Consider the following 230,686-nt stretch of genomic DNA (forward strand, 5'->3'; position numbering starts at 1 on the left):
AATTTCTAAATTTGACTTCTCGATTATTCGGGCAAATATAAGTATCTGCCAATTCATTATAAATCCAGTTATCTGGAATGAATGGATTTTGTTTGTATTTTTTAGTATGTTCTTTCTGATACATTGTATAAGTAACTAATGGAGTTCTTTCAAAATCATCTAAAATTGCTTGATAGTTTTCTTCACTACCATAACCTGCGTCAGCCACAATGTATTTAGGTAAGTCAAAATAAGATTTCTTGATAGTATCTAAGAAAGGAATCATTGTTTTAAAATCCGTTGGATTTGAAAATGTTTCATATGCTAAAACGTATTGATGATTGGTTGCAATTTGAACGTTATATCCAGGTTTTAACTGACCATTCATCATGTGGTCATCTTTCATTCTCATAAAAGTGGCATCATGATCTGTTTTAGAATAGCTATTTCTACCGTTGTAAATATCATGTTGTTCTTTATATTTTTGCTTTCTATAGATAAAGTCAGAAAAAGCTTTCAATGCTTTTTTAGGCTCTTTACGCTCAGAACGAAGTTCTTTTCTCTCTTGAACATCTGAAGTATTTTCAATTTTAGTACTTAAATCACTTACTTTCATTTCCAACTCATCAATGATTTGTTTTAAATTTTCTGTGTTTAACTCATCATCTTCTGAACAAATAGATGGAATGATTTGCTCTTCTACAAGTTGTTGATAATAGGACTTTGACTTTTCTCTCAAAGATTCTTCATAACGTTGTGTACTCTTTTTCCAAACGAAGGTATATTTATTTGCGTTGGCTTCTAACTTTGTTCCATCAATAAAAATAGCTTCTTCATCAATTAATTGTTGAGAAACAAGCTGATTTCTAAATTGAATAAAACATTCTTGAAGTATCGGTTGAACCAGTGGGTTCACTCTGAATCGATTAATTGTTCTGAAGTTAGGTGTCTGTGATTGCGTTAACCACATGGCACGAATGCTATCTTTAGACATAGCTTCTATCTTTCTGCCAGAAAAAATAGATTGAGTGTAGCCACACAGAATAAGCTTCAACATCATTTTTGGATGATAAGACGAAGTTCCCATTCGATGCTCAAAAACTGAGAACACATCCACAGGGATACTTTCTACTAATTCATCAATCGCAAAAGCGATATCATTTTCTTCTAAATAAATAGGTTAATTGTAGAATCAAGTTAGCCACCCTAAAATAATAAAAAAACACCATGGTAAAAATTCATGTATCATTGAAGTATCTACCCAACAACGAAAGGAATTTTTATCATGGCGCAAATTCAGAATACCACACAAAAATTGACTTATAAACATCTTTCCTTTGAAGAAAGACAACTTATTGAAGTTTGGCATAATAGAGGTGATTCTAATAGAGCAATCGGTAAACGATTAGGTCGACACCATCAAACAATAAACAATGAGCTAAAACGTGGTACAACAACGCAAATCAAAGAAAATAAAAAGCCTAGACAACTCTATTTTGCTGAGACAGGACAAGCTAAATATATAGAAAATAGAAAGCGTTGTGGTGCTAATTCTAAGCTAGCCAGTGCTGTTGACTTTATTAATTATGCCTGTAAACAGATTATTGATTTTAATTGGTCACCAGATGCAATTGTTGGTTTTACCAAGTCCATGAGGACCTGGAATACACCTACTGTCTCTACTAAGACACTTTATAATTATATTGATAGTGGCTTTTTACCTATTAGAAACCATCATCTCAAGATGAAGATCAGACTCTCACCTAAAAAGAAAAGAAGTCGTAAGCATAAAAAAGAACTAGGAAAATCGATTGATGAACGACCAAGTACAGTTGATGATAGAAAAAACTTTGGTCATTGGGAAATAGATAGCGTTATTGGTTCAAAATCTAAAGATGATAATGCTATACTTACTCTTGTTGAAAGAAAAACGCGTTACATGATCACTGTTGTTTTAGATGATCATACAGAAGAGTCTGTTTGTTATACTGTTAATCAATTAAAATCTGAGTTCGGACAAGTTAATTTTAGCAAGATGTTTCAATCAATTACTGCTGATAATGGTAGTGAATTTAGCTCGCTTCATGATACTCTCCAACAAATAACGGATGTCTATTTTGCTCATCCTTATTCTTCTTGGGAACGAGGTACAAATGAAAGACATAATGGTTTATTAAGACAATTTATTCCGAAAGGAACTCCAATCTGCAACTACTCAAAACAATTCATTCAACTGGCTACTGAAAAAATTAATCTTTTACCACGTAAAATCTTAAATTATAGACAACCAGCTACATTATTTTTAGAAGAAATTCAAAAGCTTAAAATCAAAACATGTTGGTAAGGATGGATTTTAATAGAATAACACAAAAAATTAGATGTTTTTACCTAGGTGGCTAACTTAATATTGCAATTTAGATTCTAAATAAATATCTAAATTCAGTGATAAAGTAACCTGTTTCGTGTTATAATTCTTATACATAAATAGCACTCCCTTTTAGTTGGTTTAGTCACCTTAATTATAAAGGATAGTGCTATTTTTTACGTCAAAAAAGGAAGAAAATCGAAAAAAGATTTTCTTCCTTTTAGTTTATTCTAGAGACTTTTGGGTCAGCCTCTTTTTGTTTTTATAAAGCTAAGTTCAATATCTGGATAATGTCATCTGAATTTAAAGATTTCAGGTGACCAATGTGTTGTGTATCATTTTTTGTTGCACGCATTGCCATTTCTTTAAAGTGCTCTGAACTAATGGATAGCTCACTTAAATTGGACTTCATTCCCATACTAGTAAAAAAGTTCTTCGTCTTTTCAATACTGAGCTCGATAATCTCTGTTTGAGTATAAGCAAAAGGATCAATATTAAAAACTCTTACTCCATACTGTACAAAAATGTCAGGATGGAACTTACTAACATATGACATCCAAGCAGGGAATATAATAGCCATCCCTTCCCCATGAACTACGCCATACTGCCCACTCACCTCATGCTCAATACGATGAGATGCCCAGTCAGGTTCTCGCCCTAATTCAAGAGAATTATTATGAGCCATAGAAGCTGTCCACATGACTTCTGCACGCAATTGATAATTGGATAAATCATCCATGAGTTTCGTACCGTTTATAATAAGTGATTTTATCGCGCCCTCTAATAGAAAATCGGTTAAAGTTACATCAGAAACCGAGGTAAAATATCTTTCTAACAGGTGAGTTAATATATCTGAAACACCTACTCCAGTTGGATAAGCAGGCAATAGTTGTGTAAATTCTGGATTTAAAATTGAAAACTTCGGAATAATAAGGTTTGTTTCTACTCCTAATTTATATGCTCCATTGGAAATAATAGTAGCATTAGACATTTCTGAACCTGAAGAAGCGACAGTCGAAATAACGCCAATTGGTAGAGCGTGTTCTATTGTTTTTTCTCCTGTAAAGAAATCCCAAGTATCACCATCATATAGGCAACCAAAAGAGATCGCTTTTGCGGTGTCAATGACACTACCGCCACCTACAGCTAAAATAAAATCGATATTTTCTTTTCTAACCAAATTTTCTAACGTTTGGACTAATGATAATTTGGGATTTGGTACAACACTACCGTCTTTAAAAAGAGTAATATTATAGTCATTACAAGAACGCTCAATAGTATCCCATATACCTAAATCAAAAATGTAATCTCCACTGTATAGAACAAGAACACGTTTAGTAGTTGTTAAGCTATTAATGAGCTGTCCTACTTTATTTTCCTCACCTTTACCAAAATAAATATTTGCTGGGTTGTAGTAATTAAAATTTAACATCATATACCCTTCCTTTGTCTAGTTGTCTTTTGTTGGAAAGTATACAAAACAAAGGGTTATTAATAAATTAATTGGATATTTTCTCGTTCGAAAAAAGTTATCCATTTATTATTTAGTGGTCTTTGATCTGTGATGACAGTATTAATTTGTGAGAAATCAGAAATAATATGTACTGTTCTAAAATCAAATTTTGTATGATCTACCACTAGGATAGTTTCATTCGATTGATTCATAAATTGATACCTCACCATGGATTCAACTTCGCTATTATCTGTTGGACCAATACCAAAGGATAAACCGGAGCTACTAATAAAAGATTTATCAATTAAATATCTAGATATATCCGATTGGGCATTTGCACCGACGAAAGAGTGGGATACAGACCTAAAGTTACCACCAATCCCAATCAGATTAATTGTTTGATGCCCTTTTAAAACAGTAAAAATATCTAAAGAGTTAGTAATAACTGTCAATTTTAAGTTTGTTTTAGATAAAAAACTAGCAATAGTAAGACACGTTGTTGAACTATCTAATGCAATCGAGTCACCATCTTCGATAAGTGACATGCAATGCTCAGCCATAATTTGTTTTTCTTCTTGATACATGGTTTCGCGTAAAAGGAAGGGAACTTCTTTATCTTTCATGTTCGGTTTGAAAGCTCCTCCTCGTACTCGTTTCAATTGTTTTCTTTCTTCTAATGTATCTAAATCTTTTCTAATAGTCTCCTCAGTGACATTAAATTGGTTACTCAAATCACCTACCCGGACACTACCTTGTTCATCTAGTAAAGAAAGAATAGCTTGTAAGCGGTCATATTTAATCATACGATTCCCTTTCTTTTAAAATCATTCTATGTGTAGTGTAACGAAAAAAAAGACAAAAGTAAATACAAAAAAAGATTAACACAGATTTTCACAGTTAAATTCTTTAAATATCTTCGTTTGTTGTAATAAAAAATTAAAAACTATTGTTTTCAAAAGAAAATAAAGATATATTGGATTTGTTGGAAACGTATACAAAGCTTTTAAGTGTTTATTTTAATGTGTTTAGAATCGAAGAAAAACAAAGAAAAAGGAGAGAGATTATGGAGTCGAAGAAAAAAGGGCATTTTAAAGGGATGGTACCACTAATAGTCTTCTTGATATTATATATGGCAACAGGGCTTATTTCAGGAAGCTTTGAAAGTATGCCTCTTATGATAGGGATTTTAATAGCAATAGGGATCGCTCTAACTATGAACAATAAAGATAATCCAACGACGTTTGATGAACGTGTTATGATGTTTTGTAAAGGTGGGGGAGATTCAGGTTTAATGTTGATGGTCGTTATCTTTATTTTAGCGGGTGCATTTTATGGTGTTGCTAATGGAATGAAAGCAGTTGATTCAATCACAAATCTAGGATTAACGATTTTACCATCTAATATGATTCTTCCCGGTTTGTTTATCATAGCGTGTATCTTAAGTTTTTCAATGGGGACTTCAATGGGAACAGTTGCAGCACTGGCACCAATTGCCATTGACATTGCAGGAAAAACGAACTCTAATCTAGCTTTAGTTTGTGGGATAGTTGTAGGTGGTGCTATGTTTGGAGATAATTTATCATTTATTTCTGATACAACAATTGCAGCAACGAGAAGTCAAGGTGTATCAATGAAAGATAAATTTAAAGCAAATATTTTACTAGTACTACCAGCTGTTGTGATTAATTTGGTATTATTAGCTTTTCAACCAATTGACACAACGACGTTATCTGGTGCAACGCATGATTTTAATCTCGTTAATATATTACCTTATGTGTTAGTTATTATTTTATCATTAATTGGTATTCAAGTTGTTTTAGTTATGGTAGCAGGTATTTTTTCAGGTATGATTATTGGTATGCTACATGGTGATTTTAATTTAATCGAATTTATGAAGATTGCTCATGATGGAATGAAAGGCATGGAAGATATGGCGATCATTGCTATATTGGTAGGTGGATTAGTTGCTTTAATGAATTATTTAGGTGGTATAGACTGGTTACTAAGTGTTTTAACTAAAAATACTAAGAGTGCTCGTGGTGGAGAACTTTCTATTGCTGCCCTAGTGAGTTTAATGGATATCGCAACAACAAATAATACAATTTCAATTATCGCAGCAGGACCTCTAGCAAAAGATATCTCAAATCAATTTGGTATATCGCCATCTAGAACAGCTAGCTTATTAGATATTTTTTCAGCAGCTTTTAATGGGTTACTACCATATGCTGGACAACTATTAGTGATTGGTGGTATGGCAGGAGTGTCACCAGTAAGCATTATGCCTTATAATTGGTATTCATTGTTAATGATTGTAGTTGCTTTAGTATCAATCGCTTTAGGTTTCCCAAAAGGGAAGTTATCAGATCATAGTAAATTTGCGACAGATAAAGCAGTAGTGGAAGGAGAAATCGTAAAATGAGACAATTTGACGAACATTTTTTAATGTCACATGACGATGTTAGAGAGTACGTATCAACATATTTAGGATTATTTGAAGAGATGGATACTCTAGTTGTTGAAGAAATTGGTGATGGTAATATTAATTATGTGTTTAAGGTGACTGATCCAAATAGCAATAAAAGTGTGGTTGTAAAACAAGCAGATATTTTATTACGCTCGTCTGGTCGTCCGTTAGATATTAATCGAAATAAAATTGAAGCAGATATTTTAAAAATTCAGTATGATTTGATGCCTGAATACATTCCAGAAATCTATGATTATAATGAAAAAATGGCAGCTCTTACGATGGAAGATATCTCAGCTTACAAAAATTTACGCTATGAATTATTAGAAAAACGACAATTTCCAAAATTAGCTGAAGAAATTAGTGAATTTATGGCCAACGTTTTAGTCTCAACGAGTGATTTGGTATGGGATAGAAAAGATAAAAAAGAACAAGTAAAGAATTTTATTAATATTGATATGTGTGATATTAGCGAAGACTTAGTTTTTACTGAACCTTACTATGATTATAAGAATCAAAATATCATTTTAGAAGATAATAAGGAATTTGTTGAGGAGTTCGTTTATCAAAATGAAGAATTGAGTGTACAAGTTGCGATATTACGTGACAAATACATGAATTATGCGCAATCACTTGTGCATGGAGATTTACATTCAGGTTCAATATTTGCGAATCAAGAGGGCATTAAAATCATTGATCCAGAGTTTGCATTTTATGGACCAATGGGTTACGACATTGGTAATGTGATAGGCAACTTATTTTTCTCTCTAGCACATAATGACTTTTTTAATACAGACGCCTCTTTTAAAAAGTGGTTATCTGAAACGATTGTTTCTATCTATGATTTAACTAAGGAGAAAATGAGTTATGTAATAAAAGAAAAAACAACTTTACCATTATATCAAAATGCTTCTTTTATTGAGAATTATGTTTCAACTGTGATGCAGGATGCTTTAGGGTATGCAGGGACAGAAATGATTCGTCGTACAATAGGGGATTCTAAAGTAAAAGAGATTTCGTCAGCACCAGAAACATCTGAAAGAATCCAAATGGAGAGAGTCATCCTAACATTTGCGATAGACTGTATTATGGATAGAGATAAAATAGAGACAGGTGATCAATTAATACGTTGTTACCGTCTAGTAAAAAGTTGTACATTAAAGTAAGGGAGATATAATGATGCAAAGAGCAGATTATGACATGCCATTTTTGTTACAATATGAAAATGTTGCCTGGTATGAAGAGGGAAAAGTTAGAATATTAGACCGTCGAATTTATCCAACAGAAATTATTTTTGTTGAGTGTCACACGCATCAAGAAGTTGCGCAAGCAATCACAGATATGGTGACACAAAGTGCTGGTCCTTATACAGCTGCTGGTATGGGCATGGCGTTAGCAGCATATGAAGTAAAAGATTTACCAATAGATGAACAAAAAGACTATTTGGATAAAGCAGCTCATACAATTGGCTATGCTAGACCTACAACAGCCAATCGTATGACACAAATAACTGAAAATTGTGCCAATGTCGGAAAATTAGCATTAGATCATGGAACAAGCGCAATTGAGGCAATTTTTAATACGACGATTGACTCTTTAAATCGTCGCTACACTATTATGGATAAGGTTGGATGTACATTGTTAAAACAATTGCCTAAAAAAGGGAGTGTATTGACACAATGTTTTGGAGAAACCATTATCGGTACGCTATTTAGAGCAGCAAAAAAAGAAGGGTATGAGCTAGAGGTTTATTGCGCCGAGACTAGACCGTATTTCCAAGGAGCTAGATTAACAGCTAGTTGTGTGGCGGATTTGGGGTTTTCTACAACCGTTGTGACAGATAATATGATTGCTTATATTATGGAAAATAAAGGAATTGATGTTTTCACTTCAGCGGCTGATACGATTGCAAGAGATGGTCATATTGCGAATAAAATTGGAACAAATCAAATTGCTATTTTAGCACAACACTATGAAGTGCCTTATTATGTTACGGGAATTCCTGATACAGATAAATTTGGTCGTGAAGATATAGTGATTGAAGAAAGAGACCCACAACAAGTCCTTGAATACAGAGGGATTAAGAATACGTTACCAAGTGTGAAAGGTATCTATCCATCATTTGATATTACACCACCAAGTAGAATTAGTGGGATTGTAACCGATAAAGGACTTTACTCACCTTATGATTTAGCCACCTATTTCACACATGAACAAACAAGATTTTATTAGTCTGATTTATAGAGTTACCAATAATCTGTCAGATGTAAGATAAACAAAGAAGTAAATAAAAGGATGATAAAGATGAAGTATGTAAAAGAAAGACAATTACTTGTAGATTATGGTAAACAAATGATTGGAGAAAAACTAACGACCGGAACAGGGGGAAATTTAAGTATCTATATTAGGGAAGACAATGTTATGTTAATCACACCAAGTGGTATACCCTATATGGATACAGTACCTGAAGATATCGTGTTAATGACACTAGATGGGGAAGTTCTTGAAGGGGATCGAAAACCATCTAGTGAATATGATATGCATTGTATTTTTTATAAAAATACTGACAATATCAATTCTGTTGTTCATACTCACTCAGAGTTTGCTACCGTTTTTGCTTGTTTACAGCAAGATATTCTCCCACTGCACTATATTATTGGGTCAGTTGGTAAAAAAATAAGATGTTGCAAATATGAAACGTTTGGAACGAAAGAATTGGCACAAACTGTATATGACACAATAGGCGAGGATAAAGGATTACTTTTAGGTAATCATGGAACGATTGCTGTGGGTGAAGACTTAGCTTCAGCTTTTTCAGTGGCTAAAGATATTGAGTTTATAGCTAAACTTTATTACCGAGCATTATCTATTGGAAAACCAGTTCTTTTAGATGATGAACAACTATCTGAAGTCGTAGAAAAATTCGGTACGTATGGTCAACTTAGAACATATGGGCAAAAAAATGAGTAAATAATGAACCGTTTAACTTGATTATCATTGCAAGTTAAACGGTTTTTGTTTTAAAACGATCTCATTTCATTTTAAGAACTTTTTTGATAATAAACTAAAACTAAAAAACTAATAAAATAAAAATTGTTTTATAATATAATAAAAATAAACTTTTTACAACAAATATACATATATTAACAAAAAACAAATAAAAATAACTTGAAATAGGTTAAAATGTTGAATTAATGTATTATAATGTTATAATATTTGTGTAGTTTATATAAAAAGATAAAAATAGGGAGAGATAAACTAAAATGAAAAAAGTTAAATTAACGACAGCGACATTAGCAATGTTAGCTGGAGCGGTTGTAGCACCAATGGTATCAAATGCAGAAGAATCAGCAAGCACCCCATCATCTACAGAAGTAGAAAAACCAGAAGTAACAGATGACTCAATTGGTGAATCAGCACCTAAAGAAGAAGAAATAGAAGATAAAACTAGTGCACAAACACCAGCACCAGCAACTGGAAACGAAACACCAAAAGTTATGCCAAGAGCAGCAAGAAGTGTAGACACAAGCACAGCATTAGCTTCAGCAAAAGAAACTGCTAAACAAGAAGTAGCTAACTTATTCCATTCAGGACAAATGTTAGAAGATAAATACTACCCATATGCAAAACGTATTGACGCTGCACAAACACCAGAAGAAGCTCAAGCAGTAGTTAACGAAGCGAAAAATACTGTAGCAGCTGAATTAGCGGCATTAAAAGAAACAACTAAAGGTAATATCGCTCAATTACACCATTCAGGATTAATGTCATTAGAAAAATATTATGACTTTGCAGCAAAAGTTGATGCAGAAAAAACACTTGTCGGTATTGCAGCAGTTGAAGCAGCAGCAAATTCATTTGCTAATAGCGACATCAACAAAGCTCAAGTATCAACAAAACAAGAATTAGCTGACTTAGTTCGCGCTGGTAAAATTAGTGAAGAGGCATACTATAACCTTGTACCAGGAATTGACAATGCAACAACTGTTGGTGAAATTGACGCTGTCTTAGCACAAGCTAACAACTTAGTTTCTTTAAATGAAGAAAAAGAAGCAGCTAAAGAAGTTGTTCTTGGTTTAAGCCACAAAGAACAAATCACACCAGATGATTACTGGAATTTCGTTGACCAAATCGAAAAATCAGACTCATCAGCAGCTGTTCAATCAGTAGTAGCATCAGCAAAACAATTAGCAGAATTAAACCAAGCTAAAAAAGATGCAAAACAAGCAGTAGCTGATTTAGTATATGAAGGAAAATTAACAGAAGATGAGTACTTCCCATATGCAGAACGTATTGACGCTGCACAAACACCAGAAGAAGCAAAAGCTGTTGTAGCTGATGCACAAGCAAAAGTAGCTTTAGATGCGATTAAATTAGAAGCAAAACATGAAATTAACGAATTAGTACATGCAGGTAAAATCACTTTAGAAGACTACTATGCATTTGAAGAACAAATTGATGCAGCAACATCTGAAAGGGAAGTAAGATCAGTAGTAGCTTCAGCTCACTATTTATCAGACTTAAATGATGCTAAATTAGAAGCAAAATATACTATCAATGACTTAGTACATGCAGGTAAATTAACATTAGACGATTACTATGCATTTGAAAAAGATATTGACGCAGCAACAACTCTTGAAGGTGTTCAATCAGTTGTAGATGCAGCAAACTATTTAGTAGCATTAAATGATGCTAAATTAGAAGCAAAATATACTATCAATGACTTAGTACATGCAGGTAAACTAACATTAGATGATTACTATACATTTGAAAAAGATATTGATGCATCAACTACATTAGAAGAAGTAGCATCAGTTGTTGAAACAGCTAAACAATTAGTAGCTTTAAACGAAGCTAAAGAAGCTGGTAAATACACAATTAGTGATATGGTTTATGCTGACCAATTAACACTAAATGACTACTACCACTTTGCAGAACAAATTGAAAATGCAAAAGATGTTAAAACAGTAGATGAAATTTTAGAAACTGCAAAAGCTTTATCAGCAGCTAGAATTGCAGCAGATGCTGAGTTATTAGAATTCTTATCAGAAGGAAAAATTACTCCAGCTCAATATAAAGAATATAAAGCTCAAATTTTAAACGCTAAAACTGCAGAAGAAGTTGAAGCAATCATGGCTGACTTCCGTGCATTATTCGCTCCAGAAGAAACAGAAAAACCAGGTGAAGAAACAGGAAAACCAGGTGAAGGCGAAGAACCAGCTAAAACAGACGCTAACAAAGGTAACAACAAAGCTGACTCTAAAAAATCAGTAGTAGTTAAACAAGAAACAACTAAAAACAATGGTAAAAAAGTTTTACCACAAACTGGCGACACTGTAGAAAAAGGTTTAATTTTAGGTGGATTAACAGCAATGTTATCATCTGCAGCATTATACTTCAGAAAAAAATAATTTAAATTTAGGTGGATTTTGTTGTGGAAAAACGACAAGATAAAAAATCAAGCAATATTATAGTTAAACTAGTCATTTTAGTTGCAATAGTAGTGGGAGTTATCTTTGGAGGTCGTTATATTTTAAATGACAAGCAAAAGAGCAGTACTACAACAAAGACTAAAGAGACACAAGTTTCAACTGTAAATAAAGAATCAGAACAATTACAAGTAGCATTGGATGCTATGAAAGAGTTATTTGTTAATGGTGATCCTACAAGATATCGAACTGATGTAACGAAAAAAGAGTTTTCGTCAGTCCAAGATAAGATTGATAAACTGGAAGGTAGTACAGTAAAAGAAAACTTACAAACGAAATTAGATGAGATAAAGAAATCCCAAACAGGTGGGTCTTCGGGAAGTTCATCATGAATAAATAATTGATTAAGCAAGAGGGCATTTCCTCTTGCTTTTTTCTTATATGTTTTGAAAACCACCTGCTATGCGGGTGGTTCTAGAGAGCTTTTAGCGTGGTATTAAAAAATCCTCCTAAAATGATAAGATAAATTTGGTTTCCCGACCACAACATATCAATCATATAGGAGGATCCTTATGAAAAAGGACAATCAAAGTTTATCACACACAACATGGAAATGTAAGTATCATATCGTTTTTGCTCCTAAATACAGACGACAAATTATTTATGGAAAATACAAACAAAGTATCGGAGAAATTCTAAGGTTATTATGTGAGCGAAAAGGTGTTGAAATAATTGAAGCTAGCGCATGTAAAGATCATGTTCATATGTTAGTAAGTATTCCATCAAAATTAAGTGTTTCAGGATTCATAGGTTACTTAAAAGGAAAAAGCAGTCTTATGATCTTTGACAGACATGCTAATTTGAAATATAGATATGGTAACAGAAAATTTTGGTGTCGGGGTTACTATGTTGATACAGTAGGACAAAATAAGAAACAAATTGAGGAATACATAAGAAATCAAATTCAAGAAGATTATGTGGCAGATCAACTAACATTATTTGAAGAATATGATCCGTTTACAGGAGAGAAAAATAAAAAGAAATAATAGATCCTTTTAGGATCAGCGAGTAAATGTGGTGCATAAGGGAAACCGTTTCAGTGAGCCTTTCAGGCTCAGGCCGGTAATAGAGGCTTTCAGCCGAAGAACAAACCTCCAGTTCTCACTGGAGGTTTTGATTCTTAAAAAACGTATATTTTTTACAATAAGAAAGTTAACTGTAAAATATTATTATAGAATAATACTTATTAATCAATAATTGTTGAATTAGTATTCTGAAATGGCATACTATAATCGCAGATTATGCAAAAATACGTTTTTAAGGAGAGAAATACAATGAAAAAAGCTAAATTAACAACAGCTATGTTAGCATTATTAGTTGGTACAGCAGTAGCACCAATGGTAGCATCTGCAGAAAGCAATGATCCATGGGGAGACGCTTACAGCCCTTACCAACCAGAAAAAATTTCTGATGCTGAATCAGCAAAAGATGCAGCAGCAAAAGAAGATGCAGTAAAAGATGCATGGGAAGCAGCAGCTACCAAAGATTCAGTAGAAAAAGACTGGAATACTCCAACTGCTGAAGAAGGAAAAGCTACAGAAGACTCATGGAAAGATGCATGGGAAAAAGCAGCAAACGAAGCAAATAAAACTTCTGAATCAAAAACAGAAGAAACTAAAACTTCTGAATCAAAAACAGAAGGTTCTAAAACTGAATCTTCAAAAGAAGCAGAAAAAACAACTGATTCTAAAAAAGAAGAAACTAAAACAACAGACTCTAAAAAAGCTGCTGTAAAAGTTGCGACAAAAAAAGAAGAAGCTAAAAAATCTGCAGCTGTTTTACCACAAACAAATGATACTGTAAACACTGGTTTAGTTGCTGGTGGAGTATTATCTATGTTAGGTTCAGCTTTATTATTCTTCAGAAAAAAATAAGCTAAGATTATACTGTTAAGGTAAGTAATAGATTGTCTATTATTTACCTTTTTTGTTGTTTATTCTATCCTTTTTGGTTCTCTTTTGATATGATGAAGGCGACATATGAATTGAGGTGACAAAAATGAAAATAACAATCAAAGAAATAGCAGCTATCTCAGGTGTTTCTACGACAACCGTTTCTCAGATATTAAATAATAAAGGGCAAAGATTTAGCGAAGAAACACGCAAAAGAGTTTTAAAAGCGGTTGAGGAATACGATTACAATCCTGATTACTTTGCTAAAAATATGGTTCATAGGGAGTCTAAAACAGTTGGAATGATTGTTCCAGATGTAACTGACTTATTTTTTTCCAAGGTAATTGAAGGTGTTGAGGATTACTTTAATAAAAAAGATTATATGATTTTATTATGTAATTCAAGACATTCAGCAGAAAAAGAGAAAGATTATATCAAACAACTTCAAAATCGATCGGTTGCAGGGATTTTATTAGCAAGTCCGAATTCTTTAAAGTTAGAGAGTGATCTAAAAGGAAGTCCATATATTTTAATTGATAGGGGGCTTAATACGAGAACAGAAGGAAATCTGTTAGTAAAAGAATATAGTGGTGTTTATCAAGCTATTCAACATTTAATTGATAATGGACATACGCGAGTTGGTATGCTGACAAATGAATCCGGTTATTATGAAATGACAGAGCGATTTGATGCGTATTATCAATGTCTAAAAGATAATAATATTGAATATAATCCTGATTTTATTGCAGACGGTCCTGTGACAATAGAGGGTGGATACTTAGCTGCTAAAGGTTTACTCGAAAAACAAGTTATCACAGCATTATGTTGTGGAAACGATCAAATGGCGATTGGAGCTTACAGAGCAGCCTATGAATTAGGTTTAACTATTCCAAAAGACTTATCGGTGATAGGGTTTGATGACCTAGAAATCTCAGCTTTTTTAAATCCACCATTAACAACAGTAAAACAACCAGCTTTTGATATTGGTTATACGGCCGCTCAATATTTGTTACAAGAAATAGATCATCCTAATGAAATTATTCCTAATAAAACTTTCGAAACCACGTTTATTGAACGAGGAAGCACAATATCTATTGACAAAACATGAAAACGTGTTAAAATCTAATTGTAAGCGCTATTAGTTTAATACTACAAAGAGTAAAACGATTTACTTAGGTAAATTAGTTGTAGTAAATCGTTTTACTTGATGAGAATTGAGGAACACATAATGAGAATGGTAGATTTAATAAAGAAGAAACGAGACGGTTTAGCTTTATCAAAAGATGAGATTGAATTTATTATTAATGGTTATACTACAGGTGATGTAACAGATTATCAAATGAGTGCCCTTTTAATGGCTATATATTTTAATGATATGACAGATGAAGAAATTACATGTATGACAACAGCGATGAGTCAATCGGGAGATATGATTGATTTATCGGCCATTCAAGGAATTAAAGTTGATAAACATTCAACTGGTGGCGTAGGAGATACAACAACATTAGTATTAGCTCCTTTGGTGGCATCAGTTGGAGCAAAAGTAGCTAAAATGAGTGGTCGAGGATTAGGTCACACAGGTGGTACAATTGATAAATTAGAAGCGATACCAGGATTTAAAGTTGAGCTAGAAAATGATGAATTTATTAAATTTGTTAATGAAAGTAATGTTGCAGTAACTGGACAATCCGGAGATTTAGCACCAGCAGATAAAAAAATCTATGCATTGCGTGATGTAACAGCAACGGTTGACTCTATACCGCTTATTGCTAGTTCTATCATGTGTAAAAAGATTGCGTCAGGTGCAGATGCGATAGTACTTGATGTGACAACCGGTGATGGTGCCTTTATGAAGAATATCGAGGATGCTGAAAGATTGGCTCATACAATGGTTCGAATTGGTCATTTAGCGAATCGTCAAACGATGGCAATTATTTCTGATATGTCACAACCTTTGGGAAATGCGATTGGGAACGCTAACGAGATAAAAGAAGCAATTGATGCATTAAAAGGTGAAGGACCAGAAGATTTAATGGAAATGGTATACACTCTTGGGAGTCAAATGGTCGTTCTAGCAGAAAAAGCGTCTACTTTAGAAGAAGCACGACAATTATTAGAAAACAGCATAACAAGTGGCGCAGCTGCGGATAAATTTAAAGAAATGATCCGTAATCAAGGTGGGGATGATTCTGTTGTTGATTTTCCTGAAAAATTACCACAAGCAAACTATATTATAGAAGTTCCAGCTAAAAAAACGGGGGTTGTTTCTAAAATAGTTGCAGACAAAATTGGTGTTGCGGCCATGCTTTTAGGTGCTGGGCGACGAACAAAAGAAGAAGAAATTGATTATGCAGTTGGATTGATTTTGAATAAAAAAGTTGGAGATTCAGTATTTGAAGGCGAATCATTAGTGACCATTCAAGCAAACCGTGAAAATGTTGATGATGTTCTAAACGTTATCTACGATAATATAGAGATTGGTGATATCGGAGAAGAACCAGTTCTTATTCACAAAATAATAACCGAATAATGATAAAAAATGATAAAAAATCGTTCATATTATTCTAATGAATATTGATAATTTCTCTTAAAAATAGTATCTTTAATTTTAGAGATATTATAAATGATTAAAGTCTTTTTTACCTAATTTATTGTTAAATAACAGTGATTTATTATTTTACTCGTTTTTTTCGTAATGTTAACAAAGTAAGAGTTTTCAAATGAAAAGTTAGGGTAAGTGATTAAATATAAAAAAATTGGTATAGTTGTGATAGGTTGGTAGAAAAGATGTTTCTTATCAAAAAGAGGGGGGCGGGCGATATCAAAATAAGCTGATAAAGTCTTTGGGTTGATGTTCATAGGTAAATAAAGGTAGGAGATATATTATGACAGTAGACAAAAATTGGATTGACCATGCAACACATGCGTATCATCAAGCATATGTTCCTTATTCTGAATTTCCTGTAGGTGCGGCTCTTGTGACTAAATCAGGTAAAGTGTATGAAGGCTGTAACATAGAAAATGCATCATTTGGTTTAACGAATTGTGCAGAGCGAACAGCGGTTTTTAAAGCAATATCAGAAGGTGAAAAAGAGTTTGACCATTTAGTAGTTATTGGAAATACTAAAGAGCCGATTTCTCCTTGTGGGGCTTGCAGACAGGTTTTAGTCGAATTTTGTGATCCAGATATGCCAATTACATTATGCAATTTAAATGGAGACACAAAAGAGACAACTATGAAAGAACTACTTCCATACTCATTTGTCGAAGTAGAAAAATAACTATCAACTAACAACTAAAAATTATAAGCGGAGGTTTTTCAAAAATGAAAAAATCAACAAAATTTGGTGCAGGATTATTAGTTATGGGATTAGCAGTAACGTTAACAGCTTGTGGGGGAAATAAAGCAGGCGGTAACGTTGGTGGAAAAACAACTTCAGGCGAAAAACCAGATGAGTCAGTTCATACAGCAGCAATTGTAACTGACGTTGGTGGTGTGGATGATAAATCGTTTAACCAAGGTGCTTGGGAAGGTTTGAAAGAGTGGGGAGAAGCTAACAAACTTGAAAAAGGTGCTAATGGTTATGATTACTTCCAATCAACAGATGCATCTCAATACACAACAAATATTGACCAAGCTGTCGCAAGTAAATTTGAAACTATTTTTGGTATTGGTTACTTATTAACAGATGCCATTTCAGCAGCAGCAGATCAAAATAAAGACACACAATTTGGTATCGTAGACTCAGTTATTGAAGGAAAAGATAACGTCGTATCTTTAACATTTAAGGATAATGAAGCGGCTTACTTGGCAGGGATTGCAGCAGCGTATTCTACTAAAACAGATAAAGTTGGATTTGTTGGAGGCGAAGAAGGCGCAGTTATTGACCGTTTTGAAGCAGGATTTGTTAAAGGTGTTGAAGATGGAGCAAAAGAATTAGATAAAAAAATTAAAGTAGACGTTCAATATGCAGCATCATTTGGTGACCCTGCTAAAGGTAAAGCTTTAGCTGCCAATATGTACCAAAACGGTGTGGATATTATTTACCATGCTTCAGGTGGTACTGGTGCAGGAGTCTTCCAAGAAGCTAAAGATTTAAATGAAAAACAATCAGCAGACAAACGTGTTTGGGTGATTGGTGTAGATAGAGATCAAGAAGAAGATGGTAACTACAAAGACAAAGATGGTAAAGAAGAAAACTTCACCTTAACATCAAGTGTTAAAGGTGTGGGAACTGCTGTTAAAGACGTAACTGAAAAAGCTCAAAAAGGTGAATTCCCTGGTGGAGACGTATTAGTTTATGGTCTTAAAGAAGGCGGAGTTGATTTATCTAAAGGGCATTTAGATCAAAAAGCAATTGATGCAGTAGAAAAAGCTCGTAAAGAAGTTATTGATGGAAAAGTAGAAGTTCCAGAAAAACCAGCTAAAAAATAAAAATTGTTGAAAAGTCGTTGATAGAAAACTTTATGGGAAACGTTCAAAATAAACTGAATAACTTTTCCATAAAGTTTTTCTTTTAGGCTTTAAAGGAATGGGAAAAGTAAGTTTTCTCTTTCCTTCAAAGTCTAAACTTTGAAGTGTGATAATGATAAAGAGGTGTGAAATCATGAGTGAGGAAAACTATGTCATAGAAATGCGGAATATCACAAAACAATTTGGTGATTTCAAAGCAAATGACAACATCAATCTCCAAATTAGAAAAGGCGAAATTCATGCGTTATTGGGTGAAAATGGTGCAGGAAAATCAACCTTGATGAATGTATTATCAGGATTACTACAGCCGACTAGTGGACAAATCTATATGGATGGTCAACCAGTAACGATTGCTAATCCAACTGATGCCAAACGTTTAGGAATCGGGATGGTCCATCAGCATTTTATGTTGGTAGATGCTTTTACAGTAACTGAAAACATTATTTTAGGTGATGAACCAACAAAATCTGGTGTGCTGGATAAGAAAAAATCAGTGGAAGATTTAAAACGAATCTCAGAACAATACGGTATGGAAGTTAATCCAGATGCCTTAATCAGTGATATTTCAGTTGGAATGCAACAACGTGTTGAGATTTTAAAAACATTGTATCGTGGCGCGAATATATTAATTTTTGATGAGCCGACAGCGGTATTAACACCTCAAGAAATTGATGAGTTGATTATGACCATGAAGGAATTAGTAAAAGAAGGTAAATCAATCATTATTATTACGCACAAGTTAGATGAAATTAAAAAAGTGGCGGATAGATGTACGGTAATTCGTCGAGGTAAGAGTATTGAAACAGTGAACGTAAAAGATGTTAGTTCACAACAATTAGCGGATTTAATGGTCGGTCGTTCGGTATCATTTAAGACAGAAAAAGAACCATCAAATCCTAAAGAAGTCATTTTATCAGTTAAAGATTTACATGTAAAAGATAATCGTGGACTTGAAGCAATTAAAGGATTAGATTTAGATGTTCGAGCTGGAGAAGTTGTTGGGATTGCTGGTATTGATGGGAATGGTCAAACGGAATTAATCCAAGCTATTACAGGTCTTAAGAAAATTGAATCTGGTAAAGTGATGTTACGTGATAAGGACATAACGAATTTAAAACCTCGTCAAATCACAGAATCAAGTGTGGGACATGTTCCTGAAGACAGACATAAATATGGTCTTGTTTTAGACATGACATTATCTGAAAATATTGCCTTACAAACTTATTATCACGAACCGTTTAGTAAGAATGGTGTACTGAATTATAACTACATGGATTCTTATGCGAGAAAATTAATCGAAGAGTATGATGTTCGTACAACAAGTGAACATGCACAAGCTAAGTCACTTTCAGGTGGTAATCAACAAAAAGCGATTATCGCTCGTGAAATGGATAGAGATCCTGAGTTACTAATTGTTTCTCAGCCAACTCGTGGGTTAGACGTTGGAGCGATTGAGTACATTCATAAACGTTTAATTAATCACCGTGATAAAGGCAATGCTGTTTTAGTAGTCAGCTTTGAATTAGAAGAGATCTTAAATGTGTCGGACCGAATTGCTGTTATCCATGCAGGCCAAATCGTCGGGATTGTTGATCCAAAAGAAACAACAGAAAACGAGTTAGGATTATTAATGGCTGGATACACATTGGAAGAAGCACGACGAGAATTAGGGACAGAGGTAGGTGTAACTAATGAGTAATTTTAAATTTAGTAAGATGAATGGAATCTTGGTTCCTATTTTATCGGTTATTATGGGATTTGTATTAGGTGCTATTATTATGTTGCTATTTGGTTATAACCCAGTTCAAGGGTATCAAGCCATGTTGACAACAGCATTTCAATCACCAAAAAGTATTGGAGAAATTTTTGTAACAGCTGGGCCTTTAATTTTTACGGCTTTAGGATTTTCTGTGGCAAGTGCTGCTGGATTCTTTAATATCGGGCTTTCAGGTCAGGCGTTGGCTGGTTGGGTAGCAAGTATCTGGGTTGGACTTTCAATGGGAGACTCGCCAAGATTAGTTGCCTTAACTGCAGCTATTTTAGCAGGGGTGATTGCTGGAGCTTTAACAGCGGCGATACCTGGTTTATTAAGAGCTTATTTTGGAACAAGTGAAGTCATTGTTACAATCATGATGAACTACATTTTACTTTATACAAGTACACATATCGTTAATAATGTTATTCCAGAGAAATTTATTTCAACTAAAGGAACTACTAAATTGATTGGGGCAAATGTGTCTCTTAGAACAGAGTTTTTAACCTCAATTAGTAATGGATCTCGTTTGAATTTAGGTATTATCTTTGCTTTTATTTTCTTAATCTTGATTTGGTTTTTAATGAAGAAAACCACATTAGGTTATGAAATTACAGCTGTTGGTTTAAACCCATTTGCATCAGAATATGCAGGGATGAGTAGTAAACGTATTATTGTGTTATCAATGGTTATATCAGGAGCATTAGCTGGTATGGGTGGCGTTGTGTATGGATTAGGAACATTTGGTAACTTCTTTGTTCAAGGTAACTCATTAAGTATTGGATTTGATGGTATGGCAGTCTCATTACTTGGTGGAGGATCATCCATCGGTATTTTACTATCATCCTTATTGTTCAGTATCCTAAAATTAGGTGGACAAGGTATGCCAATATTGGCTGGTGTACCAACTGAATTGGTTGATGTTGTTATTGCTTCTATCATCTTCTTTGTTGGTATTAGCTACTTAATCAAATTGATTTTAACAAAACTTGAAACAAAAAAAGAACCAAAAGCTAGCAAAGTTGAAGGAGGTAAAGCGTGATGGCAGCAGATACTATGTCAACAGTTGCGTCTATTATTACGCAAACACTTGTTTATTCAACACCTCTTGTTTTTACAGCATTAGGCGGAACATTTTCAGAACGTGGTGGGATTGTTAACGTTGGGTTAGAAGGTATCATGGTAATGGGTGCATTCAGCTCAGTTGTGTTTAACATTACGTATGCCGGAGTATTTGGCGTTTGGACACCATGGATTGCTTTATTAGTTGGTGGAATTGTCGGAATGATTTTCTCATTACTTCATGCTGTAGCAACAATTAACTTGCGTGCCGATCATATTATTAGTGGTACTGTTATCAACCTGATGGCACCAGCTTTAAGTATTTTCTTAGTTAAAGTGTTATATGGTAAAGGTCAAACAGACCAAGTACCACAAACATTTGGTTACTGGGAAGTTCCTGGATTAAGTAAGATTCCAGTGATTGGGCCATTATTATTTGAAAAAACATCAGCACCTGCCTTTTTAGCTATTTTAGTGTCAGTCATCGCGTGGTTTGTTATCTATAAGACACGTTTTGGTTTGAGATTACGCTCAGTAGGTGAGAATCCTCAAGCAGCTGATACATTAGGGATTAATGTTTATGGTATGAAATATTCAGGTGTATTAATTTCTGGCTTTTTAGGTGGGATTGGTGGAGCAGTGTTTGCTCAAACAATCGCTGGACGTTTTGCTGTGACAACCATATCAGGTCAAGGTTTCATCTCAATGGCTGCGATGATCTTTGGTAAATGGAATCCACTTGGTGCAATGGGAGCAGCTCTATTCTTTGGATTTGCTCAAAACTTGAGTATTGTAGGAGACAGCATTCCACTTATTTCAAGTATTCCAAAAGTGTACCTACAAAGTGCTCCATACGCGTTAACGATTATTGTGTTAGTATTGTTCTTAGGTAAAGCACAAGGACCTAAAGCAGGCGGTAAAACATATATTAAATCTAAATAGTAATTAACTCCTTCCTCTAGCTCCTCTAAACAGAGGGAGGTTTTAAAATATAAAAATGACTTGGAAGAAGGAATTGTAATGTTTAAAAGAATTCATTTAGTAGTACTAGATTCTGTTGGAATTGGTGAAGCTCCTGACGCTGAAAAATTTGGCGATGTTGGAAGTCACACACTAGGTCATATAGCTGAGCATGGGTTACATGTTCCTAATATGGAAGAATTAGGTCTTGGAACAATTGAACCTTTAAAAGGTGTCAAAGCGATTGAAGATCATAAAGGCTATGCGACTAAACTAGAAGAAGTATCTGTTGGTAAAGACACAATGACTGGTCATTGGGAAATTGCTGGATTAAACATTCAAACACCTTTTAGAGTATTCCCTGAAGGTTTCCCTCAAGATTTATTAGACAAAATCACTGAATTTTCTGGTCGTGGCATTATTATGGGTGCTAATAAACCATATAGTGGCACACAAGTTATTGAGGATTTTGGTGAAGAACAAATGAAAACAGGGGACTTAATTATCTACACATCAGCTGACCCTGTGTTACAAATTGCTGCTCATGAAGATGTAATTCCATTAGAAGAATTATACAAAATTTGTGAGTACACTCGTGAAATCACGAAAGATGATCCTTATATGATTGGTCGTATTATCGCTAGACCTTACTTAGGTGAACCAGGTAACTTTAAACGTACAGCTAACCGTCATGACTATGCCCTTGATCCATTTGGTCGTACAGTTTTAAACGAATTAAAAGATGCTGGAAAAGATGTTATCGCAGTTGGTAAAATCAACGATATCTTTAACGGTCAAGGGATGACAGAAGCAATCCGTACCGCTTCAAATATGGATGGCGTGGATAAATTATTAGACGTGATGAAACAAGATTTTGAAGGAGTAAGTTTTACTAACTTGGTTGACTTTGATGCGTTATTTGGACATAGAAGAGATACACCAGGTTATGCTAAAGCATTAGAAGACTTTGATGCCCGTTTACCAGAGATTTATGCTAATATGCAAGAAGATGATTTATTATTAATCACAGCAGACCACGGAAACGATCCAACCTTCCCGGGAACAGATCACACTCGTGAGTATGTACCATTACTTGCTTATAGTAAAAAAATGCAAGGACATGGTCAATTGCCACAAGGTTATTACTCAGATATTTCTGCGACAATTGCAGATAATTTTGATGTTAAACCAACAGAAAACGGAAAAAGCTTTTTAGAATTATTGAAATAAGGGAGACTATAACATGTCATTAAGCGAAAAATTAGCAGCAACATCACAATATATTAAAGAAAAAGGGGTAGGAGCCGTTGATTTTGGTCTTATCTTAGGATCAGGTTTAGGAGAGCTAGCTGACGAGATTACAGATCGCGTGGTTATTCCTTATGAAGACATTCCACATTTTCCTGTATCAACAGTGGTAGGTCATGCAGGACAACTTGTTTACGGAACATTATCTGGTAAAAAAGTTTTAGCAATGCAAGGACGCTTTCATTATTATGAAGGTCATTCAATGCAAACTGTCACATTCCCCGTGAGAGTGATGAAAGCTTTAGGAGCAGATTCATTAATTGTAACCAATGCAGCTGGTGGGGTAAATACAAGTTTTTCACCAGGCGATTTGATGTTAATTACCGATCAAATTAACTTTACCGGTGACAATCCTTTAATGGGATTAAACGAAGAAGATTTAGGTCCACGCTTCCCTGATATGTCAGAAGCTTATAACAAAGCATATGGTGAAGTAACGAAAAAAGTAGCACAAGAACTATCTATTCACTTACAAAAAGGTGTTTATATGGGATTCTCTGGTCCAACTTATGAAACACCAGCAGAAGTACGTATGGCTCGTGTGATGGGTGCGGATGCTGTTGGTATGTCAACTGTTCCTGAAGTGATTGTAGCTAATCATATGTCAATGAAAGTACTAGGTATCACATGTGTGACAAACTTAGCAGCAGGTATGCAAGCTAATTTAAATCATGAAGAAGTGGTCGAGACAACAGAACGAGTGAAAGCAGATTTCAAAGAACTAGTGAAACGTACACTAGAAAAACTTTAATTTAAAGGAGACTGAAGAATGAGCGTACATATTGGAGCAAAAAAGGGAGAAATTGCAGATAAAATTTTACTTCCAGGAGACCCATTAAGAGCGAAATATATCGCCGAAACATTTTTAGAAGATCCTAAGTGTTATAACGAAGTTCGAGGCATGCTAGGCTATACAGGTACTTACAAAGGCCATAAAATATCGGTTCAAGGAACAGGTATGGGAATGCCTTCAGCAGCCATCTATGCGAATGAATTAATTCGCGAGTATGACGTGAAAAAATTAATGCGAGTTGGAACATGTGGTGCCATTCGTAAAGATGTACACGTGAGAGATTTAGTGTTAGCTCAAGCGGCAGCAACCAATTCAGCGATTATTCGTAAAGATTTTCCGAATTTTGATTTCCCACAAATCGCTGATTTTGATTTATTAACGACAGCTTATGATATTGCCAAAGAAAAAGGCTTTAATATCCATGTTGGAAATGTATTATCAAATGATACGTTTTACTCAGATGACAATTCAGATGTCTTTAAATTAGGTGAATATGGCGTGTTAGGTGTTGAGATGGAAGCGGCAGTGCTTTACTATCTAGCAGCTAAATACAACGTCCAAGCACTTGCTTTGATGACAGTGAGTGATCATATGATTACTGGTGAAGAAACAACATCAGAAGAACGTCAAATGACATTTAATGACATGATGATTGTTGGACTTGAAACATTAATTAAAGAAGATTAAATTAAGGCTCTATATCAAATCGTGTTGATGGACAATAATATTGATGAAAAAGTCTCAAAAATAAAATAGAATTAATTGAAGTGAGGGAAGAAATTCTCTCGCTTTTTTATTTAACCTGAAAAACTTGATTTTGAATCAAAAAGATACGTCGTTTAAATAGTAGAAAGTTTCGATAGCCATAGGCCACACGTTTAATCACTTTAATTTTATTGTTAATGCCTTCTAAGAAACCATTTGAATAGGAGTATTTAAAGGCATTCATAAATCCTTGGGAGAATTTACCAATAAAAGGAGTTTCCAATAACGCTTTAATCTTCGATACTGCTTTCCTTCCTCTTGATTGTGGCGTTTGGAAAGACTGTTTTTAATAGTTGACCGTAACTTGCATTCATGTCCATGACCAAAAACCTTACTTTTATACGTGATTTTCTGGAATACTTCATAAAGTAAGAAACCAACTTATGTAATCTTTTATCAGGTAAGATATCGATTATTTTTTTAGATGTCGCATCAGCACAAATAAAGCTCATTCCAGCATGACAATCAGAAGTAGAGCTAAACTCATCTACACAAAGAGCCGTGGGCAAGAAGTTAAAATTCGGTTGCTGGTTATTGGTAAATGATACTAACACACGTTTAGCAGTGTTTTCAGAGACACTGTGGCATTCTGCGATTTCTTTACGTGATCGATTATCTTTTAAGTCAAAAGCAATTTGGTATTTAAGCTGTTTAGAAATTTGACAATAGTCATCTACTAGAGAAGTAGAAGCACTGAAAGTTGATCCACAGTTTCTACAAAGGTAACGTGATCTGTGAAGTTTCAGATAAGTTGGGCGACGTTCAACTTCAGGCAATTGACTAATGGTTTGATACGTTCCGTTTTTTAGGCTCTATAATTTCTACTGTTGGTAACACAAGTTACCGACCGTTTTTTGTACACAAAAACATGTGATATCCGTTAGAATGAAATTGCGAAAAAACAAACTAAGGAGGATACCACATGTCATATTCACAGACTATCAAAGATATCTTAAATATACTAGACCTAAATATTATTTTTAATGAAAATTGTTTATCTACTGAAAAAATAAAAGGCGTTTTCTCTCGGATATTCCATGGTTTTTTAGAAGAATCTCCTACATGCTGTCCGCATTGTCAAAGTAATCACTCTAATATTATTAAATGGGGATATACAACTAGCCTAATTAAAATGCCTAGTGTTTCTGAATATGTCACTTATATTAGATTAAAGAAACGTCGTTTCTTTTGTAAAAAATGTGATACGACTTTTGTTTTAGATACCCCTTTTGTTTCTAGAAACAACTGTATTTCTAATAATTTAAAACGTCTCATTGCGAAACAGTTAACCTCTAAACACGCCATGAGTGATATCGCAAAACAAACGAGCGTTTCAACTTCAACTGTCTCTCGCGTATTAAAAGAGTGGTATGAATCGATTAAGAAGTATAGTTATGAACTTCCGTCTGTACTATGTTTTGATGAATTTAAATCTGTTAAAAAAGTAGCTGGTTCAATGAGTTTTATTATGATGAACGGTGAAACAAATGAATTAATTGATATTCTACCTGATCGAAGATTACCAAAAATTAAGAATTATTTTAATGGCTTCTCTCTAGCTAATAGAAAACAAGTAAAATATGTCGTTTCAGATATCTATCAACCTTACATTACTTTAACCAAACGAGTTTTCCCTAACGCTAACGTCGTTTTAGATAAATTTCATCTCGTTGAACATCTCGGCAGGGCATTTCAAAAGATACGGATTAAAATAACGACTCAATTAAAATATAAAGATAACGGGGTTATCTATAGACGAATTAAAAAGCATTGGAAATTACTTCAAAAAAGCTATGACAAATTAGATTATATCCAACAACATTGGCGTCCATCCTTTAAAGCGTATCTTTCTGAAAAAGAATTACTTGAACGCTTACTTACCTATGATTCTAAATTGACAGAGGCTTACAACACCTATCAACAAATTTTAAGAGTGATTCAAACAAAAGATTATTCTTTATTTTTGGAATTAATTAATCAACCAACAGAATTTAAAGAGTTTGTTCCTGTTTTCAAAACATTTAAAAAATATCGAGAAGAAATAAGAAACACCTTTGAAACATCTTATTCAAACGGTCCATTAGAATGTATGAATAACCACATTAAAGCCATTAAGCGTAATGCCTATGGCATGAGAAGTTTTTATAATTTTAAGCTACGACTATCAATTTGTTTAAAAGAATCTGCCTTTACATCACCAAAAAAGATTTAGAAAACTAAATGCTTTCTAGATCTTAAATTCTAACGTATTAATCCTTACCAACAGTAGTTGACAAAGAGCCCGTTTTTAACGGATTGATCAAATCCACATTTCTTGCATTGCTTATCTTTATTCACTAATCTTCCTGTAATCATATTAACTGAGCGGTTGTTTCTCGCTTCGCGAGACAACCAATCCTCATTAAAAATAAGAGATTCATCTGTTAAATTGAGTAGTTTTCTTGTATTATTATTCATAGGGTTATTCTCCTTTGTAATGTTAGTTATAGACGACTTAATTTTACCAATAAGAATGCCCCTTTTTCTATGCCTGAAACAAAAAATCGCATTGACAGAATTTAATCTATCAACACGATTTAGTGTACAGCCTAAATTAAAAATTCCATGAAACCTGTTTGTAAAAACATTGGTTTCATGGGATTTCTATTTTAATACATTACTTTTGTTTAAAACCTGAACTTGTTAGAGATTTTTCAGCATCTTTATAACTGCCACCAGATTTTACATAAGTGTCAGGAGCATCATATGTAATGGTGGTTTCTTTTTCAGAATATTTTACTGATGTATTTGCTAAATTAGATGAAGATTCAAAAGCTTTTGCTACTTGATCAGCAGTAGATTCATCGGTAATATTTAATTTTTTATTATCAAATACGACTTTAGCAGATACTTTAGTTACTTTATCTCCCTCATGCTCTACAACGATAAAGGTATCTGTCCCCTCCATTGGTGTCTGAGTGAAAGTTGTGGTTTCCTTTTTTGCACCACATCCTACCAAGATAAACACTAGTACTAATAACCCTAAACTTAAAACCTTTTTCATAAAACCACCCTTTAATATTTTTTCAACATATACATTATTAATGATGGAGAAGTCTATGTCAAGTATAAATTAATAGAGAATATATTAAATATCATTCGAAAGTGATAATGTCCTAAGTAGGTCGAAAGACAAAATGTCCCAAAATGATAAAATAACTTTATGAAAAGGATAAATCTAACAATGAATGAAACCAAAAAGTATCAAGTTATTAAAGCTGTCGCTGAAAATAAAAAACAAAAAAAGAGAGCTAGTGTTGAACTTAATTTATCTATACGACAAATTAACCGTTTAGTGAAATCATACAGGGAAAATGGTAAATCAGCATTTGTCCATAAAAATCGAGGGAGAAAAAATAAGCACTCTGTGCCTGAAAAAGTAAAACAACAAATAATCACTAGTTATCAATCGTTTAGTATTAAACCAAATATTAAGCATTTTACTGAAATACTGAAAAACGACCATCATATCTGTTATACAGATACTACAATTAGAAGCATCCTGTACAAAGAAAAAATACTTTCACCAAAGGCTCAAAAAAAGACAAAAAGAAGACTCAAACAATTAATAAAGCAAGAAGGTCAACAAACCAAACAATCAGAGAACCTATTGGTTCCAAGAGCTGAAGACTACCTAGAACTCCCTGAAAAGACCCATCCTAGTCGACCTAGAAAAAAATACAAAGGAGAATTAATTCAATTAGATGCTAGTTCATATAATTGGTTTGGAAATCAAATAACTCATCTTCATTTAGCTATTGACGACGCATCAGGTAATATTGTTGGCGCTTATTTTGACCAACAGGAAACGCTCAATGGTTATTACCATGTTCTTCATCAAATTCTGACAAAACAAGGGATTCCTGCCACTTTTCTAACAGATAAACGAACCGTCTTTGAGTACAACAGAAAATCAACAAAAGCTGTAGAAGAAGATACGTTCACGCAGTTTGGGTTTGCTTGTCATCAATTAGGTATTGACATAAAAACATCCTCTATTCCTCAAGCAAAAGGTCGTGTAGAACGTTTAAATGGGACAGTGCAATCAAGATTGCCTGTTGATCTTGAGATAGCAAATATACATTCTATAGAGGAGGCTAATCAATTTCTATCTGTATGGATTCGAAAGTTTAATCGACAATTTGGTCACAAAACTGCAGAAAGTGTTTATGAAACTTCTCCTACAACAGCTGAAATTAATTTATTACTAGCTACTGTCTCTCATCGTATAGTCGATAATGGCCATCATATTAAGTATCAAAATAAATTTTATCTTCCAACGGAAGGTGGTAGCGACAAATATTTTACAAGGAAAACGAAAGCATTAATTATAAAAGCTTTTAACGGGGAGATTTATGTTAATATAGCAGAAAAAATTTATCCTACTAGACGATTAAAAAACCACGAGACCTATTCAAAAGAGTTTGATGGGGTTTCTTCAGATATAAAAAAAGAAAGACGCAAGTACATTCCACCACAGTCACATCCGTGGAAACTTGAGTCTTTCAAAAGGTATCTTCAAAGTATTGACCGTACTATCGAAGAATATGAGGCTGAAAAAACAGCCTGAAACAAAAAGTACCTTATTTTACCAATAATGGTCACATTAGTGCAAGTTTTACGCAGTAAAGATTGCGCTAATGTGAGCCCTCATTTTGGGACATTTTTATTTTCGATTGACAGTATAAATTAATAGAGAATATATTAAAGTATTAGTTTTTGTGAGAGGTCTGAGTATGCGAGGTAAATCATTAATTATTTGTATCATCTATCATAATTTATTAAAAAAATGAGATTAAGTCTGAAATATAAGTTATGATAATAAATGATAGAATAAGGCTATAGATACCTACAGAGTGTCAGATACCTATAGCCTTATTTTTTTGTAGAGACATATTATTTCTTACTTGTTTTTTTACTGGATATAGTAGATAATTAGACTAGCTAAGGCAAAAAGATTGAGGATAAACTCTTTCTTTTTGGCCTTTTTTGTTTTCATAAATAGGGACAGTGATAGAAGAGTCACAACAATAAATGACACTAATTTCCATGTTTCTAGTTGATGAGACATGTAGTGTTGTATCACCAAGTAATAAATACCTATCAAAGAAAGGACACCTAAAATCAAAAAGACTGGTTGTCTTGACAGATAAGAATACATTCCTTGTGTGAAAATCGTTAAAAATAAAACAATTAGGAAAGAAAAAATAAACGGTTTGATTAGTTCAAAATCATAATCAAACGGATAACTGATAGTTAATAGTTGATTAAACACGATACCTTTAAAAAAAGCATTGGTAAAGGAATAAAACAACGAATCAACATAGTAAAACTGTTTGGAAAAAATCATCATTTGGAATAATTCATAAGCTAAAAGAATAATCCCGAATTGGATAGCTGTTTTTTGAATAATCAAGTAAATCAACACAGCACTGATGATAAGTTTTAACCCATAGATGGCAATAGGCATGGAACGTCCTTTTTTATAAGTATTTTTCCCAACGAGTTGAAAAAAATCACTCAGTAATAAATAAAGAATCATATAATTTAAAATTAAGGCACCATGGCTACTGTTTTTTAAGAATAAAACGCCTGGTATTAATGAAATAACTGTTTGTAAAATTGCAATTAAAAAAGTTAGTGGAATATTTTTCCACAAAGTTGGTTTCGTTTGCAAAGTATGTCTCCTTAGTATGTTAGTGATAATAATACTTTATGGCAATAACATAAAAAGGTCAAGATTATCAGTTGAATTATGTAGGTAAAAAGTGAAAAATCTGATATACTGACTTATGTTGCAAGATTCCCGATAGGATTTACATCTCGTGTAAAGATGCCTTGTAACCGACTATATTTAGGGGGAATGAAAGATGAAAGAAAGAAAATTATTCACGTCAGAGTCTGTATCGGAAGGACATCCTGACAAAGTAGCAGATCAAATAAGTGATGCGATATTAGATGCGATATTAGAAAAAGACCCTATGGCACGAGTAGCGTGTGAGACAAGTGTGACAACTGGTTTAGTGCTAGTGTTTGGTGAAATCACAACAAGTGCTTATGTTGATATTCAAAAAGTAGTGAGGGATACAATAAAAAGCATAGGGTATACACGTGCAAAATATGGTTTTGATGGTGATACATGTGCTGTCATGGTTGCGATTGATGAACAATCACCAGATATTGCACAAGGAGTTGATGCCTCTTTAGAAACACGTGAAACATCAGCTAGTGAGGAAGACCTAGGAGCTGGCGATCAAGGATTAATGTTTGGATTTGCGATTGATGAAACGCCAGAATTAATGCCATTACCGATTGCTTTAAGTCATCGAATCACTCAAAAATTGTCTGAGTTAAGAAAAAATGGTCGCTTATCTTACTTACGTCCAGATGCTAAATCACAAGTTACCGTAGAATATGATGAAGATGGCAAACCACTTCGCGTGGATACCATTGTGGTTAGTACACAGCATGATGAAGACACGACGCTTGAAACCATTAAAACAGATGTGATTGATTTAGTCATTAAAGAAGTGATTCCTAGTGAATTACTTGATGATAAAACAAAATACTATATTAACCCAACTGGTCGCTTTGTTATAGGTGGACCTCAGGGAGATTCTGGATTAACAGGTCGAAAAATCATTGTTGATACCTATGGAGGATATGCTCGCCATGGTGGTGGAGCCTTCTCGGGAAAAGATGCGACAAAAGTTGACCGTTCAGCAAGTTATGCTGCTAGATATATTGCAAAAAATATCGTGGGTGCAGGACTAGCGACAAAATGTGAAGTTCAACTTGCTTATGCCATTGGGGTAGCTCAACCTGTTTCGATTTCGATTGAAACATTTGGAACAAGCGACTACAAAGAATCAGAACTGATTGCGGCTGTGAGAGCCTTGTTTAATCTATCACCAACTGGTATTATAAATATGTTGGACTTAAGACGTCCTATCTACCAAAAAACTGCCGCATACGGTCATTTTGGTCGTGATGATGAAGACTTTACCTGGGAAAAAACAGATAAAGTGGACGACTTGAAACAATTTTTAGCAAAATAAAAAAATAACAGTAATCCTTATTTGGCAAGCACTTTGGCTAATAAGGATTATTATTTTGAGGAGGAAACCATGCAACAAAAAAGAGAAACAAATGTTAAAATTATCACTGCTTGTGTGTTTATCGCTACTTTTATGACAGCAGTGGAAGGGACCATTGTATCAACCGCTATGCCAACGATTGTTGGGTCATTAAAGGGCATTAGTATTATGAACTGGGTATTTTCAATTTATTTATTAACAAATGCTATGATGACTCCAATCTACGGTAAATTAGCAGATAAAATTGGTCGAAAACCAATTTATTTGATTGGGGTATTTATATTTATTATTGGGTCGGCGTTATCAGGAATGAGTCAAAATATGATTCAATTAATTATTTTCCGTGCGATTCAAGGGATTGGGGCAGGTTCTATTGTTCCAGTATCTTTAACAATTATTGCGGATATTTATCCAGTTGATAAACGTGCGGGTGTTTTAGGTTTAAATAGTGCCGCTTGGGGAATTGCCAGTATCGTTGGTCCACTTGCCGGAGGATTTATCGTTGATGCGTTTAGTTGGCATTGGATTTTCTTAATCAATGTACCAATTGGTATTATTTTAATGATTTTAGTATGGATTTATTTGATAGAAGATAAAAGAGAGGTCGAAAAAAGTCCGATTGATTATATGGGCAGTTTCTATATGATGACCATGTTGCTATCATTGTTATATGGGGTTCAAAAAATTAATGATGGCTTTAACTTAATTACAATTATTGCTTTTGCCATCTTTATTTTAAGTTTGGTATTATTTGTCAGAACAGAAAAAAAAGCACAAGATCCAGTTATTTCTCTTGATCTTTTCAAAAATCGCACCTTTGTATTGGTTAACTTAATTGCGGCATTAATTAGTGGATTCTTAATGGGTGTTGAAGTGTACATTCCGATGTGGATGCAAGGAGTTGTTGGGAAATCTGCTGCTTTAGGGGGAATTGTATTAGCTCCTATGTCAGTTATCTGGATGTTCGGCTCATTTGCTGGGGGACGAGCGATGAAAAAATGGCATCATCGCTTAGCCATTGTAATTAGTATGTTGCCAATATTGGTTGGGGCAGTCTTTTTGAGTTTATCAAGCCAAGGAACATCTTACGGATTGTTCTTAATATTTTCAGGTATCATGGGGATAGGGTTTGGTATGACGATGACGCTACTTACCGTATTAGCCCAAACGTCTGTATCTGAAAAATTTACAGGAGTGGCAACATCATTTTTTACATTATCACGAACAATTGGTCAAACCATTATGATTTCAATTTTTGGTTTGGCATTAAACAAAACAATGGATAATCAACTATCATCTAATGTGGTACCTGGAGCTACAAAAGACATGATGAACGAGTTGATTAATCCAAATACCGCGTCAGGATTACCAATAGAGTTGATTGATGGTTTACGTGATATTTTATATAATAGTATTCATAATGTGTTTTTAATCGGTTTGTTATTAGTTGTTGTCTCTTATGTACTTAACTATTTCCAAGAAAAAGAATAAAAATGAGGCCCTATCTCTCTAGATCATGAGTGATAGGGCCTTTTTATCACATTGATTCAACAGCCTCTAAAGCTTTAGTGACATTAAGATACGCATCTTCAGTTAATTTTTTACGTTTATCTGCAGAGATATTTGTACTAATTTCATGTAAATTATGACCTAGATTAACGACATTACGCTCAATCGTTTCAGCATAGTTTAACTCTTCAGCAGAAAACTGTTCTGGATGCTTTTTGAAGTCTTCTTTTAATTGTTTTACTAGAGATTCAGCATTTTGGTAAATACCTTCATATTGGTCAGATTCTAATGACTCCATGATAGAACTATCTTTCTCTAAGATAACAAGCAAGTCTTCTTTTAATTTTTTAAGATGAAGGGTCATCCCTTTGAATTTTTCAGCATTTGATATTGTCATGTTTCTCACTCCTTTAGTGTTTTTTGAATCTGTTTGTTTATATGGTTTATTATAGTGTTCAAATAAAAATTTTTTGTAAACAAAAGTCGAATAAATTCAAAATATTTAAAAAGATAAATAGTTTTTTTTACATATAAAAACCATTTTTTTGTAATAAACTAAACACTAACTTGAGAAAGGTGGTATAAGTAGTATGAGAGAAAATATTGGTATTGGTTATTTAATTGAATCACTAGATAATAAAACAGAAAAAATATCTATTGTAGAACCTTTAGTTGGATTGTATATCCCGAAAGATGTAAAAAAATTAAGTCATTTAAATCGTGCACCTGAAATAGGCGATGTGATAGAAGTAAGAGATTGCAATCACTATTTATTGATTGATGTCATACATCGTGAAGATAGTGAGGAAGCACAGGATGTGTTACCCCATATTACAAATATCATCCATACAAAAGAGCAATTAAAAGATTATACTGTTGAAGTCGTTGGAGATAACGAATCAACATTTGATCGTTTAGTGGATGAGTATATGAATAGTACAATTAAATAATATTTTAAATTAATAAAAAAGACCTAAAACATTTTGTTACGTTTTAGGTCTCTTTTATTTGTTTTTTCACAATTTATTGTTTAATGAAGTAGCACAAATACGTATTGGTATAACAAGGTTTTGAGTTTTTTTACTGTGTTTCACTAAAGATTATTTTGATTACATAACTTACAAAAGTATCATTAATTACAGATTGTTCACTTATTCACAGAATGGCTTTATGATATGTATGTAAAGCAAAGGAGCATGCAACCTTTTGTGATATAACACACAATGATTAATGGAGGATTTACATATGAATATCGGAGAAGTCATTAAAACAACCATGACTGATATGAATATTATCAGTGCGATAACATCAACAGTATTTATTATTTTATTAGGGTTCTTTTGTCGCAAGAAAGGAATTTTCTCTGCAGAAGTAGGAAAAATTTTATCAAAAGTTGTATTAAGTGTGGCATTGCCAGCATTGGCCTTTAATGCATTTATGCAAGATATCAAAAGTGAAACACTAAAACAAGGAATGAACGTGTTAATTTGGGGTATTGTCATTTATATTATTTTAATTTTTGTTTCTAAGCCATTATTTATGAAATATAAAGGTGACAAACAAGATACTTTACGCGTTTTAACTATTTTTGGGTCAACAACATTTTTTGGCACACCAATCGTGAGTGCTATTTACGGACCAATTGGTGTGATGTTTTCTTCAATTTTTAACATTGGTTACCGAATTTTCTTATACTCATACGGCTACATCAAAATGAGTGGATTAAAAATGGAACTTAAAAATATTAAAACAATGTTTTTAAACCCAATTGTTATTGCAACATTTGCAGGATTATTCATCTGGGTATTCCAAGGATATTTACCACAAGTTAGTGTGACAAATGCTGAAGGTGTGGTTAATCAAGTGGCATTCTTACGTATCGATCAAACAGCTGTTTGGTTATTTAAACCAATGACTTATTTAGCAGGACTAGCTTCACCACTTGCTTGGTTATCAATTGGGGCTACTTTAGGTGAAGTGAGCTTTAAAGATGCAGCATCAGACAAAACATCTTGGTATTACAGTGTGATGAAAGTCATTGTTGTACCAGTTATAAACATTGTATTATTAGCGATTTTAACTATGACTCACATTTTACCAGTAAGTTACGAAGCATTAGCAACAATCGTCATCATGATGGCTGCACCAACAGCTACAGTAGCGGCTGCTTATGCGATTAGCTTTGATAAAAAACCACTTCTAGCTTCAAATGCATCTCTTATTTCAACAGTATTAGCTGTTGTCATGACACCAGTATGGATTGTAGTGCTAGAAATGATTAGTAAAATGGGTATTTTTTAACCTAATACATGATTAAGAAAGAAGAGGGATAGACATGACATTCAAAATAGCTTGTTACGGTGTACGACCAAATGAGGTGGAATACTTTAACGATTTAAATAAATATAATTATGATTTAACATTAATTGAAGAATTATTGACGCATGATAATATTGAAACAGCATATAACCATGATGCGGTCTTATTACGAGGAAATTGTGTAGCGGATCGAGAAAATATCGAGAAAATGTCAGAACATGGTGTAAAATTTGTCTTTACACGTACAGTTGGGTTTAATCATATTGATTTAGCAGCAGCAAAGGATTATCACATGGAAGTGGCAAGAGTACCATCATACTCACCAAATGCTATCGCTGAATTGTCATTGACTTTAGCTATGATGTTGTTAAGACATACTTCTTATATGACCATGAAAACAAGTAATAAAAACTTTATTGTAGATAACACGATGTTTAGTAAAGAAATTAGAAACTGTAAAGTGGGAATTATTGGGACTGGTAAAATTGGTCTAACAGAAGCCAAGTTATTTGATGGATTAGGTGCAACAGTACTAGGTTATGATATTTATGAAAATGATGCAGCAAAAGATGTTTTAACTTATACAAATCTAGATGATTTATTAGCACAATCTGATATTGTCAGTATCCATGTACCTTATATTCCTGGTGAAAATGACCAAATGATTAATGCAGAATTTATTAGTAAAATGAAAAAAGGGGCTATCTTGATTAATACAGCTCGTGGGGAATTACAAGATAATCAAGCTATTTTAGATGCCTTACACACACATCAATTAGAAGGTTTTGGGACTGATGTATTTGCAAATGAAAAAGAGTTATTCTTCAAAGAATTTGGTACAGAACAAACATTACCAGATCCGACAGTAGAAGAATTAATTAAACTGTATCCTAGAGTATTGGTTACACCTCACGTTGGATCTAATACAGATGAAGCGTTAATCAATATGATTGAAACAAGTTTTGAGAATTTCCATTCAGTGTTAGAATCAGGTAAAACAGTTAACAGCGTTCTATAAGAAAAACACCTCCAATGCACTTTGGAGGTGTTTTTCTATGTTTTTTTATAGCGTGTGATTGGCCGTCCAATTTCTTGATAGACAATATCTTCTGTGAGGTATTTTGATTCGACTAGAAACGTTAAATATTTTTTAGTTGAAATACGTGAAATCCCCACTTTTTTTGCTAACTCTTCTGTTGAAAAAGGATGTGACTCATCTTCAATTTTCTTAAGCACTTTCTCCATGGTTAATTTTGCCAGTCCTTTTGGTAAAGAAGAAGATATGGAAAGCGAAGGTTGTTTAGGCGTATGTTCGTTAAATAAAGCATCAATGCTTTCTTGATTAGCATGATCTATTTGACTAATTAATTTTTTTTGGTTTATCACTTTTTGTATTGCTAAAGTAAACCGCTCAACAGTAAACGGCTTAACTAAATAATCTACAACCCCAAGAGTTAATGCTTTTTGAATGGTTTCCATATCGTTTGCAGCGGTGATGAGAATAACTGGTACTTGATTATTCTTTTTGCGTAATTCAGTTAAAAAGTCTATGCCTGTTCGAGTTGGTAGATAGTTGTCTAGTAATATTAAATCTACTGAATAGTTTGTTAAAAAAGGCGTAGCATCAATAGTTGAACGACAATTTCCAATGATATGAGCAGAGGGAATATGTGTTAAAAAATCTGCATTTAATTTAGCAACCATCGGATCATCTTCAATAATTAGAACGTTCATTTTTTTCTCCTTTTCGGCTCAAAGGTAGCTCAATATAGACCGTTGCTCCTGTATTGTCATTATTATTAGTTATATCAATTAAACCGCCATGTTCATTGACGATGCGGTAAATGGCATGTAATCCGTAGCCTCTGCCAGCTCCTTTAGTAGAGAACCCTTTTTGAAAGAGCTTATCTATGTCACTACTTTGGATACCATATCCACTATCAATCACTTCTATAATCAAAATATGCCCTTCTACTTCATAAGATAGACTAAGAGTTATTTGTTTAGTGTGCTGATTTTTTGTTGCATCAATGGCATTATCTAGTAAATTACCTAGGATTTGAATGATCTTATGCACATAGTTATCCATTTCTAAGTCTGGTAAAAATGATGTTGGATTCAGTGTTAATGAAACAGTTTGTTCTTTTGCTTCATTTATTTTTCCAAGAATAAAACCAGCAATAGCAGGCGATTTTATGATGTCAGTAACGTACCCAACTTCCTGTTTATAATCATGACTGATTTGTTGAATATATTCTTGAACTAAGTCATACTTTTCTTGTTCAATAAGCCCCATAATGACATGTGTTTTATTCATAAATTCATGTGTTTGAGCGCGTAAGGCATCAATGTACTGTTGCGTGCCGCTTAATGTATGAATGAGTTGACTCATCTCAGATTGATCTCTAAATGTTACAACAGCCCCATTAAAAACATTGCGAATCATAACTGGTGAAGTTGTGGCAATGAAAGTAGTAGTATTGAGCAATAACTCTTGATCAGTTTGCTTTTGTTTTGATGTGAAGCATTTTTTAAAAAAAACAGTATATAATTGAGTATCAATTTTGTTGTTTTCAGCTAGTTGAAATGATGAATCTAGTGAAGTTAATAAATTAACAGCAGCTTGATTAATCAGAGTGATGTCTTTATCTTTATTGATAGCAATAATACCTTCATTGATTTCATCGTTAATGAGTTGTTTTTCTTGAACTAAACGGGAAATATCACCAGGTTCCAAACCTAATAGAATATGTTTAATGGCTTTACTACTAATTAGAGCACCGATAATCCCTATAACTAATCCAATTAATAAAATTAAGGCTACTTTGATTTGTATATTACTAATATCGCTTTGTAATGTGTCTAAGGTAATGCCCGCACAAATTACTCCTATGATACGGTGATTCTCATCTTTTACTGGAACAAAAAAGCGAATGCCATCCCCTAGAATTCCTTTTTTTTGAGAAAAATGAGCATCACCGTTAAGCGCTCTTCTAGCATCATCTAGATCGGAAAAATGTTGTCCAATGGCATTGGGGTCTGGATGTGACAATCGTATAAGTTCTTTATCTAGTACGACAATAAAGTCCATATTACTAAGCTTTGCAATTTCTAAAGAAAGCTCTTGAATGTTTTTAGAAGTTTCATCGTTGATTAGAGCATTCTTTACTTGCTCATCTGTAGCAAAAACTTTAGCTATAGTAGACATTTTATCTTTAGCATATCTGTATTCATTTTGAACAACATAGCGTTCAAGATATATGGATGATAATATGAGTGAAATAAGCGTTGTCAGAAGCACAATAAATATAATAATTGATTTTAATGAAAAGCGACTCATCAATTGGCTAAATTTTTGTTGCATTTTTACGAACTCCTTGACTGATAATAATTTTGATTATAGCCTACAAAAGATATATATGTAATAATTATTTGGTTAATTAGTCAAAACAACTGATTTAAACAACGAATAATGAACAAGATGTATAAAAAATAAATAGAAAAAGAGAGCCTATTATTTGGCTTTCTTTTTCTCAATACATAAGACTGATGGGGGATTATTTTGTTGGTTAATGAATTGATAGGTTAAAACGGAGTAGGAATCTTGTGGTAGGGTTTTAGCAAATGAAAGGACCTCTTTTTTTTCACTCATACCTTCATCATGCCCTGAATAAAGTACTAAAACCAATCGGCCACCTTCTACTAAAATGGTTAGTAGTGAAGCAATCGCAGATAGTGTTGTTTTACTCTTTGTGGTAATTTGTTTATCACCTCGAGGTAAGTAACCTAAATTAAAGATAGCAGCCTTAATCATTGTATTATCTGGTAAATAAGTTAAGGCGTTTTGATGTCCATCTTTAATAAGAGATGTATTTTGAGTGCCTTGCTTTTCTAATTTTTGTCGTGTTGATTCCAAGGCTTTTTCTTGTATATCAAACGCATAAACATGTCCGTCATTCTCAACTAATTGACTTAAAAAGACTGTATCATGTCCATTTCCCATGGTTGCATCAATGACCACATCACCAGGTTGAACACATTCACTTAATAGCTGATGACTAAAATGAAGAGCTGTTTTAAGCATGTCCCTGAGCTCCTTTTCTAACATTATAAATACCTTGATAGGTTTGTCGTTTTTCTAACTCCTGATCAATTCCATTGAGTACTTCCCATTTTTGTAAGCTCCACATGGGACCGATAATCGATTCTCTTGGTGCATCACCTGTTAAACGATGGATAATAATTTCTGGTGGGATAATTTCAAGTTGATCACACGTTAATTTCGTGTATGCTTCTTGTGTCATGAGTTGCAATCGTCCTTCAAGGTAATCTTTTTCCATTTTGGTATTAGACATTAAGTGCAGAAGATGAAGCTTAATTCCTTGAATATCAGAATCTAATACAGTTCGTTTAACATTTTCCATCATCATGTCATAGTTCTCACCCGGTAACCCATTAATTAAGTGAGTGCAGACATTTATATTGTGTTTTCTCAGTTTTTCAACAGCATCTAAATAAGTTTGATAGTCATGTGCTCTATTGATACAGTCGCTTGTTTCTTCATAAGTTGTTTGTAAACCAAGTTCTACCCAAAGATATAATCGTTGATTTAACTCAGCCAAATAGTCAACAACGTCATCCGGCAAACAATCCGGACGCGTACCAATTGACAACCCCACAACACCTTCTTCATTGATTACTTGTTCAAAACGATGTTTTAAGACGTCAAGAGGAGCGTGAGTATTAGTAAAATTTTGAAAGTATACGATATATTGTGTCGTATTTGGCCATTTTTTATGCATTTGGTCGACTTCTTTACGGAATTGTACAGGTAATGGATCACTTGGTGCGATAATCATGTCACCAGAACCTGAGACACTACAAAATGTGCATCCACCACGTGCTACTGTTCCATCTCGGTTAGGGCAATCAAATCCTCCGTCGATTGGTACCTTAAAAACTTTTTCTGAAAAAACTTCCCTGAGTGCGGCATTCCACGTGTAGTATCGTTTCAAATCTCCTTTTTTGTAAGCAAACATGTCTACCTTGTCCCTTCAAATCGTTGAATAAAATCATATTTTTTAAAGTATGGATAGCTAAACGTTAACCAACATGCTCCTAATAGATAGCCACCTAAAATATCTGTTGGGTAGTGAACGCCAAGATAAATTCGACTAGCACCAATCAATAAGATAATGATTCCCAACGCAATTTGGATGACAAGTCTCATCGCTTTATTATCAATATATTGATAGGCTAAAAAGATGAGTGTTCCGTAAAAAAGCATACTCCCCATAGCATGCCCACTTGGAAAACTTGAATGTTTCGCCACAACGAGATGTTCCACAGACGGACGCGGACGATTGAATAGATATTTTAAGCTAATATTCCCAATACCTGATAGAAGAACAGTATTAATAGCTAGCCAATAAGAAGCTACCTTATTTTTTAATTTAAAAAATAAGACACCAAAACTTACGATGAATAATAAGACAATCGTAACGGTATTACCGAATTTAGTAAAATATTTGAAAAAAATGGTTTTCTCAGGTGTGAGTGTTCCTCTAATAAGTTGTTGAATGGGTTGATCAATCGCTTTTAGTATCGCCTCGTTAGATACCACGAAGTAAGCAATTACTGCAAAAAGTAACAAACAAATACTTGCAGCATAAGACCAATATAATTTCGATGTTTTCATCAATATAACCTCCTAAAATCAAAAAACAGACTTTATTAACTTAATAACAAAGCCTGTTTATTATAACATGATTTAATCATAACCATAATGTGTGTCATCGCTATCAAGTTCTTCCACTTCAATTTCACCATTCTTACTGGTTGCTTTAATGCTTATTTTCCCTTTATTTGTTTTGTATTTTCTATTAGAAGATAAATTTTTATTAAAAATTGAAATATCTCCCAAAGTGGTTTCAAAATCAAGTTTATTATCTGAAATGGAAGATTCATCTGTTTCAATATCTATGTCCCCATTTGTAGTCGTCAATTCTGTATCAAAGTCTATATGATTGTCATGGAAGAGAATATCTCCGTGTTTTGATGTAACAACTGATTTTCCTGTTGTATGATTAATCGAGATGTCGCCATCTTCCGTTGTTATTTGTAGGTCACCTTTTGTATTGGCGGTAAAAACATCCCCCATATCTGTTGTGAGCGTCATCAACTTAGCCGTTGTATTTAATACACTGATGTCATATAGTGTCGTATTGACAGATAATTCTTCTGATATTTTAGAATCATCTATAGAAAAATCTGTGTCTTGTTTAGGTTGTGATACTTGATTAGCGCGAATGCTACTAAGTGATGCACTTCCATTTGCCATATTTAATTTGATATTATCCATTGAAAAATCATGCATTGATAGATTGACATTTTTTCCATTAATTGTCACCGTTTCGTAATGTGTTGGAATACGTAAGTAAACTGTATCATCAGTGTAGTTATTTATATTGAAAATAGCAAAGGGATACGGATTTTCTTTATTCGTTGTTGGATTATTAATGGTTAAAGAAGACGTATCTTGTCCTTCTTTAAATGTCCAATCAGCTTGTTTTCTATTATCCAATTTGAAGTCGACACCTTGTTTATCCATATAAATATACTGATCATCTGAACGAGTAAGCGTCACACTGGTTGGTGTATTAAAATGAATATCGAGAGTTTTATTTTTATTAGATTTTATTTTTTTATGAATAGTATTTTCTTCACGTTCGTTTACTAGTTTTTTTTGCGTAATAAAAGTTCCTATTCCACCAACAATCATAAAAATAATGGCGATAACTATAGCGAAGAAAGTTCGTTTTTTCATTTAGTAGAACCTCCTTTTAAAACAGACCAACACCATCGATGATAAATCATAAATAATTTGAAAGCCCCTTTAGTAATAGGTCTTATGATAATGAATCCTATTAAACCAATACCAAGTAGTATTAAACTAACAAAGAATTGGAACCAAGCATATGTTGAAACGGCCGTTCCTAATATAAACAGGCTAAATAAAGGACTAGCAAGAAATATACCGATAACCAACCATCCACTCATTAGGATAATAGCAATAAGTAAGATGACCCATATCATAAAAAAACTATTTAGGAGTGTTATTCCTAAAATTTCGAATAGTCGATTCATTCGTGAATTGTGAGGGATATATTTATTGTACGCTTCATCCTGCTTAGTAGTGTCATGAGTTATTTCAATCCAGTCATCTTCGTAATCAGACTGCGTGTCAAAAGTTAATCCGAGTTTTTCCAAAATATTTTGGGCAATGTTTTTAGGGGAAGGAAGAGCTTGAGTAATCTCATATTCAGATAAGCCTAGGGCAGCCTTTTCATCAAAAATCTGATTATAAGTATCAAGAATGGCTTGTTGTTCTTCTTTAGATAATTGGTTTAAATAAAGTTTTAATTCAATCAAAAAATGTTCTTTATTCATCTCATTCTCCTGTCTATTAAGACTATTAAATTTAATATACCTTCTAATAAATTGTATAACAATGAAAAGAGAGATAAATCATCCTAAAGTATGAGTTTTACCAGGTAATTAATGAATTAATATGTCAGTTGTATGACAATCAAAAAAAACAACAGATATGCTTGCTATTCATTTTTATAGATGATTTAATGATAGTAATAAGACTTTTTTTAACAAATATATGAACGAAAAATGAACTGAAATAATTTGATTTAATATAAAAAATAGGTCATAGCATTAATTGTGTTTTTGCAATTAGGTTATTTTTTAGACTTTATCATTTAGGAGAAGAGAGATAAATATGAAAAAAAATAAATCACTACTGAATCAACCAATGATTCGTCATGCATCTTTGTTTGGCACTGTCTTGTTGTCGTCTACAGCGCTTTTACCCGGTGTTACCGTGTTGGCTTCTGAGAGTATCCGTGATGACATATCAAATGCATCTAATGAAACAACTCAGGATAAAAAAGCAGCAAATCGTTGGACGTTGTTGTCTATTAGTGGAGAAAATGAGTGGATAGAAAATAATCAGCCATTGGACTTAACTGTAAACTTAGAAGCTCATCAAGTCGAAAACCTAGATACTGTGATAAATGTATCGGCGAATACAGTGATTAAATCTGACGTAGCCGATTTATCAATAAAGGATGAGACGGGTAGAGTAATCGGAACGTATACTATTAATAGTGAGTTAAATCAATTATCATTAACATTTACAGAAAAACAATTTACAAAAGCGATTATCCAAGTTCCTATAAATTTTAAAAAGGCTGATTTAAAGGAACAAACAGTGGCGTTCTCCGTTGGGGAAAGCGTCACATCTAAAATAATTAAAACGATTGCTAATCCTCAAGAAGAAAATGCGACATCTGATTTATTAGAAGATTCTGTTGAACATCAGGACAATACAGTATCTGAATCAAGTCAGGTAGAAGAAACTGAGCGAGTGCCAGAGTCATCAGTAAATGAAGAAAAGGTGACCTATGAACAAACAACGGATTCAACAAGTGAATCAGTGTCTGTTATGGCATCAAGTGGTTTATTAGAAGATTCTGAAGAAACTACTGATTCTGAAGTAGAAACAAGTACAAATGAACCTGTTGAATCTGAAGATTCTACAACAGACACTTCAAAAGAAGAACCAAAAGAAGAACCAAAAGAAGAACCAAAAGAAGAACCAAAAGAAGAACCAAAAGAAGAACCAAAAGAAGAACCAAAAGAAGAACCAAAAGAAGAACCAAAAGAAGAACCAAAAGAAGAACCAAAAGAAGAACCAAAAGAAGAACCAAAAGAAGAACCAAAAGAAGAACCAAAAGAAGAACCAAAACCAGCTACTATCGTAGTTCCAACACCAAAAGTAGGGCCACTTAAAGCGGCAACGCCTCAAGCGACTTTTATTGAAAGTATTGCTTCTCACGCACAAAGTGTTGCAGCTGAAAATGACCTCTATGCATCCGTGATGATTGCTCAAGCTATTCTTGAAAGTGGTTATGGATCAAGCACATTGTCATTACCACCAAATCATAATTTATTTGGCATTAAAGGGAAATATAATGGGCAGTCTGTAACGATGCAAACACAAGAGTTCTATAATGGTCAATACGTCACTATAAATGATGCTTTTAGAAAGTATCCATCATACCGTGAGTCTTTGCAGGATAATGCTCATGTATTAAAAACGACATCATTTGCTCCGGGAGTTTATTTTTATTCAGGTGCGTGGAAGTCAAATACAAGTTCTTATATGGATGCGACTAAATGGTTAACCGGTAAATATGCGACAGATCCGACTTACAATATCAAATTAAACAATTTGATTATGACTTATAATCTGACGCAATATGATGATGCTAGTTATACAGGACCCGTGACAACACCTACCGGGACAGGAAGTGACAACAATGGTGGTGGTCAAAGTAATTCATCTACAATGGGAGATTCTTCTACTTATACGGTGAAAAGTGGTGATACATTATATCGTATTGCGCAAAATTACGGTATGATCGTCCAAGAATTGAAACAACTGAATGGGTTAACAACGGATATGATTTATGTGGGACAACAACTAAAAGTCAAAGGAAATAGTGAAACACCTACAGTTGATTCTATTGTGGATGATACTAGTTCAACTGAAAGTACTTCAAACAATAATAAGCCAAATAATTCAACTAGTTCAAACCATTCCTCAGCAACTTACACAGTGAAGAGTGGCGATACATTGTACCGAATTGCATTAAATAATGGTATGACTGTCCAAGAATTAAAACAATTAAATGGTTTAACGAGTGATTTAATCCGTGTAGGTCAACAACTAAAAATTGCTGGTAAAACATCAAGCGGTAGCTCTTCTTCAACTAATTCATCAGAAAATACGGCGGCAAATACTACAAGTTATCAAGTTAAGCGCGGTGATACACTGTATGGTATTGGTTTGAAATATGGCATTAGTGTTCAAGAATTAAAAAAATTGAATAACTTAAGTAGTGACACCATTTATATTGGTCAATCTTTAAAAGTTATCACAAAACAGAGCACGTCAACAACAGGTAATACTGAAAATAGTGCTCAAACGACGCATATTGTAAAACGTGGTGATACGTTGTATGGTATTGGTCTTAGATATAATGTTTCATCTAATGATATTAAACAATGGAATGGTTTAAATAGTGATTTGATTTATGTAGGTCAATCATTAAAAATTAATCAGTCAAGTAAAACAAATACGACAACACCGGTTAAAACAACAGTAGGAAAATATACTGTTAAATCTGGTGACACACTTTATCGTATTGCATTAGATAATAAAACCACTGTTAAAGAATTAAAGAGAGTTAATAATTTAAGTAGCGACTTTATCTATGTTGGTCAACAGTTGACATTACCTGGTACTAGTAGTGATTCAGTATCTAAAAATACACGTCACACAGTCAAAGCAGGGGAATCTTTGTGGGCAATTTCTAAAAAATACAACACAAGTGTGAGTCAACTGAAGAAGTGGAATAACTTATCCACGAATATTATTTATGCCAATCAAGTCTTACGAGTAAGCTAGTTGTCAAAGTAACATTCATTTGATATGATTAGTTTAATAATATCAAAACAAGTAGGTAAGAAGTAGTAAAATAGAAAGTTTTTAAGAGAGTATGTGGTTGGTGGAAACATACAAATGGACTATTTGAACTTGTCTTAAGAAAAAGTTACTTGTCGGAAAGTCTATTTTCGTTAACATGGATTAGAGGTGTTCTAGTATATCTAGGCACAAATTTAGGTGGTACCACGTCAGTCAACGTCCTATGAAGACACAAGAGTGTTTTTGTAGGACGTTTTTTTACATAAAATTTTAGGAGGAAGATTCATGGCTTACAATCATTTACAAATTGAAAAAAAATGGCGCGACTATTGGAAAAAAGATCACACGTTTAAAACAGGTGAAGAAACAGATAAACCAAATTTTTATGCACTAGATATGTTTCCTTACCCTTCAGGACAGGGGTTACATGTAGGGCATCCAAAAGGGTATACCTCAACAGATGTATTATCTCGCATGAAGCGAGCGCAAGGATTTAACGTGCTACATCCAATGGGGTGGGATGCGTTTGGTTTACCTGCTGAACAATATGCACTAGACACAGGAAATGACCCAGCTGAATTTACTGAAAAAAATATTCAAACCTTTAAACGCCAGTTTGATGCATTAGGCTTTAGTTTTGATTGGGACCGTGAAATTAATACCACAGACCCTTCATACTACAAATGGACGCAATGGATTTTTACTAAAATGTTTGAAAAAGGACTAGCCTATGAAGCCGAAGTACCGGTTAACTGGTGTCCAGCTTTAGGAACCGTATTGGCTAATGAAGAAGTCATTGATGGAAAATCAGAACGTGGGGATCATCCAGTATACCGAGTTCCAATGAAACAATGGATGTTACGTATTACTGCTTATGCGGATCGTTTAATTGATGATTTAGAGTTAATTGATTGGCCAGAGAGTATTAAAGAGATGCAACGTAATTGGATTGGTCGTTCTGAAGGAGCGAATGTTAATTTTGACATTAAGGGAACAGACAAACAATTCACAGTATTTACAACGCGTCCTGATACATTATTTGGTGCAACGTATGCTGTTATGGCACCTGAGCTTCCACTGGTTCAAGAAATTGTGACACCAGAACAAAAAGATGCAGTGGATGCTTATATCAAAGAAGCTGAAAAGAAAACAGATTTAGATCGTACTGAGTTATCAAAAGAAAAAACAGGTGTCTTTACAGGTGCTTATGCAGTAAACCCAGTGAATGGCAAAGAAATTCCAATTTGGATTGCGGATTATGTCTTATCAACTTATGGAACAGGGGCGATCATGGCCGTTCCAGCTCATGACGAACGTGACTATGAATTTGCGACAACATTTGATCTAGACATTGTTCCTGTTGTAGCTGGTGGAGATGTGTCAACTGAAGCATATACAGGAGATGGCGACCATATTAATTCAGACTTCTTAGATGGTATGAATAAAGAAGATGGTATTGCAACGATGATTAAGTGGTTGGAAAAAGAAGGCATCGGTGAACAAAAAACAAGTTATCGTTTGCGTGACTGGTTATTCTCTCGCCAACGTTATTGGGGTGAACCTATTCCAATTATTCATTGGGAAGATGGAACGATGACAGCTGTTCCTGAAGAGGAGCTGCCATTAGTATTGCCAAAATCAAATGATATTAAACCTAGTGGAACAGGTGAATCGCCATTAGCTAATATGACGGAGTGGATTAATGTTGTAGATGAAAAAACTGGCATGAAAGGTCGTCGTGAAACGAATACTATGCCACAATGGGCAGGTAGCTCATGGTATTACTTGCGTTTTATTGACCCACATAATGACGAACAATTAGCAGACCCAGAAAAACTAAAAGAATGGATGCCTGTTGATGTTTATTTAGGTGGAGCAGAACATGCGGTACTTCATTTACTATATGCTCGTTTCTGGCATAAATTTTTATATGATATTGGAGTAGTGGAAACAAAAGAACCATTCCAAAAATTATATAATCAAGGCATGATTTTAGGTGAAAACAATGAAAAAATGTCGAAATCAAAAGGAAATGTGGTTAATCCAGATGATATCGTAGAGCAATATGGTGCTGATACATTACGTTTATATGAAATGTTTATGGGACCACTTGATGGCTCAATTGCATGGAGCGAAAAAGGGTTAGAAGGAAGTCGTAAATTCTTAGACCGTGTATGGCGTTTGTTTATCGACGAAAACTTTGTCTTACGCGATCGTATCACGAAACACAATGATGAAGCATTGACAAAAGTGTATCATCAAACAGTGAAAAAAGTGACAGAAGATTATACGAACCTACATTTTAATACAGCGATTTCTCAATTAATGACATTTGTAAATGAAGCTTATAAAGCAGAAGCGCTACCTGTTGAGTATATGAACGGGTTCTTACAATTACTAGCTCCTGTTGCACCATTCCTCTCAGAAGAATTATGGGAAAGAATGGGCAATGAAGGATCTATCAGTTATGTCGCTTGGCCAACTTATGATGAATCAGCCTTAGTTGAAGACACAGTTGAAGTAATTTTCCAAGTGAATGGAAAAGTTCGTGGGAAAGAAGTAGTTGCTCGTGATCTATCCAAAGAGGAATTAGAAACTATCGCTATGGAAAATAATGCGGTGAAAGGTCAACTTGATGGAAAAACGATTCGTAAAGTGATTGTTGTGCCAAATAAATTAGTTAATATTGTGGCTAATTAAAGTTAAGAATACGTTTAAATCCATTAAAAGTGTTTGCATAAACGTACAATTGTCGATACAATTAGAGCAGTATAATGAAGAAAGTTGGTTAGAATCATGCCAAATCAAAACACTTCTTTTGAGGAGACTGAAAAAGAGTTGAATGCAAAGGAAAAAATGGTTCGTGGCTCTTTATGGATGACAATAGGAAATGTTTTTTCTAGATTACTAGGTGCAGCGTATGTCATCCCATGGTATGCATGGATGGGCACGGATGCTAATATAGCAAACGCCTTATTTAATAAAGGGTATAACATTTACGCCTTATTTTTAATGATCGCAACAGCTGGTATTCCAGGTGCGATTGCAAAACAAATTTCACATTATAATTCGTTAAATGAGTATGGTATTAGCCGACGTTTATTTAGACGGACGATGGTAATAATGGGTGTGTTTGGTGTTGCCTGTTCGGGAGTCATGTATTTGTTTGCCCCAATTTTGGCGGATGGAAACGCTGATTTAATTCCAGTGATGCGAGCTCTAAGTGCAGCTATCTTGATTTTTCCAATGATGAGTGTCATTCGTGGGTATTTTCAAGGGAATCAAAATATGATGCCTTCTGCGGTATCACAAATTATTGAACAGATTGCCCGAGTATTTTATATGTTACTTATGACGTTTATTATTATGAAAGTGACAACAGGTGATTATGTTGATGCTGTTATCCAATCAACCTTTGCTGCGTTTATCGGAATGCTTGGTGCATTTGCTGCATTAATTTGGTTTTATAGTAAACAAAAATCACGTATGAATTACTTGGTTGAAAATAGTAATAATGAGGTAGAAATCTCTGAAAATCATTTGATTAAAGAGATGATTAAACAAGCGATTCCGTTTATTATCGTTGGTTCTGCCATTACCTTGTTTAAGTTGGTTGACCAATACACATTTGAAAGAATGATGGCAAGCTTTACAAATTATTCACCGAAACAATTAGAAGCTTTGTTTAGTATTTTTAGTGCAAACCCTGATAAATTGGTTATGATTACGGTATCTTTAGCTACAGGGATGGCTATGACAAGCTTGCCTCTTGTGACAGAAGCATATACAAAAAATGAAAAACCTGAATTAGCTAAATTAATTAGTGATAACATTCAGCTGCTACTTTTCATCATGGTACCAGCGATATTAGGAATGATTGTTTTAGCAAGACCTATGTACGCTTTATTTTATATACCAGAAACACTAGGCGTGAGTGTGCTGATTGAAGCTAGTTTGGTTGGTCTTGTGATGGGGTACTTCATTCTGATTTCAACGACATTACAGGGATTGTACCAAAACCGAGAGGCGATCTTATTATTGGGTATAGGGTTAATCATAAAATTAGTTCTACAATACCCAATGATTCGTATGTTTGAAACATACGGTCCACTTATTGCGACAGCCATTGGTTTAGGTGTAGCTGCAATGTTTATGACACGTTCGATTTACCGAATTACCAAATTTGATTTAGCAATGACAGCAAAAAGAACTTTATTAATCGTGATTTTAGGGGCGATTATGTCACTTGTTACTTGGCTTGTCAGAAGTGGGCTATACATGATGTTAAGTCCTGATAGAAAATTTCAAGCCTTTATTATCATTATGATATGTGTGGTATTTGGTATTATCAGTTATGGTTGGTTAGTACTACGTGTGAGATTAGCAGATCAATTACTTGGCCCAAAAGCACGAAAATATCGTCGGAAATTTAGAATAAAATAAACAGGAAGAACATCTATTTAGGTGTTCTTTCTTGCATTAGGAGAAGAAATAGATGCGTTTAGATAAGTTTTTAAGTCATACAGGATTTGGTAGTCGTAAAGAAGTAAAAGAGTTACTGAAGAAAAAGCGAGTGACGGTCAATCAAACGATGATAAGAGATGCTAAATTTTCAGTTAATGAAAACGAGGATGAGGTCTGTGTCGACGGACAGCCTATTTTATATGAAAAATATGTTTATTACATGTTAAATAAACCTAAAGGAGTGATTTCTGCGACAGAGGACGCATCCTCTCGAACAGTGATTGATTTAGTTAAAGCAGATGATTATAAAAAGGGATTGTTTCCAGTGGGAAGACTAGATAAAGATACGACTGGTTTACTGTTGTTAACTAATGATGGTCCTTTGGCTCATGATTTATTATCTCCCAAAAAGAAAGTGCCAAAGTTGTATCAAGCCTTGGTTCAAGGAGAGATGACGAAAGAAGATAGTGAGATTTTTTCTAGTGGAAGTATCCAGCTAGATGGTGAAAAGTGTTTACCAGCGACATTAACAATTTTATCTATTGATATGGAAAAAAAACAAACCCTTATTCATTTAGAAATTATGGAAGGCAAGTATCATCAAGTGAAAAGAATGGTTGAAGCTGTTGGGAAAAAAGTCATAGAGCTTGAAAGACTTGAAATGGCAAATCTGACACTAGATAAAGAGTTACCTCGAGGAAAGTATCGCCCATTAACTGAAAATGAGCTGAAATTGTTAAAAAATAACGAATAAACCCGCTTAAATCCTAAATTATATTATCTAAAACATCGAAAAAATGATATGATAAAGTAAGATAAAATCAACAGGAGGTATTTTTGTATGACAATCGATTGGAGAAAAGAAGTCGAAGCTCGTCGCGAAGACTTGATGAAAGATTTATTTACATTATTAAGTATTCCTAGTGTTAGAGAAGATGATTTAGCGACAGAAGATGCACCAGTTGGTCCTGGACCAAAAGCTGCATTGTTAAAATTTTTAGAACTAGGAGAACGTGATGGTTTCTTAACTAAAAATGTAGATAATATTGCTGGTCATATTGAATTTGGTGATGGCGATGAAACGTTAGGTGTGTTTGGTCACGTTGATGTGGTACCAGTTGGACCAGGTTGGGATACAGATCCCTTTGAACCAGTAGAAAAAGATGGACGTATTTACGCGCGTGGTGCTAGTGATGATAAAGGCCCTACAATGGCTGCTTATTACGCATTAAAAATTATCAAAGAGTTAGGACTACCAGTTTCTAAAAAAACACGTGTCATTATTGGGACAGATGAAGAAAGTGAATGGAAATGTATGGACCACTACTTAGAAGTGGAAGATACACCTGATTTTGGTTTTTCACCAGATGCTGAGTTTCCAATCATCAATGGTGAAAAAGGAAATACAACTATTTTAATTGAGTATCCTGGTAAAAATGAAGGAAACTTAACATTAGTTAAATTTGATTCAGGTATGCGTGATAACATGGTACCAGAAACAGCAACAGCTGTCGTTGAAATTTCAGGTGATATTAATGCATTTGAAAAAGAATTTGAAGAATATTTAGCAACTGCACCTGTAACAGGTGATATTGAAGTGGTAGGATCTACTGCTACATTAACGGTTCATGGTAAAGCAGCTCATGGCGCTATGCCAAGTAAAGGAATTAATGCCGGAACTTATTTAGCAAACTTCTTAAGCTTCTATGATTTTTCAGGTTCAGCAAAAGATTACCTAACAACGATTGCAGATTATGTCCATACTGATACTGAAGGTAAACACTTTGGTGTGAATCATGTCGATGATATTATGGGAGATTTAACAATGAATGCTGGTGTGTTCAAATTTGATTCATCAAGAGATGATAATATTATTACGTTGAACTTCCGTTATCCTAAAGGGTTAACTGAAGAGATGATTTTTGATCGTATTTCTGAAAAAACAGCGAATACATCAGCTAAAGTGATTCAAAAAGCTGGTGGAAAAGGTCCTCACTATGTATCACCAGAAGATCCATTGGTGAAAACATTATTAGAAGTTTACGAAGATCACACAGGTCTTAAAGGTCATGAACAAGTTATCGGTGGTGGAACATTTGGTCGTTTATTAGAACGTGGCGTTGCTTATGGCGCAATGTTCCCAGATAGTATCGATACAATGCACCAAAAAAATGAATTTATTTCAGTTGATGATTTAATCAATGCAACAGTGATTTACGCTGATGCGATTTATCGTTTAATTAAATAAGAAACAAAATCCCATCAGTTCAATCATGAACTGATGGGATTTTGTTTTAATGAAAGAAAGAAGCATGTGCTTTTTTTTCGAGTTCAATAGCTTTTGCTGTATAGTTTGTAAAATAAGAATCAGCTCCAAGGTTAGTTGCTTTGTTAATATCTGCCATACTATTTAGCGTCCAAAAGTTAGCCTGTTTATTAGCTTCGTGAATTATCTTAATGATGTCTTTTGTCATAAATTTAGTGTTTAAAGATATAATATCTACATAGTCAGCCTTACATGCATTTTGTGCTTCAATATCATCTTTTGCTAAAAGTAAAGTGGTCATTTTAGGAAAGGTTTGTTTAATTTTATTTAGACTAGTTAGTGTTCTAGCTTGAATAATCACAAAATCTTCCATGTTATTTTGTCTGATGATGTTGTTAAATAAATCGATTTGTTTATCGTTTTCTTTTAGTTCAATGACATAATGAGTTGTTTTTTTGTAACGGTCAAATACATCTTGTAAGCGTAGAATGCGATTATTATCGCTTGTTCTAAGTTGATTAATTTCTTCATCAGTCATATCAGAATACAGGCGATCGACACCTGTGAGACGTTTAGCGTTATCATCGTGAGAAACATAGAGAGTTCCATCCTTTGATGTGACTAAATCTTGTTCGATGTTATGTGAACCATATAGTAGAGCTAAATCATAGGCAGGAAAGCTATGCTCGGTTTCCTCACCACTTGCTCCGCGGTGTGAGTATATTTTATTGATAATTTTTTGGTTTGAATGTTTTTGTATCAAAATTACTCCTAATACACAAAGACTTGCTAAAAGCACAGTTATAATATATTTTTTCTTTTTCATGAGACACTCCCTTGTATTGGTTATAACATAAAAAAAGAAAAAAGAGGCTGACCCAAAAGTCTCTTTACAGAAAACAAGCATTCCAAAATGAAACCTCTCATTTCAGAATGCTTGTTTTTTCGTGCTCTCTCACTAATATCCTTCCTATTTTTTCTCAGTTTTCTTAAATTTAGTGCCATTAACGCAAATCCCAGCTCCTGTGAAATCTTATCTTTTCCTCTTACAGAGAATCGATTGAATGCCAAATTAGCCTTCAGATTTCCAAAGGCTGGTTCAACATCTATTTTTCTTTGACGGTATATTTCTCCTGTGACATCCTCTTTCAAAAGCTCTCTTACGTGAGCCTTAAAATATTCCCAATTCCCATTTCTTTGAATCACTCGATTTTTACTACTCTTCGCACGAGTACATAATGCTCTAACTGGGCAATTTAAACAAGACTCACATTCATACATTTTAAGTTGTCTTTTGAATCCAGATTTATCTGTTCGAGTAGAGTAATTTCTAAATTTGACTTCTCGATTATTCGGGCAAATATAAGTATCTGCCAATTCATTATAAATCCAGTTATCTGGAATAAATGGATTTTGTTTGTATTTTTTAGTGTGTTCTTTCTGATACATTGTATAAGTAATTAATGGAGTTCTTTCAAAATCATCTAAAATTGCTTGATAGTTTTCTTCACTACCATAACCTGCGTCAGCCACAATGTATTTAGGTAAGTCAAAATAAGATTTCTTGATAGTATCTAAGAAAGGAATCATTGTTTTAAAATCCGTTGGATTTGAAAATGTTTCATATGCTAAAACGTATTGATGATTGGTTGCAATTTGAACGTTATATCCAGGTTTTAACTGACCATTCATCATGTGGTCATCTTTCATTCTCATAAAAGTGGCATCATGATCTGTTTTAGAGTAGCTATTTCTACCGTCATAAATATCATGTTGTTCTTTATATTTTTGCTTTCTATAGATAAAGTCAGAAAAAGCTTTCAATGCTTTTTTAGGCTCTTTACGCTCAGAACGAAGTTCTTTTCTCTCTTGAACATCTGAAGTATTTTCAATTTTAGTACTTAAATCACTTACTTTCATTTCCAACTCATCAATGATTTGTTTTAAATTTTCTGTGTTTAACTCATCATCTTCTGAACAAATAGATGGAATAATTTGCTCTTCTACAAGTTGTTGGTAATAGGACTTTGACTTCTCTCTCAAAGATTCTTCATAGCGTTGTGTGCTCTTTTTCCAAACGAAGGTATATTTATTTGCGTTGGCTTCTAACTTTGTTCCATCAATAAAAATAGCTTCTTCATCAATTAATTGTTGAGAAACAAGCTGATTTCTAAATTGAATAAAACATTCTTGAAGTATCGGTTGAACCAGTGGGTTCACTCTGAATCGATTAATTGTTCTGAAGTTATGTGTCTGTGATTGCGTTAACCACATGGCACGAATGCTATCTTTAGACATAGCTTCTATCTTTCTGCCTGAAAAAATAGATTGAGTGTAGCCACACAGAATAAGCTTCAACATCATTTTTGGATGATAAGACGAAGTTCCCATTCGATGCTCAAAAACTGAGAACACATCCACAGGGATATTTTCTACTAATTCATCAATCGCAAAAGCGATATCATTTTCTTCTAAATAAATATCTAAATTCAGTGATAAAGTAACCTGTTTCGTGTTATAATTCTTATACATAAATAGCACTCCTTTTTAGTTGGTTTCGTCGCTTTAATTATAAAGGATAGTGCTATTTTTTACGTCAAAAAAGGAAGAAAATCGAAAAAAGATTTTCTTCCTTTTAGTTTATTCTAGAGACTTTTGGGTCAGCCTCTTTTTGATTACTTACTATTTAATCAGCTCTTAATGCAATCGCAGCATCTTTTTTCGCAGCAATACGAGCTGGGATGTGACCACCAATCATTGTTAAAACTGTTGAAATGATGACTAAAATAATCGCATGTTTTGGATTAAGTTGAGCTACATTTTTTAAATCAGTTAGTTTATATAATAGGTTATTAATAGGGAACGTTGATGCATAAGCAATAAGGACTCCTAGTGAACCAGAGGCAATACCTAAAATACATGTTTCTGCATCAAACACACGTGTGATATCTTTCTTTCTAGCACCTAATGCTTTTAGAACACCAATTTCTTTTGTTCTTTCAAGAACAGAAGTATAAGTGATGATACCAATCATAATCATACTAGTAACAAGAGAAATACCAGCAAACGCAATCAAGACATAGGTGATAGCGTCCATTAGGCCACCAGTCAGTTGAGTCATCGTGCCAGCTAGGTCAGTATATAAAACACGATCTGCTTTGTCTTTGCCTTTATTGTATTTATCTAAGTAAGTTAAAATATCTTGTTTATCACTAAAGTTATTAGGATAAATTAGGATACTTGAAGGAGTAGTGGTACCACCAAGATAAGCCAGTAAGTTTTCTTTAGCTTGTGCATCCAGTGTTTCATTGTTCATGACATTTTTATTACTGTCACGTTGGGCTTTGACAATATCAGATTGCTCATTTTCTTCCACAATTTTGGCAGTTAAGTCATTACTATAGGCAAAACCGGGTGATAATAAATTCATGCTAGATGATGGTTTGATACGTAAAATCCCACTTACTCTGATAGTTGTGTTGTTGTTACTGTCATACATTTTTTTATAGTCAGTGTTAGGAATATAATTTCCTGTTGGGATTTTTTGGTAAAAATCATTATTTGAAATTAATTTAAATTCTTTTCCAACAATATCGTCAAAAGGAATTGGGTCATCTTCTTTTACATCTAAACCAATATTTTTTAAGGCATTAATATTGGTTGAATTTTGTTTATCAACAATTAAAACGACATCTGTTGAAGATCTTGGGTAGTCTCCGGCAATCACATTGTAGTTTTCTTGTAAGAAATCTTTAGAATCTTTGTTTAACTTTGTTGGAAATGATGAGATACCAATTCCAGTCATAGAAGACATGGCTGATTCCATTGAGTTGTTATTATTCGGTGCAGCATTTGAGAAACTAATTGGTTTGATATCACCATCAACATTTCCTAACATATTCATCGCCACTGTCCTAGAGTAGCCAATACTGTTAGTTAAGTTTGGATTAATATCTTTGATATAATCAACATATTCTTGATTAATTTTATTGATATGTTGTGATTTATCTTGTTCACTAAGTTTTGGTGTTACTTCTTTTTTCTTTGAATATTTTGCTTGGTCACTTCCTAAAGCATTTCGTTGATTCATTGATTGGTCAGTTGTAACTTGTGAAATCGTGATTGGAAATTTAGATAATGTCTCGGTTTGTGTTTTATCAATTTGGATTTGAAAGCCATTTGATAATGATAAGACAATTCCGATACTAATAATCCCAATACTAGAAGCAAATGCTGTCAGAAGGGTTCGTCCCTTTTTAGTTCGTAAATTATTAAATGATAGTTTTAATGCAGTGAAAAAGCTCATTTTTGTTCGTTTTAATTTAAACTCATTGTCATGGCTCTCTTCTGTGTGAGGCTTTGAATCATTTTTTATTTTCCCATCAGAAAATTCGATAATGCGATCAGCGTAGTCATAAGCAAGTTCTGGATTATGTGTGACCATGATGACTAATTTTTCTTTAGAGAGTTCTTTGATAAGCTTCATGATTTGTAAACTAGTTTCTGTATCTAATGCTCCTGTTGGCTCATCACATAGTAAAATATCTGGATCATTTGCAAGCGCTCGAGCAATCGCGACACGTTGCATTTGTCCACCTGATAATTGATTTGGTTTTTTATGCATATGATCAGCAAGCCCTACTCTTTCTAAGGCAGCTGTAGCATGTTTTCTTTTTTCCTCTTTTGATACACCACTAAGAGTCATCCCCAACTCGACGTTTTCGATAATGCCTAAATGACTGATTAAATTATAACTTTGGAAGACAAACCCTATTGAATTATTTCGGTAAGCATCCCAATCGCTATCTTTAAAATCTTTTGTAGACTTCCCATCAATAATCATATCTCCAGAATCATAATTATCGAGTCCACCAATGACATTCAGTAAAGTCGTTTTCCCAGAACCACTTGCTCCTAAGATAGCAACAAATTCTTGCCGTCTAAATGATACTGATACGCCATCAAGGGCTTTTGTTGTTGTGCCACCAACAGTATAATATTTTTTGATATTCTTTAACTCAAGCATGTGGATCTCCTCTTTTCTTTTAACATGTTCTTAACATATGTTTGTTAATAAACTAACTTTTATTATAACAAAAAAATTTGATAAGCTAAATAAATCCTCTTTTCTTATCAAAATCCGATCAACTTAGTAACTTGTCCACATTTTCTGTGGACAAGTGTGGACAACTTTTTAATAGACAGATTTATTATCTATATAGGTTGATAATATAGATTTTAAATTTTAGGTAAATTAAGTGAAAATAGTTGTTCGTGTGTAAAGATAACATAAAACCTGTGGATAAACTTGTGGACAATGTGTATAAGTTTATAAAACACTGAAAAAATAGTCTTTTTAATGTGAAAAACTATACTGTGGATAATTAAAACTATCCACAGTATGTTTTTTGTTCGCCAATGGGAAATACTTTACAGAAATAAATTGAACTTATCCAAATAAACAAAATGAATTGGATAAGTTCTAGAAGTTGAGTTACTTTTAAAGAGAATTATTTTCTTTTAAAATAGTCGGTTCAAGATTTTGTATCGTTTTGTATGCTGATTGTAAGTACTCAGGGCTTCCTTCAGAAAAATTATACGAAAAATCAGTGTTTAAAAAGGCATCAGCCATTTCTTTTGCTATATATGGCGTTATAATCAAGCCACCCATTGCCAGTACGTTAGCATTATTTATTTTTCTTGATAACGTAGCCGTTTCAATACTTTCACACAAGGCAGAGTATACCCCCGTAAATTTATTTGCGACAATGCTCACCCCCATACCAGTTCCACAAAAAATAAATCCTCGATCGTATTCTTGATTTGCTATCGCTTTTCCAATGTTAAAACCAACAGAATAGTATGCCTGTTCATTATTTTGGGTAATATCAGTTACATCCAATCCTTTTGATAGTAGATGTTTTTTCACATCATTTTTTAAAGCTAAGCCTGAAGGATCTGCTCCCATAATAATTTTCATAATTTCCGCTCCTTTTCTTTTCTGACATATAAAAGTAAAATATGTCTAATTTAAGTTTATAAAAAAACATAATATATGTAAAATGATGTTATTGGATGATTAATTATTAGTTATAAAACAATAAAAAGAGGCTGATCCAAAAGTAACATTTTAAATGAAAATCACTAAATTAATAAAACAGAAATCCCATGAATTCAGTCTTTTGCTAAACTGATTTCATGGGATTTTTCTATTTTAAGACTTTTGGGTTAGCCTCATATATTATTTTATTGTTTGTCTTCATGCTTTTTGAATTTGTCTTTCACATCATCAACAACTTCTTCTGTTTTTTCTTTAATCTCAGAGGATACTTCTTTTACTTTGCCTTCAGCTTGTTTTAAAAGGCCTTTATGTTTTAACTTGTCATTATTTGTAATGTCACCTGCAGTTTCTTCTACTTTACCTACCGCTTTGTCAACTTTACCTGTATCAGTCATATTAAATTCCTCCTATTTCTATTGATGTATCTTAACTATATATCAAAATACCTAAAAAATTCAAATGAAAGCCTTTCATAAACACGTTTTGTTATAATAAAAGGTGTTTAAAAAAATAGAGATTTCTTATTAAATTTTTGTTATAATTAAGCAGCGTTAAAAAAATAACATATATGGAGGTTTTTATGAAAAAAAGAGTTGTTAAAATGGTGATGTTGTTTATCATGGGAGTAAGTCTTGTTGGATGTACAGGTAAAACAGCAGACGAGTTCGTGGGAAGAATGGAGTCAGTTAATAATAAGAAACATAATGACATGACAATGGATATTAGTTTATCTGATATAGAAGTGACGACAGAAAACAGTAAAAATCCAATGGTAAACATGTTAGTCACTCAATTAAAAGAAACTAAGATAAGTATTCATAATATGAGGGATAGTAAAGAGGATAGTTTGGTTGAAACAAACGTCCAATTTGATTTAATGGGAATGAGTATTCCTATGTCTTTGGTAGGCTCAGTGAAAAAAACACCTAAAATGTATTTATCAACTGATAGTTTATCTTCGATTATGGAAATCGTTCAAAGTATATCAGGAGAAACCTTACCTGTGGATCAAGAGACATTAAATTCTTTAAAAGGAAAATACATTGATATTTCAGATTTATCAGAAAATCAAAATAAGACAAATACATTAACTGACTTAGGAAAAGAGTTGTCGGTAAATGAGAAGTTCAATCAAGCTTATGCAAAAGAGGTCGTTTCTTATATTAAGAGTTTAGATGCTAATACATTTGAAAAAAAAGATAATAAGATTACTCATACGTTTACCTTCGATGAAATAAAAGAAATGATTAAATTAAGTGATAAAGTGATTAAGTCAAATGATGAGTTTAAAACGATGGACACCACAGACTCTAAAACAGTGATCGAGGATTTAGTTAAAGGGTTTAAAGATGTGAGTGTAAAATTAGCTGTTGATACTAAAAAAAATGCCATGGATTTTAAGATAAATATGAAACCAGCAGAAGATGCTAATGCTAGCGGGTTGAAAAAGTTAGTCATGTATATAAAAGTATCTTCAAAATCAAGTAAAGAAACAGTTACTTTACCAAGTAAAGGTCAAATCATTTCCTCTGAAGAAGTAAATAAATTGATTTCTTCAGGACAACAAACAACCAACATATCTGATGAAGAGTTTTCAGATTTTCTTAAAGCAACAAAAGCAGGTAAAGAGAACGGAACCATTACGGAAGAAGTGCAAAAAGAAATATTAGAAGCGTATAAAGGAATTTTAACGGATGAACAGTATAGGCAGTTAGAGGAAGCTTTGAAATAAAAAATGGATTTTCGTCAAACTTGACTTATGAGTAAATATGACAGTGATCACAAATTTATCATCTTTTTTAGTTTAATGACTTTAGTGAGTTGAGCACGAAATCGTGCGAAACAGAAAAACAACGCTTACTGAGCGTGGAAGAAATAGTTTTAGCGTAAAGAAACTCCTTTCGATATACTAAAAAGTGGCTACCAACCGCAATAAGAGTATTGAAAGGAGGTTTCTTATGTCTAATGATGATAAAAGTTTAGCACACACAAGATAGAATTTTAAGTATCATTTAGTATTTACTCCAAAATACAGAAGGAAAGGAATTTATGGGATTTATTAAAGTAAGAAGTACTGTCATAATTCATGAGAAACAAGGAAATTTGAAATATACATATGGAAATAAAAGTTTTTGGCCTAAAGGATATTATGTGAGTACTGTAGGATGGAATCAGAAGATAATCTAAAAATATACTCGAGAACAAGAAATAGGAAACTCAGCCATGCCCAACAATCACATCGGGAGCCCAACCTTGAACCACTTTCTTTTGGATATATTCTTTTTCGTTATCAGGTAAACCGTCTACCGCAATTTTTTTTATTTGTTTTGTATCGTTGATAATAATCAAGAATAGATAGTTCATCGTTTAATGCGTTATAGACATTGTAAATAGTCTGTCTAGATCAGTTCAATTGTTTAGCAACAATTATTACTTTCTTATTTTGATAGTAATATAATTCTATTAAAACGAGTTCGTCTTTAGTAAGATGTGTATAGGTCATTTTTGATTACTCTTCTTGTTTTCTTTGGTAGGAAATCCAACTTGAGTGTATCATAAATGATTTTTTAATTGTCTAGCTTAATTTTACAATTGGCGATAAGTCAAAAAATGACTGAGTGTCTTTATTTCTAAAATGAGTAGGTTAATAGTTGAAGGATATCATAGGCTTCTTTTAGACTTGAAGGGCATGATAGTAGCTGATCAATTATCATTGATTCTTTTAAAAGAGGATATTTAGGAGAAGGAAAATTTCTCTAGGTTTTGAATTCAGAAATAGAAACATTTAGTTAGTTTTTTAAAAGAAATTTCCAATTTGCTTTTAGTTTATTAGCCTCTAGACTAGTCAAATCTTTCATTTCTCGCACTCTGAAATCATAAAAATTAGTGTTTATGTTGGTGACTAAAAATGTTGCTTTCTGTCGTTTCGTTGGAATTAAGTACTTTTAAAACATTAGTTAATGAAATTTGGTACAGTTTAGCGATTAACGTTATCTATATTTTTCAGAGTGATAAAACTACTAATATGGCATTTTTTCAATAACTGAGCATTGAGCAGTTCAATTGTGACTACAGTTCTTATAATTGTGGTAATATAAAATTAAATGTGAAAACCATCTAATTTTATATTTATGTTTGACTAGTGACATTTTGTCACTTATTATATTTTTATAGTGACAAAATGTCACTTAGAAACTATTTATGAGAGGGGAAATATAATGAGTAAAGAGTTGATTTTAGCTAGTATAGCTATGATTATTGCTTTAATATCGTACAGTATAGGAGTATTTGGTGAAAGAAGAACAGGAACTATCCAATTAAAACATATTTTATTTTTTGTTGGAGGCCTTATATTTGACTCGACAGGAACAGCTTTGATGAATCAAATTGCTTCTGAAAATACAGAATCAACTTTTGGTTTACACCAAATTACTGGTGGTGCGGCACTTATTTTGATGGGCTTTCATTTAATTTGGGCAATCGCTGTGTATAAAAAAGGTTCTGAAAAAGCAAAGAAACAGTTTCATAAGTTTAGTATAGGTGTTTGGACTCTATGGGTTATCTCATTTGTTTTAGGTATGTTTGTTGGTATGGGCATTATATAAATAACAGTTATTAAAAAGAGGATGATCCAAAAGTCTTAAAATAGAAAAATACCATGAAATCAGTTTATCAAAACACTGATTTCATGGTATTTCTGTTTTGTTAGTTTAGTAATTTTTAGTTAAAATCTTACTTTTGAATCAGCCTCTTTTAATGTATCTATTTTACATTAACTGAACGACGACGAATAATAACAGCAGATGAACCTAAAAGCCCTAATCCGATTAAAGATGTAGCCATTTTTGATGTTGTTTCACCCGTTTGTGGTAATACAGCAGATGTCGTTGAATTAGTCGTAACTGTTGGTATAACAACTGTTTGGATTGCTTCAGATACTGTAGGTTTGTTGACAGTAGATGATACTAATTCATTTTCTGGAGTGCTTGGTTTGACAACTAAGTCAATACCAGGAGCAGTTGGGTCTTCCATTAAACCATTATCTGGAGTCATTGGAGCATCTGGTTCAAAAACAAGCCCGTTATCTGGAGCCATTGGAGCATCTGGTTCAAAAACAAGCCCGTTATCTGGAGCCATTGGAGCATCTGGTTCAAAAACAAGCCCGTTATCTGGAGTCATTGGAGCATCTGGTTCAAAAACAAGCCCATTATCTGGAGTCATTGGAGCATCTGGTTCAAAAACAAGTCCATTATCTGGAGCCATTAATGCATCATCATCTGAAACTAAACCATTATCTGGAGCCATTGGCACATTTGGCTCAAAAACAAGCCCATTATCTGGAGCCATCGGAGCATCTGGTTCAAAAACAAGCCCATTATCTGGAGTCATTGGAGCATCTGATTCAAATATAAGCCCATTATCTGGAGTCATTGGAGCATCTGATTCAAAAACAAGCCCATTATCTGGAGTCATTGGAGCATCTGATTCAAAAACAAGTCCATTATCTGGGGCCATTGGTGCCTCTTCGTCTTCAGTACTCTCATCAGAGATTAAACCATTATCTGGAGTCATTGGAGCATCTGGTTCAAAAACAAGTCCATTATCTGGAGTCATTGGAGCATCTGGTTCAAAAACAAGTCCATTATCTGGAGTCATCGGAGCATCTGATTCAAACACTAAAGAATTATCATAAGTTTCATCGTTAGACACGTCTCCTCCATTAGCTTCTTCTGCACTAACAGTGGTTGTTAAGCTAATCATACCAATGCTCAAGGCACTTAATAAAGCGGTTTTTTTGAACGATTTTGCAGCTTTTTTTTGTTGCATCATTTTTTTGTAATCTTGTCTTTTCATTTACTATATCTCCCTCTTTTTTTAAATAATAACACTACGTTCGGTAAACGTATATTACAAAAAGAGTATAAACTAAAATAAAACATATTTCAACACTTTTTGTACCTAATTATTTCAAAATATTATATAAATATACACTTAATTGAATTTCATGCAATTTTCATAAAAATATATCCATGTAGGCACAAAAAAACACCCATTAATAAATTAATGGGTGTACCACGGGGTATAAGGTATTAAATGTTTGGAAGTATCCGCGGTTGGTAAAATAAAGGTAAGTTCATAATACGATGCATTAATAAAAAAGTCAATAGATAAACGAAAAAATGTTTTTTATATCGAAAAAACCTCTAGTTTGATACTAGAGGAAGGAGTATATTCTCTAACGTGGGAAGAAAGAGAATACATGATTAGGAGTTTTACAGTAGAATAAAAAGATTTTACTGTGGGTACTTCCTCAACTGTGGGAGAAGAGGAAGTTAGATGAGTGATAGGAGTTGCACCTAAAGTTTGTTAAAGTCTGATTTACTTTTCACTCATTTGTTATAATTAACTTGTTTATATCATAAAGGTTGAAGCTTAAATGAACCTTAAAAAAGAAAAGTTAGGAGAAAAAAGATGTTAGAAAGAGATTATGTGATACCAATTTTAAATAAATGGACAGATATATTACGATTAAAAAATCAGTGGGATTTAGATATTATTCCGGTAGATGATGAAGCATTTGACAAAACAGGTGATATAAAAATAGATATCACAGATAAAAAAGCTTTGGTATATTTAAATCAGCGTAATCCTCGTAATGAAAACATAGAGGAAGTAATTGTTCATGAATTGCTGCATTTAAAATTATATCCATTAGATCAATTGACTGAAACCTTAATAAATAATCATTATGATGATACTTCATCGGAATATCAGGTTATGTATGAACAATTCATGATTTCATTAGAAACCACAGTAGAAGAATTAACAAAGTGTTTTCTAGAAAAAACAGGTGACGATACACGATTATCATTTGGTAGAGTAAAAGAAATGAAAAGCTTTAATGAATTATTTGAAGGGCTTAATAATTTAGAATAAAAAAACCTCTAGTTTTCACTAGAGGAGGAGATGGTTAACAACTTTCGGGATTAAGCTGTCAAATAGATTTGGAGTAAAAAAATGAAAAAATGTAACATGCTTTGGGATTATCCTCTGTTGTGGGAGGAGAGGATGTGTTAAATAATGATTTAACTGTCTATATCATAATATCCAAACCTTAATTTAACCTTAAAAAAGTAAGATGAAAAAAAGATTATCGTGACATTATTTTTTCTTTTTCTTTTCTTCGATAACTTGAGGATTGTCAGGTAAAATAATGTTAAATCCGTCATGATCTAGTGAGTTTATTCTTTCTTTAATGAAATCTTTCTCTATGACAAATTCTTTTTCTAATGTGGTAGTGTCATTCAGAATAACTGGTTGAGCGGGCATCGATTTATTTGACATAAGTATCCCTCTTTTCTTTTTATTACGTCTATTATACCATTAAAACTAGATTAAATATATTTAGAGACATGTTAAGGAGAAGTTGTATGATTTAGTTATATTAAATGAACGTGGTATGATAGAAATACAAAAATATGAAAGAAAAAGGGGAGAACAATCATGCAAAAGAATCAAAAAATCGAGTGGTTACAAGACATTGTTAAGATGGAAACAATCAATGGTAACGAAGAAATTGTGGCAAAATATATTCAAAATAAATTAAAGCAAGTTAATATTTCAACTGAATTGATTCAATATGCTGATAATCGTAGCAGTTTAGTGGCAACGATTAAAAAAGGAAATAGTGGTAAAGTTCTAGGGTTAACTGGTCATATGGATGTCGTGGACCCTGGGGATGCGAGTGATTGGAAGTATCCACCTTTTTCTGCAACTATAGAAGGTAATAAACTTTACGGTCGTGGTTCAACGGATATGAAAAGTGGTCTGATGGCAATGGTTATTGCAATGATTGAACTTCAAGAAGAACAAAAAGAATTTAATGGCACGATTAAATTATTAGCAACCGTTGGAGAAGAAGTGGGCGAGTTAGGGGCTGAACAATTAACTAATCTAGGATATGTTGATGACTTAGATGGTTTGATTGTAGGTGAGCCAAGTAATTATAATCTCGTCTATACTCATATGGGGTCAATCAATTACACAGTGACATCAGAAGGAAAAGAAGCACACAGTTCTATGCCACAAGAAGGATATAATGCATTAAACCATTTGATTGATTTTTCGTACCACATCAATCAAAAAATGGATGAGATTTCAAGTAACTATGTAAATGAGGAATTAGGTTCAACGATCCATAATATTACGATTATGAATGGTGGGAAACAGGTCAATAGTATTCCAAACTTTGCATCACTACAAGGAAATATACGTAGTATTCCAGAATTTTCTAATGATGCCATCATTGAAGTATTACAAGACACTGTAGATGAACTAAATAAAAATCAGCCATACAAGTTAAAACTAACTATTGATTACAATAAACTATCTGTTAAAACAAACAAACAGTCTGAATTAATTAAGGCAATTCAACAACAATTTGATGAACCATTACCACTTATTGGGATTGGTGCGACGACTGATACGGCAGAATTTATTAAATCGTCTAATCCGTTTGATTTTGTTGTCTTTGGCCCTGGTGAATCAACATTACCACACCAAGTCAATGAGTATGTTGACATAGATAATTATTTAGATATGATTGATAAATACAAACAAATTATGTTAACTTATTTAAATTAAAAAGGACGTTATTTATGGAAGACATTCGAGTCGTTATAGGAGATAGTAAGTTTGATGTGAGAGCGTGTGGCGTTTTAAGTCAAGACAATCATATTTTATCAAGTGTTGAATCTGATGGTAGTCAGACGTTACCTGGTGGGGCAGTTAAAATAGGTGAAACATCTAAAGAGGCTGTTGTACGAGAATTTTTAGAAGAGACTAATATAAGGGTTAGAGTAGGAAATCTTTTAGCGGTAGTTGAAAATATGTTCACTTATAAGGACAAACCATATCAACAAGTTATCTTTGTCTATGAGGTTTTTCCAATCGAAGAGATAAGTGATATAAAAGGAGATATTGAAGTTAAGTGGACACCTAAAGAAAGATTGAATGCATTAAAACCTAGCTCATTAAATGATATTATCCAACAACTAGGTACGACTATTAGACATGTGATTAATAAAGAAGATTAAAATAGCTACTCAAGTATCCATGAATACTTGAGTAGCTATTTTTTTATTTGTGTTCGCGGATTAAACGTTTTTCAGCTTTTTCTTCTTTTTTCTCCGCTACTTTTTCACGATTTTTATCGATATCAGCTTCGAAGATGTCTTTCGCTTTTTCTTGTTCAAATGAACGGCGATTTTGTTTGGCTCCATCTCGTTCTGTTCTCATGGTTTTACCTTCTTTCATCATGTTAAATTGATGGCATTTATTCAATGCTTATAAGGTAATCTTACACGTAGTTATCGAAAAAATAATGAATTAACTGTGCTGTTTTCTTTATTAAGAAGCGAAGACAACGTTATTGTCTAAATGAATAGCATGATACGTGATGTCTGTTAGGGAAGTATCTAATTCTTTCGCTGTGATAGCAAGACCTTCACCTGTTTGAGTATAGGCGATTTGTTTAGTGACATCATAACCAGACCAGTAGCGTGTATAATCTGTGATGCTCATTTCAGCTTTTTTGTGTTCTAAACCTCGAGGCACGATGATTGGTCTAAAAACACTGTATAGTCTATTGATTCCTTTATTTGTATCAAAATCATCTAACATATTTTTTAGATAGAAACTTCTGATAAAACGAGAAGGAGAAGTATAATCTCCGGGTAAACCAAATAATCCGTAACCTGTACCATGTTCAATTGGTTCCACATCAACTTTATTTTTCATCACACGATGAGTGGGATGATCAATATCGCTTAAATTAATGTAATGTCTGATATTTGTAGTGTGGTAGTTATATTCTGGGCTATTCGTCATCACATCAACATAGTCGTATAGTTTAAATCCGCCATCTAATACAGGCTCTAAAACGATACCTTCTCCAGTTGTATCAACGAATGTGTAGTGTAGAGGGAAATGAAGATTTTGACCTTTATAAACAAAAGGCTCATCGGCTAAAACAAATTCTTTATAATGTTCTTTAATTTCAGCTACAGTTTTAAAGTTTGATAAAATATATAAGACAAATTCTTCTGTTAGTAGTGGTTGTTTGCCATCATCAATAATGTCTTGAGTGTTTTTTGTCGTTGCTTCAACTAGAACTTGCATATCACCAACTAAGCCATGTTCATTCATACCATCATACATGACCGTTGTATACTTTGTCATAACACCTAAGACTGTGTATTTACTGGTCCAAGGAGAAACTTGGCTAGCTATATTGATGTGTTTTGGAACAGTTGCTAGTGTAATATCTAAATCTAATCCAGGATCTTCACCAAACATTGAAATATCTAAATCCATTGTGCGACCGAAAAAAATATCGCCATTTTTAGCAGTTAACGTGATATTTGTACACATTTAAAAAACCTCCTTTTTATGATTAGATATATAGTAAAGCTTTTATTGAAATAATACAAATGATAGCTCTTTTTTAATTGTTCATTTAAAGAAATAATAATATTTTTTTGTCTTTAAACTTACGTTTTTGTTAGGTTAAAGAGAGTCGTTTTAGTTATTTTAATCTAAAATACATGTTATTATTCATGTATAAATCTTTTTAGATTATATTGTTAATTAATTTGTTTATGAGGTGATAATATGGTAAAAAAAATTATTTTAGTAGTAGCTGTAATATTGGTCGTCGTTTGTGGGTATAAAGGATATGAGTACTATAATATGACCTATAAAGGTGATATTGCCTATGCTAAAGTACCTGAAGTTGTTCCTACAGAGCAAGAGACAAAAGATGATACAGGAAAAGTCATTACTGGTAGTAAAACGTATCAATACGATTTTGATTTTGTAAAAGAAGATGGGACAATACAAAAAATGGATTATGAATTGAGTGGTGATAATGTGATCCCATTAAAACCAGGTTCATATATAAAAGCATCGATTAGTCAAAAAAGGGTAATTAGTGGACCAAATGATGTGTCAAAAAGTGATATTCCAAAGAATGTATTAGAAAAACTAGATAAATAAAAATAAGCTAGATTGAGTTGGCTCAATCTAGCTTATTTTTTATCCTTCTAAAATACGTTGTAAAAATTCTTTTGTACGAGCTTGTTCTGGATGTTGGAAAATTTTTTCCGGAGCACCTTCTTCAGCAACAACTCCTTGATCCATAAAAATGACACGATCAGATACTTCTTCGGCAAAAGCCATCTCATGCGTTACGATAATCATGGTTAATCCAGTCCCAGTTAACTCACGCATGATTTTTAATACTTCACCGACCATTTCAGGGTCAAGTGCTGAGGTTGGCTCATCGAATAGCATCACCTCAGGATCCATAGAGATGGCGCGAGCAATTGCGACACGTTGTTTTTGTCCACCAGATAATTGGCTAGGTTTAGCATGAGCAAAATCTTTCATCCCGACTTTATCTAAATTTTCAATCGCGATACGTTCTGCTTCTTCTCGTGAGCGTTTTAATACTTTTACTTGTCCAACAATGCAGTTATTTAAGACATCGTGATTTTCAAATAGATTGAACTGTTGAAATACCATTCCAACATGAGCACGATATTTTGGTAAGTTATAACCAGGAGCAAGGATATTGTCACCTTTGAAAAGTAATTCCCCACCAGTTGGTTCTTCTAATAAATTAATGCAACGAAGTAAAGTTGATTTACCTGAACCAGATGGCCCGATAATCGTTACAACTTCACCATCTTTTACAGATAGATTAATGTCTTTTAATACTTCATGATTGCCGTATTGTTTTTGTAAATGATTGATTTGGATTAAGTCTGTCATTATTTGTCATCCTTTCTTTCTAAAATAGCTGTTTGCATTTGATTAGCATAAGGTGCGTATTCACCAGTACCATCCATACGTTTTTCAACAAATCGTAAAATACGCGTTACAGTAAAGGTCATAACAAAGTAAATCACACAAACAACAAAGAAGGTATCAAAGAATCTAAAGTTACTTCCAGCGACTGTTTTTGCTTGGAAGAATAATTCGGTTACTGCAATCACATTTAATACAGAAGTATCTTTGATGTTAATGACAAATTCATTCCCCATAGCAGGTAGAATATTTCTAAATACTTGTGGAATCACGACGTTGACCATTGTTTGACCGTGTGTCATTCCAATAGCAGATGCTGCTTCAAATTGTCCTTTATCAACCGAGAAGATACCACCACGAACGATTTCTGTCATGTAAGCCCCAGTATTGATTGATACAATAAATAATGCTGCTGCAAGAGGATTCATATCAATCCCAAATGCTTGAGAAGAACCATAGTAAATCACCATCGCTTGAACGATCATTGGCGTTCCTCTAAAAATTTCGATATAAATAGAAAATAGAGTGTTTAATAATTTAAATAATACTTTGTTCACCATACTTTTTGGCGTTGGGATGGTTCTAAATAAGCCAATTCCTAATCCGATGAATGTTCCAACAATTGTCCCGATAAGTGAGATTAAAAGCGTTACTCCAGCACCTTTTAAGAACATTTGCCAGTTTTCTTTGACGATTTTGACAATCCAATTTTCATTTGATTGTGAGTCAGGTTGTTCACTAATGGCAATATCCATAAAATTGTCTCGTTCAGTTTGATTTATTCCGGCTAAAATGTCATTAATTTTTGCGATATCTTGACTGCCTTTTTTAACACCGATAGAAACAGATGTATCATCACGATTTGTTTTAAATCCTTGGCCATCTTTAAAATCAATCATTTTAAAATTAGGATTCACTTTTTGGGCGGTGATTCCCTCAGGTTTTTCTGAAACATAGGCATCAATTTTTCCGGATTGAAGTGCCACACGCATAGCAGAAAAATCATCCATGGCAGTTTGTTTTGAGACACCTTCGATTTGATCAATCACAGAATAGTGAAATGTATTTAATTGGGCAGTCACTTTTGCCCCTTCAAAATCTTTCAGACTTTTGGCATTGGCATATTTTCCATCTTTTGCAACGACTAAGACTAAGTTTGAGTGATAATAGTCATTGGTAAAGTCGATGGTTTTTTTTCGTTCTTCAGTGGGAGACATACCAGCGATAATAGCATCTACTTTTCCAGAAGTTAAAGCAGGAGCTAAACCGTCCCAAGCTGTTTTGTAAATGACCAGTTCTTTTCCTAAGCCTTCAGCAACACGTTTTGCGATCATGACATCATAGCCGTTTGCGTACTCGCTTCCTCCTTGGATTTTAACAGCGCCATTGTTGTCATTTTGTTGTGTCCAGTTGAATGGAGGATATCCAGCTTCCATTCCTACGACAAATTTATCATCATTTGCCTCCACTTTTGGTGTCAGCATGATTAGGCTAATAAACATAAATAATAGTGCAATAAGGACATGATTGGTCGAACGATTGTTTGTTTGCATGATAATTCTCCTTTTGTTTTAGATAAATAAAAAAGCAACCTCGTAAATAGAGGTTGCTTGTTATGAAGTCAGATTAACAATAAGTTATCTAATCATAGCGCATCTTAGTTTTAACTAAGACAGTTCTATAGTTATTCACTATAGCCCCAACATGATAAGCGAGGAACTTTATCACATTTCGGCAATCTTCCCTGTGCATTAGTGTCAACGTAATCCTCTACTCGACTAATGTTATTGATAGACTGCAACCTCTAGATTTATAATATTCGGTTATTTTTTCTTAATATGTCTAACACTATATCATACCTTTTTCAAAAAGTCATGACTTTTCACGAAAATTTTATTTGACTATCATTCGAAAGTGATAATGTCCTAAGTAGGTCGAAAGACAAAATGTCCCAAAATGATAAAATAACTTTATGAAAAGGATAAATCTAACAATGAATGAAACCAAAAAGTATCAAGTTATTAAAGCTGTCGCTGAAAATAAAAAACAAAAAAAGAGAGCTAGTGTTGAACTTAATTTATCTATACGACAAATTAACCGTTTAGTGAAATCATACAGGGAAAATGGTAAATCAGCATTTGTCCATAAAAATCGAGGGAGAAAAAATAAGCACTCTGTGCCTGAAAAAGTAAAACAACAAATAATCACTAGTTATCAATCGTTTAGTATTAAACCAAATATTAAGCATTTTACTGAAATACTGAAAAACGACCATCATATCTGTTATACAGATACTACAATTAGAAGCATCCTGTACAAAGAAAAAATACTTTCACCAAAGGCTCAAAAAAAGACAAAAAGAAGACTCAAACAATTAATAAAGCAAGAAGGTCAACAAACCAAACAATCAGAGAACCTATTGGTTCCAAGAGCTGAAGACTACCTAGAACTCCCTGAAAAGACCCATCCTAGTCGACCTAGAAAAAAATACAAAGGAGAATTAATTCAATTAGATGCTAGTTCATATAATTGGTTTGGAAATCAAATAACTCATCTTCATTTAGCTATTGACGACGCATCAGGTAATATTGTTGGCGCTTATTTTGACCAACAGGAAACGCTCAATGGTTATTACCATGTTCTTCATCAAATTCTGACAAAACAAGGGATTCCTGCCACTTTTCTAACAGATAAACGAACCGTCTTTGAGTACAACAGAAAATCAACAAAAGCTGTAGAAGAAGATACGTTCACGCAGTTTGGGTTTGCTTGTCATCAATTAGGTATTGACATAAAAACATCCTCTATTCCTCAAGCAAAAGGTCGTGTAGAACGTTTAAATGGGACAGTGCAATCAAGATTGCCTGTTGATCTTGAGATAGCAAATATACATTCTATAGAGGAGGCTAATCAATTTCTATCTGTATGGATTCGAAAGTTTAATCGACAATTTGGTCACAAAACTGCAGAAAGTGTTTATGAAACTTCTCCTACAACAGCTGAAATTAATTTATTACTAGCTACTGTCTCTCATCGTATAGTCGATAATGGCCATCATATTAAGTATCAAAATAAATTTTATCTTCCAACGGAAGGTGGTAGCGACAAATATTTTACAAGGAAAACGAAAGCATTAATTATAAAAGCTTTTAACGGGGAGATTTATGTTAATATAGCAGAAAAAATTTATCCTACTAGACGATTAAAAAACCACGAGACCTATTCAAAAGAGTTTGATGGGGTTTCTTCAGATATAAAAAAAGAAAGACGCAAGTACATTCCACCACAGTCACATCCGTGGAAACTTGAGTCTTTCAAAAGGTATCTTCAAAGTATTGACCGTACTATCGAAGAATATGAGGCTGAAAAAACAGCCTGAAACAAAAAGTACCTTATTTTACCAATAATGGTCACATTAGTGCAAGTTTTACGCAGTAAAGATTGCGCTAATGTGAGCCCTCATTTTGGGACATTTTTATTTTCGATTGACAGACTTTTCACGAAAATTTTATTTGACCAAGTCACGTTAATTCGTTATTTTTAGACAAGTAAGTATGATAGAAAAATTGAGGGAGACGAAAAATATGTGGTTTATGTCAGCGCTGGTAGCTGTCTTTGCATGGGGGACAGCAGATTTATTTTATAAACTGGGAAACAATGAAAAAGATAAGTATAGTGCACAAAAAACAGTGGTCATTGTGGGATTGGTGATGGGACTTCATGCCTTTTTCTACTATTATTTGTATTTGGGTGTGAGTTTTGAATGGAAAAATTTATTGATTTATTTACCTGTGTCGTCCATGTATATTTTATCAATGGCGATCGGGTATGTGGGGCTTCGTTATATAGAGCTGAGTGTGTCTTCACCCATTAGTAACTCTTCAGGAGCGGTGTCAGCTTTATTAATGTATCTGATACTAGGAGCGAAAATGGTGTGGATTCAATTTATTGCTGTGGCAGTTATTTCAGTCGCTATTTTTATGTTGTCTGTTTATGAAAAGCAAGAAGTTGATCATGAGTTAAAAGTATCAGGCAATGTGGTCGATAAAAAATATCAGAAAAGTGCACTTGCGATTATTTTTCCAATACTTTACTGCGTGATTGATGGATTGGGGACATTTTTGGATGGGTATTATTTAGAGTATGCGGAAATTTTACCTGAAAACCAAGCCAACATGAGTTATGAATTTACTTTTTTAATCGTTGGGTTACTGATGTGGGGTTATTTACGAGTAGCTAAAGGAGAAAAAATTGATGTGTTTCATGAAAAGTATAAAGGTTTTGCGGCACTTTTTGAAACCTTGGGACAATTTTTCTATATTGGTGCGATTGCGAGTCATTCCATTGTCGTGGCACCGATGATCGCCTCATATAGTATTGTGTCAGTCTTGTGGTCACGAATTTTTTTAAAAGAGAAATTAACGAAAAAACAATACATCATGATTTTTGCGATTATTATTTCTGTGGTTGTATTAGGCTTTTTTGACGAATAATGTCATAATAAAGTAAGGGAGTGATTGATGTGGAAGAACAAGCAATGGAGATATTACAGCAGGCGGAAAATATCGTGTTTATGACAGGTGCCGGTGTCTCAACAGCATCGGGTATTCCTGATTATCGCTCTATGACAGGGGTATATCATGGAGTGGAAAATCCAGAATATTTGCTGAGTCATACTTGTTTAAAACGTGAGCCTGATGTTTTTTATCAATTTGTCCAACAATTATACCATCCAGAAGCAAAACCGAATGTGATTCATGAAAAAATGGCAGAATTAAGCCAAACGAAACAAGTTGGGATTGTGACACAAAATATTGACGACTTACATATTAAAGCAGGAAGTCCAAATGTGGTGTCGTTTCATGGAAGTTTGTATGATTGTTATTGTCAAAAATGTGGTCAGTCAGTTTCTGTTCCAGACTATATGAAGAGTATGTATCATCAAGAATGTGGCGGGATCATTCGTCCGAATGTTGTACTTTACGAAGAAAGCTTGTCTGAGGCTAATATAGAAACAGCTATTTCTTGGTTGTCTCAAGCAGACGTTGTATGTATTGTTGGCACAAGCTTTCAAGTGTATCCTTTTAGCGGACTGATTAATTACCGCAAACCTGATAGCCAGGTGATTGTGGTAAACAAAGAACCCATTTCATTAATGATGCCTCATCTTTTAGTGCAACAAAAAGGTGAAGACTTTTTCTCTGATATATAATCTGACTCTTATACGAAATGAGGAGATAAGATGTTAAGTCAAGATAGACAACGAATTGATGAAATTGATGAACAAATCGTATCATTATTGGAAGAAAGATATGATTGTGTGTCGCACATCGCGAAGATAAAAAAAGACAATCATATTCCAGTTTTTGATACGACAAGAGAAGAAGCCGTATTAGAAAAAATTCGACAAATGGTATCAAATGAGGATTATGCTGATTCAATCGTCGAAACATTTAATCAAATCATGATGGTCTCAAAAGATTATCAAAAAAGTAAACAATAAAGGTGATCCTTCAGAAAATTTCTGGAGGATTTTTTTATAGTTATGATACAATGAACGAAACACCTGAAAGGGGATTTTATCATGAATAATCGGTTGAAGTTTGACTCTTAATTTTAAAAATTAAATTAGGAGGAAAGATAATGATAGAGTATAGAAACGGAAGTAATATAAAACGTGAACAACTAGAGTTGTTGTATGATAGTGTTGGATGGATAGCTTACACAAAAGATTTAAAAGGTTTAGAGCAAGCACTAGTTAATTCACTTTATGTGGTAAGTGCTTGGCATGAAGAACAATTAGTTGGTTTAATCAGAGTTATTGGTGATGGTCAAACAATTTTATATGTACAAGATATGTTGATTCACCCAGATTATCAACGTCAAAAAATTGGGACAACACTAATGTCTGACATATTAGAAACGTATAAACATGTGCGCCAAAAAGTATTATTAACTGTAGATGAACCAGATGTTCGAGGGTTTTATGAGAGTTTTGGATTTGAATCGTGTGATAAAGGAAGCACAGTTGCATTTTATAAAGAGTTTTAGGAACATTGATAAGTCGAAGAGATATTTTTCTTTGGCTTATTTTTTATTTCTCCAAATGATAGTAGCTAGTAAAACAATCATAAACATTAACTGACCGAAACCAAGCAAGAGACTTTCTTGGAATTTAGCATATAAATCATATGTGAGATAGATAAACCAAATGATAATAATCGTTGTGATGAGATAAGGAATAAATTTATTCATTATTGTGACCTCTGATTATTTTTAAAGTATGATTATTGTATCATTATGTTGTTTGATATGGAATACTATACTAGAATAAATATAGTTGGTATTATGACCAAAGATAGAGATATAAAAGTTAAATTATTTGCTAGCCGAGTGAATTTGTCTATAATTGTTTATTAAAGAAGCATAGAAATATACGATAGACTTCATAGATTTAAGGTTTATTTAAGTAAAGTCTTTTACAATACATGTGAATTGAACGTATCGTTTACCCAAAGGAGGTCAGGGCGTGAAAAAAAAGATAGCTAGAAAAATAGCGCTAACAGCTTTAGCAACAGTCTTATTATTGTTAGGATTAAATCATTATTATCGACAAAATATCATAAAAGATGAGGTGTTAGCTGCTAATGAAAAAGATGATACCTCTTTTCAAGTTAGTCTAGATGATTATTTTGCCGATGAAAATTATAATGGTGTCGCGATGGTGCTTGAAAATGGTGATATTTTATCTGCCTCAGCTTATGGATATAGTAATTATGAAGCAGGGGAAAAAAACACATTGGACACGCTATTTCCTGTAGCCTCTTTGCAAAAAATGATGACTGCAACATTGATAGCAAAGGAAATTTCAAAAGGAAAATTAACCTATGAAACGAAACTCTCGGACTTTTATCCGGATATTTCGTACAGTGATAAGATAACCATTCGTGATTTGCTAGACCAAACATCAGGTATTCGAATGGGTGAAATAGCACCAGATGACGTGTTAAAAACTCAAAAAGAACAAATGGCTTATGTTTTAGAGAGTCTTGAGAGTACAGGTGAAATGAGTTTTAGCTATACTAATGCTAATTATTCTTTATTAGCAGGTATTTTATCGACTGTTACAGGAGAAGACTACGAAACATTGTTTACCAAAGAAATCATTGAGCCACTACATTTATCTAATACATTTTTCTGGGATACCGTGTCAGATAAAAAAGTAGCAAAAGCATACAATAGTTCCATTTTACTAGGTGAATATGCTACAGGAACGGATGATTTTGTTGCAGCTAAACCTTTGTACTCTAGTCTAATCGGTGCCGGAAATGTATTGATGTCGGCAGAAGATTTGGCAACTTATTTAGAGGGCTTAACTGATGGAACATTGATTACTAAAGATGAATTTTCTGATTTAATACAAGGGAATCCAGAGTATAGTGGGGCTTTCTGGGGCAATGATGAACTACTACAAACCAATGGGAGTCTTGGTAACTATCAATCTTCTGTTTTACTAGATAAGTCAGGCGGGAAAATGGTAATCTTGATTAGCAATGGAAGTGAAATCGACAGTTTATCAGACTTAGCATCAGATATTTATCAACGAACATTTGGTTAATAGAAAAAATCACCAATCTTCATGATGGAAGGTTGGTGATTTTTTGTACTATTATTAGTATAACCCTTGTTATATAAGGCGCAATTTCAAATTGCTAGTGTGTTTTACTGATGCAAGAGATAGTTGCTAGCGATATTTCGTAGTATCATATACTTTATAGATAGATGGAGGAGAAAATATGTTAGAAACTATACTAAAGGAAAAACGACATGAACTAGGTTTAACTCAGCAAGATGTCGCAGAAAAATTAAACGTTACAAGACAAACTGTATCGAGTTGGGAAGTCGGAAAAAATATTCCAGATATTTCAAGTTTAATTAGTCTAAGTGAACTGTATGACATTTCTTTAGACTATATGTTGAAAGGGGATAAACAAGTGAGTGAAAAACTAAAGAAAGATACCATTGAATTAAATTTTTTGCGATTTTTTTCAAAAACAACGCTAATTATTTTGGGTGTTATATTAATCATCTTGGTTCCTTTTTCGAGTATTGTTTTATTAGGAATATATTTTTATTTAACAGTTATTAAAAAGAAAGAGGTTAAGATTATCACTCATACGAATGAGGAAAAAGTAGTGGAGGAAAGAACAAGTAGTGTGATTCAAGCGATAACAGATTCTGCCTCAATTATTGGAGCAGTTTCTCTGTTTTATGTGGTTATCTCAATTATTCTAGGAAATGCAAGTTTAATTGTTGATGAACAAAATCGATACCTACTTATTGTACTGTTTATTGGAATGGCTGTTGGTAGATATATTAGGTACCAAAGAGGGATGAAAGAATGAATAGTAAAGTAAAATTTGGTGGAACAGTAGAGGAACAGAATGAGTTGGCAAGTCTTGTTTTAATGGGAGAAAAAACAGCAACGTCTTCGTTATTTGAGCTAAAAACAGAAAGAGAATTATCTTGTATAGGGGATATATGGGAAATAAATAACGGATTAGATCAACAGCTTTGTAGAGTTCAAGTTATATCTGTTGAGGTAGTAAAATTCGGCGACGTGACGGAGGAATTTGCCAAAGCTGAAGGAGATGGGACATTTCAGAATTGGCTAGATATCCATACACGTTACTACTCATTCTTATTGGAAAAATATAACAAGAAATTAACAAAAGATACGTTGTTAGAATGTGTCTATTTTGAAAAAATCTATTAACGACCAAAATTAATGATAACTCCAATAATAATACCAGTGAGAAAACTAATATTATGTGCAAATAATCCGGAGAATTGCTTGAAATTTTCCCAATAAGACGTGATAAAACTTCCTAAAAAGAAGATGACAATCGCCCAAACTAGACCGTTATTATAAAATGGTTGTTGACCAATGCTTAGATTAAAATAATCCCATCCTTTGTTAATATAAAAAACTAACATTAACCCAAAAAACGCATAAAAACCAACAGATGACCCAACAAAAGTAAAAGAATTTTTAGAATAATAAGTAATTAGTGCTATCCCAGTTATGAAAGTGCTCATAACAAATATGCCTAGAAAAGAAGAGAAGGAAAGCTTATTTTGAAAAAAAGGATACACTATATTTCTTATAATTAAGAGATTACCAATTAAATGAATAACACCACCATGTAAGAAACCAAATGTAACTAAACGATAGATTTGGTGTTGTTTAAGTATTTTGTTAGAATCTAATTCAAATAATGTATCAAGACGTCCTTTAGTAAATATGTTGAGACAATAGATAGCAATCATGCCAATGATAAAACAGTTGATAAGAATATTTTTATTAGTTATTTCATAATTCCGTCCTTTTAAGTAAAATCATAACATAATGAACTGTAGAAAGTAGGTAAAGAATGGAAAATAAATTTAAACTAGGTGTTGGAGGCGACAGAAGTATAACATTATGCTTAACCAAAGAAAAGCTGTCTTTTTAGGTTTTAATACTTAGTTAATAGCTAAACTCCAGATGGTGGAAAAATAAATCATTTAAATTGTCTTTATTGACTAGTGTTTCCATAATTACTTAGTAAAATTTTTCATGAGTAAGTCCTTCTACAAAATTTGTGTGTAGTAACTTTAATTTTATAGAATGGACTTTCTTTTTCTATTCTAAATCTTTATTTACACAAAATATTGTCCATTTTTTATTAGCTTATAAATATAATGTGAGTTATTTAAAGTTTATATAAAAAACATTTTTTTATATTTGGTGTTATAATTATGATATAGAAATTGTGATTTTAATAACAAAAGGAGGAAGAAAAGTGGAAAAAAAATTATTCATCTTACTACTATTCTTTTTATTTAATTTTGAAACGGATGTTCTAGCCAATCAACTTTCATATCCAGAAGGAGGAGATGTTTATTCTGATGTAGGAGATAATTTAGGGGAGTTGGGTATAGCATCTAGATTTCATATTTTTGCTGAGAACAGTGTTGAAGTAAATGCACACGTTAATGGTAATATTGCAAGTAATCACTTTTTTGCAAATTCAAATTTTGGCACAGATATTCGTGAGGGAATATTAAAACAAGAAATTGTTTATTTGAATAAAATTCATAGTATTGTTAGCTCCTCATTTGTGGAGGAAACTAATCAACGTTCTACGAAATTTGTAGTTGGAAAAGATAATGTAATAGATATCATTGATAATGGTCGTGCTGTTTCTATTAATGGGATTAAATTAGACCATGTGTCTAAAACGTCCATTTACCAGGATAGAGATAACAACTATATAAATTTTAAGCATGAATTTAATGAATTAGAAAAAAAGCAACTAATTTTTTTATGTTAAGTACTATTTACTTAAATAGTGACAGCTTTAAAGATAAAAATATTAGAAAATATGTAGTGCCTGATAGTGAAGAAAATGTTATTTTTATAGATATCAATAGTGAATTATTGGAAATTAACACACCTTTTCAAATTATTAATCCACATAATAAAGTCATAATCATGAATGTGATAGGAGAAAATCATACATTAAATGTACGTTCTAAAATAGAATATAACAAACGTAGCAATCATGAGACAGAGGATTTTTCAGATGCAAATTTGATATGGAACTTTGGTAATAGCACGAAAAATTTAAATATAGAGGCTCCTTTTTTAGGGACTATTTTAGCCCCAAAAGCTAATATAAATGTCAATCAAAATTTAGATGGAAGTATAATTGGTAGGAATATTAACATAAATAGTGAGACACATAGATGGGATCCGAACCCAATTTTTCCAAAATTAGGTTCCGTAGAATTAATAAAGGAAGACGCGGTGAGCCATGAGTTATTGTCTGGTGCAATTTTTAGTTTGTATAATGAATCAGGGGAAGAATTAGCTAGTAACTTAACGACGAATGAAGCAGGTATTATAACGTACAGTGGTTTATCCGTGGGATCATATTACTTTGTTGAAACGACTGCCCCTACGGGATATCAGTTAGATAATAGTCCGCAACGATTTGAGATAAAAAGCGGCGAGACCAGTAAAGTTGTGCGTTTAAGACTAGGCAATGAGCGAGTGTCTGAAGAAACAGGTTCCGTAGAATTAATAAAGGAAGACGCGGTGAGCCATGAGTTATTGTCTGGTGCAATTTTTAGTTTGTATAATGAATCAGGGGAAGAATTAGCTAGTAACTTAACGACGAATGAAGCAGGTATTATAGCGTACAGTGGTTTATCCGTGGGATCATATTACTTTGTTGAAACGACTGCCCCTACGGGATATCAGTTAGATAATAGTCCGCAACGATTTGAGATAACGTCTAAACAAGCAGTTAAAATGGTAGTCAAAAATAAAAAAGATATTGTTTACACACTTCCAAGGACTGGATACACATTTGAAGTAATATCAATATATATTGGATTTTTAGTACTTTTGTGTGTAAGTTATTTATTTTTTATTAATGTAATATTTAGATAATTAGTAAGTATTGATTAGTGATAGTTATATAAAATGATATATAGGGGAGATTAAAAAATTTATGTATAATTTTTTATAAGTTTTGCCCTCCATAAATAGCAGATAGTTTTCAAAACTTATAAAAAGAGACTGATCCCAAAAGTCCTAAAATAGAAAAAAAACATGAAATCAGTTTATTAAAAATACTGATTTCATGGTTTTTTTGTTTTGTTAGTCTAGTGATTTTCATTTTAAAAGCTATTTTTGGTTTAGTCTCTATATCCCTATAAGTCTAATATTTTAACCATTGCTAACAATAGTTGATAAAGAGCTTTTTCTGCCCATTCATACGACTGGTTATAGAACCGTTACTGAATATGTTTGTTTTTAAAAGACAACAACAGGCACGCCTACATCAATCATATTGAATAACTTGGCACAAACATCAGGAGGAGTGTTAATACAACCATGAGAGCCAACTGTTGTGTATGATGTTCCACCGTATGCATTAGCATTTTGCCAAGGGGAATCATGAATTCCAACACCTGTCCAATCAATAGGCATCCAATAATCAACAGGACTAGCATAGTCTTCACCACGTAAAATTTCGTTCCGTTTTTTATTCCAAACATAAAATACGCCAGGTGGTGTCGGAGTACTTGGTTTACCAGAAATAATAGGTGTTTCTAAAGCTACTTTGCCATCTTTGTAATACCACATATGCTGAGCTTGTAAATCAACTTCTATGTATGTATTTGATATTAATGGTGTTTCTGGTGTTGTACTTCCTTGATAAGCAGGGACACGATTTGTAAATCCTTTGCCTGATAAGATAAGTTCAGTCAATTGCTCAACTTCATTATCAGTCCAGATAGTCCAACTATACGTGCCAGCAGGGACAGTCACTTCACCACGTTTTGTACTATTAAATTTCGTTGGATTAGTACTTGTATTGTAAGTTTGACCTAATTGAGTAACATACTCTTTTACAAGGTCTTTCTTTAAATCGACATCGCCTTTTTCGTTTGTTGTTAACCAACTAGCGATTGTTTCTTTAGGGATAGCAACTTCTTGTCCATTGATAAGATAAGTTGCGCTAACGTCTGTTAATTTGTTAATGTCTTCTAACTCTTTTTTTAATTTATTATCAGTTGCTAGGACAGTTGGTTTTTGAATATATGTCTCTAACTCAATTGTTCCTTCGCCTTCTTTAACATGCGATTCAAAAGCAGAAACAAATTTATCTATATCAATCGTATTTCCTGCTACTTCATTTGTTATTTGGAATGTACCATCTTTCATTTCAATCATCGCATTCTTAGTTGGCGTGCGATTTTTATTAAATTCAGTTAATGTTGTTTTCAGTTCAGTTGCTTCTTTAGCTAGTGCATCTTTATTGTAATCAGTCATAATGATTGGTACATTTTTGGGTTTATTAATATAATTCATAAACCATAACCAAGGATTTTGTTTTTTTATAGTATTATCAACTGTTTTATCAACATCAAATGTAATGCCTAATTGTTGTTTAGGAATTGATTTCCATGTCTTCCCACTATCTAAAACAAGGAATTCATCTTGATGGACGTTATCCTCTATTTTTTTGATTGCTTCTTTCTTAGACAATTGGCTAATATTGATTTGACCAACTGTTGTATTGGGTAAGAATTTATTTTGATAAATGATTGCGAAATACGAGTAAATACTTACAATAATTAATACCAAGACTAGTGGTATTAATAACCACGATTTTCGTTTCATATGAAGCCCCTTCCCATAATAAAAATTGTAACATTATTGTAACATATTCTTCATTAAAAACAATATAAGTGCTTCCATATCTTTTTTAGTTAATAAAAAATAAGAAAAGACTAGAAAAGTATTTATTCCAGTCTTTTCGTCATTCAGTTTATTTGAAAGCTTCATCCAATACTTGTTTTAAACGTTCAGCAGATAAATCAAATTTCTCTTGTTCAGCATCTGTTAGTGGGAGTTCAATGACATGACTGATTCCCTGGCGGTTAACAACAGCAGGAGCTCCAATATAAATATCGTCTAACCCATATTGACCATCTAGATAAACAGATAATGGTAATACAGCATTTTCATCATAGAGAATCGCTTTTGTGATACGAGCAAGAGCGACGGCGATACCATAGAATGTTGCCCCTTTTTTATCAATAATCGTATAGGCAGCATCACGTACCTTAAAGAAAATATTAACGAGTTCTTCTTCGTCGATTTCAGGATGATCTGACACCCATTCGTAAATTTGTAGTCCGGCAATATTAGCATGTGACCAAACAGGAAACTCAGTATCGCCATGTTCACCAAGAATATACCCATGAACGTTACGTGCATCGACATCAACTAATTCAGCAATAGTTTGTCTAAATCTAGCAGAGTCAAGAGATGTCCCACTACCGATCACTTTATGTTTCGGAAATCCTGAAAACTTCCAAGTAGCATAAGTTAAAATATCAACAGGGTTTGTTGCAATTAAGAAAATGCCATCAAAGCCAGAAGCAACAATGTCATCTACGATTGATTTAAAAATTTTTAAATTTTTATTGACTAAGTCTAAACGCGTTTCACCAGGTTTTTGTGCTGCACCAGCTGTAATCACAACGATATCAGCATCTTTGCAATCATCATAAGTTGCAGCATATATTTTTTTAGGAGAGGTGAACGCTAATGCGTGAGATAAATCAAGGGCATCACCTTCAGCTTTGTTGACGTCAATATCAATGATACCAATCTCTTGTGCGATGTTTTGTGTCACTAATGCAAAGATATAGCTTGAACCAACTGCTCCGTTGCCGACAACAATAATTTTTTGATGATCAATATTTGAGTGTTTCATGTAATCGCTCCTTGTTGTTTTATTTACTCCAATACGAATTATACCACTAAAAATCTGAAAAACCCAAGAAAAAGGTCATTTACCTAATAACAGTCTATTAAACAAACGTTAACTAAATCTAATTAATAGTTATTATTCATAGTAAATGTAAAGGTATGGTATAATTATTTGAAATATTTTTTAGTCAAATACCATGCAGGAACACGTGTCTTTAACCCGTGTTTTTTGATGTTATAGGAGAATATATGATGAAATTAATTGTTGGATTAGGTAATCCTGGAGTGAAGTATCGTGCGACAAGGCACAATATTGGTTTTATCGCACTAGATGAAATGGCATATCAAGAAAATGCTACATTCAATAAAAGTCAATTTGAAGCAGACATAGCAGAATTCTTTGTAAACGGTGAGAAAGTGTTATTAGTAAAACCTCAAACGTTCATGAATGAATCAGGGCGTAGTGTTGGTCCATTGATGACTTATTATAATGTGTCTCCAGAAGATGTATTAGTGATTTATGATGATTTAGATTTGCCTGTTGGTAAAATACGATTGCGACAAAAGGGTGGTGCTGGTGGACATAATGGAATAAAGAGCTTAATCTCTCATATCGGCACACAAGAGTTTAATCGTGTACGTATTGGGATTGATCGACCAAAACGCGGAGAAGAAGTGATTGCACACGTGTTAGGGAATTTTCCTAAAGATACACATGAAGACATGTTATCCGCTGTTAAATTAGCTGTAGATGCCAGTTTATATTGGGTAAATGGTCATTCTTTTGTCGATACAATGAATCAATATAATAGTAAAAAATAAGGAGGACTATTAAGTAATGTACCTCAATGAAGGATTATTATCCATTATCAAACATGACGAACAGGTCAATCAATGGTATCATGCCATTGATACAAATAAGGCGCAGCTTGTTACCGGTTTAGCAGGTTCAGCCAAAACACTTGTTATGTCGACGTTGTTACAAAAAAATAAAAAAATAATGATTGTTACCCCCAATCTATATTATGGGACAAAGTTAATGGATGACTTACAACATGTTGTTGATGAGTCTTATTTGCATTTTTTTCCAGTCGATGAAGTAGCCGCAGTAGAGATGTCTTTTTCTTCTCCTGAGGCTTTAGCTGAGCGAATTAACAGTTTAGTGTTTTTAAATAATGATGAACCAGGTATTTTAGTGACTCCTTTAGCAGGGCTAAGACGCTTTTTACCATCACCAAACAATTGGAAAGAAAACATATTGCAAATCTCAGTTGGAGGCACACTTGATTTAACGACATTACCTGAGCAATTAGTTTCTTTAGGTTACGTTCGAGAACAAATGATCGGTAAGCCTGGAGAATTTAGTATCAGAGGAAGTATTGTAGATATTTATCCTTTAACTAGTGAGTATCCTGTTCGTATTGATTTATTTGATGATGAGGTGGATTCATTACGTTTATTCGATGCCGAAACGCAACGTTCATTGTCAGAAGTAGAGAATATATTGATTCCACCAGCTATGGACCAAGTGGTGACGAAAGAGCAGTTAGCCAATGCTTCAAAAGAGCTTGATGCGTCTTTAAGCGAAAAATTGGATGGTATAAAAGATCCAGACAAAAAAGCACAGCTAACAGCTTATAAAAACTATACAGTGGGTGAATGGGAAAATGGCCACCCAACAGATGACATTGGCCAGTATATTGACTTGATTTATGATGAAAAATATCATTTAAGTGATTACCTTTCAGTTGATGATTTGGTATTATTTGATGATTATAGTCGGATGATGGATACAGAAAAAGAAATATTAAGAGAAGAAGCTGAATGGTTAACGATTAAGTTAGAAGATAATCCTGTTTTTGAAGATCGCACACTTGGTGGTGATTTCAGGCAAATTATGAAAAAAATGCCGCAAAATCGTACGTTTTTCTCTTTATTTCAAAAAGGAATGGGGAATTTACGTTTTTCAGCAGTGTATCCTTTTGAGTATCGCTCGATGCAACAGTTTTTCGGTCAACTACCATTATTAAAAGCAGAGATGGATCGTTGGGCAAAACAAAAACAAACAGTAGTTGTGTTAGTTGAAAATGATGAGAGAAGTAAAACGATTGAACGTTTATTCATTGATGCGGGTATTTCTGTTGTAGTAAGTGGTAAGAAAGAGCTGCTAGAAGGACAGGCTCAAATCCAAGTTGGGTTACTAGAGTCAGGTTTTGAACTACCGCAAGATAATTTGGTCGTGTTGGTTGAAAAAGAAATTCTTCATACTAGAACGAAACGTCAAGCACGTAAACAAACTATTTCAAACGCAGAACGTCTAAAAAGTTATAACGAATTAAGTCCTGGAGATTACGTGGTTCATGCTAATCACGGGATTGGTAAGTACATTGGGATGGAGACATTACTCAGTGGTGGTACGCATCAAGATTATATGACTATCCTTTACCAAAACAACGATAAATTATTTATTCCAGTGACGCAACTTGATTTGATTCAAAAATATGTGGCATCAGAATCAAAAGCACCACGTATTAATAAATTAGGTGGCAGCGAGTGGACGAAGACAAAGAAAAAAGTATCGGCTAAAGTTGAAGATATCGCAGATGATTTGATTCAGTTATATGCTGCTAGAGAAGCAGAAGTTGGGTATGCTTTTTCACCAGATGATGATTATCAACATGAATTTGACAATGCCTTTCCGTATTCAGAAACGGATGATCAGTTGCGTAGTATTCAAGAAATCAAGCGGGACATGGAGAAAAAACGTCCAATGGATCGCCTGTTAGTGGGAGACGTGGGTTATGGTAAGACGGAAGTGGCCTTACGTGCGGCGTTTAAAGCAGTTAAAGATGGCAAACAAGTAGCCTTTTTAGTACCAACGACAATTTTAGCGCAACAACATTATGAAACCATGCTCGACCGATTTAAAAATTTCCCAGTTAGTATTGGCTTGATGAGCCGTTTTAGAACGAAAAAACAACAAGAAGAAACGATTGATCAATTAAAAAAAGGTCAAGTAGATATTATTGTTGGCACGCATCGAATTTTATCAAAAGACTTAGAATTTATGGACTTAGGACTGCTTATCATTGATGAGGAACAACGTTTTGGCGTGAAACATAAAGAGCGACTAAAACAATTACGTGCACAAGTGGATGTATTGACACTGACAGCTACACCGATTCCAAGAACATTGCATATGTCAATGCTTGGGGTGAGAGATTTGTCGGTTATTGAAACCCCACCAGCTAATCGTTATCCAGTGCAGACATATGTAATGGAAAAAAATCCAGGAGCGATACGTGAAGCTTGCGAACGTGAAATTGCTCGAGGTGGACAAATTTTTTATCTATACAACCGAGTGGACACGATTGAGCAAAAAGTCGATGAGTTAAAAATGTTGTTACCAGATGCACGTATTTCGTATGCTCATGGTCAAATGACGGAAGTACAATTAGAGAATGCCTTAATGGAATTTATTAATGGGGAATACGATATTTTAGTAACAACCACTATTATTGAAACAGGGGTGGATATTCCTAATGTGAATACGTTATTTGTGGAAAATGCCGATCACATGGGACTATCTCAGCTTTATCAGTTAAGAGGTCGCGTTGGTCGAAGTAACCGTGTTGCCTATGCATATTTCATGTATGAACCACAAAAAATATTAAATGAAGTCAGTGAAAAACGACTTCAAGCAATTAAAGATTTTACTGAACTAGGTTCTGGTTTTAAGATTGCGATGCGAGATTTATCTATTCGTGGTGCTGGAAACCTATTAGGTGCTCAACAACATGGCTTTATTGATTCAGTCGGGTTTGATATGTATACGCATATGCTTAATGAAGCAGTTAATCGTAAGCGTGGGATTGATAAGAAGGAAACAAAAACTATGACGGAAATCGACTTAGGAATAGATGCCTACATTCCAAGTGATTATATAGAAGATGAACGTCAAAAAATTGAGATGTATAAACGCATTCGCCAGCTTGAAAATCAAGAGATGTATGATGAGTTGGAAGCTGATTTATTAGACCGTTTTGGCGAATACCCAGATGAAGTGGCTAATTTATTAACGGTTGGATTGATTAAAATGAATGCTGATTTTGCTTTGATTAATAAAATTCAAAAGAAAAAACAATCGATTTATATTGAGCTAAGTAAAGAAGGAACCTCTGCTTATACAATAGAACAATTGTTTAAAGCCTTATCTAAAACCACTTTAAAAGCTGAAATTAGTACAGATGACCATTTGGCAGTGACATTGAAACTACCGAAAGATGTGTCTGTTGCAACTTGGTTACATGAACTATCAGCATTTGTCGAAGCGTTGCGACAAGAAAGATATGAAAAAAAAGAGACACAGGATGAAGTCGATGGATAAATTAAAAGTCGAAAAAACGGTATTAAAAGGTACGTTGATTTTGACTGCGACATCATTTATTGTCAAAATTTTAAGTGCTGTTTACCGAGTGCCGTTTCAAAATTTAGTGGGAGATGAAGGGTTTTACGTTTATCAGCAAGTTTACCCGATATATGGGATTGCGATGACCTTATCTTTATCAGGGATGCCGGTATTTCTATCGAAGATTTTAGCTAGTGAGGAGTCTCCTATAGAGAAAAAAAGATTAACGAATCAATTTTTTTATTATGTCAGCGTGTTATCCGTTTTCTTATTTCTAGGTTTGTTCATTGGTGCACCTCTTGTGGCTTTGATGATGGGGGATAAGGGGTTAACTCCTTTAGTCCGTGTTGTGTCATTTGTTTTTCTGCTTGTTCCGTTTTTATCAACGTTACGAGGTGCTTTTCAAGGTGAGATGAATATGCTCCCGACTGCAACGTCTCAATTAGTCGAACAAGGTATTCGAGTTGGTGTGATTCTATTTGCTGGTTGGTTATTTTATGTAAATAGTTTGGATGTTTATGAAGTAGGGGGAATTGCAACGTCTGGGGCTATTATTGGTGGACTTGTAGCGATTGGCGTGCTATTGTATCACGCCAGAGGACAAATGACGTCATTTTACCCATTTCCACGAAAAAAAGACCGCCAAAAAAGCTTGCTTAGACGATTGATATTCGAAGGTGGGACACTATGTTTTTTTAGTGCATACCTAGTGGTTTTTCAGTTGATTGATTCATTTACTATAAAAAAATATTTAGTCTTTTCTGGTATGTCAGATTTGTCAGCAAAAATTGCCAAAGGGGTATTTGATAGAGGACAACCACTTGTGCAATTGGGTTTAGTAGTTGCGGTATCAATGACAGCTACCTTTATGCCCACGTTAACTCATTATTACAAAAATAAAGAAATATCTGATTATGAGTCAATCGTGACGTCTTATTTAAAAGTGTCTCTTGCCATATCGATGGCAGCAGGAGTTGGCTTGGCGTTATTAATTCCATTTGTAAATGTGACGTTATTTAGTAATAATGATGGTGTGTTGACATTATCATTGTTTGTATTATCAGTTAGTGTGGCGTCTATGATTCAAACTTATCAAACGATTTATCAAAGTCAAAATCGAGTGCATTACCAATTTGTAGCGGCAATTTTTGGTGTTTTACTAAAAAGTATATTAACACCAGCATTGACTTACTATTTTGGCACATTAGGGTCAAGTATTAGCACACTGCTTGGCTTATTAGGGTGCTTAATGGTATTACATCACTACCTCGTCAGAAAAGGATTTAGATTATCAGTTGGGACTCTGTTTATTGTCAAACTAATGGCTAGTTTAAGTATGATGGCACTGTTAGTGTCCCTATTTCGATATATATGTGTGACACAAGGGTTATTAAGTGCTCACCGTGGTATGACACTTGTTGTCACGCTGGTTGGTGTGTTGATTGGTGTTAGTGTTTATATGATAAGTATTGTGAAATTTAAAATATTTAGTTATGATGAATGGAATATGCTACCATTCGGTCAAAAAATACATGACCATTTTTATTAGAATCATTATAACGTTGGAGGGATATTATGAGATTAGATAAATTTTTGAAAATTTCTAGAATAATTAAACGTCGAACAATCGCGAAAGAAATAGCAGATAAAGGTCGGATTCAGGTCAATCATAAATTAGCCAAATCGTCTACTTCTGTTAAGGTTGGCGATATTATTACAATTATATTTGGTAATAAAACTTTAGAAGTGAAGGTGTTAGACTTAAAAGACACAACCAAAAAAGATGAAGCAAAAGATTTATATGAAATTATCAGTGAAACCAAAAATCAAGACTAAAAACTAACGATAAGTATTAGACATTGATGAAGTGAGTTGGTATAATAAACACAAGTATACACAGAAATGGAGTCTAGCGTATCATGAGTGAACAAAAACCATTATTAAGTTTAGAGACAAGTGAAGAAATAGCTCCTTCTGATATGGGGAAGTCTCAGCGTGAACAAAAAAAAATGATTTATAAGCGTCGTCGTTTAACTCTTATGTTTGTGTTAGCGTTTTGTTTATTTACGTTTATGGGAATTAATTTATTTCGTAATGGGCAACATTTGTTGTCATTACAACAAAATCATACCGAAGTAAAAAAAGAGTACGCACAAGTGAAGTCAGAGAAAAAGGATTTAGAAAACGAAGTTAAATTGTTGAAAGATCCTGAGTATGTTGAAAAAGTCGCTCGTGCAAAATATTTTTACTCTAAAGAAGGCGAACAAGTGTATAGCATCCCAGGATTAAGTGGTGCAAATTAAAAGTTAGCGGCAACTTAAAAGATTAATAAAAAATAATATATTAAGAGGATTCGAGGAGGAAAAATTTTTTTATGTCAATCGAAGTGGGGACAAAGTTATCTGGTAAAGTGTCAGGTATTACTAATTTTGGAGCGTTTGTAGATTTAGGTGAAGGAAAAACAGGTTTAGTGCATATCAGTGAGGTATCAAATAGTTTTGTTAAAGATATCAAAGATGTCCTAAAAGTGAATGATGAAGTTGAAGTAAAAGTAATGAGTGTTGGTGATGATGGAAAGATAGGGTTATCCATTAAACGTGCAAATGAAGAAGAACGTCCAGCACAACGTGAGCGCAAAGAATACAAACGTTCATCAAATAACTACCAATCCGATCGTAACAATAATCGCGGTAATGATCGTGGTAAAAATAATCGTAAACCTGCAGCGGTAGCTACTCCACAAAAAGAAAGTTTTGACTCATTGATGAGTAATTTCTTAAAAGATAGTGATGATAGATTAAGCACACTTAAACGTAGTACTGAAGGAAAACGCGGTGGACGCGGCGGACGTCGTAACTAATAGATAGAGGATAAGAGGTGGCTCTTATCCTTTTTTTATGCGGTAAAGTAGGAGGAGAGTCTTTTGTATCAGAGATTTCAACAAATAATAAAGGCAGACTATCATTTGACGCCTGATACACGCATCGTTGTGGGTGTTTCAGGTGGTGTAGATTCTATGGTGTTGTTGCATTTATTATGTCAATTACCAGAAAACATGCGTCCAACGATTCATGTTGCACATATTAATCATCAATTAAGAAAAGAATCACTTGAAGAACAAGAATTTGTTGCTCAATATGCTAAAGAATGTGGTTTGCCTATTTATATAGGCGTATGGGATAGTGGGTTGACTATTAAAAACAATATCGAACAAGAAGCACGTGAATTTCGTTATCATTTTTTCGAAGATGTGATGCAAGAGACAAACAGTCAGATGTTGTTAACAGCGCATCATAAAGATGATCATATTGAAACTGTGTTAATGCGTTTAATCCAAGGAAATCAACTTAAGACGTTAAGTGGTATCGCAACAAGTCGAGCTTTGGGGAATAAGTATCAAGTGATTCGACCGTTATTAAGTTTTTCTAAAAAAGAACTGTATTTATACGCAGCAGATGAAAACATACCGTATTATGAAGACAGTAGTAATTTTTCCAATCATTATTTACGTAATCGTATACGTCATCATGTGCGTCCTATGTTAGAGAGCGAAAATCCTAATATAGGCGAGAGTATTGTGCGTCTTGCTGAAGAAGTCAATCAGCAGGCTATGGTTGTAGAGTCGCTTTTAAAGCCATTGATTGACACTTTGATGACTTATCAAAATAATATATGGCAATTAGATTATCTTTCGTTAAAAAGACATAATTTAGCGATACAATCTGAAGTAATTCGATATTTACTAACAGATGTTCAAAATAAAACCAAACTACCTGTCGGATATGAACATGTGAATCAGGTAGTAGGCATGATTCAAAGTGATAAACCAAACTTAACAAGTCAATTACCGAATAATTGGCTCATTGAAAAAACTTATGATAGTATAACAGTCTCTAAAAAAAGTCATAACACAGTAAAACATCAAAAAATTCATCTTGAAAAAAATCAAGGGGCATTTTTATCTGATACTCAGTGGTTAGGATTGTTTGAAGTAGGGAAAGAAACGTTACCAGAAGAGTTGGAATCGTGGCGGTATAAAGAGTTGGTCTACACACATGGTGAAAATCATTCAATTCGAGTCAGAAAACGTGAAGATGGAGACAGATTCGTATATAATCGTAAAGGTCAGACTAAGAAAGTATCACGTTATTTTATTGATGAGAAAATACCCATCAAATTACGTGATTTAAGTTGGCTTGTTTTTGATGAAAAAGGGTGTCTTCTGTGGCTTTTGCCATTTAGAGAATCTTATTTGAGTATTGAGTACGAAACTGATAAAATACAGTATAAGCTTGTCTACTTGTATCAAGAAGATGAGTAAGTTTGGAAGGAGAACCCAATGTTAGAAAAAGATATCGAAAAAACATTTTATTCAGAACAACAAATACAAGAACGTGTTGCCGTTTTAGGTAAAGAAATTAGTCGTGAATACCAAGATAAATTTCCTTTAGTTGTTGGTATTTTAAAAGGCGCTGTACCGTTTTTATCTGATTTAGTTCGTGCGATGCCAATTCATATGGAAATGGATTTCATGGATGTATCAAGTTATGGAAATGCAACAGTTTCTTCAGGGGAAGTTCGTATTCTAAAAGACTTAAGTACAGTGGTTGAAGGACGTCATATTATCTTAGTGGAAGATATTATTGATAGTGGCCGTACATTGAAGTACTTAGTTGATTTACTAAAACACCGTAAGGCAGCATCAGTAAAAATCGTGACAATGCTTGATAAACCAGAAGGACGCGTCGTCGATATGGCTGCGGATTATGTTGGTTTTGAAGTGCCAAACGAGTTTGTTGTCGGATATGGTTTGGATTATGCAGAGGATTATCGTAATCTTCCATATATCGGTGTACTTAAACCGGAAATATACGAAAATGCTTAATTTTTCGAACGTTTAATGTTACAATGATTTCTTAGGAATGATTACAAACTAAAAACTTAATATAGAGAAGGAGGACATGTATGAATAAAAAGAATTCAGGGATGCGTAACTCGCTGTATTATATTATTGTGTTTTTATCAATGATTACAATAGTATACTTCTTCTTTGGGCAAGGCGGCGACCAATCTCCTACTATAAATTATTCAACGTTCTATCAACAATTAAAAGATGATCAAGTCAAAGATTTCACCGTACAGCCATCAAATGGCGTTTACAAAATTACAGGTGAGTATCGTGAAGAACAAAAAATCACTGATTCAGGTGGCTTACCAGTATTTGGTAAAACAAAAGTAAAATCAAAACGATTTACAACCTCTGTCTTACCGAATGATGCAACGATTGCAAATATCAGTGAAACAGCGAGTGAATCAGGAACCAAATTTGTCGTTAAAGAGCAGTCTAACAACAGCGTTTGGGTATCACTATTGTTTAGTTTCTTACCAGTATTATTAATGGTGTTCCTATTCTATATGATGATGGGACAAGGAGGACAAGGTGGCGGAAACGGCCGTGTCATGAACTTTGGTAAAACAAAAACAAAAGAAGCAGATAAAAAATCAATCAACGTTCGTTTCTCTGATGTAGCAGGTGCTGAAGAAGAAAAACAAGAGTTAGTTGAAGTGGTTGAATTCTTAAAAGACCCACGTCGTTTCGTGGAGCTTGGAGCAAGAATCCCTGCCGGTGTGTTACTTGAAGGACCTCCCGGAACTGGTAAAACATTACTAGCAAAAGCTGTTGCCGGAGAAGCTGGTGTACCATTCTTCTCAATTTCAGGTTCAGACTTTGTGGAAATGTTTGTCGGTGTTGGGGCAAGTCGTGTACGTGATTTGTTTGAAACAGCGAAAAAATCAGCTCCAGCGATTATCTTTATCGATGAAATTGATGCAGTTGGTCGTCAACGTGGTGCTGGTATGGGTGGTGGACACGATGAACGTGAACAAACCCTTAACCAATTACTTGTAGAAATGGATGGTTTCAATGGTAATGAAGGAGTTATCGTAATTGCCGCAACGAACCGTTCAGACGTATTAGATCCTGCCTTACTTCGTCCAGGACGTTTTGACAGACAAGTTCTCGTTGGAACACCAGATGTTAAAGGTCGTGAACAAATTTTACGTGTACATTCTCGTAACAAACCATTGGCAAATGATGTTGACTTAAAAGTTGTCGCACAACAAACACCAGGATTTGCCGGTGCAGACTTAGAAAACGTATTAAACGAAGCTGCCCTTGTAGCGGCTCGACGTAATAAAAAGAAAATTGATGCATCAGATATTGATGAAGCGCAAGATAGAGTGATTGCAGGTCCTGCTAAGAAAGACCGCATGATTAGTAAAAAAGAACGTTCAATGGTTGCTTACCACGAAGCAGGCCATACAATCTGTGGGTTAGTGTTAAGCGATGCAAGAATTGTCCATAAAGTAACAATCGTTCCACGTGGACGTGCTGGAGGATACATGATTGCTTTACCAAAAGAAGATCGTTTCTTAATGACTCAAAACGAAATGTTTGAACAAATCGTTGGGTTGCTAGGTGGACGTGTTGCTGAAGAAATTATCTTTGGTGTAAAATCTACTGGAGCAAGTAATGACTTTGAACAAGCAACCAACTTAGCTCGTTCAATGGTAACTGAATATGGTATGAGCGATTCATTAGGTCCTGTACAATATGAAGGAAACCATCAAGTATTTGTTGGCCGTGATTATGGTCAAACAAAAACTTATTCAGAACAAATCGCCTTCCAAATTGATGAAGAGGTAAGAAATATCTTAACTCGTGCTCATCAAAAAGCAGTTGAAATCATTGAAGCTCACCGCGACGAACATAAATTAATCGCAGAGTCACTTCTTAAATACGAAACACTTGATGCGAAACAAATTAAATCATTATTTGAAGAAGGTAAAATGCCAAGTGATGATAAACCAGAAGAGTACCCAAGTGAAAAAGATGGTTCTTTTGAAGAAGTTAAAGAAGCGTTAGAGAAAAAAGACGCAGAAAAACAAAAAGCCGAGTTTCAAGAAGAAAGAGAAGCAGAGCATTCTTTAAATGAGCGCGACAAAGAATTATCACAATCGATTAAAGAAGATGAAGAAGCTGTGAAAGAAGATAAATCTGAGTAAAAATAGTTTTAAGATTGAATCAAATACGTTATGATAAGTGGGATATACGAAAGTATAGCCCACTTTTTAATTGGGAAGAATAAAGAAAGAAAGTAGGCACGATAAATGAGTAAACAAACAACAGATTATTTAGTTAAAGCTTTATGTTTTAATGGAGAAATTCGTGCGATGGCAACTCGCACAACAGAATTAGTTGCTGAAGCACAACAACGTCATGATACATGGCGCACGTCAACAGCGGCACTAGGTCGTTCTTTAACAGGAGCCTTGATGTTAGGTTCAATGCATAAAGGTGACGAAAAATTAACTGTTCGTATTCAAGGGGATGGTCCAATCGGAGCTATCGTCATTGATGCTGATGCAAAAGGACATGTAAAGGGATACGTTAAAAACCCACAAGTTAATTTACCAGCAAATGCATTAGGAAAAATTGATGTGCGTGGTGGAGTGGGAACAAATGGATCTCTAAGTGTGGTAAAAGATTTAGGATTAAGAGAGCCATTTACAGGACAAGTTCCATTAGTTTCAGGTGAACTAGCTGAAGACTTTACATATTATTTAGCAACATCAGAACAAGTTCCTTCAGCAGTCGGGTTAAGTGTATTAGTTGATAATGAAAATGATGACGTTGTAAAAGCGGCAGGTGGATTTATGATTCAAGTGATGCCGTTTGCTTCAGAGGAAACACTAGTTGAAATTGAAAAACGTTTAGCTGATATTCCACAAGTTTCTAATCTATTAGATCAAGGTGAAACACCAGAAGAAATTCTTTATCGTTTATTAGGGAAAGAAAATGTCGAAATTTTAGATACGATGCCAGTTGAGTTTCAATGTGATTGCTCTAAAGACCGTTTTTCTTCAGCCTTAATTACTTTAGGAGTCGATGAATTAACCAATATGATAGAAGAAGACAATGGAGCAGAAGCTGTCTGTCATTTTTGTAATGAAAAATATCATTATACAGCAGAAGAGTTATCAGTATTAAGAGATGAGGCTATGCAGTCTTAAGAGGAGGAAACCCGATGTGGAAGATAGGAAACGTCGAGATTCCTAATCGAGTGGTTGTGGCACCGATGGCCGGAGTGAGTAACTCGGCTTTTCGTGTAACAGTTAAAGAGTTTGGTGCAGGGCTTGTGGTATGTGAGATGATTAGTGATAAAGGCATTCAACAGCGTAATAAAAAAACACTAGAAATGCTTTATATTGATGAAACAGAACATCCGCTTAGTTTACAAATATTTGGTGGCAATAAAGAAAATTTAGTCGAAGCAGCTAAATTTGTCGAAGAATACACGACCGCAGATATGATTGACATCAATATGGGATGTCCAGTAAATAAAGTCATTAAAGCTGAAGCAGGTGCTAGATGGTTACTTGATCCAAACAAAGTATATGAAATGGTAGAAGCAGTGGCAAGTGCTGTGAATATTCCGGTGACAGTTAAACAACGTATTGGTTGGGATGAAGAACATGTGTATGCTGTTGAAAATGCATTAGCTGCTGAAAAAGCAGGAGCGAGTGCGGTAGCGATGCATGGTCGAACACGCGTGCAGATGTATGAAGGAAAAGCTAACTGGGATGTACTAAGAGAAGTTAAAAAGCATTTAACCATTCCATTTATGGGAAATGGTGATGTGAGAACCCCCGAAGATGCAAAACGCATGCTTGATTATGTGGGTTGCGATGGCGTGATGATTGGACGAGCTGCGTTAGGTAATCCATGGATGATTTATCGCACACAGCATTATCTAGAAACAGGTGAGTTGTTAGAAGAGCCACACCCAGCTGAAAAAATCGAGACAGCTAAACTTCATTTAGACCGTTTAATTCGTTTGAAAGGTGAAAAAATTGGCTGTTTAGAATTCCGTCAACATGCCGCGTATTATTTAAAAGGTGCTCCACGTGCAACGAAAACACGATTGGCCGTTAACAAAGCGACAACTCAAGAAGAAATGAATCAGATTTTGGATGAGTATGTATTAGTTGTAAAAGAAAAAGGATTAGTCGGATAAAAAAGGCAAATTAACTTGCCTTTTTTTTGCTATTTGTGGCATTATAGGAGAGAGTAGAATGGCAAAAAATGTATAGGAGGAAGTAACGTGTCAAAAGATAATCAAGAGCGTCAAGAAATGAATGACCAACTCATCGTTAGACGAGAAAAAATGGCGGAGTTGCGTGACAAGGGATTAGACCCATTTGGAACACGTTTTGAGCGTACAACCAATGCAAAAGAATTGCATGAAAAATATGATGATAAAACTAAAGAAGAATTACAAGAGCTAAACCTAACAGCGACAATTGCTGGTCGTATCATGACAAAACGTGGTAAAGGTAAAGTAGGGTTTGCTCATTTACAAGATAGAGAAGGGCAAGTACAGATTTACGTTCGTAAAGATGCAATTGGTGAAGAAGCCTATGAACTATTTAAACAAGCTGACTTAGGTGATTTTGTTGGAGTAACTGGACAAGTGATGAAAACTGATATGGGTGAGATGACAATCAAGCCAACTGACTTTACATTCTTGACAAAAGCTCTTAGACCGTTACCGGATAAATATCACGGTTTAACAAACGTTGAACAAAAATACCGTCAACGCTATTTAGATTTAATTAGTAATCGTGATAGCTTTGACAAATTTGTTAAACGTAGTGAAATTATCCGCGAAGTGCGTAATTACTTAAATGACCATGGTTATTTAGAAGTTGAAACACCAACCCTACATAATATGGCAGGTGGAGCAGCAGCAAGACCATTTATTACATATCATAACGCATTAGATATGGAATTATATTTACGCATCGCGCTTGAATTGCATTTAAAACGTTTAATCGTTGGTGGAATGGAAAAAGTATATGAAATTGGCCGTGTATTCCGTAATGAAGGAATCGATGCGACACACAATCCAGAATTCACTATGTTAGAAGTGTATACAGCTTATACTGATTATAAAGATATTATGGATTTAACAGAAGGTATCATTACAACAGTCGCTCAAAAAGTATTAGGAACATTACAAATCCAATACGGCGATGTTGATGTTAACTTAGAAGGACCATGGAAGAGAATTCATATGGTTGATGCGATTAAAGAAGTCACAGGTGTTGATTTCTGGAATGTAACATCAGACGAAGAAGCAAGAGCAATCGCTAAAGAACATAATGTTACGATAGAAGAACATATGGATTATGGTCATGTGATTAATGAATTTTTTGAAGAGTTTGTTGAAGACACATTGATTCAACCAACCTTTATCTATGGTCACCCGGTTTCAATTTCTCCACTTGCTAAGAAAAATCCAGAAGATGATCGATTTACAGATCGCTTTGAAGTATTTATAGTAGGAAAAGAATATGGAAATGCCTTTACCGAGTTAAATGATCCAATCGATCAAAGAGAACGGTTTGAAGCGCAAATGAAAGAAAAAGATTTAGGAAATGATGAAGCTCACGGAATAGATGAAGACTTTATAGAAGCATTAGAGTATGGAATGCCTCCAACTGGCGGTTTAGGAATAGGGATAGATCGTTTAGTTATGCTGCTTACAAACTCACAATCAATTAGAGATGTGCTACTATTTCCAACAATGAGATAAAAAAGTGAAGAATTTCTTCACTTTTTTTTATTTATTTTGAGGTATTTACTCTAAGTTTTACGATAAACGTTCGCATTATAGTAGGTATATCTAGTAAAAGGTTAGAGAACTGAATTAAAATCTTAAATATAACGAATAAACGATTGTAATATACTTGTAAAGTATGTGAAAAAATTTTTTAAAAAAAGGTTGACGATATCGAATAAACTTGTTATATTAATACATGTCCTTGAGACACGAGTTTGAAAGTTTTGTTCTTAGAAATAAATATTTTTAATTTTTTGTTGACTGTTAAATTATCAGAAAATTCTAAAAATATTTTACGAAAAATCTTGACAGACGCTTGTTAACTTGGTATGATATAAAAGTTGTTACGGCAACGACGTTTAGACCTTTGAAAACTGAACAAAGTAAGACAAACCAAATGTGTAGGGCGTTTCTACTATGTAGGAACAAACCATATTTAGTGAATACAATTCGCTAGCAAGTTTTAAACAAATGAGCTTAAATATCGTAAGATGTTATCAACTTTTTATTGAGAGTTTGATCCTGGCTCAGGACGAACGCTGGCGGCGTGCCTAATACATGCAAGTCGAACGCATTTCTTTTCACCGGAGCTTGCTCCACCGAAAAGAAATGAGTGGCGGACGGGTGAGTAACACGTGGGCAACCTGCCCATCAGAGGGGGATAACACTTGGAAACAGGTGCTAATACCGCATAATTGATTTTGCTGCATGGCGAGATCATAAAAGACGCTTTAAGTGTCGCTGATGGATGGGCCCGCGGTGCATTAGTTAGTTGGTGGGGTAATGGCCTACCAAGACCATGATGCATAGCCGACCTGAGAGGGTGATCGGCCACACTGGGACTGAGACACGGCCCAGACTCCTACGGGAGGCAGCAGTAGGGAATCTTCGGCAATGGACGAAAGTCTGACCGAGCAACGCCGCGTGAGTGAAGAAGGTTTTCGGATCGTAAAACTCTGTTGTTAGAGAAGAACAAGTGATAGAGTAACTGTTATCACCTTGACGGTATCTAACCAGAAAGCCACGGCTAACTACGTGCCAGCAGCCGCGGTAATACGTAGGTGGCAAGCGTTGTCCGGATTTATTGGGCGTAAAGCGAGCGCAGGCGGTCTTTTAAGTCTGATGTGAAAGCCCTCGGCTCAACCGAGGAAGGTCATTGGAAACTGGAGGACTTGAGTGCAGAAGAGGAGAGTGGAATTCCATGTGTAGCGGTGAAATGCGTAGATATATGGAGGAACACCAGTGGCGAAGGCGACTCTCTGGTCTGTAACTGACGCTGAGGCTCGAAAGCGTGGGGAGCAAACAGGATTAGATACCCTGGTAGTCCACGCCGTAAACGATGAGTGCTAAGTGTTGGAGGGTTTCCGCCCTTCAGTGCTGCAGTTAACGCATTAAGCACTCCGCCTGGGGAGTACGGCCGCAAGGCTGAAACTCAAAGGAATTGACGGGGGCCCGCACAAGCGGTGGAGCATGTGGTTTAATTCGAAGCAACGCGAAGAACCTTACCAGGTCTTGACATCCTTTGACCACTCTAGAGATAGAGCTTTCCCTTCGGGGACAAAGTGACAGGTGGTGCATGGTTGTCGTCAGCTCGTGTCGTGAGATGTTGGGTTAAGTCCCGCAACGAGCGCAACCCTTATTGTTAGTTGCCATCATTCAGTTGGGCACTCTAGCGAGACTGCCGGTGACAAACCGGAGGAAGGTGGGGATGACGTCAAATCATCATGCCCCTTATGACCTGGGCTACACACGTGCTACAATGGACAGTACAATGAGTTGCGAGACCGCGAGGTTTAGCTAATCTCTTAAAGCTGTTCTCAGTTCGGATTGTAGGCTGCAACTCGCCTACATGAAGCCGGAATCGCTAGTAATCGTGGATCAGCATGCCACGGTGAATACGTTCCCGGGCCTTGTACACACCGCCCGTCACACCACGAGAGTTTGTAACACCCAAAGTCGGTGAGGTAACCTTTTGGAGCCAGCCGCCTAAGGTGGGATAGATGATTGGGGTGAAGTCGTAACAAGGTAGCCGTATCGGAAGGTGCGGCTGGATCACCTCCTTTCTAAGGAAAATTACGGAAAACACATTTTGTCTTTACTTTGTTCAGTTTTGAGAGGTCTACTCTTAAAGTAGTTAGGGGCCTTAGCTCAGCTGGGAGAGCGCCTGCCTTGCACGCAGGAGGTCAGCGGTTCGATCCCGCTAGGCTCCATTGATGAGTAATCATCAAACGAATTGTTCATTGAAAACTGGATAGTTGAAGTTAGACATCAACATAAACCGAGAACACCGCGTTGAACAGTTTCTTTAAAAAGAACTGTGAAATGTATTAATGATTATCTATCGCTAGTTAGTCATTAATTAAAAAAAGCTAACCGTAAGGTTAGAAAAGGTTAAGTGAATAAGGGCGCACGGTGGATGCCTTGGCACTAGAAGCCGATGAAGGACGGGACTAACACCGATATGCTTCGGGGAGCAGTAAGTATGCTATGATCCGGAGATTTCCGAATGGGGGAACCCAATATCTTTTATAGGATATTATCTAATAGTGAATACATAGCTATTAGAAGGTAGACGCAGAGAACTGAAACATCTAAGTACCTGCAGGAAGAGAAAGAAAAATCGATTTCCTTAGTAGCGGCGAGCGAAACGGAAACAGCCCAAACCAACAAGCTTGCTTGTTGGGGTTGTAGGACTCAGCTGTGGTAGCTGTTGTGGATAGTCGAATCGACTTGGAAAGGTCAGCCGTAGCGGGTAAAAGCCCCGTAGACGAAATTGACAACACACCTATGAGTATCCTGAGTACGGCGGAACACGAGAAATTCCGTCGGAATCCGGGAGGACCATCTCCCAAGGCTAAATACTCTCTAGTGACCGATAGTGAACCAGTACCGTGAGGGAAAGGTGAAAAGCACCCCGGAAGGGGAGTGAAATAGAACCTGAAACCGTGTGCCTACAAGAAGTTAGAGCCCGTTAATGGGTGATAGCGTGCCTTTTGCAGAATGAACCGGCGAGTTACGATAGCATGCGAGGTTAAGCTGAAGAAGCGGAGCCGTAGCGAAAGCGAGTCTGAATAGGGCGAATGAGTATGTTGTCGTAGACCCGAAACCATGTGACCTACCCATGTCCAGGTTGAAGGTGTGGTAAAACGCACTGGAGGACCGAACCCACGTACGTTGAAAAGTGCGGGGATGAGGTGTGGGTAGCGGAGAAATTCCAAACGAACTTGGAGATAGCTGGTTCTCTCCGAAATAGCTTTAGGGCTAGCCTCGGATTTGAGAATGATGGAGGTAGAGCACTGTTTGGACTAGGGGCCCGTCTTGGGTTACCGAATTCAGATAAACTCCGAATGCCATTCATTTATATCCGGGAGTCAGACAGTGAGTGATAAGATCCATTGTCGAAAGGGAAACAGCCCAGACCACCAGCTAAGGTCCCAAAATACATGTTAAGTGGAAAAGGATGTGAGGGTGCACAAACAACTAGGATGTTGGCTTAGAAGCAGCCACCATTTAAAGAGTGCGTAATAGCTCACTAGTCGAGTGCCCTTGCGCCGAAAATGTACCGGGGCTAAACATGTTACCGAAGCTGTGGATAGAACCTTTGGTTCTATGGTAGGAGAGCGTTCTAAGGGCGTTGAAGCTGGATCGTAAGGACTGGTGGAGCGCTTAGAAGTGAGAATGCCGGTATGAGTAGCGAAAGACAGGTGAGAATCCTGTCCACCGAATGACTAAGGTTTCCTGGGGAAGGCTCGTCCTCCCAGGGTTAGTCGGGACCTAAGCTGAGGCCGATAGGCGTAGGCGATGGATAACAGGTTGAGATTCCTGTACTCGTTTGTTTTGTTTGAACAATGGAGGGACACAGGAGGCTATGAGATCGTGCGACTGGAAGTGCACGTTCAAGCAACAAGTCTTGATAAGAGTCAAATGCTTTTATCTTTAAGGACAAGTTGTGATGAGTAGGGAAATAAAGTACCGAAGTCTCAATGTCACACTGTCAAGAAAAGCTTCTAGTTAGAAACAAATGACCCGTACCGCAAACCGACACAGGTAGTCGAGGAGAGAATCCTAAGGTGAGCGAGAGAACTCTCGTTAAGGAACTCGGCAAAATGACCCCGTAACTTCGGGAGAAGGGGTGCTGAACGCAAGTTCAGCCGCAGTGAATAGGCCCAAGCGACTGTTTATCAAAAACACAGGTCTCTGCAAAATCGAAAGATGACGTATAGGGGCTGACGCCTGCCCGGTGCTGGAAGGTTAAGAGGATGGGTTAGCAATAGCGAAGCTCAAAATTGAAGCCCCAGTAAACGGCGGCCGTAACTATAACGGTCCTAAGGTAGCGAAATTCCTTGTCGGGTAAGTTCCGACCCGCACGAAAGGCGTAACGATTTGGGCACTGTCTCAACGAGAGACTCGGTGAAATTTTAGTACCTGTGAAGATGCAGGTTACCCGCGACAGGACGGAAAGACCCCATGGAGCTTTACTGTAGTTTGATATTGAATGTTTGTGACACATGTACAGGATAGGTAGGAGCCGTAGAAGTCGGAACGCTAGTTTCGATGGAGGCGCTGGTGGGATACTACCCTTGTGTTATGACCATTCTAACCCGCACCACTAATCGTGGTGGGAGACAGTGTCAGATGGACAGTTTGACTGGGGCGGTCGCCTCCCAAAAGGTAACGGAGGCGCCCAAAGGTTCCCTCAGAATGGTTGGAAATCATTCGTAGAGTGCAAAGGCAGAAGGGAGCTTGACTGCGAGAGCTACAACTCGAGCAGGGACGAAAGTCGGGCTTAGTGATCCGGTGGTTCCGCATGGAAGGGCCATCGCTCAACGGATAAAAGCTACCCTGGGGATAACAGGCTTATCTCCCCCAAGAGTTCACATCGACGGGGAGGTTTGGCACCTCGATGTCGGCTCGTCGCATCCTGGGGCTGTAGTCGGTCCCAAGGGTTGGGCTGTTCGCCCATTAAAGCGGCACGCGAGCTGGGTTCAGAACGTCGTGAGACAGTTCGGTCCCTATCCGTCGCGGGCGTTGGAAATTTGAGAGGAGCTGTCCTTAGTACGAGAGGACCGGGATGGACATACCTCTGGTGTACCAGTTGTTCTGCCAAGGGCATTGCTGGGTAGCTATGTATGGACGGGATAAACGCTGAAAGCATCTAAGCGTGAAGCCCCCCTCAAGATGAGATTTCCCATTCCTTTAAGGAAGTAAGACCCCTGAAAGATGATCAGGTAGATAGGCTAGGAGTGGAAGTACAGTGATGTATGGAGCGGACTAGTACTAATCGGTCGAGGACTTAACCAAAATAAGCGGTGGACAATTATGATGATAGATAACTTTAACATTCAGTTTTGAGTGAGCAATTACTCAATAATATATAAGTGCGGTGACGATGGCAAGAAGGATACACCTGTAACCATGCCGAACACAGAAGTTAAGCTTCTTAGCGCCGAGGGTAGTGAAGGGTTTCCCTTTGTGAGAGTAGGACGTTGCCGTACTTATATTAATTATTATCCGGCATAGCTCAGTTGGTAGTAGCGCATGACTGTTAATCATGATGTCGTAGGTTCGAGTCCTACTGCCGGAGTTCTTTTATAGTAAGGTTGAAAACTCAGGAGAGTTGTCCGAGTTGGCCGAAGGAGCATGATTGGAAATCATGTAGGCGGTAATAACTGTCTCAAGGGTTCGAATCCCTTACTCTCCGTATCTAAAAAAATTATTATATTGGCCCGTTGGTCAAGCGGTTAAGACACCGCCCTTTCACGGCGGTAACACGGGTTCGAGTCCCGTACGGGTCATAACAATTAATGAAATAAAACCATAATAGGTTCCGTGGTGTAGGGGTTAACATGCCTGCCTGTCACGCAGGAGATCGCGGGTTCGATTCCCGTCGGGACCGTTATTGGCGCAGTAGCTCAGTTGGTAGAGCAACGGATTGAAGCTCCGTGTGTCGGCAGTTCGATTCTGTCTTGCGCCATTTGGAGGGGTAGCGAAGTGGCTAAACGCGGCGGACTGTAAATCCGCTCCTTCGGGTTCGGCAGTTCGAATCTGCCCCCCTCCATATTTAAAGGGGTATAGTTTAGCGGTAGAACTACGGTCTCCAAAACCGTCAGCGTGGGTTCGATTCCTACTACCCCTGTTATAATTATGGCGACTGTGGCGAAGTGGTTAACGCACCGGATTGTGGCTCCGGCATTCGTGGGTTCGATTCCCATCAGTCGCCTTTTTATTATTGGGCTATAGCCAAGCGGTAAGGCAACGGACTTTGACTCCGTCACTCGTTGGTTCGAATCCAGCTAGCCCAGTTTGTTTAAAGGCGGTATAGCCAAGTGGTAAGGCAGAGGTCTGCAAAACCTTTATCATCGGTTCAAATCCGGTTACCGCCTCTTGTTTTGCCGGCGTGGCGGAATTGGCAGACGCGCTGGACTCAAAATCCAGTGCCCTCACGGGCGTGCCGGTTCGACCCCGGCCGCCGGTATATCGGTTGATACAGTTGACACCATCGTATTTTGTGATGGTGTATTTTTAATAGGTTACAAAATAGGGGCTGTACACTAAATCGTGTTGATAGATTAAATTCTATCAATGCGATTTTTTGTTTTAGGCATAGAAAAAGGGGCATTCTTAGATGATTCTCTTATTTTTAATGAGGATTGGTTGTCTCGCGAAGCGAGAAACAACCGCTCAGTTAACATGATTACAGGAAGATTAGTGAATAAGGATAAGCAATGCAAGAAATGTGGATTTTATCAATTCGTTAAAAATGGAACGTATCAAACCATTAGTCAATTGCCTGAAGTTGAACGTCGCCCAACTTATCTGAAACTTCACAGAGCACGTTACCTTTGTAGAAACTGTGGATCAACTTTCAGTGCTTCTACTTCTCTAGTAGATGACTATTCTCAAATTTCTAAACAGCTTAAATACCAAATTGCTTTTGACTTAGCTGGAATGAGCTTTATTTGTGCTGATGCGACATCTAAAAAAATAATCGATATCTTACCTGATAAAGGATTACATAAGTTGGTTTCTTACTTTATGAAGTATTCCAGAAAATCACGTTTAAAAGTAAGATTTTTGGTCATGGACATGAATGCAAGTTACGGTCAACTATTAAAAACAGTCTTTCCAAACGCCATAATCAAGAGGAAGGAAAGCGGTATCGAAGATTAAAGCGTTATTGGAAACTCCTTTTATTGGTAAATTCTCCCAAGGAATTATGAATGCCTTTAAATACTACTATTCAAATGGTTTCTTAGAAGGCATTAACAATAAAATTAAAGTGATTAAACGTGTGGCCTATGGCTATCGAAACTTTCTACTATTCAAACGACGTATCTTTTTGATTCAAAATCAAGTTTTTCAGGTTAAATAAAAAAGCGAGAGAATTTCTTCCCTCACTTCAATTAATTCTATTTTATTTTTGATACTTTTTCATCAATATTATTGTCCATCAACACGATTTGATATAGAGTCGATTTTTTTAGTTGTCTAGCTTAATTTTAAAATTGGTGAATAATAGAATTTATATAAATCGTATTATTATAAATATCGATAAATTTTTAGTATAATAAAGGTCAATATAAGTCAATTGGATAGTAAGGGGTGGTAATCTAATGGAGAATAAAAACATGTCAGATATTATAGAAGAACATCTAAAAGAATTGTTGGCCAATGAAGATATTATAGAAATTAAACGAGCGGAACTTGCTAATCAGTTTAATTGCGTCCCTTCGCAAATCAATTACGTGATAAATACGAGATTCACGATTCCAAAAGGATATAGAGTAGAAAGTAAGCGTGGCGGTGGTGGTTATATTCGAATTGTTAAGGTGAAATTAATTCAATATAAAACTAAATTGTGTGAAGAAATACCTGAGATGATTAGTAATGGTTTGACAGAAAGTGAGGCATTTGCTATTTTAAATGAACTACATGATAATGATATTATTACGTTACGTGAAAGGCATTTGTTGCAAGCAGCCTTTAAATTAAATGGGATTAGCCGTTCTTCTGAAGAAAGACTGTTAAGATCTAATATGATGATTGCTATTATAGAGCGTTTAACATATAAAGAAAGAGAGGAACTTAGATGAGCGAATTATTTACGAAACGTGCAAATGATGTTCTGGAATTGGCACAAGAAAGTGCTAGATATTTTAAGCATGATACTGTGGGAACAGAGGATCTCTTATTAGGATTAGTTAAAGAGCCAAGAGGAGTTGGGGGTAAAGCAATTAGAAAATTAAATATAGATGAAGAAGTTATATTTGAGGAGATTGAGCAGGTTGTTCAATATGGTAGCTATAAAACGAAAAAAGGTCAGCTTTTACCATATTCACCTAGGGCAAAGGATGTGTTAGCTTTTGCTGGAGAAGAGGCAAAACGACTAGGAGCACCCAGTATTGGTACTGAGCACATTTTACTTGCTTTAATTAGAGAAGATACCTTGCTATCAGCACGTATTCTACAGAACTTTACGGTAGATTTAAAAAAATTACGCAAAGATATTTTAAAAAGAGTTGGTATTAATGAAAATAGTAAGAATGGAAAATCTCGAAAATCAGCAAAATCACTAACAAATGAAGGAACACCAACGCTGGAATCACTCGCTAGAGATTTAACTCAAAGTGCTAGAGAAAAACGATTGGATCCGTTAGTTGGCCGAGATACCGAAGTGGAAAGACTGATCCAAATATTGAGTCGTCGTACCAAAAATAACCCGGTTTTAGTTGGAGACCCAGGTGTAGGTAAAACGGCAATTGCTGAAGGATTAGCACAACGCATTGTTGCGGCAAATGTTCCAAAAGATATGCGAAATAAACGAGTGATGATGCTTGATATGGGAGCAGTAGTTGCAGGAACAAAATATCGTGGTGAATTTGAAGATCGTATGAAAAAATTAGTGGATGAAATTTATCATGACGGCGAAGTTATTTTGTTTATTGATGAATTACATACATTGATTGGCGCTGGTGGAGCGGAAGGTGCGATTGATGCGTCTAATATTTTAAAACCAGCTCTTGCTCGTGGTGAATTACAAACAATAGGGGCTACAACATTAGATGAATATCAAAAATATATTGAAAAAGATCCTGCATTAGAAAGACGTTTTGCTAAAATTTTAGTGGATGAACCAAATGAAGAAGAAACAATTGATATTTTATCAGGGTTAAAAGCACAATATGAAGAGCATCATCAAGTAGCGATTACAGAAGAAGCTATTGAAGCAGCTGTAAAACTATCTATTCGTTACATAAATGACCGTCAACTTCCTGATAAAGCTATTGATTTAATAGATGAAGCAGCTGCTAAAGTGCGTTTGAATCAGGCGGAAAAACCATCTCCAATAGTGAAACAGCAACAGGTATTAGCTGATATTTATAAGCAAAAAGAAGAAGCAATTATCTCACAAAATTTTGCCGAAGTGGTTGAAATTCGAGAGATAGAAAAGAAAGCCTTAAAAAAATTAGCAAAATTAGTTGAAAAACAAGAAAAAGAATCAGCCGGTTATATACAAAAAGTGACCGAAGAAGATATCGAATCTGTCATTTCTCAATGGACTGGTATTCCTTTAACACAGTTAGAGAAAAAAGAGAGTGAACGATTACTTGATTTGGAAAAGGTCATGCATGAACGTGTTGTCGGTCAAGAAGAGGCTGTAGAATCTGTCTCACGTGCCATTCGACGTGCGAGAAGTGGATTGAAGAGTCCTAATCGTCCAATTGGGTCATTTATGTTTTTAGGGCCAACAGGTGTTGGGAAAACAGAACTAGCTAAAACAATTGCTGAAGTGATGTTTGGTTCAGAAGATGCCCTGATTCGAGTGGATATGTCTGAGTTTATGGAAAAACATAGTACAAGCCGTTTAGTCGGCTCACCCCCAGGATATGTTGGTTATGATGAAGGTGGTCAATTGACTGAGCGAATTCGTCAAAAACCATATTCTGTTGTGCTACTTGATGAGGTGGAAAAAGCCCATCCTGATGTGTTTAATGTGTTGTTACAAGTATTAGATGATGGGCATTTAACTGATGCCAAAGGTCGTAAAGTAGATTTTAAAAATACGATTATTATCATGACATCAAATATCGGTGCTACTTCTTTACGAGATGAAAAGACTGTTGGATTTGGTGTAGCAGATGAAACCAAAGATTATAAAGCGATGAAATCTCGTATATTAGAAGAATTGAAAAAATCATTTAGACCTGAGTTCTTAAATCGTGTAGATGAAGTGGTTGTGTTCCATTCACTAAATAAAGAACAACTACATGATATCGTGAAGATCATGTCTAAAGATGTGGTTGAGAGATTAAAAGAACAAGATATTACATTAAAATTAACTCCAGCAGCTATTGATGTTATCAGTAGTGAAGGGTTTGATCCGGAATACGGAGCTCGTCCAATTCGTCGTGCTTTGCAAAAAGAAGTCGAAGATAGACTTAGTGAATTACTCTTGTCTGGTGAGCTTCAAACAGGAGATATAGTGACTCTTGGCGCATCAAAAGGGAAAATTAATACAAAAGTAAAAAAGATAGAAAAAGTGTAACGAACAAGCGTTAGTTAGTTAAATAACTAGCGCTTTTACCTTGTGAAAGATTGCGATTTATCTATGCAATATGGTAGGATAAAAAGTGTTTATAAAGGATAGGAGTGTCTAGAATGATAGAGATAAGTACGACAGTGGACTCATTAGAACAGGCACGTCAACTGGTCGAATTAGATATTGATGTAATTTGTTTTGGAGAAGAAGAATTTGGGTTGAGATTACCTCATTATTTCACAAGAGAAGAAATGACTGAATTGGTTCAATTAGCTCATAGTAAAGGAAAAAAGCTCGTGTTGCGGTGAGTGCGATTATGCATCCAGATAAAATGGAGCGTATTCCTGAATATTTGGGTTTTTTAGAGTCAATTGGAGTAGATGATATTATTGTAGGCGATCCTGGTGTGATTTATGTGTTACGACGAGATGGATATAAACTACCTTATGTATATAATGCTGAAACAATGGTGACTAGTTCAAGGCAAGTAAACTTTTGGGCCAAACGTGGTGCAACTGGTGCAATTTTAGCTAGAGAAATTCCGTTTGAGGAGTTGCAACAAATTGCCAAAGATACGCAAGTCTTTACTGAAGTTTTAGTGTATGGTGCGACGTGTATCCATCACTCAAAACGCCCATTGATTACAAATTATTTTAATTTTACGAAGCAACAAGACAATGTTTCTAAAGAAGATGGGTTGTTTATATCTGAACCTAAAGATGAAGAAACGCATTATTCTATTTTCGAGGATAAGCATGGGACACACATTTATGCCACAAATGATGTAGACTTAATGTTTGAATTAAAAGAATTATATGATGCTGGTTTAAGACATTGGAAATTAGATGGGATGTACACTCCTGGGGAAGATTTTGTGAGTATTGTTTCAAGTTTTATTATAGCTAAAAAAGCGTTGGTTGAAGACACTTGGACACAGGATTTGGCAAAATCACTACAAAAAACGATTATGGAACATCATCCAAAAGGAAGAAGTTTGGATACTGGCTTTTATTATTTAGATCCTGAGGAAATAAAATAGGAGAGAGTAAAGATGACAAATACATTGAAACGACCAGAAGTACTGGCTCCGGCTGGTACGCTTGAAAAATTGAAAATTGCGATACATTACGGAGCAGATGCTGTGTATATTGGTGGAAATGCTTACGGCCTAAGAAGTCGTGCTGGGAACTTTTCTTATGAAGAAATGGAAGAGGGTGTCGCATTTGCCAAAGAACGAGGAGCAAAAGTTTATGTGGCGGCTAACATGGTGACGCATGAAGGAGATGCTAAAGGGGCTGGTGAGTTTTTCAGAAAATTGCGAGATATTGGCATTAGTGCGGTAATCGTTTCTGACCCAGCATTAATTGAAGTATGCATTACTGAAGCACCTGGTTTACCGGTTCATTTGTCGACACAATCTTCTGCGACAAATTTTGAAACATTAGAGTTTTGGAAAAATGAAGGACTAGAGCGAGTGGTATTAGGTCGTGAGGTCTCAATGGACGAGGTAGCGAAAATTCGTGAGAATACGGATATTGAAATTGAAGCCTTTATTCATGGTGCGATGTGTATTTCCTACTCAGGTCGTTGTACCTTATCAAATCATATGAGTCATCGAGATGCTAACCGTGGTGGCTGTTCGCAATCATGTCGTTGGAAATATGATTTATTTGATATGCCATTTGGTGAAGAAAGACGGTCATTAACAGACACTGGTGAAGTGAGTGAGCCGTTTTCAATGAGTGCGGTGGATATGTCAATGATCGAACACATTCCTGATTTGGTAAAAAATGGTGTCGACAGTCTGAAAATTGAAGGACGCATGAAGTCGATTCACTATGTATCAACGGTATCTAATGTGTATAAAAAAGCAGTTGATAGTTACATGGCTGATCCGGAAAATTATGAGTGCAAACAAGAGTGGATTGATGAACTATGGAAAGTGGCACAACGAGAATTAGCAACTGGTTTTTATTATCATATTCCAACAGATGAGGAACAATTATTTGGAAAACGTCGGAAAATTCCAGTGTATAAATTCATTGGTGAAGTGTTAGAATATGATGACGAAACTAAAATTGCCACTATCCGACAACGAAATCATTTCAGAATCGAAGATCGTATTGAATTTTACGGACCTGGATTTACTCACTTTGAACAAGATATCAAAGAGATGTGGAATGAAGACGGTGAATCAATTGAAAAAGCACCAAATGCTATGATGATTGTCAAAATGCCAGTCGCACAACCAGTTAAACCTGGTGATATGATTCGTAAACAGAAGTAAGAAGGGAGAAAATGGATGAAAACATTTGATTATATAGTGATTGGTGGAGGTAGTGGTGGAATAGCTTCTGCTAATAGAGCAGGTATGCATGGGGCTAAAGTGTTATTAATAGAAGGAAACGAGCTTGGTGGGACATGTGTCAATGTTGGATGTGTTCCTAAAAAAGTGATGTGGTCAGCATCTCAAATGAATGACATGCTACACCATCAAGCCTATGAATATGGTTTTGATATCACTGTTGATGGCTTTGACATGGCTCGTTTAGTCGAAAATCGCCAAACATATATTAAACGATTGAACGGTTTGTATTTAAAAGGGCTAGAAAGTAATGGAGTGACTCATATTAAGGGTTACGCGAAATTTAAAGAAAAAAATGCGGTCGAAGTAAACGGAGAAACATTTACTGCTCCTCATATTTTAATTGCGACAGGTGGAAAAATTATTCGTCCGAATATTCCCGGTGCAGAATATGGTATTGATTCAAATGGCTTTTTTGAATTAACAGAACTACCAAAACGAGTGGCAGTAGTTGGAGCTGGATATATCGCAGTGGAAATCGCTGGCGTATTACATGGCTTAGGAGCAACGACTCATTTGGCATTTAGACGTGACACATTTTTACGTGAATTCGATGACTTATTAATTCAAGGATTAACTGAAAGTTATGAGAAAAGTGGCATGAATTTACATGCAAATAGTGTACCAAAGAGTGTTGACAAAACAGCTTCTGGTTACGTTTTGTCCTTTGAAAATGGAAAATCAATCGAGGTAGATGAAATTGTCTGGGCAATCGGTCGAGTGCCAAATATGGATGGATTAAACCTTGATGTGACAGATGTTGAACTAACTGATAGAGGGGCTATAAAAGTAGACCAGTATCAAAATACCACACAAGAAGGCATTTATGCTGTTGGGGATGTCATTGATAAAATTAATTTAACACCTGTAGCAATTGCAGCAGGACGAAGATTATCTGAACGCTTATTTAATAATCAAGACAATTTATATTTAGAGTATCATACCGTTCCAACAGTTGTATTTTCACATCCAGCGATTGGAACAGTTGGTTTAACAGAAAAAGAAGCCAGAGAACAATATGGTGAAGATGTTAAAATATATACGTCTAGATTTACCCCAATGCAGTTTGCGATTACTGAAGTTCGCGAAAAATGTTGGATGAAACTTGTGTGTGTCGGAAAAGAAGAAAAGATTGTTGGATTACACGGTATTGGATTGGGTGTTGACGAGATGCTACAGGGATTTGCGGTTGCTGTAAGAATGGGTGCAACTAAAGCTGATTTTGATCAAACGGTTGCCATCCATCCAACAGGAGCAGAAGAATTTGTCACAATGAGATAATGTGTGTAAAAAACGTTATTTAAATTTATTATTACTTGATAACGAGTTGAAAAAGTTTTGAAACTACTTGACCTATCGGGTATAATGAGTTTGTTAAATAGATTTATATAAGGAGGATTATTTATGGATATCGAATTTTTGGCACGGTTCCAGTTTGGTATGACAACTGTCTTCCATTTCTTTTTCGTGCCAATGTCTATCGGGATGGCATTTGCTGTTGCGGTAATGGAGACAATGTATGTTGTTAAAAAAGAACAAATCTATAAAGATATGGCAAAATTCTGGGGCAACATCTTTTTAATTGGTTTTGCCGTAGGGGTTGTAACAGGGATTATCCAAGAGTTTCAATTTGGTATGAACTGGTCTGAATACTCTCGCTTTATGGGGGATATTTTTGGTGCACCATTAGCTGTTGAAGCACTATTAGCATTCTTTATGGAATCAACATTCATTGGTTTATGGATGTTTGGTTGGGACAAGTTTAACGAAAAACTGCATTTATTATTTATTTGGTTAGTTTCAATCGGTACAGCACTATCAGCACTTTGGATTCTTGCAGCGAACTCATTCATGCAAAATCCTGTTGCTTATTCAATCAACGAAGCAACTGGTCGTGCAGAATTAACAAGCTTTGTTGGTTTACTAAAAAATCATCAATTATGGGTAGAATACCCTCACGTATTATTTGGAGCAATTGTAACCGGTGGATTTGTGATTGCAGGTTCATCAGCATGGAAAATGCTTAAAAACAAAGACATGGAATTCTTTAAAAAATCAATGAACATTGGATTGATTTTAGGATTAGTTGGTTCAATTTTAACAATTGGTGCTGGTCACCAACAAATGATTGCTGTTGCAAATGATCAACCAATGAAATTTGCAGCAATGGAAGGTATCTATGAAGATACAACTTCCCCTGCACCATGGAATATTATTGCATCAATTGATACAAAAGAAAAAGAAACAAAATGGGAAATTTCTGTGCCATACTTACTAACACTTTTAGGTGGAGAAGATAAGTACATCGGGATGGACCAAGCAAATAAAAATCTACATGACGAATACGATGCAAAATTCGGTTCAGACGTAGACTACTATTTACCCGTTAAGACTCTTTTCTGGGGATTCAGATTCATGGCAGGTTTTGGTACACTAATGGCATTAATGGCTATTGTGGGACTATTCTTGCTTCATAAAAACAAGATTCAAAATATGAAATGGTTACTATGGCTATTTGTAGCAGGCATTAGTTTCCCATTCATTTCAAACACATTCGGTTGGTTGGTAACTGAATTAGGACGTTCACCATGGACTGTATACGGATTGTTTACAATCGCAGACAGTGTGTCTCCTGGTGTATCAGCAACATCATTATTAATTAGTAACATTGTTTATTTCTTATTATTCAGTGTATTAGGTTATGTGATGTTTGTATTCTGTAAACGTGCTGTTAAAAAAGGGCCTTACTATGTGGATCCATCTGAAGCGAAAAAAGATGGTATAGATCCATTTGCAAAGGGGGTTCTGTAAAATGAGTAATTTACAATTTTTATGGTTTATTTTAATTGGTGTCTTGTTTTCAGGATTCTTCTTCTTAGAAGGATTTGACTTTGGTGTTGGGATGTCAGTTAAACTGGTTGCACGTAATAAACGCGAACGTGACCAAGTCATTGAAACAATTGGACCTATTTGGGAAAGTAACTTAGTATGGTTAATTACAGCTGGTGGGGCAATGTTTGCCTCTTTCCCGGAATGGTACGCGTCACTATTTAGTGGATTCTACTTAATTTTATTATTTATTTTAGTAGGATTAATTATCCGCGGGGTATCATTTAAGTTCCGAAGTAGTTCTGAAAATGCGAAAGAACGTAATACTTGGGAATGGGCATTGTTTTTAGGTAGTGTGATTGTCCCATTTCTATTTGGTATGATGTTTGTTGACTTAGTAATGGGTCTACCAATGAATGCGTCTAAAAACGTGATGAATGCATCATTTACTGATTACGTTAACCTATTTTCTATCGTTGGTGGAGTGGCAGTGACTTTAGTTAGTTTCTTACATGGATTAAACTACTTACGATTAAAAACAGAAGGTGCGGTACGTGAACGTTCATTAGCTATTGCTAAAAAATTATACCCAGTATTATTTGCTGGATTAGTTGTTTTTGCTATCTTAGCTTATTTGAAAACAGATTTCTTTACTGAACGTTTTACCTCTTCATTGATTCTTTTAGTTTTAATTGTTGTTTTTGCAGCACTTTCTGCTTATGGCACTTATAAAGACAAAGAAGGATTATCTTTTATTTCAACTGGATTAGTCTTCGTTGGGATTGTAGCATTCTTATTTAATGGGTTATTCCCACGTGTTATGATCGCCAAAGACTCACAATTTAGTTTATTAATTGAAAATGCATCAAGTACACCGTATACATTGAAAGTAATGACAATTGTTACAGTTGTCTTATTACCAATCGTCTTACTTTACGTTGCTTGGGCATATAAACAATTTGCCAAACGTGTCAAGATAGATAGATAAAAGGAGTTGTACCTGATTGATTGATAAGAATTTATTTCGTATTGATAAAATTAGGTCAGTCTTAATTGGGCTTGTAGGATTAGGAATCCTACAAGCCTTATTAATTATCGGACAGGCTTATTTTTTATCAAAAGGTATCAGTGCGTTGTGGAACGGAGAAGCTGTCGCATCGCAAACGATGTCGCTTATTTGGTTTTTTTCTTGTTTTTTTGGTAGACAGCTAGTGTTGTATGTACGAGATAAATCTCTTGATAAGTACGCGTATCAAGAAGCAAGAAAAGTCCGACAACAATTGCTACAGAAAATATTTCGTTTAGGTCCTAACTTTGTTCAAAAAGAAGGGACTGGTAACATGGTTACTATGACGATTGAAGGGATTGACCAAGTAGAAAACTATATTACGTTAATTTTACCGAAGTTAACCAATATGATGGTCATACCATGGATTATCTTAGTGTTTGTATTTATGCAAGATGTGCGTTCAGGCGTCATATTATTAATCGTTTTTCCCGTTATCATTTTATTTATGATTATTTTGGGATACGCTGCAAGAGCCAAAGCAGATAGACAATATGAAGGGTTTCAGTTATTAAGTAATCATTTTTTAGACTCTCTAAGAGGGATCGAAACGCTTTATTTTTTAGGGTTAAGTAAGACATATGAAAAAAATGTTTACGACATTAGTGAAGATTACCGAAAAGCAACAATGAGTACGTTAAAAATTGCAATACTTTCAACATTTGCACTAGATTTTTTTACAACCTTATCTGTGGCAATTGTGGCGGTCTTTTTAGGGTTTAAATTAATGAATGGAGAGATTTTATTATTACCAGCTTTAACAACCTTAGTGTTAGCACCAGATTTCTTTTTGCCCTTACGAGATTTTTCAAATGACTACCATGCGACATTAGATGGTGGAAACACGTTAAAATCTATTTTTTCAATTTTAGATCAAAAAGAATTAACAAATGATGAAACAATTGACTTAAAAGGTTCATGGAATGAATCAGATACATTATCATTAAAAAATATGTCGTTAAAATATAATGAATCACAAGAGGCAACAACCTTGACGGATATTTCTTTTGACTGGCAAGGTAGTGGGAAAATTGGAATTGTTGGGTTATCAGGTTCTGGTAAGTCAACGTTGATTAAGCTATTAGGAGGGTTTTTAGAAGCAACAGAGCCAAGTATTCATATTAATGATTCTGCTATGAGTAATTTGCAAAAGAAAGTTTGGCAAGATCAATTATTTTATATTCCTCAAGATCCTTATATTTTCCATGGCACATTAAAAGAAAATATTACATTCTATCATCCAGAAGCAAGTTTTGAAGAATGTGCTGAAGCCATCAAGCAAGCAGGTTTGATAGATGTCATTGAAGAATTACCAGAAGGTTGGGATACTGTGATTGGTGAAGGTGGCCACTTACTAAGTGGAGGGCAATACCAACGAATTGCAGTAGCCAGAGCGTTGCTTGATAAAGAACGAAAAGTTTTACTATTTGATGAACCAACAGCCCATCTAGATGTGGAAACAGAGTATGAATTAAAAGAAACTATGTTGCCATTATTTGAAGATAAGCTTGTCTTTTTTGCAACGCATCGTCTGCATTGGATGAGAGAGATGGATTATATCTTGGTAATGGAAGATGGAAAAATTGTGGAACAAGGAACTTATAATGAGTTACGTGCTAAAAATGGTGCCTACCAACACTTTGTTGACCAATTGAAGGGAGGGTTATAGAAATGAAACAAGATCACTTATTATTAACAAAACAAGATAAGTGGGTTAGACCTTTTTTCAAGAAGTATAAGAAACTATTGGCCTTAGTTTTATTTCTAGGGTTTCTAACGTTTTTTTCAGCTGCAGCATTGATGTTTACCTCAGGCTACTTGATTAGCCGTTCGGCCGCAAAACCTGAAAATATACTAATGGTGTATGTCCCAATTGTATTAACACGTGCATTTGGTATTGCCAGACCAACGTTTCGTTATATCGAACATTTAGGAAGTCATAACTGGGTGTTAAAAATGACGTCTGATATTCGTGTCAGATTGTATCGCTCATTAGAAACAGAGGCAACAGATACAAAAGAAAATTACCAATCAGGTAGTTTACTTGGGATATTATCAGAAGATATTAACCATATCCAAAATCTTTATTTAAGAACGATTTTCCCAATCTGTACGTCTTATATTTTGTATCTCTTTATTGTGATAGGATTAGGATACTTCTCTCTACCATTTGCTGGATTAATGTTAATTTTATTTGCTTTAATCCTAGTGGTATTGCCACTAGCAGCAATCTTAGTTAATAATGCTAGAGTGTACCGTAAAAAAGCAAAAAAACATGTGCTATATAATGATTTAACAGATGCTGTTTTAGGAGTAGCTGACTGGCAATACAGTGGTCGTTATGAAGAATTTCTAACACAGTATAATGATGCTGAATCAAGTGTAAGAGAAGAAGATTATCAATTAAATCGTTACTCTAGACTTGAAGGGATTGTAAAGCAGTTTATTTTTGGCGTGATAGCTATTTGTCTCTTTATCTGGTCAGGATCATACTTTATTAATCAAGGAAACCCCGGAGCACTAAATTGGATTGCGGCATTTGTGCTGTCATTTTTCCCATTACTAGATGCCTTTGGGCCAGTGAGTGATTCAGTTAAAGAGTTACCTATTTATGAAGATACTGTTCAGCGTTTATCCAAATTACCAGATCCGGATAAAGTTGACACTGAAGTGGCGAAAAACTCAATTACTTTAGAATCAACCACAATTCAGTTAGAAGATGTTAGTTTTAAATATTCCCAAGGTAAACGAGAGTTACTATCTCATTTTAATTTAACGATACCAGAAGGGGATGTTGTCGCATTATTAGGAAAAAGTGGAACAGGTAAAACGACATTAACTCAGATTATTCGCGGAGATTTACTTCCAACATCAGGTAAAGTGTTAGTTGGTGGTGTGGATATTAAAGAGATGGAAGGCCAACAAGCTAACTATTTTGGCGTCCTAAACCAACACCCATACTTGTTTAATACGAGTTTAAAAAATAATGTGCGCTTAGGTAACTTAGATGCAACAGATGAAGACGTATTAAAAGCCATCGAAGCAGCAGGTCTAAAGCAAGTTGTGGAGCGTTTGCCACAGGGAATGGACACATTAGTTGAAGAAGGCGGTAAACGATTTTCAGGTGGAGAACAACAACGTATCGCGTTAGCTAGAATCTTATTACAAGATGTGTCAATTGTTATTATTGATGAACCAACTATTGGTTTGGATCCACTAACAGAAAAACAATTACTTGAAACAGTATTTCATGTGTTAAAAGATAAAACAGTGATTTGGATTACCCACCATTTAGTTGGGATTCATCATGCTGATGAGGTCGTGTTCATTGAAGATGGAAAAATTGATATGTCTGGTGGGCCCAAAGACTTGTTAAAAACAAATAAACGATTTAAGCAACTGTATGAAATGGATGTTTATGAGTAAAAAAGCATTCCCTCTTAAAGGGATGCTTTTTATTTATAAAAACTAAACAAAAGATACAGAAATGTTAGTCTATTATAATAAAACAACTTTACAATTCACATCAGAAAAGGTACTATTAATACGAGTATCTAATTAAGATAAATGATGGTACACGTTAATATGATAAGCTAAATAGTGGAGGGAGTTTGAAGTTATGCCTTTAGAGGAGTTTGATATAGATGTTCAACTGTATCAAGATGAAACAAAAAAGCCAGATGAACAGAGCGTTATTTTATTACCTGTTCAGAACATAGCAACAAAGAAGAATCAATTATTGTTAAAATGGTCAAATCGTAAAGTGAAATTATCCCAATCAATTATTAGTAAAGCAGTTGAATTATTTTTAGCTAGTTGGGAAAACACATTTTCGTTGTATCCAATTGAACGTGTTTTTTTAGACTATACAACGCGTGAAAAAGTAGAATTATTGGTAACGTTTGATGCAAGTAGATTGTATTCAAATACTCAAATTAGAAATATTAAAATGAACGCACCTAAATTGTTTAAAACAGCAATGAATGAGGCGTATGACCAATTTGGTATTCTTGAAAACCAAACAGCTAATCAGTTAGGAGCGTCTAATGTTGCAATGGATTATGATAGATATGATGAGATAAATAATAGCACTCATATAGTTAAGGACAAATCTGTTGCCCAAGATTTATTTATAAGAGAACGTACTGTTCAAGATAGCGAAGATTTATTGGATAAACAACAACGAATCTATGAATTAGAGCAAAAAATGGCAGAAAATTCACAATTAATGAAATCATTTGAAATGGATTTACAAACGACTCAACGTGAATACGAAATGAAAATTTCTCATATTAGTCAAGAAAATGATGCTTTAAAGCAAAAAATTATTTCTTATCAGGACAACGAAATTGACTTCAGACAGCAATTACAATTAAAAAAATCAGAAGTACTTGAATTGAAAAATAGGGTTAGTGAATTAACTGTTGAACTAGACCAAGGTATCGAGTCTTGGAAACAAAAACATCAGCAAGCTCAGATTGAAAATGAAGAATTACGTATGGTAATTACGGAAAATCAACAATTTGAGGAGCAAGTCCAAGAATCCTTACGTGATGCAACCAAAAAATTAAAAGAAAAAGAATCAGAACTATCTCAGCTAGAGCAACAAAGTCAAATTGCTATTAGAGAAGCTCAAATGCAACAAAAGCAACTTATTGCTGAAAAAGAACGATTACAAGATCAACAAGATAAACTAGATCGATTGTTATCTGAGAGACAAACAATGGTTCAACATTTGAGCGATGAGTTAAATCAAAAAGAACAAGAAATGAAACGATTAACATTTGAGCATCAACAAGCCGTTCAAGAATATCAATATCAACTTTCTAAAAGAGAAAAAGAGTTTGATGATTTGACTTATTCAAAAAATGAAGAAATCCAACGTTTATCTCAACGTTTAGAAAAACAGCAAAATTTAGTGAATCAATTAATGGACTCACAAGAATCAACTCAGTCTAAATGGCAAGACAATTATAATCGATTAGAAAATAATTACAGAGCAGCAGCTAATAGAGTGTTTGATTTAGAAAAAGAATTAGCTAAATTGAAACAATCTAGTTACTCATCAACCTCGATAGCAGATCGAACATTCTCTTCTATAGCTTTAGAAAATGATGTTTTACCTGAGGTTGAAATACCAACACAACCTGTTTTTGATCCAGTAGACATGGTGGATGATGATAATCTTGACGTACAGAAGTCTGATACGTTGGATTTAATTCAATTGGAAGATTCTCTTGATCAAGGCTATCATTATGCGGATGAAGAAGAAGTCACTGTTGAAAATGATGATGAAGATTATGATTATGATGAAGATTATGATTATGACGAAGATTATGATTATGACGAAGATTATGATTATGATGAAGATTATGATTATGACGAAGATTATGATTATGATGAAGAATATGACGACGACGTTTTAGGATATGATGAAGAAACAGTAATGGATGATGTCGATACTATTTTAAGTGAAACAGAGGACGAAGAGGGAAAAGAAAAAATTCGTAAAAAAGACTATGTGGCCTTTGAAGAACAACTTGAAGAATTATCAGATCGTTGGGATGAGCTAGCAGATCAAGATAATAAATTTAAAAAATGGGCTGAACCAAAGATGAAAAAATTTGATCGATTCTATAAAAAGCTTGATGATAATGTCAAATCTCCTAAACTATTATCTCGTAAGTACGTTATGACTGAAGAAGTTTGGGGAGAAATTCAAGCATATGCTCTTATTAGCCGTCATTTAAAAACTATTTTAGATTATGAAGCTTAGAATAAACATTTCCTTTTTTAAGGTGTTTATCAATTGCTAGAATTTAAATAATTAACAGATAATATGTGAATAATCGTGTTACTAGATTAACGTCTATTAACACGATTTTTAGGCTCTTAGCAACTATTACAGGTAAGAATTAAAACATTCTATTTGTGTTTTATGCTATCATTATTGCTAATATCAGATAGTTTTACACGCAAAAAATTATCGATTACGATTATATTGAACTGAAAAAAGTAAGATTCGTTTTTTATTTTTTATAAAAGGGGTTTTTTATGATATCGGCATTAAAAAATATGATAAATCTTTACAAGGGATGAAATAGTCTGATAGATTTATTATTGTAGGTAGAAAAAAGAGTAGGGGATGACATATGGAATTATTATTGACGATTGTATTAATTTTATTTTCAACGAAGGTAGCAGGGCATTTATCTGTACGGCTTGGACAACCAGCTGTTTTAGGGAAATTACTTATTGGGATAGTAATTGGTCCAGCTGTTTTAGGTTGGGTAAATGACTCAGCTATTTTTCAAGAGTTTTCGGAAATAGGTGTATTATTACTGATGTTTCTTGCAGGACTTGAAACAGACGCAGAACAGCTAAAGAAAAACTGGAAACCGTCAGTTGCTGTAGCAGTCTTGGGTATTCTTATCCCATTTGCTAGTGCATTTGCTATGGGAGAATTATTCGGATTTTCGTTCAATGAAGGAATCTTTTTAGGTGTCCTTTTCTCAGCAACAAGTGTTAGTATTACTGTACAAGTCTTAAAAGAGATGGGGATGATGCAGACTCGTGAAGCAACCACCATCTTAGGAGCAGCTGTGGTAGATGATATTTTAGTTGTGACACTTTTAGCATTTGTTATGTCATTTATGGGGGAAGATACATCAAGTACATCAGTACCGTTATTATTACTAAAAAAAGTTATTTTCTTTGTTGTGGCTTTTGTAGTAGGTGTCTATATTGTGCCTAAATTCTTGCAATTATTTTCAAGGTTTAAAGTAACAGCACCGGTTACAGCTGCAGCATTAATTGTTGCATTTGGCTTTGCTTATTTTGGTGAAATGTTAGGTATGGCAGGAATTATCGGAACATTTTTAGCTGGTTTATTTATTTCACAGACCTCTTTTCAACATGAAGTTGAGCAAACAGTTGATCCGATTGCGAATGCCTTATTTGTACCATTTTTCTATGTTAGTGTAGGCATAAGCATTTCGTTTGATGGGGTACTAAGTCAAATGGGATTCTTAGTTGCTTGTACAATCGTAGCTATTTTATCTAAACTATTTGGTGGCTTCTTAGGAGCGAAGATGACAGGATTTGATAATCACTCTTCACTTGCCGTTGGTTCAGGTATGGTGTCACGAGGTGAAGTAGCACTAATTATCGGTACAACAGGATTAGCAACAGGACTACTTTCTCAAGAATATTACACAACAGTTATTATTTCAGTTATTCTAACAACATTGATTGCGCCACCGATGTTAAAACATTACTTTATGAAATTATATCCAAAAAAATAGTTTAACTAAACAGTCGAAATATTTCGGCTGTTTTTTTTCTTATATAAAGTAAGCATATAATTTTACTTACTTAATGTTAGTTGCTATAGTATAAACATCAAATAAATAAAAAGGATTGATTAACACATGTCAAATTTTGTAAATTTATTAAAACAACGTCGTTCGATATATGATTTAGGAAAAAATACACCACTAACTAATGATGAAATTGTAGACTTGGTAACAGAGGTAGTGAGAGAGTCACCGACTGCATTTAATTCGCAAACACAACGAGTAGTGTTTTTATTCGATGATGCACATGAAAAATTATGGAGTATGACAGAAGGATTATTAGAACCGCTAACACCAGCTGAGGCATTTGAAAATACAAAAGAAAAATTAAAAAGCTTCGCAAAAGGAAAAGCAACTATTTTATTCTTTGAGGACACAGATATTGTAAAAGGATTGCAAGAACAATTTGCGCTATATGCAGAGAATTTCCCAATTTGGTCAGAACAAGCGAGTGGTTTAACTCAATCAAACGTGTGGACTGCTTTAACTGAAAAAAATATTGGTGCTAATTTACAACATTATAATCCAGTTATTGATGAGCAAGTTGCGAACGAATGGAATATACCATCGAACTGGAAATTGCGTGCTCAATTAGTCGTTGGATCGATTGAATCACCAGCATTAGAAAAAGAATATATGGAAAACAACGATAGATTTAAAGTATTTAAGTAAAAAAGAGATTCATAAAAATTTCTATATGGAACAAAAAAATAAACATAAATTAGGTTTATTATATAAACAGCAACAAAATGAATAAACAACTCCTTAGGTCACTAGCATATTGCTGGTGACTTTTTTATTATTTATTAAGTTGAACAAATACATTAAAAATGAACGATAATGTATCGTAAACGGTCTATAAAAATATATTAATCTGATAGAGCGAGTGGAATGAAATGTTTTTGTAACAATTCCTTTATCTATCTGACATATGGCTATGTTAGAATGAATAGGTCGTTAAGAAAAGGGAAATTATTAAAATAGAAATTACTTTATATAAATTTAGATAAGTTCGTTGGAGGAAGAAAAATTGAAGAAAAATATTTTATCAACCATTATGGTTTGCTCAATTGCATTAACAGCTGTGGCTAGTCCAAGTATCGCATTGGCAGATTCTGTTGATGTTCAAATTAAACAACAAGATGAAAAAATTAATGCCTTAAAAGGACAACAAGATAAAGCTCAAGCAGAAATCAATGCATTAGAATCAACCGTAGCTTCTGTTAATGAAAAAGTAGCATCATTAGAAGCAAAACAAACTGAACTAAGTAATGATACTGAGAAATTACAAGAAAAAATTGGTACACTTAAAGTAAGAATTGCCAAACGTGAAAAGTCGATTCAAAAACAAGCAAGAGATGCACAAACAAATGATCAAAATACTAACTTTGTTAGTGCAGTATTAGAAGCTGATTCATTATCAGATGCTATTAGCCGTGTGCATGCTATGAGCACAATTGTTAATGCTAACAATGATTTAGTTAAACAACAAAAGCAAGATCAAAAATCAGTTGAACAAAGTATTCAAGAAAATGAAGAAAAAATAAACGAAATGGCAGCGACTTATCAAGAGTTACAAAGTCAAAAAGATGCTCTTGCTGCTCAACAAGCTGAGTTAAATGTATTGAAAACAAGTTTAGCTGCTGAACAAGCAACTGCTGAAAGTGATAAAGCTAAATTAAACAAACAAAAAGAAGAAGCAAAAGCTGCTCAAATAAAAGTATTAAAAGCTCAACAAGATTCATCTAAAAAACCAGCTGAAGCAACGGCAGTAAAAGCTGAGAAACCAGTTGAAGATCAAAAAACTGATAACTCATCAGATAGTACGGCCACTTCTTCTGAAGCACCAGTACAAGAAAGTAAACCAGTTGAAAAACCAACTACTGATAGTACATCTTCTTCTGGAAACTCAGCGCCAGTTAGTTCACCATCAGGAAGTACTTCGTCTAATGGTGGAGGAGTAGATCATTCAGGCTCAGGTAATATGTATGCTGTTGGTCAATGTACATGGTATGTTAAGAGTGTCGCTCCTTGGGTAGGAACTTATTGGGGTAATGGTGCTCAATGGGGAGCGTCAGCAGCAGCAGATGGTTACACAGTCAACTCAACTCCAGCAACAGGAGCAGTTGTCGTATTCGCCGCAGGTCAATCTGTTGGAGGACAATGGACAGCAGACGGTTCTTACGGACACGTTGCTTATGTTGATTCATATAATCCAGCTAACAACACTATTACGATTTCGCAAGGTGGTACAGGGTTCTCATCTCCAACAGGACCTAACTCACAAACAATTAGTGCATCTGGTTATACTTATATTCACCGCTAAAAATAAGCAAAAACACATAGCAAAAACATGCTATGTGTTTTTGCTTTCCTATAAACTTTCAAATATTCATCTACTTTTTGTCATGACTTAGGTGTACAGTTGTTACATAGATTATTTATTGGGAGGAAGTAATATGATAAGTGAGTTAGAACACCTATTTGTAACTAAAGATAACTATGACTTGTTCTTAAAAAATGTAGAAGAGAAACTAAGTGATGAAAGTAAACTGTCAATTGTTTTAGAAGAACTAAAAGAAAAGATAGTAGATGGTATTCAGGACTTAAATATCAGAGAAAATGATTCATTAAATATACTGACAATTGTGTTTTCGAGTGAGTATTTTGCGCCGCAGGATGTTTTTATATGTGATGTGCATCTTGTAAAAGATAAAGAAGGAAAAGTATTGGTTAAGTACTAATTGAAACAGTCTAGTCAATTTTAAGCGTCCCCCCTCTAAAAAAGTTAGACCAAAAATCTAAATTTTAGAGGGCGCTAAAATTTGGCTAGGCTTTTTTATTATTTGTTATAATAGGAAAAAGACATAATAAGGAGAATAAATAATGAATTCAATGGATAAAATTAATGTATTTAGAAATGAAAGAGGTTGGCACCATAATAGTAAAGAAAAGGACCTCGCAATTTCTATATCTTTAGAAGCAAGTGAGCTACTAGAATTGTTTCAATGGTTAGATAATGAAGAAGCGCTAAAGCAGACAGAACGATTAGAAGAAGAACTCGCTGATGTATTGATTTACTCATATACCTTAGCTGATAAATTAGGGTTTGATATAGATGATATTATTGAAAAGAAATTAATTAAGAATGCGATAAAATATCCGGTCAAAGGAAAAGATATAAGTAGTTGATTTGTTAGTAGTGGGTTATAATGAAGGAGTAAAATAAAGCTGTAGGAGGAAATAGTATGTTTGAACAAAAAAAAGTGTATAAGAGTATGGAAAACAGACAATTCACCCCACAAAGTTTGATTGGTGAGCTGGAAGATTTAAAGCAATTCCAGTTTAATGATGTATCATATACAGGTATTAGTTTAAATATTGAGATGCTAATCACACAGTATTTACGTGATGATAAATTTCATTTAATAGAAGCAAAAGGTGGATTAGCTAAAAAAAGTTACGACTTGTGGTATCAAGATTTATGTTTAGCAATTGAAATTTTCAACCATTTTGCTACCTATACAAAAGAAAACTTTTCAATTTATTTAAAAGAATCGCATAAATTTGAAGAAAAAACAGGGTTTGGTAACACCTCAAAAGAATATAAAGAGTACTTCGAACAAGGAAATTCTATGTATTTTCATGATATGTTACATATTGTGTTTGATCTTTCAAGGAAAATTGATTTGAGTATTGCAGATTTTGAAGAAGCCTTACTTGCTGATGGAAAAAGTGTTGAAAATTATAAACTGCCAGAAAAAGTTGTTTTTGAAGGGAAGTAGAATTTTGTAGTAATTAAATAGTTAAATTATTTTATATTTGAAGAGGGTATTGGTGTAAATTGCTACATGGTTATAGTAGCTAATACACTAATATGCTCTTTTTTAGTAAAATATGAAGAAAATGTGAAGTTATTTATTGCTATTATTCTCAGGATTAACATAAATAAGTCAAGGTATTATAAAAAATAAGAAAAAAATGTGCGTTATTTATGAAAAAACATCTCATTATTTATTGACTACGTTTTTTGAAGATGATAAACTACCCTTTGTAACCAATAATTATAAAAAAGGGAGTTATAAAAAATGAAAAAGAAAACAATTGCAACATCATTACTTGCCATTTTAGTAAGCACATATGCAGCTCCATTTGTTTCTAATGCAGAAGCAATCAAAGGAGCAACAGAAGAAACAACTGAATCAGTAGCACCAACGACTGAATCAGCAGCACCAACGACTGAATCAGCAGCACCAACGACTGAATCAGCAGCACCAACGACTGAATCAGCAGCACCAACGACTGAATCAGCAGCACCAACGACTGAATCAGCAGCACCAACGACTGAATCAGCAGCACCAGCAACTAAGGAAGAAGCGCCAACAACTAAATCAGAGAAAACACCAGCATCAAAAGAAAAAACAAACAAAGACTTCCTTGCAGATTATAACAATGCAGTATCTACATTACAATATTTCATTGAAAATAATATGATTAGTTTTGAAGTATTTAATAATGCAATGGTTAATTTATCAGCTGCAGAAAATAGTGCTGACATTACTGCTATTATGAATCAAGTGTTGGAACAAATGGCTACAGATGGGACACCAGAAGCTGCATTAGCTTCTATTAAAGCAGAAGCACTACAACAAATTACTAATTGGTTGAATTATGGACAAATTGATGATGCTACTTATATGAATGCACAACAAGCAATTATTGCTGCTACGGATGCAGAAGCAGTAGCACAAGCAATTGCAAATGTAGAATCAATTATTCAAGCAAATACTGCTCAAACTTTAGCAACAATCAAGGATGATGCGAGAGATCAAATTTTAGGATGGTTTAATGAAGGTTTATTAACTCCAAATGATTACGCATTCTACTTAAATGAAATTAATAATGCTGCGAATGCAGAAGCAGTAGCAGCAGTGGTTGCTAATGCTGAGCAACAAGCACAACAAAATGGATTACATGTTGATTTAGATGCTATTAAACAGAGTGCCAAAGATCAATTATTTAACTGGTTATCTTATGGACAAATCAATGATAATCAATATATTAATGGATTAAATGCGATTAATAATGCAACAACAGCTGATGAAGTAAACAATATTATTGCAGGAATTCAAGCAGAGATTGATGGTGCAGTAGCTGCTACATTAGAGCAAATTAAACAAGATGCCAAAGATCAATTATTTGCATGGTATAATGAAGGGTTACTAACTGCTGAAGATTATACTTTCTATTTAAGTGAAGTTGTATCAGCAGTAGATGCAGAAGCAGTAGCAGCAGTGATTGCTAATGCTGAGCAACAAATCCAACAAAATGGATTACATAATGATAATCCAGAAGATGTAACAAATAATCCAATTGTAACACCTTCAAATCCAGAAGATGTAACAAACAAACCAGAAGCAACGCCATCTGAAGATAATAAAGCAGAGAATACATTAGTTTCTAAACCAGCAGGTACTCAACAAGAGGTTAAAAAAGAAACAGTTGTTACTAAAGTTTCAAAAAATGAAGTAAATAAACAAAATGAACTACCTAAAACAGGTGAATTAAACCAAAATCTAACTGGACTAGGATTAATGTCAGTTGCATTAGGTTCTCTAGTAGCTGTATTTAAAAGAAAAAGAAGCTAGGAATGAATAAATATGAACGATCAAAATGAATTAGATAATAAAACAACAGATGAACACATTACAATTGAGGAAAATGTTCTTGGTAGTGAAAATCATCAGCGTGTAAATGAATCTAGGCAAAAAAAAGGAAAAAATAATTTTTGGATAATAGTATTATTGTTAGTTATCATTTGCGGAGTAGTATTTTATTATATGACTGTTTCTTCAACTAGTAAAAAAGAAACTAGATCAACAACTATATCCGCTAGTTATTCTTTAAGTGCTAATGATAAAGAAAAAATGACAAATATAGCGGAAGAAATTACTAGTTATTATGAAGATAGTAAGAGGACTACGTTAAAAAGCAATATTGATACTTCTAAGCTAAAAGATTTGAAAAAAAGTATTGATTCAGTTTCCGATAAGACTTTAAAAAATGAGTTTTTGAGATTGTATAAACAACTAGAAGTTGATATAAATAAAAAATCAGTAAGTGATACTAATTCATTAGAGAGTTCCACAAATTCCTTATCTTGAGAGTTCAATTTTAATTCTATATTAAATCGTGTTGATAGATTAAATTCTATCAACACGATTTTTTATTAATGACTTTAGTCAGTTGAACACGAAGTAGTGTGCAGCCACAAAAAAACCATGCGTATTGCGTGTGGAGGAAATAGCTTTAGCGTTAAGAAACTCCTTTCGATATACTAAATAGTGGCTACCAACCGCTATAAGAGAATCGAAAGGAGTTTCTTTATGTCTAATGACGATAAAAGTCTATCACATACAAGATGGAATTGTAAGTATCATTTAGTCTTTACCCCAAAATAATGGCTCTATAATTTTTACTGTTGGTAACACAAGTTACCGACAGTTTTTTGTACACAAAAACATGTGATATCCGTTAGAATGAAATTGCGAAAAAACAAACTAAGGAGGATACCACATGTCATATTCACAGACTATCAAAGATATCTTAAATATACTAGACCTAAATATTATTTTTAATGAAAATTGTTTATCTACTGAAAAAATAAAAGGCGTTTTCTCTCGGATATTCCATGGTTTTTTAGAAGAATCTCCTACGTGCTGTCCGCATTGTCAAAGTAATCACTCTAATATTATTAAATGGGGATATACAACTAGCCTAATTAAAATGCCTAGTGTTTCTGAATATGTCACTTATATTAGATTAAAGAAACGTCGTTTCTTTTGTAAAAAATGTGATACGACTTTTGTTTTAGATACCCCTTTTGTTTCTAGAAACAACTCTATTTCTAATAATTTAAAACGTCTCATTGCGAAACAGTTAACCTCTAAACACGCCATGAGTGATATCGCAAAACAAACGAGCGTTTCAACTTCAACTGTCTCTCGCGTATTAAAAGAGTGGTATGAACCGATTAAGAAGTATAGTTATGAACTTCCGTCTGTACTATGTTTTGATGAATTTAAATCTGTTAAAAAAGTAGCTGGTTCAATGAGTTTTATTATGATGAACGGTGAAACAAATGAATTAATTGATATTCTACCTGATCGAAGATTACCAAAAATTGAGAATTATTTTAATGGCTTCTCTCTAGCTAATAGAAAACAAGTAAAATATGTCGTTTCAGATATCTATCAACCTTACATTACTTTAACTAAACGAGTGTTCCCTAACGCTAAAGTCGTTTTAGATAAATTTCATCTCGTTCAACATCTCAGCAGGGCATTTCAAAAGATACGGATTAAAATAATGACTCAATTAAAATGTAAAGATAACGGGGTTATCTATAGACGAATTAAAAAGTATTGGAAATTACTTCAAAAAAGTTATGACAAATTAGATTATATCCAACAGCATTGGCGTCCATCCTTTAAAGCGTATCTTTCTGAAAAAGAATTACTTGAACGCTTACTTACCTATGATTCTAAATTGACAGAGGCTTACAACACCTATCAACAAATTTTAAGAGCGATTCAAACAAAGGATTATTCTTTATTTTTGGAATTAATTAATCAACAAACAGGATTTAAAGAGTTTATTCCTGTTTTCAAAACATTTAAAAAATATCGAGAAGAAATAAAAAACACCTTTGAAACATCTTATTCAAACGGTCCATTAGAATGTATGAATAACCACATTAAAGTCGTTAAGCGTAATGCCTATGGCATGAGAAGTTTTTATAATTTTAAGCTACGACTATCAATTTGTTTAAAAGAATCTGCCTTTACAGCACCAAAAAAGATCTAGAAAACTAAATGCTTTCTAGATCTTAAATTCTAACGTATTAATCCTTACCAACAGTAGTTGACAAAGAGCCAAAATAATAGAAGAAAAGCGATATATGGGGAATTGAGAAAAGATATAGGTAAAATTTTAAGAAAATTATGCGATATGAAAAATGTCGAAATAATAGAGGTTCATGCAATGTCAGATCATATACCTATGCTAGTAAGAATTCCACCAAAGGAATCAGCTTCAGGATTTATGGGATTTCTAAAAGGAAGAAGAGCTGTGCTAATTCATGGGCAACATGGAAATTTGAAATATAAATATGGAGATAGAAATTTTTGGTCGAAAGGCTATTATGTTAGCACAGTAGGTTTAAATCAAAAGACAATACAAAAATATATTCCAGAACAAGAAGTGATGACAGAGTAAGAGATATTGTATAACTAAACGAGAATATATGGATCCATTTAAACAATAAAAGTCTTCTCAAATAGTGGTTTGCAGTCTTTTAAGAGCCCTATTTAGAGGTTATGCGAGTAGTGATTCCTTCTGGGGCTATTAAATAAGTCTGACCCAAAAGTAACTTTTAAAATAAGAATCACTCCATTATCAAAATAGAAATCTCATGAAATAAACGTTATAATTAACGGATTTCATGGGACTTTTTCTATTCTAATACTTTTAGATCAGCCTCTTTTACTTTTTAAAATTTATGATTGATTGCTTCAATAAACATAAATTTATCGTTCTCAAATGAAAATTTTAGGATTGAGCAATTTGAAAAAGCAATAGTAGAGACTGTTTTAAAATCTAACCAAGCTTGAATAAATAAGTACATAGCCCCACCATGACTAACTGCTAAAATTGTATCAGAGTTATCTTCTTTCATTACTTTAGTTAATGTATCGATCATACGTTTTTGGACATCACTGGCTGATTCCCCACCGTACGGAACAAAAGCATCACCGTATGACGTTTCACCTGGTTTAATTTTAGGGTTTAATCTTTCACTCTCACCTTCAAATAATCCAAAATGCCATTCTTTTAATCCTTTTAAACGTTTATAGTGATCGTGTCCAGCAACGATTTCTAACGTGTCACATGCACGTTCCTGCGTTGATGAATAAAAAGCATCAATCTCGATGTGGTTATCTTCAAAGTATTTTTTTGCAATATGAGTTTGTCGAATCCCTTCATCTGTCAAAGGTGAATCACAAAATCCTTGAATTTTTCCTAGTTGATTAAAAAGAGTTTGTCCATGTCGCATTAAATAAAGTGTTTTAGCCAAATTAAACAGTCCTTTCTATTGTTTGATTTCAAATAAACTGGGCATTGCTTGAACAACAATGTCTTCATTCGTAAAAGGGTGTACTAAGTGAAGCGATTTTGCATGAAGCTGTAGTCTAGGATAGGTTGATGATGGATTGTATAAAGGGTCGCCAATGATGGGGTGTTTTATGCTCTCTAAGTGTACACGGATTTGATGTGTGCGTCCTGTATCAAGTTTACATTTGATATGAGTTGTATTTTTCAACACCTCAACTACGGATACATGAGTTCTAGCTTGTGCACCTTTTTTTGTATCAACTACACGTTTTCGTCTGTCATGACGATGGCGTCCGATAGGTTTATCAATAGTCAATTTTTTTTCTTTGATAATCCCACTTACTTCGGCTTCATAATAGCGATTGATTTTCTTTTGTTCTAATAATCTACCAAGTATAGGCAAAATAATTGGATGTTTTGCAAAAACAATGGCACCGCTTGTTTCTTTATCAAGTCTATGCACAACATACGGCTCTTGATTCTTAGGAGCTAAATATGCAGCCAAGTCGTTTAGTAAGGTATCTGACTCTTGAGGTTGATTTGGATGAGTTTTTTGACCGTATGCTTTGTTGACGATGATGAGGTGTTCATCTTCCCATAAGACATTGACCGCCTCTTTATTCCCTAAGGAAATGTCAGGCTTTGTATAATCACTATCTTCGAAAATCATCGTCACTGTATCACTAGCTATAACAGTTTCATGGAACATGACAGGTTGATTATTTTTTAACACATTTTTTCGTGTTCTTAAAAAATGTCGGACTTTCCTAGGAATAAGCCAATCGTTTTCTAGTAGGTCACGAATCGTAGTTTCATGTGTTCCTTTTGGTAAAGTGATAGACAGCTGCATAAGTGGACTCCTTTTTCTAATTTAAACGTTTTTTAAAAAATATCATGTAGTAATTTAATGTTTGTTTGGTATCTTTAATAGACTTATGAAGATAAGTCTTTAGACGTATCAGTTATTTATGATAATATGATACACTAAATTTATAAAATTTAATAGAAAGGACATTATCATGGAACAAGTTAAGAAGTATTTAGAAGTGATAAAATCCTGGCTAATCAGGTTTGGTGCATGGTTAAAACCTCATTGGCAAACATTTCGAGTACATCAAAAAAGAATATGGAAGAAATACCATATCAATAAAATAATTTTATTAACAGCTTTAACAGTTGTCTTAGTCACAAGCATTTATCTGTTTTATTTAGCTAAGAGTATGAATGTGTCTGGGTTAAAAGCAGGTTTGGAACAATCCACGACGATTTATGATAAAGACGGCGATGAAGCTGGTAAACTAAGGAAAAATGGTGGAACGTTTGTAACGTTAGATAACATCTCACCGTATGTGGTAGATGCCTTGATTTCTACAGAGGACCGCCGCTTTTATCAGCATAAAGGATACGATGTGAAAGGGATTTTAAGAGCCGCAGCTAGAAAAGTGATTAGAAGAAATAATAGCGGTGGTGGTGGGAGTACTATCACACAGCAGTTAGCAAAAAATGCCTTTTTAGACCAACAACAAACTTATACGCGTAAAGCAAAAGAACTCTTTTTAGCAATAGAGTTGGAAAAAGAGTATTCAAAAGATGAAATTTTAGAAATGTACTTAAACAAATCGTACTTTGGTAGTGGAGTTTGGGGAATTCAAGATGCATCCAAGAAATATTTTGGTAAAGATGCTAAAGATTTAACGATTGATGAAGCAGCTGTACTTGTTGGTGTGTTGAAAGGTCCTAGTTTATACAATCCGATTGATCATATGGATTATGCAGTCAATCGCCGTAACACAGTGCTATCTGTGATGGTTGATAATGGAAAATTAGATAAGGCTACGGCAGATGGTTTGATGAAAGAACCGATTTATTTAACGGATACCTATGTACCCGATAAGGAATCATACAAATATCCTTATTACTTTGACGCGGTCATTTCTGAAGCGACTGATAAAACAGGCTTAACAGATGCGGAAATTTCGAATGGCGGATACAAAATATATACAGCTTTAGATCAAGTGTATCAACAAGGCATGGACAAAACGTTTGCAGATGATAGTTTGTTTCCTCCTGCAGCGTCAGATGGTGCCATTGTAGAAGGAACGTCTGTGGCGATTAATCCTAGCTCTGGTGGTGTGATGGGGATTATTGGAGGGCGTGGTGAGTACACGTATCGTGGATGGAATCGTGCGACTGATTCAAAATTATCACCAGGTTCTACGATGAAACCTCTATCTGTTTATACGCCAGCTTTAGAAGCAGGATACAAACCAGATGATATGTTAAAAGATGAAGAGTTATCTTATTATGATGTGCATAACTTCTCTCGCACATATAGTGGTGAAACATCTATGACGAATGCATTGATTCGTAGTTTAAATGCTCCTGCAGTTTGGCTAATGCATGAGATTGGCATTGATAGAGGATATAAAAAAGTTGAACAGTTTGGTATTAAGCTAGACCAAGAAGATAAGTATTATGGACTTGCGTTAGGTGGCCTAACAAAAGGAGCTAGACCAATCGACATGGCAAGTGCGTATACGGTATTTGCTAACGAGGGAGTTAGAAAAGAAACACATTTTATTACAAAAATTGAAGATTCACATGGTGTGATTATTTATGAAAATCAAAAACCAAAATCAACACGCGTGACAACACCTGAAGTGGCTGAAGAGATGACAAGTATGCTTCAAGGTGTATATAGTTCAGGAACAGGAGCCGCTGCTCAGCCGTACGGTTATCAAATAGCCGGTAAAACAGGAACGACTGAAAATATAAATGCAGATGGTATGTCAAAAGATCAGTGGATGATAGGGTACACACCAGATGTGGTGGTAGCTACATGGATTGGTTTTGATAAGAGTGGCCCGGACCATTATTTACCAGGAAACGATAGTAGCTATATTTCAAATGTGTTTAGAACAGAGATGCAAAGTATATTGGGAGCCTCTCCTAACACGCCGTTTCCAGTAAAAGACGCCACACAAACTGAAGAGTATATTGGTAGCCAAGAAAATAACACGACGACTAATGGAAAACTAGACGGAATTGGTGACACATTAAATGATGTGGGTGGAAAAATCAAACAAGGTGCAGACACAGTTGGAGATGGTATCAAAAAAGGTCTAGATAAAGTTGGCGAAGCTTGGCAAGGTATTTGGGGCAGAGTAACCCAATAAGAGTAGGTTTTTTTAGCGAAACATGTTACAATATTAAGAGAATAAATTTCTATTAAAGGAGCATACATATGTCAAATAATATTTATGATAGTGCCAATCAAATCGAACGTGAAATTCGTCAAATGGATGAATTTTTAGCTTTAAGTAGTGCTTTTGATGCAGTAAAAGCTGATCAAGAAGCATTTGAATTATTTAAGGCATTTCAAGAACTACAAATGACCTTACAACAAAAACAAATGCAAGGTGAAGAATTTTCTGACGAAGATGCTCAAAAAGCACAAGAAATGGCAGAAAAAGTTCAAGGTGAAGCATTAATCCAAGATTTAATGCAAAAAGAACAAGCTTTTAGTATGATTGTTAATGACTTAAACCGCATCATTATGCAACCAGTTCAAGATTTATATACGTTAGATTAATCGACACAATAATGGGTGGTTAAGCAAGTGCTTAACCGCCTATATTTTTTATAGAACTTATTTTCTTTAATATGTGATGATAGTAAAAGGAGTGTGGCGCATGAAATTTATTCATATGGCAGATTTACATATAGATCAACCTTTTTCTGGGATTACTACAGAAGATGTAGCGTTCCAAAAAGAGATACAACAAATAAATTATCAAGTATTTGAAGCAATTATTGATTTGTGTATTAAAAAGTCAGTGGATTTTTTATTAGTGGTAGGTGATACGTTTCATCAAGCAACATCATCAATCTATACACAAAAATTTATTATGGACCAGTTTAAAAAATTAGAAGAGCATCACATTACAGTGGTGATGTCTTTTGGCAACCATGATTACTATACTAAGAGTCGTTACTGGTTTGACTGGCCAGAAAATGTCGTACTTTTTGACAAAGAAGAAGTAACGACAAAAGTACTGACTTTAAAGAACGGTCAAAGTGTTTCGATTAGTGGGTTTTCTTATGAACATCAGTGGATTACTGACCAAAAAGCGTTGGAATTTCCTGAGAGAAGTACTGAAACGGATTATCATATTGGTTTTTATCATGGCGAAATTGGACAAGAAGGTAAGTACGCACCGTTTTCTTTATCACAATTAAAATCAACATATGATTATTGGGGATTGGGGCATATTCATAAGAGTGAAGAATTAATGGAAAAACCATTAACAATTTATCCTGGAACACCTCAAGGACATACAAGAAAAGAACGAGACACTAAAGGTGTTAGTTTTGTTGAGATTAGTGGATCAAGTGTTTCTCAACGTTTTATTGATGTGAGTAAAGCAACATGGGTACAACAAGATATCTCATTAAAAGAAACAACAAGAGCAGAACAATTAGCAAAAATAGAAAAAGAAATTATAGCAGCTAGATACATGAAAGAAGTCACGTTATTAGTTGTAAAGCTAAGCCCATCATCAGAAGAGGGCATTAGTGAATTATTATTACACAAAGAAGAAATACTAAGCTACTTACAACGTCAACTACTACGCAAAACATCGTATTATATTTGGTTAGTAGATATTGTGATTGAACCAATTAAATCAAATCAATTAATTATGGGCTTTGAAGCGAGTTTAATTGATGATTTGTCTCAGCATTTTCTACAACGAAATGAGTTTTTTTCAGTCGCTAAGGACATTGTCCAACAGCCAATTGTGGGGACTAATATAATATTTGATGAAGAAGACATTCAGCGGATTGTTGAAGAAAGTAGTCAGTTAGTAAAAGATAAAATGATTTTTAAAAATGGAGTAGGCCAATGAAAATAAGACGATTATATATAAATGGATTTGGAAAATTTAATAATCAAGTCTTCAATCTTAAGGAAGATAATCAGCTCATTTTTGGTGACAATGAATCTGGAAAATCTACGCTTTATCATTTCATTCGCACGATTTTATTTGGGTTTCCTAAGAAAAGAGACATGGTACGTGATTTCACTCCAGTAGAAGGTGCAACGTATGGTGGTCATATTATTGTGGATCATCCTATTCATGGGGAGTTATATATCGAACGTTTCAAAGAAAAGAATAAAGGTCAAGCATACGTTAGATTAGAGGATGGTCGAGTAGGTGATGAGCACTTATTGATATCGTTGATAACACCACTAACGAAAGAAGTGTTTGATGAAGTATTCAGTTTTCAACAAGAACAACTGACTGATCTAAATGAGTTGAATGAAGTAAGATTACAGCGTTTGCTCCTAACGGTTGGCTTGACAGGCAGTGAAAGGCTAACAGCTATTTCAAATGATTTTTTAAAGGATAGACAACAAATTTATAAGCCATCAGGTAGAATTCCTTTATTAAATCAACAATTGAAAGAGTTTAATCGCTTAGAACAAAGTATTAGATTGGTTGAGGAACAGGAAAATACTTATCGTACTAAATGGAATCGACGACTTGAGTTAGAAAAACTATTAGAAAAAGAGAAAAAAGAGCTTGAAGATAGTATGTCTCTTGAAAAAACATTACTAGAGCAACAAAAATATTTCCCACTTTATACTGAATGGCAAACGCTAAATCAAGAAACAGGTGGAAGTAGCACAGAACAAGCACCAAAAACGACAGTTAAAAGTGTGTCTGAAGCGTTACAAGAATATAAATTCTTAACGAAAAAAGAAACTGAATTATTAGAAAATCAAAGTGATATCATTAAAGATATCACGCCAGCTGTCCAATTTTATCTTGAAAATCAAGAATTATTTGACCAATTGTTAGATGATCAATTAAGTGTTCAATCTATCAGTGAGCGTCAAGAAGTGTTGCAACAACAGTTGGAGGCTTACACATCTAGTAAAAAAGAGTTGTACGATAAGTATCGTTTGTCAAATGCCTTACTTGATGTTGTGATTGAAGATAAAGAAGAAGAGTCGTTAAAAGAGCTAGCTGAAGCAGAGGAAGAGTTACTTAGAAAACAAGTCATTTTATCTAATGAAAAAAGTCGCTTGTCAATTAGACAACGAAATCTAGATAAAGAATTATCTAAATCAGAAAATCAGTTATCTATTCCATCAATGAGTCACTCAGAAGATGGTGAGATAGATGAGGCACCATTCTTTGATTCATTTACAATCAAAATGTTTTCTGGTTTGTCACTTGCGATTGCAGTCATGATGTTATTGTTGGCCATTGTTTTAGGCTTGTCATGGTTGTACGTTATTGTAGCAGCATTTGTTGGTTTAGGTGTGTTTGGGTTTATTAAAGCAAATAAAGTACCCAAATATCATCCTGTAACACCTGAAGAGGCTAAGTCTATATATAAACAGCAACTAAATGAAGCCGATCAATTGGCTGATGAGCTAAATGATTTAGAAAAAAACTTAGCAAGTTTCAATGAACAAGAAGCGTTAGTAAAAAAACAAAAAGAACAATGGGTGACAGCTTATGGTTTCCCTATAGATGAAACGGTATCAATGTGGTTAACGACTTTACCCGTTTTTAGTCAATTACGTGATATCCAAAAAAATGAGCAAGAGATGACATTACAACTTGCAACAATTGATAAAGCCATTACGTCATATAAAGAGTCTCTTTCATTTGCCAAAGATTGGATTCCTTTAGAAGGTAAAAACATACGTGAGAGCTTTAAAGAAGTCAAAAAATTTACGGATACACAAAAAGAAGCCATCAATCGTTTGGAAGGTAGCGAAACAAATAACATCCAAAGTGAATTAGCTTCTATCAGACATCAAAAATCAGCTTGCCAAACATTGATTAATGACTTAACTAATCAGCATAAATCAACACCAATTGATGTAGCAAAAGAATGGTTAAATCGTCAAGAGCAGTTGGATCAAAATGCCAATCGTATGGATGAATTAGAAAATCAATTAGAGAATGTATTTGATTTGTCTAATAATTATAACTTATTGTCAATTAATAAAAGTTTAATGAAATTAAAAGCAGACCAAGATGAGCTTAAAGATCAAGAAAAGGCTTATCAAACAGAGTGGCAACAGATTGATTATGATATGAAACAAATGGAAAAAAATGGCTCATTGGATGATTTACGTCAAGAGCGAGCAACTCAATTATCTAAGATTGAAGAAATGACCGAACAGTGGTTAACGCTACGTTTTTCTGAAGAATTAGTTCAACGTTTATTCCAATATTTATCGGATCAACAGCTTCCAACACTTTTAGGTACTGTCACAGGTTACTTCAATTTACTAACTAATAAAACGTATCACAAAGTGCTAGTTGATGATGGTCAACTCATTATTGTAGACAATCATCAAAGACAGTGGAAAATCGACCAATTATCGACAGGAACAAAAGATCAGTTGTATATGGCCTTTCGTTTAGCCTTTATCCACTTGCATAGTGAAGATTATGGCTCACCGATTATTATTGATGATGGTTGGTTGCACTTTGATGATACACGTAAAGCCACACTGTTTAAGTTATTAGATATGTTAGGTAAAGACAACCAGGTAATTTGTTTAACGTCTGATACAACCATGAGGGATTATTTTGAAACAAAAGATCAGTCTGTATTGGTTATTGGAGAGGAAGAGACAGCATGAAAAAATTGAGAGAATTAGTGGTAGATGAAACGTTTGAAACATTTGTTTTACTCAAAACGGCTGATGTTCGAATCGCTAGAAATGGTAAAAAGTTTATCGCGTTTACTTTTCAAGACAACTCAGGCACAATAGATGGCAAGTATTGGGGTGCGTCAGATGAAGACATTGCGACATTTACTACAGGAAATGTTGTGTTGTTGAATGGAAAGCGTGAACTTTATCAAAATATGCCGCAAGTGAAAATTATGCATCTTCGTTTGGCTAAAGAAGGTGAGCCAACAGATCCGTCGTTATACATGGAAAAAGCACCGATTGATATTGATGAGATGAAGCAAGAATTTAATGATTATTTGTTAGATATTACACAAGCAAAATGGCATCGAATTGTCCGTCATATTTTTAGTAAATATCAAAAAGAATTCTTTGAATATCCGGCTGCAAAACGTAATCATCATGCGTTTGCCGGAGGGCTTGCTTTTCATACATTAACGATGTTGCGATTGGCAAAATCAGTGGCAAATGAATACTCTGAGCTGAATCCATCTTTATTATATGCAGGGGTGATGTTGCATGATTTAGGGAAAGTCCATGAACTGTCAGGACCAGTTGCAACAGAGTACACATTAGCTGGAAATTTATTGGGACATATTGTCATGATTGATGAGGAAATTACAAAAGCATGTATTGAATTAAACATCCCTGAGTTAGATGAGGAAGTATTAGTTTTAAAACATGTGGTACTAGCTCATCATGGACTGTTAGAATATGGTTCTCCTGTTAGACCGAAAATTATGGAAGCAGAAGTCCTACATCATTTAGATAATCTAGATGCGTCAATTCAGATGATGTTAGGTTCTTTAAAACAAATTAATCCAGGTGAGTATACTGAACGTATTTTTGGATTAGATAATCGTAACTTTTACTTGCCGAATATATAAAAAACTTTTCAGCGTGGTTAGTTCTACGCTGAAAAGTTTTTATTTGGGCTGTACACTAAATCGTGTTGATAGATTAAATTCTATCAATGCGATTTTTTATTTTAGGCATAGAAAAAGGGGCATTCTTATTGGTAAAATTAAGTCGACTATAACTAACATTACAAAGGAGAATACCCCTATGGATAATAATACAAGAAAACTACTCAATTTAACAGATGATTCTCTTATTTTTAATGAGGATTGGTTGTCTCGCGAAGCGAGAAACAACCGCTCAGTTAACATGATTACAGGAAGATTAGTGAATAAAGATAAGCAATGCAAGAAATGTGGATGTTATCAATCCGTTAAAAATGGAACGTATCAAACCATTAGTCAATTGCCTGAAGTTGAACGTCGCCCAACTTATCTAAAACTTCACAGAGAACGTTACCTTTGTAGAAACTGTGGATCAACTTTCAGTGCTTCTACTTCTCTAGTAGATGACTATTGTCAAATTTCTAAACAGCTTAAATACCAAATTGCCTTTGACTTAAAAGAGAATCAATCACGTAAAAAAATCGCAGAATACCACAGTGTCTCTGAAAATACTGTTAAACGTGTGTTAGTATCATTTACGAATAATCAGCAACCTAATTTTAACTTCTTGCCCACAGCTCTTTGTGTAGATGAGTTTAGCTCTACTTCTGATTGTCATGCTGGAATGAGCTTTATTTGTGCTGATGCGGCATCTAAAAAAATAATCGATATCTTACCTGATAAAAGATTGCATAAGTTGGTTTCTTACTTTATGAAGTATTCCAGAAAATCACGTCTAAAAGTAAGATTTTTGGTCATGGACATGAATGCAAGTTACGGTCAACTATTAAAAACAGTCTTTCCAAACGCCGAAATCGTTACAGATCGATTTCATATCATTCAACATATTAACCGCTCTTTCAACACCTTAAGAATAAAAGAAATGAAACAGCTAAAACGCCACAATCAAGAGGAAGGAAAGCAGTATCGAAGATTAAAGCGTTATTGGAAACTCCTTTTAAAGGACAGTTCTGAATTAAACTATAAACACTTTTATTATCGTCCTTTATTCAAGAGAAATATGTCATCTACCGAATTGGTAGATGAGTTACTTTCTTATAGTTCTCTATTAAAAAAAGCGTATCATTTTATGCAAGAATTGAAGTATGCTTATAGAACCAACGATTATGTTTTATTTTTAGAGTTATGTTCAAAGATACCTGTTGAATTACCAAAGTATTTTAAAGATAAATTCAAGATATTTGGTAAGTTCTCCCAAGGAGTCATGAATGCCTTTAAATACTCCTATTCAAATGGTTTCTTAGAAGGCATTAATAATAAAATTAAAGTGATTAAACGTGTGGCCTATGGCTATCGAAACTTTCTACTATTCAAACGACGTATCTTTTTGATTCAAAATCAAGTTTTTCAGGTTAAATAAAAAAGCGAGAGAATTTCTTCCCTCACTTCAATTAATTCTATTTCATTTTTGAGACTTTTTCATCAATATTATTGTCCATCAACACGATTTGACATAGAGCCTTTATTTTGTCTTAATAATAATTGTTTTGAGCTAATTCAAAGGCATCATGCATATCTTTAGGTGCCTTTTTACCATTAACTTTCTTAACTAGCTCACCTTGTAAAATGAGGCGGTGCTCACCTGAAGTATCACATGTGACTAATGTGACTTGTCGTTTTCCCGGAACGTCTTCGATGACGTCGACACGAGTTGGCTCAACGTACTCTTTCATTGTGACTTTATATTCGTAAATATATTCTAAGTCGGTCAAATAAATAGAGGATCCTAATTCTACTCGAACGAGTGGTGCGAATAAAAGGGTTGGATCATACATATAATGACTTGCTAGAGCGTAATTTCCATTACCCATTGTTTGGTCAGGCTTCATTGTTCCGGCACCGACTGAAATGACGTAATTAGACACACCTTTTAAAATGGGTAAATTTAAATCCACGCTAGGGATAGCGATTCCGCCAATAACATCTCCTACATCACGGCCACGAGACTTTGTTACTGTATTAAAGTCTAAAGACTCAACTTGGTCAAAATCAAATGTTGCATCTTTCTTTTCATTTTTGACGACATCTTCTCGTGTAATTTTATTAACTTGATATTGAGCAGTATTTTCTTTTACTAAAAAGTTTTTAATTTGGTTATTGAAAATTAATGCAACGCCAAAAAGAAATAAAATCACCATAATGAGATTAAAAAAGAAGTTTTTAATTTTTTGTCCCATTGTTTTTTGAGATTTTTTGTGTTTGGTTGATCGTCTATTTTGTGTCGTGTCTTGTTTTTTAGATATGAGAGTAGCCCCCTTTTTCTATCATTCTAACAACTATCATACCATAATTAATAAAAAAATAAAGAAAGGAAGATTATAAAATGTTACATTATTATGTCGTTTTTCAAAAAAAAGAAGTGCTTTTTGTAATCTAAACGTAATTAAACTACAGGTGGTTATATGTTCATTTTGTTGTAGGAAAATGGTATAGTTATATTAGTGAAATAGACAAGTAAAAGAAAGTTAGGTGAAAGTGTTGCGACAAAATATATATGTTCATTTAGATGGCATTAGTAACTCTGTTTTAACAAAGGGACTAGGTCATCAGGACTTTGATCGTTATACTGTTCATCGCCCTAAAAATTTGTTGCTGCTTAGTGCTAGTGAAATTGAAGGGGAGTATGAAGCACATACAGGTTTTAGGGTCATTCGTGGACAAGAACAAGTGGATCGTTATTTGAGTAATCTAAATTATAATAACCGTCAGGAAATAAAGTGGCTTGATTTTGAGGAATATGATACTTTAAAGCGATTAACAGCTAATGAAATTGCGGAAATATTGTACTTATCTCATATGAAAATGCAATTGCGTTCGCCGTTTTTTTATAAATTACAGAATAATTATGCATTCTTCGAAACAGAGCAAGAGGTTATGAAAGTATATTATCGAAATATTGATGAGTTTTATCAATCGTTAGCTAAGAAAATTACGGACAAGGTATTGTATCAATTGAATGCCAACCGGTCGATATTTTCAAAACGATATACAACAATTAATCCTCTACCTTATGATATCGTAAAAGAACTAAAAAGCCTTATGCAAGAAGGCACGGTATTTGAGTTTTCTCAGGTTGGTCTAGATGAGGGTGAGTATAGAATTCCAGTACATGTTGTTGAAGATAATTTACGAAAAATCGAGAGCAATCAATTGTTTATGGAAGAAAAAGTAGGTGTGCTAACTTATAAACATCAAAAGATGACGTGGCATTTTACTCACATAAAGAACCCAATAGTATTTTAGTTGGATTTTTTTATATAACAGATGAAAAATAAGGAATAGAATTTTATTACATTCTAGAGTATAATTAAATCCTAGCAAATTGAGGAGGACGACCATGAAGATTTTTTTAGTATATGGTGGAAAAAGTGCTGAACATGATGTCTCAATACTGTCAGCATTTTCAATTTTACAAGCGATTTATTACAACTATTACTCTGTGCAATTAGTATATATTACTCAGGATGGTAACTGGTTAAAAGGACGTATATATAATGAAGCACCTTTAAATGAAGATGACTTACGATTAACGATTGCTAACGCACAACCGATTTTGCCAAGTGATTTAAAAGAGGGGAATGCTGTGATATTTCCAGTGCTCCATGGACCAAATGGAGAAGATGGAACTATTCAAGGATTGTTTGAAGTTCTTAATATGCCTTATGTCGGAGCAGGTGTGTTAGCTAGTGCGTGTGCGATGGATAAAATCATCGGTAAGCAATTATTCCAACAAGTAGGTATTCCGCAGTTACCGTATGTGGCTGTAACAAAAAATGGTTACAAAGACCATCAAGCAGAGATTTTAGCCGAATGTGAAGGCAGTTTGATTTATCCAATGTTTGTTAAGCCAGCTAATATGGGGTCAAGTGTTGGAATTAGTAAAGCAGAATCTCGAGATGAATTAATTCAAGCAATAGATGAAGCGTTTCGTTTTGATCGTCGTGTCATTGTCGAACAAGGAATCGAAGCTCGTGAACTAGAAATAGCGGTTCTTGGTAACGATGAAATCCGAACAACTTTAGCTGGAGAAATCGTTAAAGATGTTGCTTTTTACACATATGAGTCAAAATACTTGGATAATAAAGTGGAGTTACAAATTCCAGCTGATATATCAGGTGAGTTGCAAGAAACATTGCAATATTACGCTAGAAAAGCGTATCAAACATTGGACGGCAGTGGGTTAAGTCGTTGTGACTTTTTCTTAACAGCTAACAATGAAGTCTTTTTAAATGAAGTGAATACCATGCCAGGATTCACACCATTTAGTATGTATCCTTTGTTATGGCAAAATATGGGCTTAAATTATGGCGATTTATTAGAGGAATTAATCCAACTAGCTAAATTACGTTTTGAAAAAAAACAACAAATTGAAGTTGAACAGTTGTAGAGTTGGACACATGTTCAACTTTTTTTGTTGATGATAGAAAGAAGGAAGACCATGAATTTATCAGTACGCGAGATTGTTGCAGCAGTTAATGGGGTAAATCATGCAACACAACATGACGACCAATGTGTTGAGTCGGTAGAATTTGATACTAGAAAAGTGATTGAAAATAGTTTGTTTGTTCCTCTTAAAGGAGCAAGAGATGGTCATGATTTTATTCCACAAGCCATTGAAAGTGGTGCGTCTTTAGTATTATCAGAAAGAGAATTGTCAGAGGATGTTTCCTATATCAAGGTAAAAGATACCTTAGTTGCATTACAACAATTAGCTCAATATTTTTTAGAAAAAGTACATCCAAAAGTAATTGGTATAACAGGTAGTAATGGGAAAACAACCACAAAAGATATGACAGAAGCAGTCTTGTCACAGCACTATAAAACATATAAAACACAAGGGAACTATAATAATCATATTGGCTTGCCTTACACGATTTTATCGATGCCAGAAGACACAGAAATGCTTGTTTTAGAGATGGGAATGGATCATAAAGGTGAAATCGAAGTGCTATCTAATATCGCAAAACCAGATATCGCTGCGATTACATTGATTGGCGAATCTCATATTGAGTATTTAGGTTCTAGAGCTGGTATTGCGGAAGCAAAAATGGAGATCACGGCAGGACTTAAAGAGGATGGCGTTTTGATTATCCCAAATGATGAGCCATTGTTAAAACGAATGATTATAGATGTGCCACAAACGGTTGAAAGTTTTGGTGTTGGAACAGAAGCAACTCTATCTGCCTCTCTCCTCTCAGAAACGAAAGTTGATACACAGTTTGAAACCAATCTATTTGAAGAAGAAGTATTTTCAATTCCTGTTTTAGGTGGATATAACGTAAAAAATGCTTTAATTGCATTATTGATTGGCCGCTTTTTCAATGTGCCAGTTTCAAAAATGAAAAATGGGCTGGCAACATTTGATTTAACTAAAAACAGAACAGAGTGGTTAAAAACAAATGACGGCATTGATCTTTTAAGTGACGTGTATAATGCTAATCCAACTGCAATGAAATTAGTGTTGGATACATTTTCAGCTTTGAAATTAGAAGGTAGAAAATTCGTTGTATTAGGAGATATGCTAGAGTTGGGAGAGCTTTCAAGTCAAATGCATGAAAGTGTCGCCGAACATATTTCACCCCAAAAAATTGACCAAGTGTATTTGTATGGTGAACACATGGCATCTCTTTATAACGTGTTACATAATAGAATGCCACAAGGGTCTATTCATTTTTACCGAAAAACAGAAAAAAAAGAAATGATGACACATTTATCGGAAAAAATACAGCCAAAAGACACTGTTTTTCTGAAAGCAAGCAATGGAATGGGACTGAGTGAAGTGGTAGAATTTTTATTAAAAAGTCACGAATAGACAAGGTTTTATTGTTAATTATTGGATAATATGATAGTATTATACGAATGCCTATTTTCATTTTTTTTCATTATATAAAAAGAAAAGCAGTCGATATAGCAACAAACTAGGAGGATATCATTTGAAATTTAGTGAATTACAGTTAGAAAAAAGCTTATTACAAGCAATCGAAAATATTGGGTTTGAAGAAGCAACACCCGTACAAAGTGCGACAATTCCATTAGCGTTGGAAGGAAAAGACGTTATTGGTCAAGCACAGACAGGTACTGGTAAAACAGCCGCTTTTGGGTTACCGATGTTAAATAAAATTGACCCTAATAGACCTGAGTTACAAGGATTAGTTATTGCACCAACACGTGAATTAGCTATTCAAACACAAGAAGAGTTATACCGTTTAGGTAAAGAGAAAAAAGTTAAAGTTCAATCAGTTTATGGTGGAGCAGATATTGGTCGACAAATTCGTGCGTTAAAAAACAAACCACATATTGTTGTGGGAACTCCTGGCCGTTTATTAGACCATATTAACCGTCGTACGTTGAAACTAGATACAGTGGAAACACTTGTATTAGATGAAGCTGATGAAATGTTAAATATGGGATTCTTAGATGATATCGAAGCCATCATCTCAAAAGTTCCAGCAGAACGCCAAACATTATTATTCTCAGCAACAATGCCAGATTCAATCAAACGTATTGGGGTTAAATTCATGCAAGACCCTGAGCATGTTCGTATCAAAGCAAAAGAAATGACAGCTAACCTAATTGATCAATATTACGTTCGTTGTAAAGAATTTGAAAAATTTGATGTCATGACACGTTTATTTGATGTTCAGTCGCCTGAGTTGACAATTGTTTTTGGTCGTACAAAACGCCGTGTAGACGAATTAGCTCGTGGACTTGAAATGCGTGGTTACAAAGCAGAAGGTATCCATGGAGACTTACCACAGCACAAACGTATGAGTATTTTAAAAGCCTTTAAAAATGGCGAATTAGATATCTTAGTTGCAACAGACGTGGCAGCTCGTGGATTAGATATTTCTGGTGTGAGTCATGTTTACAACTATGATATTCCACAAGATCCAGAAAGTTATGTTCACCGTATTGGTCGTACAGGTCGTGCTGGTAAAGAAGGTATGTCAGTAACATTTGTTACACCGAATGAAATGGGTTATCTACATGTCATTGAAGACTTAACGAAAAAACGTATGACACCACTTCGTCCACCTTCTAAAAAAGAAGCAGTAGAAGGACAAATTGGTGCAGCGATTACTGAAATTAAAGATTTATTAGCAGCTAATGGCTTAGAAAAATATCAATTAGCAGCAAGTGATTTACTAGAAGAATACACTGCAGAAGACTTAGCGGCATTATTAATTAAACAAATTTCTAAAGATGATGCAGCAGAAGTTCCTGTAAAAATCACACCAGAACGCCCATTACCAAACCGTCGTGGTAACAATAAAAATGGTGGCCGTGGTAAAGGTGGTAACTATAACCGTCGTAACAATAATAAAGGTGGCGGACGCGGAAAAGATCAATATAACAAGAAAAAACGTTATAACAATTCTGATGCACCTAAAAAAAATAATAACAACAAATCAAACAACAAACCATCACAGAAAAAAGATGGTGGCCGTGGATTTGTTATCCGTAGTAACGATAAATAATGAATTGATACCAATCTAGCGTTTGTTAGGTTGGTATTTTTCACTTTAATAAAAGGATTCTGTTCGCTTTTTTTTTCGGTAATCGTTATAATTAAGTTAATTTAAAAAAGGGGTGCCAATATGATTATAGGAATTGGTATAGATGCAGTTGAATTGCATCGGATTGAGAAGATTATCGAACATAACCCTAAATTTATTAGGCGTGTTTTGACTAATAAAGAGATTGAAGTATTTAATGGATTAAAGACAAAACGTCAAATAGAGTTTTTAGGTGGAAGATTTGCCTGTAAAGAAGCCTTTTCAAAAGCTTACGGAACGGGTATTGGAAAAGTAGGATTTCAAGATATCGAAGTATTATCAGATAAAACAGGCAAGCCAGTGGTTTATCAATCGATTTTTGAGGGATGTGTTCACGTATCCATAACTCATACAGATAAGGAAGCATTTGCCCAAATTATTTTAGAAGAATAAAAAAATAAACGAACCCATATTGGTAGTCGTTTATTTGCTAATAGATAATGTTTGAGAATGGTGTGTGTGAATAATCGATATTTTTTTTATATAGTTAGCTGAAATCATACGAATTTCATTTGTTTTTTGCAATTTAATGACTAAGGCGTTTCGATTAACTGCATGTTGGTAAATTCTGCCAACAAGTGTTTCATAATTTGTTTGAGAAGGCTCTTGGTATTGTAAAACAACAAGGCTCTTTTGTAGAATAGCTTTATTTATTTGTTGGTGAATATGCGTTAAATGTTTTTCTTTTTCTGATTCATCATCTAAAAAAGACGAAATGAAACGCTGTGACGAGCGGGAGATAAAACGAGTAAACTTTTTGACATGATTTTCTTTAGACGACTTTGTAGACGGTTGCTTTTTAATCATCAGTCATTCTCCTTTTAAGTCTTTCTTCATTTTATTATACGAATCATCACGAAGTTAGTCAAACAAATAATCATAATAAAAAAATGAGCCGTATATAAAAAAACAAGAAAAGTTGGTGAAAAAGATGATAAAGGAATGGCTACTATCTGACTTATATAACTTAAATCGTTACAATTTGAAAGAATGGCTGCCCTTTAAAAACAGTCATCAAAAAGCATTTGAAGATGTTTATCGTAATACTATCGCTTTAAATGACAACCACTTACTAGTGGGATGGTATAAAGGCACGCAACTATTAGCTATGTGTGATGGTGAAGTTTGTGAAAAAACTTTTTTTGTAAAAAATATCTTAAGTGTGTCACAGGCCTTTGGATTTAAAGAATGTTTGATGATGCTTGAAAAAATTGTAAAAAGTCGTCGCTTAACCACGATATATTTACCTGATTTTTCAGATGTTTCTTTGGCAAAAGAAAGACTACTTCGCTTAGGTTTTGTTAAACAATCTTCTCCCAAAGAAGGTTACTACTACACAGTGACTTATCATACGGGTATTGTGTTAGGTGGCGGAGGAGCAAGAGGTTCTTATCAAGTCGGTGCGTGGCATGCGCTTAAAGAAATGGGAATTAAGTATGATTTAGTTAGCGGCACTTCTGTTGGAGCATTGAATGGTGCTTTTATGGTTCAGGGGAATTTAGAGGATGCTGAAGAGATGTGGCGTAACATTGCAACGAAAAAAATCCTTAATTTATCATTAGATGAAACAGAACATAAAACAAGAGAAAAATTAATTAAAGGTGTGAAGGTATTAACTTCGTCAGCTTTAAAAGAAAATGGCGTTGATAGCACACCGCTTTATCATATGATTGAAACAATGGTTGATGAAGAAAAAATGTTTGATCCTAATAAAAAACCAATAGAATTTTATTTTATTGCGACATTAGCCCCTAAAATGGAAGAAGTGGTAGTGTCTTTAAGTGATATTCAAAAAGAAGAGTTAAGTAAGTGGTTGCTTGCGACCTCCTCTTTTTATCCGGCAATGAAAGCTTGTGAGATTAATGGTCAATACTATATTGATGGAGGCTATCGCAATAATATCCCTAAAGATGTTTTGGTAAAACATGGGGCAACAGAACTTATTGTGATTGACGTTAAAGGGCCTGGTTTTATTAAACCAACAAGAGTACCAAGAGATGTGACTGAAACGTTAGTTAGTAGTAAATGGGGATTAGGAGCAGTTTTGTTATTTGATAAAGAACGAGCGGTTTGGAATATGCAGCAAGGCTATCTTGATACCATGAAAGCTTTCCATGTGTATGAAGGAACGTGGTATGCTATTAAATCTACGACATATAAAAAAGAAATCATCACATTAACTAAACATTTTTTAGCGTATCTTAAAACAAGTAAGGACGTAAAAAAATTAGGGAAAAAAATATCTGTTCAATGGATTATGCAACATCACATTCAACCAGAAGTATTTGGTGTGTTTTTATTAGAAGAAACAGCTAAAATGTTTTTAGTGGACCCTTCAAAAGTTTATTCATTACAAGAATTGGAACAAGAGCTAGTTAAATCATTTGATGAAAAGAAAGAACTTGTTGATGAGAATATGCTTATATCCTTAGGTGAATGGATGATTGATTATGTTAAGCAGACAGTTCCTTTTTCTGAAAAAACAGTGTTAGAATATGCCTATCATTTAATAGATGAAAAATCAGATATTGTGGAACGATTATTTGAAGTGAGTTGGAGACAAGTATTACAAGCAATGTTTATTAGATTTTTAAAGGAGAGAAACAAATGAGCCAAGAATTTTCTTATGACATTTTAGAAGAGATTGCTGTATTATCAGAAAATACAAAAGGATGGACAAAAGAGTTGAATCTAATTAGTTGGAACGGTCGTCCAGCTAAATTTGATTTGCGAGATTGGGCACCTAACCATGAAAAGATGGGTAAAGGAATCACTTTAACCAACGAAGAGTTTGCAGCATTAAAAGAAACATTAACAAAAATGTAGGTGAAAAAATGAAAAGTATGACAGGATACGGCCATGGCGAATGCCAAAAAACTGATTATCAGATAGTTGTGGACATAAAATCTGTTAATCATCGTTTTTTAGATGCACAAGTTCGTTTGCCAAGAGAGTATAACCATATTGAACTTGAGTTAAAAAATAAATTAAAAGACCAATTATCACGAGGTCGTGTAGAGTGTTTTATTACGTTAACCAAAGAAGCAGCGTCATCACAGGAATTAAGTATTAATTGGGCTGTATTAGATGCTTTAGTTAAAGAGGTGGCAGAGGCAGAATTCCATCGTTACCAAGACCAACCTTTTTCTGCTGAGAAGTTTTTAGAAGGGGCGGTCATGCATCCATCTATTGTCGAGGTAAAAGAGAAAAAAGAGGCAACAGATGAGATAGAAATTGATTTAATTAAAACATTTAATGAAGCTCTAGATGCCTTGTATGTTAGTCGCCAAACGGAAGGAACAGGGTTACACTCTTTTTTTGAAGAATATATTAATCTGCTTAAAGAAGAGCTAAACCGTGTATTGCTAAAAACAAATGAGCTGAAACAAGAGCATTATGATAAATTAAAACAAAAAATGGAAGAACTCATGACAGAGACATTAGTTGATGAATCACGTTTACTTAGCGAAGTCGCTATTTTAGTTGATAAAGGAGATGTCACAGAAGAGTTAGATCGATTAAGTGTGCATCTTCAATCAATGGAACAATTAATTGAAAAAGAATCACCTATTGGAAAAGAAATGGATTTTCTGATTCAGGAGATGAATCGAGAAGTCAATACGATTGGTTCAAAATCAACTAACTTGGATGTTAAATCCAGTGTGATTCAGCTAAAGACATTGATTGAAAAAATCAGAGAACAAGTTCAGAATATTGAATAATTGATAAAAATTCTTATAGATACTTGCAAAAACAAAGTTTAGGGTGCATTATAGAAGGTAAACTAAGAAAATTGTAAGTGAGAGGACGACACGATGCCAGAACGAGGGTTATTAATTGTATTATCCGGTCCATCCGGCGTAGGAAAAGGGACTGTCAGAAAAGCGTTATTTGAGAAAGATGATAATCAATTTGAGTATTCTATTTCAATGACAACACGCAATAAACGCGAAGGTGAAGTCGAAGGTGTGGATTATTTCTTTCGATCAAAAGAAGAGTTTGAGCAGTTAATTTCTGAAGGTAAAATGTTAGAATATGCTGAGTATGTTGGAAATTATTATGGTACACCACTTGATTATGTGAATAAGACACTAGACGAAGGTAAAGATGTCTTTTTAGAGATTGAAGTGCAAGGAGCCATGAAAGTCAAAGAAAAAATGCCAGATGGTGTCTTTATTTTTTTAACCCCTCCAGATTTTAGTGAATTAAAAGCACGAATCGTTAATCGTGGAACAGATGAGTTAGCAGTTATTGAAAAACGAATGACTAAAGCAAAAGAAGAAATCGAAATGATGCGTCATTATGACTATGCGGTAGTCAACGATGAGGTTGAATTAGCAGTACAACGGATTAAAAAAATTATTGAAAGCGAGCATTACCGTGTGAACCATGTGATTGATCGCTATGAAAATATGTTAAAGGAGTTATAAACTATGTTATATCCATCAATAGATTCATTATTAGAGCAAGTCGATTCAAAATATTCATTGGTTATTTTAGCAAGTAAAAGAGCACATGAACTAGACGAAGGTGCTCAACCAATGATTGAACCAGATAAATTTGTTTCAGTTAAAAATGTTGGCCGTGCGTTAGAAGAAATCGCTGTGGGAGATGTGGTTATTGACCCAAATCCAGAGCTAAAAAGAGAATTACTTAGAAGACAAGAAGAAGAGAAAAAAGCATTAAAACGACGCGAACATCAAGAACTTGAAGCACGCATCCAATTTGAGAAAAAAATGTAAATAAAAAACCTAAGAGATAGACCTCTTGGGTTTTTTTATTCGATAGAAGGTGAAAAAATGTCAAAGATAGCACACGTGATAGTTGATGTTCCAATCATGCAAACAGATCAGCCATTTACCTACCTTGTGCCACAAGAAATTGATGAGGCAGTTGAAGTTGGTGTACGCGTTGAAGTGCCGTTTGGGAATGGAAATCGCCACATACAAGGGTTTGTTGTAGGAATTGATTTCTTAAATAATCAAACAGAAGATAGTGATCAATTAAAACCTTTAGTAGGTGTTTTAGATTTGCATCCAGTTGTTAATGACGAATTACTTCAACTAGCAGATGAAATGGCAAAAACCACATTTGCATTTAAAATTACGTGTTTGCAAACGATGTTACCAAGTGTGATGCGTTCGACATACAAAAAGTGGTTAGTAGCGGTAAAAGATGTGCCACAGCACATAGAAGAAGAGGTTTTTTTAGGCCTTGGAGAACGAGATTGGGAAGAAATCAAGGAATCATCCTATTTGTCAGAATTACACCGGTTAAGACAAGCAGGTTGTGTCGATGTTCGCTATGAAGTGACGACTAAAAATAAAGTTAAAACAATGAAAGTCGTTACAGCAAATTTACCTAGAGAAATGCTATTAGATATTCAAGCAAATACTAGAAAAAATGCACATCAAAAGCATCGATTACTTAATTTTTTTATTGACGCTCAAGAAGGTGAGTTTTCAGTGAAAGAATTGGTTGAAGAGCATGATTTATCACGACAAGTTATTAAAGAAGCAGCTGAATTAGGTTGGCTATTGGAAGAAGAACGAGAAGTGTACCGCGATCCTTATAAAGATAGAGTGTTTCAGCAAGACGAAGCGCTAGTTTTAAATGATGAGCAACAAGTTGCACTCGATAGAGTGACAAAAGCTACATCTGAAAACAAAAATGAGGTATTTTTATTAGAAGGGATCACTGGTAGTGGGAAAACAGAAGTCTATCTTCAAGCAATCTCAAATGTTTTAGATGAAGGAAAGACAGCCATTATGTTAGTTCCTGAAATTTCTTTAACGCCTCAAACCGTGACGCGATTTAAACGACGCTTTGGTGATAAAGTCGCAGTGTTACATAGCGGCTTATCTCAAGGCGAAAAATATGATGAATGGCGTAAAATAGAACGTAAAGAAGCTCAAGTTGTAGTTGGAGCAAGATCGGCAGTATTTGCTCCTTTAGAAAATATCGGGTTAATTATTATTGATGAGGAACATGAAACAAGTTACAAGCAAGATGAATCACCGAGGTATCATGCTAGAAACTTAGCGATTTGGCGTGGGGAGTATCATCGTTGTCCAGTGTTACTTGGAAGTGCGACCCCATCTTTAGAATCACGAGCAAGGGCACAAAAAAATGTGTATCACTTGTTACAGTTAACCAAACGAGCTTCGGACAATGCTATTTTACCAACTGTATCAGTGGTAGACATGCGACGTGAGTTGAAACAAGGTGTCACAGGTAGTTTTTCAACACCTTTATTAACTGAATTGACTGAGCGCCTAGAGAAAAAAGAGCAGTCGGTCTTGATGTTAAATCGTCGTGGGTATTCTTCCTTCATGATGTGTCGAGATTGTGGTTATGTTCTGCCTTGTCCAAATTGTGATATCTCATTAACGCTTCACATGGATACAAAATCAATGAAGTGTCATTATTGTGGTCATGAAGAAGGTATTCCACAATGTTGCCCAATTTGTGATAGTAAAAAAATTCGTTATTATGGGACTGGGACACAAAAAGTCGAAGAAGAACTGCAACAATTATTACCAGATGCTAGAATTTTACGAATGGATGTTGATACGACACGTAAAAAAGGGAGTCACGAACGATTATTACAAAAGTTTGAAGCTCAAGAAGCAGATATTTTACTTGGCACACAAATGATAGCAAAAGGACTCGATTTTCCGAATGTGACGTTAGTTGGTGTGTTAAATGCAGATACAGCATTAAATCTACCTGATTTTCGTTCAAGTGAGCGGACGTTTCAGTTATTAACACAAGTAAGTGGTCGTGCCGGACGTGGAGAAAAACTAGGTCAAGTGATTATTCAAACCTTTAACCCAGAACATTACGCGATTACTTTAGCAAAAAATCAGCATTACGAAGCATTTTATCAGCATGAGATGAATTTGCGAAGACAAGGGAAATACCCACCTTACTATTACACCGTGCAACTTGTGGTGAGCCATGAAGAAGAGCTTCAAGCAGCAAAAAAAATGCACGAGATAGCAAATAAAATAAAACAAGCCTTAACACCACAAGCCATCATTTTAGGGCCAACACCAAAACCAATGGCCAGGATGAATCGTCGTTACTTTTATCAAACGGTGATAAAATATCGATTTGAAGAAAATTTAGGGCGAGTACTAGAAGAAATATTACAAGAGAGTCAAAAAGATATTAGAAGCGGCTTGCGCGTTAGTATCGATATGGAACCACAGCATTTTATTTAGTGCTTAAAATAAAGGAGTTTGACATGAGAGACATAATAAAATATCCTAACACTGTATTAACTACCCCGACAAAAAAAGTGACAGAAATTGATGATGAGTTGATAGATTTATTAGATGACATGCATGCCATTATGCTTGAAAAAGATGGAATAGGACTTGCAGCTAACCAAGTTGGCGTGTCATCTCGAGTGGCCATTGTCCATATAGATGACGAATCAGGTATCTTTGAGATGATTAATCCAGAAATTATAAAAAAATCAGGAAAAACCATTGATGTCGAAGGGTGTTTAAGCTTTCCAGAAGTTTATGGAACAGTGGAGAGATTTGATGATATTACAGTGAGATTTGTTGATAGAGAAGGATATGAAGTTGAGGTTGAGGCCTCAGATTATTTATCACGTGTGATGCAACATGAGATAGAACATTTGGATGGTGGGCTATTTATTGATAAAATAATAGAAAGACTATCACCAGATGAATTAATTGATTACATGGAGGAACATGGTTATGACTAAAATAGTATTTATGGGAACACCGGCGTTTTCAGTGCCAATTTTAGAAGGATTAGTGAGTGAAGGGTATGATGTGATTGGTGTTGTGACTCAACCAGATAGACCAGTTGGAAGAAAGCGTGTGTTAACTCCGCCTCCAGTAAAACAAGCAGCTCTTGATTTAGAGTTACCAGTATATCAACCAGAAAAAATCAGCCAATCAACTGAATTAGAAGAGGTTATTGCTCTTAATCCAGATTTAATCGTCACCGCAGCATTCGGTCAATTTTTACCTGAACGCTTGTTAAAGGCTCCTAAATTTGGTGCGATTAACGTTCATGCATCATTATTACCAAAGTATCGTGGAGGAGCGCCTGTTCACTATTCAATCATCAATGGTGACAAAGAAACTGGTGTCACGATTATGGAAATGATCAAAAAAATGGACGCAGGAGATATTTTAGCGCAAGAAGCGATCCCGATTTTAGGAACAGATGATGTTGGAAGTATGTTTGATAAACTCAGTCTTTTAGGTAAAGAATTGTTGTTAAAAACATTGCCAGATTTATTAGCTAACAAGTTGACACCAACTCCGCAAGATGAATCACTCGTTAGTTTTTCTCCAAATATTTCACGAGAAGAAGAAAGAATTGATTGGAATAAAACAGCCCAAGAAATCGACTGCCAAGTTAGAGGAATGCGTCCGTGGCCGGTAGCTTACGCGATGTATCAAGACAAAAGATGGAAATTGTGGGACGTGCAACCGGTACAAGATAAAACCACAGATAAATCTCCAGGGACGATTATTTTTAAAGATAAACATAGCTTGCAAGTAGCTTGTGGCAAGGAAAGTGTTTTACAATTAAATACTATCCAACCAGCAGGAAAAGGCCAATTAAGTGTGACAGATTTTCTAAATGGAATCGGAAAAACAGTGGAAGTAGGAGACGTTCTTGAGTAAACAAAAACAAGTACCAAAACACATTAAACACACAGCTCGTTATACAGCACTAGAATTACTAACGAAAATTGCGAACAATCAAGCTTATTCAAATGTTTTGATCAATGAAGCAATTAAACGCCATCAGCTATCTGATAAAGATGCCCGTTTAATGACAGAAATTGTCTATGGCACAATCAGTCGTCACTTGACATTAGAGTATTATTTAGCTCCTTTTATTAAAAAAGCTAAAAAAGTCGATACATGGGTAAAACAATTATTATACTTATCAATGTATCAAATGCTTTATCTGGATAAAGTTCCTGAGTATGGTATTTTTAATGACGCTGTGACGATTGCTAAAGCAAAAGGAAATCCTGGTATTGGAAAATTTGTTAACGGCGTATTGCGTAACATTCAACGTCATGGAGTGCCTTCTATAGATGATATTAAAGATGATGTAGAACGTTTATCAATTGCAATTAGTATGCCTTTATGGTTAACCAAACGTTTGATAGATGATATTGGATTTGAAGAGACCAAACAACTAGGAGAATCACTTTTGACACCAAGTCATGTGAGTGCACGAATAGATACACGAGTCATTGCAAGAGATGAAGCGATTAACGTGTTGCGTGAAGAAGGATTAGAAGTAGAGGAAAGTCAGATTTCACCTTATGGAGTCGTTGCTGAAAAAGGATTTTTAGCAAGTAGTTCATTGTTTAAAGAGGGAAGAATGACCATTCAAGATGAAAGTTCTATGTTAGTCGCACCAAGTATGCAAATCAATGCAAGTGATACTGTGTTAGATGCCTGTGCAGCACCTGGTGGGAAGACGACACATATCGCCACTTTTTTAGAAGCGGATAAAGGCGGAAAAGTGATTTCATTAGACATTCATCAACATAAAATAAAATTAATCGAGTCAAATGCAGAAAGATTACATGTTGAAGATGTTGTTGAGGCGATATTATTAGATGCAAGAGAAGTGAAAAATAACTTTCCAGATGATTATTTTGACCGAGTGCTAATTGATGCACCATGTTCAGGTTTAGGATTATTACGTCGAAAACCAGATATTAAATATCATAAAACTCCTGAAGATTTTATGAACTTGCAACGGATTCAATTAGAAATTTTAGAAAGTATTGTGTCAAAAGTATCGCAATGCGGTATAATTACGTATAGTACATGTACGTTAACTCATGAAGAAAATAAAGATGTGGTAGAGAAGTTTTTAAACAAACATCCTGAATTTGAGTTGATAGATGTTTCTGGAGCAGAAGAACTAGAAAAAAGTTATCACCAGAAACAATTACAATTATACCCGCATCATTACCATACAGATGGATTTTTCATCAGTTGTTTCAAACGAAAAGCATAGATTAAGGGAGTGTAAACATGCAAATTGAATTCCAAACGAGTGTAGGACGTAAGAGAAAAAATAATCAAGATACTGTTGGTGTCTATAAAAATAAAAAAAATATTACGTTAGCTATTGTAGCTGACGGAATGGGTGGACATCAAGCTGGAGACACAGCAAGTTATCTTGCTGTTACTGGATTAGGCGAAGTTTGGGAAGAAACCATGTTAACTCAAAAAGATGATGTGTGTGATTGGTTAGTCGATCATATACAAGAAGAAAATGCACGAATTTTTGATCAAGGAAGTACAAACCCAGAGATGTTTGGTATGGGGACAACCATCGTTTCTACGGTTATTTTAGAAGATGAATTAATTTTAGCGCATGTGGGCGATAGCCGAGCTTATATTGTGCGTGATAAAGAAATTAAGCAATTAACAGATGATCATTCATTAGTGAATGAATTGATAAAAACAGGTGAAATTTCAGCAGAAATGGCACAAAATCATCCTAAGAAAAATATTTTGGTTCGTTCAATCGGCGTACCAGGTGAAGTGGAAGTAGATATTTCTCTTATCTCATTTAAACCACAGGACATGATTTTACTATGCTCTGATGGATTGACAAATATGTTAACCGATGACGAAATTAAAGAAGTTATGTTGACGGATTCACTATTAAAAAATCGAGTGGAAAAATTGATAGAACTGGCTAATATAGCAGGTGGAACAGATAACATTACGGTGTTAATAATCGATTTTGACGATGACTTACAGGAGGATACACCATGATAAACATAGGAACAAAAATAGGGGGACGCTATGAAATAATTGGTAATATTGGTAGCGGTGGTATGGCAAATGTTTATTTGGCTCGAGATCTGATTTTGAATCGTGAAGTTGCAATTAAAGTATTGCGTTTTGATTTTCAAGATGACCAAAACGCCATTCGACGTTTTCAACGTGAAGCACTAGCAGCGACAGAAATGGTTCATCCCAATATTGTGAGTGTTTATGATGTTGGTGAAGAAAATGGCATGCAGTATATTGTCATGGAATATGTTCGAGGAACAGATTTAAAACACTATATTCGTAACTATTCCCCAATCCCATTAGATACGGTTGTTTATATGATGGAACAAATTTTGTCAGCTGTTTCACTTGCCCATGAACATGGCATTATTCACCGAGATTTGAAGCCACAAAATATTTTAGTTGATGAACAAGGCAATGTGAAAATTACTGATTTTGGTATTGCAATCGCGTTATCTGAGACATCTTTAACTCAAACTAATACACTGCTTGGTTCTGTTCATTATTTATCACCAGAACAAGCAAGAGGTGGTATGTCGACTAGGCAATCAGATATTTATGCTTTAGGGATTATTCTCTATGAGTTGTTAACAGGACAGGTGCCCTTTGAAGGAGAATCAGCTGTTTCAATCGCATTGAAACACTTCCAAAAAGATGTGCCATCAGTCCGTCAATATAATCCAAGTATTCCTCAGGCATTAGAAAATGTGGTGCTTCATGCAACAGCGAAAGAAGTGTCTGATCGATACAAAACAGTCAATGACATGTATTCAGATTTGAGTACTTCTCTAAGCCCTGAAAGAGCAAATGAACCAGTTTACGCACCAAGTTCTATGACAGATGAGACAATCATGTTAACTCCTGTTAAAGAACCTGAACCAGTCGTATCAAAAATGCCATTAGAAGAATCTGATTTGGATTTACATAATCAAAATGATGAAACATCAAATGACAAACCTCGATCGAAAAAAAGAGGAAAGGTAATTGCTACTATTCTTGGTATACTAGTTGTGATAGGTATTGGATTATTTGCATTAGGAACTAAGCAAGATGAGGTGACTATTCCTAATATAGAAAACATGCCACAGTCTGAAGCGATTAAGGCATTAGAAGCAAAGAAAATTAAAGTTAATCCTAAAATAGAGACAATTTCTGATGATAAAATAGAAGAAGGACGTGTTGTTAAAACACAACCACCTATTGGATCTAAAATTAAGCAAAAGGGAGAAATTGTTCTGTATATCAGTTCGGGTAAAAAATCTGTCTCGATGATGGATGTTGAGGGAATGTCAAAAAATGAAGCGAAACAAGCACTAATAAAATTTGGGTTTAAAGAAAATAACATTAGTGAAAAACAGGAAGCTTCTAGTGATGTGGAAAAAGATAATGTGATGTCACAAAGTATTCAACCTGGAACAGAAATTGTTCCTGAAAATGAAAAAATCACCTTAACTATTAGTAAAGGTCCGGATAGCTTTTCGCTTGCTTATTTGACAGGATACACACGAGACCAAGTAGCTAGATATATTGACAGTGAAGGATTGTTATTACGAAGTGAAGGACAGGATTATAGTTCTTCTGTTCCACAAGGCCAAGTTCTATATACAACACCCGCTGGAGGAACACCAGTTAAAAAAGGTGATTATATTACAGTAGTTTATTCATTAGGGCCTGAACCTGTGAAAACTGAACCAAGTAGTTCAACAGAACATTCAAGCGACACAACAGATTCTACTGAAACGACACAACATTCTGGAGAAGGAAATCAAACGAATCAAAATCAAGGAAACCAAAATAATAATCAACAAAATCAAAATAACGGAAATACCAAGCCAAGTCAAAGTGAACCAAAAGAGAAAAAAGAATAGATATTTAGAATGATTAAAAAGCAATTATTGATGTCGTAGTCATGATGTCAATAATTGCTTTTTTATTTTGTGTATTGTCTATTCTCTTGCTGTAAGTGTGTATAAAAAAAGAAAAAGGGTATAAAAATATGGTACAATAACACATAGAATAATGTGATTATCAAAGGAGGAAGTAAATGCCTAAAGGACAAATCTGTAAAGCGTTAAGTGGTTTTTATTACATTGACTATAAAGGCAAGCGTTATCAAACACGAGCACGAGGAAATTTTAGAAATCGAAATATTACACCGCTTGTTGGTGATTGGGTAGAATTTGAAAGCACAAACGAAACAGATGGCTATATTTTAGATGTTTATGAACGAAAAAATGATTTAGTTAGGCCACCTGTTGCTAACATTGATCAAGGTGTCGTTGTATCGAGTTGTGTGGAACCTAATTTTTCTACTAATCTATTGGATCGATTTTTGGTTACGTTATCTGAAAAAGATATCGCACCCATTATTTATGTTACGAAGATGGACTTAGCTAGTGATGATGTGAAGCAAGAGATGAGCGAAATCCAGAAAGCCTATGAACAGATTGGGTACCCTATTTTACTTGCAGAGAAAGAATCATTAGATGATTTAACAAATTTTTTTAAAGATAAGTTAACGGTGTTTATGGGACAATCAGGTGCAGGTAAGTCAACTTTGTTAAATCAATTATCACCAGATTTATCACTAAAAGTAGGAGAGATTTCCGAAAGTTTGGGACGAGGTCGCCATACGACAAGACATGTTGAACTGATCGATTTATTTGACGGATTAGTGGCAGATACTCCTGGTTTTAGTTCAATTGATTTCTTAGAAATGACATTAGATGAATTGCCAAAACGTTTTCCAGAATTTGTTGAAGCGTCAGCTTACTGTAAATTTAGAGAATGCAAACATCGTCATGAACCAAAATGTGAAGTGAAGAGAAGAGTTGAAACTGGTGAAATATTAGCTAGTCGATATGACCACTATTTACAATTTTATGATGAGATTGATAGCCGAAAACCAGTATATAAAAAAAATAAATAAAAGTGAGGAAAAAACTATGGTAAAGATAGCACCGTCAATATTAAGCGCAGATTTTTCAAAATTGGGAGAAGATGTTAAACGTGTTGATAAAGCTGGGGCAGATTATATTCACATTGATGTAATGGATGGACAATTTGTTCCGAATATTACGTTCGGTCCAGCCCTTATTTCATCTATTCGTCCTGTGACTGATTTAGTGTTTGATGTTCACTTGATGATAGTAGATCCGGAACGCTTTATTGATGAGTTTGCAAAAGCAGGGTCTGATATTATTACCGTTCATGCTGAAAGTACGACTCATTTACACCGTGTCATTCAACAAATTAAAGCAAGTGGCGTGAAAGCTGGCGTGGTCATTAATCCAGGAACACCAGTTGAGATGATCAAGCCTGTTTTATCAATGGTTGATTTAGTCTTAGTGATGACAGTTAATCCAGGATTTGGTGGTCAAAAATTCATATCAGAATGTTTAGATAAAGTAAGTGAACTAGCAGAGTTACGACAAGTTAAAGGATACACCTATGAAATTGAAGTAGACGGTGGCGTGGACGATAAGACTGCAAAAGAATGTGTTGAAGCAGGAGCAGATGTGTTAGTTGCCGGATCATATGTTTATAAATATGATGATGTAACTGAGCCGATTAAAAAATTAAAAGAAGCAGGTAAGTAATGAAAAAGTCGGTTATTGTGTTGGCCGGTAGTGATAAATCATTATGGCCAAGCATGGATATATTTGATGAAGCTAGTCATATTATTGGGGTTGATAGGGGAGCTTACGAGGGTGTTCGTCATGGATTATCTATTGATATGGCGGTAGGAGATTTTGACTCACTAAGTCTTGAAGAACTTTCTTATGTTAAAGAACATGTAGAAAAAGTGACGCAATACCCAGCTGAAAAAGATGAGACGGATACTGAAATTGGTATTTCTGTCGCTAGTGAACTATCAGAAGACGCTAAAATCATCCTAATAGGTGGCACGGGTGGGCGTTTAGATCATTTCTTAGCTAATCTATGGCTACCATTCCAAGAACGGTTTAAAACGATTGCTACAAGGTTTGTGATAAAAGACAATCAAAATACGCTTTCTTATTTTCTACCGGGAGATTATACGATTGAAAAAGAGCCAGATAAAAAATATTTAGCATATGTTTGTTTAACACCTATGACACATTTATCTTTATATGATGCGAAGTATCGTTTAGATGATGTTGATGTGATACAACCAACTTCCTATGCAAGTAATGAATTCGTTGGCAAAACAACAAGATTTTCATTTGCAAGTGGTATGATGTGTGTCATCCAATCTAAAGACAAATAAAAAAAGCAGCCTCTAGTTAGGTTGCTTTTTTAATATCTATTTTATTAAACGCGTTCAACTTTACCAGATTTCAAAGCACGAGCAGAAACCCAAACTTTTTTTGGTTTACCGTCAACTAAAATACGGACTTTTTGAAGATTAGCTCCCCAAGTACGTTTAGATGCGTTCATTGCGTGAGAACGGTTGTTACCAGTTCTTGCTTTACGACCAGTTATATAACATTGTTTTGCCATGATATTCCCTCCTTTGCTTTGCTGGCATTTTTACGATTCTATTAATCATACTAAAATAATTTATCATAAAAAGAAACAAAAAGCAATAAAAAATATGATAAAGTTACAATAAGAGCGATGTTATAAGCGTTTAAAGATAATTATTCTTTAATAAAAATTGCGTTTATGATAAACTAAAGAATGATAATGGGTAATACTGACTTTGAGGAGGTAGTAAAATGGCTGTAAAAATTAAAACACAAGCTGGAACCATTGAAATTTCAAATGATGTTATAGCAACAGTTGTCGGTGGTGCTGCCACAGATATTTACGGAATCGTTGGTATGGCAAGTAAAAATCAAATTAAAGATAATTTAAATGATATTTTAGGTAAAGAAAACTATTCTCGTGGGGTAGTAGTACGTCAAGAAGAGAATGGTGTAGCAGTAGATGTGTACATTATGGTAAGTTACGGAACAAAAATTTCTGAAGTAAGTCGTAATGTGCAAGAAAAAGTCAAATACAATCTTGAAACAATGCTTGGCGTTGTTGCAAATTCAGTAAATGTTTTTATCCAAGGCGTGCGCGTGCAACCTGAATAAAATCATGCGATATTAAGTGTTAAATATACGAGGAGGAACATTTGAGTGGAACTAAAAGCAATCAACGGAGGGCAATTTCAAGCAATGGTACAAGTCGGAGCCAATAGACTGAACCAAAACGCCGAATTTGTCAATTCTTTAAATGTTTTCCCGGTACCAGATGGTGATACGGGAACTAATATGGATTTATCGATGACTAGTGGAGCAAAAGCTGTTAGAGAGGCAACAACGGAACATGCTGGAGAATTAGCTGCAATATTATCTAAAGGCCTTTTAATGGGTGCACGTGGTAACTCTGGCGTTATCTTGTCACAATTATTCAGAGGATTCTCAAAAAAAATTGAAGACAAAGAAGAATTAAACGCACAAGACTTAGCAGATGCGTTTAAAAATGGTGTAGAAGTGGCGTATAAAGCAGTGATGAAACCTGTTGAAGGAACAATTCTGACTGTTTCTAGAGGTGCTGCGATTGCCGCGGAGAAAAAAGCCAAAGAGAGTGATGATGCACTAGAAGTCATGGAAGCTGCTCTTAAAGGTGCTAAAAAAGCGTTAGCTAAGACACCTGATATGTTGCCTGTCTTAAAAGAAGTTGGCGTGGTCGATAGTGGTGGACAAGGACTTGTTTTTATCTATGAAGGTTTCGTTGAGTCTTTATCTGGCAAAGTAGTTGAAAGTGAAATTTATCAACCATCACCAGCTCAAATGGAAGAGATGGTTAATGCTGAACATCATCGTAGTGTTCAAAGCCATATGTCAACTGAAGACATTAAATTTGGTTACTGTACAGAAATCATGGTAAAAATTGGTGAAGGACCAACAGTTGATAGTACGTTTGATTATGACACATTTAGAAATTACTTAAATGAAATTGGTGATTCATTATTAGTTGTAGCCGATGATGAAATCATCAAAGTTCATGTTCATACAGAGCAACCTGGTGAAGTCATGAATTATGGTCAAAAATTTGGTTCATTAATCAAAATTAAAGTGGATAATATGCGCTTGCAACATGAATCATTACTTGATACTCCAAGTGCACCAGCTGTAGAAGCACCAAAAGAAAAAGTGCCTTATGGTATTATTTCAATTGCTGCTGGTAAAGGGGTTCAAGACTTGTTTAGTAGCATGGGTGTTAACCACGTGATTAGTGGTGGACAAACAATGAATCCAAGCACAGAAGATATTATGTTAGCAATCCAATCAGTGAACGCTGAAAATGTGATTATCTTACCTAATAATAAAAATATCTTCATGGCAGCTGATCAAGCCGCTGAAGTGAGTGATGTGCCAACAATCGTGATTCCATCGAAAACAATTTCTCAAGGAATGACGGCTCTATTAGGATTTAATGATCAAGTATCACTTGAAGAAAATCAAAAAAATATGTTAGAAATGCTTGAAGGTGTAACAAGCGGTCAAGTCACAACGGCTGTTCGTGACACAAGCATTGATGGCGTTGAAATTAAAAAAGACGATAACTTGGGCATGGTTGAAGGAAAAATTGTGGTATCAATGCCAAGTCGTTTTGATGCAAGTTTAGAAACATTAAAACAAATGATTGATGATGACACTGAAATTGTGACAATCTTAATTGGTGAAGATGGAACAAGTGAAGAAGCATCATTATTAGAAGAAGCATTGCTTGAAATGGATAGTGATTTAGAAGTTGAGATTCACCAAGGAGATCAACCAGTTTATCCATATCTATTTGCAGCTGAATAAGATAAAAAAGTCAAACATTGGTTTGACTTTTTTTAACAGTTAAAAAGGAGGAGTCAAAGTGAAACAGTTAAGTGATAGTGTAGCGACACTTAGTGGTGTTGGCCCAAAACGTGTGGAGACACTCAAAACATTACACATAGAAACGATTAATGATTTACTGACACATTATCCGTTTCGCTATGACGATATCCAAGAAAAAAAGTTAGAAGAAATTAGTGATCAAGAAAAAGTAGTCTTAAAAGGTATTGCCATTTCTGATGGGGTAGTCAATTATTATGGGCATAAAAAAAGCCGTTTAGTTTTTCGAATGATGGTGGAGCAGGCTGTTATAACTGTGACGTTTTTTAACCAACCCTTTTTAAAAAATAAAATTCATTCGTCAGAGGAAATTGCAGTTTTTGGTAAATGGGACGCAAAGAGAAAGTCGTTAACAGGTCTCAAAATTATGGCGACACAACAGCAAGAAGAAGAGTTTGCTCCCATCTATAGTGTGAATAAACACATCAAACAACAAACACTGGTTCAACTGATTAAACAGGGGTTTGAAGGGTATGGCGAGTTGGTTGAAGAAAACTTACCAGATTACTTATTGGAAAAATATAGATTGATGCCTAAACAACAAGCTGTTAGAGCTATGCATTTTCCAGAATCAATTGAAGAAAATCGTTTAGCAAAAAGGCGATTAGCTTTTGAAGAATTTTTCCTATTTCAATTAAAGATGATTCAATTAAAAGAAGAAGAAACAGCCAAAGAACATGGTAATCCTATTTTATATGATGTGGATGAGTTGAAACAGTTTATTAAGACATTACCGTTTGAATTAACGAATGCTCAAAAACGAGTTGTCAACGAAATTTGTGCTGACATGAGAAGTCCTTATCACATGCATCGCTTACTACAAGGAGATGTAGGGAGTGGGAAAACAATGGTAGCAGCACTTGCTTTATTTGCCGCTTACACGGCATCCTATCAAGGAGCATTAATGGTGCCAACAGAAATTTTAGCAGAACAACATATGGAAAGTCTAACTGAATTGTTTGAAAATACGCCAGTTAGAGTAGCGTTATTAACTGGTTCGACAAAAGCGAAAGCACGTCGTCAAATATTAGCTGAGCTTTCAGAAGGTGAAATTGATATTTTAGTTGGGACACATGCCTTAATTCAAGAAGAAGTCCAATTTTCTAATTTGGGTATTGTCATTACAGACGAGCAACATCGTTTTGGTGTGAATCAGCGAAAAATATTACGAGAAAAAGGCAATCATCCAGATGTGTTGTTTATGACAGCAACACCAATCCCTAGAACGTTGGCCATCACAGCTTATGGCGAAATGGATGTGTCGATTATTGATGAGTTACCAGCCGGACGAAAACCCATCGAAACACGTTGGGCCTTGCCAAAACAATTGGATAGTATTTTAGAAACTATGCGTGAGTTACTAAAACAAGGGCAACAAGCGTATGTGATTTGTCCGTTGATTGAAGAGTCAGAGATGCTAGATGTAAAAAATGCAACGGAAATTTACGAGCACTTATCTGCCTTTTTCTCTCCGACGTATCATGTTGATTTATTACATGGCAAGATGAAGGCTGATGAAAAAGACGCCATCATGCAAAAGTTCAAAGACAATGACACACAAGTATTGGTTTCAACAACTGTTATTGAAGTGGGCGTGAATGTCCCAAATGCCACGATGATGGTCATTATTGATGCAGATCGTTTTGGTTTAGCACAGCTTCATCAGTTACGTGGACGTGTTGGACGTGGGCACAAAGCGTCTTATTGTGTGTTGATAGCTAATCCAAAGAGTGAACAAGGTAAAGAGCGAATGAAAATCATGACGGAAACGACAGATGGTTTTGTATTGAGTCAAAAAGATTTGGAAATGCGAGGACCTGGTGACTTTTTTGGTGCCAAACAATCTGGTTTGCCTGAATTTAAAGTTGGTGATATGGTAGCTGATTTTATTATGTTAGAAACGGCAAGAGAAGAAGCCATTAGTCTTTGGAAAACGCCTGAGTGGATACATGATAAATCGTTTGCACCATTAGCTAAGAGTATCAAGAGCACGACATATCAATTAAATCATTTAGATTAACATGCTATAATAAATGCAAATTGTAAAAAAGTGAGGAATCTTATCATGAAAATAGCCGTAGATGCTATGGGCGGAGACAACGCACCAAAAGCCATTGTAGAAGGTGTGATGTTAGCCAAAAAAGATTTTCCAGATATTGAATTTTTATTATTTGGAAAAGAATCAGCGATTAAAGAATATGTGACAGACGATAAAAATATTACGATTATTCACACAGATGAAAAAATCGAAAGCGATGATGAGCCAGTTAAAGCGATTCGACGAAAAAAACAAGCCTCAATGGTCTTAGCTGCTCAAGCTGTTAAAGAAAAACAAGCAGACGCGTTGTTTTCTGCAGGTAACACAGGCGCTCTTTTAGCTGCTGGGTTGTTTGTTGTGGGGCGTATCAAACAAGTTGAACGCCCAGGACTGATGACAACGATGCCAGTTTTTACAGGTGAAAAAGGGGCTGGATTTGATTTTATTGATATGGGAGCAAATGCTGATAACAAACCGGAACATTTGTTAACATATGGTATCTTAGCTTCTTATTATGCTAGTCAAGTTCGTGGCGTGGAAAATCCTCGTGTCGGTCTTTTAAACAATGGGACGGAAGACACAAAAGGAAGCGAGCTAACAAAAAAAGCATTTGAATTATTAAAAGAAGAACCAAGTTTAAATTTTGTTGGAAATGTCGAAGCAAGAGATTTATTTAATGGTGTCGCGGATGTGGTTGTGACAGATGGTTTTACTGGAAATGCCGTGTTAAAATCCATTGAAGGAACAGCACAAGCAATTATGAGCAATTTAAAATCATCCATTTTAGATAGTGGTTTAAAAGGAAAAATGGGGGCATTGCTACTAAAAGATAGTTTGAAAGACTTGAAACAAAAAATGGACTACTCAAATCATGGTGGAGCTGTATTGTTTGGTGTAAAAGCACCTGTTGTTAAAACACATGGCTCAACAGGACCAGATGCGGTGAGACACACAATTAGACAAATCCATACCATGCTTGAAAAAGATGTAGTAAACAATTTAGTTGCTTATTTTGATGAGCATCAAGCATAGACAAAAAAAGCATTTACAAGTAAAATACTAAGTAGAGTGAGTGGCTTAATAAAAGGAGGAACTTACATGTCTAGAGATGAAGTATTTGGTAAAATCCAAACAATTATCGTTGAGCACTTTGAAGTAGATGAAGATAAAGTGACTGAAACAACAAATATCAAAGAAGATTTAGATGCAGATTCAATTAGCATTATGGAATTTGTTTTAGAATTAGAAGATGTCTTTGATGCAGAAATTTCTGATGAAGATGCAGAAAAAATTGAAACAGTTGGCGCAGCAGTTGATTATATCGTTGCAAACCAATAATAGGTAGGGTATCACATAAAGTGGTACTCTTTTTTATTGCCATAAAACAAAAAACTACCAGCCAAAATGACTGGTAGAAAAAAGGAGTTGTTTTATTTACTTTGGGGGAGTAAATAAAGTAAAAAAATTGTAGGGTTGTTTGTTACTACATAAAGAATAATAACTCTTAGCTATGAAATAAATATGAAGACATGTGTGCAATTATTTGAAAAAACAGCGATTAATTATCGGCTAAATAGGTTTCTTTTTTAAGACGTGTTAATTGTTTAAAGGCATACTCTTTTTGCATGGCTTCACTTTTTGTTTCAAATACTTCATGGTGAATCATTTTTGCCGGGCGTCTTTTTTTTAGTCTAGTATATTTTGCGCCTTTACCAGAGTTATGTTCAGCTAGTCGTCTTTCTAAGTTTGTTGTATAACCAGCATAAAAAGTATTGTCAGCACATAATAATACATAAAAATAATGATGTTTAGTTTGTGCCATGAAGCATCTCCTTAATCTCTGGTAAATATTCATTATCCTCACCATAAACATAAAGAGGGGGAAGAATTCTTAATCCATCTGTTTTCCCATCTTTAATTCCTTCAATGAGTAATGTATTGGCTTCTTTATTCGTTTTGGGATAGACAAATTGGATTCGTTTTGGCGCAATACGATTTTTTTCCATACTATGTAAAATATCAATCAATCGATCAGGTCTGTGTACCATCGCAATTTTTCCATTCATTTTTAATAGCTTAGAGGCTTGTTGAAACACATCATCAATTCCTAAATGAATTTCATGACGAGCAATCGCTAAATAAGGATTAGGATTTTTTTTACTATTTGGCGCTTCTTTAAAATAAGGTGGATTACACGTGATAAAATCCACTGAATCGGGTTTTATAAATTGTGTGATGTTTTTAATATCATCATGTATCATGGTCATCGAGTCGCTAAACTGGTTTAATTCGATACTTCGTTTAGCCATATCATAGAGCTTTTCTTGTAGTTCAACGCCAGTAATCGTTGCGTGTGTTCTAGGGCGCATAAATAAGCCAACAGCGCCATTTCCAGCACAAAAATCGACAATTGTCCCTCTTTTAGGAATCGAGGCAAAATGAGCTAATAACACAGCATCTAGCGAGAATGAAAACACCTCAGAGCTTTGAATGATTTGTATGTCTTGTGACAGCAGTTGGTCAATGCGTTCACCTGGATTGAGATTTGTCGTCAATTAAGTCACATCCTTTGATATCATTTGTACATTATATCAAAGTTACATAAAAATAGAATAAGAAAAACTTGCAAGTTTTGATTTAATTCGGCATACTAATAGGGAATTTAATGTAAAGGATGAAAAAAATGTATCGAGTACTTTTAGCGGTTGTTCGATTTTTAACGTTTGTTATTAATACTAACTCAAGATATGTTGGTAAAGACAATTTACCAAAAGATAAAAATTATGTCCTAGTCAGCCCACACAGAACATGGTTTGAACCATTGTACTTTGCCATGGGAGCTTGGCCGAAAAAATTCTCTTTTATGGCAAAAAAAGAATTATTTAAAAATCCGATTTTGTCTTATATTTTGAAAAAATGTCATGCTTTTCCAGTGGATCGTGATAATCCTGGTCCGAGCGTGATTAAAACACCAGTTAAAGCGTTAAAAAACACTGATTTGAGTGTGATGATCTTTCCTAGTGGCAGTCGCTACTCTGATGAACTAAAAGGTGGTGCGGCTCTTATTGCAAAAATGGGGAAAGTGGATATTATTCCAGCTGTGTACCAAGGACCACTGACATTCGGTGGATTGTTTACAAAACGTCGTGTGACAGTTGCGTATGGAACGCCAATTGATATCTCAGATATTAAAAAAATGGACAAAGATGGCATTGCAGAAGTGGAAAGACGTATGCAAGAAGCATTTAATCAATTAGATTATCAAGTCAATCCAGATTTCGTTTATGTGCCACCAGTGAAGAAAAATACAAAAGTAACTTCTGTTGACGAAAATTAACAGGAGTTATTTGAACGTAAAGTATGTTTAGAATTAAGGATTGACTATATTAATAGTATCGTGATAAACTGAAAATGAGATTGTTACCGCTTTAGTGTGGGCTATACTCTTTTTTAAGACATTCAAAAAAGGGGATATTTATTTTGATTATTGAAAAAGTTATAAATAATAATATAGTTGTTTCAAGAAATCAAGCGAGCAATGAAATTATTGTTGTTGGTAAAGGTTTGGGTTTTAAGAAAAAAATAAATGATCCTATTGATGAAAGCTTAGTAGAAAAAACATATGTTATAACAAATGAATGGAATGTCAATAAATTAACAGATATGTTGTTAGATATTCCATTGGAACATGTTCAAGTAGCTAATGAAATTATTAGTTTTGCCAAAGTATCCTTGGGTAAAAAATTAAGCGAAAATTTATCTTTGACTCTAACTGATCATATTCATTACGCAATAGAGCGTAATGACAAGGGAATGGAGTTAAAAAATGCGCTTTTATGGGAGATTAAACGTTTCTATAATCATGAATATCTAATAGGAAAAGAAGCGCTTAATATTATTGAGAGTCGTTTAAATGTCAGATTACCTGAAGATGAGGCTGGATTTATAGCGCTTCATATAGTTAATGCCAATCTAGATATGGATGAGGTTGGGCAAGTTGCTGAAATGACTGAAATTATTCAAAATATTTTAAACATAGTAAAATATCATTTTAAAATAGATATTGATGAATATTCTCTCAATTATGAGCGATTTGTGACACATTTAAAGTTTTTCACACAAAGATTATTTAGTGATACGCGTTTAGATGATTTGGAAACAGTTCAATTTATGTTAAAGATAAAAGAGCAATATCAAAATGAATTTTCTTGTGCTCTAAAAATAAATGACTATATCAATAATAAATATGATCGAGATTTGGAAGAGGATGAGTTAATTTATTTAACCATTCATATTAGAAGAATAACCAATATAAAATAGGATTGTTACTGCTTATGCAGGCTAGACCTAAGTTCACTTTTTAAAGTGGTCTTAGGTCTTTTTATTTATTTTGAAAGGATGATTAGAATGAACTATAAAGAAGTATCAAACAAAGTTATAGCGGGTGTTGGAGGTGTTAGTAATATAAATAGTCTTACTCATTGTGCAACCAGACTAAGATTTAATTTAAAAGATGATAGCGTTGCTAATAAGGAAGCGTTAGAAAAAATTCCTGAAGTCATGGGAATTGCAATTGGCGGAGGGCAATATCAAGTTATAATTGGTAGTGAAGTAAGACGTATTTATAATGAAATATCTCCTCAACTGACACCTAATGAAGTAACCAATGAAACTTCTCAACAGAAAAAAGGCTTAGGAACTCGTTTTATAGAAATGATTTCTAGTATATTTACACCTATACTACCTGCTATTACAGCTTCTGGGATGATAAAAGCAGTGTTAGCTTTGTTTGTCGCATTTAAGTGGGTTGATAATACAGGACAAACTTATCAAATTATTAATTTTATAGCAGATGCAGGCTTTTACTTTTTACCTATTCTTTTAGCGAATTCAGCAGCAAAAAAATTTAAATGTAATCCATATTTAGCGATGATGATAGGTGGAGTTTTATTACATCCAACATTCATTGCTATGGTAACAACCGCAAAAGAATCAGGTGAAGCAATCAAATTTACTATGTTACCAGTATATAATGCAAGTTATGCTTCATCGGTTGTCCCTATTATTTTAGCAATCTGGTTGATGTCTTATGTAGAAAAATTTGCTGATAAATACTCTCCAAAAATGATTAAATTTTTTACCGTTCCATTAATAACTATATTGGTGACATCAATTATTACTCTGATAGTGTTAGGACCAATTGGGTTTATTATAGGAAACGGTATCGCATCAGGAATCACATTTGTAGATGAACATGTAAGTTGGCTAGTTCCTATGCTATTGGGCGGTTTCTTCCCATTACTTGTTTTAACGGGAACTCATTACGGTATTATTCCAATTGGAGCAAATAATATAATGTCATTAGGTTCAGACGCTATGGTAGGACCAGGAAACCTTGCATCTAATATTGCGCAAGGTGGAGCTGCTTTTGCAGTAGGATTGAAGAGTAAGGATAAAACAATTAAAGAGTTAGGAATTTCATCAGGAATTACAGCTATTTGTGGTATCACAGAGCCAGCATTATTTGGTATAAACGTTAGATTTAAAACACCTTTATACGCATCTATGATTGGAGGAGCAGTGGGAGGATTATTTGTTGGTATTTTTAGAGTTCGGAGATTTGCAACAGGGTCTCCAGGTTTAATGACATTACCCGTTTATATAGGAGAAGATGGGTTTAGCAATTTATTATTTGCTTGTTTAGGTTCATTAATTGCTTTTGTGGTAGCATTTATAATTTCTTACATACTGTTTAAAGATGATAAATCCATAGAAAAAGAACTTGATGATTTGGAAACTGATATAGACAATGAAGTAATTCAAGTATATGATGATACAAAAATTTATGCTCCTGTCAGTGGTAAAATAATTTCACTTTCAGAAGTAAGTGATGGTGTTTTTTCAAGTGGAGTGATGGGACCAGGTATTGCAATAGTTCCATCTGATGGTCATTTTGTTTCACCAGTAAAAGGGATTGTAGAAATGATATTCGATACAAAACACGCAATAGGATTAAAAACTGATACGGGGTTAGAAATCCTTATTCATATAGGATTGGACACAGTAAAATTGGAAGGTAAGCCTTTTGATGTATTAGTAAAAACAGGAGATAAAGTAGATATAGGTATGCCATTGGTTAATGTTAATTTAAATGAAATCAAATCTAATGGATTAGAAATAACAACGCCTGTTATTTTTACTAACTTAAATAATAAAACCGAATTAAAAGAATGTTATAGTTCTAGTATAGATAGTGGAGATTTGATGATGGAGGTTTCTGTAAATGAGTAATTATAATATATTTCCAGATGAATTTTTATGGGGAGGAGCAACTGCAGCCAATCAATATGAAGGTGGATACAATCAAGGGGGGAAAGGACCTGCACTTGTGGATGTCCTACCATCGGGTAAAGATAGATATGATGTGATGTCAGGAAAACTAGACTATAAAAAATTGGATGAAAGTACTGAATACCCTGGTAGAGTAGCAGTTGATGGTTATAGTCATTGGGAAGAAGATATTGACTATATGATAGAAATGGGATTTCGAGTGTACCGATTTTCTATTTCCTGGAGTAGAATATTTCCATTAGGAACAGAAAAAACACCTAATACAGAAGGGTTAAAGTTTTATGAAAAAATTATAGATAAACTAAATAAAAACAATATAGAACCGTTAGTTACAATTTGTCATTTTGATATACCTTTAAATCTCATTGAACAGTATGGATCATGGAGAAATCGCGAGGTAATTCAATTTTATTTGAAATATTGTAAAACGTTATTTAATTATTTTAAAGGGAAAGTGAAATATTGGATTACATTTAATGAAATTAATATGCTTTTTCATCTACCATTTATGGGGGCAGGTATAGTTTTTAGTGAAAATGAAAATCAAATGGAAGTTAAATATCAAGTTGCACATAATGAACTTGTTGCTTCTGCCCTAGCTACTAAAATGGCTCATGAAATTGATTCAAATAATCAAATAGGATGTATGTTAGCCGCGGGTCAATATTATCCTTATTCTAGTAAACCAGAAGATGTTTTTGATGCTTTGGATAAGAATAGAGATATCTTCTTTTTTGGAGATATTCAAGTACGAGGTAAATATCCGAATTATGCTAAGAAAAAATTGCAAGAATTAAACATTGAAATAAAAACTGAGCCTGAAGATGAAGCAATCTTGAAAAAATATCCAGTAGACTTTGTTTCTTTTAGTTATTATTCATCTAGATTGACAAGTGCTGATGAAAATGTAGGGGAAAAAACATCAGGAAATGTCATTCATTCATTGAGGAATAAATATTTAGAAACAAGTGAATGGGGGTGGCAGATTGATCCTCTAGGATTAAGAACGACACTAAATGCTTTGTATGAGCGTTATGAAAAACCGCTATTCATTGTAGAAAATGGTTTGGGAGCAAAAGATAAATTAAATGGGGATGGGAGTATTGATGATGACTATCGAATTGAATATTTGTCTAGACATATAGCTGTTATGAGAGATGCTATTGTAAAAGATGGAGTTGAACTAATAGGATATACCTCATGGGGATGTATAGATTTAATTAGTGCTTCTACAGGACAAATGAGTAAGAGATATGGTTATGTTTATGTCGATAAGGATGATGAAGGTAAAGGATCATTAAAGCGATATAAGAAAAAATCATTTTATTGGTATAAAAAAGTGATTGAAACTAATGGGGAAAACCTAGAATTTTACCCAAAATAGAAAATAAATGAAAAGAAGTTATACAAACCTATAAAGGCAGTGCCTGTAAAATGAGATACGAATAAAAATACCTACGCGATTACTTTTTTCCGATATTCAATGGGAGAAAGGTAGTCGTATTTTTGTTGAATTCTTTTTTTATAATAGTTGATGAAATTTTGTACATTTCAACTACGCTAAGTGCAGATTTTTCGGGTTCTGGAGAAAATGGGAATGTTTCGCCCTTTAGGATGGAGTAAAAGCCTCTTTTCTTTAGTTGCTACGATAGCATAGTGTAAGTTCCTAGTCGTTTTGTTCAAAAATATGTATACAAAGAAGTTAACAGAAATACTAAAATAAGACTAATATGATCGTAAAAAATAAAAAACTCTCACCATAAAATGATGAGAGAAGGAAGGAAAAAATAAAAAATTTATTTAGCTATTTATTTCTTTTTGGGGGAAAAGAAATAACGTGGATGGTAGGATTCGAACCTACACCTCAAAGGATAGAGAATGAACTGTCTGTTAAATCTCAATGAGTCAAAACACCTCGTTCACCCACAAAATAATTAAGTTGTATTAATTAACTATAAACATAGTTTAACGTGAGCCCCTTAAAGTTAGCTTAAAAAAGTCTGTAGAATTTATGAAATGTGAGAAAATTTTTTCGTTAAAAAAAGTAAGTAGGTCAAGATAAGGAATCCATTAAACAATCTGATTAAAGTTTGTTATAATGGAGAGAAGACCTTTTTTGGAGGAATACGATGAAATTTTTACATACAGCTGATTGGCATATAGGACGTAAATTGAATGGATTCAGTCTACTAGAAGAACAACGAGATGCATTTGAAAAAATGCTACAGGTTGCGACAGAACAAGATGTCGATGCGATTGTTGTCGCAGGAGATTTATACGATCGCTCGATGCCGTCTGTTGAGGCAGTTGAGTTGTTAAATACGATGATGATTGAGATGAATCTGGTGCATAAATTTCCTGTCTTAGCCATTTCAGGCAATCATGACAGTGCGACAAGATTATCAACAGGATCTCCTTGGCTAGAAAAAGAGCAATTTTATTTATACACACAGTTGGAACAATTTTTCTCTCCTGTTGTGGTAGGTGATACACAGTTCTTTTTACTGCCTTACATTGAGCCTGTTCATGCAAGATTGTATTTTAATGACGATACACTAGTGACTATTCCACTTGTTATGGAACGTCTCATGACAGAAGCAAAATCATTATTTTTACCGGATAAATACCATGTGCTAGTTAGCCACTTTTTTGTGACTGGCGCGTGTAAAAGTGAGTCTGAGACACCACTTGAAGTAGGAGGGCTTTCTAGTGTGCCAGCTGATATGTTTGAGCTGTTTGACTATGTGGCATTAGGGCATTTGCATGATAAAAATGCATTGAATAATCAAGCGTCGATTAAATACAGTGGGTCATTATTGAAATACTCATTATCTGAGAGAAATCAGGATAAAGGTGTCCGTGTAGTGACACTAAAAGATGACGGCGTAGAAAGTCAGTTTATCCCAATAGCACCTTTACGAGATGTGGCCCTTTTACGTGGCGAATTTTCAGAATTAACAGATTATGAGTTCTACCAAGACGTAAATCGTGAAAATTATATTGCGGTTGAGTTAACTGATAAAACGAGTGTGCCAAATGCTTTATCAGAACTTAGACAAATTTATCCACGAATGATTAGTTTAGAACGTATCAGCGAACAAAAAGATATCACAGATGAGCGCTATGACGATATCGAGATAAAAAAAGTCTCCCCAAAAGAAGTCATCGCAAACTACTTTGAAGACGTGACCGATGAATCTCTAACCACAAAGCAACATGACTGGTTAGAAGAAGTATTGATTGGTGTAGAGAAAGAAAAATAGGAGGGAAATCATGAAGCCTTTAACATTAACGTTAGAATATTTTGGACCATATGAAGATGAGACGATTGATTTTTCTTCTTTTTACGCACAATCATTGTTTTTAATTTCAGGTAAAACAGGTTCTGGGAAGACAACTCTGTTTGATGCGATGAGTTATGCATTATACGGAAATACATCAGGTGACGCTCGTGAAGCAAAAGAAATGCGGTCAAACTTTTCGACGATTGATGATGTGACACGCGTAACATTTGTGTTTGAACATGACAAAAAAACGTATCATATTGTTCGTGAGCCGGAGCAGTTACGAAGAAGATTACGTGGTGAGGGAGAGAAATTAGAGAAAGCCAAATCAGTTTTGACGATTTTTGATAAAGAGGGGAAAGAAGAAGCACAGTATACAAAACAAATGGATGTTAACATTCATATCCAAGAGTTATTACAACTTAGTGCAAAACAATTTTCACAAATCGTGATGTTGCCACAAGGTGATTTTCAACGGTTTCTACAATCTGATAGTGACAATAAAGAAGCTGTCTTACGCCAGTTATTTGATACCTCTAAGTATCAAGAAATCGCTAGAAAGCTTAAAGATAAGAAAAAAGAACAGTCTAACGAGTTAAAGAAAGAACAACAAAAATTACAAACGCTCTTTGAACAAGTCGAATGGGATGAAGAGTTCCTAGAAACTGTGTCAGGTGATAGGACAATCGAAGAAAAATTAGCGTTATATGATGAACAAAAACAAAAAAAAGAGCAACACATTGCGGATTTAAATGATAACGTAACGCTAGTTAAGAAAGAACGGGATGACCAACTTGCTAGATTAGAAGTAGCTCGAGCGTTAGAAAAATTATTTGTCGAAAAAGAAGAAACCGAAAAAATGCTAGAGAAACGATTGCTTGAAACAGAGAAAATCAATGACTTGAAACAACGTATGACACGTTTTTCTCAATTAGAACCATTAGAAAAAGTACTGATTGATATCAGCACTTCTCAGACAAAGCTAGATGAACAGGAGCAACAACAAACGATAACCAAAACAGAGCTTCATGAGGTAGAAAAACATCATAAAGAATTAGTTGATAAGAAACAAGCACTAGACAATCAAGAAACAACGATAAAAGAGCTTGAAACTTATTTGGTGAAGCTAGAAGAACGTCTGCCATTATTTGAAGAAGAAGCACAGTTAGCTAAAAAACTAGCAGAGTTGGTCACAGAAGAAGAAAAACAAGCAGTTGAATTAAAAGAGCTTGAAACACATGTTGAAAAAGCTAAGCAAAGCCAAGATGAGTTACAACAAGCAGTAGATACTATTCCTTTTTTATATAAGGAACTGACTAACTTAAAAGAAACACAAGTGAAAGAAACAGTATTATTAGATGATGTGACATCTTTTCAAACTTATCTTGGTGAAGAAGAGTCTTTAAAAAAAGAGTATGAAAAACATGAAGAGACAATGTTGTTACGACAAAAAGAATTAGAGGACTTAAAGCTTAAATTAGTAGAGAAAAAAGATTCGTGGGCACGAGGTCAAATTGCTAGATTGAGTTTAGATTTGATAGACGGTGAACCTTGTCCAGTTTGTGGCGCGATTGATCATCCGGAACCTGCTCATGTAACACAACTATCCAAAGAAGAATTTGATGTCTTAGAACAGGAAATAGAAGTTCTCACAACAAAAGAAGAGCAGTTAGTTCAAGATATCAGTCATCTACAAGCACAAAAAGATGCGACACAAGATAAGGTAACTAGTTTAGTAGCCAAACAAACCAGTTTATCAGAGAAAATATCAACTAATATAGCAGAGATAGATAAGACACATTGGTTAGAAACAGTGACTAAACAAGTTAAAACAACCACTCAACAAGTGAGTGATTATACACAACAGCTAACAGAACTTGAAGTCAAACAAACAGAGTTGGAACAAGCTAAAGCTGAGTTAGGTCAGCTTGATAAAAAACGAAGTGAAAGTCAGGTTACTATCCAGCAAATCAAAGAAGAAAAACGATTGTGTCAACATAGTGATGATGAATTGAAAAAACGTATAGGAACAGATATCACTTCTTTTGAAGACGCGAAAAAAGAACAGAAAACAATCAAGCACCAAATTGATACTTGGTATGAAGAAAGCAAACAATGTGACAAATCATTATCTGAGATGATGACTGATAAAACGAAATTACAAACAAGGCTAGAGGAATTAGAACATAACAAACAAGTCCAACAAAATGAATTAACTGAACTTGGAAAAAGTAAAACAACCTTTTTATCCGACTATCAGTGGGATGAAGAGATGCTTCAAACTATCTTAGCCGATAAAGAAAATAAAACAAGGTATGAAGAAACCATCGCTCAATTTGAAAAAGAAATTTACTCATTAAAAGAAACGTTGTCGAGCTTGAAAGATAAAACCAAAGAAGCAGACAAACCAGATTTAACAAAATTAGAGGAACTATATCAAGTAGCAAACCAAAAGTATGAACAAGTGGTAGATGATAAACGTCAACAAGAAATTAAATTGGAGAATAACAATAAAACAATTCAAACGATTCAGACATTGATGACAGATATCAAGGAAGATATGCAAGTATTGTATGAGCTGAGTGTGTTATCAGATGTGTTAAATGGAGATAGTGACAATAAATTAAGCATTGAGCGATATGTGTTGCAAAGTTATCTGCGTAAAATTTTGGCCGTTGCAAACCACACATTGAAAAAACTCACAAGAGGTCGATATACCTTTGCGTTAAGAGATGCCAAACAATCCTCGAAGAAAAAAACAGGTTTAGAAATTGATATTTTTGATGACAACGTGGGACAACTAAGAGGAGTTAATACTCTGTCAGGTGGCGAGAGTTTTATTGCGTCTCTTACATTAGCATTGGCACTAGCTGAAGTGATTCAAAGTGAAGCAGGCGGTGTGAAAATTGATGCGATGTTTGTTGACGAAGGGTTTGGCTCGCTAGATGAGGAAGCACTTGAAACAGCGATTCGTGCGCTTGAAACAATGGGTGAGAGTAATCGATTGATTGGCATTATTTCTCATGTTAATGAATTAAAAGAAAGAATCCCACAACAATTAAAAATATCCGTGTCTAAAGACAATCGAAGTCATGCGACACCACAGCTAGAATTCACGTAAGGAGTGGTAAAATGAAGTGGTCCATACCGGAAAAAGTAATAGAAGAAGGACGGGAGTGTGCCAAAGAAGGCAGGGTTGTCTCTTGGTCTAAAAATCTAGAAAGACGTGTATGGTACGCTGAAGTCATCGGAAGTGACATGCTTTATGTTGAACTAGACGGAACAGCTAAAGAAGATGATGTATGCCAGTGTATGTATTGGGAACAACATGGTTATTGCAAGCACACAGTAGCAGTAGAACTTGCAATGCGTGAACAAGGGGTATCACGATTTATTCCTCGTACGGAATTAAAAGAAACAGATGTACCAAAAGTTATCTCGCCAGCTGTTGTTTTTACAAAAGGATTTGAACGACTGCAAGAAGCAGAACTTAGAAAGCTGATTAGACAAACAGATGATTTGTTTTTAACATATGGAATAGACATTGTCCCAACGTCTGAGTATCATGATGAACAATCCGTTTTAGGACTCCATTTAAGAATCGGAAGACGAGATACACCAAATAAAACGTATGTTGTAAAAAATATGGATGAATTTTTAGAAGCATACAAACAAGACAGGGAACTGCGGATTAGCACGATTAATTGGAAAGTCGGAGCAACTGCATTTAATTCAGAAGATAATGCATTGATTCGTAGTATGTTGGCTATGAAAGAACAACAAACATTAGTTGTTAATAGTCGCTTGCAAGCTAAATCGGTGATTGATCGTCGATATTTAATTTTAAATAGGCAAGTAGCCAGCCAATTATTCGATGAATTTAAACATGATAAATCATTTATGATTAAAGGGTTGGGGTCTCAAGTGAAACGAGCGGTCATTCATCAAGGGAAAATTCCTTTGACAGTAACGCTCTCACCAGTTGGATTGTCTGACTATGAGTTAACGATTATTGATCCATTCATCGTGTTTTTAGAGGAATACCAATGGCTTGTTGGAACAGATGGTTTTTACGAATTAACTGAGGAACAAGCATCAAGTTATCAAGTATTAAATCAAATGTTAAAAAGATTGGATAAGCCCACGATTTATTACACCAAAGATCAGGTGAGTTCACTCTTTTCGTATGTTTTACCTCAACTAGCATTGTTATGCGACTTTGAATTACCCGAATCATTAGATGATGAGGTATTACGATATCCATTAGATATTAAGTTGTACTTCCACAAAGAAGAGGACTCATTAGTAGTACGCGTTGATTTTTGTTACGGTGATTATGTCTTTTCAAATGATCCAAAATACAGCACGTCCATCGGTGAAGAAGGAGCCGTGTTACGTGATAAAGTACAAGAGGAACGGTTACTGACATTATTACGTCATTATGGGTATGGGACTTATGCACAAAAATATAGCAAAACTTTTCCAAATGATTTGGAACGTTTTTACTTCTTCACAAGAGAAATTCCAACGTTTGAAAAATATACGACCGTTCATCTTTCAGATGATATTAAAGTCTTGTATTTAACAGCAGATGAGCATCAACCAAAAGCTCGTATTATTGAAAATGGGTCATGGTTTGATATCCAATTTGATATTTCATCTGTTGATGAAACAGAAGTCAATGACGTATTAAGTAGTTTAATGCAGAACAAAGAGTACCATCAGCTACGTAATGGTCAGGTGTTGATGCTTGATGATGAGGCATATAAAGAAACCAATCAAATGCTACGCTTGTTGCGTGAAGATATTCGTCTAGATGGTAATCGTTTAGAAGTCCCAACTTATCGTAGTTTAGTATTGAGTGAAGCTATGACACAGTTATCGGATGTTGAGACGAGTGATTACTTTGAAACGATGGTTGACGAGTTGACCCATCCTGAAAAAGTTGAAGTTTCCTTACCGACGAAATTAAATGCCACGTTACGTGACTATCAGTTAACAGGCTTTAAGTGGTTTAAAACACTTAGTAAATATCACTTTGGCGGCATTTTGGCTGATGATATGGGGTTGGGTAAAACCATTCAGACTATTGCGTATTTACTTTCAGAAAAAGAAGATGGTGAGTTGACAAAACCAAGTGTCATCGTAGCTCCAGCTAGTTTGTTGTATAACTGGAAACTTGAATTAGAAAAATTTGCACCAAGCTTAAAATCTAAGTTGATTATCGGTGGGAAAGAAGAGAGAAACGCACAAATTGCGTCACTTGATGATGTTGATGTGGCGATTATTTCTTATTCAACGTTACGTCAAGATAGTACAGAATTTAGAAAAATTGATTGTCACAGTGTGATTTTAGATGAAGCACAAATGGTGAAAAATTCGGCAACAAAAACGTTCCAATCAATCTCTGGGTTAAAATCAGATCGCGTATTTGCGTTAAGTGGGACACCGATTGAAAATAGATTAGAAGAATTATGGTCATTATTTAAATTATTGATGCCGGGATTTTTCCCACCAAAACGTCGATTTAAGCAGCTTGAAACAACTGAAATCGCCACAATGATTAAGCCTTTTGTATTACGTCGAGTGAAAAAAGAAGTCTTGCAAGATTTACCAGATAAAGTGGAAACAGATCGATATTCTCAATTAACAGAGGAACAAAAAACCGTGTACGTGGCTTATTTAAAACAAATTCAAGAATCAATGTCACAATTAAACGAAAAAGATTTTAACAAACAACGTATGTCGATTTTAGCCGGCATTACTCGTTTGCGCCAAATTTGTTGTCATCCAGGATTATTCATTGATGATTACCAAGGTGGCTCTGGGAAGCTAGACCAAGCTCTTGATTTAATTGAACAAGCTAAGAGCAACGGAAGACGTGTGTTGCTGTTTTCTCAATTTACTGGAATGCTAAGCATTTTAGAAGATGAGTTAGCAAAAAGAGACGTCGGTACATTTTACTTGCGTGGTAGCACACCGGTTAAAGAGCGTCAAGAATTGGTTGAGAGATTTAATCGTGGCGAAAAAGATGTTTTCTTGATTTCACTTAAAGCCGGTGGAACAGGATTAAACCTTACAGGAGCAGACACGGTCATTTTATATGATTTATGGTGGAATCCAGCCGTTGAAGAACAAGCAACAGGTCGAGCTCATCGTATCGGTCAAACAAAAAAAGTAGAAGTATGGCGATTATTAGCGGAAGGCACCATTGAAGAGCGAATGAATCAACTTCAATTAGAAAAAAAAGCCCTGTTTCAAAAAGTCCTTCATTCAGAAGATGCACCAGAATTGTCATCAATGACAATGGATGATATTAAACATATTTTAGCCATTGGTGATGAGGATTAACATGAAAGGTCACTCTTTCATGTTTTTCTTTTTGTATGATATAGTTTATTTTTACAGTATTTATTTAGGAGGAGTTAGATGGTAAAACGATTCTTTTCGTATTATCGACCGTATAAAACATTGTTTATTATCGATTTTACATGTGCGATTATCGCAGCATTACTTGAATTATCATTTCCAGTGATTGTTAATCAAGTGATTGACAAAATTATGCCACTGAAAAATATCCGATTGATTTTATTAGTGAGTGCGGCATTATTTGGGTTTTATATAATTAATACGGTATTACAGTATGTCGTGGTTTATTTTGGACATAAGTTAGGGGTTAATATCGAAACGGATATGCGTAATGAGTTGTTTACGCATTTGCAAAAACAACCTTACGACTATTATGACAACCAGAAAACAGGAAAGTTGATGACACGTTTAACGAGTGATTTATTTGAAATTTCAGAGTTAGCGCATCATGGACCAGAAGATGTGTTCATCACGATTATGACGCTTGTAGGGTCATTTTTATTAATGTATCAAATCCATGCACAATTAGCGTTTGCAACAGCTGTGATGGTACCGTTTATCACAATTGCATTAGTTTTTTTCAATAAAAAAATGACAAAAGTTAATACGACGATTTATGAAAATCTAGGCGAGTTTAACGCAGGGATTGAAGCCAGTGTGAGTGGGATTCGAGTGACACAAGCTTTTGCCAATGAAGAACATGAAGTCACTCGTTTTGCTGGATTAAATGAATTGTATCGCAAATCAAAGTTAGCTTTTTATAAAACAATGGCAGTGAGTTCATCATATAATTATTTGATGATTCGTTTAATTAATTTATTTGCTTTATTATTTGGGTCTTACTACACGATACGTGGGGACATAACCAATGGGAATTTCGTTGGGTTTATCTTGTTATCAAATGTGTTTGCTAGACCAATTGAGAAAATCAATACTATGATTGAGAGTTATCCAAAAGGGTTTGCCGGATTCAAGCGATTTGTTGAAGAAATTGACAAAGAGCCTTCTATCCAAGATAGTGACACGGCAGTGGACTTAAAACCAGTGACAGGAAACATTGAATACAGAGATGTTTCATTTAGCTACAGTGATGGCACGCAAGTATTTGATAACTTATCTTTAGATATAAAATCAGGTGAAACAGTGGCTTTTGTTGGGCCAAGTGGAGCAGGAAAAACGACCTTATGCCATTTATTACCACGCTTTTATGATATTGATAGTGGTGATATTTTGATTGATGGGCAAAACATTCAAGACGTTACATTAAAATCATTGCGTGAACAAATTGGATTAGTCCAACAAGATGTCTTTTTATTTCCTGGAACACTTAAGGAAAATATTTTATATGGAAAATTAGATGCAACAGAAGAAGATGTGTTAGAGGCCGTGAAACTCGCTCATTTAGAACAAGTCATAGAGGGCTTACCTGATGGATTAAACACAGTAATTGGTGAACGTGGTGTGAGGCTATCAGGCGGACAGAAACAACGTGTGGCGATTGCTCGTATGTTTTTAAAGAATCCATCTATTTTAATTTTAGATGAAGCCACATCAGCCCTTGATACTGAAACAGAGCAAGTGATTCAAGAGTCACTAGGTTCACTGGCTAAAGGACGCACGACTCTAATCATCGCACACCGTTTAGCGACAATTAAAGATGCGACTCGCATTGTTGTCGTTGATACAACAGGTATCGTTGAAAGTGGCACACATGAAGAATTAATGCAAAAACAAGGAGCATATAAAAAATTATATGACGCACAATTTAGAAACTAAAAGCTAGGAGCAACTGCTCTTGGCTTTTTTCTTTTTTGTAGGAAACATGTGATAAAATAAAAGTAATCAAACTAAACAACTGGCCAGTGAGGTGATAATCATGGTTTATTTTCTTCAAATATCAACGCTATTAAATATATCGTTTTCTTACTTAGTGATTAATAAATCTATTTTAAAAAATAAAAAAATTATCCCACTGTTATTGTTTATAATAGGGATGATTATGGCAATAGGAATGACAGCTGTGACGTACCAGTTTTTTGATCGTTTACTTTTCTTTTTTTTACTATATCTGTTGACTGTCAAATCACAAAAAGATAATCACGTGTTTTTGTCAGCAATCATTGTTTTGGCGTCCTTTTTAATTCCCATAGTTTTATCAGATTTAACCATAAAAATCGTTCGCTTGTTTCGCTATTTTGGATGGAGTATGGATATAGGACTGATAATTTCAGAACTATTTTTGTACCTTCTTATCTATGTGGTAAGTGTACTAGTAAGAGATAAAGTTATTCCGTTCATTCAATCTAGAAAAAAAGAAAAAGTCACGGTTGGTTGTTTATTAATGCTTTATGTAGGATCAGAGTCATATGAAATATACAGATATTATGTTGGGACAGAGGTACCAGTTCTCGTCAGTATCATCATTATTATGGCGTTTGCTGTATTGATTTATACGTCTATGCAATCTATATCAAATAGTCAAGAACTTAGGCTAGAAGTCGAAAAGCAAGCATTAGAAATGAAGTACATGAACGAATACGCGAAAGAAACGACAAGACAGTACAATGAAATCAGAAAATTTAAACATGACTATGTTAATATTCTATCTTCATTGGATTACTTTATTCAGTTACAAGATATGGATAAACTATCTCACTACTATCAAGAGGTTATTAGACCAACACAGGAACGACTGGACACAAACTCTTTTAACTTTAAAGAACTTTCAAATATTAAGTCTGATGAATTAAAAAGTATTCTGGCAATCAAAATGTTGCTTGCAAAAGACCAAGGTGTATTAGTTCAAATGGAAGTGCCAGATGTCATACCAAATAATTTGCCAGTGGATTTTGTGGTACTCATAAGGATGATAGGCATACTATTTGATAATAGTATAGAGGAAGTCGTTCATATACCAGATGGAAAAATAGAAGTTGGTTTGTTTTCATTAGATGATGATTATTTATTTGTCATAAAAAATCCGATTAGGGATAACACTCTATCTCTGCATCAATTAGAAGTCGAAGGATTTTCAACTAAAGGTGACAACAGAGGACTTGGTTTATCAAATTTAAGAGAATTGAGTAAACGAGAAAAATACCTCATGTTAGAAACATCTATGACAGACAAACACTTTATCCAAAAAATAATCATCAACTCAGGAGGTAAATAGATGGTCCCCATATTTATTTGCGAAGATGACGCGATACAACGACACCGTTTAGAAGATATCATCAAAAAATATGTAATGATTGAAGACTATGACATGGAAATTGTTCTATCAACAGATAGTCCGAATGATTTATTACAGTATGTAGATGAGCATAGAGATGTACGCGGACTTTATTTTCTAGATATTGATTTAGGTCAAGAGATGAATGGTGTCGAGTTAGGTGCATCTATTCGAAAAAAGGATATATACAGCCGGATAGTGTTTATCACAACACACAGTGAGTTAATGACACTCACGTTTACTTATAAAGTAGAAGCAATGGATTTTATTGCAAAAGACGAACCAGAGTCTATTCAGAAAAAAGTTCAAGAATGCTTACAGCGAGTGAATGAGTATCATACGTCAGTTACGATAAACGAAGTGGATAGAATAAAACTAAAAATCAATAATCAAATTCGGGTATTTGATTTAAATGATGTAATGTTTTTTGAAACAACAGACAATTCACATAAACTGAAACTACATTTAGAGAATAGTTGGATTGAGCTGTACGGTAGTCTTAATGAGATAGAAAACTTGGCAGAGGATTTTGTACGTATTCACAAATCTTATGTAGTGAATAAACGAAATATCATGACAATCGATCAGAAAAATCGTGAGTTAACGATGAGTAATGGTGAGAAGTGTATGGTGTCGGCTAGAAAAGTAAAACTATTGAAATGATAGGAGATGGTTATCATTAAACGATGCGAATGGGCAAACAGCAATGATTTAGAAAAACAATACCATGACAATGAGTGGGGCACACCAAATTATGATGATGCTACATTATTTGAATCACTCATTTTAGAAAGTATGCAAGCAGGATTAAGTTGGTCAACAATGTTAAAGAAAAGAGACACGTTAAGAAAAGCCTATGATGGGTTTGACGTGGATAAAATTAGTCAGTATACGACAGATAAAGTGGAGTTATTGATGAATGATGAGGGTGTGATTCGTCACCGCTTAAAAATCCAAGCAACAATTAGTAACGCACAATCTTTTAAACTTATACAAAATGAATATGGAAGCTTTAGTGATTACATTTGGTCATTTGTTGATTTTAAGCCAATTAAAACCCATTGGGAAACAATTAAGTCAGTTCCTTCATCTACCGAACTCTCCGATAAAATCAGTAAAGACTTAAAATCGAGAGGATTCAAATTTTTAGGTACGACAACCGTTTATGCTTTCATGCAGTCAGTCGGGCTTGTTGATGATCATGTGGTTGATTGTTTTAGACGAACGGGTATCACTAATTAACGTTTAAGCAATGATAAGTGTCATTTAGGTCATTTTTATAAATAAAGGGTATTTTTATGATAATCTGTACTCATGATAGAACAACATAAGTAGGAGCTGAGACAGATGAAAAAAATGATTGATTTACCTGATGTTATCTTTATTTCCCTCTTATTTGGTGGATTATTTTTACTGACAGTAGGAAATGTTGAATTGGTCGTTGTGTTGGTTATTTTAGTGTTTATATTAATGGGTGTGTCTATTTTGTATTACGTTGATCAAAAAAGACGGCTGAATAAATAAAATAATGGAGGGATTGGCTTGAGTGATAGAGAGCAACAAAAGAAGTTTTCACAAAATGCTAATATCAAAAGTAGTGAGTTCAATCGTTTGAATACAAACCAAACAGAACATGCTAATTTTATTAGTAAAGGCCAGACGTTGCTAGTTCCTGACCTAGATAAAAAAACGGATACTGGTGGCTCACTTTATATCTTGATTTATGGTGTATTAGCAGTTATATTGTTTTTTGCTCAATGGTTTATTGGAAAAAACTTCTTAACTAAAGAAATCTATTCATCCGCAAAATTTTTAATCATAGTATTAATTGTTAGTGTGCTATTACCTGAAATAGTCATAAAGACAGTGGTATTTTTAAGAAAAAAACAATTACATAAAATATAACAAGCCTTTTATTACTTGGATATGGGCTTGTTTTTAATTTGAAGAAAAGGAGGAATACGATGAAACATAAAGAATTGGATGAACTATATAGAGAAAATACTAGTCGGTACACTAATATGTACAATATATTATTTAAATTAGATGTAATATTATTTCCATTTTTACTTGTAGGAGTGTTTTTGGGTAATGATTCAGTTCAGTTATATGTTAATTTATTAATAGCTATTTTAACGATATTACAATTTATTTTGTTTAGCTTGGACACTTGTTTTCGTATCAAAAAAGGAAAACAACGAGAAAAAAGAACATAAAAAACCTTGAATGGCTAAACCATTCAAGGAAGGAGTTGTTTTTATTTACTTTGGAGGAGTAAATAAAATGAAAAAGTTTGTTAGGGTTGTTTCGTTGGTACACTTATATAATATCTAGAATTTGTGAATTTTTTGTTAACAAATCGTGTAATAAATATATTTTTTGACTCTAAATCAACAGATTTTTACATAAAAAATAGACCTAACAGGATTTTGTGTTCTTGTCATACCCATCACATTGGAGTGCCTTTTGTTTCTCCAATAAATCTTAAACACCTGTTAGGTCTTATTCTGTTAATAAGGAAGATTTCAAATTCCCACGCCTTTCTATATTGTTTAAACTTCTAATTCACTTACATGTGTTTCTTTTTACATGTCAATCAGTTACAAATCTTTTAAACATTACCTTTCTTATAAAGCTGATAAAATCTAAATATCTTGTTAACTAATTGTGGGAATTGTAGTTCCTTATGAGTTCATATTAACTCATTTCTAAATAAAATGCAAGCGATTACATTTTTGAAATACGTATTTGCTTCAGTTATATTTTAAAGAAAGCAACAGAAAAACAGAAGCCGTTTTTAGCTTCTGTTTTCTTCACAGATATTTTTGTTCGATAAATAATTGTTAGGAAGGCTTAGTTAAATTGACGACACCCAACTAGGGTGGGATGAGGGTCAAAATCTTCAGATAGTACTGGTACGTTTGTTACTATTTCTGTGGCATTGTGTCCTACAATATGTGCAACAACAATGGCAATGGCAATAACTATCATCATAATCATCCACCTCCTAAAATTAAAAATAGCCCTAACCAAATAAAGAGGTTAGGACTTAAAAGAACGAACATATTTTAAGTAATATGTTGAGCTTTAGCACTATGCAACGTAAAGAAAAATCTTAGCTATCTTATGAAAAGCCTTAACGACAATTCCTGTTCTACCCATTGGTGTCTCTCGACGTTTTTGGGCAATAGCCTGTGTTTGCATAGGAGCCTCACCTAACAAAATTCATTTATCGTGTTTTATTTTAACAGAATATAACGAATTGTCAATCATTAACTTGTTTTGTGAGTAGAAAAATAGTGATAGGGATGGTGATGGCAATACTAATGCCACTAAAAATAATCGCCACCCACTCTGTCACAATTAATTTACTATTCACTAGCTGTGTTAGACTATACTTTAAATCAAATACCCAAATCAATAAGGCAAACTGGCTACCAATCGCTGCAAAAATTAATGTGTTAATAGTTGGTCCTAAGACATCTTTTCCAACAGTTAGACCAGATTTTTTCCATTCTGATAATGACAAATCAGGTAGTTGCTCTTTGATTTCTATCATAGAAGATGTAATAGAAATGGCGATATCATTAATCGCTCCGACGACGGTCATCAATAATACAGCGACACTTAAATCAATGAAAGATACTCCAATATGTAAGGAATACATATCCATCTCCATTAGGCCTTCAAGGGGAATTCCTTGAAGATGTAACGTTGAGGTAACAAAAAGTATCGGTAAGACCATCAAAAAGATGACAAAGGTACTGCTAATAAAAGCAGATTTAGTTGAGTCATTGTACCCATTGATATTAAATAAATTATTTGCACTAATTAAGATCGATGTTAAAATCGTTAAAACAATTGGTGAAAATCCTAGATTAATACACAAAATCATGACAAATAACATGGCTAAATTAATAGCTAGTGTGATAAGAGTAAGGACACCTTTACGTTGTTGAAAATACCATAATAAAAAAATCAAAACCATAAATAATACTAAGTTAACGCTCATGCTGATTCCCCCTTGTTAGAAAGATACTGGCGATGTAACTGGTGATGGGAATAGTCAAGATGATCCCAATGCTGCCAATTAACGCACGTGTCATTTCAAGAGAGAGAGAAATAGGAAACGTATAGTTAAACGACATATCGTTTCTTAAAAAAATCAAAATTAAAGGAATCGATCCACTTAAATAAGAAAAAAACATGATATTAATCATTGGCCCAATGACCTCAGAACCAACTTGAATCCCTGATTGATACAATGATTGAGGTGTTAATTGTTTATGCCTTTGAGCGATTTCGTTCATGGCAGTGCTTAATGTAATCGAAATATCCATGGAAGCACCCATTGTTCCAATTAATAAACTTGAGATAAATAAGACATGTTGCGGTCTAGTTATTAGCTCCATCTCCTCATATCGTAGTCCTTTATGCTTTAGTAAAGTAATGATACTGACACCAAGAACAAAGGTGATAAGGGTGCTACATAAAGTGGTGAGTATCGAAATTTTTGTTTTTTGGTTCCAGCCATTTGAGACAATTAGTGTACTAGTGACAATAATCGGGAAAAATAATAAAGAAAGCCAAATGAGTGATTGACTTGATACATGTTCATACAGAATCAAAAGTAAATAAAATAGTCCCGTATTGATAAGTAACCCAATCAATGATGCTACGCCACTTTTTCGCCCAATCACAATCAGTAGTAAAACAAATCCCAACATCAATATTGCTAATCCAGTATCACGTTTACTGTCAATGATCGTTGCTTGTGAAAAATCGTTATCTTTAATAGACAAAAAGACTAAATCACCTATTTTATACTCTTGATCTTTGATTCGTGATTGGCTAAATTTATTTAAAATAGTTAGCTCTTTTCCTTTATTTTCTGTAGATAAAAGAGTGAGATGGATTTGTTGGGTAGAGATAATATCTTTGTTTTGATGCTCATCTACGGTGTCGGTTTTTTCTACTTTTTTAACCATAGTTATTTTACCAAGTGGTTCCTGGTAGTGGTCGTATTGAAATGTTTGGAAAATCCACCAAGCATTTAATAATAACATGACCACAGAAAGAACTTTCCAACTATATTTTTTTAACAAGAGAGACCTCCTCATAATTTAGGATTGATAACAGTATAGTTATATTATCCTGATTTTTTATGAGAAGGCCAATGATATCTATTCAAGATTAGTATTTTAATCGTTTTTTAATAAAGGCTATTAAAGCAGTTATCAGAGAAATAATAATAGTGTATTTGAAAAAATTTACCCAAAAAACAAGATTAGGAGCAAAAATAATCCACACCATCCAAAGCACAAAAATAATAGCTAATTGTTGTTTTAAATTTAGTTTTCTGATTAGTAACCATCTCAAAAAGTCATCATCATAAGACTTGGTATCTCTGTATTGTTTATACAATTTCATATATCGTTCCTCCTACATAAAAACTTGAAATTATTTTAAAAAAAGATAGTTAAATAAACTTTACTATGTTATTATTTATAATATAGTAAAGAGAATTATATCAAAAGAACAAATAGATTAAAAAGACCTAAAAATAAAAAATTTAAAAAACTATTGACAGTTTTACAAGATAAGTCTATATTTACTTTAATAATATTTTAATCAAATTCCAATTAAAGGGGATCATTATCATGAGAGAGAGCAAGAATAATTTAGTCATTATTTTATTACAGGTTAGGAACTAGGACACGTTGGGTGAAAAAACATCTACAGGTCGAGTTCCTATTTGTTGTAAGATAATGGGATTCTTGCCTTAAAGCATTCCATTAAGTGTCATACTTAAATGGGGTGCTTTTTCTTTTATTCTTAGAGGAGGAAATTATAATGAGAAGTGACAAAATCAAAAAAGGTGTCGATGCTGCACCAGCAAGAAGTTTGTTGTATGCAACAGGACAAGTAAAAAATGCCAAAGACATGAACAAACCATTTATTGCTATTTGTAATTCATACATTGATATTGTACCAGGACATGTACATTTAAGAGAATTAGCAGATATCGCAAAAGAAGCGATTCGTGAAGCAGGAGGCATTCCGTTTGAGTTCAATACAATCGGGGTTGATGACGGGATTGCGATGGGACATATTGGTATGCGTTACTCTCTACCAAGTCGTGAAATCATTGCGGATGCAGCTGAAACGGTGATTAATGCCCACTGGTTTGATGGAGTATTCTATATTCCAAACTGTGACAAAATCACACCAGGAATGTTAATGGCGGCTGTGAGAACAAATGTACCAAGTATCTTTTGTTCAGGTGGTCCAATGAAAGCAGGGATTGATCCAACAGGTAAGGCTGCAACCTTATCATCCATGTTTGAAGCAGTTGGGGCATTTAAAGAAGGTGGCATGACAAAAGAAGAGTTCTTATTCATGGAACAAAATGCTTGTCCAACATGTGGCTCTTGTGCAGGGATGTTTACAGCAAACTCAATGAATTGTTTAATGGAAGTTTTAGGAATGGCTGTACCTTATAATGGAACAGCATTGGCAGTCTCTGATGAGCGTCGTGAGTTAATAAAACAATCAGCTGTTCATTTAATGAGCCTTGTAGAAAAACAAATAAAGCCACGAGATATTATCACAAAAGAAGCAATTGATGATGCATTTGCCTTAGATATGGCAATGGGCGGCTCAACTAATACAGTGTTACATACATTAGCTATTGCCAATGAAGCAGAAATTGATTATGACTTATCTGATGTGAATGAGATTGCGAAACGTGTGCCTTATTTATCAAAAATTGCGCCATCATCTTCTTATTCAATGCATGATGTACATGAAGCAGGTGGCGTGCCAGCTATCATGAATGAATTAACTAGTATCGAAGGAGCCATTCATCCAGATCGTATCACAGTTACTGGAAAAACAATTAGAGAAAACGTTCAAAATGCTTTGATTAACAATGAAGAAGTGATTCGACCAAAAGAGAATGCATACAGTCCTGTTGGTGGCTTATCAATTCTTTATGGAAATATCGCACCAGAAGGTTGTGTCATTAAAGTTGGAGGGGTTGACCCATCAATTTCAGTATTTAAAGGAAAAGCGATTTGCTTTGACTCACATGATGAAGCAGTTGCAGCGATTGATAATCATACAGTACAAAAAGGACATGTTGTGGTGATTCGTTATGAAGGACCAAAAGGTGGCCCAGGAATGCCAGAGATGCTTGCACCAACATCAAGTATTGTTGGACGCGGATTAGGAAAAGATGTTGCTTTAATTACTGATGGACGTTTTTCTGGTGCGACACGTGGAATTGCAGTAGGACATATTTCACCAGAAGCAGCTGAAGGTGGACCAATTGGATTGGTTGAAGATGGCGATGAAATTGAAATTGATTTAGTGAATCGTACAATTAATTTAGCTGTATCTTATGATGAATTAGATGAGAGAAAAGCGAAGAAAAAACCATTTAAAGCAAAAGTAACAAAAGGCTATCTAGCTCGATATACAGCTTTAGTAACCTCAGCACATACAGGGGCTATTATGAGAATACCAGATAATTTGATGGGCGAGTAAGGGGGCGCGAGTCGTATGAATAAAAAAGGAACAGAATTATTTATTGATTCCTTATTGGATGAAGATGTTGAGATGATATTTGGTTATCCAGGTGGAGCGGTTTTACCACTTTATGATAGCTTGTATGATAAAAAAATCCCGCATATTTTGACGCGACATGAACAAGGAGCGGTACATGCAGCAGAAGGATATGCCAAAGCCAGTGGCAAACCAGGAGTCGTTTTAGTAACAAGCGGCCCTGGAGCTACTAATGTGATTACGGGAATAGCCGACGCGATGAGTGATTCGGTACCATTAATTGTCTTTACAGGTCAAGTAGCCAGTAGTGGTATCGGGAAAGACGCTTTTCAAGAAGCTGATATTTTAGGTTTAACTATTCCTATCACAAAATACAACTATCAAGTAAGAAAAGTAGAAGACTTACCTAAAGTGATTAAAGAAGCATTTCACATTGCGACAACAGGAAGAAAAGGACCAGTGGTGATCGATTTACCAAAAGATATCACGTTAGATGAAACACCGGTCAAAAAAATAGCCGAGGTGCATATACCAAGCTACCAGCCAAATTATATGCCACATCCTAATCAAATAAAGAAAGTCGTGACTGCGATAAATCAAGCAAGTAAACCAGTTTTCTTAATTGGTGCTGGCATTCATCACAGTGATGGGACGACCGAATTTAGAGAATTATTAGAAAATTCAAAAATCCCAGTTGTATCGACTCTTCTTGGCTTAGGAATTGTGCCAACAGATAATGATTTATTTTTAGGTATGGGTGGTATGCATGGTTCCTATGCAGCTAATCAAGCATTGATGGAAGCAGATTTGTTAATCAATATCGGATCGCGCTTTGATGATCGATTAGCTAGTTGCCCAGAAAGTTTAGCAAAAGACAAAACCATTATTCATGTGGATATTGATCCAGCTGAAATTGGGAAAATTATTCCAACAGATATCCCGATTGTAGGGGATGCTAAAGAAGTCATTCGATTATTAAATAAAGAAACATTTAATACAGAAAACTATGCTGATTGGCGTGACACAGTTAAAAATTATCAAACAGAAGCACCATTTACTTATGAAGAAACTGTGGAAGAAATCAAGCCACAACGAGCGATTGAACTTATTGGGAAAATTACCAATGGTGAAGCAATCGTCGCCACAGATGTTGGTCAACATCAAATGTGGGCAGCCCAATTCTATCCATTTAAACATCAAAATCAACTGATTACTAGTGGTGGTTTAGGCACGATGGGATACGGTATTCCTGCTGGTGTTGGCGCACAATTAGCCAAACCAGATAAACAAGTGGTGATTATTGTTGGTGATGGTGGATTCCAGATGACCAACCAAGAGTTAGCCATTTTAGAACAGTATCATCTTGCACCGAAAGTTATTTTGATAAACAACCATTCACTTGGTATGGTTCGTCAGTGGCAGGAGAGTTTCTTTAACGAAAGACGTTCTGAATCGGTGTTTGATAATCAACCAGATTTTCAAAAAATGGCAGAAGCGTATCATTTAAAATCTGTCAGACTAGATAATGCTGAAACATTGGAAGAAGAGTTGATTCAGGCGTTTAAAGAAAAAGAACCAATGGTAATTGAAATTAATTGCTCACCAACAGAGCACGTGTTGCCAATGGTACCACCAGGAAAACCTAATAATGAAATGATTGGGGTGGTGAAAAGATGAGACGAATAATTTCAGCGAAAGTTAGAAACACATCAGGTGTATTAAATCGTATTTCAGGAGTACTCACCAGACGTCAGTTTAATATTGAAAGTATTTCTGTAGGTGTCACGGAAAACCTTGACGTGTCAAGAATTACCATAGTTGTAAGTGTTGACTCAGATTTTCAAATGGAGCAATTGATTAAACAACTAAATAAACAAATTGATGTCATAAAAGTCATCGATATGAGTGCTGACTCTCATTTAGAGAGAGAACTAGCACTGATAAAAGTTGCAACAACTAGTACCAATCGACAAGAAATTATGTCGATGATTGAGCCATTCAGAGCAAGTATTATTGATGTGAGTGGTCAATCTATTATCATTCAAATAGCTGGAAGCAGCGAAAAAATTGATGCATTAGTGGATGTATTAAAAGTATATGGGATCCAAGAGCTTGCAAGAACCGGAATTACAGGGTTACTTAGAAGTTCTATAAAATAAAAAATAATAAAATTTATCGGAGGGAATTAATTATGGCAAAAGTATATTATGAAGATTCAGTTCAAGGAGATCAGTTAGAAGGAAAAAAAATCGCAATCATCGGTTATGGTTCACAAGGTCATGCCCACTCACAAAACTTACGTGACACAGGTCATGATGTGATTATTGGTATCCGTGAAGGGAAATCAGCAGATGCTGCAAGAGAAGCTGGCTTTGATGTATTCCCAGTAAGTGAAGCAGTAAAAAAAGCTGATGTTATTATGATTTTAGCACCAGACGAAATCCAAGGAGATTTATACAAAAATGAAATTGCTCCTTACTTAGAAGCAGGAAATGCCTTAGCGTTTGGGCATGGATTCAATATTCACTTTGATGTAATCCAACCACCAGCTGATGTGGATGTGTTCTTGGTTGCACCAAAAGGACCAGGACATTTAGTTCGTCGTACATTTGAAGAAGGTTTTGCTGTGCCATCATTATTTGCGGTACAACAAGATGCAACAGGAAACGCTCGTGACATCGCTCTAGCTTACACTAAAGGAATTGGTGCGACACGTGTTGGGGTTTTAGAAACAACATTTAAAGAAGAAACAGAAACGGATTTATTTGGTGAACAAGCTGTATTATGTGGTGGAACAACTGCATTAGTTCAAGCAGGATTCGAAACATTAGTAGAAGCTGGATACCAACCAGAAATTGCTTACTTTGAAGTATTACATGAATTAAAATTAATCGTTGATTTAATGTATGAAGGTGGTATGGAAAAAATGCGTGATTCAATTTCTAATACTGCTGAATATGGAGATTATGTTTCTGGACCACGTGTTGTAACAGCTGAAACAAAAGCACGCATGAAAGATGTATTAACTGATATTCAAGATGGAACTTTTGCTAAAGGATTTATCGAAGATAACGAAAATGGATTTGAAAAATTCTATGGATTAAGAAAAGAACAACAAGGACACCAAATCGAAGCAGTTGGTAAAGAATTGCGAGACATGATGCCATTTGTTAATAACAAATAGGAGGCGTTTCTATGGGGACGTTGGTGACAAGTGAACAAGTTGAAAAAGCCAATCATATATTGGAGCCAGTGGTAACTAAAACACTGCTCCAATACGATGATTACTTATCAAAAAAATACGATGCTGATGTATATTTAAAACGTGAAGACTTACAAATCGTTCGGTCGTTTAAATTACGTGGAGCATATTATGCTATTAGTCAATTATCAAAAGAAAAGTTGGCTAAAGGGGTGGTGTGTGCCAGTGCTGGAAATCATGCACAAGGAGTTGCCTATACCTGTTTTAAAATGGGAGTTCCTGCTACGATTTTTATGCCAGTGACGACACCAAAACAAAAAGTTAACCAAGTAGAAGCATTTGGTGGAGATCAAGTGACAATCAAACTTGCTGGAGATACGTTTGATCAATCGAAAGATATGGCCATTCATTATGGTGAAGAACATGGATTAACGTTTATCAACCCATTTGACGATGAAAACATTATTGCAGGACAGGGAACTGTTGCGCTTGAAATTGTTGACCAATTAAAGAAAAAAGAAGCGTCACCTGCTGATTACGTCTTTACCCCTATTGGTGGTGGAGGATTAATCAGTGGTGTTAGTGCCTATTTCAAAGATAAAAGTCCAACAACAAAAATTATTGGAGTCGAGCCGGTTGGAGCAGCCTCTATGTCATTGTCATTAAAGGAGAAAAAAGTGACACCCTTATCTCATCTAGATAAGTTTGTTGATGGGGCAGCTGTGCAAGAAGTAGGAGCGATGACTTTTTTACACAGTCAACAATTGGTAGATGACGTGTGTGAAGTACCTATTGGAAAAGTATGTAGCACGATTTTAGAGCTTTATACGAAACAAGCCATCGTTGTTGAGCCAGCAGGAGCCTTATCAGTAACGGCATTAGATGATTATAAAGAAGATATCAAAGGTAAAACCGTTGTGTGTATTATCAGTGGTGGAAATAATGATATTCAGCGTATGCCTGAAATTGAAGAACGTTCACTGATTTATGAAGGATTAAAACATTACTTTGTGGTTAATTTCCCTCAAAGAGCAGGGGCGTTAAAAGAGTTTGTATCAGACGTTTTAGGTCCACACGATGATATCACTAAATTTGAGTACACAAAAAAATTAATCGAGGAAGTGGCCCAGTTGTGATTGGTATTTTACTCCAAGATCATGGTGACTACGCTTCGTTAATTGAGCGTCTTACAATTTTTGATCCAAATTACATTAATCTACAAGAAAATGAATCATTGTATACATTACTAGTCTAAAGGAGAGAGTGTTATGACAAAGTCAACGACAAGCATTTACCGATTATTATTAATGCAGGGCCCAGTGTAGATAGTACACTCTGGGTCCTATTCGACTTTGTCTGACATGGGATTCTTGACTGAAAGACTTCTCATGTTTCGACGTGAGGAGTCTTTTTAATTTGTTAAAGGGGAGATAATGATGAAAACTATTCAATTTTTTGATACATCACTAAGAGATGGTGAACAAACACCAGGTGTTAATTTTAATACAGCTGAAAAAGTAAGAATTGCTAAACAATTAGAAAGTTATGGGATTGATGCATTAGAAGCAGGATTTCCAATCACATCACCAGGAGATTTCGAAGCTGTTTCAGAAATTGCCAAAGCTGTGGATACGATGACTGTTGTTGGATTAGCTCGTTGTCGTAAAAAAGACATTGATGCTGCATATGAGGCATTAAAACACGCGAATCATCCACAAATCCATGTTTTTTTAGCAACAAGTGAGATTCATATGAAATACAAACTCCATATGAGTGAAGAAGAAGTACTAGCTTCGATTAAAGAGCACGTCACGTACGCTAAATCACTGTTTGAAAAAGTACAATTTTCTCCAGAAGATGCCACTCGTACTGAAAAAGAGTTTTTAGTTAAAGCCATTCAAACAGCAGTTGATGCGGGTGCAACAATTATTAATGTTCCAGATACGGTCGGCTATTCAAACCCAACAGAGTATGGTGAATTATTTCAATACATTACGTCAAATTGTCAGAATATTGATAACGTGATTTTTTCTTGTCATTGTCACAATGATTTGGGGATGGCAACAGCAAATGCTTTAGCAGCTATTGAAAATGGTGCAGGACGAGTTGAGGGAACAATCAATGGGATTGGTGAACGAGCAGGAAATACAGCGATTGAAGAAGTTGCACTAGCTCTTCATATTAGACAAGATTTTTATCAAGCAAAAACAAATATCATTTTAGAAAAAACGAAAATGACGAGTGATTTGATTAGCCGATTGTCCGGTATCCCAATTCATAAAACCAAACCGATTATTGGTGGTAATGCATTTGCTCATGAATCAGGTATTCATCAAGATGGGGTATTGAAACATCCTGATACATATGAAATAATGACACCACAGTTAATTGGACTAAAAACAAATCATTTACCACTTGGAAAATTATCGGGTAGTCATGCCTTTGGTCAGAAATTAATCGAGTTAGGCTATACGAACTTAACTCCAGAGGAACAACAAATTTTATTTGATGAGTTTAAAGTATTGGCAGATAAAAAGAAAAATATTTTGGACAGAGATATTCATGCATTAGTTGCTGGTAATGCTATTTCGACAAGTCAAAGTTTAGAATTAAAGAATTTACAATTGCAATTTACTTCAAATGGTCAACAAGCTGCTGTGATTGAAATTGAAACATCAGATAAAGAAAAATTATCAGATTCAGCAACAGGACTTGGAAGTATCCAAGCAATTTATAATACGATTAATCGAATCATGGATAAAGATGTTCAATTAGATGCGTTTAGAATAGAGTCGCTAACAAGTGGAGAAGATGCGCAAGCAGAAGTTCATGTAGAAGTATCTAATCCTGAAACACAGGAATCTGTTCATGGAGTGGGCATCGATTTTGATATTTTAACAGCTTCAGCTAAAGCATATATCAATGCATTTAGTAAACTAAGAGAAGGTGAGAAACATGACTAAAATTACAGTATTAAAAGGTGATGGTATTGGTCCGGAAATTATGGATGCGGGACTAGATATTTTATCAGTGTTTAAAGAAAATGGCTTGTTTAATTATGAAGTATCTGAGGAATTAGTAGGTGGTGCTGCGATTGATGCAGTTGGGAAACCACTTCCTGAAAAAACAGTTGAAAGTTGTCAATCATCAGATGCGATTTTACTAGGAGCTATTGGTGGACCAAAGTGGGACCATTGTAAGGAACGACCAGAAGCCGGACTTTTAGCACTTAGAAAACAATTATCGTTGTATGCTAATATTCGTCCAATTCAAGTTTCAGAAGAACTTGTTCATTTATCACCTATTAAAGAAGATATAATTACAGGTACGGATTTTGTGATTGTTCGTGAGTTGACTGGAGGTATTTATTTTGGTGAACCACGCGAATTAAATGAAGAGGATGCGTTAGATACATGCATTTATACAAAAGAAGAGATTGAGCGTATCATGCGTGCAGCATTTGAATTAGCTCAAACAAGACGAAAAAAAGTCACATCGGTTGATAAATCAAATGTACTAGCAACAAGCAAATTGTGGCGTCAGGTGGCAATTGAGGTGAGTAAAGATTATCCAAATGTGACACTAGAACATCAATTAGTGGATTCTTGTGCGATGGTGATGATTACGAAACCAAAAGAATTTGATGTTATCGTGACTGAAAATATGTTTGGCGATATTTTAAGTGATGAAGCTTCAGTGTTAACTGGAAGTTTAGGAGTATTAGCTAGTTCTAGTTTATCTAAAACAGGTATTCATTTATTTGAGCCAATTCATGGTTCAGCGCCAGATATCGCTGGTCAAAATATGGCAAATCCATTATCGATGATTTATTCAGTGTCGATGATGTTACGAGATAGTTTTAAACAATATAAATTGGCTGACATGGTGGATGAAGCAGTTAGACAAGTGATGAAAAAAGGTATTATGACAAAAGATTTAGGTGGAAGTTATTCAACAACTGATGTCACTCAACACATTCGTCAGGAATTGATAGAAATTATAGGAGGTTAAACATATGAAAACAACACTATTTGATAAAGTATGGAACAAGCATGTCGTTGCAGGAAACGCTGGTGAACCTCAATTGTTATACATTGACCTTCACTTGATTCATGAAGTGACGTCACCTCAAGCATTTGAAGGATTAAGACTTGCTAATCGTCCACTTAGACGTCCGGATTTAACGTTTGGAACAATGGATCATAATGTTCCCACAAAAGACATTTACAATATTTCTGATTTAGTTGCAAAAAAACAAATTGAAGCACTTGAAAAAAATTGTGCTGAGTTTAATGTGTCATTATTTGGTAATGGACATGATAAACAAGGTATCGTTCACATGATTGGACCAGAAACTGGCGTGACACAACCTGGTAAAACCATTGTTTGTGGTGACTCTCATACAGCGACTCATGGAGCATTTGGTGCGATTGCATTTGGTATTGGGACCAGTGAGGTAGAACATGTATTTGCAACACAAACATTATGGCAAACAAAACCTAAAAATATGGGTGTTAAAATTACTGGTGATTTGCAAAAAGGTGTTTATGCCAAAGATATTATTTTGTATTTGATTTCAAAATACGGAGTAGACTTTGGTACTGGATACGCAGTGGAATATTATGGTTCAACGATTGAAGGATTAACAATGGAAGAACGTATGAGTATTTGTAACATGTCCATTGAAGGTGGTGCGAAAATGGGGATGGTCGCGCCTGATGATACAACATTTGATTATGTAAAGGGTCGTGAGTTTGCACCAAAAAATTGGGATCAAGCTATTGAAGAATGGCGGACATTAAAAACAGATGATGAGTCATGTTTTGACAGAATTATTGAAATTGATGCTAAAGACATTGCTCCTCAAGTAAGCTGGGGAACGAATCCAGGTATGTGTGTATCTGTTGATGAAGCTTTCCCAGAAATTAAAGATGAAAATGACACAAGAGCCTACGATTACATGGACCTAAAACCAGGTGGGTATGCTAAAGATATTGAGTTGGGTTATGTATTTATCGGCTCATGCACAAATGGTCGCTTATCTGATTTGGAGGAAGCAGCAAAAATTGTCAAAGGCAAAAAAATTCATGATGGGATTACTGGGATTGTCGTTCCAGGATCACGTCCAGTGAAAAAAGCAGCTGAAAAAATTGGTTTAGATAAAATATTTGAAGAAGCTGGATTTGAGTGGCGTGAACCGGGATGTTCTATGTGTTTGGGAATGAATCCTGACCAAGTCCCAACCGGTGTTCATTGTGCTTCAACATCTAACAGAAATTTTGAAGGACGACAAGGGAAAGGTGCGAGAACACATCTTTGCAGTCCAGCAATGGCGGCTACAGCTGCAATAAATGGTCATTTTGTTGATATTAGAGAGGAGATGGCATAATGGAAGCAATCAATCATTATGAGGGATATGTTGTGCCGATATTAAATGATAATATTGATACAGACCAAATTATTCCGAAAAACTTTTTAAAACGAATCGAAAAAACAGGGTTTGGTCAGTTTTTATTTGATGAATGGCGTTATTTAGATAACCGTGATGAAAACCCTGACTTTATTCTAAATAATGAAGAATATAAAAATGCAACGATTTTACTAACAGGTGATAACTTTGGGTGTGGATCATCTCGTGAACACGCGGTATGGGCATTAGATGATTACGGATTTCGTGTGATTATTGCGGGTGGATATAGTGATATTTTCTACATGAATTCTATTAACAATGGATTACTACCAATTATCTTACCAAAAGAAGAACGAGAAAAAATTGCAAAAGTAAAAGCAACTGATACAATTAAAATTGAGTTGGACAATCAATTAATCAAAGTAGGAGATGAATCGATTCACTTTGATATTGATAAAAAATGGCGTGATAAATTAATTAGCGGTTTAGATGAAATTGATGAAACAATGGCTTATAAAGACCAAATTTTGGCTTATGAAAAAGTACAGGGCATTTAATGATTAGCGGGTAAGTGGAGACATTTACTCGCTTTTTGGTGTGTAAAGGAGAAAAGAGATGGATGTACAACTTAAACAAGTGACAGAAAAGGATGAAAAGATCATAACAGAGATATTGATTAGGTCTTTTGATTCAGACACAAAATATTATTTTGGTGAAAACGCAGTAGGTGGCCCACCAGGATATGATGATGGATTATTAGCAAGAAAAATCATTAAAGCAGAGAATTTAAGTAGTTTTATGATTTGTCAGGACGATAAAAAAATAGGGTGTATCAGTATAGATTTCTATAGAAGGGAAGTGGCCTATTTTTGTATCGTGCCAGAGTATCATCAACAAGGAATCGGTACATGTGTGTGGAAAATAATTGAGCAGATGTATGGATCAAATGAGTGGGTGGTTGAGACGCCTGACTATTCTTTGAAAAATCACGCTTTTTATGAGAAATTAGGATTTTTAAAGATAGGTGAGACAGTTTATTCAGAAACAGCTAAATCATATGTTTTTGAAAAAATAGATAGAGCCAAACTGACGCGTGAAAAGGTAAAAAAGTTAGTTAAAGAACAACCTGATTTTATGAGGTTACTTAAAATAATTGATGATTTATCATTACAAGATGCTTGGATAGTCGCAGGTACAGTAAGAAATTATCTCTGGAATGTTTTATCAAAGTCAAATATTTTAGATATTACGACGGATATTGATGTGGCTTTCTATGATAAAGATATTCCGTATGAAAAAAATCAAGAGATACAGGATGAATTAATGAAGAAACACCCAGACTTTAACTGGGAAGTGAAGAATCAAGTTTATATGCACATTCATAATCCAAATACATCAGTTTATAAGAGTAGTAGAGATGCAGTGTATCATTATCCAGAAAAATGTACATCTATTGCACTTCGAATTAACAAAGGAGAGATTGACGTATTTTGCCCATATGGATTAGAGGACATAGAGCATTTTGTTGTTTCTCCAACTCCATATATTATGAATGATAGGGAAAGAATTAAGTTATATAATGAACGACAAAAAATGAAAAAGTGGGATGAGAAATACCCAAGATTGAGTATTCTTTTGGCAAAGGGGGAGAAATAATGAAACAGTATCAAAAAAGAGTATATGAAAATAAAGTAAAGCATGGTTTTAACGTTACAAATGTTGAAACAGAGTTTTTATTACTTTATGGCGAAGTTTCTGAAGCGTTCAATGCATTTAAAAAAAATGAAAACATAGGTGAAGAGCTAGCTGATGTTGCAATTTATTTATTTGGTATATCAGAGATTTTAGGAGTAGATTTAGAAACAGAAATGCTCAAAAAAATGAAGATAAATGAGAATAGAGTATATAAATCAAATGGTACTAAATATCTAATAAAGGAGTCAAAAGAGTTAGATGGTTAATATTTATTCAGAATCAAATCAGGTTAAGAAAAAATTGGTTATAAAAAATATTTTAAACGATCTACCTGAATGGTTTGGAATGCCTGAAGCAATACAAGAATACGTTGATTTTGGTATGGAATATCCGTTATATGTCGCATCAAAAAATAGCGAGGTAGTCGGGTTTATCAGTTTAAAAGAAACGAGTTTGAAAACAGTAGAAATTTATTGTATGGGAATAAAAAAAGAATACCATCATCAGGGGATAGGTCGAATGTTGATGGAGAAAATAAAAGAGGTTTGTTGTGAGAAATATGACTATTTACAAGTGAAGACTGTTGCAAAAGGACACTATCCTCAGTATGATGCGACTAGTAACTTTTATGAATCAGTGGGATTTTGCGAATTAGAAGTTTTCCCCACTCTCTGGGACGAATGGAATCCGTGTTTAGTACTGATTCAAAAAATCTGACAGTTGTTATGTAATCTGAAAAATCTATGTTTTTTAATTTATTTAAAGTATAATATTAAGAAAGTATATATTTATAACGTTAGATTTATGAAAGGAGTGGGTGATGAAAAAGTTTTGGAATGTTTTTTGGATTATTATTTATGCATTGAGCTTACCATTACAAGTACAAGGTTTACTAAGAGAAGATAATATTTGGTTGAAGTTTGTGGTGTTGTTACTCACTTCGACGATTACAGCTGTTGCGTTAATACAATCAATGAAAAACATTAGGGATGAGTGATCATTTTTAATGTTTTTTGTGTTCACTTGTTTGATAAAATAAATCAAAAATCATAGGGTTAAAAAGATAAGGAATAAAGTCTCCTGATTCTACTAGCTGATCAAACTCAGATTGAGTAACGAAGGCAACGTGTTGAACTTCTTCTTTTTGTAATTTAAGTTGTGACATGTCTATATCTTGTTGAACAAAAAAATAATGGTCCCATCCTTCTTCAAAAGAACAAACAAATCTTGAAGGTGTATCTGCTAAATTGATTGATATACCTAATTCTTCATGTAATTCTCGCTCAGCTCCTTTAAAAACAGGCTCATCTGCTAGGACTTGTCCACTTGCAGAAAAATCCCATAGGTTAGGGAATGAATTTTTGTTAGAAGAACGTTGTTGAATTAATAATTCATTTTGATAGTTGAATAATAATACTGTTACAACCATACGATACTCTCCTTTTTTTAAAGGGATGCCTCTGACACCAGTTTTTTTAGTAGGTTGTTGTTGGGCATTATAGATAGTAAAAAGTTCTTCCAAGATATTTCCTCCTATAGTTAAACCACCAAATAGTATTCTATTCAGTGGTTAGTAATCTAAGATAATTTTTTTATATAATGAGCCAATGCACTAAGGTTTACTAATTCACCGATGATAATCAAAATGGACACAATCAATTTTGATTCATCCTTTAATAGTGAGAAAAGCAAAATAGCTAGTAAGATACTTAGCGTTATTAGACTGATAAGAGTAGCAAATTGGAGCGTTTTTCGATTTGATTTTTTCATAATAGCAGTCAATAAAGTAGAATTATTAGTTAAAAAGAGTGAATCAAGAGAAATACCCAATAATTTTGCTAAGACAATTAAAGAATCCATATCAGGATACTCTTTATCATCTTCCCACTCAGCAATGGTATCTTTTTCAACACCCATTTGTTTAGCTAATTGTTCTTGCGTTAACTGTTTCTCAATACGTTTACTTGTAATAATATTTCCTAAATTCATGTAATCTCACTTTCTTTTGTTTCTTTAGTCAATTTTTCCAATGGAATGTAAAGGATAAAAACGATAAATCATTTTTCCTACGATATCAGATTTTTTTACACCGCCAAATTGTCTACTATCGGTCGAGTTTCCTCTATTATCACCTAAAACAAAGTATTCATCTGAGTTTAATGTGTATGAAAAATCACCTGTAGAGGATTGGTCTTTTATATCAAAAGTTTCGTTGATTGGAATATCGTTGATTGAAAGTTGATTATTTTGATAACTCACTTTTTCTCCAGGTAAGCCAATCACACGTTTCACGTATTGTTTGTCTTCTCCTGTTAAGTTGATTGTTTTAAAAATAATAATATCAAATCGCTTCATATTATCACTTTTTAAAACGAAACTTCGATCATTATGTTGGAGGGTATGATTCATCGACTTGCCAGATACTCTTGTTGGTGACACGACAAATAGTTGTAAGAATAAAACAAGGCAGATACTTAGTAGTAATAATAGATTATCTTTAAAAAGCTTCTTCATTTTTGACCTCCTTTTATCTATTATAATGCAATTTCAAAAAAAGTACTATATAATTTGCCCTATAAAAAAACACAGTAAGCGATTTTAAAGAAAAGTAATGTTATACATAAAAAAATTATGTTGTATTGTAGTGGTGTGATATACTATAATAGTATAAAAAAGGAGGGTTATAATTAAATGAAAAAATTTGTATCAATTATTTTTGCGTTACTTGTGTTTGTATTACCAGTTACAGCTAGCGCAGCAGGAGCTATTTCAGCTGATGAACAACGTATCCTAGATGCTTTAAATCAAGGTGTGACAACAAAAGAAGGGGAGAGATTCTTTTTCTCTGCAACTGACATTCAACAAGCTGAAAATGATTTAAAAACAAATGATTACAATGCAGCAACAGTGAACACAGTAGTTGGTCATATTGACGCTGCAAGACAATTAGTGGTTGATAATTCTGCGGGTATTAAAGCAACTAGTTTAGAAGATCTTCTAAAACAGTTACCTAAAAATATCCAAGATCAAATTAGAACTCACATTTTAGAAGCTGCAAAAGCATTAGGATTGTCTGTTGATAGTCAAGGAAATATCACAAACAAATCTGGAAACAAAGTATTTGTAGCAACAACAAGTAAAAACCCAGTTGTTAAAACAACAGGAATTTCAATTATAAGCGCAATGATTACAATCATTAGTTTAGTGGCATTGACAGTAGCTACAGGTTTTATTTCAAAAAGAAAAGGTGCTAGTTGTTAATGAATAAGAGAGTGCTGGCATATATTTATATGCCGGTACTCTTTTTTATTTCTGCTTATCTTGTATTGGTATTATTTTTTTTACCATTTAAGGAAACCTTTGATTTATTTTTAAGTGCAGTAAGTATCACAGAAAAAGCAGAATCAAAAGATATTCCATCAATTTTTGATGAGAGTAAACAAAAAAGTATTCAAGCAGTAGATGATAAAGTTCCATCATCACAAGTTGACTACCCTACTTTAGGCACAGAATACGGGACAGTCATTATTGATAAATTTAATGTTCAAGCTAGGTTAATCTACGGGGATTCTCAAGAAGATTTACGTGTGGGAGTCGGACAATTTAATGGTAGTGTCTTTCCAGGTGAGGAAGGAACGACGCTAATTGGTGGGCATAATACGGCTGATTTGGCTGCTCTTAACGGGGTTGAAGCAAATGATACGATTACGATCAAGACGAATTATGAAACCTACCAATACCAAGTAACCAGTAAAAAAGTCGCTCGATTTGACGATAAAAAAGCGATTGAATCACTGTATAAAAAATCAGATAATAATCAATTAATTCTATATACGTGCTACCCAATTGACATGATTGGTTTAACAGATGAGCGTTTGTTTGTTTATGCAGAAAGAGTATCTGGAAAAATGATTGATTTAAATATATAGAAAGGGTTGTACGAATGAATAAGAAAATAAAAAATGTGTATCAGTTTTTACTAACCCTACTTTCTATATTGTGTTTAACGATTTTTTGCGAGGTAGCGATTGTTAAAACTTTTTTATTGTCATCGAATCACTGGGTAACTGAAGCTGAAAATAGTAAGTATATTAATAATCTTACCCAATCAATTAATGAATCCATTCAAGATATTGGAATGGCGAGTGGGATTAAAAAAGGCGGTCTAAAAAATGTGATATCAGAAGCAGACGTGGAAAAAGATTTTAACCATTTTGTCACGAATGCTTTTATTGGCCAAACATATGATATCAATAAGGAAGCAGTTGGGGATACAATTCGAACGGCTGTGGAAGAATATGCTAAAAAAGAAAATAAACCGATTAATGAAATTAATCAAGCATCTGTAAATCAATTTGTAGAACAAGGTGTAACACTTTATAATGGTAAAATTCATAATCCAATTGTGTCGACGATTGGATTGCGAGTGACATTAATTAATCGACTGACAAACTTCTTGTTATTAGGGTCAGGTATCTTTTTAGTGGTATTAGTGATTTGCTTGTATTTTGCAGGAACGCGTTATAAGCATGTATTTATTCGAAATTTAGCTTATTTAGTCACTAGTACAGGGTTATTACTTGTATCATTTACATTGTTTTTAACTATTAAGAAACCATTAGCTAAACTGTCTGTTTTAGATAATAGTATGAAATCATGGATTAGTGCTAGTTTCCAATCACCCATTATAATTCAAATCATTATTAGTGTCGTTTTCTTATTATCTGGTATCACGTTAAGTATTTATTCATATAAAGAATATAAAAAACTTGAAAAACGTGGGTTCAGACGAAAAAATCAAGCTATATAAAATGTTAGAGGCTGACCCAAAAGTCTCTAGAATAAACTAAAAGGAAGAAAATCTTTTTTCGATTTTCTTCCTTTTTTGACGTAAAAAATAGCACTATCCTATATAATTAAAGTGACGAAACCAACTAAAAAGGAGTGCTATTTATGTATAAGAATTATAACACGAAACAGGTTACTTTATCACTGAATTTAGATATTTATTTAGAAGAAAATGATATCGCTTTTGCGATTGATGAATTAGTAGAAAGTATCCCTGTGGATGTGTTCTCAGTTTTTGAGCATCGAATGGGAACTTCGTCTTATCATCCAAAAATGATGTTGAAGCTTATTCTGTGTGGCTACACTCAATCTATTTTTTCAGGAAGAAAGATAGAAGCTATGTCTAAAGATAGCATTCGTGCCATGTGGTTAACGCAATCACAGACACCTAACTTCAGAACAATTAATCGATTCAGAGTGAACCCACTGGTTCAACCGATACTTCAAGAATGTTTTATTCAATTTAGAAATCAGCTTGTTTCTCAACAATTAATTGATGAAGAAGCTATTTTTATTGATGGAACAAAGTTAGAAGCCAACGCAAATAAATATACCTTCGTTTGGAAAAAGAGTACACAACGTTATGAAGAATCTTTGAGAGAAAAGTCAAAGTCCTATTATCAACAACTTGTAGAAGAGCAAATCATTCCATCTATTTGTTCAGAAGATGATGAGTTAAACACAGAAAATTTAAAACAAATCATTGATGAGTTGGAAATGAAAGTAAGTGATTTAAGTACTAAAATTGAAAATACTTCAGATGTTCAAGAGAGAAAAGAACTTCGTTCTGAGCGTAAAGAGCCTAAAAAAGCATTGAAAGCTTTTTCTGACTTTATCTATAGAAAGCAAAAATATAAAGAACAACATGATATTTACAACGGTAGAAATAGCTATTCTAAAACAGATCATGATGCCACTTTTATGAGAATGAAAGATGACCACATGATGAATGGTCAGTTAAAACCTGGATATAACGTTCAAATTGCAACCAATCATCAATACGTTTTAGCATATGAAACATTTTCAAATCCAACGGATTTTAAAACAATGATTCCTTTCTTAGATACTATCAAGAAATCTTATTTTGACTTACCTAAATACATTGTGGCTGACGCAGGTTATGGTAGTGAAGAAAACTATCAAGCAATTTTAGATGATTTTGAAAGAACTCCATTAGTTACTTATACAATGTATCAGAAAGAACATACTAAAAAATACAAACAAAATCCATTCATTCCAGATAACTGGATTTATAATGAATTGGCAGATACTTATATTTGCCCGAATAATCGAGAAGTCAAATTTAGAAATTACTCTACTCGAACAGATAAATCCGGATTCAAAAGACAACTTAAAATATATGAATGTGAGTCTTGTTTAAATTGCCCAGTTAGAGCATTATGTACTCGTGCGAAGAGTAGTAAAAATCGAGTGATTCAAAGAAATGGGAATTGGGAATATTTTAAAGCTCACGTAAGAGAGCTTTTGAAAGAGGATGTCACAGGAGAAATATATCGTCAAAGAAAAATAGATGTTGAACCAGCCTTTGGAAATCTGAAGGCTAATTTGGCATTCAATCGATTCTCTGTAAGAGGAAAAGATAAGATTTCACAGGAGCTGGGATTTGCGTTAATGGCACTAAATTTAAGAAAACTGAGAAAAAATAGGAAGGATATTAGTAAGAGATCACGAAAAAACAAGCATTCTGAAATGAGAGGTTTCATTTTGGAATGCTTGTTTTCTGTAAAGAGACTTTTGGGTCAGCCTCTTTATCTGTATTTAGGAGGAAGAAAATGATTCGAAAAATTAACTTGTCTGATGTGGAGGATTTACAAAAAATTAATGCGAAATCTTTAGGGTATCCAGTATCTATTGAACTAACAAAAAAGCAATTAGAAAAAGTCGTAAGAGATGATAAACATCATTATTTAGTAGGATATGAAGATGATAAGACAGGACATATCGTAGGGTACATTCATGCGGAAGTTTATGATAATCTTTACAGTGAAACACTATTTAACATTTTAGGATTGGCCGTTTTAAAAGAAAATCAACGTCAAAAAATAGGTCAACAATTGATGGAATCGATGGAAAAAGAGGCGTTACTAAGAGGAATACATCTTATTAGATTGAATTCAGGGGCTAATAGGAAAAATGCGCATTTATTTTACGAATCATTAGGGTATGATGGAAGTAAGGGACAGAAACGTTTTATAAAAAATTTGAAGAAGATAGCTGAGGAAAAAATAGATGATTAGTTTTAGAAAGGTCACAAAAAAAGATGTTCCAATCATATTAAAATGGTGGAATGACGGAAATGTTATGAAAGATGTTGGATTTCCACAGGGGTTGAATCTTACTCATGATGAAGTTGTTCAAAGTATTAAAGGATATCAAGAACAGCCACAAGCTAATTTTTTTGTGATTTTAGATGAAGATAAAAAAGTTATTGGCGAATTTTGTTTTAAAGTAATAAGAGAAAAGGTAGCTACATTTGATATAAAGGTTGGCGAAATAAATAATCAAGGTAAAGGATATGGTCGTCAATCAGTGTTACAAGGAATAGAATACATAAAACGGATAGAAACGATTAACTTAATTGAAATAGAGGTTTCTCCTGAAAATAGTAGAGCTATTTCGCTGTATCAGTCTATTGGATTTCATGAAGTCAAAAGATTGCCAAATCATTGGAAAGATGGTTTGGGGAACTTACGAGATACTATTGTATATCAATTAGAAATAAAGAGGTAGACTATAAATGAAAGAAAAATTATTAACAAAAATTCAGTCAGAAAACGATGTATATATTGATGAAGAGATATATTGGTTAATGGATAATATCGGAAATACAGATGCTAGTATTCGTGATGATATCGTATTTAATACTTTGGCAAACGGAATAGTAGAAGGAATGTTTACTGATAAACAGTTTGTCTATATCAAAGATAAGACAATTGAGGGAAATTTAATATTTTATCGTATAGAAGAACAATTACCATCTACTCTGACAAGAAGCTTTACCGCACTTTTAAATGGATTCATTATTCAATCCGATGGTGATTCAAAATCATCTTACCATAATCTATTAACACATGATGAAAGAGAATATTTTTTTAATACAGCTATTATTTATTTACAAAAGGAAATAGATAAGACCGGCTATTCAGAAATATATGGATGGGTACATGCTTTTGCTCATGGTGGGGATTATCTTAGTAATGTGATGAGTCATGATTTATTTACGGAAATTGATGTTATCAATTCATTAGAAACAATCAAACATGTGATATATTCAGTAGAGAAACCATTTGGTTAATTGTAGAATCAAGTTAGCCACCCTAAAATAATAAAAAAACACCATGGTAAAAATTCATGTATCATTGAAGTATCTACCCAACAACGAAAGGAATTTTTATCATGGCGCAAATTCAGAATACCACACAAAAATTGACTTATAAACATCTTTCCTTTGAAGAAAGACAACTTATTGAAGTTTGGCATAATAGAGGTGATTCTAATAGAGCAATCGGTAAACGATTAGGTCGACACCATCAAACAATAAACAATGAGCTAAAACGTGGTACAACAACGCAAATCAAAGAAAATAAAAAGCCTAGACAACTCTATTTTGCTGAGACAGGACAAGCTAAATATATAGAAAATAGAAAGCGTTGTGGTGCTAATTCTAAGCTAGCCAGTGCTGTTGACTTTATTAATTATGCCTGTAAACAGATTATTGATTTTAATTGGTCACCAGATGCAATTGTTGGTTTTACCAAGTCCATGAGGACCTGGAATACACCTACTGTCTCTACTAAGACACTTTATAATTATATTGATAGTGGCTTTTTACCTATTAGAAACCATCATCTCAAGATGAAGATCAGACTCTCACCTAAAAAGAAAAGAAGTCGTAAGCATAAAAAAGAACTAGGAAAATCGATTGATGAACGACCAAGTACAGTTGATGATAGAAAAAACTTTGGTCATTGGGAAATAGATAGCGTTATTGGTTCAAAATCTAAAGATGATAATGCTATACTTACTCTTGTTGAAAGAAAAACGCGTTACATGATCACTGTTGTTTTAGATGATCATACAGAAGAGTCTGTTTGTTATACTGTTAATCAATTAAAATCTGAGTTCGGACAAGTTAATTTTAGCAAGATGTTTCAATCAATTACTGCTGATAATGGTAGTGAATTTAGCTCGCTTCATGATACTCTCCAACAAATAACGGATGTCTATTTTGCTCATCCTTATTCTTCTTGGGAACGAGGTACAAATGAAAGACATAATGGTTTATTAAGACAATTTATTCCGAAAGGAACTCCAATCTGCAACTACTCAAAACAATTCATTCAACTGGCTACTGAAAAAATTAATCTTTTACCACGTAAAATCTTAAATTATAGACAACCAGCTACATTATTTTTAGAAGAAATTCAAAAGCTTAAAATCAAAACATGTTGGTAAGGATGGATTTTAATAGAATAACACAAAAAATTAGATGTTTTTACCTAGGTGGCTAACTTAATATTGCAATTTAGAAGAGAAACCATTTATAGACGAAGAAGAAAAACGTATAGCACATGCGATTTATATAGGAATAAAACACAAAAAAATATCAAGTAACCTCTTTATAAATTGGATGAAAAGCTTTGAATTTCCTTTGGAGAATAATTCGGATTTTTATCAATTAGCAGTATTCAAAAATATGTTAGCTTATGTTTATTTTCATTGTATGAATGACGGATGTTTAGATAGAGAGATAGAACAAGCACTTTTATGCTATTTAAAGCAGTATTAATGGGTTGATGCCTAGTAAAATTCACTCTAAATAAAAAAGGTGACTGACAAAGAAATTTAATTTGTTATATTAAAATGATACATATTACATAAAGGGGAGAATAAAATGGACATTATGAATATTAGGGATAATCCTACATTCATAAACCAAGCTTCAGAGTGGTTTAGTAGTAAATGGGGAGTACCTGTAGATAGTTACAAAGAGAGCATGGCAGAATGTATCGATTACCCTAGAAGTCAGACACAGTGGTATGTTGTTAGGATGAAAGGCAAAATCATAGCAGGTGCTGGGGTGATTGAAAATGATTTTCACAATAGAAAAGATTTGACACCAAACCTTTGTGCTTTATACGTTGAGGAAAGTCATCGGTCTAAGGGGCTCGCAGGAAAAATTTTGAACCATATAGTAAATGACATGAATGATTTAGGTTTTACAACGCTCTATTTAATCACAGATCACACGACGTTTTATGAAAAGTATGACTGGGTTTATTATTGTGCTGTCCAAGAAGAAGAAACAAACGATTCTGTAAGAATGTACCGTCATGATACGCCATAAATAAGGAGGTTTTTCATGAAAAAAATAATGATTATCGGTTCACCTGGTACCGGTAAAAGCACACTTGGTCGCCAATTAGAAGATACATTATCAATCAAGCTATATCACTTAGATAAATTGTTTTGGAAACCTCATTGGGAGATGAGTACAAAGCATGAGCAACAAACTATTCTATCAGATATCGTGGAGAAAGAATTTTGGATTATTGATGGAAACTATAGTAGTACGTTAGACATCAGAATGAAACAAGCAGATACTATTATTTATTTGAAGAAAGCGAGATTAGTTTGTTTGTATCAAGTTTTGAAGCGAGTGATTAAATATCGTGGGACAACTAGACCTGATATGCAGGAGGATTGTCCTGAAAAAATAAATATAGAATTTATAAAATGGATATGGCACTTTCCTAAAAACCACGAGCCATTGATAGATGAGTATCTTAATCAATTGACTCATAAACAAACTTTAATCAAATTAACAAATAAAAAAGAAATAACAATTTTTTTAAACACCTTAGGAAGGGGATGACAACATGATATTAATTAAACCAACGAGTGAATGGACACAAGCTATTTTAGATTATAAAACGGAATTTTTAAGTCAGTCGGGTGTGAATTGGATAGACGGGTCAAGTGGGTTATCTGATTTTATCAATATATCAGATTGGTTAGATCATCTTATATTATATGAATCCAACGAAACAATTCCTAATCCGGATTTTGTTACTGGAGAGCAGTATCTATTTATTAGAGAAACCGACCGAAAAATTGTGGGGATGATTCATTTTAGACATGAGCTGAATGAGTATTTGTTTCATTATGGTGGGCACATTGGTTATTCAGTCGCCCCGTCTGAAAGAAAAAAAGGCTATGCAAGTCGAATGCTTAAAGAGATGTTAGTAGAGAAAAAGGGATGTTCGAATAAAAAATTACTGATTACTTGTAATGATGATAATATCGAATCAGCCAAAGTGATTGAACATAATGGAGGAATACTTGAAAATAAATTATTAGATGAATCGGACAATCAGTTAGTCAGAAGATATTGGATAGATAATTAAAAAAACAGCAGTGGATAACTGACATTACCTCTGCTGTTCTATTTTTTTAATGATGTCAGATAAGACTTCTTTTATTGGTCTCGCATCATTCATTATTTTATCGTCTTGTGGAAATGTATTAAACGCTTCTAGTATCTCATCGACTTTACTCTCGCCCCATTCAATTAGTGCTTTAGGACGTTCTTGGAGTCTTGAAATAATGGTTTCTTTTGATACATCGAGTTGAATATGACAGACTGGTATATTTTCTTCACGTAACTTTCCAAGAATTTCAGAAACAGCTTCTGTTTTGTAAATCGTCATGGGCACAATGATGTCCCCCTCGTATTCTTGATAAATTTTTTTAAGAAGATAAACATTCCACTGACGCCATTCCGGATAATACTGAAAATCACTTTTTTGCATACTAATCGGCAAATTTGAACGAAAAAGATCACCAATATTTTCTGGATCATACAAAAAAGAAGGTTGAATCTGTTTAATTAATTCAGTAGCCACTGTTGTTTTACCTGCGCCAAATGCCCCGTTTATCCATATAATCATAATAATTAATCTCCATTCAATTGTTTTGTTAAATATATCATGGTAGACGGATAAAGTACAAATAATGAATAAAACTAAACCTGTTAATCTATCTATGTATGATTAAGGGATAAGTCAATCAGTTAGTTTGAACAAAAAAGGTATGATAAATGATTGTTTTGCACATAGTATTTTGTTACTGAAAGGATTATAATTTGGAAAACGCTATCACAAAAAGGTTTGTGATTTTTGAAAGAGGGATTAGGGTAATGAACGAGTTTAAAATCGCGGCAACGGGTGTCTCAATGAACTATATGCCACAGTATTTAGCGCAAGAATGTGGTTTTTTTAAAGAGGAAGGTGTAGATGTAACAAGTTACACTCCAACTCCTTGGGTAGATGGATTAGATGATATTAACAAAGCGGAGGCTGATGTTCTTTTAGGTGGTATTTGGGTTCCTATTATGTATCACAATCATATCAAAGATTATGTCTCTGTCGCAAAGATTGCATCAAAATGCCCATTGTTTATCGTATCAAGAGAAAAAGTTGATTCTTTTTCATGGACGGCTATGGAAAATAAACGCGTATTAGTATCTGGTGGTGATGGTGCGAGTCATTATGTCGCAGCATTAGGAAGTGCTAAAAAAGGAGGAGCGAATGTAGAGACCATTCGTTTTGTTCATGATTTTTCCACCTCTATGTTATGTGAGTTATTTGAGGGTGGGTTTGGTGATTTTATCGTCTTACAACCTGATGTTGCACACTCAATGATTGCAAGAGGTAAAGGGTATTTTTATAAAAACTTGACGGAAAATGATGAAAAAATTCCTTGGAGTGTTTACTACACATTACCTGAAACGATCGCAAAAGACCAAGATAAATTCAATCGATTTGTTGCGGGATTACAAAAGGGAACGACCTATTTATTGGAAAATGGTGGGGAAGTATGTCGCCCGATTATTGAAAGGTTTTGGCCACATATGTCTGTTGATGAAGGGGTTAACACGATTGATACATTTATCAAACAAGGCATGTGGACCCCTAGCGTTAAAATTGAAGAACGTGAATTAGAAACATGGCAAGCCGATTTAGTGTTAGGAGATTTAATTGATGAACCCATTTCTTATAACCAGTTGGTTGATAACAAACCTTTTGAAGCAATGAAAAAACAAGGAGGTATGTAGATATTATGAAAATAATGGTAGCTAATCCAAATAGTAATAAAGAATTAACAGATGTATTGATGGAATCGGCACGACGAGATATCAGAGATTCATCTGTGGAACTCATTCCATTTACCAATCCCTTAGGGTCGAAACATATTGATTCAGTTTTTGGAGATTATCAATCAGTATGGTCATTTGTTCGCGAAATATTAAAAGAAATTGATGAGGTAAAACCAGATGCTGTCGTGTTGGCAGGATTTGGGAATTTTGGCATGTTTGCACTGAAAGAAGCGTTGTCTATCCCAGTTATTCCAATAGCTGAGGCGTCACAAATGATTGCACCAATGCTTGGACATCGCTACTCTGTTTTAACTGTATTTAATCAAAATATTCCCTATCAAGAAGATTTAACTCGTTTGTTTGGGATAGAGTCTCGTTTAGCTTCTGTCCGTGGAATCGAAATGAATACAGATATTGTTGAAACGACAGACACGACGAAAGCGTCTCTTGAATACACCATTGATAAATTAATTCATGAAGATGGTGCAGAAGTTGTCGTATTAGGTGGAGCGAGATTTGCACCTTATGCTCAAATGTTGAGTGACAAATTTAATATACCAGTAATTGATCCGGTCGCTGTATCTGTTAAATTAGCCATTCTGTTTGTTGAAAGTGGATTGTCTCAAAGTAAGATAAGAAAATTCAATCAACCGCCACAACCATTAGCTAATTATTTTGTTGGTAAAGAAGGGGAGTAACGAAAAGATGTTAGAAAAAATAAAAAATTCAAGCCTATCTATGCGTATTGTCGTTGGATCGATTATTGGGATACTCATTGGTTTTGCTTTTGGCGAGAGCACGGCCAATATCCAATTTTTAGGTGATATTTTCCTACGTTCAGTGAAAATGTGCGTGCCACTTCTTATTTTTTGTTCAATAGTGGAAGCAAGTGCCTCTTTGCCTTTGCAAGAATTAAAATCAGTTGGCTTTAAAACATTAGGTGTATTTTTCGTGAGTACATCACTATCAGCTGTTTTATCAGTTATTGTCGCAAAATTTTTTCCACCAGTATTAAATATTACTGTTCCTGGAAAAGGTGCTTATGAAGGTGCAGCAGGAAGCGAGAGTATCCAAGAAACGCTGGTAAATTTTATCCCAGATAATGCAGTTGCAGCTCTAGCAAATGGTACGATTGTTCAAATTATTATATTTGCCGCATTGTTTGGAATTTCAGTTAATATATTGAAAGAGAATAACCCAGCCGTTAATAGTGTGTATGAATTTACATTAGGATTAAGAAAAGTTATTATGCAAATTGTGACAATCGTTATGATCTATGCCCCAATTGGTATTTCGGCTATGATTGCAGGGGTTATTGGAACGAGTGGAGTGAGTGCCCTAGCATCATTGGGTCAAATTTTATTGTTGGTTAGTGTTGTAGATATTTTATTTTTTGCTGCGTACACATTATATATGTCAGTGAGATATAAATTAAATATTGTCCAATTATTAAAAAACAGTTCAAGCATTATATTAATGGCATTTACTACAACCTCCTCAGCAGTCACTTTGCCAGTTGCTTTGAATGAAGTACCAAATAAAATGGGTGTTAAGGAAAGAATTTCTGATTTTGTGTTGCCACTTGGAAATGCTTTGAATACAAATGGTGCCCCAATTTCCAATATCTTATCAGCAGTTGCTTGTGCATCTATTTTTGATATAGAATTTACTACATCAAAATTAATTTTACTAGGTGTATTTGCCATCGTCGCATCATTTGGTAATCCAGGTGTTCCTGGCGGTGGGATTGTCTCAATGGCCATTGTGTTCCAAATGATTGGAATACCAGTTGAGGGAGTAGCAGTCTTTGCGGGATTAGATTATTTTTACTCATTAACACGCGCTCCATTAAATGTGATGGGGAATGTGTATTCATCAATTATTGTTAGCAATAAATTAGATGAATTTGATAAGAACGTTTTTAATGCTTAAAGTTGTAAGAATTTTTTTCATAAAAGGAGGTGTAAAAATGAATAAAAAAACAAAAAATTTACTCACTATAATAGCAGTGTCAATAGTAACTTTGTTTACAGGTAGCATAGTATACGCAAATGCCATGCCACATTATCAATATCAAGACGATACTACCTCTTGGAATCAAAAAGAGGAAAGAAGAGACAATTTCCATAATGAGAATGCTAGACAGACAGAACGAAGAAATAACTGTCATCAAATGATGGATTTTGATGGTTATAAATAAAGTACTAATAGAAACATTAAGTTAATCACTTAATTGAAAACCCCTAAATACAACTCAATTAAATTGGAGTGATCTTTAAAAGTTATACTGTTAAGGAGTTGAGAAATCGTCTCTTTGTCTAATTGGACTTATGAGTAAAATTTTTAAGATGATGAGACTTTTGGGTCAGCCTCGTTTTTAGTACACAAAAACATGTGTTATCCGTTAGAATGAAATTGCGAAACAACAATCTAAGGAGGATACCACATGTCATACTCACAGACTATCAAAGATATCTTAAATATACTAGACCTAAATATTATTTTTAATGAAAATTGTTTGTTTACTAGGAAAATAAAGGGAGTTTTCTCTAGAGTATTTGAAGGTTTTTTAGATGAAACACCAGAATGTTGTCCTCGTTGCGAAGAAAAGGATACACACATTATTAAGTGGGGATATACTGCTAGTTTAATTAAAGTTCCTGCTATTTCTGAATACGTTACATATGTTCAATTAAAGAAACGTCGTTTCTTGTGCAAAGATTGTCAATCGACATTTGTTTTAGATACGCCTTTTGTTTCTAGAAACAATTCTATTTCTAACAATTTAAAACGTCTTGTTGCTAAAAAACTAACTTCTAAACAATCTATGAGTGACATTTCAAAACAAGCAAACGTTTCTACTTCAACTGTTTATCGGGTACTTAAAGAATGGTATCAACCCATTCAGAAATATAGTTATTCCTTACCAGCTGTCCTTTGTTTTGATGAGTTTAAATCTGTAAAAAAAGTAGCTGGATCTATGAGTTTTATTATGATAGATGGTGACACTAAGGAGTTAATTGATATTTTACCTGATCGAAGATTACCTAAGATCGAGAAATACTTTAACGGATTCTCTTTATCTAACAGAGAACAAGTGAAGTATGTTGTTTCTGATATTTATCAACCCTACATCATCTTAACTAAGAGACTTTTTCCTAACGCTAAAGTCGTTTTAGATAAATTTCATCTAGTTCAACACATTGGTAGAGCTTTTCAAAAAATACGAATTAGAATAATGAATCAATTAAAGCATAAAGATAATGGAATTATTTATAGACGAATAAAAAAATATTGGAAATTACTTCAAAAAAGTTATGGCAAACTAGACTTTATTCAACAACAATGGCACTCTTCATTTAAAACGTATCTTTCTGAAAAAGAATTACTTGAACGCCTACTTACTTACAATGCTGAACTTACAGATGCTTATAATATTTATCAACAGATTTTAAGAGCTTTTCAAACAAAAGATTATTCTCTATTTGTAGATTTAATCAATCAAAAAACTCTTTTTCAAGAGTATATACCTGTTTTTAAAACATTTAGAAAGTATCAAGAAGAAATAAAAAATACTTTTGAAACATCGTATTCAAACGGTCCTTTAGAATGTATGAACAATCATATTAAAGTCATTAAGCGTAATGCCTATGGCATGAGAAGTTTTTATAATTTCAAATTACGAATAGCAATTTGTTTAAAAAAATCTGTATTCAAGACACCAAAAAAGATCTAGAAAACATGTTGTTTTCTAGATCCTAAATTCTGGCTCTATAATTTAAAGGACTGATGAATCAAAATTGGCTCTATGTCAAATCGTGTTGATGGACAATAATATTGATGAAAAAGTCTCAAAAATGAAATAGAATTAATTGAAGTGAGGGAAGAAATTCTCTCGCTTTTTTATTTAACCTGAAAAACTTGATTTTGAATCAAAAAGATACGTCGTTTGAATAGTAGAAAGTTTCGATAGCCATAGGCCACACGTTTAATCACTTTAATTTTATTATTAATGCCTTCTAAGAAACCATTTGAATAGGAGTATTTAAAGGCATTCATGACTCCTTGGGAGAACTTACCAAATATCTTGAATTTATCTTTAAAATACTTTGGTAATTCAACAGGTATCTTTGAACATAACTCTAAAAATAAGACATAATCGTTGGTTCTATAAGCATACTTCAATTCTTGGATAAAATGATACGCTTTTGTTAATAGAGAACTATAAGAAAGTAACTCATCTACCAATTCGGTAGATGACATATTTCTCTTGAATAAAGGACGATAATAAAAGTGTTTATAGTTTAATTCAGAACTGTCCTTTAAAAGGAGTTTCCAATAACGCTTTAATCTTCGATACTGCTTTCCTTCCTCTTGATTGTGGCGTTTTAATTGATTCATTTCTTTTATTCTTAAGATGTTGAAAGAGCGGTTAATATGTTGAATGATATGAAATCGATCTGTAACGATTTCGGCGTTTGGAAAGACTGTTTTTAATAGTTGACCGTAACTTGCATTCATGTCCATGACCAAAAATCTTACTTTTAAACGTGATTTTCTGGAATACTTCATAAAGTAAGAAACCAACTTATGCAATCTTTTATCAGGTAAGATATCGATTATTTTTTTAGATGCCGCATCAGCACAAATAAAGCTCATTCCAGCATGACAATCAGAAGTAGAGCTAAACTCATCTACACAAAGAGCCGTGGGCAAGAAGTTAAAATTAGGTTGCTGATTATTCGTAAATGATACTAACACACGTTTAACAGTATTTTCAGAGACACTGTGGTATTCTGCGATTTTTTTACGTGATTGATTCTCTTTTAAGTCAAAGGCAATTTGGTATTTAAGCTGTTTAGAAATTTGACAATAGTCATCTACTAGAGAAGTAAAAGCACTGAAAGTTGAGCCACAGTTTCTACAAAGGTAACGTTCTCTGTGAAGTTTCAGATAAGTTGGGCGACGTTCAACTTCAGGCAATTGACTAATGGTTTGATACGTTCCATTTTTAACGGATTGATAACATCCACATTTCTGGCATTGCTTATCTTTATTCACTAATCTTCCTGTAATCATGTTAACTGAGCGGTTGTTTCTCGCTTCGCGAGACAACCAATCATCATTAAAAATAAGAGAATCATCTGTTAAATTGAGTAGTTTTCTTGTATTATTATCCATAGGGGTATTCTCCTTTGTAATGTTAGTTATAGTCGACTTAATTTTACCAATAAGAATGCCCCTTTTTCTATGCCTAAAACAAAAAATCGCATTGATAGAATTTAATCTATCAACACGATTTAGTGTACAGCCCAAAAAATACCATCTAAATTAATAGATGATATCAAAATAAATTATATTATTATTTTTCATATAGATAAAAAGTTACATTTGATTATAATAAACTTTTTCTATGTATCTTCATGAATTCTTTTTGCTTATCACTCATTTTGATTTGCATGCTTTTATGTATTCCTAGTGAAGCATAGTGTTCTTCTTTTATTTTACTTGATATTAATACACTACCATCATCATTAAAACTTATTAAGTGTTTGTCAAATAATTTATCATGGTTAGCACATAATAAAAGTATATTATTAATATCTCCTCTTATATTATCTCCGAATTTAGTAATAATCTCTTTTGTGTCAGAGTCCTTCCAAGGAATAATATGAGAAGCTATTAATAGTTCAGGATAATTTATTTCACATAATTGACAGCTTCTAAATTTTTTTAAAATCGCATTTCTTACTACGTCCTGCCCTACTCTCGAATTAATTTTTCTTTCAATAGTGCCTGTTGTATATATAGATGCGGCTTCTTCCACATAATCTTCAAAAAAAAACTCATTTCGTATATCGTTATTCGAGTTCCTACCATTGCTTTCCAAAAAATTAATCCAAGATTTTGGAGCATATTTTTGACTATTTTCTATACCTATAATTAAAGAGTTTAACCATTCTCTTGTAACTATTGTCGTTGAATCTATTGTAAATAAAAATTTATAATTATCAATAACGCCATTTCCAGATTGTATTTTTATATTTTTGCAAACCTCTTCCAATTTTTTATTTTTAACAAAAGGATATGCAATCCCAACATATCTATAGTTACGACCTTTACCACCAATTTTTTCAAAATAAAAACATGGGAATGTTTTTATCAAGTTACCAGAATGTACCTGTTCAAATAATCCTTTCACATTTATATTACCTTTATGCTTAGTTTCTGAATAGTGTTTATTAGCTACTCTTTGATCACCATAATAAGTTAACACATTATTAGAAATATCAAGATTATCAGGGTATTCATGGAAATTAGCTGGGTTGCTTAGTAAAACAATATATGCTATTTCTTTGTCCCAATTTATTTTTGGCCTCATTCCCCCTGAATTACCTACTCCTAATAAACGAGTAATAGGGTCATCTCCGACATTTCCTTTGTTTCCTCCTTGATAGATACATCCAGGAATTAATGCAGCAGTAGATAATTCGTTAAAATGTATTATATTTTTCATATTTAAATCTCCAAACTATATAGTTTCTATCAAAAATCTTCTAGTATTCATCCTAAGATTTTAAATATTAAAATTTGTTTTATTCTTCATAATATCCTAGAAAAATTACTACCTATTTTTATCTACACTATCTAGTATACAGTTTTCTTATTTAAAACTCCATAAAACAAGTAGTTATATTAATTCTTTAAAATAAGAGAATCAATATAACTCCATATAACAATTATAAAAATAAAGAGGCTGACCCAAAAGTCTTTAAAATAGAAAAATCCCATGAAATCAGTTTGTTAAAACACTGACTTCGTGGGATTTCTGTTTTGTTAGTTTAGTGATTTTCATTTAAAAAGTTACTTTTGGGTCAGCCTCTTTATTTTTACATACCACTTTATTAATCTAAATCCTCACCATTTGTTGCAATGACTTGTTTGTACCAATCAAATGATTTTTTCTTAGAACGATTTAGCGTTCCATTTCCTTCATCATCCAAATCAACATAGATAAATCCGTAACGTTTACTCATCTCACCTGTTGATGCTGATACTAAATCAATACAGCCCCACGGAGTGTACCCCATTACGTCCACACCATCTTCAAGCGCTCGACCAATAGCTTCAATGTGATCTCTTAAATAAGAAATACGGTAATCATCTGCTACATAACCATTTTCGTCAACTTTATCATGAGCTCCTAGACCATTTTCAACAATAAATAACGGAACGTTGTATCTGTTATATAGATTGTTCATCGCTATACGTAGGCCTTCTGGATCTATTTGCCATCCCCAATCACTTTGTTTTAAGAATGGATTTCTCACGCCACCCATTAAGTTTCCACCAACAGTTTCAGGTGTGTCTTGAGTCACATCAATAACTGCTGACATATAGTAACTGAAGCCAATATAGTCTACAGTATTAGTTTCTAGTAATGCTAAATCCCCTTCTGCTATTTCTAAATCAGAGAAGTTAACCCCTTTACTTGAAAGGAAGCGTTCAGTGTAAGCTGGGTATTTCCCTCTTACTTGTACATCAGCACAGTAGTAGTTAAATTCTTGATTTTCAATGATTGTCGCCATTTCATTTACCGGATTTGAATCCATACTATAAGTTGTTCCATAAATAATCATACAACCTACTTGTAATTCAGGATTTAAAGCATGAGCAAATTGAACTGCTTTGGCACTAGCTACAAATTGATTATGCCAAGCTTGAGCTACGTTTTTATAATCTTTTGCACCATTTGATTTAACTAAACCTTGACTCAATGCTGGTACATGACTTGCAGAGTTAATCTCATTAAACGTCATCCAATATTTTACTTTAGTGTGATATCTTGATAAAACAACTTCTGCATATCGTTCATAAAAATTAATCAATTGACGGTTTTTCCAACCACCATATTTTTTAACTAAGTTAAGTGGCATTTCGTAATGAGAAATAGTGACAACTGGTTCTATCCCATGTTTTAAACATTCATCAATTAATTGATCATAGAATTTTAATCCTGCTTCATTTGGTTCTAACTCATCACCTTGAGGGAAAATACGAGACCACGCAATTGAAAAACGATAACATTTAAATCCCATTTCGCCAAACAATGCGATATCTTCTTTAAATCGATCATAATGCTCAATCCCTCGATGGTTAGGGTAAATTCTAGTGTCATCTAGTTCCCAATTAAAGTTTTCACTTGTTAATATTTCAAATCTGTCTTTACCACCAGGCATTAAATCTGCTACTGATAACCCTTTACCATCTCTATCATAGGCACCTTCTAATTGATTGGCAGCTGTCGCGCCACCCCATAAAAAATTTTTTGGAAATTTACTCATATTAACCTCTCCTATCTATTTTTTTTAATATTAATAATAATTCATCACCAAATTCGATGTTTCCATCTGTTTTAGTGTCAATAACATCTGCATAATCTGTTGTATTTGTCACAATAATCATTGTTACGGTTTCAAAACCACTTTCTTTTATCTTTTCAATATCAAATGATACTAACTTGTCTCCAACTTCTATCTTATCTCCTACTTTAACGTGAGATTCAAAATATTTTCCATTTAAAGACACTGTATCAATCCCAATATGAATTAAAATTTCTTCGCCTGTTTCAGCTTTAATTCCTATCGCATGTTTAGAGTCGGGCATTACCATCACTTCACCTGCAATTGGTGAAATGACTTCGCCGACTGTAGGTTCCACGGCAATCCCTTTACCCATCACTCCTGTAGAAAACACTTGATCATTTACTGCTGATAATTCAACTAGTTTTCCTTCTGCCGGTGACACGACAACACAATCTTCACCATTATCTAAACTATTTGTCACATCAGTTGGTGCTGTTCTAACTTCTTCATCAATGTCTTCAAATCCAAGTACTAATGTTAAAATGAATGGCACTACAATCGCACCGACATAACAAAGAGCTGCCATAATGAAACTACTTGATGCGTTTGGATTTACAAATAATGGTAAGGCGAATAATCCTAACATTCCAGCAATACCGAATGCCTTTACTGAAAAGAACGTTGCGACTCCACCTAGCACAGCACTTGATACCATAGCATAGTAGAATGGTTTTTTAACTTTCATATTGATTCCATACATCGCAGGTTCAGTGATACCAAAAACAGCTGATATCCCTGCTGAAAAAGCTAACTGTTTTAATGCTTTATTTTTAGTACGCACACCTACTGCAAAAGCTGCCCCACCTTGAGCGGCATTACTAATCAACATAGATGTTGAAACCATGCTGTCATAACCAAGTGATGAGACGTTTTGCATTGCTATTGGAACAAAAGCATAATGCATTCCTGTCATGATAATTAAAGGCATCAATCCTGCAAGTAACGCGCCTGCTAATGGACCTGCTACACTATAGAACCATGTAAAGAACGTTGCTATAATTTGACCAATATTTGTACCCAATGGTGCTAAAATCCATAATGTAATTGGAATAGTCACAATTAATGTCAATAGTGGTGTAAACATAAATGTAAGTGTTTCTGGCACATACTTTCTAAAAAACTTATGTACATATTTGAGTAAGATGACTGCAAATATAATCGGAATAACACTAGAAGAATAATTAATTGCTGGTATTTTTATCATGAAAAAATCAAAACTTGTTTTGTCAGTCAATCCTCGTGCCGCATCTAATATAGTTGGGTACATCATGGTTCCTGCAACTGCTAGAGCTAAGTATTCACTTGTTTTTAGTTTACGTGCAGTTGATACTGCTAAGAAAAATGGTAAGAAGAAGAATACGCTATCACCAATTGCATTTAAAATAGCATAAGTATCTGTTTTATCTGAGAGCCATCCCATTACCACTGCTAAAGAAGTGAAACCTTTTAGTAAACCAACCCCTGCTAATGCTGGAATAATTGGGGTAAATATTCCTGAGAGTGTATCCATTACAAGTGATACAACTCCTTGCTTCTCAGTTGACTGTTCGCCTGTACCGCTGCCTCCAACAATTTTTTCTACTTCCTCAAAAGCATCTCCTACCCTATTTCCTATAACCACTTGGAACTGGTCTCCTGAAAACTGAGCTCCCATAACACCTGGTATTTTTTTAATCTCATCAATATTTACTTTCTCTTTATCTTTTAGATTAAATCTAAGGCGTGTCACACAATTCCATGCATTGATGACATTATCCTTTCCACCAATATTTTCAATGACTCCTTTTGCCAATTCTTCATAATTCGTTGCCATGTGTTTATCTCCTTTTCTAATATATTTTTATGCTAAAGGTGGCCACCTTGATAAAAATCAAATAAAAAAGACCAAATAGAAGCCTACAAAGGATATAGTAATCCCGTAGTAAATCTTCTACTTGGTCATGCCTGATCGAGTCAGTAACAGTCCATGTTAATGATTTATATTTCTAATTCGTTCAATGTGTATCGTTAGATATAATTCTTCATCGTAACTTAATCGCCATTTCTTTTCTTCATATAAAAACTGGCTAATTTTTGATACACATGCATACGACTCTGGATATTTCGTTTTAACCATTGAAAACATCTCAATCGGTAGTATATCTTTCGCCTTTTCATCTGTCATATGCCTTAGAATGAAGTAACGAAGATGTGTGATAAAGCGTGAGTAACTGATTGTATCTGTATCAATGTCTGATTGAAAATGATACCTGACAATCGTCAACACTCGTTGTATCAAATGAGTTATTCCAGCAACTTGATCCATTCTCTCTAAGCTACTATTTGCATAGAAAAAGTGGTAAGTTAAATAAATTTCCTCAGAGGATGGTAGTGAAATGTCAAGCTTTTCATCAATTAGCTTAATCGCTTGTTTTGCTACAGCATACTCTTGAGAGTAAAACTGCTCGATTTCAAGGCTTAAAAAATCATCATATGTGTCATGATTTTTTGCTCGAGTAATCGCATGATTTAAGTGGTCCGCTAACCCAATAAAATTATTGGTTGAAAATGAAATAGATAACTCTTGTTCAGCTAATTCAATGATTTGATTTGTGACGGCTATTATTTTAGGTTCAATATCTGTAAATACATCAATCAAACGTGAATCATTTTCTTCGTCTTGAGAAACAAAGACTTTTTCAATAACCGTTTCGTCAATTTTATCTCCAGCCTTGTATCCAAAACCTATGCCTTTGCCAAAAATAATAAATTCATTTCCTTTGTCGTCTTTTGACAGAGCAACATTGTTGTTAATTTTTTTAATATAGTTCATTTATTATCCTCAAACACATGTTTTCTAACAACACATAAATCATACCTTTATTTGAAAACGATGTCAACTTTTTTATATAAATAACATACTTTAATTTTTACTCTTCATATGCTAACTTGTATAACGTCGCTATTAACGCTCTCACACCTTTTGTTAAATCACATATAGTCGTATCTTCAGCTGGATTATGACTTATTCCTTTTATGCTAGGGACAAAAATCATGGCTGTCGGGACAAAAGAGGCAAATATTTGAGAATCATGTCCTGCTCCACTGTGCATAATATGATAATCCAATGCTGCTTCTGAACAAGCTCTTTTAATGACTTCTACAAGAGACTCATTCATCGGAACTGGTTTTTCTTCCATCCACAGAGAAATATTAATGGTTAAGTCATTTTCTTTGGCTACTTTTCTCATTATGTTTTCCATATCTTTTGTAAATAACTCTAATAATTGCCCATTCGTGTGACGACAATCTATCGTAAAAGATACTTTTCCCGGAACAACATTTACAGTATTAGGTGTTATTTCCATTTCACCAAACGTTACAACCAAAGGATCACCAAGTGTTTTAGCATAGTCGATTGTTTGACTGACTATCTGACTATAGCCAT

General features: G+C 34.3%; 202 protein-coding genes, 12 tRNA genes, 3 rRNA genes, 8 pseudogenes and 3 riboswitches (2 of these 228 running past the window's edge). Of the genes and pseudogenes, 172 read left to right on the plus strand and 53 right to left on the minus strand.

The window, feature by feature from the left end:
• A protein-coding gene (locus BW731_RS05960) for an IS1182 family transposase (protein WP_408645964.1) crosses the window boundary here: on the minus strand, positions 1-1,156 show its 5' portion. It extends 407 nt beyond the left edge of the window; the window shows 1,156 of its 1,563 coding nt (coding positions 1-1,156); the start codon lies at positions 1,154-1,156; its stop codon lies off the left edge, out of view.
• 108 nt (positions 1,157-1,264) lie between these two features.
• On the opposite strand from BW731_RS05960, the gene BW731_RS05965 reads away from it, so the two are divergent.
• Entirely contained in the window at positions 1,265-2,323 is a 1,059-nt protein-coding gene (locus BW731_RS05965) for an IS30 family transposase (RefSeq protein WP_079346507.1), read from the plus strand.
• A gap of 283 nt (positions 2,324-2,606) precedes the next feature.
• Here BW731_RS05965 and BW731_RS05970 read toward each other — a convergent pair whose 3' ends face one another.
• Complete coding sequence (locus BW731_RS05970) at positions 2,607-3,779, minus strand: iron-containing alcohol dehydrogenase (protein ID WP_233120442.1); 1,173 nt, start codon at positions 3,777-3,779, stop codon at positions 2,607-2,609.
• A 56-nt stretch (positions 3,780-3,835) separates the two neighbouring features.
• The gene (locus BW731_RS05975; RefSeq protein WP_079346511.1) at positions 3,836-4,600 is read right to left on the minus strand and encodes a DeoR/GlpR family DNA-binding transcription regulator; all 765 of its coding nucleotides are present in this window, start codon (positions 4,598-4,600) and stop codon (positions 3,836-3,838) included.
• Between the two features lie 260 nt (positions 4,601-4,860).
• Between BW731_RS05975 and BW731_RS05980 the strand changes: the two genes are divergently transcribed.
• The 18 genes from BW731_RS05980 (at position 4,861) to deoD (ending at position 24,679) form a co-directional block, all read left to right on the plus strand.
• The gene (locus tag BW731_RS05980; RefSeq protein WP_079346513.1) at positions 4,861-6,216 is read left to right on the plus strand and encodes a Na+/H+ antiporter NhaC family protein; all 1,356 of its coding nucleotides are present in this window, start codon (positions 4,861-4,863) and stop codon (positions 6,214-6,216) included.
• Positions 6,213-7,427: an S-methyl-5-thioribose kinase gene (mtnK, locus tag BW731_RS05985; RefSeq protein ID WP_079346515.1), complete on the plus strand. Its 1,215-nt coding sequence runs from the start codon at positions 6,213-6,215 to the stop codon at positions 7,425-7,427. The genes BW731_RS05980 and mtnK overlap by 4 nt, the downstream gene beginning before the upstream one ends.
• A 13-nt stretch (positions 7,428-7,440) precedes the next feature.
• On the plus strand, positions 7,441-8,493 hold the full coding sequence (locus BW731_RS05990; RefSeq protein ID WP_079346517.1) for a s-methyl-5-thioribose-1-phosphate isomerase: 1,053 nt from the start codon (positions 7,441-7,443) through the stop codon (positions 8,491-8,493).
• Positions 8,494-8,565: 72 nt separating this feature from the next.
• On the plus strand, positions 8,566-9,231 hold the full coding sequence (locus BW731_RS05995) for an L-fuculose-phosphate aldolase (protein WP_079346519.1): 666 nt from the start codon (positions 8,566-8,568) through the stop codon (positions 9,229-9,231).
• Between the two features lie 293 nt (positions 9,232-9,524).
• Positions 9,525-11,672 carry an LPXTG cell wall anchor domain-containing protein gene (locus BW731_RS06000; RefSeq protein WP_079346521.1) on the plus strand — a complete coding sequence of 716 codons (2,148 nt, stop codon included), beginning with the start codon at positions 9,525-9,527 and terminating at the stop codon, positions 11,670-11,672.
• A gap of 23 nt (positions 11,673-11,695) precedes the next feature.
• Positions 11,696-12,082 carry a toxin Cry1Ac domain D-VI-related protein gene (locus tag BW731_RS06005; RefSeq protein ID WP_079346523.1) on the plus strand — a complete coding sequence of 129 codons (387 nt, stop codon included), beginning with the start codon at positions 11,696-11,698 and terminating at the stop codon, positions 12,080-12,082.
• 180 nt (positions 12,083-12,262) lie between these two features.
• A complete protein-coding gene (gene tnpA, locus BW731_RS06010; protein ID WP_079346525.1) occupies positions 12,263-12,736 on the plus strand; it encodes an IS200/IS605 family transposase in 474 nt (157 codons plus the stop codon).
• A 288-nt stretch (positions 12,737-13,024) separates the two neighbouring features.
• Positions 13,025-13,624, plus strand: coding sequence for an LPXTG cell wall anchor domain-containing protein (locus BW731_RS06015; RefSeq protein WP_158080166.1), 600 nt, complete (start codon positions 13,025-13,027; stop codon positions 13,622-13,624).
• 124 nt (positions 13,625-13,748) lie between these two features.
• Positions 13,749-14,750, plus strand: a complete 1,002-nt coding sequence (locus tag BW731_RS06020) for a LacI family DNA-binding transcriptional regulator (RefSeq protein WP_079346529.1) — start codon at positions 13,749-13,751, stop codon at positions 14,748-14,750.
• Between the two features lie 120 nt (positions 14,751-14,870).
• Complete coding sequence (locus BW731_RS06025; RefSeq protein ID WP_079346531.1) at positions 14,871-16,172, plus strand: pyrimidine-nucleoside phosphorylase; 1,302 nt, start codon at positions 14,871-14,873, stop codon at positions 16,170-16,172.
• A 352-nt stretch (positions 16,173-16,524) separates the two neighbouring features.
• A complete protein-coding gene (locus BW731_RS06030; RefSeq protein WP_408645965.1) occupies positions 16,525-16,923 on the plus strand; it encodes a cytidine deaminase in 399 nt (132 codons plus the stop codon).
• 44 nt (positions 16,924-16,967) lie between these two features.
• A complete protein-coding gene (locus BW731_RS06035; protein WP_079346535.1) occupies positions 16,968-18,077 on the plus strand; it encodes a BMP family lipoprotein in 1,110 nt (369 codons plus the stop codon).
• A 172-nt stretch (positions 18,078-18,249) separates the two neighbouring features.
• Positions 18,250-19,815 (plus strand): ABC transporter ATP-binding protein, encoded by a 1,566-nt coding sequence (locus BW731_RS06040; RefSeq protein ID WP_079346537.1) that lies wholly within the window; start codon positions 18,250-18,252, stop codon positions 19,813-19,815.
• Entirely contained in the window at positions 19,808-20,911 is a 1,104-nt protein-coding gene (locus BW731_RS06045; RefSeq protein ID WP_079346539.1) for an ABC transporter permease, read from the plus strand. Before BW731_RS06040 ends, BW731_RS06045 begins: the two co-directional genes overlap by 8 nt.
• Positions 20,911-21,873 carry an ABC transporter permease gene (locus tag BW731_RS06050; protein ID WP_079346541.1) on the plus strand — a complete coding sequence of 321 codons (963 nt, stop codon included), beginning with the start codon at positions 20,911-20,913 and terminating at the stop codon, positions 21,871-21,873. The genes BW731_RS06045 and BW731_RS06050 overlap by 1 nt, the downstream gene beginning before the upstream one ends.
• A gap of 78 nt (positions 21,874-21,951) precedes the next feature.
• Positions 21,952-23,121 (plus strand): phosphopentomutase, encoded by a 1,170-nt coding sequence (deoB, locus tag BW731_RS06055; protein WP_079346543.1) that lies wholly within the window; start codon positions 21,952-21,954, stop codon positions 23,119-23,121.
• Positions 23,122-23,134: 13 nt separating this feature from the next.
• Positions 23,135-23,950 (plus strand): purine-nucleoside phosphorylase, encoded by an 816-nt coding sequence (locus BW731_RS06060; RefSeq protein WP_079346545.1) that lies wholly within the window; start codon positions 23,135-23,137, stop codon positions 23,948-23,950.
• Between the two features lie 18 nt (positions 23,951-23,968).
• Positions 23,969-24,679: a purine-nucleoside phosphorylase gene (deoD, locus tag BW731_RS06065; protein WP_079346547.1), complete on the plus strand. Its 711-nt coding sequence runs from the start codon at positions 23,969-23,971 to the stop codon at positions 24,677-24,679.
• Positions 24,680-24,785: 106 nt separating this feature from the next.
• Here deoD and BW731_RS12500 read toward each other — a convergent pair whose 3' ends face one another.
• Positions 24,786-24,992 (minus strand): transposase, encoded by a 207-nt coding sequence (locus tag BW731_RS12500; RefSeq protein WP_408645966.1) that lies wholly within the window; start codon positions 24,990-24,992, stop codon positions 24,786-24,788.
• Positions 24,988-25,533, minus strand: coding sequence for a transposase (locus BW731_RS12505; RefSeq protein ID WP_143592747.1), 546 nt, complete (start codon positions 25,531-25,533; stop codon positions 24,988-24,990). The genes BW731_RS12500 and BW731_RS12505 overlap by 5 nt, the downstream gene beginning before the upstream one ends.
• 146 nt (positions 25,534-25,679) lie before the next feature.
• Here BW731_RS12505 and BW731_RS06080 point away from each other — a divergent pair, with 146 nt between their 5' ends.
• Positions 25,680-26,969, plus strand: coding sequence for an ISL3 family transposase (locus tag BW731_RS06080; protein WP_079346549.1), 1,290 nt, complete (start codon positions 25,680-25,682; stop codon positions 26,967-26,969).
• A 44-nt stretch (positions 26,970-27,013) separates the two neighbouring features.
• Here the strand turns inward: BW731_RS06080 and BW731_RS06085 are convergent, their stop codons facing one another.
• The gene (locus tag BW731_RS06085; protein ID WP_079346551.1) at positions 27,014-27,214 is read right to left on the minus strand and encodes a hypothetical protein; all 201 of its coding nucleotides are present in this window, start codon (positions 27,212-27,214) and stop codon (positions 27,014-27,016) included.
• A gap of 199 nt (positions 27,215-27,413) precedes the next feature.
• On the minus strand, positions 27,414-27,800 hold the full coding sequence (locus tag BW731_RS06090; protein ID WP_079346553.1) for a hypothetical protein: 387 nt from the start codon (positions 27,798-27,800) through the stop codon (positions 27,414-27,416).
• Between the two features lie 180 nt (positions 27,801-27,980).
• On the opposite strand from BW731_RS06090, the gene BW731_RS06095 reads away from it, so the two are divergent.
• Entirely contained in the window at positions 27,981-29,366 is a 1,386-nt protein-coding gene (locus BW731_RS06095) for an ISNCY family transposase (protein ID WP_079345715.1), read from the plus strand.
• A gap of 345 nt (positions 29,367-29,711) precedes the next feature.
• On the opposite strand, the gene BW731_RS06100 is transcribed toward BW731_RS06095, so the two are convergent.
• The gene (locus tag BW731_RS06100; RefSeq protein WP_079346555.1) at positions 29,712-30,473 is read right to left on the minus strand and encodes a hypothetical protein; all 762 of its coding nucleotides are present in this window, start codon (positions 30,471-30,473) and stop codon (positions 29,712-29,714) included.
• Positions 30,474-30,586: 113 nt separating this feature from the next.
• Positions 30,587-30,669, plus strand: a riboswitch (SMK box riboswitch).
• Between BW731_RS06100 and metK the strand changes: the two genes are divergently transcribed.
• Positions 30,667-31,854, plus strand: coding sequence for a methionine adenosyltransferase (metK, locus tag BW731_RS06105; RefSeq protein ID WP_079346557.1), 1,188 nt, complete (start codon positions 30,667-30,669; stop codon positions 31,852-31,854). It overlaps the preceding riboswitch by 3 nt.
• A gap of 69 nt (positions 31,855-31,923) precedes the next feature.
• Positions 31,924-33,384, plus strand: coding sequence for an MDR family MFS transporter (locus BW731_RS06110; protein ID WP_079346559.1), 1,461 nt, complete (start codon positions 31,924-31,926; stop codon positions 33,382-33,384).
• Between the two features lie 46 nt (positions 33,385-33,430).
• On the opposite strand, the gene BW731_RS06115 is transcribed toward BW731_RS06110, so the two are convergent.
• On the minus strand, positions 33,431-33,799 hold the full coding sequence (locus BW731_RS06115; RefSeq protein ID WP_079346561.1) for a hypothetical protein: 369 nt from the start codon (positions 33,797-33,799) through the stop codon (positions 33,431-33,433).
• Between the two features lie 193 nt (positions 33,800-33,992).
• Between BW731_RS06115 and BW731_RS06120 the strand changes: the two genes are divergently transcribed.
• The 3 genes from BW731_RS06120 to BW731_RS06130 all read left to right on the plus strand — a co-directional run bounded on the left by BW731_RS06120 (position 33,993) and on the right by BW731_RS06130 (position 36,739).
• Entirely contained in the window at positions 33,993-34,352 is a 360-nt protein-coding gene (locus tag BW731_RS06120) for a hypothetical protein (RefSeq protein ID WP_079346563.1), read from the plus strand.
• 295 nt (positions 34,353-34,647) lie between these two features.
• Complete coding sequence (locus tag BW731_RS06125) at positions 34,648-35,703, plus strand: AEC family transporter (RefSeq protein ID WP_079346565.1); 1,056 nt, start codon at positions 34,648-34,650, stop codon at positions 35,701-35,703.
• Between the two features lie 34 nt (positions 35,704-35,737).
• Positions 35,738-36,739 carry a 2-hydroxyacid dehydrogenase gene (locus tag BW731_RS06130; protein WP_079346567.1) on the plus strand — a complete coding sequence of 334 codons (1,002 nt, stop codon included), beginning with the start codon at positions 35,738-35,740 and terminating at the stop codon, positions 36,737-36,739.
• A gap of 35 nt (positions 36,740-36,774) precedes the next feature.
• Here the strand turns inward: BW731_RS06130 and BW731_RS06135 are convergent, their stop codons facing one another.
• The 7 genes from BW731_RS06135 to BW731_RS06165 form a co-directional block, all read right to left on the minus strand.
• Positions 36,775-37,455, minus strand: coding sequence for a response regulator (locus BW731_RS06135; protein WP_079346568.1), 681 nt, complete (start codon positions 37,453-37,455; stop codon positions 36,775-36,777).
• Complete coding sequence (locus BW731_RS06140) at positions 37,436-39,085, minus strand: ATP-binding protein (RefSeq protein WP_079346569.1); 1,650 nt, start codon at positions 39,083-39,085, stop codon at positions 37,436-37,438. Before BW731_RS06140 ends, BW731_RS06135 begins: the two co-directional genes overlap by 20 nt.
• 150 nt (positions 39,086-39,235) lie before the next feature.
• Positions 39,236-39,805 carry a tRNA (mnm(5)s(2)U34)-methyltransferase gene (locus BW731_RS06145; protein WP_079346570.1) on the minus strand — a complete coding sequence of 190 codons (570 nt, stop codon included), beginning with the start codon at positions 39,803-39,805 and terminating at the stop codon, positions 39,236-39,238.
• A complete protein-coding gene (locus BW731_RS06150) occupies positions 39,798-40,760 on the minus strand; it encodes a TIGR01212 family radical SAM protein (protein WP_079346572.1) in 963 nt (320 codons plus the stop codon). Before BW731_RS06150 ends, BW731_RS06145 begins: the two co-directional genes overlap by 8 nt.
• Before the next feature lie 2 nt (positions 40,761-40,762).
• Positions 40,763-41,419, minus strand: coding sequence for a phosphatase PAP2 family protein (locus tag BW731_RS06155; protein WP_079346574.1), 657 nt, complete (start codon positions 41,417-41,419; stop codon positions 40,763-40,765).
• A gap of 72 nt (positions 41,420-41,491) precedes the next feature.
• Positions 41,492-42,547: a DUF4097 family beta strand repeat-containing protein gene (locus tag BW731_RS06160; RefSeq protein ID WP_079346576.1), complete on the minus strand. Its 1,056-nt coding sequence runs from the start codon at positions 42,545-42,547 to the stop codon at positions 41,492-41,494.
• On the minus strand, positions 42,544-43,170 hold the full coding sequence (locus tag BW731_RS06165) for a DUF1700 domain-containing protein (protein ID WP_079346578.1): 627 nt from the start codon (positions 43,168-43,170) through the stop codon (positions 42,544-42,546). Before BW731_RS06165 ends, BW731_RS06160 begins: the two co-directional genes overlap by 4 nt.
• 340 nt (positions 43,171-43,510) lie before the next feature.
• Between BW731_RS06165 and BW731_RS06170 the strand changes: the two genes are divergently transcribed.
• The 5 genes from BW731_RS06170 (at position 43,511) to pepV (ending at position 52,994) form a co-directional block, all read left to right on the plus strand.
• The gene (locus BW731_RS06170; RefSeq protein WP_079346580.1) at positions 43,511-46,264 is read left to right on the plus strand and encodes a muramidase family protein; all 2,754 of its coding nucleotides are present in this window, start codon (positions 43,511-43,513) and stop codon (positions 46,262-46,264) included.
• 303 nt (positions 46,265-46,567) lie between these two features.
• Positions 46,568-48,982: a leucine--tRNA ligase gene (gene leuS, locus BW731_RS06175; protein WP_079346582.1), complete on the plus strand. Its 2,415-nt coding sequence runs from the start codon at positions 46,568-46,570 to the stop codon at positions 48,980-48,982.
• A 96-nt stretch (positions 48,983-49,078) separates the two neighbouring features.
• A complete protein-coding gene (locus BW731_RS06180; RefSeq protein WP_079346584.1) occupies positions 49,079-50,725 on the plus strand; it encodes a putative polysaccharide biosynthesis protein in 1,647 nt (548 codons plus the stop codon).
• A 52-nt stretch (positions 50,726-50,777) separates the two neighbouring features.
• A complete protein-coding gene (locus tag BW731_RS06185; protein WP_079346586.1) occupies positions 50,778-51,500 on the plus strand; it encodes a pseudouridine synthase in 723 nt (240 codons plus the stop codon).
• An 87-nt stretch (positions 51,501-51,587) separates the two neighbouring features.
• Positions 51,588-52,994 (plus strand): dipeptidase PepV, encoded by a 1,407-nt coding sequence (gene pepV, locus BW731_RS06190; protein ID WP_079346588.1) that lies wholly within the window; start codon positions 51,588-51,590, stop codon positions 52,992-52,994.
• A 46-nt stretch (positions 52,995-53,040) separates the two neighbouring features.
• Here pepV and BW731_RS06195 read toward each other — a convergent pair whose 3' ends face one another.
• From BW731_RS06195 to BW731_RS06215, 5 genes are all read right to left on the minus strand, one after another.
• Entirely contained in the window at positions 53,041-53,838 is a 798-nt protein-coding gene (locus BW731_RS06195) for a glycerophosphodiester phosphodiesterase (protein ID WP_079346590.1), read from the minus strand.
• Between the two features lie 20 nt (positions 53,839-53,858).
• The gene (locus BW731_RS06200) at positions 53,859-55,544 is read right to left on the minus strand and encodes an IS1182 family transposase (protein WP_079346592.1); all 1,686 of its coding nucleotides are present in this window, start codon (positions 55,542-55,544) and stop codon (positions 53,859-53,861) included.
• Positions 55,545-55,698: 154 nt separating this feature from the next.
• Positions 55,699-58,038 (minus strand): ABC transporter ATP-binding protein/permease, encoded by a 2,340-nt coding sequence (locus BW731_RS06205; protein ID WP_079346594.1) that lies wholly within the window; start codon positions 58,036-58,038, stop codon positions 55,699-55,701.
• A 474-nt stretch (positions 58,039-58,512) separates the two neighbouring features.
• Positions 58,513-58,992 carry an RpiB/LacA/LacB family sugar-phosphate isomerase gene (locus BW731_RS06210; protein WP_079346596.1) on the minus strand — a complete coding sequence of 160 codons (480 nt, stop codon included), beginning with the start codon at positions 58,990-58,992 and terminating at the stop codon, positions 58,513-58,515.
• Between the two features lie 266 nt (positions 58,993-59,258).
• Positions 59,259-59,468, minus strand: coding sequence for a CsbD family protein (locus tag BW731_RS06215; RefSeq protein ID WP_079346598.1), 210 nt, complete (start codon positions 59,466-59,468; stop codon positions 59,259-59,261).
• A gap of 185 nt (positions 59,469-59,653) precedes the next feature.
• On the opposite strand from BW731_RS06215, the gene BW731_RS06220 reads away from it, so the two are divergent.
• Together BW731_RS06220 and BW731_RS06225 are read left to right on the plus strand one after the other, a co-directional pair.
• Positions 59,654-60,805 (plus strand): hypothetical protein, encoded by a 1,152-nt coding sequence (locus tag BW731_RS06220; protein WP_079346600.1) that lies wholly within the window; start codon positions 59,654-59,656, stop codon positions 60,803-60,805.
• Positions 60,806-61,031: 226 nt separating this feature from the next.
• Positions 61,032-61,260, plus strand: a pseudogene (locus BW731_RS06225) (transposase).
• 11 nt (positions 61,261-61,271) lie between these two features.
• Here the strand turns inward: BW731_RS06225 and BW731_RS12850 are convergent.
• Positions 61,272-61,576 (minus strand): annotated as a pseudogene (locus BW731_RS12850) (IS30 family transposase); the annotation flags it as partial.
• Between the two features lie 715 nt (positions 61,577-62,291).
• Here BW731_RS12850 and BW731_RS06235 point away from each other — a divergent pair.
• Positions 62,292-62,678 (plus strand): HsmA family protein, encoded by a 387-nt coding sequence (locus tag BW731_RS06235; protein ID WP_079346602.1) that lies wholly within the window; start codon positions 62,292-62,294, stop codon positions 62,676-62,678.
• Positions 62,679-62,835: 157 nt separating this feature from the next.
• Here the strand turns inward: BW731_RS06235 and BW731_RS06240 are convergent, their stop codons facing one another.
• The gene (locus tag BW731_RS06240) at positions 62,836-63,927 is read right to left on the minus strand and encodes an LPXTG cell wall anchor domain-containing protein (protein WP_079346604.1); all 1,092 of its coding nucleotides are present in this window, start codon (positions 63,925-63,927) and stop codon (positions 62,836-62,838) included.
• A gap of 618 nt (positions 63,928-64,545) precedes the next feature.
• Between BW731_RS06240 and BW731_RS06245 the strand changes: the two genes are divergently transcribed.
• Complete coding sequence (locus tag BW731_RS06245; protein ID WP_079346606.1) at positions 64,546-65,010, plus strand: hypothetical protein; 465 nt, start codon at positions 64,546-64,548, stop codon at positions 65,008-65,010.
• 225 nt (positions 65,011-65,235) lie between these two features.
• Here the strand turns inward: BW731_RS06245 and BW731_RS06250 are convergent, their stop codons facing one another.
• Positions 65,236-65,418, minus strand: coding sequence for a hypothetical protein (locus tag BW731_RS06250; protein ID WP_079346607.1), 183 nt, complete (start codon positions 65,416-65,418; stop codon positions 65,236-65,238).
• 159 nt (positions 65,419-65,577) lie between these two features.
• Here BW731_RS06250 and BW731_RS06255 point away from each other — a divergent pair, with 159 nt between their 5' ends.
• A complete protein-coding gene (locus BW731_RS06255; RefSeq protein WP_079346609.1) occupies positions 65,578-66,717 on the plus strand; it encodes an ArgE/DapE family deacylase in 1,140 nt (379 codons plus the stop codon).
• A 14-nt stretch (positions 66,718-66,731) separates the two neighbouring features.
• A complete protein-coding gene (locus BW731_RS06260) occupies positions 66,732-67,169 on the plus strand; it encodes an NUDIX hydrolase (RefSeq protein ID WP_079346611.1) in 438 nt (145 codons plus the stop codon).
• A 43-nt stretch (positions 67,170-67,212) separates the two neighbouring features.
• Here BW731_RS06260 and BW731_RS12600 read toward each other — a convergent pair whose 3' ends face one another.
• Both BW731_RS12600 and BW731_RS06265 read right to left on the minus strand, forming a co-directional pair.
• Positions 67,213-67,371, minus strand: a complete 159-nt coding sequence (locus BW731_RS12600) for a hypothetical protein (protein ID WP_158080168.1) — start codon at positions 67,369-67,371, stop codon at positions 67,213-67,215.
• A 111-nt stretch (positions 67,372-67,482) separates the two neighbouring features.
• On the minus strand, positions 67,483-68,505 hold the full coding sequence (locus tag BW731_RS06265; protein ID WP_079346613.1) for a linear amide C-N hydrolase: 1,023 nt from the start codon (positions 68,503-68,505) through the stop codon (positions 67,483-67,485).
• Between the two features lie 240 nt (positions 68,506-68,745).
• Between BW731_RS06265 and BW731_RS06270 the strand changes: the two genes are divergently transcribed.
• A complete protein-coding gene (locus BW731_RS06270) occupies positions 68,746-69,129 on the plus strand; it encodes a YxeA family protein (protein WP_079346615.1) in 384 nt (127 codons plus the stop codon).
• Between the two features lie 39 nt (positions 69,130-69,168).
• Here BW731_RS06270 and BW731_RS06275 read toward each other — a convergent pair whose 3' ends face one another.
• Positions 69,169-69,906: an amino acid ABC transporter ATP-binding protein gene (locus tag BW731_RS06275; protein ID WP_079346617.1), complete on the minus strand. Its 738-nt coding sequence runs from the start codon at positions 69,904-69,906 to the stop codon at positions 69,169-69,171.
• Positions 69,906-71,495: an ABC transporter permease subunit gene (locus BW731_RS06280; protein WP_079346619.1), complete on the minus strand. Its 1,590-nt coding sequence runs from the start codon at positions 71,493-71,495 to the stop codon at positions 69,906-69,908. Before BW731_RS06280 ends, BW731_RS06275 begins: the two co-directional genes overlap by 1 nt.
• An 87-nt stretch (positions 71,496-71,582) precedes the next feature.
• Positions 71,583-71,757, minus strand: a riboswitch (Lysine riboswitch).
• A gap of 178 nt (positions 71,758-71,935) precedes the next feature.
• Between BW731_RS06280 and BW731_RS06285 the strand changes: the two genes are divergently transcribed.
• From BW731_RS06285 to BW731_RS06320, 8 genes are all read left to right on the plus strand, one after another.
• Positions 71,936-73,321 (plus strand): ISNCY family transposase, encoded by a 1,386-nt coding sequence (locus BW731_RS06285; RefSeq protein WP_079345715.1) that lies wholly within the window; start codon positions 71,936-71,938, stop codon positions 73,319-73,321.
• A 205-nt stretch (positions 73,322-73,526) separates the two neighbouring features.
• On the plus strand, positions 73,527-74,435 hold the full coding sequence (locus tag BW731_RS06290) for an EamA family transporter (protein ID WP_079346621.1): 909 nt from the start codon (positions 73,527-73,529) through the stop codon (positions 74,433-74,435).
• 44 nt (positions 74,436-74,479) lie between these two features.
• Positions 74,480-75,154 carry an NAD-dependent protein deacylase gene (locus tag BW731_RS06295; RefSeq protein WP_079348572.1) on the plus strand — a complete coding sequence of 225 codons (675 nt, stop codon included), beginning with the start codon at positions 74,480-74,482 and terminating at the stop codon, positions 75,152-75,154.
• Positions 75,155-75,184: 30 nt separating this feature from the next.
• Positions 75,185-75,445 carry a chorismate mutase gene (locus BW731_RS06300; RefSeq protein WP_079346623.1) on the plus strand — a complete coding sequence of 87 codons (261 nt, stop codon included), beginning with the start codon at positions 75,185-75,187 and terminating at the stop codon, positions 75,443-75,445.
• A 140-nt stretch (positions 75,446-75,585) separates the two neighbouring features.
• Positions 75,586-75,993, plus strand: a complete 408-nt coding sequence (locus BW731_RS06305) for a GNAT family N-acetyltransferase (RefSeq protein ID WP_079346625.1) — start codon at positions 75,586-75,588, stop codon at positions 75,991-75,993.
• Between the two features lie 478 nt (positions 75,994-76,471).
• Positions 76,472-77,560 (plus strand): serine hydrolase domain-containing protein, encoded by a 1,089-nt coding sequence (locus tag BW731_RS06310; protein ID WP_079346627.1) that lies wholly within the window; start codon positions 76,472-76,474, stop codon positions 77,558-77,560.
• 178 nt (positions 77,561-77,738) lie between these two features.
• Complete coding sequence (locus tag BW731_RS06315) at positions 77,739-78,347, plus strand: helix-turn-helix transcriptional regulator (RefSeq protein ID WP_079346629.1); 609 nt, start codon at positions 77,739-77,741, stop codon at positions 78,345-78,347.
• Positions 78,344-78,718 carry an ASCH domain-containing protein gene (locus BW731_RS06320; RefSeq protein WP_079346631.1) on the plus strand — a complete coding sequence of 125 codons (375 nt, stop codon included), beginning with the start codon at positions 78,344-78,346 and terminating at the stop codon, positions 78,716-78,718. The genes BW731_RS06315 and BW731_RS06320 overlap by 4 nt, the downstream gene beginning before the upstream one ends.
• On the opposite strand, the gene BW731_RS06325 is transcribed toward BW731_RS06320, so the two are convergent.
• A complete protein-coding gene (locus BW731_RS06325) occupies positions 78,715-79,272 on the minus strand; it encodes a rhomboid family intramembrane serine protease (protein WP_079346633.1) in 558 nt (185 codons plus the stop codon). The genes BW731_RS06320 and BW731_RS06325 overlap by 4 nt on opposite strands.
• A gap of 515 nt (positions 79,273-79,787) precedes the next feature.
• Here BW731_RS06325 and BW731_RS06330 point away from each other — a divergent pair.
• Together BW731_RS06330 and BW731_RS06335 are read left to right on the plus strand one after the other, a co-directional pair.
• Entirely contained in the window at positions 79,788-80,318 is a 531-nt protein-coding gene (locus BW731_RS06330) for a hypothetical protein (protein ID WP_079346635.1), read from the plus strand.
• A complete protein-coding gene (locus tag BW731_RS06335; protein ID WP_079346637.1) occupies positions 80,312-81,442 on the plus strand; it encodes a SpaA isopeptide-forming pilin-related protein in 1,131 nt (376 codons plus the stop codon). The genes BW731_RS06330 and BW731_RS06335 overlap by 7 nt, the downstream gene beginning before the upstream one ends.
• Before the next feature lie 366 nt (positions 81,443-81,808).
• Here BW731_RS06335 and BW731_RS06340 read toward each other — a convergent pair whose 3' ends face one another.
• Positions 81,809-83,182: a L,D-transpeptidase family protein gene (locus BW731_RS06340; RefSeq protein WP_079346639.1), complete on the minus strand. Its 1,374-nt coding sequence runs from the start codon at positions 83,180-83,182 to the stop codon at positions 81,809-81,811.
• Between the two features lie 148 nt (positions 83,183-83,330).
• Positions 83,331-84,284, minus strand: a complete 954-nt coding sequence (locus BW731_RS06345) for an L-lactate dehydrogenase (protein WP_079346641.1) — start codon at positions 84,282-84,284, stop codon at positions 83,331-83,333.
• A gap of 248 nt (positions 84,285-84,532) precedes the next feature.
• Here BW731_RS06345 and pth point away from each other — a divergent pair, with 248 nt between their 5' ends.
• The 50 genes and pseudogenes from pth to tnpA (BW731_RS06585) form a co-directional block, all read left to right on the plus strand.
• Entirely contained in the window at positions 84,533-85,102 is a 570-nt protein-coding gene (gene pth / locus BW731_RS06350; RefSeq protein WP_079346643.1) for an aminoacyl-tRNA hydrolase, read from the plus strand.
• A gap of 16 nt (positions 85,103-85,118) precedes the next feature.
• Complete coding sequence (mfd, locus tag BW731_RS06355) at positions 85,119-88,667, plus strand: transcription-repair coupling factor (protein ID WP_079346645.1); 3,549 nt, start codon at positions 85,119-85,121, stop codon at positions 88,665-88,667.
• Complete coding sequence (locus tag BW731_RS06360; RefSeq protein WP_158080170.1) at positions 88,660-90,237, plus strand: putative polysaccharide biosynthesis protein; 1,578 nt, start codon at positions 88,660-88,662, stop codon at positions 90,235-90,237. Before mfd ends, BW731_RS06360 begins: the two co-directional genes overlap by 8 nt.
• A gap of 26 nt (positions 90,238-90,263) precedes the next feature.
• Positions 90,264-90,524 carry an RNA-binding S4 domain-containing protein gene (locus BW731_RS06365; protein WP_079346649.1) on the plus strand — a complete coding sequence of 87 codons (261 nt, stop codon included), beginning with the start codon at positions 90,264-90,266 and terminating at the stop codon, positions 90,522-90,524.
• Between the two features lie 83 nt (positions 90,525-90,607).
• A complete protein-coding gene (locus BW731_RS06370; RefSeq protein WP_079346651.1) occupies positions 90,608-90,991 on the plus strand; it encodes an FtsB family cell division protein in 384 nt (127 codons plus the stop codon).
• A 71-nt stretch (positions 90,992-91,062) separates the two neighbouring features.
• Positions 91,063-91,548, plus strand: coding sequence for a S1 domain-containing RNA-binding protein (locus tag BW731_RS06375; protein WP_071456007.1), 486 nt, complete (start codon positions 91,063-91,065; stop codon positions 91,546-91,548).
• Positions 91,549-91,611: 63 nt separating this feature from the next.
• A complete protein-coding gene (tilS, locus tag BW731_RS06380) occupies positions 91,612-93,009 on the plus strand; it encodes a tRNA lysidine(34) synthetase TilS (protein ID WP_079346652.1) in 1,398 nt (465 codons plus the stop codon).
• An 18-nt stretch (positions 93,010-93,027) separates the two neighbouring features.
• On the plus strand, positions 93,028-93,573 hold the full coding sequence (gene hpt, locus BW731_RS06385) for a hypoxanthine phosphoribosyltransferase (RefSeq protein ID WP_079346654.1): 546 nt from the start codon (positions 93,028-93,030) through the stop codon (positions 93,571-93,573).
• A gap of 80 nt (positions 93,574-93,653) precedes the next feature.
• Complete coding sequence (gene ftsH, locus BW731_RS06390; RefSeq protein ID WP_079346656.1) at positions 93,654-95,753, plus strand: ATP-dependent zinc metalloprotease FtsH; 2,100 nt, start codon at positions 93,654-93,656, stop codon at positions 95,751-95,753.
• 105 nt (positions 95,754-95,858) lie between these two features.
• The gene (gene hslO, locus BW731_RS06395; protein ID WP_079346658.1) at positions 95,859-96,761 is read left to right on the plus strand and encodes an Hsp33 family molecular chaperone HslO; all 903 of its coding nucleotides are present in this window, start codon (positions 95,859-95,861) and stop codon (positions 96,759-96,761) included.
• Between the two features lie 14 nt (positions 96,762-96,775).
• A complete protein-coding gene (gene dusB / locus BW731_RS06400; RefSeq protein ID WP_079346660.1) occupies positions 96,776-97,765 on the plus strand; it encodes a tRNA dihydrouridine synthase DusB in 990 nt (329 codons plus the stop codon).
• Between the two features lie 117 nt (positions 97,766-97,882).
• Positions 97,883-99,346 carry a lysine--tRNA ligase gene (lysS, locus tag BW731_RS06405; protein WP_408645967.1) on the plus strand — a complete coding sequence of 488 codons (1,464 nt, stop codon included), beginning with the start codon at positions 97,883-97,885 and terminating at the stop codon, positions 99,344-99,346.
• 531 nt (positions 99,347-99,877) lie between these two features.
• Positions 99,878-101,436 (plus strand): 16S ribosomal RNA (locus BW731_RS06410).
• Positions 101,437-101,510: 74 nt separating this feature from the next.
• Positions 101,511-101,583: transfer RNA gene (locus BW731_RS06415), tRNA-Ala, on the plus strand.
• Positions 101,584-101,762: 179 nt separating this feature from the next.
• Positions 101,763-104,674: ribosomal RNA gene (locus tag BW731_RS06420) — 23S ribosomal RNA — on the plus strand.
• A gap of 78 nt (positions 104,675-104,752) precedes the next feature.
• Positions 104,753-104,868: ribosomal RNA gene (gene rrf / locus BW731_RS06425) — 5S ribosomal RNA — on the plus strand.
• Together the 16S, 23S and 5S rRNA genes with 12 tRNA genes alongside form the textbook arrangement of a ribosomal RNA operon.
• 15 nt (positions 104,869-104,883) lie before the next feature.
• Positions 104,884-104,957, plus strand: a tRNA-Asn gene (locus BW731_RS06430).
• A 27-nt stretch (positions 104,958-104,984) separates the two neighbouring features.
• A tRNA-Ser gene (locus BW731_RS06435) sits at positions 104,985-105,074 on the plus strand.
• A gap of 22 nt (positions 105,075-105,096) precedes the next feature.
• Positions 105,097-105,168 (plus strand) — tRNA-Glu (locus tag BW731_RS06440).
• Between the two features lie 28 nt (positions 105,169-105,196).
• Positions 105,197-105,269: transfer RNA gene (locus tag BW731_RS06445), tRNA-Asp, on the plus strand.
• A gap of 5 nt (positions 105,270-105,274) precedes the next feature.
• Positions 105,275-105,347 (plus strand) — tRNA-Phe (locus tag BW731_RS06450).
• Positions 105,348-105,350: 3 nt separating this feature from the next.
• A tRNA-Tyr gene (locus tag BW731_RS06455) sits at positions 105,351-105,431 on the plus strand.
• 7 nt (positions 105,432-105,438) lie between these two features.
• A tRNA-Trp gene (locus BW731_RS06460) sits at positions 105,439-105,509 on the plus strand.
• A gap of 11 nt (positions 105,510-105,520) precedes the next feature.
• Positions 105,521-105,593: transfer RNA gene (locus tag BW731_RS06465), tRNA-His, on the plus strand.
• Between the two features lie 10 nt (positions 105,594-105,603).
• Positions 105,604-105,675: transfer RNA gene (locus BW731_RS06470), tRNA-Gln, on the plus strand.
• A gap of 10 nt (positions 105,676-105,685) precedes the next feature.
• Positions 105,686-105,756, plus strand: a tRNA-Cys gene (locus BW731_RS06475).
• A gap of 8 nt (positions 105,757-105,764) precedes the next feature.
• Positions 105,765-105,848 (plus strand) — tRNA-Leu (locus BW731_RS06480).
• Positions 105,849-105,955: 107 nt separating this feature from the next.
• A complete protein-coding gene (locus BW731_RS06485) occupies positions 105,956-106,543 on the plus strand; it encodes a transposase (protein WP_143592748.1) in 588 nt (195 codons plus the stop codon).
• Between the two features lie 58 nt (positions 106,544-106,601).
• Positions 106,602-106,724 (plus strand): annotated as a pseudogene (locus tag BW731_RS13070) (transposase); the annotation flags it as partial.
• A gap of 262 nt (positions 106,725-106,986) precedes the next feature.
• Entirely contained in the window at positions 106,987-107,466 is a 480-nt protein-coding gene (locus tag BW731_RS06490; RefSeq protein WP_079346664.1) for a CtsR family transcriptional regulator, read from the plus strand.
• Positions 107,463-109,919 carry an ATP-dependent Clp protease ATP-binding subunit gene (locus BW731_RS06495; protein ID WP_079346666.1) on the plus strand — a complete coding sequence of 819 codons (2,457 nt, stop codon included), beginning with the start codon at positions 107,463-107,465 and terminating at the stop codon, positions 109,917-109,919. Before BW731_RS06490 ends, BW731_RS06495 begins: the two co-directional genes overlap by 4 nt.
• A 113-nt stretch (positions 109,920-110,032) precedes the next feature.
• Positions 110,033-110,952 (plus strand): annotated as a pseudogene (locus BW731_RS06500) (peptidase U32 family protein).
• A 12-nt stretch (positions 110,953-110,964) separates the two neighbouring features.
• Positions 110,965-112,200, plus strand: coding sequence for a peptidase U32 family protein (locus BW731_RS06505; protein WP_079346668.1), 1,236 nt, complete (start codon positions 110,965-110,967; stop codon positions 112,198-112,200).
• 15 nt (positions 112,201-112,215) lie between these two features.
• Positions 112,216-113,559 (plus strand): glutathione-disulfide reductase, encoded by a 1,344-nt coding sequence (gene gor / locus BW731_RS06510; protein WP_079346670.1) that lies wholly within the window; start codon positions 112,216-112,218, stop codon positions 113,557-113,559.
• A 123-nt stretch (positions 113,560-113,682) separates the two neighbouring features.
• A complete protein-coding gene (locus BW731_RS06515) occupies positions 113,683-115,089 on the plus strand; it encodes a cytochrome ubiquinol oxidase subunit I (RefSeq protein ID WP_079346672.1) in 1,407 nt (468 codons plus the stop codon).
• 1 nt (position 115,090) lies between these two features.
• Positions 115,091-116,095: a cytochrome d ubiquinol oxidase subunit II gene (gene cydB, locus BW731_RS06520; protein WP_079346674.1), complete on the plus strand. Its 1,005-nt coding sequence runs from the start codon at positions 115,091-115,093 to the stop codon at positions 116,093-116,095.
• A 16-nt stretch (positions 116,096-116,111) separates the two neighbouring features.
• Positions 116,112-117,842: a thiol reductant ABC exporter subunit CydD gene (gene cydD, locus BW731_RS06525; protein ID WP_079346676.1), complete on the plus strand. Its 1,731-nt coding sequence runs from the start codon at positions 116,112-116,114 to the stop codon at positions 117,840-117,842.
• 2 nt (positions 117,843-117,844) lie between these two features.
• A complete protein-coding gene (cydC, locus tag BW731_RS06530) occupies positions 117,845-119,599 on the plus strand; it encodes a thiol reductant ABC exporter subunit CydC (protein WP_079346678.1) in 1,755 nt (584 codons plus the stop codon).
• A gap of 193 nt (positions 119,600-119,792) precedes the next feature.
• Positions 119,793-121,949 carry a coiled-coil domain-containing protein gene (locus tag BW731_RS06535; RefSeq protein WP_079346680.1) on the plus strand — a complete coding sequence of 719 codons (2,157 nt, stop codon included), beginning with the start codon at positions 119,793-119,795 and terminating at the stop codon, positions 121,947-121,949.
• Positions 121,950-122,325: 376 nt separating this feature from the next.
• On the plus strand, positions 122,326-123,477 hold the full coding sequence (locus BW731_RS06540; RefSeq protein WP_079346682.1) for a cation:proton antiporter: 1,152 nt from the start codon (positions 122,326-122,328) through the stop codon (positions 123,475-123,477).
• Between the two features lie 126 nt (positions 123,478-123,603).
• On the plus strand, positions 123,604-124,200 hold the full coding sequence (locus BW731_RS06545) for a nitroreductase family protein (protein WP_079346684.1): 597 nt from the start codon (positions 123,604-123,606) through the stop codon (positions 124,198-124,200).
• Between the two features lie 358 nt (positions 124,201-124,558).
• Positions 124,559-125,854: a CHAP domain-containing protein gene (locus BW731_RS06550; protein ID WP_079346686.1), complete on the plus strand. Its 1,296-nt coding sequence runs from the start codon at positions 124,559-124,561 to the stop codon at positions 125,852-125,854.
• A 133-nt stretch (positions 125,855-125,987) separates the two neighbouring features.
• Positions 125,988-126,272, plus strand: a complete 285-nt coding sequence (locus BW731_RS06555; RefSeq protein WP_079346688.1) for a hypothetical protein — start codon at positions 125,988-125,990, stop codon at positions 126,270-126,272.
• Positions 126,273-126,414: 142 nt separating this feature from the next.
• A complete protein-coding gene (locus BW731_RS06560; RefSeq protein ID WP_079346690.1) occupies positions 126,415-126,720 on the plus strand; it encodes a nucleotide pyrophosphohydrolase in 306 nt (101 codons plus the stop codon).
• A gap of 56 nt (positions 126,721-126,776) precedes the next feature.
• Positions 126,777-127,313 carry a hypothetical protein gene (locus tag BW731_RS06565; RefSeq protein WP_079346692.1) on the plus strand — a complete coding sequence of 179 codons (537 nt, stop codon included), beginning with the start codon at positions 126,777-126,779 and terminating at the stop codon, positions 127,311-127,313.
• Between the two features lie 303 nt (positions 127,314-127,616).
• Positions 127,617-129,176, plus strand: coding sequence for an LPXTG cell wall anchor domain-containing protein (locus BW731_RS06570; protein WP_079346694.1), 1,560 nt, complete (start codon positions 127,617-127,619; stop codon positions 129,174-129,176).
• A gap of 12 nt (positions 129,177-129,188) precedes the next feature.
• Complete coding sequence (locus BW731_RS06575; RefSeq protein WP_079346696.1) at positions 129,189-129,692, plus strand: hypothetical protein; 504 nt, start codon at positions 129,189-129,191, stop codon at positions 129,690-129,692.
• Between the two features lie 222 nt (positions 129,693-129,914).
• Positions 129,915-129,986: pseudogene (locus BW731_RS12520) on the plus strand (IS200/IS605 family transposase); the annotation flags it as partial.
• A 118-nt stretch (positions 129,987-130,104) separates the two neighbouring features.
• A complete protein-coding gene (locus tag BW731_RS06580) occupies positions 130,105-131,394 on the plus strand; it encodes an ISL3 family transposase (protein ID WP_079346698.1) in 1,290 nt (429 codons plus the stop codon).
• Positions 131,395-131,472: 78 nt separating this feature from the next.
• Positions 131,473-131,854 (plus strand): annotated as a pseudogene (gene tnpA / locus BW731_RS06585) (IS200/IS605 family transposase); the annotation flags it as partial.
• 225 nt (positions 131,855-132,079) lie between these two features.
• Here the strand turns inward: tnpA (BW731_RS06585) and BW731_RS06590 are convergent.
• Entirely contained in the window at positions 132,080-132,643 is a 564-nt protein-coding gene (locus BW731_RS06590; RefSeq protein ID WP_079348574.1) for a histidine phosphatase family protein, read from the minus strand.
• Between the two features lie 36 nt (positions 132,644-132,679).
• The gene (locus BW731_RS06595; protein ID WP_079346700.1) at positions 132,680-133,552 is read right to left on the minus strand and encodes an RluA family pseudouridine synthase; all 873 of its coding nucleotides are present in this window, start codon (positions 133,550-133,552) and stop codon (positions 132,680-132,682) included.
• Between the two features lie 169 nt (positions 133,553-133,721).
• On the opposite strand from BW731_RS06595, the gene BW731_RS06600 reads away from it, so the two are divergent.
• The 6 genes from BW731_RS06600 to BW731_RS06625 all read left to right on the plus strand — a co-directional run bounded on the left by BW731_RS06600 (position 133,722) and on the right by BW731_RS06625 (position 142,768).
• Positions 133,722-135,878 carry a PBP1A family penicillin-binding protein gene (locus tag BW731_RS06600; RefSeq protein WP_079346702.1) on the plus strand — a complete coding sequence of 719 codons (2,157 nt, stop codon included), beginning with the start codon at positions 133,722-133,724 and terminating at the stop codon, positions 135,876-135,878.
• A gap of 68 nt (positions 135,879-135,946) precedes the next feature.
• Positions 135,947-136,294, plus strand: a complete 348-nt coding sequence (locus BW731_RS06605; protein WP_079346704.1) for a YlbF family regulator — start codon at positions 135,947-135,949, stop codon at positions 136,292-136,294.
• A gap of 100 nt (positions 136,295-136,394) precedes the next feature.
• The gene (locus BW731_RS06610; RefSeq protein ID WP_158080171.1) at positions 136,395-137,609 is read left to right on the plus strand and encodes a metallophosphoesterase family protein; all 1,215 of its coding nucleotides are present in this window, start codon (positions 136,395-136,397) and stop codon (positions 137,607-137,609) included.
• Positions 137,606-140,374 carry an AAA family ATPase gene (locus tag BW731_RS06615; protein ID WP_079346708.1) on the plus strand — a complete coding sequence of 923 codons (2,769 nt, stop codon included), beginning with the start codon at positions 137,606-137,608 and terminating at the stop codon, positions 140,372-140,374. Before BW731_RS06610 ends, BW731_RS06615 begins: the two co-directional genes overlap by 4 nt.
• Positions 140,371-141,312, plus strand: a complete 942-nt coding sequence (locus BW731_RS06620) for a 3'-5' exoribonuclease YhaM family protein (protein ID WP_079346710.1) — start codon at positions 140,371-140,373, stop codon at positions 141,310-141,312. The genes BW731_RS06615 and BW731_RS06620 overlap by 4 nt, the downstream gene beginning before the upstream one ends.
• Before the next feature lie 178 nt (positions 141,313-141,490).
• Positions 141,491-142,768 (plus strand): ISL3 family transposase, encoded by a 1,278-nt coding sequence (locus BW731_RS06625; protein ID WP_079346503.1) that lies wholly within the window; start codon positions 141,491-141,493, stop codon positions 142,766-142,768.
• A 112-nt stretch (positions 142,769-142,880) separates the two neighbouring features.
• Here BW731_RS06625 and BW731_RS06630 read toward each other — a convergent pair whose 3' ends face one another.
• The gene (locus BW731_RS06630) at positions 142,881-143,585 is read right to left on the minus strand and encodes a class A sortase (RefSeq protein ID WP_143592749.1); all 705 of its coding nucleotides are present in this window, start codon (positions 143,583-143,585) and stop codon (positions 142,881-142,883) included.
• A gap of 301 nt (positions 143,586-143,886) precedes the next feature.
• Between BW731_RS06630 and BW731_RS06635 the strand changes: the two genes are divergently transcribed.
• The 5 genes from BW731_RS06635 (at position 143,887) to acpS (ending at position 149,357) form a co-directional block, all read left to right on the plus strand.
• Entirely contained in the window at positions 143,887-144,651 is a 765-nt protein-coding gene (locus BW731_RS06635) for a hypothetical protein (protein WP_079346712.1), read from the plus strand.
• Positions 144,652-144,745: 94 nt separating this feature from the next.
• The gene (locus BW731_RS06640; protein ID WP_079346714.1) at positions 144,746-145,795 is read left to right on the plus strand and encodes a D-alanine--D-alanine ligase; all 1,050 of its coding nucleotides are present in this window, start codon (positions 144,746-144,748) and stop codon (positions 145,793-145,795) included.
• 51 nt (positions 145,796-145,846) lie between these two features.
• A complete protein-coding gene (locus BW731_RS06645) occupies positions 145,847-147,220 on the plus strand; it encodes a UDP-N-acetylmuramoyl-tripeptide--D-alanyl-D-alanine ligase (protein ID WP_079346716.1) in 1,374 nt (457 codons plus the stop codon).
• A 121-nt stretch (positions 147,221-147,341) separates the two neighbouring features.
• Positions 147,342-148,886, plus strand: coding sequence for a DEAD/DEAH box helicase (locus BW731_RS06650; protein ID WP_079346718.1), 1,545 nt, complete (start codon positions 147,342-147,344; stop codon positions 148,884-148,886).
• Between the two features lie 120 nt (positions 148,887-149,006).
• Positions 149,007-149,357: a holo-ACP synthase gene (gene acpS / locus BW731_RS06655; protein WP_079346719.1), complete on the plus strand. Its 351-nt coding sequence runs from the start codon at positions 149,007-149,009 to the stop codon at positions 149,355-149,357.
• Positions 149,358-149,387: 30 nt separating this feature from the next.
• Here acpS and BW731_RS06660 read toward each other — a convergent pair whose 3' ends face one another.
• Entirely contained in the window at positions 149,388-149,771 is a 384-nt protein-coding gene (locus tag BW731_RS06660) for a hypothetical protein (protein ID WP_079346722.1), read from the minus strand.
• A 124-nt stretch (positions 149,772-149,895) separates the two neighbouring features.
• Here BW731_RS06660 and BW731_RS06665 point away from each other — a divergent pair, with 124 nt between their 5' ends.
• The 14 genes from BW731_RS06665 to BW731_RS06730 all read left to right on the plus strand — a co-directional run bounded on the left by BW731_RS06665 (position 149,896) and on the right by BW731_RS06730 (position 164,045).
• Positions 149,896-151,575 (plus strand): patatin-like phospholipase family protein, encoded by a 1,680-nt coding sequence (locus BW731_RS06665; protein WP_079346725.1) that lies wholly within the window; start codon positions 149,896-149,898, stop codon positions 151,573-151,575.
• Positions 151,572-151,790 (plus strand): YdbC family protein, encoded by a 219-nt coding sequence (locus BW731_RS06670; protein ID WP_079346728.1) that lies wholly within the window; start codon positions 151,572-151,574, stop codon positions 151,788-151,790. Before BW731_RS06665 ends, BW731_RS06670 begins: the two co-directional genes overlap by 4 nt.
• 8 nt (positions 151,791-151,798) lie before the next feature.
• Positions 151,799-152,686 carry a YicC/YloC family endoribonuclease gene (locus BW731_RS06675; RefSeq protein WP_079346731.1) on the plus strand — a complete coding sequence of 296 codons (888 nt, stop codon included), beginning with the start codon at positions 151,799-151,801 and terminating at the stop codon, positions 152,684-152,686.
• Positions 152,687-152,779: 93 nt separating this feature from the next.
• Positions 152,780-153,394: a guanylate kinase gene (gene gmk / locus BW731_RS06680; RefSeq protein ID WP_079346734.1), complete on the plus strand. Its 615-nt coding sequence runs from the start codon at positions 152,780-152,782 to the stop codon at positions 153,392-153,394.
• A gap of 3 nt (positions 153,395-153,397) precedes the next feature.
• Entirely contained in the window at positions 153,398-153,706 is a 309-nt protein-coding gene (rpoZ, locus tag BW731_RS06685; protein WP_071456043.1) for a DNA-directed RNA polymerase subunit omega, read from the plus strand.
• 57 nt (positions 153,707-153,763) lie between these two features.
• Positions 153,764-156,190, plus strand: a complete 2,427-nt coding sequence (gene priA, locus BW731_RS06690; RefSeq protein WP_079346737.1) for a primosomal protein N' — start codon at positions 153,764-153,766, stop codon at positions 156,188-156,190.
• A gap of 23 nt (positions 156,191-156,213) precedes the next feature.
• On the plus strand, positions 156,214-156,705 hold the full coding sequence (gene def, locus BW731_RS06695) for a peptide deformylase (protein WP_079346739.1): 492 nt from the start codon (positions 156,214-156,216) through the stop codon (positions 156,703-156,705).
• Positions 156,698-157,642, plus strand: a complete 945-nt coding sequence (gene fmt / locus BW731_RS06700) for a methionyl-tRNA formyltransferase (RefSeq protein WP_079346741.1) — start codon at positions 156,698-156,700, stop codon at positions 157,640-157,642. The genes def and fmt overlap by 8 nt, the downstream gene beginning before the upstream one ends.
• Positions 157,635-159,005 (plus strand): 16S rRNA (cytosine(967)-C(5))-methyltransferase RsmB, encoded by a 1,371-nt coding sequence (gene rsmB, locus BW731_RS06705; RefSeq protein ID WP_233120445.1) that lies wholly within the window; start codon positions 157,635-157,637, stop codon positions 159,003-159,005. The genes fmt and rsmB overlap by 8 nt, the downstream gene beginning before the upstream one ends.
• Before the next feature lie 17 nt (positions 159,006-159,022).
• Complete coding sequence (locus BW731_RS06710) at positions 159,023-159,775, plus strand: Stp1/IreP family PP2C-type Ser/Thr phosphatase (protein WP_079346743.1); 753 nt, start codon at positions 159,023-159,025, stop codon at positions 159,773-159,775.
• Entirely contained in the window at positions 159,772-161,664 is a 1,893-nt protein-coding gene (gene pknB / locus BW731_RS06715) for a Stk1 family PASTA domain-containing Ser/Thr kinase (RefSeq protein WP_079346745.1), read from the plus strand. Before BW731_RS06710 ends, pknB begins: the two co-directional genes overlap by 4 nt.
• A 176-nt stretch (positions 161,665-161,840) precedes the next feature.
• A complete protein-coding gene (gene rsgA, locus BW731_RS06720; protein WP_079346747.1) occupies positions 161,841-162,725 on the plus strand; it encodes a ribosome small subunit-dependent GTPase A in 885 nt (294 codons plus the stop codon).
• 16 nt (positions 162,726-162,741) lie between these two features.
• Positions 162,742-163,395, plus strand: a complete 654-nt coding sequence (gene rpe / locus BW731_RS06725; RefSeq protein ID WP_233120446.1) for a ribulose-phosphate 3-epimerase — start codon at positions 162,742-162,744, stop codon at positions 163,393-163,395.
• Positions 163,395-164,045 (plus strand): thiamine diphosphokinase, encoded by a 651-nt coding sequence (locus BW731_RS06730; protein WP_079346750.1) that lies wholly within the window; start codon positions 163,395-163,397, stop codon positions 164,043-164,045. Before rpe ends, BW731_RS06730 begins: the two co-directional genes overlap by 1 nt.
• 44 nt (positions 164,046-164,089) lie before the next feature.
• Here BW731_RS06730 and rpmB read toward each other — a convergent pair whose 3' ends face one another.
• Complete coding sequence (rpmB, locus tag BW731_RS06735) at positions 164,090-164,278, minus strand: 50S ribosomal protein L28 (RefSeq protein WP_071456053.1); 189 nt, start codon at positions 164,276-164,278, stop codon at positions 164,090-164,092.
• A 218-nt stretch (positions 164,279-164,496) separates the two neighbouring features.
• Here rpmB and BW731_RS06740 point away from each other — a divergent pair, with 218 nt between their 5' ends.
• The 5 genes from BW731_RS06740 to acpP all read left to right on the plus strand — a co-directional run bounded on the left by BW731_RS06740 (position 164,497) and on the right by acpP (position 170,035).
• Positions 164,497-164,859: an Asp23/Gls24 family envelope stress response protein gene (locus BW731_RS06740; RefSeq protein WP_071456054.1), complete on the plus strand. Its 363-nt coding sequence runs from the start codon at positions 164,497-164,499 to the stop codon at positions 164,857-164,859.
• A gap of 45 nt (positions 164,860-164,904) precedes the next feature.
• On the plus strand, positions 164,905-166,581 hold the full coding sequence (locus tag BW731_RS06745) for a DAK2 domain-containing protein (protein ID WP_079346752.1): 1,677 nt from the start codon (positions 164,905-164,907) through the stop codon (positions 166,579-166,581).
• Between the two features lie 58 nt (positions 166,582-166,639).
• On the plus strand, positions 166,640-168,679 hold the full coding sequence (gene recG / locus BW731_RS06750) for an ATP-dependent DNA helicase RecG (protein WP_079346755.1): 2,040 nt from the start codon (positions 166,640-166,642) through the stop codon (positions 168,677-168,679).
• A gap of 45 nt (positions 168,680-168,724) precedes the next feature.
• Positions 168,725-169,729 (plus strand): phosphate acyltransferase PlsX, encoded by a 1,005-nt coding sequence (gene plsX / locus BW731_RS06755; RefSeq protein WP_079346757.1) that lies wholly within the window; start codon positions 168,725-168,727, stop codon positions 169,727-169,729.
• A gap of 66 nt (positions 169,730-169,795) precedes the next feature.
• Positions 169,796-170,035 carry an acyl carrier protein gene (gene acpP, locus BW731_RS06760; RefSeq protein ID WP_079346759.1) on the plus strand — a complete coding sequence of 80 codons (240 nt, stop codon included), beginning with the start codon at positions 169,796-169,798 and terminating at the stop codon, positions 170,033-170,035.
• A gap of 220 nt (positions 170,036-170,255) precedes the next feature.
• Here acpP and BW731_RS06765 read toward each other — a convergent pair whose 3' ends face one another.
• Both BW731_RS06765 and BW731_RS06770 read right to left on the minus strand, forming a co-directional pair.
• Positions 170,256-170,519, minus strand: coding sequence for a GIY-YIG nuclease family protein (locus BW731_RS06765; protein WP_079346761.1), 264 nt, complete (start codon positions 170,517-170,519; stop codon positions 170,256-170,258).
• Complete coding sequence (locus BW731_RS06770) at positions 170,506-171,252, minus strand: tRNA1(Val) (adenine(37)-N6)-methyltransferase (RefSeq protein ID WP_079346764.1); 747 nt, start codon at positions 171,250-171,252, stop codon at positions 170,506-170,508. The genes BW731_RS06765 and BW731_RS06770 overlap by 14 nt, the downstream gene beginning before the upstream one ends.
• 128 nt (positions 171,253-171,380) lie before the next feature.
• On the opposite strand from BW731_RS06770, the gene BW731_RS06775 reads away from it, so the two are divergent.
• The 4 genes from BW731_RS06775 (at position 171,381) to BW731_RS06790 (ending at position 176,432) form a co-directional block, all read left to right on the plus strand.
• Positions 171,381-172,034, plus strand: coding sequence for a lysophospholipid acyltransferase family protein (locus BW731_RS06775; RefSeq protein ID WP_079346767.1), 654 nt, complete (start codon positions 171,381-171,383; stop codon positions 172,032-172,034).
• Positions 172,035-172,177: 143 nt separating this feature from the next.
• Entirely contained in the window at positions 172,178-173,017 is an 840-nt protein-coding gene (gene licT / locus BW731_RS06780; protein ID WP_079346769.1) for a BglG family transcription antiterminator LicT, read from the plus strand.
• Between the two features lie 87 nt (positions 173,018-173,104).
• Positions 173,105-174,988: a beta-glucoside-specific PTS transporter subunit IIABC gene (locus BW731_RS06785; protein WP_079346771.1), complete on the plus strand. Its 1,884-nt coding sequence runs from the start codon at positions 173,105-173,107 to the stop codon at positions 174,986-174,988.
• On the plus strand, positions 174,981-176,432 hold the full coding sequence (locus tag BW731_RS06790) for a 6-phospho-beta-glucosidase (protein WP_079346772.1): 1,452 nt from the start codon (positions 174,981-174,983) through the stop codon (positions 176,430-176,432). The genes BW731_RS06785 and BW731_RS06790 overlap by 8 nt, the downstream gene beginning before the upstream one ends.
• A gap of 71 nt (positions 176,433-176,503) precedes the next feature.
• Here BW731_RS06790 and BW731_RS13075 read toward each other — a convergent pair whose 3' ends face one another.
• Complete coding sequence (locus BW731_RS13075; RefSeq protein WP_408645968.1) at positions 176,504-176,584, minus strand: hypothetical protein; 81 nt, start codon at positions 176,582-176,584, stop codon at positions 176,504-176,506.
• 593 nt (positions 176,585-177,177) lie between these two features.
• Here BW731_RS13075 and BW731_RS06795 point away from each other — a divergent pair.
• From BW731_RS06795 to BW731_RS06835, 10 genes are all read left to right on the plus strand, one after another.
• Positions 177,178-178,311 carry an exonuclease SbcCD subunit D gene (locus BW731_RS06795; protein ID WP_079346774.1) on the plus strand — a complete coding sequence of 378 codons (1,134 nt, stop codon included), beginning with the start codon at positions 177,178-177,180 and terminating at the stop codon, positions 178,309-178,311.
• A 10-nt stretch (positions 178,312-178,321) separates the two neighbouring features.
• On the plus strand, positions 178,322-181,453 hold the full coding sequence (locus BW731_RS06800) for an AAA family ATPase (RefSeq protein ID WP_079346775.1): 3,132 nt from the start codon (positions 178,322-178,324) through the stop codon (positions 181,451-181,453).
• Between the two features lie 11 nt (positions 181,454-181,464).
• Complete coding sequence (locus BW731_RS06805; RefSeq protein ID WP_079346778.1) at positions 181,465-184,683, plus strand: DEAD/DEAH box helicase; 3,219 nt, start codon at positions 181,465-181,467, stop codon at positions 184,681-184,683.
• 78 nt (positions 184,684-184,761) lie between these two features.
• Positions 184,762-186,477, plus strand: coding sequence for an ABC transporter ATP-binding protein (locus BW731_RS06810; protein WP_079346781.1), 1,716 nt, complete (start codon positions 184,762-184,764; stop codon positions 186,475-186,477).
• A 100-nt stretch (positions 186,478-186,577) separates the two neighbouring features.
• Complete coding sequence (locus BW731_RS06815) at positions 186,578-187,873, plus strand: sensor histidine kinase (protein WP_079346783.1); 1,296 nt, start codon at positions 186,578-186,580, stop codon at positions 187,871-187,873.
• Positions 187,874-188,596, plus strand: a complete 723-nt coding sequence (locus BW731_RS06820) for a LytR/AlgR family response regulator transcription factor (RefSeq protein ID WP_079346785.1) — start codon at positions 187,874-187,876, stop codon at positions 188,594-188,596.
• A gap of 6 nt (positions 188,597-188,602) precedes the next feature.
• Positions 188,603-189,175: a DNA-3-methyladenine glycosylase I gene (locus BW731_RS06825; protein ID WP_079346788.1), complete on the plus strand. Its 573-nt coding sequence runs from the start codon at positions 188,603-188,605 to the stop codon at positions 189,173-189,175.
• Between the two features lie 105 nt (positions 189,176-189,280).
• On the plus strand, positions 189,281-189,457 hold the full coding sequence (locus BW731_RS12605; protein WP_158080172.1) for a hypothetical protein: 177 nt from the start codon (positions 189,281-189,283) through the stop codon (positions 189,455-189,457).
• 18 nt (positions 189,458-189,475) lie between these two features.
• On the plus strand, positions 189,476-189,838 hold the full coding sequence (locus tag BW731_RS06830; protein ID WP_079346791.1) for a hypothetical protein: 363 nt from the start codon (positions 189,476-189,478) through the stop codon (positions 189,836-189,838).
• A gap of 59 nt (positions 189,839-189,897) precedes the next feature.
• The gene (locus tag BW731_RS06835; protein ID WP_079346793.1) at positions 189,898-190,149 is read left to right on the plus strand and encodes a hypothetical protein; all 252 of its coding nucleotides are present in this window, start codon (positions 189,898-189,900) and stop codon (positions 190,147-190,149) included.
• 637 nt (positions 190,150-190,786) lie between these two features.
• On the opposite strand, the gene BW731_RS12610 is transcribed toward BW731_RS06835, so the two are convergent.
• The 4 genes from BW731_RS12610 to BW731_RS06850 all read right to left on the minus strand — a co-directional run bounded on the left by BW731_RS12610 (position 190,787) and on the right by BW731_RS06850 (position 193,363).
• Complete coding sequence (locus BW731_RS12610; RefSeq protein ID WP_158080173.1) at positions 190,787-190,927, minus strand: hypothetical protein; 141 nt, start codon at positions 190,925-190,927, stop codon at positions 190,787-190,789.
• A gap of 71 nt (positions 190,928-190,998) precedes the next feature.
• Positions 190,999-191,163: riboswitch (M-box (ykoK) riboswitch) on the minus strand.
• Positions 191,164-191,198: 35 nt separating this feature from the next.
• A complete protein-coding gene (locus BW731_RS06840) occupies positions 191,199-191,945 on the minus strand; it encodes a YibE/F family protein (protein ID WP_079346796.1) in 747 nt (248 codons plus the stop codon).
• Positions 191,935-193,038, minus strand: a complete 1,104-nt coding sequence (locus BW731_RS06845) for a YibE/F family protein (RefSeq protein WP_158080174.1) — start codon at positions 193,036-193,038, stop codon at positions 191,935-191,937. Before BW731_RS06845 ends, BW731_RS06840 begins: the two co-directional genes overlap by 11 nt.
• An 88-nt stretch (positions 193,039-193,126) precedes the next feature.
• Positions 193,127-193,363 carry a hypothetical protein gene (locus BW731_RS06850; protein WP_079346802.1) on the minus strand — a complete coding sequence of 79 codons (237 nt, stop codon included), beginning with the start codon at positions 193,361-193,363 and terminating at the stop codon, positions 193,127-193,129.
• Positions 193,364-193,786: 423 nt separating this feature from the next.
• On the opposite strand from BW731_RS06850, the gene ilvD reads away from it, so the two are divergent.
• From ilvD to BW731_RS12615, 13 genes and pseudogenes are all read left to right on the plus strand, one after another.
• Positions 193,787-195,481, plus strand: a complete 1,695-nt coding sequence (gene ilvD, locus BW731_RS06855; protein ID WP_079346804.1) for a dihydroxy-acid dehydratase — start codon at positions 193,787-193,789, stop codon at positions 195,479-195,481.
• 15 nt (positions 195,482-195,496) lie between these two features.
• Positions 195,497-197,176 (plus strand): biosynthetic-type acetolactate synthase large subunit, encoded by a 1,680-nt coding sequence (ilvB, locus tag BW731_RS06860; RefSeq protein WP_079346806.1) that lies wholly within the window; start codon positions 195,497-195,499, stop codon positions 197,174-197,176.
• Positions 197,173-197,658 (plus strand): acetolactate synthase small subunit, encoded by a 486-nt coding sequence (gene ilvN / locus BW731_RS06865; RefSeq protein WP_079346809.1) that lies wholly within the window; start codon positions 197,173-197,175, stop codon positions 197,656-197,658. The genes ilvB and ilvN overlap by 4 nt, the downstream gene beginning before the upstream one ends.
• Before the next feature lie 32 nt (positions 197,659-197,690).
• The gene (gene ilvC, locus BW731_RS06870) at positions 197,691-198,683 is read left to right on the plus strand and encodes a ketol-acid reductoisomerase (RefSeq protein WP_079346811.1); all 993 of its coding nucleotides are present in this window, start codon (positions 197,691-197,693) and stop codon (positions 198,681-198,683) included.
• An 11-nt stretch (positions 198,684-198,694) separates the two neighbouring features.
• Positions 198,695-199,956, plus strand: a pseudogene (gene ilvA, locus BW731_RS06875) (threonine ammonia-lyase IlvA).
• Between the two features lie 181 nt (positions 199,957-200,137).
• Positions 200,138-201,664, plus strand: a complete 1,527-nt coding sequence (locus BW731_RS06880) for a 2-isopropylmalate synthase (RefSeq protein ID WP_079346813.1) — start codon at positions 200,138-200,140, stop codon at positions 201,662-201,664.
• Positions 201,657-202,712, plus strand: coding sequence for a 3-isopropylmalate dehydrogenase (gene leuB / locus BW731_RS06885; RefSeq protein ID WP_079346815.1), 1,056 nt, complete (start codon positions 201,657-201,659; stop codon positions 202,710-202,712). The genes BW731_RS06880 and leuB overlap by 8 nt, the downstream gene beginning before the upstream one ends.
• Before the next feature lie 4 nt (positions 202,713-202,716).
• Complete coding sequence (leuC, locus tag BW731_RS06890) at positions 202,717-204,090, plus strand: 3-isopropylmalate dehydratase large subunit (RefSeq protein WP_079346816.1); 1,374 nt, start codon at positions 202,717-202,719, stop codon at positions 204,088-204,090.
• Positions 204,090-204,668 (plus strand): 3-isopropylmalate dehydratase small subunit, encoded by a 579-nt coding sequence (gene leuD / locus BW731_RS06895; RefSeq protein WP_079346818.1) that lies wholly within the window; start codon positions 204,090-204,092, stop codon positions 204,666-204,668. Before leuC ends, leuD begins: the two co-directional genes overlap by 1 nt.
• Before the next feature lie 58 nt (positions 204,669-204,726).
• Positions 204,727-205,767, plus strand: coding sequence for a nucleotidyltransferase family protein (locus tag BW731_RS06900; RefSeq protein ID WP_079346820.1), 1,041 nt, complete (start codon positions 204,727-204,729; stop codon positions 205,765-205,767).
• A complete protein-coding gene (locus BW731_RS06905; RefSeq protein WP_079346822.1) occupies positions 205,767-206,072 on the plus strand; it encodes a MazG-like family protein in 306 nt (101 codons plus the stop codon). The genes BW731_RS06900 and BW731_RS06905 overlap by 1 nt, the downstream gene beginning before the upstream one ends.
• On the plus strand, positions 206,065-206,523 hold the full coding sequence (locus tag BW731_RS06910; RefSeq protein WP_079346824.1) for a GNAT family N-acetyltransferase: 459 nt from the start codon (positions 206,065-206,067) through the stop codon (positions 206,521-206,523). The genes BW731_RS06905 and BW731_RS06910 overlap by 8 nt, the downstream gene beginning before the upstream one ends.
• A 103-nt stretch (positions 206,524-206,626) precedes the next feature.
• A complete protein-coding gene (locus BW731_RS12615; protein WP_158080175.1) occupies positions 206,627-206,803 on the plus strand; it encodes a hypothetical protein in 177 nt (58 codons plus the stop codon).
• A 6-nt stretch (positions 206,804-206,809) separates the two neighbouring features.
• Here the strand turns inward: BW731_RS12615 and BW731_RS06915 are convergent, their stop codons facing one another.
• Genes BW731_RS06915 through lepB form a run of 3 tightly spaced genes read right to left on the minus strand, consistent with a single transcriptional unit; the run spans position 206,810 to position 208,320 of the window.
• Positions 206,810-207,328, minus strand: a complete 519-nt coding sequence (locus tag BW731_RS06915) for an NUDIX hydrolase (protein WP_079346826.1) — start codon at positions 207,326-207,328, stop codon at positions 206,810-206,812.
• Between the two features lie 56 nt (positions 207,329-207,384).
• Complete coding sequence (locus BW731_RS06920) at positions 207,385-207,795, minus strand: helix-turn-helix domain-containing protein (protein ID WP_079346828.1); 411 nt, start codon at positions 207,793-207,795, stop codon at positions 207,385-207,387.
• 24 nt (positions 207,796-207,819) lie between these two features.
• Positions 207,820-208,320: a signal peptidase I gene (lepB, locus tag BW731_RS06925; protein ID WP_079346830.1), complete on the minus strand. Its 501-nt coding sequence runs from the start codon at positions 208,318-208,320 to the stop codon at positions 207,820-207,822.
• A gap of 177 nt (positions 208,321-208,497) precedes the next feature.
• Between lepB and BW731_RS06930 the strand changes: the two genes are divergently transcribed.
• The 12 genes and pseudogenes from BW731_RS06930 (at position 208,498) to BW731_RS06980 (ending at position 217,082) form a co-directional block, all read left to right on the plus strand.
• Entirely contained in the window at positions 208,498-209,067 is a 570-nt protein-coding gene (locus BW731_RS06930; RefSeq protein WP_079346831.1) for a hypothetical protein, read from the plus strand.
• Positions 209,067-209,735 carry a class D sortase gene (locus BW731_RS06935; protein WP_079346832.1) on the plus strand — a complete coding sequence of 223 codons (669 nt, stop codon included), beginning with the start codon at positions 209,067-209,069 and terminating at the stop codon, positions 209,733-209,735. The genes BW731_RS06930 and BW731_RS06935 overlap by 1 nt, the downstream gene beginning before the upstream one ends.
• 14 nt (positions 209,736-209,749) lie before the next feature.
• Positions 209,750-210,616: a hypothetical protein gene (locus tag BW731_RS06940; protein ID WP_079346833.1), complete on the plus strand. Its 867-nt coding sequence runs from the start codon at positions 209,750-209,752 to the stop codon at positions 210,614-210,616.
• Between the two features lie 143 nt (positions 210,617-210,759).
• The gene (locus BW731_RS06945; RefSeq protein WP_079346834.1) at positions 210,760-212,451 is read left to right on the plus strand and encodes an IS1182 family transposase; all 1,692 of its coding nucleotides are present in this window, start codon (positions 210,760-210,762) and stop codon (positions 212,449-212,451) included.
• The gene (locus BW731_RS06950; protein ID WP_079346835.1) at positions 212,448-212,912 is read left to right on the plus strand and encodes a GNAT family N-acetyltransferase; all 465 of its coding nucleotides are present in this window, start codon (positions 212,448-212,450) and stop codon (positions 212,910-212,912) included. Before BW731_RS06945 ends, BW731_RS06950 begins: the two co-directional genes overlap by 4 nt.
• Positions 212,905-213,405 (plus strand): GNAT family N-acetyltransferase, encoded by a 501-nt coding sequence (locus BW731_RS06955; RefSeq protein WP_079346836.1) that lies wholly within the window; start codon positions 212,905-212,907, stop codon positions 213,403-213,405. Before BW731_RS06950 ends, BW731_RS06955 begins: the two co-directional genes overlap by 8 nt.
• 7 nt (positions 213,406-213,412) lie before the next feature.
• On the plus strand, positions 213,413-213,970 hold the full coding sequence (locus tag BW731_RS06960) for a DUF2785 domain-containing protein (RefSeq protein ID WP_079346837.1): 558 nt from the start codon (positions 213,413-213,415) through the stop codon (positions 213,968-213,970).
• Between the two features lie 101 nt (positions 213,971-214,071).
• A complete protein-coding gene (locus tag BW731_RS06965) occupies positions 214,072-215,130 on the plus strand; it encodes an IS30 family transposase (protein WP_079346507.1) in 1,059 nt (352 codons plus the stop codon).
• An 85-nt stretch (positions 215,131-215,215) separates the two neighbouring features.
• A pseudogene (locus tag BW731_RS13080) lies at positions 215,216-215,464 on the plus strand (hypothetical protein); the annotation flags it as partial.
• A gap of 105 nt (positions 215,465-215,569) precedes the next feature.
• Complete coding sequence (locus tag BW731_RS06970; RefSeq protein WP_079346838.1) at positions 215,570-216,022, plus strand: GNAT family N-acetyltransferase; 453 nt, start codon at positions 215,570-215,572, stop codon at positions 216,020-216,022.
• A gap of 15 nt (positions 216,023-216,037) precedes the next feature.
• The gene (locus BW731_RS06975; protein ID WP_079346839.1) at positions 216,038-216,550 is read left to right on the plus strand and encodes a DNA topology modulation protein; all 513 of its coding nucleotides are present in this window, start codon (positions 216,038-216,040) and stop codon (positions 216,548-216,550) included.
• A gap of 4 nt (positions 216,551-216,554) precedes the next feature.
• Positions 216,555-217,082, plus strand: a complete 528-nt coding sequence (locus BW731_RS06980) for a GNAT family N-acetyltransferase (protein ID WP_079346841.1) — start codon at positions 216,555-216,557, stop codon at positions 217,080-217,082.
• Positions 217,083-217,106: 24 nt separating this feature from the next.
• Here BW731_RS06980 and BW731_RS06985 read toward each other — a convergent pair whose 3' ends face one another.
• The gene (locus tag BW731_RS06985) at positions 217,107-217,625 is read right to left on the minus strand and encodes an AAA family ATPase (protein ID WP_079346843.1); all 519 of its coding nucleotides are present in this window, start codon (positions 217,623-217,625) and stop codon (positions 217,107-217,109) included.
• Between the two features lie 248 nt (positions 217,626-217,873).
• On the opposite strand from BW731_RS06985, the gene BW731_RS06990 reads away from it, so the two are divergent.
• From BW731_RS06990 to BW731_RS07010, 5 genes are all read left to right on the plus strand, one after another.
• Positions 217,874-218,791: an ABC transporter substrate-binding protein gene (locus BW731_RS06990; protein WP_079346845.1), complete on the plus strand. Its 918-nt coding sequence runs from the start codon at positions 217,874-217,876 to the stop codon at positions 218,789-218,791.
• Positions 218,792-218,796: 5 nt separating this feature from the next.
• A complete protein-coding gene (locus BW731_RS06995; protein WP_079346847.1) occupies positions 218,797-219,531 on the plus strand; it encodes an aspartate/glutamate racemase family protein in 735 nt (244 codons plus the stop codon).
• Positions 219,532-219,538: 7 nt separating this feature from the next.
• A complete protein-coding gene (locus tag BW731_RS07000; protein ID WP_079346849.1) occupies positions 219,539-220,765 on the plus strand; it encodes a dicarboxylate/amino acid:cation symporter in 1,227 nt (408 codons plus the stop codon).
• Between the two features lie 37 nt (positions 220,766-220,802).
• Positions 220,803-221,033, plus strand: a complete 231-nt coding sequence (locus tag BW731_RS07005; protein ID WP_079346851.1) for a hypothetical protein — start codon at positions 220,803-220,805, stop codon at positions 221,031-221,033.
• 246 nt (positions 221,034-221,279) lie between these two features.
• Complete coding sequence (locus BW731_RS07010; protein ID WP_079346853.1) at positions 221,280-222,569, plus strand: ISL3 family transposase; 1,290 nt, start codon at positions 221,280-221,282, stop codon at positions 222,567-222,569.
• 167 nt (positions 222,570-222,736) lie between these two features.
• Here BW731_RS07010 and BW731_RS07015 read toward each other — a convergent pair whose 3' ends face one another.
• The 6 genes from BW731_RS07015 to allC form a co-directional block, all read right to left on the minus strand.
• Entirely contained in the window at positions 222,737-224,014 is a 1,278-nt protein-coding gene (locus tag BW731_RS07015) for an ISL3 family transposase (RefSeq protein ID WP_079346855.1), read from the minus strand.
• A gap of 214 nt (positions 224,015-224,228) precedes the next feature.
• Entirely contained in the window at positions 224,229-225,350 is a 1,122-nt protein-coding gene (locus tag BW731_RS07020; RefSeq protein WP_079346857.1) for an HNH endonuclease, read from the minus strand.
• 388 nt (positions 225,351-225,738) lie between these two features.
• Positions 225,739-227,178 carry a glycoside hydrolase family 1 protein gene (locus BW731_RS07025; protein WP_079346859.1) on the minus strand — a complete coding sequence of 480 codons (1,440 nt, stop codon included), beginning with the start codon at positions 227,176-227,178 and terminating at the stop codon, positions 225,739-225,741.
• Position 227,179: 1 nt separating this feature from the next.
• Positions 227,180-229,072: a beta-glucoside-specific PTS transporter subunit IIABC gene (locus BW731_RS07030; protein WP_079346861.1), complete on the minus strand. Its 1,893-nt coding sequence runs from the start codon at positions 229,070-229,072 to the stop codon at positions 227,180-227,182.
• A 156-nt stretch (positions 229,073-229,228) separates the two neighbouring features.
• Entirely contained in the window at positions 229,229-230,071 is an 843-nt protein-coding gene (locus BW731_RS07035; protein WP_079346863.1) for a PRD domain-containing protein, read from the minus strand.
• A gap of 97 nt (positions 230,072-230,168) precedes the next feature.
• Positions 230,169-230,686: the end of an allantoate deiminase gene (allC, locus tag BW731_RS07040; RefSeq protein WP_079346864.1), read on the minus strand. The gene runs 712 nt beyond the window's last position; only the last 518 of its 1,230 coding nucleotides appear in the window; its start codon lies off the right edge, out of view; its stop codon occupies positions 230,169-230,171.

It is taken from the genome of Vagococcus martis (genome assembly GCF_002026305.1).
Classification (GTDB): Bacteria; Bacillota; Bacilli; order Lactobacillales; family Vagococcaceae; genus Vagococcus; species Vagococcus martis.

What these genes read in the sequence shown, in the direction of transcription:
- BW731_RS05965 (WP_079346507.1), top strand. Translation starts at nt 1,265, where the DNA reads ATGGCGCAAATTCAGAATACCACACAAAAATTGACTTATAAACATCTT.
- BW731_RS05970 (WP_233120442.1), bottom strand. Translation starts at nt 3,779, where the DNA reads ATGATGTTAAATTTTAATTACTACAACCCAGCAAATATTTATTTTGGT.
- BW731_RS05975 (WP_079346511.1), bottom strand. Translation starts at nt 4,600, where the DNA reads ATGATTAAATATGACCGCTTACAAGCTATTCTTTCTTTACTAGATGAA.
- BW731_RS05980 (WP_079346513.1), top strand. Translation starts at nt 4,861, where the DNA reads ATGGAGTCGAAGAAAAAAGGGCATTTTAAAGGGATGGTACCACTAATA.
- mtnK (WP_079346515.1), top strand. Translation starts at nt 6,213, where the DNA reads ATGAGACAATTTGACGAACATTTTTTAATGTCACATGACGATGTTAGA.
- BW731_RS05990 (WP_079346517.1), top strand. Translation starts at nt 7,441, where the DNA reads ATGCAAAGAGCAGATTATGACATGCCATTTTTGTTACAATATGAAAAT.
- BW731_RS05995 (WP_079346519.1), top strand. Translation starts at nt 8,566, where the DNA reads ATGAAGTATGTAAAAGAAAGACAATTACTTGTAGATTATGGTAAACAA.
- BW731_RS06000 (WP_079346521.1), top strand. Translation starts at nt 9,525, where the DNA reads ATGAAAAAAGTTAAATTAACGACAGCGACATTAGCAATGTTAGCTGGA.
- tnpA (WP_079346525.1), top strand. Translation starts at nt 12,263, where the DNA reads ATGAAAAAGGACAATCAAAGTTTATCACACACAACATGGAAATGTAAG.
- BW731_RS06015 (WP_158080166.1), top strand. Translation starts at nt 13,025, where the DNA reads ATGAAAAAAGCTAAATTAACAACAGCTATGTTAGCATTATTAGTTGGT.
- BW731_RS06020 (WP_079346529.1), top strand. Translation starts at nt 13,749, where the DNA reads ATGAAAATAACAATCAAAGAAATAGCAGCTATCTCAGGTGTTTCTACG.
- BW731_RS06025 (WP_079346531.1), top strand. Translation starts at nt 14,871, where the DNA reads ATGAGAATGGTAGATTTAATAAAGAAGAAACGAGACGGTTTAGCTTTA.
- BW731_RS06035 (WP_079346535.1), top strand. Translation starts at nt 16,968, where the DNA reads ATGAAAAAATCAACAAAATTTGGTGCAGGATTATTAGTTATGGGATTA.
- BW731_RS06040 (WP_079346537.1), top strand. Translation starts at nt 18,250, where the DNA reads ATGAGTGAGGAAAACTATGTCATAGAAATGCGGAATATCACAAAACAA.
- BW731_RS06045 (WP_079346539.1), top strand. Translation starts at nt 19,808, where the DNA reads ATGAGTAATTTTAAATTTAGTAAGATGAATGGAATCTTGGTTCCTATT.
- BW731_RS06050 (WP_079346541.1), top strand. Translation starts at nt 20,911, where the DNA reads ATGGCAGCAGATACTATGTCAACAGTTGCGTCTATTATTACGCAAACA.
- deoB (WP_079346543.1), top strand. Translation starts at nt 21,952, where the DNA reads ATGTTTAAAAGAATTCATTTAGTAGTACTAGATTCTGTTGGAATTGGT.
- BW731_RS06060 (WP_079346545.1), top strand. Translation starts at nt 23,135, where the DNA reads ATGTCATTAAGCGAAAAATTAGCAGCAACATCACAATATATTAAAGAA.
- deoD (WP_079346547.1), top strand. Translation starts at nt 23,969, where the DNA reads ATGAGCGTACATATTGGAGCAAAAAAGGGAGAAATTGCAGATAAAATT.
- BW731_RS06080 (WP_079346549.1), top strand. Translation starts at nt 25,680, where the DNA reads ATGTCATATTCACAGACTATCAAAGATATCTTAAATATACTAGACCTA.
- BW731_RS06085 (WP_079346551.1), bottom strand. Translation starts at nt 27,214, where the DNA reads ATGAATAATAATACAAGAAAACTACTCAATTTAACAGATGAATCTCTT.
- BW731_RS06090 (WP_079346553.1), bottom strand. Translation starts at nt 27,800, where the DNA reads ATGAAAAAGGTTTTAAGTTTAGGGTTATTAGTACTAGTGTTTATCTTG.
- BW731_RS06095 (WP_079345715.1), top strand. Translation starts at nt 27,981, where the DNA reads ATGAATGAAACCAAAAAGTATCAAGTTATTAAAGCTGTCGCTGAAAAT.
- metK (WP_079346557.1), top strand. Translation starts at nt 30,667, where the DNA reads ATGAAAGAAAGAAAATTATTCACGTCAGAGTCTGTATCGGAAGGACAT.
- BW731_RS06110 (WP_079346559.1), top strand. Translation starts at nt 31,924, where the DNA reads ATGCAACAAAAAAGAGAAACAAATGTTAAAATTATCACTGCTTGTGTG.
- BW731_RS06115 (WP_079346561.1), bottom strand. Translation starts at nt 33,799, where the DNA reads ATGACAATATCAAATGCTGAAAAATTCAAAGGGATGACCCTTCATCTT.
- BW731_RS06120 (WP_079346563.1), top strand. Translation starts at nt 33,993, where the DNA reads ATGAGAGAAAATATTGGTATTGGTTATTTAATTGAATCACTAGATAAT.
- BW731_RS06125 (WP_079346565.1), top strand. Translation starts at nt 34,648, where the DNA reads ATGAATATCGGAGAAGTCATTAAAACAACCATGACTGATATGAATATT.
- BW731_RS06130 (WP_079346567.1), top strand. Translation starts at nt 35,738, where the DNA reads ATGACATTCAAAATAGCTTGTTACGGTGTACGACCAAATGAGGTGGAA.
- BW731_RS06135 (WP_079346568.1), bottom strand. Translation starts at nt 37,455, where the DNA reads ATGAACGTTCTAATTATTGAAGATGATCCGATGGTTGCTAAATTAAAT.
- BW731_RS06140 (WP_079346569.1), bottom strand. Translation starts at nt 39,085, where the DNA reads ATGCAACAAAAATTTAGCCAATTGATGAGTCGCTTTTCATTAAAATCA.
- BW731_RS06145 (WP_079346570.1), bottom strand. Translation starts at nt 39,805, where the DNA reads ATGCTTAAAACAGCTCTTCATTTTAGTCATCAGCTATTAAGTGAATGT.
- BW731_RS06150 (WP_079346572.1), bottom strand. Translation starts at nt 40,760, where the DNA reads ATGTTTGCTTACAAAAAAGGAGATTTGAAACGATACTACACGTGGAAT.
- BW731_RS06155 (WP_079346574.1), bottom strand. Translation starts at nt 41,419, where the DNA reads ATGAAAACATCGAAATTATATTGGTCTTATGCTGCAAGTATTTGTTTG.
- BW731_RS06160 (WP_079346576.1), bottom strand. Translation starts at nt 42,547, where the DNA reads ATGAAAAAACGAACTTTCTTCGCTATAGTTATCGCCATTATTTTTATG.
- BW731_RS06165 (WP_079346578.1), bottom strand. Translation starts at nt 43,170, where the DNA reads ATGAATAAAGAACATTTTTTGATTGAATTAAAACTTTATTTAAACCAA.
- BW731_RS06170 (WP_079346580.1), top strand. Translation starts at nt 43,511, where the DNA reads ATGAAAAAAAATAAATCACTACTGAATCAACCAATGATTCGTCATGCA.
- leuS (WP_079346582.1), top strand. Translation starts at nt 46,568, where the DNA reads ATGGCTTACAATCATTTACAAATTGAAAAAAAATGGCGCGACTATTGG.
- BW731_RS06180 (WP_079346584.1), top strand. Translation starts at nt 49,079, where the DNA reads ATGCCAAATCAAAACACTTCTTTTGAGGAGACTGAAAAAGAGTTGAAT.
- BW731_RS06185 (WP_079346586.1), top strand. Translation starts at nt 50,778, where the DNA reads ATGCGTTTAGATAAGTTTTTAAGTCATACAGGATTTGGTAGTCGTAAA.
- pepV (WP_079346588.1), top strand. Translation starts at nt 51,588, where the DNA reads ATGACAATCGATTGGAGAAAAGAAGTCGAAGCTCGTCGCGAAGACTTG.
- BW731_RS06195 (WP_079346590.1), bottom strand. Translation starts at nt 53,838, where the DNA reads ATGAAAAAGAAAAAATATATTATAACTGTGCTTTTAGCAAGTCTTTGT.
- BW731_RS06200 (WP_079346592.1), bottom strand. Translation starts at nt 55,544, where the DNA reads ATGTATAAGAATTATAACACGAAACAGGTTACTTTATCACTGAATTTA.
- BW731_RS06205 (WP_079346594.1), bottom strand. Translation starts at nt 58,038, where the DNA reads ATGCTTGAGTTAAAGAATATCAAAAAATATTATACTGTTGGTGGCACA.
- BW731_RS06210 (WP_079346596.1), bottom strand. Translation starts at nt 58,992, where the DNA reads ATGAAAATTATTATGGGAGCAGATCCTTCAGGCTTAGCTTTAAAAAAT.
- BW731_RS06215 (WP_079346598.1), bottom strand. Translation starts at nt 59,468, where the DNA reads ATGACTGATACAGGTAAAGTTGACAAAGCGGTAGGTAAAGTAGAAGAA.
- BW731_RS06220 (WP_079346600.1), top strand. Translation starts at nt 59,654, where the DNA reads ATGAAAAAAAGAGTTGTTAAAATGGTGATGTTGTTTATCATGGGAGTA.
- BW731_RS06235 (WP_079346602.1), top strand. Translation starts at nt 62,292, where the DNA reads ATGAGTAAAGAGTTGATTTTAGCTAGTATAGCTATGATTATTGCTTTA.
- BW731_RS06240 (WP_079346604.1), bottom strand. Translation starts at nt 63,927, where the DNA reads ATGAAAAGACAAGATTACAAAAAAATGATGCAACAAAAAAAAGCTGCA.
- BW731_RS06245 (WP_079346606.1), top strand. Translation starts at nt 64,546, where the DNA reads ATGTTAGAAAGAGATTATGTGATACCAATTTTAAATAAATGGACAGAT.
- BW731_RS06250 (WP_079346607.1), bottom strand. Translation starts at nt 65,418, where the DNA reads ATGTCAAATAAATCGATGCCCGCTCAACCAGTTATTCTGAATGACACT.
- BW731_RS06255 (WP_079346609.1), top strand. Translation starts at nt 65,578, where the DNA reads ATGCAAAAGAATCAAAAAATCGAGTGGTTACAAGACATTGTTAAGATG.
- BW731_RS06260 (WP_079346611.1), top strand. Translation starts at nt 66,732, where the DNA reads ATGGAAGACATTCGAGTCGTTATAGGAGATAGTAAGTTTGATGTGAGA.
- BW731_RS12600 (WP_158080168.1), bottom strand. Translation starts at nt 67,371, where the DNA reads ATGAGAACAGAACGAGATGGAGCCAAACAAAATCGCCGTTCATTTGAA.
- BW731_RS06265 (WP_079346613.1), bottom strand. Translation starts at nt 68,505, where the DNA reads ATGTGTACAAATATCACGTTAACTGCTAAAAATGGCGATATTTTTTTC.
- BW731_RS06270 (WP_079346615.1), top strand. Translation starts at nt 68,746, where the DNA reads ATGGTAAAAAAAATTATTTTAGTAGTAGCTGTAATATTGGTCGTCGTT.
- BW731_RS06275 (WP_079346617.1), bottom strand. Translation starts at nt 69,906, where the DNA reads ATGACAGACTTAATCCAAATCAATCATTTACAAAAACAATACGGCAAT.
- BW731_RS06280 (WP_079346619.1), bottom strand. Translation starts at nt 71,495, where the DNA reads ATGCAAACAAACAATCGTTCGACCAATCATGTCCTTATTGCACTATTA.
- BW731_RS06285 (WP_079345715.1), top strand. Translation starts at nt 71,936, where the DNA reads ATGAATGAAACCAAAAAGTATCAAGTTATTAAAGCTGTCGCTGAAAAT.
- BW731_RS06290 (WP_079346621.1), top strand. Translation starts at nt 73,527, where the DNA reads ATGTGGTTTATGTCAGCGCTGGTAGCTGTCTTTGCATGGGGGACAGCA.
- BW731_RS06295 (WP_079348572.1), top strand. Translation starts at nt 74,480, where the DNA reads ATGGAGATATTACAGCAGGCGGAAAATATCGTGTTTATGACAGGTGCC.
- BW731_RS06300 (WP_079346623.1), top strand. Translation starts at nt 75,185, where the DNA reads ATGTTAAGTCAAGATAGACAACGAATTGATGAAATTGATGAACAAATC.
- BW731_RS06305 (WP_079346625.1), top strand. Translation starts at nt 75,586, where the DNA reads ATGATAGAGTATAGAAACGGAAGTAATATAAAACGTGAACAACTAGAG.
- BW731_RS06315 (WP_079346629.1), top strand. Translation starts at nt 77,739, where the DNA reads ATGTTAGAAACTATACTAAAGGAAAAACGACATGAACTAGGTTTAACT.
- BW731_RS06320 (WP_079346631.1), top strand. Translation starts at nt 78,344, where the DNA reads ATGAATAGTAAAGTAAAATTTGGTGGAACAGTAGAGGAACAGAATGAG.
- BW731_RS06325 (WP_079346633.1), bottom strand. Translation starts at nt 79,272, where the DNA reads ATGATTGCTATCTATTGTCTCAACATATTTACTAAAGGACGTCTTGAT.
- BW731_RS06335 (WP_079346637.1), top strand. Translation starts at nt 80,312, where the DNA reads ATGTTAAGTACTATTTACTTAAATAGTGACAGCTTTAAAGATAAAAAT.
- BW731_RS06340 (WP_079346639.1), bottom strand. Translation starts at nt 83,182, where the DNA reads ATGAAACGAAAATCGTGGTTATTAATACCACTAGTCTTGGTATTAATT.
- BW731_RS06345 (WP_079346641.1), bottom strand. Translation starts at nt 84,284, where the DNA reads ATGAAACACTCAAATATTGATCATCAAAAAATTATTGTTGTCGGCAAC.
- pth (WP_079346643.1), top strand. Translation starts at nt 84,533, where the DNA reads ATGAAATTAATTGTTGGATTAGGTAATCCTGGAGTGAAGTATCGTGCG.
- mfd (WP_079346645.1), top strand. Translation starts at nt 85,119, where the DNA reads ATGTACCTCAATGAAGGATTATTATCCATTATCAAACATGACGAACAG.
- BW731_RS06360 (WP_158080170.1), top strand. Translation starts at nt 88,660, where the DNA reads ATGGATAAATTAAAAGTCGAAAAAACGGTATTAAAAGGTACGTTGATT.
- BW731_RS06365 (WP_079346649.1), top strand. Translation starts at nt 90,264, where the DNA reads ATGAGATTAGATAAATTTTTGAAAATTTCTAGAATAATTAAACGTCGA.
- BW731_RS06370 (WP_079346651.1), top strand. Translation starts at nt 90,608, where the DNA reads ATGAGTGAACAAAAACCATTATTAAGTTTAGAGACAAGTGAAGAAATA.
- BW731_RS06375 (WP_071456007.1), top strand. Translation starts at nt 91,063, where the DNA reads ATGTCAATCGAAGTGGGGACAAAGTTATCTGGTAAAGTGTCAGGTATT.
- hpt (WP_079346654.1), top strand. Translation starts at nt 93,028, where the DNA reads ATGTTAGAAAAAGATATCGAAAAAACATTTTATTCAGAACAACAAATA.
- ftsH (WP_079346656.1), top strand. Translation starts at nt 93,654, where the DNA reads ATGAATAAAAAGAATTCAGGGATGCGTAACTCGCTGTATTATATTATT.
- hslO (WP_079346658.1), top strand. Translation starts at nt 95,859, where the DNA reads ATGAGTAAACAAACAACAGATTATTTAGTTAAAGCTTTATGTTTTAAT.
- dusB (WP_079346660.1), top strand. Translation starts at nt 96,776, where the DNA reads ATGTGGAAGATAGGAAACGTCGAGATTCCTAATCGAGTGGTTGTGGCA.
- lysS (WP_408645967.1), top strand. Translation starts at nt 97,883, where the DNA reads ATGAATGACCAACTCATCGTTAGACGAGAAAAAATGGCGGAGTTGCGT.
- BW731_RS06485 (WP_143592748.1), top strand. Translation starts at nt 105,956, where the DNA reads ATGCGATTTTTTGTTTTAGGCATAGAAAAAGGGGCATTCTTAGATGAT.
- BW731_RS06490 (WP_079346664.1), top strand. Translation starts at nt 106,987, where the DNA reads ATGGAGAATAAAAACATGTCAGATATTATAGAAGAACATCTAAAAGAA.
- BW731_RS06495 (WP_079346666.1), top strand. Translation starts at nt 107,463, where the DNA reads ATGAGCGAATTATTTACGAAACGTGCAAATGATGTTCTGGAATTGGCA.
- BW731_RS06505 (WP_079346668.1), top strand. Translation starts at nt 110,965, where the DNA reads ATGACAAATACATTGAAACGACCAGAAGTACTGGCTCCGGCTGGTACG.
- gor (WP_079346670.1), top strand. Translation starts at nt 112,216, where the DNA reads ATGAAAACATTTGATTATATAGTGATTGGTGGAGGTAGTGGTGGAATA.
- BW731_RS06515 (WP_079346672.1), top strand. Translation starts at nt 113,683, where the DNA reads ATGGATATCGAATTTTTGGCACGGTTCCAGTTTGGTATGACAACTGTC.
- cydB (WP_079346674.1), top strand. Translation starts at nt 115,091, where the DNA reads ATGAGTAATTTACAATTTTTATGGTTTATTTTAATTGGTGTCTTGTTT.
- cydC (WP_079346678.1), top strand. Translation starts at nt 117,845, where the DNA reads ATGAAACAAGATCACTTATTATTAACAAAACAAGATAAGTGGGTTAGA.
- BW731_RS06535 (WP_079346680.1), top strand. Translation starts at nt 119,793, where the DNA reads ATGCCTTTAGAGGAGTTTGATATAGATGTTCAACTGTATCAAGATGAA.
- BW731_RS06540 (WP_079346682.1), top strand. Translation starts at nt 122,326, where the DNA reads ATGGAATTATTATTGACGATTGTATTAATTTTATTTTCAACGAAGGTA.
- BW731_RS06545 (WP_079346684.1), top strand. Translation starts at nt 123,604, where the DNA reads ATGTCAAATTTTGTAAATTTATTAAAACAACGTCGTTCGATATATGAT.
- BW731_RS06555 (WP_079346688.1), top strand. Translation starts at nt 125,988, where the DNA reads ATGATAAGTGAGTTAGAACACCTATTTGTAACTAAAGATAACTATGAC.
- BW731_RS06560 (WP_079346690.1), top strand. Translation starts at nt 126,415, where the DNA reads ATGAATTCAATGGATAAAATTAATGTATTTAGAAATGAAAGAGGTTGG.
- BW731_RS06565 (WP_079346692.1), top strand. Translation starts at nt 126,777, where the DNA reads ATGTTTGAACAAAAAAAAGTGTATAAGAGTATGGAAAACAGACAATTC.
- BW731_RS06570 (WP_079346694.1), top strand. Translation starts at nt 127,617, where the DNA reads ATGAAAAAGAAAACAATTGCAACATCATTACTTGCCATTTTAGTAAGC.
- BW731_RS06575 (WP_079346696.1), top strand. Translation starts at nt 129,189, where the DNA reads ATGAACGATCAAAATGAATTAGATAATAAAACAACAGATGAACACATT.
- BW731_RS06580 (WP_079346698.1), top strand. Translation starts at nt 130,105, where the DNA reads ATGTCATATTCACAGACTATCAAAGATATCTTAAATATACTAGACCTA.
- BW731_RS06590 (WP_079348574.1), bottom strand. Translation starts at nt 132,643, where the DNA reads ATGCGACATGGACAAACTCTTTTTAATCAACTAGGAAAAATTCAAGGA.
- BW731_RS06595 (WP_079346700.1), bottom strand. Translation starts at nt 133,552, where the DNA reads ATGCAGCTGTCTATCACTTTACCAAAAGGAACACATGAAACTACGATT.
- BW731_RS06600 (WP_079346702.1), top strand. Translation starts at nt 133,722, where the DNA reads ATGGAACAAGTTAAGAAGTATTTAGAAGTGATAAAATCCTGGCTAATC.
- BW731_RS06605 (WP_079346704.1), top strand. Translation starts at nt 135,947, where the DNA reads ATGTCAAATAATATTTATGATAGTGCCAATCAAATCGAACGTGAAATT.
- BW731_RS06610 (WP_158080171.1), top strand. Translation starts at nt 136,395, where the DNA reads ATGAAATTTATTCATATGGCAGATTTACATATAGATCAACCTTTTTCT.
- BW731_RS06615 (WP_079346708.1), top strand. Translation starts at nt 137,606, where the DNA reads ATGAAAATAAGACGATTATATATAAATGGATTTGGAAAATTTAATAAT.
- BW731_RS06620 (WP_079346710.1), top strand. Translation starts at nt 140,371, where the DNA reads ATGAAAAAATTGAGAGAATTAGTGGTAGATGAAACGTTTGAAACATTT.
- BW731_RS06625 (WP_079346503.1), top strand. Translation starts at nt 141,491, where the DNA reads ATGGATAATAATACAAGAAAACTACTCAATTTAACAGATGATTCTCTT.
- BW731_RS06630 (WP_143592749.1), bottom strand. Translation starts at nt 143,585, where the DNA reads ATGGGACAAAAAATTAAAAACTTCTTTTTTAATCTCATTATGGTGATT.
- BW731_RS06640 (WP_079346714.1), top strand. Translation starts at nt 144,746, where the DNA reads ATGAAGATTTTTTTAGTATATGGTGGAAAAAGTGCTGAACATGATGTC.
- BW731_RS06645 (WP_079346716.1), top strand. Translation starts at nt 145,847, where the DNA reads ATGAATTTATCAGTACGCGAGATTGTTGCAGCAGTTAATGGGGTAAAT.
- acpS (WP_079346719.1), top strand. Translation starts at nt 149,007, where the DNA reads ATGATTATAGGAATTGGTATAGATGCAGTTGAATTGCATCGGATTGAG.
- BW731_RS06660 (WP_079346722.1), bottom strand. Translation starts at nt 149,771, where the DNA reads ATGATTAAAAAGCAACCGTCTACAAAGTCGTCTAAAGAAAATCATGTC.
- BW731_RS06665 (WP_079346725.1), top strand. Translation starts at nt 149,896, where the DNA reads ATGATAAAGGAATGGCTACTATCTGACTTATATAACTTAAATCGTTAC.
- BW731_RS06670 (WP_079346728.1), top strand. Translation starts at nt 151,572, where the DNA reads ATGAGCCAAGAATTTTCTTATGACATTTTAGAAGAGATTGCTGTATTA.
- BW731_RS06675 (WP_079346731.1), top strand. Translation starts at nt 151,799, where the DNA reads ATGAAAAGTATGACAGGATACGGCCATGGCGAATGCCAAAAAACTGAT.
- gmk (WP_079346734.1), top strand. Translation starts at nt 152,780, where the DNA reads ATGCCAGAACGAGGGTTATTAATTGTATTATCCGGTCCATCCGGCGTA.
- rpoZ (WP_071456043.1), top strand. Translation starts at nt 153,398, where the DNA reads ATGTTATATCCATCAATAGATTCATTATTAGAGCAAGTCGATTCAAAA.
- priA (WP_079346737.1), top strand. Translation starts at nt 153,764, where the DNA reads ATGTCAAAGATAGCACACGTGATAGTTGATGTTCCAATCATGCAAACA.
- def (WP_079346739.1), top strand. Translation starts at nt 156,214, where the DNA reads ATGAGAGACATAATAAAATATCCTAACACTGTATTAACTACCCCGACA.
- fmt (WP_079346741.1), top strand. Translation starts at nt 156,698, where the DNA reads ATGACTAAAATAGTATTTATGGGAACACCGGCGTTTTCAGTGCCAATT.
- BW731_RS06710 (WP_079346743.1), top strand. Translation starts at nt 159,023, where the DNA reads ATGCAAATTGAATTCCAAACGAGTGTAGGACGTAAGAGAAAAAATAAT.
- pknB (WP_079346745.1), top strand. Translation starts at nt 159,772, where the DNA reads ATGATAAACATAGGAACAAAAATAGGGGGACGCTATGAAATAATTGGT.
- rsgA (WP_079346747.1), top strand. Translation starts at nt 161,841, where the DNA reads ATGCCTAAAGGACAAATCTGTAAAGCGTTAAGTGGTTTTTATTACATT.
- rpe (WP_233120446.1), top strand. Translation starts at nt 162,742, where the DNA reads ATGGTAAAGATAGCACCGTCAATATTAAGCGCAGATTTTTCAAAATTG.
- BW731_RS06730 (WP_079346750.1), top strand. Translation starts at nt 163,395, where the DNA reads ATGAAAAAGTCGGTTATTGTGTTGGCCGGTAGTGATAAATCATTATGG.
- rpmB (WP_071456053.1), bottom strand. Translation starts at nt 164,278, where the DNA reads ATGGCAAAACAATGTTATATAACTGGTCGTAAAGCAAGAACTGGTAAC.
- BW731_RS06740 (WP_071456054.1), top strand. Translation starts at nt 164,497, where the DNA reads ATGGCTGTAAAAATTAAAACACAAGCTGGAACCATTGAAATTTCAAAT.
- plsX (WP_079346757.1), top strand. Translation starts at nt 168,725, where the DNA reads ATGAAAATAGCCGTAGATGCTATGGGCGGAGACAACGCACCAAAAGCC.
- acpP (WP_079346759.1), top strand. Translation starts at nt 169,796, where the DNA reads ATGTCTAGAGATGAAGTATTTGGTAAAATCCAAACAATTATCGTTGAG.
- BW731_RS06765 (WP_079346761.1), bottom strand. Translation starts at nt 170,519, where the DNA reads ATGGCACAAACTAAACATCATTATTTTTATGTATTATTATGTGCTGAC.
- BW731_RS06775 (WP_079346767.1), top strand. Translation starts at nt 171,381, where the DNA reads ATGTATCGAGTACTTTTAGCGGTTGTTCGATTTTTAACGTTTGTTATT.
- BW731_RS06785 (WP_079346771.1), top strand. Translation starts at nt 173,105, where the DNA reads ATGAACTATAAAGAAGTATCAAACAAAGTTATAGCGGGTGTTGGAGGT.
- BW731_RS06790 (WP_079346772.1), top strand. Translation starts at nt 174,981, where the DNA reads ATGAGTAATTATAATATATTTCCAGATGAATTTTTATGGGGAGGAGCA.
- BW731_RS06795 (WP_079346774.1), top strand. Translation starts at nt 177,178, where the DNA reads ATGAAATTTTTACATACAGCTGATTGGCATATAGGACGTAAATTGAAT.
- BW731_RS06800 (WP_079346775.1), top strand. Translation starts at nt 178,322, where the DNA reads ATGAAGCCTTTAACATTAACGTTAGAATATTTTGGACCATATGAAGAT.
- BW731_RS06805 (WP_079346778.1), top strand. Translation starts at nt 181,465, where the DNA reads ATGAAGTGGTCCATACCGGAAAAAGTAATAGAAGAAGGACGGGAGTGT.
- BW731_RS06810 (WP_079346781.1), top strand. Translation starts at nt 184,762, where the DNA reads ATGGTAAAACGATTCTTTTCGTATTATCGACCGTATAAAACATTGTTT.
- BW731_RS06815 (WP_079346783.1), top strand. Translation starts at nt 186,578, where the DNA reads ATGGTTTATTTTCTTCAAATATCAACGCTATTAAATATATCGTTTTCT.
- BW731_RS06820 (WP_079346785.1), top strand. Translation starts at nt 187,874, where the DNA reads ATGGTCCCCATATTTATTTGCGAAGATGACGCGATACAACGACACCGT.
- BW731_RS06825 (WP_079346788.1), top strand. Translation starts at nt 188,603, where the DNA reads ATGGTTATCATTAAACGATGCGAATGGGCAAACAGCAATGATTTAGAA.
- BW731_RS12605 (WP_158080172.1), top strand. Translation starts at nt 189,281, where the DNA reads ATGAAAAAAATGATTGATTTACCTGATGTTATCTTTATTTCCCTCTTA.
- BW731_RS06835 (WP_079346793.1), top strand. Translation starts at nt 189,898, where the DNA reads ATGAAACATAAAGAATTGGATGAACTATATAGAGAAAATACTAGTCGG.
- BW731_RS12610 (WP_158080173.1), bottom strand. Translation starts at nt 190,927, where the DNA reads ATGATGATAGTTATTGCCATTGCCATTGTTGTTGCACATATTGTAGGA.
- BW731_RS06840 (WP_079346796.1), bottom strand. Translation starts at nt 191,945, where the DNA reads ATGAGCGTTAACTTAGTATTATTTATGGTTTTGATTTTTTTATTATGG.
- BW731_RS06850 (WP_079346802.1), bottom strand. Translation starts at nt 193,363, where the DNA reads ATGAAATTGTATAAACAATACAGAGATACCAAGTCTTATGATGATGAC.
- ilvD (WP_079346804.1), top strand. Translation starts at nt 193,787, where the DNA reads ATGAGAAGTGACAAAATCAAAAAAGGTGTCGATGCTGCACCAGCAAGA.
- ilvB (WP_079346806.1), top strand. Translation starts at nt 195,497, where the DNA reads ATGAATAAAAAAGGAACAGAATTATTTATTGATTCCTTATTGGATGAA.
- ilvN (WP_079346809.1), top strand. Translation starts at nt 197,173, where the DNA reads ATGAGACGAATAATTTCAGCGAAAGTTAGAAACACATCAGGTGTATTA.
- ilvC (WP_079346811.1), top strand. Translation starts at nt 197,691, where the DNA reads ATGGCAAAAGTATATTATGAAGATTCAGTTCAAGGAGATCAGTTAGAA.
- BW731_RS06880 (WP_079346813.1), top strand. Translation starts at nt 200,138, where the DNA reads ATGAAAACTATTCAATTTTTTGATACATCACTAAGAGATGGTGAACAA.
- leuB (WP_079346815.1), top strand. Translation starts at nt 201,657, where the DNA reads ATGACTAAAATTACAGTATTAAAAGGTGATGGTATTGGTCCGGAAATT.
- leuC (WP_079346816.1), top strand. Translation starts at nt 202,717, where the DNA reads ATGAAAACAACACTATTTGATAAAGTATGGAACAAGCATGTCGTTGCA.
- leuD (WP_079346818.1), top strand. Translation starts at nt 204,090, where the DNA reads ATGGAAGCAATCAATCATTATGAGGGATATGTTGTGCCGATATTAAAT.
- BW731_RS06900 (WP_079346820.1), top strand. Translation starts at nt 204,727, where the DNA reads ATGGATGTACAACTTAAACAAGTGACAGAAAAGGATGAAAAGATCATA.
- BW731_RS06905 (WP_079346822.1), top strand. Translation starts at nt 205,767, where the DNA reads ATGAAACAGTATCAAAAAAGAGTATATGAAAATAAAGTAAAGCATGGT.
- BW731_RS06910 (WP_079346824.1), top strand. Translation starts at nt 206,065, where the DNA reads ATGGTTAATATTTATTCAGAATCAAATCAGGTTAAGAAAAAATTGGTT.
- BW731_RS12615 (WP_158080175.1), top strand. Translation starts at nt 206,627, where the DNA reads ATGAAAAAGTTTTGGAATGTTTTTTGGATTATTATTTATGCATTGAGC.
- BW731_RS06920 (WP_079346828.1), bottom strand. Translation starts at nt 207,795, where the DNA reads ATGAATTTAGGAAATATTATTACAAGTAAACGTATTGAGAAACAGTTA.
- lepB (WP_079346830.1), bottom strand. Translation starts at nt 208,320, where the DNA reads ATGAAGAAGCTTTTTAAAGATAATCTATTATTACTACTAAGTATCTGC.
- BW731_RS06930 (WP_079346831.1), top strand. Translation starts at nt 208,498, where the DNA reads ATGAAAAAATTTGTATCAATTATTTTTGCGTTACTTGTGTTTGTATTA.
- BW731_RS06935 (WP_079346832.1), top strand. Translation starts at nt 209,067, where the DNA reads ATGAATAAGAGAGTGCTGGCATATATTTATATGCCGGTACTCTTTTTT.
- BW731_RS06940 (WP_079346833.1), top strand. Translation starts at nt 209,750, where the DNA reads ATGAATAAGAAAATAAAAAATGTGTATCAGTTTTTACTAACCCTACTT.
- BW731_RS06945 (WP_079346834.1), top strand. Translation starts at nt 210,760, where the DNA reads ATGTATAAGAATTATAACACGAAACAGGTTACTTTATCACTGAATTTA.
- BW731_RS06950 (WP_079346835.1), top strand. Translation starts at nt 212,448, where the DNA reads ATGATTCGAAAAATTAACTTGTCTGATGTGGAGGATTTACAAAAAATT.
- BW731_RS06955 (WP_079346836.1), top strand. Translation starts at nt 212,905, where the DNA reads ATGATTAGTTTTAGAAAGGTCACAAAAAAAGATGTTCCAATCATATTA.
- BW731_RS06960 (WP_079346837.1), top strand. Translation starts at nt 213,413, where the DNA reads ATGAAAGAAAAATTATTAACAAAAATTCAGTCAGAAAACGATGTATAT.
- BW731_RS06965 (WP_079346507.1), top strand. Translation starts at nt 214,072, where the DNA reads ATGGCGCAAATTCAGAATACCACACAAAAATTGACTTATAAACATCTT.
- BW731_RS06970 (WP_079346838.1), top strand. Translation starts at nt 215,570, where the DNA reads ATGGACATTATGAATATTAGGGATAATCCTACATTCATAAACCAAGCT.
- BW731_RS06975 (WP_079346839.1), top strand. Translation starts at nt 216,038, where the DNA reads ATGAAAAAAATAATGATTATCGGTTCACCTGGTACCGGTAAAAGCACA.
- BW731_RS06980 (WP_079346841.1), top strand. Translation starts at nt 216,555, where the DNA reads ATGATATTAATTAAACCAACGAGTGAATGGACACAAGCTATTTTAGAT.
- BW731_RS06985 (WP_079346843.1), bottom strand. Translation starts at nt 217,625, where the DNA reads ATGATTATATGGATAAACGGGGCATTTGGCGCAGGTAAAACAACAGTG.
- BW731_RS06990 (WP_079346845.1), top strand. Translation starts at nt 217,874, where the DNA reads ATGAACGAGTTTAAAATCGCGGCAACGGGTGTCTCAATGAACTATATG.
- BW731_RS06995 (WP_079346847.1), top strand. Translation starts at nt 218,797, where the DNA reads ATGAAAATAATGGTAGCTAATCCAAATAGTAATAAAGAATTAACAGAT.
- BW731_RS07000 (WP_079346849.1), top strand. Translation starts at nt 219,539, where the DNA reads ATGTTAGAAAAAATAAAAAATTCAAGCCTATCTATGCGTATTGTCGTT.
- BW731_RS07005 (WP_079346851.1), top strand. Translation starts at nt 220,803, where the DNA reads ATGAATAAAAAAACAAAAAATTTACTCACTATAATAGCAGTGTCAATA.
- BW731_RS07010 (WP_079346853.1), top strand. Translation starts at nt 221,280, where the DNA reads ATGTCATACTCACAGACTATCAAAGATATCTTAAATATACTAGACCTA.
- BW731_RS07015 (WP_079346855.1), bottom strand. Translation starts at nt 224,014, where the DNA reads ATGGATAATAATACAAGAAAACTACTCAATTTAACAGATGATTCTCTT.
- BW731_RS07020 (WP_079346857.1), bottom strand. Translation starts at nt 225,350, where the DNA reads ATGAAAAATATAATACATTTTAACGAATTATCTACTGCTGCATTAATT.
- BW731_RS07025 (WP_079346859.1), bottom strand. Translation starts at nt 227,178, where the DNA reads ATGAGTAAATTTCCAAAAAATTTTTTATGGGGTGGCGCGACAGCTGCC.
- BW731_RS07030 (WP_079346861.1), bottom strand. Translation starts at nt 229,072, where the DNA reads ATGGCAACGAATTATGAAGAATTGGCAAAAGGAGTCATTGAAAATATT.
- BW731_RS07035 (WP_079346863.1), bottom strand. Translation starts at nt 230,071, where the DNA reads ATGAACTATATTAAAAAAATTAACAACAATGTTGCTCTGTCAAAAGAC.